At 40.1% G+C, this 230,686-nt stretch carries 201 protein-coding genes, 9 tRNA genes, 3 rRNA genes and 15 pseudogenes (2 of these 228 cut by a window edge); 57 read left to right on the top strand and 171 right to left on the bottom strand.

Annotated features, from left to right (window positions below):
* Window positions 1-915 carry the 5' portion of an electron transfer flavoprotein subunit alpha/FixB family protein gene (locus tag DYI03_RS03060; protein WP_004358203.1) on the bottom strand. Its footprint begins 108 nt before the window's first position, so the window shows 915 of its 1,023 coding nt (coding positions 1-915); its start codon is at window positions 913-915; its stop codon lies off the left edge, out of view.
* A 2-nt stretch (window positions 916-917) separates the two neighbouring features.
* On the bottom strand, window positions 918-1,787 hold the full coding sequence (locus DYI03_RS03055) for an electron transfer flavoprotein subunit beta/FixA family protein (RefSeq protein WP_021669191.1): 870 nt from the start codon (window positions 1,785-1,787) through the stop codon (window positions 918-920).
* A gap of 632 nt (window positions 1,788-2,419) precedes the next feature.
* Here DYI03_RS03055 and DYI03_RS03050 point away from each other — a divergent pair.
* Both DYI03_RS03050 and DYI03_RS03045 read left to right on the top strand, forming a co-directional pair.
* Complete coding sequence (locus DYI03_RS03050; RefSeq protein WP_021669190.1) at window positions 2,420-3,433, top strand: class II fructose-bisphosphate aldolase; 1,014 nt, start codon at window positions 2,420-2,422, stop codon at window positions 3,431-3,433.
* Window positions 3,434-3,516: 83 nt separating this feature from the next.
* The gene (locus tag DYI03_RS03045) at window positions 3,517-4,620 is read left to right on the top strand and encodes a sialate O-acetylesterase (protein ID WP_021669189.1); all 1,104 of its coding nucleotides are present in this window, start codon (window positions 3,517-3,519) and stop codon (window positions 4,618-4,620) included.
* Window positions 4,621-4,781: 161 nt separating this feature from the next.
* Here the strand turns inward: DYI03_RS03045 and DYI03_RS03040 are convergent, their stop codons facing one another.
* A complete protein-coding gene (locus DYI03_RS03040) occupies window positions 4,782-6,299 on the bottom strand; it encodes a bifunctional ADP-dependent NAD(P)H-hydrate dehydratase/NAD(P)H-hydrate epimerase (RefSeq protein WP_021669188.1) in 1,518 nt (505 codons plus the stop codon).
* A 91-nt stretch (window positions 6,300-6,390) separates the two neighbouring features.
* On the opposite strand from DYI03_RS03040, the gene hpt reads away from it, so the two are divergent.
* From hpt to pgeF, 4 genes are all read left to right on the top strand, one after another.
* A complete protein-coding gene (gene hpt / locus DYI03_RS03035) occupies window positions 6,391-6,930 on the top strand; it encodes a hypoxanthine phosphoribosyltransferase (protein WP_021669187.1) in 540 nt (179 codons plus the stop codon).
* On the top strand, window positions 6,930-7,502 hold the full coding sequence (locus DYI03_RS03030) for an adenylate kinase (protein ID WP_004358207.1): 573 nt from the start codon (window positions 6,930-6,932) through the stop codon (window positions 7,500-7,502). The genes hpt and DYI03_RS03030 overlap by 1 nt, the downstream gene beginning before the upstream one ends.
* A 138-nt stretch (window positions 7,503-7,640) precedes the next feature.
* Window positions 7,641-8,813, top strand: coding sequence for a GTPase ObgE (gene obgE / locus DYI03_RS03025; protein WP_004358216.1), 1,173 nt, complete (start codon window positions 7,641-7,643; stop codon window positions 8,811-8,813).
* Window positions 8,806-9,615: a peptidoglycan editing factor PgeF gene (pgeF, locus tag DYI03_RS03020; RefSeq protein WP_004358241.1), complete on the top strand. Its 810-nt coding sequence runs from the start codon at window positions 8,806-8,808 to the stop codon at window positions 9,613-9,615. The genes obgE and pgeF overlap by 8 nt, the downstream gene beginning before the upstream one ends.
* A gap of 295 nt (window positions 9,616-9,910) precedes the next feature.
* On the opposite strand, the gene DYI03_RS03015 is transcribed toward pgeF, so the two are convergent.
* Window positions 9,911-10,234, bottom strand: coding sequence for a hypothetical protein (locus DYI03_RS03015; protein WP_021669186.1), 324 nt, complete (start codon window positions 10,232-10,234; stop codon window positions 9,911-9,913).
* A gap of 259 nt (window positions 10,235-10,493) precedes the next feature.
* Here DYI03_RS03015 and DYI03_RS03010 point away from each other — a divergent pair, with 259 nt between their 5' ends.
* A complete protein-coding gene (locus tag DYI03_RS03010) occupies window positions 10,494-11,354 on the top strand; it encodes an enoyl-ACP reductase FabI (RefSeq protein ID WP_004358235.1) in 861 nt (286 codons plus the stop codon).
* A 128-nt stretch (window positions 11,355-11,482) separates the two neighbouring features.
* Here the strand turns inward: DYI03_RS03010 and DYI03_RS03005 are convergent, their stop codons facing one another.
* Complete coding sequence (locus DYI03_RS03005) at window positions 11,483-12,148, bottom strand: SprT-like domain-containing protein (protein WP_021669185.1); 666 nt, start codon at window positions 12,146-12,148, stop codon at window positions 11,483-11,485.
* Between the two features lie 25 nt (window positions 12,149-12,173).
* Window positions 12,174-13,661, bottom strand: coding sequence for an ATP-dependent DNA helicase (locus DYI03_RS03000; protein WP_021669184.1), 1,488 nt, complete (start codon window positions 13,659-13,661; stop codon window positions 12,174-12,176).
* 532 nt (window positions 13,662-14,193) lie between these two features.
* Between DYI03_RS03000 and DYI03_RS02995 the strand changes: the two genes are divergently transcribed.
* A complete protein-coding gene (locus DYI03_RS02995; protein ID WP_004358229.1) occupies window positions 14,194-15,129 on the top strand; it encodes a DUF4848 domain-containing protein in 936 nt (311 codons plus the stop codon).
* A 12-nt stretch (window positions 15,130-15,141) separates the two neighbouring features.
* The gene (locus DYI03_RS02990) at window positions 15,142-15,768 is read left to right on the top strand and encodes a porin family protein (protein ID WP_004358238.1); all 627 of its coding nucleotides are present in this window, start codon (window positions 15,142-15,144) and stop codon (window positions 15,766-15,768) included.
* A gap of 60 nt (window positions 15,769-15,828) precedes the next feature.
* Here the strand turns inward: DYI03_RS02990 and mobV are convergent.
* Window positions 15,829-17,176 (bottom strand): annotated as a pseudogene (mobV, locus tag DYI03_RS02985) (MobV family relaxase).
* Between the two features lie 335 nt (window positions 17,177-17,511).
* Between mobV and DYI03_RS02975 the strand changes: the two are divergent.
* A complete protein-coding gene (locus DYI03_RS02975; protein ID WP_004358205.1) occupies window positions 17,512-18,324 on the top strand; it encodes a DUF3822 family protein in 813 nt (270 codons plus the stop codon).
* A 20-nt stretch (window positions 18,325-18,344) separates the two neighbouring features.
* Window positions 18,345-18,878: a 16S rRNA (guanine(966)-N(2))-methyltransferase RsmD gene (rsmD, locus tag DYI03_RS02970; protein WP_021669781.1), complete on the top strand. Its 534-nt coding sequence runs from the start codon at window positions 18,345-18,347 to the stop codon at window positions 18,876-18,878.
* A 111-nt stretch (window positions 18,879-18,989) separates the two neighbouring features.
* Here rsmD and DYI03_RS02965 read toward each other — a convergent pair whose 3' ends face one another.
* Complete coding sequence (locus tag DYI03_RS02965) at window positions 18,990-19,808, bottom strand: hypothetical protein (RefSeq protein WP_172462591.1); 819 nt, start codon at window positions 19,806-19,808, stop codon at window positions 18,990-18,992.
* 559 nt (window positions 19,809-20,367) lie between these two features.
* On the opposite strand from DYI03_RS02965, the gene DYI03_RS13390 reads away from it, so the two are divergent.
* Both DYI03_RS13390 and DYI03_RS02960 read left to right on the top strand, forming a co-directional pair.
* Window positions 20,368-20,544: a hypothetical protein gene (locus tag DYI03_RS13390; protein ID WP_154655478.1), complete on the top strand. Its 177-nt coding sequence runs from the start codon at window positions 20,368-20,370 to the stop codon at window positions 20,542-20,544.
* A 32-nt stretch (window positions 20,545-20,576) separates the two neighbouring features.
* Window positions 20,577-21,893 (top strand): leucine-rich repeat domain-containing protein, encoded by a 1,317-nt coding sequence (locus DYI03_RS02960; protein ID WP_115367879.1) that lies wholly within the window; start codon window positions 20,577-20,579, stop codon window positions 21,891-21,893.
* Between the two features lie 76 nt (window positions 21,894-21,969).
* Here DYI03_RS02960 and DYI03_RS02955 read toward each other — a convergent pair whose 3' ends face one another.
* From DYI03_RS02955 to DYI03_RS02920, 8 genes and pseudogenes are all read right to left on the bottom strand, one after another.
* Entirely contained in the window at window positions 21,970-22,446 is a 477-nt protein-coding gene (locus DYI03_RS02955) for a hypothetical protein (RefSeq protein WP_021669776.1), read from the bottom strand.
* 253 nt (window positions 22,447-22,699) lie between these two features.
* A complete protein-coding gene (locus DYI03_RS02950; RefSeq protein WP_021668918.1) occupies window positions 22,700-23,755 on the bottom strand; it encodes a site-specific DNA-methyltransferase in 1,056 nt (351 codons plus the stop codon).
* Window positions 23,755-24,521 (bottom strand): annotated as a pseudogene (locus DYI03_RS02945) (restriction endonuclease). The gene DYI03_RS02950 and the pseudogene DYI03_RS02945 overlap by 1 nt, the downstream one beginning before the upstream one ends.
* 151 nt (window positions 24,522-24,672) lie before the next feature.
* Window positions 24,673-25,612, bottom strand: a pseudogene (locus DYI03_RS02940) (IS30 family transposase).
* A 237-nt stretch (window positions 25,613-25,849) separates the two neighbouring features.
* A complete protein-coding gene (locus DYI03_RS02935; RefSeq protein WP_021668925.1) occupies window positions 25,850-26,335 on the bottom strand; it encodes a hypothetical protein in 486 nt (161 codons plus the stop codon).
* Between the two features lie 2 nt (window positions 26,336-26,337).
* Window positions 26,338-27,966: an RHS repeat domain-containing protein gene (locus DYI03_RS13635; protein ID WP_021668926.1), complete on the bottom strand. Its 1,629-nt coding sequence runs from the start codon at window positions 27,964-27,966 to the stop codon at window positions 26,338-26,340.
* A gap of 32 nt (window positions 27,967-27,998) precedes the next feature.
* Window positions 27,999-28,583, bottom strand: a complete 585-nt coding sequence (locus DYI03_RS02925) for a hypothetical protein (protein WP_021668927.1) — start codon at window positions 28,581-28,583, stop codon at window positions 27,999-28,001.
* 61 nt (window positions 28,584-28,644) lie between these two features.
* Window positions 28,645-29,358: pseudogene (locus DYI03_RS02920) on the bottom strand (IS30 family transposase); the annotation flags it as partial.
* A 122-nt stretch (window positions 29,359-29,480) separates the two neighbouring features.
* Between DYI03_RS02920 and DYI03_RS02915 the strand changes: the two are divergent.
* Together DYI03_RS02915 and DYI03_RS02910 are read left to right on the top strand one after the other, a co-directional pair.
* Complete coding sequence (locus tag DYI03_RS02915) at window positions 29,481-30,848, top strand: DDE transposase (protein WP_115367954.1); 1,368 nt, start codon at window positions 29,481-29,483, stop codon at window positions 30,846-30,848.
* A 50-nt stretch (window positions 30,849-30,898) separates the two neighbouring features.
* Window positions 30,899-31,360: a glycoside hydrolase domain-containing protein gene (locus DYI03_RS02910; RefSeq protein WP_394366015.1), complete on the top strand. Its 462-nt coding sequence runs from the start codon at window positions 30,899-30,901 to the stop codon at window positions 31,358-31,360.
* Between the two features lie 103 nt (window positions 31,361-31,463).
* Here the strand turns inward: DYI03_RS02910 and DYI03_RS02905 are convergent, their stop codons facing one another.
* Together DYI03_RS02905 and DYI03_RS02900 are read right to left on the bottom strand one after the other, a co-directional pair.
* Window positions 31,464-32,624: an efflux RND transporter periplasmic adaptor subunit gene (locus DYI03_RS02905; protein ID WP_021668175.1), complete on the bottom strand. Its 1,161-nt coding sequence runs from the start codon at window positions 32,622-32,624 to the stop codon at window positions 31,464-31,466.
* 3 nt (window positions 32,625-32,627) lie between these two features.
* On the bottom strand, window positions 32,628-36,950 hold the full coding sequence (locus DYI03_RS02900; protein ID WP_115367878.1) for a CusA/CzcA family heavy metal efflux RND transporter: 4,323 nt from the start codon (window positions 36,948-36,950) through the stop codon (window positions 32,628-32,630).
* A gap of 81 nt (window positions 36,951-37,031) precedes the next feature.
* Between DYI03_RS02900 and DYI03_RS13385 the strand changes: the two genes are divergently transcribed.
* Window positions 37,032-37,199, top strand: a complete 168-nt coding sequence (locus DYI03_RS13385; RefSeq protein ID WP_159105343.1) for a hypothetical protein — start codon at window positions 37,032-37,034, stop codon at window positions 37,197-37,199.
* Between the two features lie 910 nt (window positions 37,200-38,109).
* Window positions 38,110-39,057, top strand: a complete 948-nt coding sequence (locus DYI03_RS02885) for an IS30 family transposase (protein WP_021669561.1) — start codon at window positions 38,110-38,112, stop codon at window positions 39,055-39,057.
* Here DYI03_RS02885 and yidD read toward each other — a convergent pair.
* From yidD to rpsL, 33 genes are all read right to left on the bottom strand, one after another.
* On the bottom strand, window positions 39,050-40,144 hold the full coding sequence (yidD, locus tag DYI03_RS02880) for a membrane protein insertion efficiency factor YidD (protein ID WP_021669828.1): 1,095 nt from the start codon (window positions 40,142-40,144) through the stop codon (window positions 39,050-39,052). The genes DYI03_RS02885 and yidD overlap by 8 nt on opposite strands.
* A 297-nt stretch (window positions 40,145-40,441) precedes the next feature.
* On the bottom strand, window positions 40,442-40,924 hold the full coding sequence (gene rplQ, locus DYI03_RS02875) for a 50S ribosomal protein L17 (RefSeq protein ID WP_004357737.1): 483 nt from the start codon (window positions 40,922-40,924) through the stop codon (window positions 40,442-40,444).
* 73 nt (window positions 40,925-40,997) lie between these two features.
* Window positions 40,998-41,996 (bottom strand): DNA-directed RNA polymerase subunit alpha, encoded by a 999-nt coding sequence (locus tag DYI03_RS02870; protein WP_004357743.1) that lies wholly within the window; start codon window positions 41,994-41,996, stop codon window positions 40,998-41,000.
* Window positions 41,997-42,010: 14 nt separating this feature from the next.
* Window positions 42,011-42,619 (bottom strand): 30S ribosomal protein S4, encoded by a 609-nt coding sequence (rpsD, locus tag DYI03_RS02865; RefSeq protein ID WP_004357809.1) that lies wholly within the window; start codon window positions 42,617-42,619, stop codon window positions 42,011-42,013.
* 35 nt (window positions 42,620-42,654) lie between these two features.
* Window positions 42,655-43,044, bottom strand: a complete 390-nt coding sequence (gene rpsK, locus DYI03_RS02860; protein WP_004357760.1) for a 30S ribosomal protein S11 — start codon at window positions 43,042-43,044, stop codon at window positions 42,655-42,657.
* Between the two features lie 79 nt (window positions 43,045-43,123).
* Window positions 43,124-43,504 carry a 30S ribosomal protein S13 gene (gene rpsM / locus DYI03_RS02855; RefSeq protein ID WP_004357700.1) on the bottom strand — a complete coding sequence of 127 codons (381 nt, stop codon included), beginning with the start codon at window positions 43,502-43,504 and terminating at the stop codon, window positions 43,124-43,126.
* Between the two features lie 87 nt (window positions 43,505-43,591).
* Window positions 43,592-43,708: a 50S ribosomal protein L36 gene (gene rpmJ / locus DYI03_RS02850; protein ID WP_004335771.1), complete on the bottom strand. Its 117-nt coding sequence runs from the start codon at window positions 43,706-43,708 to the stop codon at window positions 43,592-43,594.
* 13 nt (window positions 43,709-43,721) lie between these two features.
* Window positions 43,722-43,940 (bottom strand): translation initiation factor IF-1, encoded by a 219-nt coding sequence (gene infA, locus DYI03_RS02845; protein WP_004352768.1) that lies wholly within the window; start codon window positions 43,938-43,940, stop codon window positions 43,722-43,724.
* Between the two features lie 193 nt (window positions 43,941-44,133).
* Window positions 44,134-45,474 (bottom strand): preprotein translocase subunit SecY, encoded by a 1,341-nt coding sequence (gene secY / locus DYI03_RS02840; protein ID WP_021669829.1) that lies wholly within the window; start codon window positions 45,472-45,474, stop codon window positions 44,134-44,136.
* A 4-nt stretch (window positions 45,475-45,478) separates the two neighbouring features.
* Complete coding sequence (gene rplO, locus DYI03_RS02835; protein WP_004357715.1) at window positions 45,479-45,925, bottom strand: 50S ribosomal protein L15; 447 nt, start codon at window positions 45,923-45,925, stop codon at window positions 45,479-45,481.
* A gap of 25 nt (window positions 45,926-45,950) precedes the next feature.
* Window positions 45,951-46,127: a 50S ribosomal protein L30 gene (rpmD, locus tag DYI03_RS02830; RefSeq protein WP_004357740.1), complete on the bottom strand. Its 177-nt coding sequence runs from the start codon at window positions 46,125-46,127 to the stop codon at window positions 45,951-45,953.
* An 18-nt stretch (window positions 46,128-46,145) separates the two neighbouring features.
* Window positions 46,146-46,658, bottom strand: coding sequence for a 30S ribosomal protein S5 (gene rpsE, locus DYI03_RS02825; RefSeq protein WP_004357789.1), 513 nt, complete (start codon window positions 46,656-46,658; stop codon window positions 46,146-46,148).
* A gap of 5 nt (window positions 46,659-46,663) precedes the next feature.
* The gene (rplR, locus tag DYI03_RS02820) at window positions 46,664-47,008 is read right to left on the bottom strand and encodes a 50S ribosomal protein L18 (RefSeq protein WP_004357782.1); all 345 of its coding nucleotides are present in this window, start codon (window positions 47,006-47,008) and stop codon (window positions 46,664-46,666) included.
* Between the two features lie 21 nt (window positions 47,009-47,029).
* Entirely contained in the window at window positions 47,030-47,596 is a 567-nt protein-coding gene (gene rplF, locus DYI03_RS02815; protein WP_004357815.1) for a 50S ribosomal protein L6, read from the bottom strand.
* A 14-nt stretch (window positions 47,597-47,610) separates the two neighbouring features.
* On the bottom strand, window positions 47,611-48,006 hold the full coding sequence (gene rpsH, locus DYI03_RS02810; protein ID WP_025064548.1) for a 30S ribosomal protein S8: 396 nt from the start codon (window positions 48,004-48,006) through the stop codon (window positions 47,611-47,613).
* A gap of 110 nt (window positions 48,007-48,116) precedes the next feature.
* Window positions 48,117-48,419 carry a 30S ribosomal protein S14 gene (gene rpsN / locus DYI03_RS02805; protein WP_004357813.1) on the bottom strand — a complete coding sequence of 101 codons (303 nt, stop codon included), beginning with the start codon at window positions 48,417-48,419 and terminating at the stop codon, window positions 48,117-48,119.
* A 3-nt stretch (window positions 48,420-48,422) separates the two neighbouring features.
* A complete protein-coding gene (gene rplE, locus DYI03_RS02800) occupies window positions 48,423-48,977 on the bottom strand; it encodes a 50S ribosomal protein L5 (protein ID WP_004357761.1) in 555 nt (184 codons plus the stop codon).
* A complete protein-coding gene (rplX, locus tag DYI03_RS02795) occupies window positions 48,977-49,294 on the bottom strand; it encodes a 50S ribosomal protein L24 (protein ID WP_004357773.1) in 318 nt (105 codons plus the stop codon). Before rplX ends, rplE begins: the two co-directional genes overlap by 1 nt.
* Window positions 49,295-49,314: 20 nt before the next feature.
* Window positions 49,315-49,680, bottom strand: a complete 366-nt coding sequence (rplN, locus tag DYI03_RS02790) for a 50S ribosomal protein L14 (protein WP_004357720.1) — start codon at window positions 49,678-49,680, stop codon at window positions 49,315-49,317.
* A 2-nt stretch (window positions 49,681-49,682) separates the two neighbouring features.
* Window positions 49,683-49,949: a 30S ribosomal protein S17 gene (gene rpsQ, locus DYI03_RS02785; RefSeq protein WP_021669832.1), complete on the bottom strand. Its 267-nt coding sequence runs from the start codon at window positions 49,947-49,949 to the stop codon at window positions 49,683-49,685.
* 2 nt (window positions 49,950-49,951) lie between these two features.
* Window positions 49,952-50,146 carry a 50S ribosomal protein L29 gene (gene rpmC / locus DYI03_RS02780; protein WP_021669833.1) on the bottom strand — a complete coding sequence of 65 codons (195 nt, stop codon included), beginning with the start codon at window positions 50,144-50,146 and terminating at the stop codon, window positions 49,952-49,954.
* A gap of 5 nt (window positions 50,147-50,151) precedes the next feature.
* A complete protein-coding gene (rplP, locus tag DYI03_RS02775) occupies window positions 50,152-50,580 on the bottom strand; it encodes a 50S ribosomal protein L16 (protein ID WP_004357794.1) in 429 nt (142 codons plus the stop codon).
* A 14-nt stretch (window positions 50,581-50,594) separates the two neighbouring features.
* Window positions 50,595-51,323, bottom strand: coding sequence for a 30S ribosomal protein S3 (gene rpsC / locus DYI03_RS02770; protein ID WP_004357739.1), 729 nt, complete (start codon window positions 51,321-51,323; stop codon window positions 50,595-50,597).
* Between the two features lie 8 nt (window positions 51,324-51,331).
* Window positions 51,332-51,742 (bottom strand): 50S ribosomal protein L22, encoded by a 411-nt coding sequence (gene rplV / locus DYI03_RS02765; protein ID WP_004357711.1) that lies wholly within the window; start codon window positions 51,740-51,742, stop codon window positions 51,332-51,334.
* A gap of 31 nt (window positions 51,743-51,773) precedes the next feature.
* Window positions 51,774-52,040, bottom strand: coding sequence for a 30S ribosomal protein S19 (gene rpsS / locus DYI03_RS02760; protein WP_004357807.1), 267 nt, complete (start codon window positions 52,038-52,040; stop codon window positions 51,774-51,776).
* A gap of 20 nt (window positions 52,041-52,060) precedes the next feature.
* On the bottom strand, window positions 52,061-52,888 hold the full coding sequence (gene rplB / locus DYI03_RS02755) for a 50S ribosomal protein L2 (RefSeq protein ID WP_004357747.1): 828 nt from the start codon (window positions 52,886-52,888) through the stop codon (window positions 52,061-52,063).
* Window positions 52,889-52,895: 7 nt separating this feature from the next.
* Entirely contained in the window at window positions 52,896-53,339 is a 444-nt protein-coding gene (rplW, locus tag DYI03_RS02750; protein ID WP_021669834.1) for a 50S ribosomal protein L23, read from the bottom strand.
* Between the two features lie 21 nt (window positions 53,340-53,360).
* Window positions 53,361-53,990, bottom strand: coding sequence for a 50S ribosomal protein L4 (rplD, locus tag DYI03_RS02745; RefSeq protein WP_021669835.1), 630 nt, complete (start codon window positions 53,988-53,990; stop codon window positions 53,361-53,363).
* On the bottom strand, window positions 53,990-54,604 hold the full coding sequence (gene rplC, locus DYI03_RS02740) for a 50S ribosomal protein L3 (protein ID WP_004357797.1): 615 nt from the start codon (window positions 54,602-54,604) through the stop codon (window positions 53,990-53,992). Before rplC ends, rplD begins: the two co-directional genes overlap by 1 nt.
* A gap of 50 nt (window positions 54,605-54,654) precedes the next feature.
* Window positions 54,655-54,960 (bottom strand): 30S ribosomal protein S10, encoded by a 306-nt coding sequence (gene rpsJ, locus DYI03_RS02735; protein ID WP_004357736.1) that lies wholly within the window; start codon window positions 54,958-54,960, stop codon window positions 54,655-54,657.
* Between the two features lie 94 nt (window positions 54,961-55,054).
* The gene (gene fusA / locus DYI03_RS02730; protein ID WP_021669836.1) at window positions 55,055-57,172 is read right to left on the bottom strand and encodes an elongation factor G; all 2,118 of its coding nucleotides are present in this window, start codon (window positions 57,170-57,172) and stop codon (window positions 55,055-55,057) included.
* Window positions 57,173-57,200: 28 nt separating this feature from the next.
* The gene (rpsG, locus tag DYI03_RS02725; RefSeq protein WP_004357777.1) at window positions 57,201-57,677 is read right to left on the bottom strand and encodes a 30S ribosomal protein S7; all 477 of its coding nucleotides are present in this window, start codon (window positions 57,675-57,677) and stop codon (window positions 57,201-57,203) included.
* 215 nt (window positions 57,678-57,892) lie between these two features.
* A complete protein-coding gene (gene rpsL, locus DYI03_RS02720; protein WP_004357745.1) occupies window positions 57,893-58,276 on the bottom strand; it encodes a 30S ribosomal protein S12 in 384 nt (127 codons plus the stop codon).
* Window positions 58,277-58,925: 649 nt separating this feature from the next.
* Between rpsL and DYI03_RS02715 the strand changes: the two genes are divergently transcribed.
* The gene (locus tag DYI03_RS02715) at window positions 58,926-59,147 is read left to right on the top strand and encodes a hypothetical protein (RefSeq protein WP_147287659.1); all 222 of its coding nucleotides are present in this window, start codon (window positions 58,926-58,928) and stop codon (window positions 59,145-59,147) included.
* 161 nt (window positions 59,148-59,308) lie between these two features.
* On the opposite strand, the gene DYI03_RS02710 is transcribed toward DYI03_RS02715, so the two are convergent.
* From DYI03_RS02710 to DYI03_RS02565, 29 genes and pseudogenes are all read right to left on the bottom strand, one after another.
* On the bottom strand, window positions 59,309-60,448 hold the full coding sequence (locus tag DYI03_RS02710; protein ID WP_021668102.1) for a DNA adenine methylase: 1,140 nt from the start codon (window positions 60,446-60,448) through the stop codon (window positions 59,309-59,311).
* Window positions 60,449-60,468: 20 nt separating this feature from the next.
* Window positions 60,469-61,344, bottom strand: coding sequence for a DNA-methyltransferase (locus DYI03_RS02705; RefSeq protein ID WP_021668103.1), 876 nt, complete (start codon window positions 61,342-61,344; stop codon window positions 60,469-60,471).
* Between the two features lie 6 nt (window positions 61,345-61,350).
* A complete protein-coding gene (locus DYI03_RS02700) occupies window positions 61,351-62,145 on the bottom strand; it encodes a TdeIII family type II restriction endonuclease (RefSeq protein ID WP_159105332.1) in 795 nt (264 codons plus the stop codon).
* A gap of 128 nt (window positions 62,146-62,273) precedes the next feature.
* Window positions 62,274-62,597, bottom strand: coding sequence for a DUF3467 domain-containing protein (locus tag DYI03_RS02695; RefSeq protein ID WP_004357775.1), 324 nt, complete (start codon window positions 62,595-62,597; stop codon window positions 62,274-62,276).
* A 447-nt stretch (window positions 62,598-63,044) separates the two neighbouring features.
* Window positions 63,045-64,361 carry a hypothetical protein gene (locus tag DYI03_RS02690; protein ID WP_021668106.1) on the bottom strand — a complete coding sequence of 439 codons (1,317 nt, stop codon included), beginning with the start codon at window positions 64,359-64,361 and terminating at the stop codon, window positions 63,045-63,047.
* Window positions 64,362-64,664: 303 nt separating this feature from the next.
* Complete coding sequence (gene rpoC / locus DYI03_RS02685) at window positions 64,665-69,023, bottom strand: DNA-directed RNA polymerase subunit beta' (protein WP_004357765.1); 4,359 nt, start codon at window positions 69,021-69,023, stop codon at window positions 64,665-64,667.
* A gap of 25 nt (window positions 69,024-69,048) precedes the next feature.
* A complete protein-coding gene (rpoB, locus tag DYI03_RS02680; protein WP_021668107.1) occupies window positions 69,049-72,858 on the bottom strand; it encodes a DNA-directed RNA polymerase subunit beta in 3,810 nt (1,269 codons plus the stop codon).
* Between the two features lie 162 nt (window positions 72,859-73,020).
* Complete coding sequence (gene rplL / locus DYI03_RS02675; protein ID WP_004357713.1) at window positions 73,021-73,401, bottom strand: 50S ribosomal protein L7/L12; 381 nt, start codon at window positions 73,399-73,401, stop codon at window positions 73,021-73,023.
* Window positions 73,402-73,461: 60 nt separating this feature from the next.
* Window positions 73,462-73,980: a 50S ribosomal protein L10 gene (rplJ, locus tag DYI03_RS02670; protein WP_004357754.1), complete on the bottom strand. Its 519-nt coding sequence runs from the start codon at window positions 73,978-73,980 to the stop codon at window positions 73,462-73,464.
* 18 nt (window positions 73,981-73,998) lie between these two features.
* Window positions 73,999-74,691 carry a 50S ribosomal protein L1 gene (gene rplA, locus DYI03_RS02665; RefSeq protein WP_004357752.1) on the bottom strand — a complete coding sequence of 231 codons (693 nt, stop codon included), beginning with the start codon at window positions 74,689-74,691 and terminating at the stop codon, window positions 73,999-74,001.
* A gap of 21 nt (window positions 74,692-74,712) precedes the next feature.
* A complete protein-coding gene (gene rplK / locus DYI03_RS02660; RefSeq protein ID WP_021668108.1) occupies window positions 74,713-75,153 on the bottom strand; it encodes a 50S ribosomal protein L11 in 441 nt (146 codons plus the stop codon).
* Between the two features lie 54 nt (window positions 75,154-75,207).
* Window positions 75,208-75,753, bottom strand: a complete 546-nt coding sequence (gene nusG, locus DYI03_RS02655) for a transcription termination/antitermination protein NusG (protein ID WP_021668109.1) — start codon at window positions 75,751-75,753, stop codon at window positions 75,208-75,210.
* Window positions 75,754-75,766: 13 nt separating this feature from the next.
* Window positions 75,767-75,958, bottom strand: coding sequence for a preprotein translocase subunit SecE (secE, locus tag DYI03_RS02650; RefSeq protein WP_004357801.1), 192 nt, complete (start codon window positions 75,956-75,958; stop codon window positions 75,767-75,769).
* Between the two features lie 15 nt (window positions 75,959-75,973).
* Window positions 75,974-76,046 (bottom strand) — tRNA-Trp (locus DYI03_RS02645).
* 50 nt (window positions 76,047-76,096) lie between these two features.
* A complete protein-coding gene (gene tuf, locus DYI03_RS02640) occupies window positions 76,097-77,287 on the bottom strand; it encodes an elongation factor Tu (RefSeq protein WP_004357738.1) in 1,191 nt (396 codons plus the stop codon).
* A 71-nt stretch (window positions 77,288-77,358) separates the two neighbouring features.
* Window positions 77,359-77,430: transfer RNA gene (locus DYI03_RS02635), tRNA-Thr, on the bottom strand.
* A 7-nt stretch (window positions 77,431-77,437) separates the two neighbouring features.
* Window positions 77,438-77,510, bottom strand: a tRNA-Gly gene (locus DYI03_RS02630).
* A gap of 53 nt (window positions 77,511-77,563) precedes the next feature.
* Window positions 77,564-77,648, bottom strand: a tRNA-Tyr gene (locus DYI03_RS02625).
* Window positions 77,649-77,675: 27 nt separating this feature from the next.
* A tRNA-Thr gene (locus DYI03_RS02620) sits at window positions 77,676-77,749 on the bottom strand.
* 101 nt (window positions 77,750-77,850) lie between these two features.
* Complete coding sequence (gene hpf / locus DYI03_RS02615; protein WP_021668110.1) at window positions 77,851-78,147, bottom strand: ribosome hibernation-promoting factor, HPF/YfiA family; 297 nt, start codon at window positions 78,145-78,147, stop codon at window positions 77,851-77,853.
* Between the two features lie 22 nt (window positions 78,148-78,169).
* A complete protein-coding gene (locus DYI03_RS02610; protein WP_021668111.1) occupies window positions 78,170-79,051 on the bottom strand; it encodes a tyrosine recombinase XerC in 882 nt (293 codons plus the stop codon).
* 74 nt (window positions 79,052-79,125) lie between these two features.
* Window positions 79,126-79,317 (bottom strand): 30S ribosomal protein S21, encoded by a 192-nt coding sequence (gene rpsU / locus DYI03_RS02605; protein ID WP_004357787.1) that lies wholly within the window; start codon window positions 79,315-79,317, stop codon window positions 79,126-79,128.
* A 182-nt stretch (window positions 79,318-79,499) separates the two neighbouring features.
* Entirely contained in the window at window positions 79,500-80,660 is a 1,161-nt protein-coding gene (locus DYI03_RS02600; RefSeq protein WP_021668112.1) for a serine hydrolase domain-containing protein, read from the bottom strand.
* A 585-nt stretch (window positions 80,661-81,245) separates the two neighbouring features.
* On the bottom strand, window positions 81,246-82,307 hold the full coding sequence (locus DYI03_RS02590; RefSeq protein WP_025064553.1) for a relaxase/mobilization nuclease domain-containing protein: 1,062 nt from the start codon (window positions 82,305-82,307) through the stop codon (window positions 81,246-81,248).
* A complete protein-coding gene (locus DYI03_RS02585; RefSeq protein WP_025064554.1) occupies window positions 82,297-82,722 on the bottom strand; it encodes a plasmid mobilization protein in 426 nt (141 codons plus the stop codon). The genes DYI03_RS02590 and DYI03_RS02585 overlap by 11 nt, the downstream gene beginning before the upstream one ends.
* Before the next feature lie 362 nt (window positions 82,723-83,084).
* A complete protein-coding gene (locus DYI03_RS02580; protein WP_025064555.1) occupies window positions 83,085-83,543 on the bottom strand; it encodes a DUF3408 domain-containing protein in 459 nt (152 codons plus the stop codon).
* A gap of 4 nt (window positions 83,544-83,547) precedes the next feature.
* A complete protein-coding gene (locus DYI03_RS02575) occupies window positions 83,548-84,552 on the bottom strand; it encodes a toprim domain-containing protein (protein ID WP_025064556.1) in 1,005 nt (334 codons plus the stop codon).
* Window positions 84,553-84,734: 182 nt separating this feature from the next.
* Window positions 84,735-86,038: pseudogene (locus DYI03_RS02570) on the bottom strand (virulence-associated E family protein).
* A gap of 145 nt (window positions 86,039-86,183) precedes the next feature.
* Window positions 86,184-86,594 carry a hypothetical protein gene (locus DYI03_RS02565; protein WP_115367875.1) on the bottom strand — a complete coding sequence of 137 codons (411 nt, stop codon included), beginning with the start codon at window positions 86,592-86,594 and terminating at the stop codon, window positions 86,184-86,186.
* Between the two features lie 35 nt (window positions 86,595-86,629).
* Here DYI03_RS02565 and DYI03_RS02560 point away from each other — a divergent pair.
* Both DYI03_RS02560 and DYI03_RS02555 read left to right on the top strand, forming a co-directional pair.
* Window positions 86,630-86,930, top strand: a pseudogene (locus tag DYI03_RS02560) (helix-turn-helix domain-containing protein).
* Window positions 86,931-86,942: 12 nt separating this feature from the next.
* Window positions 86,943-87,230 carry a helix-turn-helix domain-containing protein gene (locus tag DYI03_RS02555; RefSeq protein ID WP_021670380.1) on the top strand — a complete coding sequence of 96 codons (288 nt, stop codon included), beginning with the start codon at window positions 86,943-86,945 and terminating at the stop codon, window positions 87,228-87,230.
* Between the two features lie 319 nt (window positions 87,231-87,549).
* On the opposite strand, the gene DYI03_RS02550 is transcribed toward DYI03_RS02555, so the two are convergent.
* The 5 genes from DYI03_RS02550 to DYI03_RS02530 form a co-directional block, all read right to left on the bottom strand.
* A complete protein-coding gene (locus DYI03_RS02550) occupies window positions 87,550-88,251 on the bottom strand; it encodes a hypothetical protein (protein ID WP_021670381.1) in 702 nt (233 codons plus the stop codon).
* On the bottom strand, window positions 88,245-88,847 hold the full coding sequence (locus DYI03_RS02545; protein ID WP_144005938.1) for a hypothetical protein: 603 nt from the start codon (window positions 88,845-88,847) through the stop codon (window positions 88,245-88,247). Before DYI03_RS02545 ends, DYI03_RS02550 begins: the two co-directional genes overlap by 7 nt.
* Window positions 88,848-89,346: 499 nt before the next feature.
* Complete coding sequence (locus DYI03_RS02540; RefSeq protein ID WP_025064808.1) at window positions 89,347-89,766, bottom strand: hypothetical protein; 420 nt, start codon at window positions 89,764-89,766, stop codon at window positions 89,347-89,349.
* Complete coding sequence (locus DYI03_RS02535) at window positions 89,763-91,082, bottom strand: site-specific integrase (protein ID WP_025064807.1); 1,320 nt, start codon at window positions 91,080-91,082, stop codon at window positions 89,763-89,765. Before DYI03_RS02535 ends, DYI03_RS02540 begins: the two co-directional genes overlap by 4 nt.
* Before the next feature lie 61 nt (window positions 91,083-91,143).
* Entirely contained in the window at window positions 91,144-92,373 is a 1,230-nt protein-coding gene (locus DYI03_RS02530) for a site-specific integrase (protein WP_025064806.1), read from the bottom strand.
* A 15-nt stretch (window positions 92,374-92,388) separates the two neighbouring features.
* Here DYI03_RS02530 and DYI03_RS13835 point away from each other — a divergent pair, with 15 nt between their 5' ends.
* Window positions 92,389-92,520: a hypothetical protein gene (locus DYI03_RS13835; RefSeq protein WP_262510454.1), complete on the top strand. Its 132-nt coding sequence runs from the start codon at window positions 92,389-92,391 to the stop codon at window positions 92,518-92,520.
* A gap of 634 nt (window positions 92,521-93,154) precedes the next feature.
* Here DYI03_RS13835 and DYI03_RS02525 read toward each other — a convergent pair.
* Window positions 93,155-94,903: an LTA synthase family protein gene (locus DYI03_RS02525; RefSeq protein WP_021668886.1), complete on the bottom strand. Its 1,749-nt coding sequence runs from the start codon at window positions 94,901-94,903 to the stop codon at window positions 93,155-93,157.
* Between the two features lie 358 nt (window positions 94,904-95,261).
* Between DYI03_RS02525 and DYI03_RS02520 the strand changes: the two genes are divergently transcribed.
* Together DYI03_RS02520 and DYI03_RS02515 are read left to right on the top strand one after the other, a co-directional pair.
* Complete coding sequence (locus DYI03_RS02520) at window positions 95,262-97,058, top strand: aminopeptidase P family protein (RefSeq protein ID WP_021668888.1); 1,797 nt, start codon at window positions 95,262-95,264, stop codon at window positions 97,056-97,058.
* A 31-nt stretch (window positions 97,059-97,089) separates the two neighbouring features.
* On the top strand, window positions 97,090-100,353 hold the full coding sequence (locus DYI03_RS02515) for a S41 family peptidase (RefSeq protein WP_021668889.1): 3,264 nt from the start codon (window positions 97,090-97,092) through the stop codon (window positions 100,351-100,353).
* A gap of 165 nt (window positions 100,354-100,518) precedes the next feature.
* On the opposite strand, the gene DYI03_RS02510 is transcribed toward DYI03_RS02515, so the two are convergent.
* Window positions 100,519-101,028: a methylated-DNA--[protein]-cysteine S-methyltransferase gene (locus DYI03_RS02510; RefSeq protein WP_021668890.1), complete on the bottom strand. Its 510-nt coding sequence runs from the start codon at window positions 101,026-101,028 to the stop codon at window positions 100,519-100,521.
* Between the two features lie 120 nt (window positions 101,029-101,148).
* Between DYI03_RS02510 and DYI03_RS02505 the strand changes: the two genes are divergently transcribed.
* Together DYI03_RS02505 and DYI03_RS02500 are read left to right on the top strand one after the other, a co-directional pair.
* Entirely contained in the window at window positions 101,149-101,340 is a 192-nt protein-coding gene (locus DYI03_RS02505; protein WP_021668892.1) for a hypothetical protein, read from the top strand.
* Between the two features lie 2 nt (window positions 101,341-101,342).
* Window positions 101,343-102,032 (top strand): DUF5715 family protein, encoded by a 690-nt coding sequence (locus DYI03_RS02500; RefSeq protein ID WP_021668893.1) that lies wholly within the window; start codon window positions 101,343-101,345, stop codon window positions 102,030-102,032.
* Window positions 102,033-102,107: 75 nt separating this feature from the next.
* On the opposite strand, the gene trpS is transcribed toward DYI03_RS02500, so the two are convergent.
* The 4 genes from trpS to gltX form a co-directional block, all read right to left on the bottom strand.
* Window positions 102,108-103,193, bottom strand: coding sequence for a tryptophan--tRNA ligase (gene trpS, locus DYI03_RS02495; protein ID WP_025064616.1), 1,086 nt, complete (start codon window positions 103,191-103,193; stop codon window positions 102,108-102,110).
* Between the two features lie 88 nt (window positions 103,194-103,281).
* Window positions 103,282-103,770 (bottom strand): DnaJ-like cysteine-rich domain-containing protein, encoded by a 489-nt coding sequence (locus tag DYI03_RS02490; RefSeq protein WP_004356071.1) that lies wholly within the window; start codon window positions 103,768-103,770, stop codon window positions 103,282-103,284.
* Window positions 103,767-105,029, bottom strand: coding sequence for a 3-deoxy-D-manno-octulosonic acid transferase (locus tag DYI03_RS02485; protein ID WP_021668895.1), 1,263 nt, complete (start codon window positions 105,027-105,029; stop codon window positions 103,767-103,769). The genes DYI03_RS02490 and DYI03_RS02485 overlap by 4 nt, the downstream gene beginning before the upstream one ends.
* 35 nt (window positions 105,030-105,064) lie before the next feature.
* Window positions 105,065-106,582 (bottom strand): glutamate--tRNA ligase, encoded by a 1,518-nt coding sequence (gltX, locus tag DYI03_RS02480; protein ID WP_004356083.1) that lies wholly within the window; start codon window positions 106,580-106,582, stop codon window positions 105,065-105,067.
* Window positions 106,583-106,753: 171 nt separating this feature from the next.
* Between gltX and DYI03_RS02475 the strand changes: the two genes are divergently transcribed.
* Window positions 106,754-108,808: an HD family phosphohydrolase gene (locus tag DYI03_RS02475; protein WP_021668896.1), complete on the top strand. Its 2,055-nt coding sequence runs from the start codon at window positions 106,754-106,756 to the stop codon at window positions 108,806-108,808.
* The gene (gene priA / locus DYI03_RS02470) at window positions 108,805-111,117 is read left to right on the top strand and encodes a replication restart helicase PriA (protein ID WP_021668897.1); all 2,313 of its coding nucleotides are present in this window, start codon (window positions 108,805-108,807) and stop codon (window positions 111,115-111,117) included. The genes DYI03_RS02475 and priA overlap by 4 nt, the downstream gene beginning before the upstream one ends.
* A 165-nt stretch (window positions 111,118-111,282) precedes the next feature.
* Here priA and DYI03_RS02465 read toward each other — a convergent pair whose 3' ends face one another.
* Window positions 111,283-112,812, bottom strand: coding sequence for a hypothetical protein (locus tag DYI03_RS02465; protein ID WP_021668898.1), 1,530 nt, complete (start codon window positions 112,810-112,812; stop codon window positions 111,283-111,285).
* Window positions 112,813-113,218: 406 nt separating this feature from the next.
* Between DYI03_RS02465 and DYI03_RS02460 the strand changes: the two genes are divergently transcribed.
* The 3 genes from DYI03_RS02460 (at window position 113,219) to DYI03_RS02450 (ending at window position 117,411) form a co-directional block, all read left to right on the top strand.
* On the top strand, window positions 113,219-113,767 hold the full coding sequence (locus tag DYI03_RS02460; RefSeq protein ID WP_021668899.1) for an RNA polymerase sigma-70 factor: 549 nt from the start codon (window positions 113,219-113,221) through the stop codon (window positions 113,765-113,767).
* Entirely contained in the window at window positions 113,764-114,702 is a 939-nt protein-coding gene (locus DYI03_RS02455) for a FecR family protein (RefSeq protein ID WP_021668900.1), read from the top strand. Before DYI03_RS02460 ends, DYI03_RS02455 begins: the two co-directional genes overlap by 4 nt.
* Before the next feature lie 84 nt (window positions 114,703-114,786).
* Window positions 114,787-117,411 (top strand): TonB-dependent receptor, encoded by a 2,625-nt coding sequence (locus DYI03_RS02450; protein WP_242401825.1) that lies wholly within the window; start codon window positions 114,787-114,789, stop codon window positions 117,409-117,411.
* A gap of 382 nt (window positions 117,412-117,793) precedes the next feature.
* Here the strand turns inward: DYI03_RS02450 and DYI03_RS02440 are convergent, their stop codons facing one another.
* The 40 genes and pseudogenes from DYI03_RS02440 to DYI03_RS13565 form a co-directional block, all read right to left on the bottom strand.
* Window positions 117,794-118,423, bottom strand: a complete 630-nt coding sequence (locus DYI03_RS02440) for a porin family protein (protein ID WP_021668903.1) — start codon at window positions 118,421-118,423, stop codon at window positions 117,794-117,796.
* Between the two features lie 95 nt (window positions 118,424-118,518).
* Window positions 118,519-119,565 (bottom strand): type IX secretion system ring subunit PorN/GldN, encoded by a 1,047-nt coding sequence (gene porN / locus DYI03_RS02435; protein WP_025064614.1) that lies wholly within the window; start codon window positions 119,563-119,565, stop codon window positions 118,519-118,521.
* An 81-nt stretch (window positions 119,566-119,646) separates the two neighbouring features.
* Window positions 119,647-121,236 carry a type IX secretion system motor protein PorM/GldM gene (gene porM / locus DYI03_RS02430; RefSeq protein WP_021668905.1) on the bottom strand — a complete coding sequence of 530 codons (1,590 nt, stop codon included), beginning with the start codon at window positions 121,234-121,236 and terminating at the stop codon, window positions 119,647-119,649.
* Window positions 121,237-121,298: 62 nt separating this feature from the next.
* Window positions 121,299-122,096 carry a type IX secretion system motor protein PorL/GldL gene (gene porL, locus DYI03_RS02425; protein WP_004357893.1) on the bottom strand — a complete coding sequence of 266 codons (798 nt, stop codon included), beginning with the start codon at window positions 122,094-122,096 and terminating at the stop codon, window positions 121,299-121,301.
* Window positions 122,096-123,586 (bottom strand): T9SS ring complex lipoprotein PorK/GldK, encoded by a 1,491-nt coding sequence (gene porK, locus DYI03_RS02420; RefSeq protein ID WP_021668906.1) that lies wholly within the window; start codon window positions 123,584-123,586, stop codon window positions 122,096-122,098. Before porK ends, porL begins: the two co-directional genes overlap by 1 nt.
* A gap of 9 nt (window positions 123,587-123,595) precedes the next feature.
* Window positions 123,596-124,534: a PorP/SprF family type IX secretion system membrane protein gene (locus tag DYI03_RS02415; protein ID WP_025064613.1), complete on the bottom strand. Its 939-nt coding sequence runs from the start codon at window positions 124,532-124,534 to the stop codon at window positions 123,596-123,598.
* 502 nt (window positions 124,535-125,036) lie between these two features.
* Entirely contained in the window at window positions 125,037-126,032 is a 996-nt protein-coding gene (locus tag DYI03_RS02410) for a leucine-rich repeat domain-containing protein (RefSeq protein ID WP_021668909.1), read from the bottom strand.
* Window positions 126,033-126,277: 245 nt separating this feature from the next.
* The gene (locus DYI03_RS02405) at window positions 126,278-126,499 is read right to left on the bottom strand and encodes a DUF2795 domain-containing protein (protein ID WP_004357891.1); all 222 of its coding nucleotides are present in this window, start codon (window positions 126,497-126,499) and stop codon (window positions 126,278-126,280) included.
* A gap of 55 nt (window positions 126,500-126,554) precedes the next feature.
* Entirely contained in the window at window positions 126,555-127,112 is a 558-nt protein-coding gene (locus DYI03_RS02400) for a cob(I)yrinic acid a,c-diamide adenosyltransferase (protein WP_021668910.1), read from the bottom strand.
* A 23-nt stretch (window positions 127,113-127,135) separates the two neighbouring features.
* Window positions 127,136-127,729: a hypothetical protein gene (locus tag DYI03_RS02395; protein ID WP_021668911.1), complete on the bottom strand. Its 594-nt coding sequence runs from the start codon at window positions 127,727-127,729 to the stop codon at window positions 127,136-127,138.
* Between the two features lie 83 nt (window positions 127,730-127,812).
* Window positions 127,813-128,373, bottom strand: a complete 561-nt coding sequence (locus DYI03_RS02390; RefSeq protein WP_021668912.1) for a hypothetical protein — start codon at window positions 128,371-128,373, stop codon at window positions 127,813-127,815.
* Window positions 128,374-128,455: 82 nt separating this feature from the next.
* On the bottom strand, window positions 128,456-129,121 hold the full coding sequence (locus tag DYI03_RS02385) for a GIY-YIG nuclease family protein (protein WP_004357879.1): 666 nt from the start codon (window positions 129,119-129,121) through the stop codon (window positions 128,456-128,458).
* 315 nt (window positions 129,122-129,436) lie between these two features.
* A complete protein-coding gene (locus DYI03_RS02380; protein ID WP_021668914.1) occupies window positions 129,437-129,895 on the bottom strand; it encodes a DUF6078 family protein in 459 nt (152 codons plus the stop codon).
* Between the two features lie 213 nt (window positions 129,896-130,108).
* On the bottom strand, window positions 130,109-130,963 hold the full coding sequence (locus DYI03_RS02375) for a DUF4435 domain-containing protein (protein ID WP_021668915.1): 855 nt from the start codon (window positions 130,961-130,963) through the stop codon (window positions 130,109-130,111).
* Between the two features lie 2 nt (window positions 130,964-130,965).
* Window positions 130,966-132,336, bottom strand: a complete 1,371-nt coding sequence (locus DYI03_RS02370; RefSeq protein WP_021668916.1) for an AAA family ATPase — start codon at window positions 132,334-132,336, stop codon at window positions 130,966-130,968.
* An 18-nt stretch (window positions 132,337-132,354) separates the two neighbouring features.
* A pseudogene (locus DYI03_RS02365) lies at window positions 132,355-133,317 on the bottom strand (DUF3387 domain-containing protein); the annotation flags it as partial.
* A gap of 16 nt (window positions 133,318-133,333) precedes the next feature.
* Window positions 133,334-134,863 (bottom strand): IS5 family transposase, encoded by a 1,530-nt coding sequence (locus tag DYI03_RS02360; protein WP_115367858.1) that lies wholly within the window; start codon window positions 134,861-134,863, stop codon window positions 133,334-133,336.
* A gap of 111 nt (window positions 134,864-134,974) precedes the next feature.
* Window positions 134,975-137,110: pseudogene (locus tag DYI03_RS02355) on the bottom strand (type I restriction endonuclease subunit R); the annotation flags it as partial.
* A 12-nt stretch (window positions 137,111-137,122) separates the two neighbouring features.
* On the bottom strand, window positions 137,123-137,758 hold the full coding sequence (locus tag DYI03_RS02350) for an abortive infection family protein (RefSeq protein WP_021668330.1): 636 nt from the start codon (window positions 137,756-137,758) through the stop codon (window positions 137,123-137,125).
* Window positions 137,759-137,766: 8 nt separating this feature from the next.
* Window positions 137,767-138,327 carry a restriction endonuclease subunit S gene (locus DYI03_RS02345; RefSeq protein WP_021668329.1) on the bottom strand — a complete coding sequence of 187 codons (561 nt, stop codon included), beginning with the start codon at window positions 138,325-138,327 and terminating at the stop codon, window positions 137,767-137,769.
* Window positions 138,311-139,465: a restriction endonuclease subunit S gene (locus DYI03_RS02340; RefSeq protein ID WP_021668328.1), complete on the bottom strand. Its 1,155-nt coding sequence runs from the start codon at window positions 139,463-139,465 to the stop codon at window positions 138,311-138,313. The genes DYI03_RS02345 and DYI03_RS02340 overlap by 17 nt, the downstream gene beginning before the upstream one ends.
* Window positions 139,466-139,473: 8 nt before the next feature.
* Entirely contained in the window at window positions 139,474-140,367 is an 894-nt protein-coding gene (gene fic / locus DYI03_RS02335; RefSeq protein WP_021668327.1) for a protein adenylyltransferase Fic, read from the bottom strand.
* A 10-nt stretch (window positions 140,368-140,377) separates the two neighbouring features.
* Window positions 140,378-141,142: a restriction endonuclease subunit S gene (locus DYI03_RS02330; RefSeq protein ID WP_021668326.1), complete on the bottom strand. Its 765-nt coding sequence runs from the start codon at window positions 141,140-141,142 to the stop codon at window positions 140,378-140,380.
* 6 nt (window positions 141,143-141,148) lie between these two features.
* Complete coding sequence (xerA, locus tag DYI03_RS02325) at window positions 141,149-142,141, bottom strand: site-specific tyrosine recombinase/integron integrase (protein ID WP_021668325.1); 993 nt, start codon at window positions 142,139-142,141, stop codon at window positions 141,149-141,151.
* 47 nt (window positions 142,142-142,188) lie between these two features.
* Window positions 142,189-143,694 (bottom strand): type I restriction-modification system subunit M, encoded by a 1,506-nt coding sequence (locus tag DYI03_RS02320; protein WP_021668324.1) that lies wholly within the window; start codon window positions 143,692-143,694, stop codon window positions 142,189-142,191.
* Window positions 143,695-143,750: 56 nt separating this feature from the next.
* The gene (locus tag DYI03_RS02315) at window positions 143,751-143,957 is read right to left on the bottom strand and encodes a helix-turn-helix domain-containing protein (RefSeq protein WP_004362600.1); all 207 of its coding nucleotides are present in this window, start codon (window positions 143,955-143,957) and stop codon (window positions 143,751-143,753) included.
* Between the two features lie 101 nt (window positions 143,958-144,058).
* Window positions 144,059-144,721, bottom strand: coding sequence for a hypothetical protein (locus DYI03_RS02310; protein ID WP_025064793.1), 663 nt, complete (start codon window positions 144,719-144,721; stop codon window positions 144,059-144,061).
* Between the two features lie 2 nt (window positions 144,722-144,723).
* Complete coding sequence (locus tag DYI03_RS02305; RefSeq protein WP_102697906.1) at window positions 144,724-145,644, bottom strand: relaxase/mobilization nuclease domain-containing protein; 921 nt, start codon at window positions 145,642-145,644, stop codon at window positions 144,724-144,726.
* A 76-nt stretch (window positions 145,645-145,720) separates the two neighbouring features.
* Window positions 145,721-146,896 (bottom strand): annotated as a pseudogene (locus DYI03_RS02300) (IS1634 family transposase); the annotation flags it as partial.
* A gap of 172 nt (window positions 146,897-147,068) precedes the next feature.
* Complete coding sequence (locus DYI03_RS02290; protein WP_115367874.1) at window positions 147,069-148,355, bottom strand: IS1380 family transposase; 1,287 nt, start codon at window positions 148,353-148,355, stop codon at window positions 147,069-147,071.
* 136 nt (window positions 148,356-148,491) lie between these two features.
* Window positions 148,492-149,196, bottom strand: a pseudogene (locus tag DYI03_RS02285) (IS1634 family transposase); the annotation flags it as partial.
* 152 nt (window positions 149,197-149,348) lie between these two features.
* Window positions 149,349-149,696 carry a MobC family plasmid mobilization relaxosome protein gene (locus tag DYI03_RS02280; RefSeq protein WP_036869600.1) on the bottom strand — a complete coding sequence of 116 codons (348 nt, stop codon included), beginning with the start codon at window positions 149,694-149,696 and terminating at the stop codon, window positions 149,349-149,351.
* A gap of 143 nt (window positions 149,697-149,839) precedes the next feature.
* Window positions 149,840-150,730: pseudogene (locus DYI03_RS02275) on the bottom strand (toprim domain-containing protein).
* A 212-nt stretch (window positions 150,731-150,942) separates the two neighbouring features.
* Window positions 150,943-152,157, bottom strand: coding sequence for a virulence-associated E family protein (locus DYI03_RS02270; RefSeq protein ID WP_021668065.1), 1,215 nt, complete (start codon window positions 152,155-152,157; stop codon window positions 150,943-150,945).
* Between the two features lie 11 nt (window positions 152,158-152,168).
* Window positions 152,169-152,525, bottom strand: a complete 357-nt coding sequence (locus tag DYI03_RS02265; RefSeq protein ID WP_021668066.1) for a helix-turn-helix domain-containing protein — start codon at window positions 152,523-152,525, stop codon at window positions 152,169-152,171.
* A gap of 99 nt (window positions 152,526-152,624) precedes the next feature.
* Window positions 152,625-152,990: pseudogene (locus DYI03_RS13885) on the bottom strand (mobilization protein); the annotation flags it as partial.
* 129 nt (window positions 152,991-153,119) lie between these two features.
* Window positions 153,120-153,578, bottom strand: a complete 459-nt coding sequence (locus DYI03_RS02255; protein ID WP_025064813.1) for a DUF6078 family protein — start codon at window positions 153,576-153,578, stop codon at window positions 153,120-153,122.
* Window positions 153,579-153,582: 4 nt separating this feature from the next.
* The gene (locus DYI03_RS02250; protein WP_021668069.1) at window positions 153,583-154,380 is read right to left on the bottom strand and encodes a RipA family octameric membrane protein; all 798 of its coding nucleotides are present in this window, start codon (window positions 154,378-154,380) and stop codon (window positions 153,583-153,585) included.
* Window positions 154,381-154,446: 66 nt separating this feature from the next.
* Window positions 154,447-156,351, bottom strand: a complete 1,905-nt coding sequence (gene dnaK / locus DYI03_RS02245; protein WP_021668070.1) for a molecular chaperone DnaK — start codon at window positions 156,349-156,351, stop codon at window positions 154,447-154,449.
* Window positions 156,352-156,568: 217 nt separating this feature from the next.
* Window positions 156,569-156,784, bottom strand: coding sequence for a hypothetical protein (locus DYI03_RS13565; RefSeq protein ID WP_081784121.1), 216 nt, complete (start codon window positions 156,782-156,784; stop codon window positions 156,569-156,571).
* Window positions 156,785-157,018: 234 nt separating this feature from the next.
* On the opposite strand from DYI03_RS13565, the gene DYI03_RS02235 reads away from it, so the two are divergent.
* A complete protein-coding gene (locus DYI03_RS02235; protein ID WP_115367873.1) occupies window positions 157,019-157,966 on the top strand; it encodes an IS30 family transposase in 948 nt (315 codons plus the stop codon).
* A 364-nt stretch (window positions 157,967-158,330) separates the two neighbouring features.
* Here the strand turns inward: DYI03_RS02235 and DYI03_RS02230 are convergent.
* Window positions 158,331-158,525, bottom strand: a pseudogene (locus tag DYI03_RS02230) (IS1380 family transposase); the annotation flags it as partial.
* Window positions 158,526-158,690: 165 nt separating this feature from the next.
* Between DYI03_RS02230 and DYI03_RS02225 the strand changes: the two are divergent.
* The gene (locus tag DYI03_RS02225) at window positions 158,691-159,422 is read left to right on the top strand and encodes a hypothetical protein (protein ID WP_021668169.1); all 732 of its coding nucleotides are present in this window, start codon (window positions 158,691-158,693) and stop codon (window positions 159,420-159,422) included.
* Between the two features lie 47 nt (window positions 159,423-159,469).
* On the opposite strand, the gene DYI03_RS02220 is transcribed toward DYI03_RS02225, so the two are convergent.
* Window positions 159,470-160,705, bottom strand: coding sequence for a transposase (locus DYI03_RS02220; protein ID WP_458693110.1), 1,236 nt, complete (start codon window positions 160,703-160,705; stop codon window positions 159,470-159,472).
* Between the two features lie 382 nt (window positions 160,706-161,087).
* On the opposite strand from DYI03_RS02220, the gene DYI03_RS02215 reads away from it, so the two are divergent.
* The 7 genes from DYI03_RS02215 to DYI03_RS02185 all read left to right on the top strand — a co-directional run bounded on the left by DYI03_RS02215 (window position 161,088) and on the right by DYI03_RS02185 (window position 167,140).
* A tRNA-Val gene (locus DYI03_RS02215) sits at window positions 161,088-161,162 on the top strand.
* A 48-nt stretch (window positions 161,163-161,210) separates the two neighbouring features.
* Window positions 161,211-161,285: transfer RNA gene (locus DYI03_RS02210), tRNA-Val, on the top strand.
* Window positions 161,286-161,441: 156 nt separating this feature from the next.
* Window positions 161,442-162,788: an adenylosuccinate lyase gene (purB, locus tag DYI03_RS02205; protein WP_021668376.1), complete on the top strand. Its 1,347-nt coding sequence runs from the start codon at window positions 161,442-161,444 to the stop codon at window positions 162,786-162,788.
* A 122-nt stretch (window positions 162,789-162,910) separates the two neighbouring features.
* Entirely contained in the window at window positions 162,911-164,449 is a 1,539-nt protein-coding gene (locus tag DYI03_RS02200) for a pseudouridine synthase (RefSeq protein WP_036869776.1), read from the top strand.
* A 76-nt stretch (window positions 164,450-164,525) separates the two neighbouring features.
* Window positions 164,526-165,917, top strand: a complete 1,392-nt coding sequence (gene asnS, locus DYI03_RS02195; protein WP_004356406.1) for an asparagine--tRNA ligase — start codon at window positions 164,526-164,528, stop codon at window positions 165,915-165,917.
* Between the two features lie 211 nt (window positions 165,918-166,128).
* On the top strand, window positions 166,129-166,578 hold the full coding sequence (locus tag DYI03_RS02190; protein ID WP_021668380.1) for a DUF5053 domain-containing protein: 450 nt from the start codon (window positions 166,129-166,131) through the stop codon (window positions 166,576-166,578).
* 34 nt (window positions 166,579-166,612) lie between these two features.
* Window positions 166,613-167,140, top strand: coding sequence for a YcxB family protein (locus tag DYI03_RS02185; protein ID WP_004356411.1), 528 nt, complete (start codon window positions 166,613-166,615; stop codon window positions 167,138-167,140).
* Window positions 167,141-167,485: 345 nt separating this feature from the next.
* On the opposite strand, the pseudogene DYI03_RS14010 reads toward DYI03_RS02185, so the two are convergent.
* Window positions 167,486-167,685, bottom strand: a pseudogene (locus tag DYI03_RS14010) (hypothetical protein); the annotation flags it as partial.
* A 178-nt stretch (window positions 167,686-167,863) separates the two neighbouring features.
* Between DYI03_RS14010 and DYI03_RS02170 the strand changes: the two are divergent.
* Window positions 167,864-168,244: a hypothetical protein gene (locus DYI03_RS02170; protein WP_021669562.1), complete on the top strand. Its 381-nt coding sequence runs from the start codon at window positions 167,864-167,866 to the stop codon at window positions 168,242-168,244.
* A 150-nt stretch (window positions 168,245-168,394) separates the two neighbouring features.
* The gene (locus tag DYI03_RS02165; RefSeq protein WP_021670405.1) at window positions 168,395-168,862 is read left to right on the top strand and encodes a hypothetical protein; all 468 of its coding nucleotides are present in this window, start codon (window positions 168,395-168,397) and stop codon (window positions 168,860-168,862) included.
* Window positions 168,863-168,972: 110 nt separating this feature from the next.
* Here the strand turns inward: DYI03_RS02165 and DYI03_RS13380 are convergent.
* The 3 genes and pseudogenes from DYI03_RS13380 to DYI03_RS02145 all read right to left on the bottom strand — a co-directional run.
* Window positions 168,973-169,166 (bottom strand): annotated as a pseudogene (locus tag DYI03_RS13380) (hypothetical protein); the annotation flags it as partial.
* Window positions 169,167-169,433: 267 nt separating this feature from the next.
* Window positions 169,434-169,886 (bottom strand): copper resistance protein NlpE N-terminal domain-containing protein, encoded by a 453-nt coding sequence (locus DYI03_RS02150; RefSeq protein WP_021670402.1) that lies wholly within the window; start codon window positions 169,884-169,886, stop codon window positions 169,434-169,436.
* Window positions 169,887-169,992: 106 nt separating this feature from the next.
* Window positions 169,993-170,331 (bottom strand): MerR family transcriptional regulator, encoded by a 339-nt coding sequence (locus DYI03_RS02145; RefSeq protein ID WP_004356393.1) that lies wholly within the window; start codon window positions 170,329-170,331, stop codon window positions 169,993-169,995.
* Window positions 170,332-170,426: 95 nt separating this feature from the next.
* Here DYI03_RS02145 and alaS point away from each other — a divergent pair, with 95 nt between their 5' ends.
* The gene (alaS, locus tag DYI03_RS02140) at window positions 170,427-173,087 is read left to right on the top strand and encodes an alanine--tRNA ligase (RefSeq protein WP_025064694.1); all 2,661 of its coding nucleotides are present in this window, start codon (window positions 170,427-170,429) and stop codon (window positions 173,085-173,087) included.
* A gap of 93 nt (window positions 173,088-173,180) precedes the next feature.
* Here the strand turns inward: alaS and DYI03_RS02135 are convergent, their stop codons facing one another.
* Window positions 173,181-174,350 (bottom strand): MalY/PatB family protein, encoded by a 1,170-nt coding sequence (locus DYI03_RS02135; RefSeq protein ID WP_025064693.1) that lies wholly within the window; start codon window positions 174,348-174,350, stop codon window positions 173,181-173,183.
* Window positions 174,351-174,354: 4 nt separating this feature from the next.
* The gene (locus tag DYI03_RS02130) at window positions 174,355-175,200 is read right to left on the bottom strand and encodes a DUF3737 family protein (RefSeq protein WP_021670399.1); all 846 of its coding nucleotides are present in this window, start codon (window positions 175,198-175,200) and stop codon (window positions 174,355-174,357) included.
* Window positions 175,201-175,583: 383 nt separating this feature from the next.
* Between DYI03_RS02130 and DYI03_RS02125 the strand changes: the two genes are divergently transcribed.
* Window positions 175,584-176,489 (top strand): IS982 family transposase, encoded by a 906-nt coding sequence (locus DYI03_RS02125; RefSeq protein WP_115367951.1) that lies wholly within the window; start codon window positions 175,584-175,586, stop codon window positions 176,487-176,489.
* 101 nt (window positions 176,490-176,590) lie between these two features.
* On the opposite strand, the gene DYI03_RS02120 is transcribed toward DYI03_RS02125, so the two are convergent.
* Window positions 176,591-176,980 carry a hypothetical protein gene (locus DYI03_RS02120; RefSeq protein WP_021668310.1) on the bottom strand — a complete coding sequence of 130 codons (390 nt, stop codon included), beginning with the start codon at window positions 176,978-176,980 and terminating at the stop codon, window positions 176,591-176,593.
* Window positions 176,981-177,056: 76 nt separating this feature from the next.
* Window positions 177,057-177,497 (bottom strand): hypothetical protein, encoded by a 441-nt coding sequence (locus DYI03_RS02115; RefSeq protein ID WP_147287658.1) that lies wholly within the window; start codon window positions 177,495-177,497, stop codon window positions 177,057-177,059.
* A gap of 168 nt (window positions 177,498-177,665) precedes the next feature.
* On the opposite strand from DYI03_RS02115, the gene DYI03_RS02110 reads away from it, so the two are divergent.
* Window positions 177,666-178,613: a hypothetical protein gene (locus DYI03_RS02110; protein WP_021668308.1), complete on the top strand. Its 948-nt coding sequence runs from the start codon at window positions 177,666-177,668 to the stop codon at window positions 178,611-178,613.
* A 139-nt stretch (window positions 178,614-178,752) separates the two neighbouring features.
* Here the strand turns inward: DYI03_RS02110 and DYI03_RS02105 are convergent, their stop codons facing one another.
* On the bottom strand, window positions 178,753-179,745 hold the full coding sequence (locus DYI03_RS02105; RefSeq protein WP_004356035.1) for a malate dehydrogenase: 993 nt from the start codon (window positions 179,743-179,745) through the stop codon (window positions 178,753-178,755).
* 757 nt (window positions 179,746-180,502) lie between these two features.
* Here DYI03_RS02105 and DYI03_RS02100 point away from each other — a divergent pair.
* Window positions 180,503-180,970: a hypothetical protein gene (locus tag DYI03_RS02100; protein ID WP_021669179.1), complete on the top strand. Its 468-nt coding sequence runs from the start codon at window positions 180,503-180,505 to the stop codon at window positions 180,968-180,970.
* A gap of 334 nt (window positions 180,971-181,304) precedes the next feature.
* Here DYI03_RS02100 and DYI03_RS02090 read toward each other — a convergent pair whose 3' ends face one another.
* The 11 genes from DYI03_RS02090 to DYI03_RS02040 all read right to left on the bottom strand — a co-directional run bounded on the left by DYI03_RS02090 (window position 181,305) and on the right by DYI03_RS02040 (window position 192,815).
* Window positions 181,305-182,114, bottom strand: a complete 810-nt coding sequence (locus tag DYI03_RS02090) for a transporter (RefSeq protein WP_021669325.1) — start codon at window positions 182,112-182,114, stop codon at window positions 181,305-181,307.
* A gap of 339 nt (window positions 182,115-182,453) precedes the next feature.
* Window positions 182,454-182,566, bottom strand: a 5S ribosomal RNA gene (gene rrf / locus DYI03_RS02085).
* A gap of 178 nt (window positions 182,567-182,744) precedes the next feature.
* Window positions 182,745-185,651, bottom strand: a 23S ribosomal RNA gene (locus DYI03_RS02080).
* A gap of 185 nt (window positions 185,652-185,836) precedes the next feature.
* A tRNA-Ala gene (locus tag DYI03_RS02075) sits at window positions 185,837-185,910 on the bottom strand.
* A gap of 30 nt (window positions 185,911-185,940) precedes the next feature.
* A tRNA-Ile gene (locus tag DYI03_RS02070) sits at window positions 185,941-186,014 on the bottom strand.
* A 147-nt stretch (window positions 186,015-186,161) separates the two neighbouring features.
* Window positions 186,162-187,692, bottom strand: a 16S ribosomal RNA gene (locus DYI03_RS02065).
* Together the 16S, 23S and 5S rRNA genes with 2 tRNA genes alongside form the textbook arrangement of a ribosomal RNA operon.
* Window positions 187,693-188,275: 583 nt before the next feature.
* Window positions 188,276-188,644 (bottom strand): desulfoferrodoxin family protein, encoded by a 369-nt coding sequence (locus tag DYI03_RS02060; RefSeq protein ID WP_021670328.1) that lies wholly within the window; start codon window positions 188,642-188,644, stop codon window positions 188,276-188,278.
* A 91-nt stretch (window positions 188,645-188,735) separates the two neighbouring features.
* Window positions 188,736-189,644, bottom strand: coding sequence for a hypothetical protein (locus DYI03_RS02055; RefSeq protein WP_021670327.1), 909 nt, complete (start codon window positions 189,642-189,644; stop codon window positions 188,736-188,738).
* A complete protein-coding gene (locus DYI03_RS02050; protein ID WP_021670326.1) occupies window positions 189,641-190,432 on the bottom strand; it encodes a hypothetical protein in 792 nt (263 codons plus the stop codon). The genes DYI03_RS02055 and DYI03_RS02050 overlap by 4 nt, the downstream gene beginning before the upstream one ends.
* Window positions 190,429-190,932: an RNA polymerase sigma factor gene (locus DYI03_RS02045; protein WP_025064508.1), complete on the bottom strand. Its 504-nt coding sequence runs from the start codon at window positions 190,930-190,932 to the stop codon at window positions 190,429-190,431. Before DYI03_RS02045 ends, DYI03_RS02050 begins: the two co-directional genes overlap by 4 nt.
* A 209-nt stretch (window positions 190,933-191,141) precedes the next feature.
* Window positions 191,142-192,815: a phosphoethanolamine transferase gene (locus DYI03_RS02040; protein ID WP_021670324.1), complete on the bottom strand. Its 1,674-nt coding sequence runs from the start codon at window positions 192,813-192,815 to the stop codon at window positions 191,142-191,144.
* A gap of 302 nt (window positions 192,816-193,117) precedes the next feature.
* On the opposite strand from DYI03_RS02040, the gene DYI03_RS02035 reads away from it, so the two are divergent.
* The 5 genes from DYI03_RS02035 to DYI03_RS02015 all read left to right on the top strand — a co-directional run bounded on the left by DYI03_RS02035 (window position 193,118) and on the right by DYI03_RS02015 (window position 199,158).
* The gene (locus DYI03_RS02035; RefSeq protein ID WP_004356037.1) at window positions 193,118-193,438 is read left to right on the top strand and encodes a helix-turn-helix domain-containing protein; all 321 of its coding nucleotides are present in this window, start codon (window positions 193,118-193,120) and stop codon (window positions 193,436-193,438) included.
* A 3-nt stretch (window positions 193,439-193,441) separates the two neighbouring features.
* The gene (locus DYI03_RS02030) at window positions 193,442-194,680 is read left to right on the top strand and encodes a type II toxin-antitoxin system HipA family toxin (protein WP_004356049.1); all 1,239 of its coding nucleotides are present in this window, start codon (window positions 193,442-193,444) and stop codon (window positions 194,678-194,680) included.
* 582 nt (window positions 194,681-195,262) lie between these two features.
* On the top strand, window positions 195,263-196,582 hold the full coding sequence (gene nhaA / locus DYI03_RS02025; protein ID WP_021670322.1) for a Na+/H+ antiporter NhaA: 1,320 nt from the start codon (window positions 195,263-195,265) through the stop codon (window positions 196,580-196,582).
* A 140-nt stretch (window positions 196,583-196,722) separates the two neighbouring features.
* The gene (locus DYI03_RS02020) at window positions 196,723-197,808 is read left to right on the top strand and encodes a BPL-N domain-containing protein (protein ID WP_021670321.1); all 1,086 of its coding nucleotides are present in this window, start codon (window positions 196,723-196,725) and stop codon (window positions 197,806-197,808) included.
* Between the two features lie 180 nt (window positions 197,809-197,988).
* Complete coding sequence (locus DYI03_RS02015) at window positions 197,989-199,158, top strand: ATP-binding protein (protein ID WP_021670320.1); 1,170 nt, start codon at window positions 197,989-197,991, stop codon at window positions 199,156-199,158.
* A 91-nt stretch (window positions 199,159-199,249) separates the two neighbouring features.
* Here the strand turns inward: DYI03_RS02015 and DYI03_RS02010 are convergent, their stop codons facing one another.
* The 4 genes from DYI03_RS02010 to DYI03_RS01995 all read right to left on the bottom strand — a co-directional run bounded on the left by DYI03_RS02010 (window position 199,250) and on the right by DYI03_RS01995 (window position 208,056).
* On the bottom strand, window positions 199,250-201,100 hold the full coding sequence (locus DYI03_RS02010) for a glycoside hydrolase family 13 protein (protein WP_021670319.1): 1,851 nt from the start codon (window positions 201,098-201,100) through the stop codon (window positions 199,250-199,252).
* A gap of 16 nt (window positions 201,101-201,116) precedes the next feature.
* Window positions 201,117-203,030, bottom strand: a complete 1,914-nt coding sequence (pulA, locus tag DYI03_RS02005) for a type I pullulanase (RefSeq protein ID WP_021670318.1) — start codon at window positions 203,028-203,030, stop codon at window positions 201,117-201,119.
* A 70-nt stretch (window positions 203,031-203,100) separates the two neighbouring features.
* Window positions 203,101-205,245, bottom strand: a complete 2,145-nt coding sequence (locus tag DYI03_RS02000; RefSeq protein ID WP_373277456.1) for a glycoside hydrolase family 97 protein — start codon at window positions 205,243-205,245, stop codon at window positions 203,101-203,103.
* Between the two features lie 117 nt (window positions 205,246-205,362).
* Window positions 205,363-208,056, bottom strand: a complete 2,694-nt coding sequence (locus tag DYI03_RS01995; RefSeq protein ID WP_025064510.1) for a 4-alpha-glucanotransferase — start codon at window positions 208,054-208,056, stop codon at window positions 205,363-205,365.
* A gap of 510 nt (window positions 208,057-208,566) precedes the next feature.
* On the opposite strand from DYI03_RS01995, the gene DYI03_RS13280 reads away from it, so the two are divergent.
* The gene (locus tag DYI03_RS13280) at window positions 208,567-208,764 is read left to right on the top strand and encodes a hypothetical protein (RefSeq protein ID WP_021670314.1); all 198 of its coding nucleotides are present in this window, start codon (window positions 208,567-208,569) and stop codon (window positions 208,762-208,764) included.
* An 84-nt stretch (window positions 208,765-208,848) separates the two neighbouring features.
* Here DYI03_RS13280 and DYI03_RS01990 read toward each other — a convergent pair whose 3' ends face one another.
* The 4 genes from DYI03_RS01990 to DYI03_RS01975 form a co-directional block, all read right to left on the bottom strand.
* Complete coding sequence (locus DYI03_RS01990; RefSeq protein ID WP_021670313.1) at window positions 208,849-209,838, bottom strand: peptidoglycan DD-metalloendopeptidase family protein; 990 nt, start codon at window positions 209,836-209,838, stop codon at window positions 208,849-208,851.
* A 262-nt stretch (window positions 209,839-210,100) separates the two neighbouring features.
* Entirely contained in the window at window positions 210,101-212,197 is a 2,097-nt protein-coding gene (gene recG, locus DYI03_RS01985) for an ATP-dependent DNA helicase RecG (protein WP_021670312.1), read from the bottom strand.
* Between the two features lie 12 nt (window positions 212,198-212,209).
* Complete coding sequence (locus DYI03_RS01980) at window positions 212,210-212,884, bottom strand: 2-C-methyl-D-erythritol 4-phosphate cytidylyltransferase (RefSeq protein WP_025064511.1); 675 nt, start codon at window positions 212,882-212,884, stop codon at window positions 212,210-212,212.
* Between the two features lie 12 nt (window positions 212,885-212,896).
* Window positions 212,897-213,466 (bottom strand): DJ-1 family glyoxalase III, encoded by a 570-nt coding sequence (locus DYI03_RS01975; RefSeq protein ID WP_021670310.1) that lies wholly within the window; start codon window positions 213,464-213,466, stop codon window positions 212,897-212,899.
* A gap of 234 nt (window positions 213,467-213,700) precedes the next feature.
* Between DYI03_RS01975 and DYI03_RS01970 the strand changes: the two genes are divergently transcribed.
* From DYI03_RS01970 to DYI03_RS01960, 3 genes are all read left to right on the top strand, one after another.
* A complete protein-coding gene (locus tag DYI03_RS01970) occupies window positions 213,701-214,588 on the top strand; it encodes an NAD kinase (RefSeq protein WP_021670309.1) in 888 nt (295 codons plus the stop codon).
* 35 nt (window positions 214,589-214,623) lie between these two features.
* Complete coding sequence (locus DYI03_RS01965; RefSeq protein ID WP_021670308.1) at window positions 214,624-216,306, top strand: ABC transporter ATP-binding protein; 1,683 nt, start codon at window positions 214,624-214,626, stop codon at window positions 216,304-216,306.
* An 86-nt stretch (window positions 216,307-216,392) separates the two neighbouring features.
* Window positions 216,393-217,319: a redoxin domain-containing protein gene (locus DYI03_RS01960; protein ID WP_021670307.1), complete on the top strand. Its 927-nt coding sequence runs from the start codon at window positions 216,393-216,395 to the stop codon at window positions 217,317-217,319.
* A gap of 60 nt (window positions 217,320-217,379) precedes the next feature.
* On the opposite strand, the gene DYI03_RS01955 is transcribed toward DYI03_RS01960, so the two are convergent.
* The 7 genes from DYI03_RS01955 to DYI03_RS01925 form a co-directional block, all read right to left on the bottom strand.
* Window positions 217,380-217,742 (bottom strand): DUF6122 family protein, encoded by a 363-nt coding sequence (locus DYI03_RS01955; protein ID WP_021670306.1) that lies wholly within the window; start codon window positions 217,740-217,742, stop codon window positions 217,380-217,382.
* Window positions 217,743-217,786: 44 nt separating this feature from the next.
* Window positions 217,787-218,998 (bottom strand): BaiN/RdsA family NAD(P)/FAD-dependent oxidoreductase, encoded by a 1,212-nt coding sequence (locus DYI03_RS01950; RefSeq protein WP_021670305.1) that lies wholly within the window; start codon window positions 218,996-218,998, stop codon window positions 217,787-217,789.
* A gap of 536 nt (window positions 218,999-219,534) precedes the next feature.
* Window positions 219,535-220,623: a chorismate synthase gene (aroC, locus tag DYI03_RS01945; RefSeq protein WP_021670304.1), complete on the bottom strand. Its 1,089-nt coding sequence runs from the start codon at window positions 220,621-220,623 to the stop codon at window positions 219,535-219,537.
* A gap of 56 nt (window positions 220,624-220,679) precedes the next feature.
* Complete coding sequence (locus DYI03_RS01940) at window positions 220,680-221,381, bottom strand: FKBP-type peptidyl-prolyl cis-trans isomerase (RefSeq protein ID WP_115367872.1); 702 nt, start codon at window positions 221,379-221,381, stop codon at window positions 220,680-220,682.
* Window positions 221,382-221,787: 406 nt separating this feature from the next.
* The gene (locus DYI03_RS01935) at window positions 221,788-223,005 is read right to left on the bottom strand and encodes a uracil-xanthine permease family protein (protein ID WP_021670301.1); all 1,218 of its coding nucleotides are present in this window, start codon (window positions 223,003-223,005) and stop codon (window positions 221,788-221,790) included.
* Window positions 223,006-223,113: 108 nt separating this feature from the next.
* Window positions 223,114-224,127 (bottom strand): iron ABC transporter permease, encoded by a 1,014-nt coding sequence (locus tag DYI03_RS01930; RefSeq protein WP_021670300.1) that lies wholly within the window; start codon window positions 224,125-224,127, stop codon window positions 223,114-223,116.
* Window positions 224,128-224,149: 22 nt separating this feature from the next.
* Window positions 224,150-225,265 (bottom strand): ABC transporter substrate-binding protein, encoded by a 1,116-nt coding sequence (locus tag DYI03_RS01925; protein ID WP_021670299.1) that lies wholly within the window; start codon window positions 225,263-225,265, stop codon window positions 224,150-224,152.
* 136 nt (window positions 225,266-225,401) lie between these two features.
* Here DYI03_RS01925 and DYI03_RS01920 point away from each other — a divergent pair, with 136 nt between their 5' ends.
* Window positions 225,402-226,868 carry an SLC13 family permease gene (locus DYI03_RS01920; RefSeq protein WP_021670298.1) on the top strand — a complete coding sequence of 489 codons (1,467 nt, stop codon included), beginning with the start codon at window positions 225,402-225,404 and terminating at the stop codon, window positions 226,866-226,868.
* A gap of 97 nt (window positions 226,869-226,965) precedes the next feature.
* Here DYI03_RS01920 and DYI03_RS01915 read toward each other — a convergent pair whose 3' ends face one another.
* On the bottom strand, window positions 226,966-227,289 hold the full coding sequence (locus tag DYI03_RS01915) for a hypothetical protein (RefSeq protein ID WP_021670297.1): 324 nt from the start codon (window positions 227,287-227,289) through the stop codon (window positions 226,966-226,968).
* Window positions 227,290-227,630: 341 nt separating this feature from the next.
* Here DYI03_RS01915 and DYI03_RS01910 point away from each other — a divergent pair, with 341 nt between their 5' ends.
* Together DYI03_RS01910 and DYI03_RS01905 are read left to right on the top strand one after the other, a co-directional pair.
* Window positions 227,631-228,329, top strand: a complete 699-nt coding sequence (locus DYI03_RS01910; protein WP_004356591.1) for a response regulator transcription factor — start codon at window positions 227,631-227,633, stop codon at window positions 228,327-228,329.
* Between the two features lie 13 nt (window positions 228,330-228,342).
* Window positions 228,343-229,749 carry a sensor histidine kinase gene (locus DYI03_RS01905; RefSeq protein WP_021670295.1) on the top strand — a complete coding sequence of 469 codons (1,407 nt, stop codon included), beginning with the start codon at window positions 228,343-228,345 and terminating at the stop codon, window positions 229,747-229,749.
* A gap of 270 nt (window positions 229,750-230,019) precedes the next feature.
* Here the strand turns inward: DYI03_RS01905 and DYI03_RS01900 are convergent, their stop codons facing one another.
* On the bottom strand, window positions 230,020-230,686 hold the 3' portion of the coding sequence (locus DYI03_RS01900; protein WP_021670294.1) for an inorganic phosphate transporter. 1,580 nt of this gene lie beyond the right edge of the window; 667 of the gene's 2,247 nt are visible here — the last part of the coding sequence; its start codon lies beyond the right edge, outside the window; its stop codon occupies window positions 230,020-230,022.

Below are 230,686 nucleotides of genomic sequence, written 5' to 3'. Positions count from 1 at the left end.
ATTAATAGAAATAATGATGCCCGAATCCTGCATACCTGCGATGTGTTGGATTTGCCCTGATATGCCGCAAGCGATGTAAACCTTTGGGTGAACGGTAACTCCTGTTTGACCAACTTGTCGGTCTGTAGGAATCCAACCTGCATCTACTGCGGCACGAGAGGCACCTACTTCAGCGTGAAGCACATCGGCTAATTGGAAAAGTACTTCAAAATTTTCTTTAGAACCTACACCATATCCGCCAGCAACAACGATTGGCGCACCTTTAAGGTTGTTTTGCGCTGCCTCAACGTGGCGTTCTATCACCTTAACAGCGTAAGATTCTGGGCTAACATATTTGCTAACTTCTGGATAAACCACTTCTTTGCGTGCTTCGCCTTCGTACAAAGCCTTTTGCATAACACCAGAACGCACGGTTGCCATTTGTGGTCTGTGGTCAGGGTTTACGATGGTTGCCACGATGTTTCCACCGAAAGCAGGGCGAATTTGGTACAAGATGTTGTCGTAATGCTTGCCAGCTTTCTTGTCGTCATACTCTCCAATTTCTAATTGAGTGCAATCGGCTGTCAATCCAGAAGTAAGCGATGACGACACACGAGGCCCTAAATCACGACCGATAACGGTTGCCCCCATGAGCGCAATTTGTGGTTTTTCCTCATTAAAAAGGTTTACAAGTATGTCGGTATGTGGTGCTGACGTGTAAGGGAACAAGCCTTCGCCGTCGAAAACAAAGAGTTTATCGACACCGTATGGTAGAATTTGGTCTTCCACCTTACCCTTTATACCTGTTCCAGCTACTATCGCATGAAGTTCTACGCCTAATTGGTTGGCAAGTTTACGTCCTTTGGTGAGCAATTCTTGTGATACTTCCTGTACCGTTGTTTGCTCTATTTCGCAATATACAAATACGTTATTCATGATTATCCTATGATTTTCTCGTCCAACAATTCTTTTATTAAGCTATCAATGTCCTCGTCCGAACTTGTAATTGTCTTTGTTTCCTTAGCTTGAAAAACAATGTTCTGAACGGTTTTCACCTTTGTTGGCGAGCCAGAGAGTCCACATTGAGCTTCGTCGCCGTCTACATCGGCTACCGACCATTGATTTAATGTAAGGTAAGGACGTTGTTCGTAGAGTTCAGCCCATGCTTCTTTACCTGTGCGTTCCATCGGACAAGTAGCATATTTGTACTTCATTACGAGTTTCGCGTTACATGGACGAGCAGGCGCAGCCGTACCATTTACGGTAACTACCACTGGCAACGGTGCTTCAACTGTTTCGACACCACCATCAATAACACGGCGAATCGTTGCTTTCCCGTCCTCAACTTTGAGAATTTCTTCAGCATATGTAACTTGATTTAAGCCTAATTTTTGGGCTACCTGTGGTCCTACTTGTGCAGTATCGCCATCAATGGCTTGCCGACCACCGATAACCATATCTACATTTCCAATCTTTTCGATTGCAGTAGCTAAGGCATATGAGGTAGCAAGCGTATCTGCTCCTGCAAACTTGCGGTCGGTTAGCAACCAACCCGTATCCGCTCCACGATATAAACCTTGCCGAATAATTTCGCCAGCACGTGGAGGACCCATTGTTAAAATACCTACTTTTGTATCAGGATATTGTTCTTTCAGTTGCAATGCTTGTTCAAGCGCATTTAAATCTTCGGGGTTAAAGATTGCTGGAAGTGCGGCACGATTAACTGTTCCGTCTGCTTTCATGGCATCTTTACCCACGTTTCGTGTGTCAGGTACCTGCTTTGCAAGTACTACGATGTTTAAACCCATAATATATAATGTGTAGTTTATAATCTGTTGTTTATTAGATTAGAGTAGCAAAAGTACATTTTTTTTATAAATCATACAAATATTCCGCCATTTTTCGTAATTCTTATCTTTATAATGTAATGTGTACTTTGCAAAAGATAGGACTATTTGAAAGAAAATAAAGCACGATTTCGTTTCTTCGTTTATCGTGATTTATACATCGAAAAAGTAGGTTTTAGGGAGTAATTTACTAGAATATAGAACAACGCCTATTTGGTACGTTTTTAAAAACCCTTGTTTTGGAGGTCAAAACAGGCTCTTTTGAGCTTCAAAACCTATTGTTTTTAAAAGCAAAACAATAGGTTTTAAAATACCACTTGTATTGTATTGATTTTCAGATAGATACAAATTGGTCAAAATTTCCGTTATTTTTCAATGAGAAAGTGAAATATTAAAGGCTGAATAAATATAAAAAAACTTTGATAAAACATTTTCCTATAAATCTTATATTTCTTGTTGAAAATCAAGAAATAAGCCTTTTTAACAAAGATATAACATTTAAAACCTCATTTGGTTTGGCATATACAAAATAAAATGTTAAATTTGCAATTAAATAAAAGTATTCAGTATTCACTTTTAAAACATTATATAATATGGCAGTAAATTATAAGAACTTGGGTCTCGTAAATACTCGCGAGATGTTTAAGAGAGCCATTGACGGCGGTTGGGCTGTCCCAGCATTTAATTTTAATAATTTGGAGCAGCTTCAAGCTATCATTACCGCTTCTTCACAAACAAAGTCGCCTGTAATTCTTCAAGTTTCTAAGGGTGCACGTAAGTATGCTAACCAAACACTTCTTCGCTATTTGGCAGAAGGTGCGGTAGAATATGCAAAGGAATTAGGTTGCAATCACCCAGAAATCGTGCTTCACCTTGACCACGGCGACAGCTTTGAAACATGTAAGAGCTGTGTAGACTTTGGTTTCTCATCAGTAATGATTGACGGTTCTTCACTTCCATACGAAGAGAATGTAGCTTTGACTAAGAAAGTTGTTGAATATGCACACCAATTCGATGTAACTGTAGAAGGTGAACTCGGCGTATTGGCAGGTGTTGAAGACGATGTTGTTGCAGAAGAATCTCACTATACACGCCCTGAAGAAGTAGTTGATTTTGCTAAACGCACAGGTTGCGACTCATTAGCCATCTCTATTGGTACTTCTCATGGTGCTTATAAGTTCACACCAGAGCAATGCACACGCGACCCAAAGACAGGCAAATTAGTACCTCCTCCATTGGCTTTCGATGTGTTAGAGGCTGTAGAAAAGGAACTTCCAGGCTTCCCTATCGTGCTTCATGGTTCTTCTTCTGTACCAGAAAAGTATGTTGAAATCATTAACGCAAATGGTGGTAATATGCCAAATGCTATCGGTATTCCTGAAGAACAACTCCGTAAAGCTACTAAGAGTGCTGTATGTAAGATTAACATCGACTCTGATTCACGCCTTGCATTTACCGCTGGTGTACGCGAAACAATGAAGGCTCACCCTGAATATTTCGACCCACGTCAATATTGTGGTAAAGCTCGTGAGTATATGACCGACCTTTACGCTGAAAAGATTAAGAATGTACTCGGTTCAGACAACAAGTTGGCTAACCTCGACTAATTCTTTCATTGATATAAACAAATAAAAGCGATAGCTTCTTTTGGGGCTGTCGCTTTTTAGTTTCCACGAACTTAATTCATAAAATGAAGAAAAAAATAACACTTCTTTTACTCTTCCTTTCAATAGTAGGAGTGAAAGCACAAAACAATGACTTTTGGATTTACCTTGCAATAGGTCAAGGTAACATGGTTGGTACGGCAAAAGTAGAAGCCAAAGAAGCTACTGTAAACGATAATTTTGTAGTGATGCAAACTGAAAATGCTGCCTCTACTCAATTAGGTACATGGAAAAAAGCCGTTTCGCCTATTGTTTCTCAAAAAGGAGGCTATGGCTTTTTGGAGGCTTTTGGCAAGACGATGTTGGAAAATACCAAAAATAAGAAAATAGGTGTGGTTGCTGTAGCTGATGAAACTTTCCCTATGGCAGCTTACGACATAGAAGTTTCGCATGATTTCGTGGCTAACAAAACTGACGAAAAGACGAAAGCTGCGTTAGAAAGATATGGCAATAACATTTACGGACGACTGATTGATATGGCACGATTGGCTCAAAAAGATGGTGTTATCAAAGGTATTTTGCTCCAACAAGACGGCAATGACACTTACAACAACGCATGGTTGCAACGTGTAAAGAAGGTTTATTATCGTGTTTTAAATGATTTATCGTTAGACTCTACCAAAGTTCCTTTGCTCATAGGTGAAGTTGGGCGTTCAGAAGTAGGCGGAAAATATGCAGAAGCCAATAAAACAATCGGTAAAATGCACGCAGTTTTGCAACATAGTTTTGTCGTTTCTGCTAAAGATTGTGCCTTAGCGGTTGATAAAGTACATTTTACAGAAGACGGATACAAGCAGTTAGGTCGTCGTTTTGCTCTAAAAACATTGCAAGGAATGGGTTTTGAGTTATCTGATACCCATAAATCGAGCCAATCAACACATACAAAAGTGCAGTCGTCAGTCATTGAAGTAAATGTTCAAATTAGCGATAAGGGCATACTTACAGCTACGGCTACTGAGCCGTTGGTCAAGGTTTCTGTTACCGATACCAATGGAGCGAGCATAAAAGAAATAACTTTGCCAGAACCTTCTAAGGAGTTTACAATGGATTTGAACGAACTTCCGCAAGGTCAAATCATTGTAGCGTTCCATGCAATTGATGGAGAACAGTCGTTTACGATTAGTAATTAAGGAGAAATTTATAAAATAAAAAAACATGCTCTTCGAAGTTTAAAAACTTAATGTTTCCGAAACTTCACAGAGTATGTTCTTTTATTTATTTTCGATAGGAAAGAAAAACGTGAGTTGCCTATTTAAATACCTATTTAGACCTCTTTCTTTAGGCTTATTTTCTAATCCTTTAAACGCTTAAAAGCATCGGGCAAATAGTCAATAATATCACTTGCGATGAGACTTTCCTTGCCTAAATCCTTCGCAGCAAGGTCGCCAGCCAATCCGTGGATATACATTCCCAATGCGGCAGCGTCTTCTTGATGGTAGCCACGTGCTAAAAAGGCAGTGATAATACCCGTTAAAACATCGCCACTCCCAGCTGTTGCCATGCCGCTATTGCCTGTCGTATTGAACAAAATATTACCATTTGGCAAGCAAAGCGCACTGTTATGTCCCTTTAATATAATGTAGGCGTTGGCAGTTTGTGCCATGTTTTGCGCCTTTTCCAGTCGCTCGTAGTCGCTATTCGATGGCGTTCCGTTCAATCTATCAAACTCGGCTGCGTGTGGAGTCATAATAATTCCCTTTGGCAATTGTTGCATCCATGCTCTGTGAGAAGCCAACATGTTGAGTGCATCAGCATCGGCAACGATTGGGCATTGCGCTCTTCTTAGTTGCGAAATCATTGCAATCGCTGTATTTTCTTGCTGTCCTAAGCCTGGACCTATGCCCAATGCGTCAATATCCTCCATGTCTACCGCTTCCGAAAAACACGTTTCTTCGTAATCCATCTGCATTACTGCTTCTGGAACCGCTGTTTGCATGATGTCGTAATTTCTTCTTGGTGTATGTACGATAACCTTTCCGACACCAGCTCGCAAGCATGCACGTGTAGCAAGTATAGCTGCCCCCGCCATTCCGTAACTTCCAGCAACGAGTAATGCTATTCCCATTGTACCTTTGTGGGCAAAATCATTGCGAGGAAGTAGTTTTTTTCGTACGTCGGCTTCGTCTAATGTTAAATAATGTGCATTGGTTTTCTCGATAAACTCTTCGCTTAAACGAATGTCAAGCACCTTTACTCTGCCCAAAAACTGTTGCGATTCACCTAAAAGGAACGCCAACTTTTTTTGATGAAGGGTAAGTGTGAGGTCGGCTTGTATGATGTTTGCACGAACATTGCATGAATTATCCTCTGCCAACAAGCCCGATGGCATATCGATACTTACAACTTTCGATGGACTTTGATTGATGTATTTTACTAAAGAAGCAAAACCTCCAGCCAACGATTTTTTTAGTCCTGTGCCAAACAAACCGTCAATCACCAATGTATCGGCAGTAAGCTCAGGAGGGTCGAAAGATACTTTTACTTCGGTAAAGTCATTGAAATGCTTTGTTTGCAACAATCGGTTTTTATTGGTCGTGCAATCTTCTGAAAGATGATTCGAAATATTGAACAGAACCACCTTTACCTTATAACCCTCGGCTATCAGCAATCGTGCCACAGCTAATGCATCTCCACCGTTGTTTCCAGAACCTGCAAATACTACGATTGGTGTAGTATCACTCCATTCTTCTGTAATGGCATGAGTGATAGCTTTGGCAGCTCGTTCCATTAAATCAATCGACTTAATCGGCTCGTGTTCTATTGTATATTGGTCAAGCTCATGAATCTGAGCACCCGTAAATATCTTCATATATGTCGCAAATTTACAAAATAAATGCTAAACGAATTGTTTTGTTTGGTTTAATTTTCGTAATTTTGCCCAAAATAACTGATTTAGCATAATGAGTCGCATAACAATTAAAGATTTAACATTCGAAACATCAATCCCCGAAGCTACCATTTTGGAACGAGTGGAACGCGTTGCTGAAAAGCTAAATAAGGACATGGCAGACAAAACTCCATTGTTCCTTGCGGTTTTAAACGGTTCGTTTATGTATGCTTCTGATTTGATGAAGTTCATCAATATCCCTTGCGAAATATCGTTCGTTAAGGTGGCTTCTTATGCCGGTACGGAGTCTTCGGGAAAGGTTACGGAGGTGATTGGATTAAATGAAGATATAACTGGTCGTGAAATTGTCATCGTTGAAGACATCGTTGATACGGGGCATACGATGGAACGCATGTTGGAAATTTTAAAGAAAAAGAATCCTGCCAATATTCATATCAGCACATTGCTCCTTAAACCGGGCAAATTGCAAGTGCCTTTGGATATAGAATATGCAGCAATGGAAATACCAAACGACTTCATCGTTGGCTATGGCTTGGACTACGACCAGCAAGGTAGAAACTTAAGAGACATTTATACTTTAGTACAAGAATAATGAAAAATATTGTAATTTTCGGTGCTCCGGGTGCAGGAAAAGGCACACAGAGCGACAAAATGATTGAAAAGTACGGCTTCGAACACATCTCAACTGGTGATGTTTTGCGTGCTGAAATTAAGAATGGTACAGAACTTGGTAAAACTGCTAAGGGCTACATTGACAATGGTCAGCTCATTCCTGACGAACTTATGGTAAATATCCTTGCCAGTGTTTACGATAGTTTTGGAACAGAACACAAAGGTGTTATCTTTGACGGATTCCCACGTACAACTCCACAAGCCGAGGCTTTGAAGGATATGTTGAATGCTCGTGGACACAAGATTGCAGCCATGATAGAACTCTTTGTGCCAGAAGAAGAACTTATGAAGCGTCTTATTCTTCGTGGAAAAGAGAGCGGTCGTTCTGATGATAATGAAGAAACTATCAAGAAACGCCTCAACGTTTACAACACTCAAACTGCCCCATTGATTGACTGGTACGAGAAAGAAGGCGTTCATCACCACGTGGAAGGTATTGGTACAATCGATGAAATCTTTGGTCGCATCGTAAAAGTTATCGACGCATTATAATACGAAATAAAGATGATAGGCATCGGACTGGAGCTGTAACAGGCTTAAATAAAGTCCGTAACCTATCATTTTTTTATTGAAAATAGTTCATTTTTATGGATTTCCATATCCACTCACTTTAAAAATCACCATAATAAAATGGCAGAAACAAACTTTGTAGATTACGTTAAGATATATTGTCGTTCAGGAAAAGGCGGCAGAGGCTCTATGCACTTGCGCCATGTAAAGTATAATCCTAATGGCGGTCCTGACGGAGGAGATGGTGGAAAAGGTGGAAGTATTATTCTTCGAGGAAACCATAACTATTGGACTTTGCTCCATTTGCGCTATCAACGACACATTTTCGCAGAGCATGGAGGCAACGGAGGACGTGATAAATGCCACGGAAGCGATGGAAAGAACGTTTATATTGACGTGCCTTGTGGTACGGTTGTGTACAATGCCGAAACAGGAAAGTTTGTTTGCGACATTTCATACGATGGTCAAGAAGTCGTTTTGCTGAAAGGTGGAAAGGGTGGATTGGGTAATTTCCAATTCCGTACCGCCACTAATCAAGCACCACGCTACGCTCAACCTGGGCAGCCCTTACAGGAAATGACCATAATTCTTGAGCTAAAATTATTAGCCGATGTGGGTTTGGTGGGATTTCCAAATGCAGGTAAATCTACATTATTATCTTCTTTATCAAGCGCAAAGCCAAAGATTGCCAATTATCCATTCACAACCATGGAACCATCGTTGGGCATTGTAAGTTACAGAGATAGCCAAAGTTTCGTAATGGCTGATATTCCTGGTATTATTGAAGGTGCAAGCGAAGGCAAAGGATTGGGATTACGCTTTTTAAGACACATTGAACGTAACTCGCTTTTGTTGTTTATGGTGCCTGGCGATACGGACGATATTAAGAAGGAGTACGAGATTTTGCTCAACGAATTGCATCAATTCAACCCTGAAATGACCGACAAACACCGTGTATTGGCAGTTACAAAGAGCGACCTTTTAGACGATGAGTTAATCGAAATGCTGAAAGAAACGCTCCCAACCGATTTGCCTGTGGTGTTCATTTCATCGGTTACGGGAATGGGAATTGATGAGTTAAAAGATATTCTTTGGGCTGAATTGAATGCTGAAAGCAATAAACTTACAGCGATAACTGCGGAGGATACACTCGTGCATCGTGATAAAGATATGAGCCGTTTCGAAGAAGAAATGCACGCAGAGGGGGCAGATGTAGAAGATGCAGAACTGTACGACGAGGACGATTTGGACGAAATTGAAGAACTTGACGACTTCGAATACTTAGATGAATAATCCCGAATTACATTATTATGATATTTCCCCTAATGTAATTGCTTTCTCTTCTACACGCCACGGAGGAGTAAGCGAGGGCAATTATCGTAGCTTTAACATCAATAAGTATTGCGAAGACAATCCAAAACACATTGAAGAAAATCGCAAAGCATTGGCAGAAACATTAGGATTAGATGTTTCTCGGCTTATCGTACCGCATCAAATTCATAGCGTAGAGTCGCGAATGATAGCAGAAGAATATTTCAATTTACCTGAAAACATAAGGCTTCAAATCATAGAAGGGGTAGATGCAGTAATAACAAACGCAAAGAATGTTTGCATTGGAGTATCTACTGCCGATTGCATTCCCATACTCATTTACGACCCGGAACATCATGCAGCAGCTGCTATTCATGCAGGTTGGCGAGGCACTTTGAAGCATATCGTCATGAAAACTGTCAAGGAAATGCAACTAAACTTTCAAACGGACGTTGCAAAACTGAAAGCTGTGATAGGGCCAGGCATATCTTTAAAGAATTTTGAAGTGGGACAAGAAGTTTACGACCAATTTGCTCAAGCCAATTTTGATATGCAACGCCTTGCTAAACTCTATCCCATTAGTCAACCAAAAGAATGTGAACCACCTATGAAATGGCATATCGATTTAAAATTATCCAATCGTTTCGATTTAGAAACCATGGGCGTTCAATCGGAAAACATTATCGACGAGGGCATTTGTACCTACGATTCGCCCGATTTTTTCTCCGCTCGCAAACTCGGCATCAATTCGGGTCGCATTTATAACGGCATCGTTTTAAAGTAAAAAGCATAGCGAAACAAATGTAACGCAGTGTTATACTTATTCTAAAATAACACGCCTTACATTGCCATTCATATAAAAAATACCTAAAAGATACGGAAATTTAGACCAACTTGTATTCTTTTGAAAATCAATCACTTACCAATTCGTTTTTAAAATCTATTGTTTCGTATTTCAAAACAATAGGTTTTGGAACTCAAAACAGGCTATTTTGAACCCCAAAACAATAGGTTTCAAAATGGAAGAAAATAGGCATTGTTCTAAATTCCATAAAATGATAAAAACAATTCCTTTACCATTAGTCCATTTGAAGCATCGCTTTTAGCTTTAAGAAGTAAATATTACGAATAATTTTATTTATTTCCTCGTTGCCAATAAGTGGATATTGTTCTTTTAAAAAATGCTTTTTCGCCTCAATATCCTTACTAATATGTTTTCCAATAGCAAACCAAATAGCACTCCAAAGAATAAGAAAAGCCAATGAAATCATACCATTTGTTTCTTCGTCAATGAAATATTCAAATGGTCTTTTCGTAGCTATCAAGTAAGTTCCAAACAGAATAAGCAGAAATAAATTCCATATTCCCACAAATAAAACTCCCATTTTTGTGTTCTTATTCATACGCTATAAGGTTTTAATAAATTCTTTTCCTGCTACAAAAATAATACTTTTAATTGAAACTAAAAACAAATAACCCTATTTTTTCTATACTAAATACCATTTTTAAGTGTACAAAAATTTATGGATTATACCCATAAAAAACAATTAATTGGAATTATAGAACTTTTATAAACATCTTAATAAAACCCAAATAAACCGATAATCTCAAACCTTTCCAACTATTTTTTGTACCTTTGAAGCCTACTTAGAATTAAAAAATATGGGTAATAACTTATTAAAAGGTAAAAGAGGCATCGTTTTTGGTGCATTAAACGAGCAGTCAATCGCTTGGAAAGTTGCTGAAAGAGCCGTAGAGGAAGGCGCAACTATCACACTTTCAAATACCCCTGTTGCCGTGAGAATGGGAACTGTGAGTGCTTTAGCAGAGAAACTTAATTGTGAAGTAATAGCAGCAGACGCTACTAACGTTGAAGACTTAGAAAACGTGTTCAAACGTTCAATGGAAGTGTTAGGCGGAAAGATAGATTTTGTTTTACACTCTATCGGTATGTCGCCGAATGTTCGCAAACATAAACGTTACGATGATTTAGATTATAAGATGCTTGGCACAACGCTTGATATTTCAGCAATGTCATTCCACAAAATGATTCAAAGTGCTAAGAAACTTGATGCCATTAACGAAAATGGTTCAATTGTAGCCCTTACTTACATTGCCGCACAGCGTACATTCTTTGGTTACAACGATATGGCTGATGCAAAGGCATTGCTTGAAAGTATCGCACGTAGCTTCGGATATATTTATGGTCGTGAGAAGGGAGTACGTATCAATACCATTTCACAATCACCAACCATGACAACAGCAGGTCAAGGCGTAAAAGGTATGGACAAGCTCTATGACTTTGCCAACCGCATGTCGCCTCTTGGTAATGCTTCGGCTGCTGAATGTGCCGACTATTGTATCGTTATGTTCTCTGACTTAACAAAGAAAGTAACTATGCAAAACCTTTATCACGATGGTGGATTCTCTAATATTGGTATGAGCCTTCGTGCAATGACCACTTACGAGAAAGGTATTGACGACGAATTTAAAGACGAAAACGGAAACATTATCTACGGATAATTGTTTCATTTATAACAACTTGTAGGGGCGTGATTTATCACGTTCCTCACGAATAAAGAAACTGATAAATGATATTTTCAGTTGTGAGGAACGTGATGAATTATGCCCCTATTATTTTTTCAAGTAAATTATATCACTTCAACCCACCCATTTTTATCATAAACAGGAATCATATCGGCAATAAGGTCGTTATATTCTTTGTTTGAGACCTCATGCGCACGCAACGTTCTCACCATTGGGAAATGTTGAAAATAGGGATTATCGCTAACATAAAGGGTATATTCTGCAATTTCTTTAATATGTTTTACATCTTCTATTAGCTTTCTTGCTGCCGTCCGACTTACTGATGTAACCATTTTTTTACCATTTTTCATTTTGAGAGCCAACACCAAATAGGTTTTTCGTGTACCCATATTGCGAGCCTCAAAACCTTCCATGCTTTTACGAATGGATATGTTCCGATTGAACTCTTTATTGATATAATTCATTTTTTCACGGAATAATCTCCCATGTGCAGCCGTATCTTTCAAACCTTTGTAAGCTATTTCATAATGAATCATTTCGTGAATAAGGGTATCTTCGATAATGTTTTCAGGCACATTATAATAATTTGAAATAACAATGGTAAAACTTTTTATCTCTTTTCCCTTGACTATTTTCCATTTGTAATGCATGGAACCCAATCGATGCTTGGCATTCGAAATTTTCAAAATAGGCAATGGAAGTTCTTCATGAAATATTTCCTTATTGTATTGAATAAATGCTCGTTTCAAATAATCTGTCGTTAATTGCATAAAACCTTTTTAAATTTTCTGTTTTCTATTCTTCTTTGATTTGTTTTTTATTCCAATTCACCAAATAAAGATGCTCCGTAGCACGTGTGAAAGCCGTATAAAGCCAATGAATATAATCGGGTGTGAGCATTTCGTCTGTCATATATCCTTGGTCTAAATAGATGTGCGCCCACTGCCCGCCTTGCGCTTTATGGCAGGTAACGGCATATCCAAACTTTATTTGCATCGCATTGTAATAATCATCTTCACGCAATTGCTTCATACGGTCGGTCTTTAAAGGTATGTCAGCATAGTCTTGCATCACGTTTTCAAACAATTTTTCGTTCTGTTCACGTGTCAATGCTGGTGCTTCCGTGGTCAAGGTATCCAACACAACGGTTGTATCCAACTCTAAAAAATCATAATCAGGAAATTCCAACGCCACATCGGCAAAACGAAAACCATACAATTCACGAATGTTGCGTACTCTTTTCACCACAGCACGGTCGCCATTGGCTATGAAACCGACTGAAACACCATTACTTTGCAGCGGAGTGGTAGCCTCCCTACCCTTGTCCCGTTTATTCTTTTCTGCCGTTTCTTTGGGTGTTTCAAAGTATTTGTTCTTCACCACCATCAATAAATCTCCCGAAGTTAGTTCTTCTTCACGACCAAGAATGGTATTTCTGATGCCTTGATTGAAAATGTTTGCTCGTTTGTTCGACCGTGTAATGACCATTGTTTCGTCCATTCCCACTTTCGAATAACTTGATGCAAGACTTTCGATGAGTTCATCTCCTGGAACAATTGATATATCGGCAAAGGATTTAAAACTAATTTTTGGTAATTCGGTAGCCCTATCATGGGTTATCATTTCTCGTATTTTCGTTGCATTCCAAAGTATTCCCGAGTCTTGACTTTGGCGTAAAACCTCGTTCAAATCGCATTCGTAAACATGCAATCCATACGTTCTCATCATGTCAGCCCGTAGCGCACCGCTTTCCGTTTCGCCTACTGGTGGCAACTGTGCTTTATCGCCAATGAGCAAAAGCCGACAATTAGCACCACTGGTGTAAACGTATTGCACCAAATCGTCTAACAATCTGCCACTTCCAAAGGTTGTATTGCTCAACGAAAGACTTATCATAGAAGCCTCATCAACCATGAAAAGCACATCACGAAACATATTATGATTGAGCGAAAATTGCCCATCTGCCCCATTAAAAGCTTTCTCTCGATAAATTTTTCGGTGTATCGTGGAGGCTGGCAAACCTGCATTGAGCGAAAAAACCTTAGCTGCTCGCCCCGTAGGAGCAAGCAAAGCCACTTTCATGCGCAAACGATGAATGGTGCGAACCATAGCTGCGGCAAGCGATGTCTTACCCGTACCAGCACTTCCTCGTAATATCATTACAGTGCGCTCGTCCCTATCGGTCATAAACGTTGCAAAAGTTTGCAGCGCATTCATTTGGTCTTCGGTAGGTTCAAAGCCAAATTCTTGGAGTATTTGGTAAACTAATTCATCTTTTATCATTATTCGCTACTTTTAGCTGATGATTTTATTGGACGAGTATGACAAAATTTCCCTTTCAAATCCTTTGCAAATCACAGCTATATCTTTTGCAAAGTTACTCAATTTTCTTTACAATCATTCCACGAATTGCATAAAAACGCAGCGAGTACATTGCTTTCAACGACAAATATAAGTGGTTTGGTGGTATAATCGAAATAATTATCGTAACTTTGGATAGAAAAGCGATAACCCTTTGTAGAAAGGCGTTCCGTCCAATTGGTTGATTTTTGGGTAACGATTTGGCAACCGTTCTGTTTGCTATATCCTGCTTTGTTTTGCTTACAGAAACTCTTTTAATACTGCAAAAATACAATAAATTTTCAATACTTACTCTAAGAATAAGAAAAAATATATACCTATTTGTGGTGAAATGCGCTGTACTTTTTGTATAAATGCTGAAAAAATGATATAAAATTCATTATTTATAGGTATTGTCCGTGCTGAAAAAAGAAAGTACTTTTGCATTACAATTAACTTTTAATTTTTAATCATTATGATGAAAAAACATTTAACTCATTTACTAACACTCTTATGTTTAGTTTGTGGTTTGTCATCATGCAGTAATGACGACACTTTAAGCACAGTAACTAATGGGGATACACAGCCTGATGTAGAAGTATCTACGGTAGGGCAATGGATTGCACATGGAGGCAATACAACCCGAAGTGTTTCAGCAGAAGCGGACGAACCTGTTTTACACTTTAATAATGAAGAAGTCTATAATCGTGTAACGCAAGAGCTGATGAAAAAGTCTGACCTTGAATGTATGGACTATTTTAAACAGATTGGTTTTAAGGGAGCGTTCGCCCAATTTATAGAAGCTGACAATGAATTGGAAAAGATATTTGATAATGATGACCCTGTTTTACTTCAACGATTAATATCCGAATACAAAGATAAGTATAAGGATAAGTTTTCATTTAACTCAACTGATACTTTTGATATTACTCCAAATCTTCCATTTGATGATGAAAAATTAGCTTTGGTTGGTAATATGCATGGAATGGTAGTAGTTGGTAATAAACTTATCCAACCAAGTTCTGCTTCTACCCGCGCATTTCCCAATGGTCCCATAGAACCCGGCTTTCGTGCATCAAGAGGTGCTTCCATTACAATTAAGCGTAAAAAGTATAAAAGCACCATGACACTTGGGCGCATTGTCAATGGTAATTCTATGGCAGTAGAATTTAAGACTACAAAAAAGGTTTTGTTTTGGAGGAAAAGTGTAAGGGCGACTCATACTGCAAATTTGGGCTATAATGGTGGTCCTTTAATTCCTGTATTTTGTCCTGCTGGGGCTAAGGTTACAATATTAAACATAAACACACAACCTTTTTCTCCGACATACAGTGCTGAAATCAAAGATTTCAAGTCGTCAAAATGTTCTGGTCCAGGCAATGCAACCTTTAAAAATATAGTATTAATGTAAAAATAATCGATTATGAAAAAAATTCTATTATTGCTGTTAGCCACATTATATTTGGGAGGGCTAAGGGCGCAAGAAGTTAAACTTGGTGTTTTTACAGGGATGAATATCAGCAGCCCAAGTGAATTGGATTCTAAGTTGGGTTTTAATATCGGTGCCAAAGGAGAATTACAATTCCAAAATAACATGTACCTTGAATTGGGATTGTCTTTAAGTTCAAAAGGATGGAAATCAAAAGGCTACTACGATGCAACAACACAGGAAACCAAGACATGGAAAGGTACACCATATTATTTGGAGATACCTCTCCATTTGGGCTATAAGGTTTCTGTCGGAGAGAATATCAAATTCTTGGGTAGTGTAGGACCTTATGTCGGATTGGGAGTGTTTGGGAAAAGCACCTATAGTGTTGAGTCAAAAAACAAAGTTATGAAGACCACAACATCAGATAACTTATTCAAAGACAAATTGCAGGAACGCTTTGATTGGGGTGTCGGTGTTAATTTGGGAGTAGAAATTCACAATCACTATCAGTTATCTTTGGGATATAACTTAGGTTTAAAAAATATCTACAAAAAGGAGAAAGGACAAGGCGATAGTAAAAATCGCGTTTTTAATGTTTCATTTGCCTATTTATTTTAAACAAATAGGACATAATAAGAAGAATGAGAATGTGTTTAATAGACACATTCTCATTCTCCGTTATAGTCGCATCCCTTTATTATTCTTTATGAAAACTTGCTTCATAGCTTCCCACTTTTCTTTAAACCACGCAGCAATCGGCACTCTGTCCACGAGCAGGTCGAGCACGGTCTTGCCCTCCTTCTCCGTTCTGCTCACCTGCAAGCGAGCCTTCTCAACGGTGAACGAACGCCTGTATTCATCCGACCGCAGTTTTCCCGTAACGACGAGTACTTTGCCTTGCAAGAGTTCGTCTGTGTGTTTCTCCGACAATCCGACCGAACGGCAAAGCCTTTCTATCCTGAGGAACTCTGCGAGCATGGGAAACCACTCCCTCGCCTTGTCAATGATGCGCCTCAGATTGCAGACCTCACGCTGATGAAGCTCCGATGCCCGCAACAGCTCGGCGGTGTGGCTGTCCCTCATCTCCTGCATGTCCGTGCGCATCTGTCCGATGCTCTCTTTAAGTTCCGCCACCTCACCGTACAACTTCCTGTTCTCGCTTTCAAGCCTGTTTACTTTATTACCACCCAGCAGGGAGTTGATGCCATTGAGTGCTGCTGTGGCGGTCTTGGTAGCTGAGTTTTTCAGTTCCACCGTTTTTTTCTCTGCCTTGATGCGTGCGAGTTCCATTTTGGCTTGCTCCGCCTCCTCGATGATGCACCGTGCTTCCGCCTCCCTTGCCAGCAGGGTGGCGATGTTCTCCTGTATGTCCTCGCCCTGCGTGATGAGATTGCGGTAATACTTATGCGTGGAGAGGTGCTTGGCTGTCGAGCCCCTGACACCCCTTTTCAGCCCGTACTTCGCCATGTGTTCGGCGTAGGTGTCCTGATACCTGATGAGGTTGGCACGGCTCATCACCTCGTCTGCGCAGAGGCGTGGGGCTGTCGCTTTCGTCCTGTACCTGCGCTTTGCCTTCTCTTCCTTTTTCTGCTTCCTGCGCTCACCCTGCACTATCGGCACTACGGTGGCATGGATGTGCGGTGTTTCCTCGTCCATGTGCAGGACTGCCGACACGAGGTTGTCCGCCCCGTAGGTCTCTCTCAGCCACGCCACGCTGTCATCGCACCACTCTCCGAGCCTCCTTTCGTTTTCCATTCGTTCCATATCCTCGTGCGTTCCGCTCAGCACGATGCGGATTGCCTGTACTTGGTTCTTCCCTATCTTGCGTTTCAGCCCTGCCCGTGTCAAGGCGGTGGCGTATGGCAGCCGTGCGGTTGCACACACCGTCGGGAAACCTGATTAACTCACGGTTGAGGTGCGTTCTCGTAGTGTCTATGTTCTTCGGCACGATGGTGCGCTCGATGTGAGCTGACATTCCGCTGTCGACTCCCTTTGCCTTTTCCAAATGCAATACGCAATATCCCATATCCTTTTGTCTTTTTTAGATGTTGTCATTATCTTGTTTTCGTTGCCTTGATGTCCTTAGATACGGTCGGTGGACAATCGTTGAAAGGAGGAGAGACTTCCTTTCGGCTTGCTCGTTTCTTCATGCCGACAGGCTTGGCAGGGGTGTCCAGAGGGGTGCAACCCTGTTGGCTTATTGGAGGATTTTTAGCGGACACGGAGTGAAGCGTTAAGAAAATCCCCTAATTCTGCGGTTTGCGCTGTATGTCCTTAATAGTCAAGCCCAATTGCGTTAAACTGCTGATTTTATGCAAATATTACAGCGATTTTTCGTAAGTTTGCACTACCTATAAACGCATGATGCAAACAGAAAATAACATATCAGACAAGCGCATTCGCCTTGCTATACGAGTCGGAAAGAGCAGTATGTCGTTCTCAGTGGGCGACCCACAAATCAATGAAAACATTGTTTTTGAACCTTATGAGCTGAACAATGGCATGGCGATAGCAGCCAATTTGCGCGAAGCCTTTAAGAAATCGGAGCTCCTACAAAGCGGCTACAAACGTAGTTTAGTGATTGTAGATAGCCCCGTTATGCTCGTGCCGTTAGACGAATATCACGAGCAAGAAGTGGAAACGCTTTACAAACATACTTACAAATGGCAGCGCAACGAGGAAATTGTAACCAATGTGGTGGCAGAACTCAACGCTGTAGCCGTCTTTACCATTAACAAAGACTTACAATTGGTGGCGGAAGACCATTTCGTTGATGTGCGTATTCAGCCACTTATGCAGTCGGTTTGGTCGCATCTTTATCATCGTGCCTTTACAGGGAGTCGCCGAAAACTCTTTGTTTATTTCCACGACAAACGCATGGAAATCATGAGATTTCAGCTCAATCGTTTCGATTTTAGTAATGCTTACGAAGCCGTAAACACCAAAGACACATTGTATTACATACTCAATGTTTGGAAACAAATGGGCATGGAGCATGGCGATAACGAACTTTATGTTACGGGCGATATTCCCAATAAGGCAGAATTGCGTGCCGAACTCGAACAGTTTGTAAGTAGAACCTATTTCATCAATCTTGAAACCGATTTTAATAACGCAAAAATAGCAAAGCGAACTGATATTCCTTACGATTTAAAAGCGTTATATTTAGATTAAACAAAACAAAAAACGAAGCTATGCGCATCATAACAGGACTTTATAAAGGTAGACATTTCGACATTCCTCGCACCTTTAAAGCACGACCAACAACCGACTTTGCTAAGGAAAATATATTTAATGTACTTAACGCATACGTCGATTTTGAAGAATCAATCGCCTTGGATTTATTTGCAGGAACAGGCAGCATAAGTCTTGAAATGCTCTCGCGTGGTTGCAAAGAAGTGGTCAGCGTGGAACAAGACCGCGACCACGCACGCTTCATTTCAGAATGTATCAAGAAACTAAACGCTGAAAATCATATCCTCATTCGAGGCGATGTGTTCCGCTTTTTAAAGTCGTGCCATCAAAAATTCGACTTTATTTTTGCCGACCCACCTTACGCATTGCCTGAACTTTCCACCATTCCCAACCTTATTTTCCAACACGAACTGCTCACCGAAGAGGGAGTATTGGTGTTTGAACATGGTAAGAATAACGACTTTTCAGCTCACCCACATTTTAAAGAACACAGAGCTTACGGCAGTGTAAACTTCTCTATCTTCAAATATTAAGCGATAAAACTTTTCAAAGAACTATAAACATCAGAACATGAAAAAAGGCAGAATTGTTATCCTGCCCCCTTCTCTGATGTTAATTAGTCAAATTTTAAAGAACGAGTCCTATTATTTCCTTGTATTCACTTTAAGACTCACTACCTTTGCAATACTTTTGTTATTTAGTAAAACCGTTATGGTAAAGCTGCTAATACCTGCCTTTATCTTTTTATCTGCTACAATTGAAGCCGTGTAGCGCACTATTTCTTTGGGCATCAATCCATCAATTTGTACTGCTGGACTTATTGTAAAATGCCCTGAATTTGCGTCCTCAACGATGGAAGGAATTAAGTTGCTTATGGGTTGAGTGCCGTTATTGTGTATTTCGAACACAACTTTTCCAACCTCGCCTCTTGAGAGAACACCATCATTGTTATTATCCGTGAATACAACGTTGCATATTTCCACATTCGGAATTTCGTATGGCATAGTTGATAATCGTTCTATCACTGAACTTTCAGGAATATTCATCATCGTCTTCTGCTCCATTTCAGTGGAAGGTTGAAAGTCGTATATCCTATCATCGCCCGAAGCCGTTGTATCCAAAACAATCTCTTCACCTTGCTGTTCATTCACATACCCTTCCTGAGAGTACGAATACATATCATCGTATGGGTTAATGCCTTGTGCCTTATTTTGCTGAACACGTTCGTAATGGTCGTGAGCAGCTTCCTGATTTCTTTTTTGCGCATTGGCGTCCATAGCAGCTCCAACAGCCGCTCCGCCTATCATTCCAACAATTGTTCCAATGTCCGAACCTCTCGGTCCACCTATAATATCGCCAACAGCGCCCCCAAGCACACTCCCCAAAGAGCCTCCTGTAAAAGTTCCATCTATATACGAGCTACAACTGCTCATAAAGAATGTCGCTGCTAAGCCTAATATCATGACCTTTTTCATAACCAACCTACTTAATGACGATGCAAAGGTAGAACAAAACCAACAAGAACTAAAATAGTATTCCCTATTTAAAGGGGGAATTTCCCTAAACTAAAAAAGGAAATAATCATGGAGTAAAGAGCCAAGAATAAAAATAAAAGCATAATAGACACAAAATCAAAAAGTTGCGTCATAGCAACAATACATAGATTGAGAAGATAAAAGAGAGTATTGGAGGAATAAAAGTTCGATAAAGAACTAAAATGCCATCGTAAAACTGAGTTATTAAAGTTCCCAATATACTGTGTGGTATTTTTAATGGCGCTATCCACGGTCTTCAATGACGCCATCTAAAACGTTTGATAGCGTTCATATAGAAAAGGTTGAACATTGTTTGCAAAAAAGAAAATACAACATGGACATAATATTTTGTAATTGAATTGCAAAAAATATTCATTATCACCGATAATATGAAAGAAAAACAAACCAAGCAAAAGACAAAAAGAGAACTTTTGTTGGAGAATTAATATTCATTTCGTAACTTTGCTGCATCTAAATTTTACAAATTATGAGAAAAATCTTATTTACCTTTATGTTAGTAGCGCTTTGCATTCCTGCATTAGCGCAAAAAATCACACTGAAAAGTAGTATGCCAAAAGGCGAAGCTATCCGCCTATCAATCGCTACAAGCGTGCAAAAGTTAAAATCAACACGGGTGATGGAACGTTTAAAGAGTACGATGTAAACAACAATCCTGAAAAACCTGCGTTTCTTCCATTGCAAGCAAGCACAGATTCGCCAATCATAGAGATTGAAGGCGATGTGTATGCGTTAGTATGCGCATCAATGCAGCTAACAGAAATCAATTGTGCAGAAGCTACAAAATTGATGGTTTTAGATTGTCAAAACAACAAACTGACCTCCTTAGATGTTTCAAACAACAAGAATTTGGTGTTACTTTATTGCCATGAAAACCAAATAAGTAACCTAAATTTAGGTACATTAGCCAATCTGCAGCTAATTTATTGCTTCGGAAATAAACTTGAAAATCTTAACTTGAGTTCAGCAACAAAGCTCGTAGAATTGGGCTGTTACAACAATAATATCACGTCATTGGATATAAGTCATTGCACAGAACTTAAAAAAATTGACTGCAAAAAACTTAATTTAGGGAAGTTGGATGTAACGAAAAATACCAAGTTAGTAGAATTGCGATGCGAAGGTTGCAACCTTTCTGAACTCAATTTGGATAACAATCCTAATCTTGTACAACTCCATTGCAAAGATAACGAAAACCTAAAAGTGTTGAACCTCAGCAATAAAACAGAATTAAAAGACTTTAATTGCAACAACACAAAGATAGAAAAATTGGATTTAACCAATTGTACAAAACTTAAAGAACTATATTGTTCAGCAACGGCAATCACAGAATTAAACCTTGCTAACCAACCAGAATTAACCAACTTATCAGCTGGTTTCAACCAATTAAAAACGTTAGACCTCACCAAAAATGCGGCACTTATGGAAGTGTACGCAGGCAACAGCGAGCTGACAGAACTAAAAATTGATGGACTTCAGAACTTAGGCGCAATAGCTTGCTCTAACAATAAATTGCAAAACTTTACCGCAAAAGGCTGTACAAACCTAAGAATAATTTTCATTGACCACAACTATCTCACCCCTGATGCGTCAAGCAAGTTAGTAGAAAGCTTACCAATCCCAGTAGAAGGAGGTATCTTGGCAATGTTCAACTCACAAGACAAAGATTTAGGTGCTGAACATAACCAAATAACAGACGACATCATCAAACAAGCAAAAGCAAAAAGTTGGATTATAACAGACGGAGAAGAAACCGAAGTAACATCTACAATCCAAACAGTTGAAACAGAAGCAAACACAGACGAATGCCGCATCAACGGTAGAAACATCTACTTTGCCAACGCAACTCAATGGACAATTGCAACCGTGGCAGGCGAAATTTGTGCCAAAGGAAAAGGAAAAGAAGTAAACCTTTCAAATCTAAAAACAGGATTATACTTGCTCACCTACCAATCAAGCGATAAACAAAAAACAAGAAAAATAGTATTGAACTAATAAAGTCAATAAAGAAATGGGCAAACCTTTTTTAGATTTGCCCATTTTTTTATTGATTTTCAGTAAACTTTTTATTTTAAAGAGTTATTGTAGTAGCTCCCGCAACTATTGGAGTACATTCCATACCAGCAGGAATTTCTGCTGAACCGCCTTTGATTAAAAAACATAAGAAAAGAGAAAGAATGAGATTATTATTTCCTTCATCAGAAAGATTGGCACTTGAAAGCATTACCTTAGTACCATCTACAGCCAAAACACTATTAATAGTCAACTGCAACTCGCCTTCTTTTCCCAAGATTCCATTCTTTTTAGCTCGAACAACTTGACCTGTTGCAATAGCTCCTGACTCTATTACAGTTTTTCCATCAACCATAATAGGAGCAGTTACTCTAAAATTTACAATTTGGCCAACTGCTGCATTCTTACTACTAATAGTACTTTCCAATTTAACAGGAACAGCGGTACCTGCCTTCAAAACTACATCTTCTGCTAAACAGTTTAACGAAATTGTTAATAATAACAGAACAAAAAATACATTTTTAATCTTTAACATTGCGTAAGTTCAATATAGAACTGCAACAAAATATGGCGTAGCTCTTAATAATCTATGCCATAAAACACCGAGGGGGTTGGGGGCGAGTAGCCACCAAGATAGCCGCCGCCAATAGTGAATAACAACTAGCAATACGATAAAAAAGAAAAGGAGACTCTCACGAATCTCCCTGAAATCAATTAATTTTGTATTGCTTATGTATAAACAACTGACTTCGGGGCAAAGATACACAAATACCTATTGAACTTAGAAGCTAAAAGTTGCTTTGGCTAAATTGTGCAAAGTCTTTTTTGCATTTTGTTAAATCTATAAATTCGGTATCATTTTCAAATAATGAAACTTCATCTACTCCCATTCGGTCTTTTGTTGTTTTTATAGCTAAATCCGATTGGTCTATTCCTATCCATTTACGTGATAAACTTGTCGCAGCTTGAAGGGTTGTACCAGAGCCACAAAATGGGTCAAGTACAATGCTATCTTTATTAGATGAAGTTTCAACAATCATTTTAATAAAGTCAATGTTCTTTTCTGTTGGATAAATAGGGTATTGTGGGTCTTTGTATTCCCATATGTCTTGGACTCGTTTTCCTTTTCGTTCGTCAGCATAAACTATTTTGCGTGGTACACCATTTGCCGACCATTCTATCAAACCTTCCTTGTCCCATTGATTTAAAGTTTCAACATCTGTGCGCCAATGTCTTCCCACAGGTGGTAACATTCCCTTAAATTTTTGTGGGCTTAAAGTTTCGCCTGGCGCATGTATTGGAACTGTTGTATAAGGTCGCCCGTTTTTATTTTTCTTGAAAAGTCTGTTTATATCTTCATCGGTATAGGTTGTTCTTGGTTCGTTCCAAATCGGATTTTGTCCTTTTGAATAGAACAAAATCATATCTTTTATATTTCCATATCCTATTTTATTGAAATTTTTAGGATTGCATTTTATTCGTGTTATATCATTTCTAAAGTTTTCTATTCCAAATACCTCATCTAACATTACTTTTACATAATGTCCTATTTTATAGTCAGTATGAATATAGAATGAACCTTTATCAGAGAGTAATTCGTGCATAAGAATTACTCTTTTTTTTATATATTCTACAAATTCCTTGCCTGTAAGTTTATCAGAATATGCTACTTCTCCACGCTGGGAGTTGCTTATCGTAGTTGCTCGCCCATTGGTAATCGTAAAATTTCCATTGGTAGCAAAAGGGGGATCGGTATATATTAAATCTATTTTACCTGCCAACCCTTTTTGCTTAATAAGATATTCTAAACCTATTAAGTTATCTGTTTTTAATAGAATATTCATTATATAGAATATAAAAAATTCTTTAAAAGTAAAGCACTCATAATATTTAAGTCTTTATATTTTTCAGTAATATTCTTATACATCTTATTATTACCTTTAATGTAAAGGACTCCGTCTAATATAGCAATCTTCTCAGCTTTTGCATTACTTTCAACAACAGCTATTGCATCATTGAATTGGGCATTTTGATGTCCACCGAAATCTGAAAGAAATTTAGCTTCTCCAATAATGTATTTACCATTCATTCGAGCTATAAAATCTAACCCTTTTTCGTGCGTATAAGATAACCTTTCTTTTGCAAAGTTTTGCATTTCTTTATCTGAACCGTCTAAAATTCCATCATTGCTGGTGTTGGAAAACTCGTCTAAGTCCATTAAAGGTATACCAAAATCGGTATTTCTTATCCAATTTTTAAACATTGGTCCTATCTGACGATTGGTTTCTTTGGGCTGACTGCATTTATCGAACAGTTGTTGTAAGTCCATTTCAAGAATTTCAGAAGCTAATCTCTTAATGGTCTTAGGGTTGCGAGTTATAGCATTTTTATCTCTTTTTAAGTATGCTACATAACTATCTTTTATGGGAAACAATTTTAGCTTAAGAAGATTTCTAATGAGTTCTTCATAGTTCGAGTATTATACGAGTTTTCAATCTCTCCCCAAACTGTTTTATCTATCTCCCTGATACCATTTGGAATTGTTGGATATACTTTAAATAAATCGTCCAAATAAGATTTTTGTTGAGCATATTCAATGCTCTGTTCCATAAACCAATTCATAGGAATATTATGTTTTATTATAACGTTATGCCATATTTAGCTCAATGCAAAAGTAGCTAATTTATTTGGATATTTCAAATTTAATAACTTAAAATATTTTATTATAGTTAGTTCGCAGAGTCAACCAGCAAGTGCAAAATTATAAAACGTATTTGAAGAATTCACACTTTGGTGTAGAAAAGTTTAATTTTTCTCTGGGTCTTTCGTTCAATTTCTTTTGTATCGACATAATTCTCTTTTCTGTATAATGTTCAAACGAATCCTTTTTCGGTATGTATTGTCTGATTAGTTTGTTTGTATTTTCAATAGCTCCCTTTTGCCAAGAACAATATGGATCAGCGAAGTACACGGGTACGCCTAAGTACTTGGTAATGTCCTTATGTGCTGCAAAATCAGGTCCGTTGTCTGTTGTAATGGTCTTCAGGCATTCCTTGTATGGCAGCAATAGTTTCCTGACCGCCTTTGCCAGAGGCTTTGACTGCTTTCCAAATGGCAGTTTCTGCATAAGCAGCATATTGGTGGATTTCTCCACCAGTGTGAGTATGGCATGCTGGTCAGGGTCAACGATTAAGTCCATCTCAAAATCTCCGAATCTCTTCCCGTCAACTTCCTTGCTTCTTTCATGGATACTCAACCTGTCTTTAATTGGAAGATGGCTGCCCTTGGGACGATGCCTGTATTTCATCTTATGCCTTGTGTGTTTGGCAAGTTCCCCTGTTGTATCATTATGGATGATATTATAAATGGATTGGTGGGACACCTGTATCCCTTAATTCTTGCGCAGATAACCTGATATTTGTCGTGGAGACCACTGGTCATTGGTGATATATTCCTTGATTCTCCAAACCAATTCGTCGGAGAGTCTGGCGTTCTTTACCGTTCTCTTTCTGCGCTGCATGGCCATATTCGTACGCCTTTGTCCAAATATACTTTCCCGATGGCGTGCTATTGCGTTTGATTTCACGTGAGAGTGTTGACTGACTGATGCCGACGATTGCGGCAATCTCTTTTCTCCCTGTTTTCTTTTGGAGTAAGGCGAAAATTTGCGACCTTTGCTCCGAGATTAATTGATGATACATAAACAATACAAAGTTAGTTAATCTTTGGGAGACAGAGGTCTCCCTTTTTTATTTGTATTGCTGGTTGTTTCTTTTTCCTCGCCGAGAGATGCAGACAACCTCTCGCTACGCTTCGAGAACGTCTGCATCTCTCGGCGAGGGCTACTCTTTTATTGCACTTCGTTTTGGAACTTGCAGGCACCATAGACATAAGTCTTGATGTCCGCCACGCTCGCCATAAATGGTTTGGTAACCCTCTTAGTGTGGATAGAAACCGCCATTGTTTGGGTATATTCTTTTTATCTCATATAAACAGCCTTTAATGTCTACATATCTTCCATAATCCCCTCTGTAGTCATAATCTGTGTTTTTTTTTATTTCTATGAATTTTGAACAGTCATTTTTGTCAGGAATCGTATTTGTTCGATAGTAGCTGTTAAAGAAGCTGGGAATATCGGAAATGCATTTTTTTTGTAAAATAAAAATGTATTTTACCCCTTTCTTTAAATGACAATTATATAGAAGCCCTCGATCAATAACATTGTGATGAATGCTGTCATAAGGTAATCTAAGGTTCATTCTTATAGTATCTCCATCTGTTTTTAATATTAGCTCTTTATTTAGGAAGCTTCTATTTTGAGTTCCCTTGTACTGATAACCAATATAAGTTAATGATAGTTCTTCTTGTGCTTTGCAATGAGAAAGAACAAGTGACATTATTACATAAAACATTATAGTTTTCATACTTAAGGTACTTTATTTGCAGACTTCAACTTTCCAGTAGACGACACTGTCGTTTCTTTGATTTCAACAGGTCCAATATATTGACCTGTGCCTTTTGTCGTAGAGATTGCTCCCTGCTGCAACTGGAATTTATTTCTAGAATTGTATTCGTAGATTATTGTCTGGAGACCATCCTGAGGAGGTCCCAGTGGATAATCCCTTCTTTCAGTAATGGTATTATCTCCTACAAGTTCTCCGTAAATTAGACCTTCTTTTTTTAAACTTGCTTGATGTGCAGTATTAAAATCACCGTCCACCTGAACTTCATTGAGAAAATGTCCTATTGCAGCCCCTTGTAAAGCTGTACTTGCTTTTCCTAGGGTTTTCAGGTCTGACACATCTATCTTCTTATCCGAATAACTGTCTATAAATACACCTTTGTCATCTTTTTTGTTTCCTACCAGACTAAGAGTATAAGTTTCTTTGGCATCTATACCAGACTGAATGACATTTATTAATGTCTGAGACCTGTTTCCCTTGAAATCTATATCAGTGCCTTTGTATATAAGTTTATCGTTTTCGATAGCATAATTGTTTCCAGTGGATGCATATAACATCTTGAGATATTCTTCTTGAGCTTTTTTGTTTCCAGGCAGGAAGATCTCTCTCCCATCAGTATCTATCAACTTTACAGGATTCTCTGCGCAATACACATAGCTTCCAATATTTAGATATTTCTCTGCCAACGGATCCACCCCATACCACAGACTCGTGACAGGATTCATATACCTTGCACCATAATAGTACAAGCCTGTTTCCTCATCAAACTGTTTTCCGTTGAACTTGTATGGCAGGTCTTCACTGCTACTGTGCTCGTCAACTAACAGCTCACCGTATGGCAAGTAGGCATCATACTGCGTGATGTTGGCTTTGTCATCTGTAATGTAAGACGTTGAGCCGAGGTGGTCACTGTGATAGAAGAAGGTTTCTTCTTTCGTTGTATCGTTTGGAATGTAGCCATAACCAGCCTGTGGGTCATCAGGATTGCTTGGGTCATTCCAGCTTACAGGTGAATCGGGGTTGGTATTCGGTGTGGTGTTCGGCTTTGGCGTCTGAATCCAGCCCTGTGGCACATCGTGGTTGCCGAGTTCTGTGAGAACGGCATTATAACCAACGCCCGTGTTCTCCGGGTCACCATACGCACCCTTCATTGTAGGTACTCCAGGCGCAATGCCCTGCTGCTTATAGTATGTCTCCTTCTGCTTCTGAATCTGATTCATGCGTTCCGCATAGTCCTGCTGACCGGCAGTTACGTATGAGCCGTTGCGTCCATAGACGTTGTTGAACAGACCCGTTCCTATTCTTGATGCTATGCGCTTATCACCGATAAAGTAATGCTTCGTAAATCTGTTCTTGTTGACAGAGAGGATACTTGCTGGATAAAGCGTGAAGTTATCCGTCTCGTGGAACTTCAGTGCAAACCAAGCACAAAAGAGCTTGCTCATTTTGTCTTGGTGCAGCCTGAAGTCGACATTTGTCAAGGTGATTCCCTGCGGTGCACCGTTGATATACACGCCCTCCATCGTACCGTAAATCTTCATAATGCGCTCATCGGCAGCGTTGTAAGCGTAGCGTAGACTATTCTCATTCACTGGAAAAACAATTGATATATTGCTATGTCATGTTAGTTTATATTTTCTGATAATTTTTTGATAAGGTAAGCCCATAGCTTAGGATTAATGGGGCATGGAGTTGTTATTGAAAATAGGCAGTACTCACCATACCTCTTGCCATTCTCGTCTTTTAAGACAAAATAGGAAGGGACTCCTGCAATATAGGTAGCATTAGGTAAAGATGTTATTATGTTCTTTTCATATTGATGGATATTGAAGGCATCGTTTATAGTCTGTCTATCATTTTCTAATTGATTTATTTTTTTCTTTTTATTTCTTGATGGACATTGCATTTTTATGTTTATTATTTCCTTGTCCTTTTCAAATCTTTTTATCTTCAATATATTACAAACGCTATCTATCGTTATAAAATATTCTGTATATTTGTTATCTTGCTGAAAGATAATATAATAATATTTATTTTGTAAAGAATAAAGTATCTTTTTCCCAGGAATGGTATCAAACTTGGATAATACAATATCCGCTTTAGTACGACTTTCTACAGCTACAGGATCTGAATCCTTTATCCCGTGAATCTGAGCGACGCAAAAGCAGGAGATACTAAGAATAATGGTAATGAAAGTCATCTTTTTCATTTTAATATTGGCAAAATATATGGTTTATTTATGTGCGTAGAGTCAACCAGCAAGTGCAAAATTACAAAACGTATTTGAAGAATTCGCACTTTGGTGTAGAAAAGTTTAATTTTTCTCTCGGTCTTTCGTTCAATTTCTTTTGTATGGACATAATTCTCTTTTCTGTATAATGTTCAAACGAATCCTTTTTCGGTATGTATTGTCTGATTAGTTTGTTTGTATTTTCAATAGCTCCCTTTTGCCAAGAACAATATGGATCAGCGAAGTACACGGGTACGCCTAAGAATTTGGTAATGTCCTTATGTGCTACAAATTCAGGTCCGTTGTCTGTTGTAATGGTCTTCAAACTTTCCTTGTATGGTAGCAGCAGTTTCCTAACTACCTTTGCCAGAGGCTTTGACTGCTTTCCAAATGGCAGTTTCTGCATAAGCAGCATATTGGTGGATTTCTCCACCAGTGTGAGTATGGCATGCTGGTCAGGGTCAACGATTAAGCCCATCTCAAAATCTCCGAATCTCTTCCCATCAACTTCCTTACTTCTTTCATGGATACTCAACCTATCTTTAATTGGAAGATGTCTGCCCTTGGGACGATGCCTGTATTTCATCTTATGTCTTGTGTGTTTGGCAAGCTCCCCTGTTGTATCATTATGGATGATATTATAAATGGATTAGTGGGACACCTTTATCCCCTCACTCTTGTGCAGATAACCTGATATTTGTCGTGGAGACCACTGGTCATTGGTGATATATTCCTTAATCCTCCAGACTAATTCGGGATATTCAGAATTTTCTTAACTAATTGTTTGTCAGTATCATATATTATTTGTACCTTTACATAAAATCCCCCGAACGACCCATCACGGGCAGAATCGGGGGAAAACTTAAAAAATTCGTCGTGAAGATACAAAAAATTTCTGATATAACACCAACTTTGCCCTTTACAGAGTTCGATTTTTTACAGAGTTATCGTGAAAGCTTTGCAAAAAGCGAACTTGGACGCATTCATTCCCAGCTCCCCCTAAAGGAGTTGGCAGCAGAGTATACGAACCTTAGCCATAAGAGCAAGCGAGGCAACAAGCCTCTTTTCTCGGGTGAAGGAGAAATTGCCCTAATGTTCCTTAAGTCATACACAGGTCTGTCTGACGATGGTCTGATAGAGATGTTTAACGGAAGCATCCACATGCAGATGTTCTGTGGTGTTCTGCTAGACCCTTCCTGTCCCATCAAGGATGGAAAGATTGTAAGTGCCATACGCAATCGTCTTGGTCGCATTCTTGACATAAACAGTTTTCAGAGCATATTGTACGCCAAATGGCAAGATTGTCTCAAGGATAAAGATCTATGTTTGACGGATGCAACCTGTTACGAGAGCTACCTGCGTTTTCCTACGGATATCAAGCTGCTCTGGGAGTGTTGCCATTGGCTTCACACTCTGCTGGTCTCCGAGTGTAAACACCTTTCAGAGCGTATTCCGAGAAGCAAGTATAATAATATTGACAAGGCCAGGCTTGCATACGCCAAGCAGCGCAAGCACACAGCCTCGTCCACGCGCAAGCTCAGGAGAAGACTCCTGAGGCTCCTGTCCAAACTCCTTTCCCAATGGAATCGTCTGCGTAAACAGTACAGTCCTTGCATCTGTCTGTCGGCAGAACAAGAAAAGCGGCTGTCCGCTGTGCGTGAGGTATGCCTCCAACAGTCAGAACTATTCTCCGGCAAGGAAGTCAAGCACCGTATCGTCAGCATCGACCGTCCCTATCTACGTCCCATTGTCAGGGGCAAGGAAAACAAGCGTGTAGAGTTTGGTGCAAAGGTCAACAACATACAGATAGACGGCATATCATTCATAGAACACCACAGCTTTGAGGCATTCAACGAGGGTGTCCGCCTTAAGCAATGTATTGAATATCAGGAATCTTTGACGGGAATCAAAGTCAAGCGTGTCGGTGCCGATTCCATATATGCCAACAATGCCAACCGCACTATGTGTACTGAAAAAGGCATAACGACCTGTTTCACTAGAAAAGGTCCAAGACCCAAAGAAGAAGCTGAATGTCTCAAGATAGCGAGAAAGATTATTGGAAACCTCAGAGCTACGGTAATGGAGGGTAGCTTTGGAAATCAAAAGCAACACTATAGCCTTGGACGCATCAAGGCGCGCAATATGTTTAGCGAGAGGCTACTACTCTTCTTCGGAATCCATACAGCAAATGCTGCCATTCTTGCCGCAAGGGAGATGGCTCGGAGTGTGAAGAAGGCTGCCTAATAAAACTTAAGGATAATTTTACAAGTCCATAGATAGTATGGAAAGGGCAGGTGTGCCCATATGACTCAGTATTTGAGATTTTTGAACAAATAATACAGCATATTCTTTTTCTGGGTACTTCTCCAAGGAAAAGAATGCAGTTTTTGGCTGCCTTGGAGAGTTCTAAGAGGGAATTAACTGAAATGCCCTACCATAACGACTTCGATGGTCTGAGCGGAAACGAGGATGTTGGACAGATGTCGGCCTGGTACATCTTGTCGTCCATGGGCATCTATCAAGTGGAACCCTCTGGCGGAAAGTATATGTTTGGCTCGCCTTTGTTTGACAAGGCTGAGGTGAATGTGGGACATGGCAAGACGTTTACCATCCTGGCGCATGGCAACAGTCCGAAGAACATGTATGTCAGCCATATCAAGCTCAACGGCAAACTCTACAACAAGCTGTACATTGATTACAAGGATATCATGGCCGGCGGCACGCTGGAGTTCTTCATGACCGACCGTCGTCCATAAACATCAACTGCGGTTTTGTTCTTTTGATATTGAAAACATGATGGATGTTTGGTAGCCAGGCAATTTCCTGCCTACCAAACATCCATTCCGTTTCGGTCATGTTTTATTCCTCTCCCGTCTCGTCTTTCTTCATCTCAGAAATCAGGTAGTAAGCACCTGACTGCACAATGCGTGAAAGACGATCTGCCGGCTCCTTGGTCTCTATGCCCACGAGGTCACCTTCTTCCTTCACCTTCTTGACCATCGTGGGGACAAACTGCCAGTTGTTCCCTTGCTTTGCCGCCGTGAAGATATAGGATTTTCCATCCACTTCAACGATGGCATCAGACGAAACGACTCTCGTCCTTTCGCTGCTTGTTGCAATCTTCGCCTGTACATACATCCCTACAATCAGTCCCGTGTGCTGTCCATCCAAACGAACACGCACATCAACCGTTTGCGTTTCGGCTCTAAAAGTCTTACCTATGGAGTACACTTTTCCCTTGCAGGCGGTTCCGTCGGCATGAACTATCTTCATTGCTACAGCCTGTCCCACCTTAATTTTCGGCACATCACGTTGGAATACCTGCAATTCTGCATACATGTTGCTGGTGTTGGCAATCTTCATCATGGCCATCTCGGGTGATACATATTGCCCCGTTTGCACGTTGATTTGTTCCACCGTGCCGTTGATGGGACTTGTCAATGCGATGGCCAGTATAGGTTTTCCCTTGCGAAGGGCAGACGTACTGATGCCCAGTTGTTTGAGTTGGGCGGCAAGCATCTGCACCTGACCGCTCACAGTTTGCAGCTCCGACTTCGTACGGTCGTAGTCTTTGCCGGCTCCTACACCTTCGTTCAGCATCATGGTCTGGCGGTCAAACTCCTTTTTCAGGTATCTCTGTCGGTTCAATGCCGAGAAATAATCCGTCTGAAGGTTTACCAAATCAGGATGAGACAGATAGGCCACCACCATTCCTTTGGTCACAGATTGCCCTTCATGAACCAATATTTGTTTGACGTTACCGCCCATTTGCGGGGTTATGGTTGCCTCACTCTGGGGGTCAACGGCCAGCTTTCCATTGACGTCCACACTGCTGATGAGCATCGTGTCGGCGATGTTCCCCACCTTGATGCCTAACTTTTTCACCTGTTCATCGGTGAGTTCCACCTTTGTCATGCTGTCCGATGACTGTTTTTCTTGTTCGCCAGCGTCCTTAGTTTGCTTGCCACAAGCTGCCAAAAGGACGATGAGCGAAAGGATGAGATATGCTTTTGTTTTCATTTTTTATATGGTTGGATATTGTAAATTGATGATTGTGTCGATGAATTGTTCGTATGCTTCCCAATAATCAAGCTCGGTTTGCACGGCGTCACCCATGGTCTGAATGAACCCGATGTAATCGGTTGCACCCAGTTTGTAAGCAGAAGACGCGCCACGTTGCTGCGCCCTGGCCGTGGGAAGAGCTGTGTCCCGGTAATATTGCAGTTTGTGACGCCACTTCTGGTACGCAGTGTGCAAGCGTGCTTGGTTGTCACCCAGCTGTTTTTTCAGCAAGTCAAACTGCGTGTTTTCGATGTCCCTGTCCAGGGCGGCAGCCTTTTGTCGGGCCTTGTACGAACGTCTGAACAGCGGAACACTCACGCCAACGTCGAATGTCCAGTAGCCGTTTTTGTCGCCAATGCGCTGTGTACTACCCTCTATGAAGAATGCGGGAAGCCCTTTGGACTTTTCCAGTCGGATGTTTTCTTCGGCCAATTTGACCCTCTCCGACTGACAAGTCAATACGGGATTTGCACTGCCTGCTACCTCTCCAAGCGTCTCGTCTGGAGCCGTAGTGGGTTCATAGAGTCCCTCTCCCAGCCACCGTGACAAGGCCTTCAACGCCACTTGGTAATCAAACACCGACTGCTTGAAGTTTTCTTTGGTTTCAACAGCCTTCTTCTTAGCGGCCAGATAAGCCAACTTCGACGTTTCTCTTGCCTCGTAACGCACTTTCGCCGCATGCTCGAAGTTCTGGTAGATAGAATCTATCATGGCATGCACGTTCATCCTTTGCCTTAGAATATAAGCCTGCGCATAATCGCGGTAAACGGCTTTGCGCAATTGATGTTCGGTGAGATTCATCTCCGCACGAGCCACATTCACCTTTTGGCGCTGGGTGCGCACGCGCTGTTTGTTCCCCAGTACGTCAATGTTTTGCCTGACAGACAACAGGGTAAAGGTGGCGTCGTTGCCTCTGCCAAGCTCATCTACCCCGGCCGACAGCTCAGTAAGTCCCACCTCGCTTACGCCCTTGACCATGGCCTCTTCACGGCTGACACTCATCCGTGCCAGACGAATGCTTGGATGATATTGCTCGGCCAGCTGCAGGGCTTGCTGCAAACTCACTGGCTGTTGAGCCTGCATGCCGCATGGTGCCAGCAGTGCCAGCATCAGGGCAAAGGCCGCTTTGGGTAACCTATTGGCAGTTTTTCGCTGCGCTTTCTCTTCCAAAGCGTACAATAAAGGAACGACAAGCAAGGTAAGTAGCGTAGCCGTGAACAGTCCGCCGATGACCACAGTGGCCAAAGGTCGCTGCACTTCAGCACCTGCCGACCCCGACACAGCCATGGGCAGGAAACCCAACATGGCAGCCGTGGCCGTGAGAAGGATAGGGCGGATGCGCTCTTGCGTACCCTTGATGATTCTGCGGTTGATGTTGTTCATACCTTCTTTCTTTAACGAGTTGAAACGATTGATGAGTACCAGACCGTTGAGTACGGCCACTCCGAAGAGGACGATGAAGCCCACTCCGGCCGAAATGGAGAAGGGCATGCCGCGCAACAGCAAGGCCAATACGCCGCCGACCGTGGCCAGCGGAACCGCCATGTAAATCATGAGGCTCTGCTTGAGCGATTTCAAGGCGAAATAAAGTAGCACGAAAATCAGGAGCAGGGCGATGGGCAAGACGATCATCAAGCGATTCTTGGCCTCCTGAAGTTTCTGGAATTCACCGCCATACGCCAACCGATAGCCAGCCGGCAGGCGCAGTTGCTGTTCGAGTTTGTCCTGTATCTCATCCACAACCGACTGCACATCCCGTCCTCTGACGTTCACGCCGACATAGATGTTGCGCGAGGTTTGTTCGCGGGAAATCTGCATGGGCCCCGACTCATAATCAATTTGCGCCACCTCGCTCAAGGGTATCTGTGCCCCGCTGGGCAGCGGTATGTAAAGTTGGCGCAGGTCGTTGATACTCTTCCGGTAAGCGTCAGAGAGCCTGATGACAAGGTCAAACCGTTTCTCGCCCTCAAACACCGACCCTGCCGAACTTCCGGCAAATGCGCTGCTGACATAGGCATTGAGGTCATCGATGTGCAAACCGTATTGCGCCACCCGCTGCCTGTCGTACTTCACAGTAATCTGCGGCAGTCCGTCCGTGCGCTCAAGGGCCACATCCTCGGCTCCCTCTATCCTACTGATGATGCTCACCATCCGCTCACCCAGTTCGCCGAGTTTGTCGAGATCATCGCCATAAAGTTTCACGGCCACATCCTCGCGCACACCCGTGAGCAGCTCGTTGAAACGGAGGGCCACTGGTTGTGAGAACGAGAAGTTGAGCCCCGGCAGCATTTGCAACTTGTCTTTAATCTTTTCTATCAATTCTTCTTTGGTCTTGGCCGATGTCCATTTGCTGCGATCCTTTTCCAGAATGATGAAGCTGTCCGTGTAGTCGAACCCCATCGGATCGGTGGGTATGTCGGCCACCCCAATGCGAGCGCATACGGTTTTGATTTCCGGAAAGCTCTGAAGCAGCAGGCGTTCCACCTCTTCCTCTCGCTTGATGGTTTCCGAGAGCGAACTGCCGGGGCGGAGGAAGGTTTGCATGGCGATGTCGCCCTCATCGAGTTCAGGCACAAATTCGCCTCCCATCCGCATGAAAGCGAATGCGGCAGCCAGAAACAAAGCAGCGGCAGAAACAAGTACCATCTTTTTATGACGTAGGGCATACAGCAGCAGCGGGTGATAAACATGTATGATGCGCCCCGACACACGGTTGCCCATGCGCTGCAAGCTACGTTCCATCCGCACCATCCATCCGCCCTGGTGGCTCAGTGGACGAATCAGCAAAGATGAAATCATCGGCACATACGTCAGACACAGAATGATGGCTCCCAGTACGGCGAACGAGAAGGTGTAGACCATGGGGGAGAACATTTTTCCGCTGACGCCAGAGAGAAAGATGATGGGGGTGAACACGATGAGGATAATCAGCTGACCGAAGAAGGCCGAATGCATCATTGAAGAGGCGGCCTCGAAGGCGACGGCGTTCATGCCGCCCCGGCCCAGTTGGCTGTGTTTCTTGATTCTTTTCTCCATTTCGAACACCGTGCCTTCTACGATAATCACCGCCCCATCGACGATAATTCCAAAGTCGATGGCACCCAGGCTCATCAAGTTGGCGCTCACGCCGAAAAGCCGCATCATGATGAGGGCGAACAGTAAGGACAGCGGAATGACCGATGCGGCGATGAGACCTCCACGCAAACTTCCCAATAACAGCACCAGCACGAATATCACGATGAGCGCCCCTTCTGTCAAATTGCGCGCAATGGTGCTCGTTGTACGCTCGATAAGGTTGGATCGATCGAGAAAAGGTTTGATGTCGATGCCGTCGGGCAGCGACTTTCTGACACTCTCCATGCGCTCCTTCACCGCCCTGACCACCTTGTCAGAGTTGGCACCCTTGAGCATCATGATCATACCCCCGACGGCCTCATGACCATCTTGCGTGAAAGCGCCGTACCTCACTTGCGAGCCAAAGCCCACCTTGTCGGCTACGTCGCGCACGAGAACAGGGGTGCCGTTGACATTCTTCACCACGATGTTCTCAATGTCGTCAACCGACTTCACCAGTCCGTCGCCCCGGATGAAGCTGGCCATGTGGTCACGCTCTATATAGGCGCCGCCCGTGTTGACGTTATTTTTTCTCAGGGCTTCGTACACCTCGCCCACGCTCACGCGCATGGCGTTGAGCCGCTGGGGGTTGAGGGCCACCTCGTATTGCTTGATGCTTCCGCCAAACGAGTTGACCTCCACCACGCCCGGAATCATGGACAGCTGGCGCTTCACTATCCAGTCTTGAATGGTGCGCAGCTCCTGCGTACTGTAACGGGCGGTGTCTTTGGGAACAAGGGTGTACTGTAAAATCTCGCCCAGTCCCGTGCTGATGGGACCCATCGCGGGCGTTCCGAATCCCTCCGGAATGTCCTCGCGCACCTCTTCCAGCTTCTCTTGCACCAACTGGCGGGGCAGGTAAGTGCCCATATCCTCTTTGAAAACGATGGTAACAACAGACAGGCCAAAGCGTGAGATGGAACGGATGCCCTCAACGCCAGGCAGGTTGGACATGGCCAGCTCTACGGGATAGGTGACGAACTGCTCGATGTCGGCCGTCGAGAGATTTTCAGAAACCGTGATGACCTGCACCTGGTTGTTTGTGATGTCGGGCGTGGAGTCTACGTTGATGGTTCGCAATGAATACACTCCGCCGCCGATGATGGCCGCCAACAGGAGTACCACCAGAAATTTGTGTTGAATGGAAAAATAGATAATCTTGTTAATCATAACCTTATTAGTATGAACATGTACGACTTACTGCGGAACAGTTGTTGACAACTGCTCTGCCACTAGATAAAAACAATGGGTATGATAAAGCGGGAGGACCCCTTCGTCCACTTGAGGCTATATGTGCCTCAAGCAATCGGACGATGGGGTCGGGCGTTTCGCCAACTGGCGAGACTATCTGCACGTGCGGGTGCATGTCGGCAGCGTGGGCGCACAGCCAATGAGGCTGCTGCTGCGCCACTTGTATGATGGGCTGCGCATGCTCGTCGTCCTTAACAATGTGCCTGATTTGCTCTACGGGACAGTTGTCTGCCTGCGATTCCTGTCCGGAAGAATGATGGTGGGTGTGGCGGTCATTGATTTGACCGTCTGTTTCGCACCTCTCTTCCACGAAACAAACGTTGCTCAGGTGGTGATGATGAGGCACGGCCAAAACCAGCAACACCATGAGCATTGCCAGCCAAAGACTTACTATGAGAGCTTTTCCCCGCATCATGATGCAAAGGTAGCAAAATTTTGTTGCAACTCAGTTGCAAAGTGCTCATCAATCTGTTTTTTCAATTGCATTGACTTTGGTTTTCAATGTAGATGCGCTTGCGCACCTATCTTATACGGCTATTCGTCGAATGTGTTGATTGTCAGCACACTAACCGTTCAGCCAATGGTAATACAGGCGGGGATATCTGGGCAGAGGCCAAACGTAGGTTGGGTGTCGCTGACTCGCTCTCATCCGATCCGGACAGGACCTATTATCAGAATATCGTTGACGCTAACGACAGCAATGGATACGGATGGAACCGCATTGAAGTCAATAATATACGCAGTACCAAAGGCACCATTCGCTACAGCGTTTCCACAAAATCGAGCTTTACTGGCACTACGTTCGCAGGGCAATGGGTGTCAGCAGCAGACTTTAACCTGAAATAGACAGGGCAATTAAGTTTGTTTTTGCGAACAACGGTGTGGATGTTAGTGTGAAGGCGCAAGTTCAACATAGAACTGCAATCCCAAGTACGGGTGTAGCTTAATAATCTATACCTGAAAACACCGAGGGGTTTGGGGGCGAGCAGCCCCCATGAGTGGAAAAATCAGCAAGCAATGCATAAAAATGAAAAAGGGAGACCTCTGTCTCCCAAAGATTAATTAAATTTGCATTGCTATGTACAAACAATTAACCTCGGAGCAAAGGTACACAATTTCTGTGCTACTCCAAAACGGAATGAAACAAAAAGACATTGCCAAAGCGATAAATGTAAGTCCAAGTACAGTGTCACGTGAAATAAGACGTAACAGTGGGATTAGAGGACACTACAACTGGGAGACAGCCCAAGCAAATGCAGTACGCACAAAACGCAAGAAGCCAGGTAATCGTTCAGTTGACAAGGATGTCATGGAAGAGGCGAAACGCCTTCTTGTTACCGAACAGTGGTCTCCGGAACAAATATCCGGTGCATTGGCCAATGATGGCAAGTATATTTGTCATGAAACCATATACCGTATGATACGTAAAGACAAGGCAGAAGGAGGGAAACTATACCAACACTGTCGTCACAGGCTAAAGCATCGTGCCAGACCTGTCGGGGGCAGACGCATATCTATAGTCAACAGAACAAGCATCAGCGAAAGACCTGCAGAAGCTGACGGCAAGCGCTTTGGGGACTTCGAGATGGATACTATCGTAGGAAGAGGAAATCACGGTGCCATCGTTACACTGATAGAACGCAGTACAAACATGCTGTTTATGAGAAAACTTAAAAAGGGAAAGAATGCCATAGAGCTGGCACGTACTGTAATACATCTGCTATCTCCATTCAAAGGGCATGTCAAGTCTATTACAACAGACAACGGTACTGAATTCGCTTGCCATGAAATGATAGGAAAAAGCCTTGGTGTCAACATCTATTTTGCCGATCCATACTCTTCATGGCAGAAGGGCGGCATAGAAAATGCAAACGGACTGATTAGGCAATACGTGCCAAAATCAGAAACGTTTGAACATGTCAGCCATCAACAAATCACAAAGTGTTCAAGGAAAATTAACATGAGACCAAGAAAGAAATTAGGATTTAAAACACCATACGAGTGCTTTTACGAACAAATTAAGTAAATTTGCACTTGCTTGTTGAATTCACGTAAGTAGCAAAACCTAATAAAGAGTTAACAATAAATGATGTAATAGCGCTGGATTTATGTCCTGCATACCAATAGCCTCCACCAGGAAATATAGAAAGAATACCAGCTAAAACTTTACTTTTAGGCTTCCTCGCAATAATACTTGATATGACCTCATTCGTTTTATTAACAATTTGCTCATTGGTATTAAACTGATTTGCTGCTTCAAAATGCTGTACACAATTATCTAAATAACCCATTTTTAAGTTTGAAAGTCCTAAATATAAATGCCTTCTTCGTATAGAATCTTGTTCTGTCAAATTAATTTTAGGAAATAACTTTTCAGCCTCACTATAATTATTAAGGCGATAAAACATCTTTGATACTTGGAATTTTACACGATTATCATTACATATATTTAAATCCTTTTGTGCATAAAAATCAAAAATACCTTCTTCCATACGTTCAAGACCTTCATAACAAATCAATTTCTGCAAATAAGTAGAAGGAGAATTTTCTTTGTCAAAATAAGAAAGGCGTTCTATTTCTAACATTGCCAAATTGTAATCATGATTATTAATTAAATAACGTATAAAGTCATTTAAACTATCTTTTTTATTGACAACTTTTAATCTATCGGTATAAATCGAATTTTGTGATTTTTGAGTCAAACTTAAAAATAAAGCAGAATCACAGTCTGGTAAATCTAATAAACATGGATTTCCATAAGCATACGTTACCGAATAAAATTTACCATCATGCCCACAACGAATCAAACGATCCGCAGTATCAAGAAATGCTTTTGCGAAATTTTCTTTTTTAAATGCCTTTAAACCATAGTTTGAACAAGTTGGATACATTGCACATCTACTTCCACGAAGTTTACTAATATTTTTTTGATAAAAATGAATAAAATCAGCAGAAGCCTTATTTCTTTCATCGGATATATTTACAACATTACTCGAGGACAATATCCCATCATGATATTCTTGACACATAACTTTAATATGCCAAGATGAAAGAAAAAATAATAGAAAAAATCTCAATATAGTCATTTTAAATCCAACAAAAGACTTATTCATAATTGATATATTTTTTGCAAAATTACAAAAGAGTTGGCAAATTAACAAAAAAAAACAGTTTAACTTTTTAATACATATATAAAACAACACTATACCTCCAAAACGAAATACAAAAACAGCCACTCTAAACTATAAAATGGCGTTTTTTGCGCTCCAAAACCTATTGTCCCTCAGTTCGGGATAAGTAGTGTATAGACAAAATCAAAATATCGGCTAATGTGCCAAATTATCATAAAAAAAGTGGATATGCTCATTTGAACATATCCGCTTATATTATAAAGAAATCTTTCTAAAAGATTATTCTGCTTTTGCTTCTTCTGCAACAGTTTCAGTTGCTGGTGTTTCAGCTTCAACAGCCTTTTTAGAACGACGGCTACGACGTGTCTTCTTAACTTCAGCCTTAGGAGTCTTAGCCATGTTTTCATCATAATCAACCAACTCGATAAAAGCGATTGGTGCAGCGTCACCCTTACGCAAGCCAAGCTTGATAATACGAGTGTAACCGCCTGGACGGTCGCCTACCTTTACAGAAATTTCCTTGAACAATTCTGTTACAGCTTCTTTGTTCTGCAAGTAACGGAAAACTACACGACGTGAGTTGGTAGTATCGTCCTTAGCACGAGTGATAAGAGGCTCAACGAATTTCTTCAAAGCCTTTGCCTTTGCGAGGGTCGTAGTGATTCTTTTGTGCGTAATCAAAGAGATAGCCATGTTAGAAAGCATAGCACTACGATGACTTGCAGTACGACCTAAATGGTTGAATTTTTTATTATGTCTCATTTTCTTTTTCTTGTTGTTGACCAAAATAGTTTTAATGTGGTGGACTTACTCTTAGCAGTCCACCTACATTAACTTATTCTCTGTCCAATTTATACTTTGTAATGTCGGTTCCAAACGTAAGATTCAGACTCTCGAGCAAATCATCAAGCTCTGAAAGCGATTTCTTACCAAAGTTACGGAACTTCAAGAGGTCGGTCTTGTTGTACTGAACAAGGTCGCCAAGTGTTTCAACATCAGCTGCCTTCAAGCAGTTGAGCGCACGAACACTGAGGTTGAGACTTGAATCAGTGAGCTTAGTTTTAAGCAACTGACGCATGTGCAATACCTCTTCATCAAACTCTTGGTTGCCTTCCTGATCAGGACTCTCCAACATAATCTTTTCGTCAGAGAACAACATGAAGTGATAGATAAGGATTTTTGCAGCCTCTTTAAGCGCGTCCTTTGGGTGAATAGAACCATCTGTTGCAACTTCAATTACCAATTTGTCATAGTCGGTCTTTTGTTCAACACGATATGGCTCAACGGCATACTTGACGTTGCGGATTGGGGTGTAGATTGAATCGATTGGGAGTACATTCACATCAGTGCAGAATTCACGATTTTCATCAGCTGAAACGTAACCACGTCCCTTGTTGATAGTTAAATCTATCTGCATTGAGGCTTTTGAGTCTAAATGACAAATCACCAAATCAGGATTTAACACTTCAAATCCAGTCAGATACTTGCCAATATCACCAGCTTTGAATTCTGTTGAATTCTCTACGGTAATACTAACTTTCTCATTCTCGAATTCTTCTACTACTTGCTTGAATCGAACTTGCTTGAGATTCAAAATGATATTGGTGACATCTTCCTTAACGCCCGGAACGGTAGAAAACTCATGCTCAACACCTGCGATACGCACTGTATTGATAGCATAGCCCTCCAAAGACGAAAGAAGGATGCGGCGCAATGAGTTACCAATTGTAACACCAAAGCCAGGCTCAAGAGGACGGAATTCGAACTTGCCGAATTGGTCGTTAGCCTCCAACATCACAACTTTATCAGGTTTTTGAAATGCTAATATCGCCATTAATTTAATGATTTTTATTGTTTAGAGTACAACTCAACGATTAATTGCTCCTTAATATTCTCTGGAATGTCTTCACGAGCTGGTTGGTGGAGGAACTTACCACTCTTGCTGTTTTCGTCCCACTCTATCCAAGGATATTTGCTGTGGTTGAAACCAGCCAAGGCAGCTTCAATAACTTCGAGAGACTTAGCCTTTTCGCGTACGCCAACGATATCACCAGCCTTAACAGCATAAGAAGCGATGTTTACAACACCACCATTTACAACGATATGCTTGTGATTTACCAACTGACGAGCAGCGGCACGGGTTGGTGCAAGACCAAGACGATATACCACATTGTCGAGACGGCTTTCGAGGTTCTGAAGAAGAACTTCACCAGTAATACCACTAGCCTTTGCAGCACGGTCGAACATGTTGCGGAACTGACGCTCCAAAACACCGTATGTATATTTTGCCTTTTGCTTTTCTGCCAACTGAGCACCATACTCAGAAACCTTGCGACGACGATTGTTACCGTGTTGTCCTGGAGGGAAATTTCTCTTAGCTAACACTTTATCTGCGCCGAAGATTGGCTCACCAAAGCGGCGTGCGATTCTAGATTTTGGACCTATGTATCTTGCCATAATTATAATATTCTTAAATTGTTAAAAAGATGAGATTATACACGACGACGTTTTGGAGGACGGCAACCGTTGTGTGGCAATGGAGTTACATCGACAATCTCTGTAACCAAAATGCCTGCAGCGTTGACAGCGCGAATAGCACTCTCACGACCATTACCTGGTCCCTTTACAAACGCTTTTACTTTACGTAAACCGAGGTCGAAAGCTACTTTAGCACAATCCTCTGCTGCCATTTGTGCAGCGTAAGGAGTGTTTTTCTTTGAACCACGGAATCCCATCTTACCAGCTGAAGACCAAGAAATAACTTGACCTTCATTGTTTGCCAAAGATACAATAATATTATTAAATGAACTGTGAACGTGGAGCTGACCCATTGCATCAACTCTTACATTTCTTTTCTTAGATGTTGCTGATTTTTTTGCCATAATTTCTTTTAGTTTAAAAGTCTTAAGTTTATAAGTTAATGAGTACGAAGACTCTCAACTCTTAACTCTCAACTAAATTTTACTTAGTAGCCTTCTTCTTATTAGCAACAGTCTTCTTCTTTCCCTTACGGGTACGAGCATTATTCTTAGTACTCTGACCGCGAACTGGAAGACCATTACGATGTCTAACTCCACGATAGCAACCTATATCCATGAGGCGCTTAATGTTCATCTGAATCTCCGAACGGAGTTCACCTTCAACTTTGAATTCAGCACCGATAATTTCACGGATTTTAGCAGCTTGGTCATCAGACCACTCGCTAACCTTGAGGTCGCGGTTGATACCTGCTTTATCCAATATCTTTGCTGAACTACTTCGACCAATACCATAGATATAGGTCAATGCGATTTCGCCACGCTTTTCTTGGGGCAAATCTACTCCAACAATTCTTATTGCCATTGAATGTAATTAATTAAAAATTTGTTATTGCTATAAACTCTGCAAAATTACTCATTTAATATTAAATAATTAACAGATTATAGTTTTTTAACCCTGACGTAACTTGAACTTAGGGTTTTTCTTGTTGATAACGAACAAACGACCTTTACGACGAACGATTTTGCAGTCGGCTGTACGCTTCTTTAATGATGCTCTTGTCTTCATTTTTATATTTTAATTATTTGTATCTGAAAACTATTCTGCCTTTTGTTAAGTCGTATGGACTCATCTCGACCTTGACCTTGTCGCCAGGGAGAATCTTGATGTAGTGCATTCGCATCTTACCAGAAATGTGTGCTGTAATATCAACACCATTTTCTAACTCTACGCGGAACATTGCATTTGAGAGAGCCTCGAGAATTGTTCCGTCCTGCTCGATAGCAGTTTGTTTTGCCATATCTTATTATTTTGTCTTTTAATAATGTTTATTTCTTCAGTCAGAAGAGAAATCGTGTTTGTTTCGAATTTACGAATTATGCCAAAAATGAGGCGGTCAACCTTTAGGCGTTAAACCAAAAATGATTGACCTGCCACATTATCTTATTTCATCTTCTTCATAAAGGAATATTCTTACTTCATCAGAAAAAGATTTAATATGCAGCTACATTGCCGTTGCCACGTGTATGACCAGAATTCAAAAGACCATCGTAGTGACGCATCATCAAGTGTGATTCAATTTGTTGAAGAGTATCAATAACAACACCAACAAGAATCAACAATGATGTTCCACCAAAGAATTGACCAAATGAATCTTGAACATTGAGCAAACCTGCTAAAGCTGGCATAACCGCTATAAGAGCTATAAAGAGAGAGCCAGGGAAAGTCAAGCGGGTCATAACCGTATCGATGTATTCCGCTGTACTCTTACCTGGTTTTACACCAGGAATAAATCCATTGTTTCTCTTCATATCCTCTGCCATTTGAGTAGGGTTGAGTGTGATAGCTGTATAAAAGTAAGTAAATGCGATTATCAAACCAACATAGATTAAATTATACGCTAAACTCTTTGTATTCATCAAAGCCTGAAGTACAGGACTTGCACTATCAGTAGAGAACTGAACAATTGTCAATGGGATAAACATCAATGCTTGGGCAAAGATGATAGGCATTACGTTAGCTGCGAATAATTTCAAAGGAATATATTGACGCGCACCACCATATTGCTTGTTTCCCACAACACGTTTTGCATACTGTACAGGAACTTTGCGTGTACCTTGAGTAAGAAGGATAGCCGCACACACTACCAAGTATAGGATAATTATTTCTACGATAAACATTACAAGACCACCACTTGTAATCGCTGTAAAGCGGCTACTTACTTCTTGGAAGAAAGATTGTGGAAGTCGGGCAATGATACCGACCATAATAATGATTGAAATTCCGTTTCCTACACCCTTATCCGTAATGCGCTCACCGAGCCATAAAATAAACATAGACCCAGCGGCCAAGATTATTGAGGCAGAGAACATGAAGGCAGTCCAGTTTACTCCTGTTGCCAAAGCGCCCGCTGCCTGTGTCTTCAAGTTAATCAAGTATGCAGGCGCTTGGAATAACAGAATAAATACTGTCAAAATGCGTGTATACCAATTAATCTTCTTATGCCCACTTTCTCCTTCGCGCTGCATCTTTTGGAAATAAGGTACAGCAACAGCTAAAAGCTGCATTACGATAGAAGCAGAAATGTAAGGCATAATTCCCAAAGCAAAAATAGAAGCTTTGGAGAAAGCACCACCAGAGAACATGTCCAACAGTGACATCAAACCGCCAGCTGTTTGTGACTGGAGTTTTTCCAACAAACTCGGATTAATTCCGGGAAGTACAATAAACGAGCCAAAACGGTATATGGCTGTGAACAGGATGGTCACGAGGAGTCGCTTGCGCAAATCCTCGATTTTCCAACAGTTCTTCAGTGTCTCAATAAACTTTTTCATTGACTTAGATAATAGTTGTGTTACCACCTACTGCCTTGATAGCTTCTTCGGCAGTCTTTGAGAAGGCATTTGCTTCAACATCAACCTTCAACTTCAATTCTCCATCGCCAAGAATCTTTACAAGTACCTTGCCATTTGTCAAACCAGCTTCAATTAATTCAGCCAATCCGATTTTTGCAAGATTCTTTTTCTCAGCAAGTTCTTGAAGAGTAGACAAGTTAACTGCAAAGTATTCCTTGTGATTGATATTCTTGAATCCACCCTTTGGAACACGGCGCTGAAGTGGCATCTGACCACCTTCAAAACCTATCTTTCTCTTATAACCAGAGCGTGACTTTGCACCCTTGTGACCACGTGTAGAAGTACCGCCAAGTCCAGAACCTGGTCCACGACCAATACGACGACGAGAATGGGTTGAGCCCTCTGCTGGTTTTAAATTATTTAATTTCATAACACAGTTTCTTTAAAAAGATTTATTAATCAATTACTGTCACCAAATGATGAACTTTACGAATCATTCCGCGAATGCTTGGAGTATCTTCTACTTCAACCACTTGTGAAATCTTACGAAGTCCAAGAGCCAATAATGTACTCTTTTGGTCTTTTGGAGCGTTAATACGGCTCTTAATTTGCTTAACTTTAATTGTTGCCATTATTCAAATCTCCTGTAATTAACCGTTAAATACTTTGTCCATACTAATACCACGCTCACCAGCAACAGTATATGCATCACGCATTTGAGCGAGAGCAGCAATAGTTGCCTTTACGAGGTTGTGAGGGTTAGATGAACCCTTTGACTTTGCAATCACGTCAGTAACACCTGCGCTCTCAAGTACAGCACGCATAGCACCACCAGCTTTCAAACCAGTACCGGCAGCAGCTGGCTTAAGAAGTACACAAGCACCGCTAAAACGTGCTTCAACTTCGTGTGGAACAGTGCCTTTAAGCACAGGAACTTTAACAAGGTTTTTCTTAGCAGCATCTGTACCCTTTTGGATAGCAGCTGTTACTTCACCAGCCTTGCCAAGTCCCCAACCAATAACACCTTTACCATCACCTACAACGACGATGGCCGCAAATGTGAATGTACGTCCACCCTTGGTAACCTTGGTCACGCGGTTGATTGCAACCAAACGGTCTTTCAGTTCTACGTCACTATTTACTTTTACTTTATTCATTGCCATATCGTTTAGAATTTAAGTCCTCCCTCACGTGCAGCATCAGCCAAGGCTTGTACACGTCCGTGATAAAGATAACCGTTACGATCGAAAACTACTTGCTGTACACCAGCAGCAGTAGCCTTTTCAGCTACAAGAGTACCAACTTTCTTAGCTTGTTCAATTTTGGCCATTTTTTCAAGACCAGCAGAAGAAGCAGAAGCAAGTGTCGTTCCTGTAAGATCATTAATTACTTGTGCGTAAATTTGCTTATTACTGCGGAAAACGCTCAAACGAGGACGTTCTGCAGTTCCGTTCACACTCTTGCGAATGTGCAACTTTATCTTAAGTCTTCTTTGTTCTTTCTTTGTTGTCATAATCGTAATGAATTATTAAAGTTACTTAGCTGCAGCTGATTTACCAGACTTTCTGCGAATAACCTCACCTTGGAACAAAATACCCTTACCTTTGTATGGTTCAGGCTTACGGAAAGAACGAATCTTTGCACAAATAAGACCAAGCAATTGCTTATCAGCTGTTTCAAGAGTGATAATAGGGTTTTGGTTACGTTCACTCTTAGTTTCAACTGTTACTTCTTTTGGAAATTCGATGAAAATAGGGTGTGTATAGCCAAGCGAGAATTCAACCAAGTTACCTTGATTTGAAACGCGATAACCTACACCAACCAATTCAAGAGTCTTCTTATAACCTTCACTAACTCCAACAACCATGTTGTTTACGAGCGAACGATAAAGACCATGGTAAGCTTGCTTTTGCTTGTAGTTCACAGGATTTTTCTCATCAACTTCGAAGACAATTTGACTTTCTTCGATGTTTACCTTAATAGAAGGATTTACATACTGAGAGAGTTCACCCTTAGGACCTTTCACTGTAACAACGTTATCCTTTTGTGTGATAGTTACACCAGCAGGAATACTAATTGGTAAATTTCCAATTCTTGACATTTTGAATCCTCCAATTAATAAATGTAGCAAAGAACTTCACCACCAATTTTCTCAGCAGCTGCTTCTTTGTTTGTCATTACACCTTTAGACGTTGAAATAATTGCAATTCCAAGTCCGTTAATTACTCTCGGCATGTCTTTGTAGCCAGTATACTGGCGAAGACCTGGTGAAGAAACGCGCTTCAATTTCTTGATAGCGTTCTGTTTTGTAACAGGGTCGTATTTTAAAGCGACCTTGATAGTTCCTTGTGGACCATCTTCAATGAACTTATAGTTCAGAATGTAGCCCTTCTCAAAGAGAATCTTAGTAATAGATTTCTTCAAGTTAGACGCAGGAACTTCAACAACACGGTGATGAGCCATGATTGCGTTTCTGAGTCTTGTCAGATAATCTGCTATTGGATCTGTCATAAATATAAAATGTTTAATTAATCGGGACTTCCCCGACAATATTAAAAAATATCCTTTTAAAATCCTCCGCCACGGAATTATGTTTTCCGTGACGAAAGGAATTATAGATTTTACCAACTTGCTTTCTTAACTCCAGGTATCAAACCTTGAGATGCCATCTCACGGAATTGGATACGAGAAATACCGAAATGACGAATATATCCCTTTGGACGTCCTGTTATCTTGCAACGGTTGTGAAGACGAATAGGATTTGCGTTCTTAGGGATAGCTTGCAACTTACGTGCAGCTTCGTATGCTTCGGCTGGGTCTTCAGCAGTAGCTACAATCTTCTTCAAAGCTGCGCGCTTTTCTGCGTAACGAGCTACTAACTTCGCACGCTTAATTTCGCGAGCTTTCATTGATTCTTTTGCCATATCTTAATCGTTTTTAGCGTTTTTGAATGGGAGACCAAATGCTTTAAGGAGTGCATAACCTTCTTCATCAGTTTTAGCTGATGTTACGAAAGTAATGTTCATACCTTGGATACGATCTACCTGATCAATGTTTATTTCAGGGAAGATGATTTGTTCAGTAACACCCAATGTATAGTTACCACGACCATCAAACTTGCTTTCGATACCCTTGAAGTCACGGATACGTGGTAATGAGATACGAACGAGTTTTTCAAGGAACTCATACATACGCTCACGACGTAATGTTACCATAACGCCAATAGGCATCTTCTTACGAAGTTTGAAGTTAGCGATGTCCTTACGTGAGTAAGTTGCTACTGCCTTTTGACCTGTAATAGCTGTTATTTCATTGATAGCAACCTCAATAATCTTCTTGTCCTGAGTCGCATCACCCAAACCTTGGTTGATAACAATTTTCTTCAAGACAGGAATCTGCATTGCAGAAGTGTAATTGAATTGCTTTTTGAGAGCAGGAGCAATTTGCTCTTTATACTCTTTTTTAAGTTGTGCTGTATTCATTACTTAATTACCTCCCCTGATTTTTTAGCGATACGCTTAACGATTTTGCCTTCACGTTCAATTTTGATACGAGTAGCTTTTCCGCTCTTTGGATCGATAAGACTAACGTTTGAGATATGGATAGGTGCTTCTTGCTTTACAATTCCTCCTTGAGGATTTGCTGCAGAAGGCTTTGTGCTCTTTGAAACCATATTGATTCCTTCAACTAGTACGCGTTCTTTGTCAACGAGAACTTTGAGCACTTTACCACTTCTGCCCTTATCCGAGCCAGCAAGTACGATAACTTGATCGTCTTTCTTAATATGGAATTTTGCCATTTTACTTTTCGTTTTTTAAATTAAAGAACCTCAGGTGCCAAAGAAACCACCTTCATGTTTACGTTACGAAGCTCACGAGCAACTGGACCGAAGATACGGCTACCACGAATTTCGCCAGCATTGTTCAACAAAACACATGCGTTATCATCGAAGCGGATGTAAGAACCATCAGCACGACGAATTTCTTTCTTTGTGCGTACTATCAAAGCTTTTGATACTGCACCTTTTTTAATATCACTTGATGGGATGACGTTCTGCACTGCAACTACGATAACGTCACCGACACTTGCGTAACGACGGCGAGTACCGCCAAGTACACGAATACATTTAGCTATGCGTGCACCGCTGTTATCACATACTGTAAGTTTTGATTCTGACTGTATCATAATTACTTAGCTTTTTCTACTATTTGAACTAATCTCCATCTCTTTGACTTGCTCAAAGGACGTGTTTCCATAATGAGAACAGTGTCACCGATGTTAGCTTCATTTTTCTCATCATGAACATGGTACTTCTTTGTCTTTTGGACAAACTTACCATATATAGGGTGCTTTTCCTTGAACTTCGCAGCAATAACAATGGTTTTATCCATTTTGTTGCTGGTTACAACACCCTGTCTTACTTTTCTTAAATTTCTTGTTTCCATCTGGACCATTGTTATTTATTAAGTTCTCTCTGACGAAGTTCAGTTTTCATACGTGCAATATCACGACGAGCAACCTTAATTTGTGATGGATTCTCAAGTGGAGTAATCTGATGGTTCAGCTTCATCTTTGCGAGAGCTTCCTCAGCATTCTCTATCTTCTCAACCAATTCTTTGGTTTCGAGTTGTTTTACTTCTGTAGTCTTCATCTTTTTTAAGCGTTTTTATCGTAATCACGTCTAACAACAAACTTTGTCTTTACAGGTAGCTTTTGAGCAGCAAGGCGAAGTGCCTCTTTTGCTATATCAAAGCTTACACCTTCTACTTCAAAGAGGATACGTCCTGGTGTCACAGGTGCAACCCAACCTGCTGGGTCACCCTTACCTTTACCCATACGTACATCAGCAGGCTTACGTGTGATAGGTTTATCAGGAAATATTCTAATCCAGACTTGACCTTGACGGTTCATATAGCGGTTTACGGCTATACGAGCAGCCTCAATCTGTCGGCTGTCAATCCACTTTGGTTCAAGAGTTTTGATACCAAAGGAACCAAAAGCTAACTGTGTACCTCTGTGAGCGTTTCCTTTATTACCGCGCCCATCTTGAGGTCTTCTATATTTTACTCTTTTTGGCTGTAACATGATAGCTTTTACTTTTAACGGTTATTGTTTCTTCTACGATTACCTCTTCCAGAACGTGCGCCGTTGTTTGAGCGAGCGTTGCCCTTATCCTGAGTAAAGTTAGGTGTCAAGTCTACCTTGTTGTAAACTTCACCACGGCAAATCCATACCTTTATACCCAGAAGGCCAACCTTAGTAAGAGCCTCTGTCTGACAATAATCGATGTCTGCACGGAATGTATGAAGAGGAGTACGTCCTTCTTTAAACATTTCCTTACGCGCCATCTCGGCACCATTCAGACGACCAGTGATTTGAACTTTGATACCTTCGGCACCAGCACGCATTGTATTAGCAACAGCCATCTTGATTGCACGACGATATGCAACTTTGCCTTCTACTTGGCGTGCGATATTGTAACCAACGATATTTGCATCGAGTTCAGGTTTCTTCACTTCAAAGATGTTGATTTGAATTTCCTTTTTGAAAAGGTTTTTCAATTCTTCTTTGAGTTTATCAACGTCTTGTCCACCTTTACCAATGACGATACCCGGACGGGCTGTGCAAATAGTGATGGTTACGAGTTTCAATGTACGTTCGATAACGATACGAGAAACGCTGGCCTTTTCGAGACGCTTGTTCAAGTATGTGCGGATTTTCTTATCCTCCAAGAGGTTATCTCCGAAATCCTTGCCACCGAACCAATTTGACTCCCAACCGCGGATAATACCTAAGCGGTTGCTTATTGGATTAACTTTTTGTCCCATTCTACTATTTATTTATCATTGTTAGCGTCGCCCTTTGAATCTACGAAAAGGGTAACATGGTTAGAACGTTTACGAATTCTGTATCCTCGACCCTGTGGTGCAGGACGCATACGCTTCATTGTAACACCTTCATCAACGAAGATTTTAGATATATAAAGTTCACCGTCTTCAGCTTTGCGGTCATTCTTTATTTCCCAGTTAGCAATTGCCGAGCGTAGAAGTTTTTCAACATTCATTGCTGCTGCCTTCTTTGAGAACCTAAGCACGCCTAAGGCGCGGTTAACTTCCATTCCACGAACCATATCTACAACGTAGCGCATTTTACGTGGAGAAGAAGGGCAGTCCTTGAGCTTTGCAAAATACTGGCTTTTGAGGGCTTCTTTACGAGCCTCTGCCTTTATATGTTTTCTTGCTCCCATTATTTTATCTTTTTCTAAGGGTTATATCCTGTTACTTTCTATTACCAGAGTGTCCACCGAATCGGCGTGTAGGACTGAACTCTCCGAGCTTATGACCTACCATGTTCTCAGTAATGTAAACAGGGATAAATTTGTTTCCGTTATGAACTGCAACAGTGTGACCCACAAAATCTGGGGAAATCATTGATGCTCTGGCCCATGTCTTAACAACATTCTTCTTACCACTCTCATTCATAGCGAGAATTTTCTTCTCGAGCGATACGTTGATGTATGGACCTTTTTTTAATGAACGACTCATAATTTACTCTTTTACTTTGTTTACTTCTTGTTAGCTCTTTCAATAATATACTTGTTTGAAAGCTTCTTAGGTGCACGAGTCTTAAGACCCTTAGCGTACAAGCCCTTACGTGAACGTGGGTGACCACCAGATTGACGACCTTCACCACCACCCATTGGGTGATCAACAGGGTTCATTACAACACCACGGTTGTGAGGGCGACGACCTAACCAACGTGAGCGACCAGCCTTACCAGACTGTTCGAGTGCGTGATCAGAGTTACCTACACTACCAATAGTAGCTTTACAAGCTGAAAGAATCTGGCGTGTTTCGCCAGAAGGGAGCTTGATAACACAATAACTGCCTTCACGAGAAGTAAGCTGAGCAAAGTTACCAGCCGAACGAACGAGCAAAGCTCCCTGACCTGGACGTAATTCAATGTTGTGAATTACAGTACCAACAGGGATATTTGCAAGTGGAAGAGTGTTACCTACTTCAGGGGCAGCTTCTGCACCTGACATAAGTTGAGCACCTACTTGCAGTCCGTTAGGAGCAATAATGTAACGTTTTTCACCATCAGCATAGTACAACAAGGCAATACGAGCAGATCTATTAGGATCGTACTCGATTGTCTTAACTACAGCTGGAACACCATCTTTCTCTCGTTTGAAGTCGATGAAACGAAGCTTCTTCTTATGACCGCCGCCCATGTAGCGAACTGTCATTTTACCGGTGTTGTTTCGACCACCAGTTGAACGCTTACCGTAAACGAGAGACTTCTCTGGCACGGATGCAGTAATATCCTCGAACGTGCCAATAACTTTGTGTCTTTGTCCCGGAGTTACCGGTTTTAATTTACGTACTGCCATTTTTTATTTAAATATTGCTGTAAAAATCAATTTCTTCGCCCGCCTTAATGGTGACGATAGCCTTTTTGAATGCGTTCTTTTGACCTTTCACAAGACCTGCCTTTGTGTAGCGTGCTTGGCGCTTTCCAGCATAACGAACCGTATTCACATCAATTACTGTAACATTGTACAGTTTTTCAATTTCATTCTTAATTTCAAGCTTATTAGCCTCTGGTTTAACGATGAAACCATATTTTGGCTGAGCAGGCTTAACATAAGAATAAACTGTCTTTTCTTTTTTTAGTCCATCAGCATGACGCTTGTTCTTAACAATGTAGCTACGAGTTTCTGCTGTTGCATTGTGTGCTTTAGCAGCCTTCTCATTTCGTGCTACAATAGTCTTGTCAACAGAAGATTTTTCTGTAACGGCGTTCATCTTCTCAGTGACTACTGGTTTAATGATAAATCCCATAATTCTTACTGTCTCCTACTTTTACTTGGTTAAGATTTCGTCAATTGTCTTCAAAGAATTTTCAGTAACTACGAGTACATCTGCGTTCAATACGCTATATGTATTTACTTGCGCTGCTGTTGTTACTTGAGCCTTCTTCAAATTACGAGCTGACAAATATACACTTTTTTGAGCTTCTGGCAAAACCAAAAGAACTTTCTTGTCCTCTACTTTAATATTTTTAGCAAAGTTTACAAAATCTTTTGTCTTTGGAGCTTCAAAATTAAAATCTTCAACTACAATGATAGCAGCCTCTTGAGCTTTGTAAGACAATGCTGACTTACGTGCAAGTTGCTTTACTTTCTTGTTGAGTTTGAAACTATAATCGCGTGGTGTTGGACCGAAAACACGACCACCACCAACGAGTACAGGTGAGTTAATATCACCACGGCGTGCACCACCGCCACCCTTTTGGCGTCCTAACTTGCGAGTAGAGCCTGCGTGTTCACTTCTTTCCTTTGATTTTGCTGTTCCTTGACGTTGGTCAGCAAGATATTGCTTAACATCAAGATAAAGGACATGATCGTTTGGCTCAATTCCGAAGATATTCTCGTTAAGAGTAACCTTACGGCCGGTCTCCTGACCTTTAATATCTAATACGTTAATATCCATTACTTATTAATTATAAGGGTTGAACCATTGCATCCAGCTACGCTACCCTTCACAAGAAGAATATTGTGTTCTGGAATTACCTTTAACACTTGGAGGTTTTGAGTTGTAACAGTGTCACCACCCATGTGACCGCCCATTCGCATACCTTTAAACACCTTAGCTGGGTATGAACAAGCACCAATAGAACCTGGTTTACGTGCGCGGTCGTCCTGACCGTGAGTAGATTGTCCTACACCACCGAATCCGTGACGTTTCATAACGCCTTGGAAGCCCTTACCTTTAGATGTACCTACGACATCAACGAATTTTGTATCGTTGAACAATTCAACAGTAATGGTATCACCGAGGTTGTACTCCTCATCAAATTTGAACTCGGCCAAGTGCTTCTTTGGTGTTGTGCCGGCTTTCTTGAAGTGTCCCTGCTGTGGCTTAGAAGTTCTACTCTCCTTAGCTTCGCCGAAACCTAACTGAACAGCCTTGTAACCGTCTTTTTCGATTGTTTTAACTTGGGTTACAACACAAGGACCAGCTTCGATAACAGTGCACGGTACATTCTTACCGTCGGCACTGAAAACGGATGTCATTCCGATTTTCTTTCCTAATAATCCTGGCATTTCAATTAAATTTTAAATAATTAAATTCTTTGTTTGTTCGTAATGTGCAATTACACTTTAATTTCTACTTCTACTCCAGATGGCAACTCAAGCTTCATCAAAGCATCAACAGTTTTAGGAGTTGAGCTATAAATATCAATGAGACGCTTAAAGTCAGAGAGTTGAAATTGCTCACGTGACTTTTTGTTAACGAAAGTAGAGCGGTTTACAGTGTAAATACGCTTGTGTGTTGGCAATGGAATAGGACCACTAACGATAGCGCCTGTTGCCTTTACAGCCTTCACAATCTTTTCAGCTGACTTATCAACCAATTGATGGTCGTAAGACTTGAGCTTAATACGAATTTTTTGACTCATAATTGTTATGAATTTATTAATTTATTATTGTTAAACTCAGGAGTGCATCTTCATAAGAGTCATTCGCTATGAAGATGCTGCCTGAGTAAGTTTCTTACTTAAGTAAGTCTGCGTTACCTTTCAATTCCTCAAGGATTTCCTTAGCGAGGTTGTTTGAAACTGGTGAGTGGTGGTCGTACTCCATAGAAGAAGTTGCTCGACCTGATGTAATTGTACGCAAAGCTGTAACGTAACCGAACATTTCAGCCAATGGCACCATAGCTTTTACTACACGTGCACCGCTACGAGCTTCTTCCATACCTTGTACAAGACCACGACGCTTGTTCAAGTCACCGATAACATCACCCATGTTCTCTTCTGGAGTAACAACTTCTACCTTCATGATAGGCTCCATCAAAACAGGACCAGCCTGTGGACAAAGCTTCTTGAAAGCTTGGTGAGCTACAAGTTCGAATGATAATTGGTCAGAGTCTACTGGGTGGAAAGAACCATCAGTCAAAGTAACCTTCAAACCTGTGATAGGGAAACCACCGAGAACACCATTGCCTAAACAATCTTTGAAACCTTTTTCAACAGAAGGGATAAATTCCTTAGGAACGTTACCACCCTTAACAACATTGATAAATTGCAAGTCGCCTTCCTTGTAGTCTTCGTCCTTTGGTTCGATTGTTACATCAATACAAGCGAACTTACCACGACCACCTGATTGCTTCTTGTATGTTTCACGACTTTGAGCAGCCTTTGTGATTGCTTCCTTATAATTAACCTGTGGCTTACCTTGGTTACATTCTACCTTGAATTCACGCTTCAAACGGTCGATGATAATATCCAAGTGGAGCTCACCCATACCTGAGATGATAGTCTGACCACTTTGTTCGTCTGTGCGTACAGTAAATGTTGGGTCTTCTTCAGCCAACTTTTGCAAACCTGTATCAAGTTTAGCAATATCAGCTTGACTCTTTGGTTCAACAGCGATAGAAATCACAGTATCAGGGAATGTCATTGATTCCAATACGATAGGGTGTGCTTCGTCGCAAAGTGTATCACCTGTACGAATATCTTTGAAACCTACACCTGCACCGATATCACCAGCATCGATTGTTTCCATTGCGATTTCCTTGTTAGAGTTCATTTGGAACAAACGGCTGATACGTTCTTTCTTACCAGAACGTGGGTTGTAAACGTAAGAACCAGCTTCTACCTTACCTGAGTAAACGCGGAAGAACACCAAACGTCCCATGAATGGGTCGGTAGCAATCTTAAATGCGAGGGCTGCAGTTGGTTCTGTGATGCTTGCTTTACGTTCTTCTTCCTCTTCTGTGTCAGGGTTTGTACCTATTGTAACAACAGTATCGAGTGGAGAAGGCAAGAAAGCACAAACATAGTCGAGCAATGTTTGTACACCTTTGTTTTTGTATGAAGAGCCACACAACATTGGGCAGCATTCCATTGCGATACAACCCTTACGAATTGCAGCCATGATTTTATCTTCAGGAACATCTTGTCCTTCAAGATAAAGTTCCATAACATCGTCGTCGAAGTTAGCAGCGCCTTCAATCAATTTTTCGCGCCATTCGTTAGCTTCATCAACCAACTCTGCAGGAACATCTTCAATATCATATTTCGCACCCATTGTTTCATCGTGCCAAAGAATAGCTTTCATCTTAATAAGGTCTACTACACCTTTGAAGTTTTCTTCTGCACCGATAGGAATTTGGATAGCGATTGGGTTTGCGCCCAAAATATCTTTCATCTGGCGTACTGTTTCAAAGAAGTCAGCACCAGAACGGTCCATCTTATTAACGTAACCTACACGAGGAACGTTGTATTTGTCAGCTTGACGCCATACAGTTTCAGATTGTGGTTGTACACCATCTGCTGCTGAGTAAGTTGCTACTGCGCCGTCGAGTACACGGAGTGAACGTTCTACTTCGGCAGTAAAGTCAACGTGTCCCGGAGTATCGATAAGGTTAATCTTGTAAGACTTGCCATTATAGTTCCAGTTACAAGTTGTTGCAGCTGATGTAATAGTGATACCACGCTCTTGCTCTTGTGCCATCCAGTCCATTGTTGCAGCACCATCGTGTACTTCACCAATTTTGTGAGTTTTACCTGTATAGAACAAAATACGCTCTGAAGTTGTTGTTTTACCAGCATCGATGTGAGCCATGATACCGATATTACGGGTCAAATTTAAATCGTGACTTGCCATTTTTTCGTTTCCTTTTTAATTAAAATGATTAGAATCTAAAGTGAGCAAATGCACGGTTAGCTTCTGCCATGCGGTGCATATCTTCCTTACGCTTGAACGCACCACCTTGATTATTGAAAGCGTCCATGATTTCAGCAGCAAGTTTGTCTGCCATGCTCTTACCACCACGCTTACGCGCAAATGCAATCATATTCTTCATAGAAACACTTTCCTTACGGTCTGGACGAATTTCTGTTGGTACTTGGAATGTAGCACCACCGATACGACGGCTCTTAACTTCCACTTGTGGTGTAATGTTGTCGAGTGCTTGCTTCCATACTTCGAGTGCAGACTTTTCTTTGTCGCTGTTCTTTTCTGTTACGATATCAAGTGCAGCGTAAAAAATTTCGTATGATGTATTCTTTTTACCATCATACATAAGGTGGTTTACAAACTTTGAAACCTTTTGGTCATTAAACTTTGGATCTGGTAAGATCACACGTTTCTTTGGTTTTGCTTTTCTCATTTTATTTTAAAAATTTATTTTAGCTTGCGGAGGCTGTCGTCTTTTCCGTTCTTCAACGTTCACTCTTGAACATTTACTCAACCTGTTATAAACAAATCTCCAGCAAAACTTTTATTTCTTTTTCAAACTTCCATTACCAGCCATCACCGACTGTTAAACAGAAAGCCTTTTTTCATTGAGCTTCTCCCCTTTTGAGGGAAGAGGCTTAATGTATTTTATTTTTTGCTAGCCTTTGGACGCTTAGCTCCGTATTTAGAGCGGCGTTGTGTACGGCTTGCTACACCTGCGGTATCGAGTGTACCACGAACGATGTGATAACGTACACCAGGAAGGTCTTTTACACGACCGCCACGAACCAACACGATGCTGTGTTCTTGCAAGTTGTGTCCTTCTCCTGGAATGTATGAGTTGACTTCCTTTTGGTTAGTCAAACGAACACGGGCAACCTTACGCATTGCCGAATTAGGCTTTTTAGGTGTTGTGGTGTAAACACGAACACAAACGCCACGACGCTGTGGACAATTGTCCAAAGCTGGCGACTTGCTCTTATCTACAATCACCTTTCTGCCTTTTTTTACCAATTGTGAAATAGTAGGCATAATTGTACTTTTTTATTTTATATATATTTTGTTTATTTTCAATGCTTTGCGCTCCGCAACACCCTTATATATAAGGTGTAACTTTCCCACGGAGGTAATTCGGTGTGCAAAGGTACAAACTTTTTGGGAAACAAACACATATATAATAGAGTAATAAAAGCGAAGATTTTAAAATTAACACAATATAACTTTTAAAAGAGTAATTAACTATGCAGAATAGAGTAAATATGCCGTTTTAATTCATTATATTAAATTTCCACTAAAGATTCTTTTTTAAAAATCGTAGGATTGATTAGTAACAGCACACATAATACGAAAAACTTTCAGAAGAAAGTTTGGGAAAGAATTCATATCAGCCTAATGTACAAAATAGGAAATAATCTTTTCTCAGTTTGAAGTAATAAATAAAAACATAGTGAATAAGGAAGAAAACAGGGCGAAAGTTGGTCTAAATTCCACAAAACAGATTGTTTCACAGAAAAAAAGTGATGAGTTTTATAAAACACTGACTATCAACAACTTATAAATATAGGCATTTTTAGATTGTAAAACCTATTGTTTTGTGTGTCAAAACAAGGGGTTTTGAAGTTCAAAACAGGGGCTTTTGAAATGGAAAAGAATGGATAAGAGGAAAAGGGGGGCAATTTGCATGAAACATTCGGAGGAGTTGGTCTGTTTTTCGGTAAACAAAAGCCCCACAGCCAAAGCCCCCCAAATCCCACCCCTACCCTCCCCGTTGGGAGAGGGAGCGCAAGTTTGCTTGCTCGATGGTGGAAGTTTGGTGGAAGTGGGTGTTTCCGAGTCGGGCGGGTCGGACTTATCAGACGAGTCCAATTTTAGCAAAGAAAAGCCCACCTATCAAAATAACTGATAAGTGGGCAGATTGGGACTCCCTCCCCCAACGGGGAGGGTTGGGGAGGCGCTTTTTTATTTTTTTGTCAAGTTAATGAAGCAAACGCCGCTTGATTTCACATAAATGTAGGCTTGTACGCCTGTGCAGTGTGTTTGCAGATGTGCAGTGAAATGAAGGGGTTAGTAATTTTTTATAATCAAGTGTTGCACATCTTTATCGTTACGATTCATAAAGCTGACTTGATATTTTTTGTCAAACGAAGTAATAGATAAGCCTTTGTTCTCATACAACGACTTTATAAGAGGGGTGGCTTTTATGTCTAAGAGCCATTTTGCCTTGCACTTGTTGATAAGATAATTAGCTAATCGTTCTTGATCAGCTTGTGTGAATATGTTTTTATCATAAGTTGAAAATTCACTATCGTATGGAGGGTCAAGAAAGATAAAATCTCGTTCGGTTGGTGCAAACTTATTGAAAAAGTCTTCAAAATCTAAACACGATATATGTGTGCTTTTGAAATGTTGTGCTAATTCTTTTGAATTGTAATAATGCAGTTCGCGTTCCAAAGTTTTTTTGTTATACGACATACCTCCGTAAGGAACATTAAATTCACCTTTCGCATTATACCTGAACATTCCGCTATAAGCGTAGAAGCGTAAGAAGATAAAGAATGCTGTATGCAGGGGATTTATTTCTTTTGCTAATTTTCTGTCATTAAAGAGAAAGCGAAAATAGGTGTATAACCCACTCATAAGAGCAGTTTCTATATTTTTTTGCACATCTTCGTTTGATAAAATGCCACGCTCTATTTCTATTTTTTTCATTCGGCACATTTTATCTTTTATGGCTTTGAAAAGAATATTGAAAAGTTTTTCTTTATGCCATATAAAGCTATCACCTATATTTTGTATTATCTGTTTTTGGTTTGTTTCGCTTGTTATATATTCTGTCAATAAGAGAATTAATTCTTTTTCGTCAATATTATTTTCACGAAAATCTAAATATCTTTTATATAAAGTTCCTTTCTTCTGGGCATAAGAATAAGTATTCTTCCATGCAATACTTATAGATTCAAGCCAAAAATAAAATTCATCATTATGCTCTGACACACAATTATAAAAGCTAATAAGATCGGTTGATTTATCGTTTATAAAAATATTTTCAGCATTGATAGCTGTATATACAGAGCCGCCACCTACAAAAGGTTCGTAATAGTTTTCAAATTTTGGCAACAAAGGCAGGATATGTTTTAACTCTTTTTCTTTTCCACCAGGCCATTTGAGTAATGGACGCAGCTTTTTCATTGGTCTATCTTTCATTTTGATATGAATGTTTTGACTTATTCTGTACTTTCTCGTTCTATATTCTCAATCCAACTTTGCAAAGTAGTGTTTAAAGTTGCATTTTTCTTCTGAATATATCTATCGTTTGTATTTGGAGTGGATTCTTTTACCATTTGTGTTTCAGATAAAATTTCATAATCACAATGTTCGTTTCGCATTTGCAACTCATTATTTATACGTTTTTTAGCTGCTTGAAAATAATTTTCTTCTATTTCAACACCTATAAATTTTCTTTTTAAGCGCATAGCTGCAACTCCTATAGACCCAACACCCATAAAAGGATCAAATATTATATCATTTTCGTTGCTTGCTATTTTTATCAACTTTTCTAATACTTTTATTGGCTTTTGTGCAGGATGTTTGGGGGCAGAAAGTCTTTCTGGACGCATACAGATTGGAGTTTCTATAAAATTATGCATTTCCTTTTGCGAAATAAAATTCCATGTATGATGTTTATTCCAGCAAGTAAAAATCATTTCACAGCTATTAAGAAAGCCTGCTTTGAAAATTTTAGGAGCGGGGTTAGTTTTATGCCAAATCATGAAGTTTGTCGTATCAAACTTTTTATCAAGACAATTATACCATCTACCTAACTGATTATAAGAGGTAAAAATAAAAATATTACCAGTAGGTTTTATTATTCTGCAAAATTCTTCTGCCCACTCTTCAGGATTGAAATCTATATGATCCCAATTTGCAACATCATTATTTATTTCTGAACGTCCTGGCAAAGGAATATTGCCTGTTGAAAATTTTCCTATATTATATGGAGGGTCAGTAAGGATAAAATCTATCGAGTTATCTGGAATTTTCTTTATTATATCCTTGCTATCAGCACAAATAACACTTTTTTCCCATTTGTTTAAATCCATATTCGCTTATAGATATACATTTTTGATTTTATTCAACGCATCTACTATATAACAAGCATTCTTTTTATATTCATCGATAACTATCTCATATCCATTCTCTGACTTACAAACAAGATTCCAAAAGTCCTTGCTTATACATAATTCATCTTGTGCAAAAAACTGTCGAACTCGTCCTTGATTCCAAACCTTATCTTCGCCATACCGATTATAAGCAGTGGCAAATAATATACAAACTTTATCTTCATTGCCTAACTCATTTGTAAGAATACTATATTGCTCTAATAAGGCTTCTTTTTCTGAACGAGCTTTTTTATTGTCAAGGTCTCCTCCTATTTTCAACTCAATAAGATAATGAGTGTCCGTTTCTTCGTCTATTAGATAGTAATCACTTTCATGCCTCTTCGTATGAACTTCTCCTCGTCTTCCAGAAATTCCTTTATAATCTGTTACCAAAGGTACACGGGTATGATTTTTATACGCTTCGAGAAGTTCCGCAATATAATCTGTTTGTTGTTTATATAATTTACCTTCTACATGCTGCTTAACCGTGTAATGAAGACTTGCTATTTGGATAGCCATTTTCTCGAGCATATTTCCCAATGAACTATCAAGTGAACGTGCTAAAGCAGAATAATATTGTATTTCAGAACCTAATGCTGCAATAAAAACATTATGAATCTTCATATTTATAACACCATTATCATTATCCTTTTCTGAGATATGCCTATCAGAGAATCCTGCTGCATAAGCTTTTACATACGATGCTACAATACCCCTTATTGCTTTTTCTTTATATTCCATATTTTTTATTTCTAACATTATTCCCCATTTACTATTCCCCGTTGCAGTATTCGCATAGAGTATGTTTGTGGCTTTATAATCAACATTGAAAATCCCTCTCCTATGCGGAGAGGGTTAGAGTGAGGCTTTTAAGCATCGTTTTTGATTGGACCGAACGGTGTTGCTGTGCGTGGTTGTTGATTAGGCAATTCTATTTTACCAAATTCTTGTTCGTAGCGCATTACGTTTTCTGACAAAGCTGCCAAAAGACGTTTAGCATGTTCAGGAGCAATGATAACACGACTTGCTACTTGTGCCTTTTGAAGACCAGGCAACATGGTAATGAAGTCAAGCACAAATTCAGTATTAGAATGTGAAATTATTTGGAAGTTCGTGTAAACTCCTTTCGCAACTTCAGGACTTAAGTCGATTTGAAGTTGCTGTCCTTGTTGATTTTGATTATTGTTGTCCATATTGTATATAATTTAAAATCTTTCTGATGTACAGTATTGCCTCTTTGCTATTGCCGAGTGCAGGTGTAGATTATACACAGCAAAATTGTTTAAACCTTGTAGGGGCGTGATTTTTTTCGCAAGCTCAACAACTCGTCATCACGTTCCTATCCACAACAAGTATTCTTTGGCTATTAGGAACTTTGGTTATTAGGAACGGAATAAATTCCGCCCCTACACCGACTTGCTGAACGTCATCACACCTTGCCGAGTGCAGCTATAGGTTATGCAAAGCTATTGCAAACGAGCGCAAAGAAAATTCATTTTCAATTTGCCGAGTGCAGCTATAGGTTATGCAAAGATAAGAATATTCTCCTAAAAAGCGAAAGTTTCGTAAGAAAAGAATAAACAAAAAGTCCTCAATAAGCAAAAACTTACTGAGGACAAAGTTGTTATAAATTTGAATGATTACATTACAAATTTAGTAATTCCGTTGGCGGTACGCAAGATATACATACCCTTTGGCAAACTCACACGAGCAGGAGCTATGCCTTCCCATACCTTTTGACCATTGATATTAAAGATAGACGATTTGCCAGAAGCCTTAATATCGATACCGGTGGCTGTAATTTTGAAACTTATAGGTTCTTCAGACACTGCGGTAATGCCATCAACCTTAGGTTTAGCAAGGGTTAACATGTAGCTTGCCAAATAATTTTTATTGATGCCAATGCCTGGATAACCAATATTTTCCATTTGGAAGTAAACATAAACCGTTTCTACACCTAACGGAGTTGGGTCGATGGTGTATTTACCATTATCTTCCTTAATATTTTCGGCTGGAATTACGGCATATTTATCCTCCTTTTTAGCCTTCCACTTAAATGTAAATTTTGTCTTTTTCACTTCTGGAGTTAATCCTGTAGCTGTTTGGAGGTGGCTAAGGTCTAAAGTATAACCATTAATTTTATCTTTTGCAAGATAGTAAGCCGTTTGATAGCCATATTGGAATTGCTCAAGTGGCACATCACTTTCAAAGTTTGGAATTTGGTCAAAGCCCAATTCATTACGACGAAGATCTAATCGCTTAATGTTATGCAAGTCTTTAGCACCTTTTATTTGGCGTAGTCCCTTGTATTTCACAGGGAAATTAAATATTAATGTTTCCAACAATTTATGCTTGCTCAAATCAATATATTGGATTGATGCACCTGTAATACCAATGGTTGTAAGATTTGGTGCGTCCTCTAAATTGATACTTTTAAGACTTCCCGTAGCAGTCAATCCAGGACTCACAATGACAGAACTTAATTTTTCGCTCTTTGGCAAAACAATATCTGTCAAATTGGTACTAGAAAGACTTGCATTCACCAAGTTTGGACATTTAGAAAGGTCAAGCGTTGAGTGAGTTGTTAAATCAGAATAAGCCAACTCAAGGTTCGCAAGTTTATCGGAAACGACCTCTGTTACACCTACAATTTTACTTGCAGCTGCAGGACCACGAAGTGTAAAAAGATTGGTTGCATCAACTGTTATTGTACGTTCTTCTGCTAAAGGAGCAGCGAAAGTATAAGCTACCTCTGAGAAATCGGTTGAATTGCCTGTAAAGGTCTTGCTTTCATCGCCAAAATCAACTTTAAGTTCTGTTGCGCCATCTAACTTAAAAGAGAATTTTACAGCAGTGGCATTTGGAGCAATTTTCATAACAAGCTTCTGCTCAGTTTGTGCGTGCATTGTGGCACTAAGTCCTAAAAGGACTAAAAGTGAGTAAAGTTTTTGCTTCATAATTTTTTCGTCTAAAATTTTAATTTTTGAATAACTATTTTTATCTTATCATTTTAAAAGTAATAAAACACTTTTAATTTGTATTATACTACAAAGATAAAAAATTAATATTATTTAAACAACAAAAGTTCATGAATTATTCATATTTGGGCAAAAAAAGAATACGAATAACATGAATCTTATACTTTTCATGAAAGTCTATATTAGCTATTAAGGCTAAATAAAAGAAGAAGGAAAAATAGAGGCATAAAAAAAGAGCCTAACCAATGTTAGACTCTTTCTTTATGATAGTTGAATAAGAGATTAATCGTTTTGCTTTTCAGAAAAGTCAAGAATACTATTCTTGTTGGCTTCCATGCGAACATATTCTTCTTTAGAACCAACAATGAGTTTTTGCCATTGACGAAGACCTGTACCAGCAGGGATAAGGTGTCCGCAAATAACATTTTCTTTCATACCTTCAAGATTATCACTCTTACCACGAATTGCAGCTTCATTGAGTACCTTCGTTGTTTCCTGGAATGATGCAGCTGACATGAAGCTCTTTGTACCAAGAGCGGCACGTGTGATACCTTGCAACATTTGAGTAGCAGTAGCTTGTACAGCATCACGTACTTGAACTGTCTTGAGGTCTCGACGTTTCAAACTTGAGTTTTCATCACGCAACTTGCGTACAGAAAGGATTTGTCCCTTATAGCAATTTTCAGAATCACCAGCGTCAATAACCACTTTCTTACCCCAAATACGGTCGTTTTCTTCCAAGAAATCGAGCTTATCGATTAACTCTTGTTCCAAGAAGATTGTATCTCCTGGATCATCAATACGAACTTTACGCATCATCTGACGAACGATAATTTCAAAGTGCTTATCATTGATTTTCACACCTTGCAAACGATAAACGTCTTGTACTTCGTTCACGATATATTCTTGTACTGCCGTTGGACCCTTAATAGAAAGAATATCAGCAGGGGTAATGATACCATCAGACAATGGAGTTCCTGCACGCACAGCATCGTGTTCTTGAACAAGAATTTGCTTAGAAAGACTTACAAGATACTTGCGTTGGTCGCCTGTTTTAGAAGTAATAATGATTTCACGATTACCACGTTTCACCTTGCCCATTGCTACTTCACCATCGATTTCAGAAACTACCGCAGGATTAGATGGGTTACGAGCTTCGAACAACTCGGTTACACGTGGAAGACCACCCGTAATATCACCAGCACCACCAACTGAACGTGGAATCTTAACAAGGGTTGTACCTGTCTTGATTTCAGCACCATCTTGAACAATTTGTTCCAAGTGCCCACCCACAGGTAAGTTGTAAGTACCGAAAATATCTTCTGGAGCATATTGACCATCAGCACCCTTCTTGGCACCAGAGCGCACAACATCTACTGTTGGGACTTTTGATTTATCACGAGATTCTGTGATGATACGTTCTGTAAGACCTGTAGCATCGTCGGTTTCAGCCTTATAGGTTACACCTTCTGCAACATCGTGCAAACGGAGAACACCAGCATATTCACTTACGATAACGGCATTGAATGGGTCCCAACGACAAATCATATCGCCTTTCTTAACCTTATCGCCATTCTTGAAATATAAGATACTACCATATGGTACACCTTCTGTCAAAAGAACAATGCCTGTATTGACATCGATGAAACGTATTTCAGCCAAACGGCTTACCACCTTTTCACAAGTTTTATCTTCATCATCAACGAAAGGAACTGTGCGAAGTTCATCAAATTCAATCTTGCAATCATTCTTTGCTACGATAGTAGCGTTAGCAGCAGCGTTAGACGCAATACCACCAGCGTGGAAAGTACGAAGTGTAAGCTGTGTACCAGGTTCACCAATAGCCTGTGCAGCAATAACGCCGACAGCTTCGCCGAGTTGAACCATGCGAGCAGAAGCGAGGTTACGACCATAACACTTCTGACAAACACCCTTCTTGCTTTCACAAGTAAGTACGGAACGAATTTCAACCATTTCGAGTGGAGATTCGTCAATCATCTTAGCTTTAGGTTCTGTGATTTCTTCGCCTGAAGCAACGATAAGTTCGCCTGTTGTTGGGTGGATAACATCGTGAACAGAAACACGTCCGAGAATACGTTCATAGAGAGAAGCTATCACTTCATCACCATTCTTCAACGCACGACATTCCAAGCCACGAAGTGAACCACAATCGGCTTCGGTGATGATAACATCATGAGAAACGTCTACCAAACGACGAGTAAGATAACCAGCATCGGCAGTCTTCATAGCCGTATCAGCAAGACCCTTACGAGCACCATGTGAAGAAATAAAGTATTCCAATACCGACATACCTTCCTTAAAGTTAGAGATAATCGGATTTTCAATAATTTGAGCGCCTTCAGCACCTGCCTTTTGAGGTTTTGCCATAAGACCACGCATACCAGCAAGCTGTGCAATCTGGTCGGCAGAACCACGGGCACCAGAATCAAGCATCATGTAAACGGCATTGAAACCTTGATCGTCTTCAATCATGTGCTTCATCACACTCGCCTTCAAGTTGTTATTAACGTGAGTCCACGCATCAATAACTTGGTTATAACGCTCCTTATCGGTAATGAAACCCATTTCATAGTTAGCCTTCACTTGGTCTACTTCCGCTTGCCCCTTACCAACGATGTCGGCTTTTTCCTTTGGAACGATAATATCGCCCAAGTTAAATGAAAGACCAGCGGTGTAAGCCATACGATAACCTAAGTTCTTGATACCATCAAGGAAAGCACACGCACGAGCCATACCCACTGACTTAATAACATCAGCAATAAGTCCGCGCAAAGATTTCTTTGAGATAATACCATTAAAGTATCCTACTTCTGTTGGAATAATTTGGTTCACAATGACACGACCAACAGAGGTTTCAAGCATACGCTTTTGCAATTTACCATCAACGAGGTCATCAACAATAACCTTTACTTGTGCGTGGAGGGCGCAACGACCTTCATTGTGAGCGATGATTGCTTCTTCTGAACCATAGAAGCAAAGACCTTCTCCCTTCGCACCTGGACGAATCTTTGTAATGTAATAAAGACCCAATACCATGTCCTGAGAAGGAACGGTGATAGGAGCGCCATTGGCAGGGTTCAAAATATTATGGCTTTGAAGCATCAAAACTTGTGCTTCAAGGATAGCTTCATTGCTTAATGGGAGGTGGACAGCCATCTGGTCTCCATCGAAGTCAGCGTTGAACGCAGTACAAGCCAATGGGTGGAGCTGAATAGCCTTACCTTCTATCAATTTTGGTTGGAATGCTTGAATACCTAAACGGTGAAGTGTAGGGGCACGGTTGAGCAATACAGGGTGTCCCTTCATTACATTCTCCAAAATATCCCAAATAACAGGTTCACGACGGTCTACAATCTTCTTGGCACTCTTCACAGTCTTCACAATACCACGCTCAATGAGCTTACGGATAATAAATGGTTTGTAAAGTTCGGCTGCCATCAATTTAGGAAGACCACATTCGCCCATCTTCAATTCAGGACCTACAACGATAACGGAACGTGCAGAATAGTCAACACGCTTACCGAGAAGGTTCTGACGGAAACGACCTTGCTTACCCTTCAATGAATCAGAGAGAGATTTTAAAGGACGATTGCTTTCGCTCTTTACAGCAGAAGACTTACGACTATTATCAAATAATGAGTCGACAGCTTCTTGCAACATACGTTTTTCATTACGGAGAATTACGTCTGGAGCTTTGATTTCGATAAGTCGTTTCAAACGATTGTTACGAATGATGACACGACGATAAAGGTCGTTCAAGTCAGAAGTAGCAAAACGTCCACCATCTAATGGTACCAATGGGCGCAACTCAGGAGGAGTTACAGGTATTATCTTCATTATCATCCATTCAGGACGATTGACACCTTTTGATTGACGGAATGCTTCCACAACTTGCAAACGCTTCAAAGCTTCAGTCTTACGCTGTTGGCTTGAATCGGTTGTAGCACGGTCACGGAGTTCACCTGCTAAACGGTCAAGGTCGATATTCATTAACAAATCATAGATTGCTTCCGCACCCATCTTTGCAATGAATTTCTTTGGGTCTGAATTTTCTAACTTTTCGTTACCCTCTGGCAATTTATTGTCAAGGATATTCAAATATTCGTCTTCAGAAAGAAGGTCAAACTTGTTAGCACCATTAAGGTCTTCACCTGTTTCAGGGTCTTTCATTCCTTCAACAACACCTGGTTGTACTACGATGTACTTTTCGTAATAAACCACACTATCAAGTTTCTTTGTTGGAAGTCCCAACAAGTAACCTATCTTATTAGGAAGACTACGGAAATACCAAATATGTGCAACAGGCACAACAAGTTCGATATGTCCAGCACGTTCACGACGTACTTTCTTTTCTGTTACTTCTACACCACAACGGTCACAGACAATACCCTTGTAACGGATACGCTTATATTTTCCACAAGCACATTCATAATCCTTTGTAGGACCAAAAATACGTTCGCAGAACAAGCCATCACGTTCGGGTTTATAGGTACGATAGTTGATGGTTTCTGGCTTGGTTACCTCGCCAAAAGAATTTTCGAGAATTTCTTCTGGTGAAGCAAGTCCAATGGTAAGTTTGTTAAAACTACTCTTAACTTTATTATCTTTTTTAAAAGCCATGTTTCTTTAATTTTGGGGGTGCAAATTAATCAAGTTTGATGCTTAATCCAAGACCACGGAGCTCATGGAGCAACACATTCAATGACTCAGGTATACCTGGTGTTGGCATTGGTTCGCCCTTAACGATAGCTTCGTAAGCCTTTGAACGTCCTATAACATCATCAGACTTAATGGTCAAAATTTCTTGGAGTACATGAGAAGCACCGAAGGCTTCAATAGCCCAAACTTCCATTTCTCCAAAACGCTGTCCACCAAACTGTGCCTTACCACCAAGAGGTTGTTGGGTAATGAGAGAGTAAGGACCAATGCTACGAGCGTGCATCTTATCTTCAACCATGTGCCCTAACTTCAAGAAGTAGGTAATACCAACAGTTGCAGGTTGGTCGAAACGTTCACCTGTTTCACCATCATAGATATAACGAGAGCACATAGGTGGCAATCCAGCCTTATCAGTCCATTCTTTTAAGTCTTCAAGTTTTGCACCATCGAAAATTGGAGTAGCAAACTTAATACCGAGGTTACGACCTGCAGCACCAAGGATAGCTTCGAAAATCTGCCCAAGGTTCATACGAGAAGGCACACCCATTGGGTTCAATACCAAGTCTACAGGACGACCATCTTCAAGGAAAGGCATATCTTCAGCACGTACAACTTTTGATACGATACCCTTGTTACCGTGGCGACCAGCAAGTTTATCACCTACTTGTATCTTACGTTTACGAGCGATATAAACCTTTGCCATTTGAAGCACACCTGATGGAAGTTCATCACCGATAGTAATAGCAAACTTCTTACGCTTTAATTGAGCGTCCATTTGCTTATACTTACGAATGAAATTCATAATAAGCTTTTGAATCAAAAGGTTTGTATGTTCATCATCTGTCCAACCATTTGATTGTATTCCTTCATAATCAAGGTTCTTCAAAGCGGCAATAGTAAACTTGCTACCCTTTGTAATAATCTCTGCGTTAGAGTAATCTTTAATGCCTTGTGATAACTTATCTTCAGTGAGTTCAAGAAGTTTATCTACCAACAAATCTTTCAAATCATTGATTTTTGCTTCTTGTTCCTCATCAAGGCGAGCTAAAGTTGCTTTATCATGACGTTTGCTTTCGCGAGTTTTCACTGCACGTGCAAACATTTTTTTATCAATTACAACACCACTCAATGATGGATTTGCTTTCAAAGAAGAATCCTTCACATCGCCAGCTTTGTCGCCAAAGATAGCACGAAGTAATTTTTCTTCTGGTGATGGGTCGCTTTCTCCCTTTGGAGAAATCTTTCCAATCATAATATCGCCTGGTTCAACTCTTGCACCAATGCGGATAACACCATTTTCATCGAGGTCTTTTGTTGCTTCTTCGCTTACATTTGGAATATCTGCTGTAAATTCTTCTACACCACGCTTTGTTTCACGCACTTCAAGTGAATATTCATCAACGTGAACAGATGTAAGTATGTCTTCACGAACCATTCGCTCAGAAATAACAACAGCATCTTCGTAGTTGTAACCCTTCCAAGGCATATAAGCAACAAGGAGGTTACGACCTAACGCTAATTCTCCATTTTCTGTTGCGTAACCTTCAGTAAGAATATCACCCGCCTTAACACGTTGTCCCTTACTACAAATTGGTCGAAGGTCAATAACCATATTTTGGTTAGTACGACGGAATTTTGAAATCTTATATTCCTTTAATGCAGGTTCAAAACTTACAAATTCTTCGTCTTCGGTACGGTCGTAAAGAATACGAATGCAAGTAGCATCAACATATTCAATCACACCATCACCTTCAGCAGTTACCATTGTACGAGAATCCTCACACACTTGCTTTTCCAAACCTGTTCCAACAATAGGCGCATCATTGTGCAACAATGGTACAGCCTGGCGCATCATGTTACAACCCATCAATGCACGGTGACCATCATCATGCTCCAAGAAAGGAATCAAACCTGCTGAAACAGAAGCAATCTGTTGTGGAGCAACATCCATCAATGTTACTTGGCTTGGTTCCACTACGGGGTAATCAGCATCTTGACGACATTTCACATAACTACGAATAAAGGTGCCATCAGGATTCAACGGAGCATTACCTTGTCCTACTGGGAGGTCTTCTTCCTCTTCAGCTGTCATGTAAACAACATGATCGTTATCCAAATCAACCTTAGAATCAACAACCTTTCTATAAGGGGTAACTATGAAACCAAGGTCGTTAATCTTAGCATACAAGCACAATGAAGAAATCAAACCGATGTTAGGACCTTCTGGAGACTCAATAGGACACAAACGACCATAGTGAGTATAGTGTACGTCACGAACTTCGAAACCTGCACGTTCACGAGAAAGACCACCAGGACCTAAAGCTGAAAGACGACGTTTGTGTGTTACTTCAGCCAATGGGTTAGTTTGATCCATGAACTGGCTCAATGGGTTAGTTCCAAAGAATGAATTGATAACGCTTGAAATGGTCTTTGCATTTATCAAATCTGTTGGTTGGAAGACTTCATTATCGCGAACATTCATACGTTCACGGATAGTACGGCTCATACGAGCTAAACCAATAGAGAATTGGTTTGCTAATTGTTCTCCAACTGTACGAACACGACGATTTGACAAGTGGTCAATATCATCAACAGTTGCGTTAGAATTGATGAGGTTTATCAAATATTTGATAATCTCAATAATATCATCTTTTGTCAAGACACGAACGTCCATATCCGTTTCAAGTCCTAACTTCCTATTAATACGGTATCTACCTACTTCGCCAAGGTCATAACGTTTGTCTGAGAAGAACAAATTTTGGAATACTTCTCTTGCACTTGCATCATCAGCGGCATCTGCATTACGCAACTGACGATAAATATAATTTACAGCCTCAATTTCTGAGTGGCTTGGGTCTTTGGCAAGTGTATTGAAGATGATTGAATATTTATTTGCAACATCTTCATCTTTGTGCAAAAGAACTGAAGAAACACCACTTTCAAGGATAATATCAAGATTATCGTCAGTAATTTCTGTTTCGCGTTCAACAACAACTTCGTTACGCTCAATAGAAACTACTTCGCCTGTATCTTCATCTACGAAATCTTCATTCCATGATTTCATCACATTACCAGCCAACTTGCGACCCAAAGCAGCTTTCATGTTCTTCTTATTTACCTTCATCTCTTCACACAAGTCGAAGATTTGAAGAATATCCTTATCGCTTTCGAAACCGATAGCACGAAGCATTGTCGTTACAGGCAATTTCTTTTTACGGTCGATGTAAGCGTACATGACGTTATTGATGTCAGTAGCAAACTCTATCCAAGAACCCTTAAACGGAATAATACGCGCACTATAAAGTACTGTACCATTAGCATGCACACCTTGTCCGAAGAATACACCTGGTGAACGGTGCAACTGAGAAACAACCACACGTTCAGCACCATTGATAACAAATGTACCATTACTTGTCATGTAAGGAATAGTTCCAAGGAACACATCTTGAATGAAAGTACCAAAATCCTCATGATCTGGGTCAGTACAATAAAGTTTCATCTTAGCCTTCAAAGGTACGCTATACGTCAAACCTCTCTCCAAACATTCTGAAATAGAATAACGAGGAGGGTCGATATAGTAATCCAAGAACTCAAGAACGAAATTATTACGAGTGTCGGTGATAGGGAAATTTTCTGTAAAAACCTTATACAAACCGTCATTCTTGCGTTCTTCAGGCGGAGTATCAAGCTGTAAGAAGTCGCGGAACGACTTCAACTGTAAATCCAGGAAGTCCGGATATGGATACGGACTTTGCACACTGGCGAAGTTTACTCTGGGTTTATTCTCTGTTGCCATATATTTTTTTATAAATGTTCGTGACAATAGCCACAAATACGATAGAAAAGTGTCAAAAGACACAAAAAGGTTAGGACTCACCTACTTGGTAAATCCTAACCGTATTGGTTATAAAGTGAGTGATATTTACCAAATTTCAGTAAAAAATCACTTAGAAGAGTCTTACTTCAACTCAACCTTAGCACCTTCAGCTTCGATGAGCTTCTTCAAGTTTTCAGCTTCGTCCTTAGCAACGCCTTCCTTGATAGTAGAAGGAGCACCGTCTACGAGATCTTTAGCGTCTTTCAAACCAAGACCGCAAGCTTCCTTAACAGCCTTAACAACCTTAAGCTTGCTAGCACCTGCGTCAACGAGAACTACGTCAAATTCTGACTTTTCCTCAGCTGCACCAGCAGCTGCACCACCAGCAGCAGGACCAGCTACAGCAACAGCTGCAGCAGCAGGCTCAATTCCATACTCGTCCTTAAGGACTGTTGCCAACTCATTTACTTCTTTAACAGTAAGGTTTACTAACTCTTCTGCAATAGCTTTAATGTCTGCCATTTTATTCTAAATATTTTAATTTTATTCTTATTATTAATGTAATTTTGACTTTATAAAGTTTTATTCAGGACGCTCGCCTAAAGTCTTAAGCACACCGTGAATGGTGTTTGCGCCAGATTGAAGAGCAGAAACAACGTTCTTTGCTGGAGATTGAAGCAATGCAACAACATCTGCAATAAGTTCGCTCTTGCTCTTGAGAGCTGCAAGTTCTTCGAGTTTGTCAGCACCTATAAAGATAGATTCTTCTGCGTATGCAGCCTTGAGAGCTGGAATACCTTCTTTAGAATACTCTTTAAGGAGCTTAGCAGGAACATTTGCTGTTTGTGTAAACATTACAGCAGTGTTACCTTTCAAAGAACCATACAATGGTTCATAATCAACATCTGAAGCCTCAAAAGCTTTGTGGAGAAGATTGTTTTTAACAACAACCATTTTAATCTCGCTCTTGAAGCACTTACGACGGAGATTGCTTGTAGCTTCTGCATTTAAACCAGTAACATCTACGAGGTAGAAATGTGGAAATTCTTTAAGCTTTTCACCGAGTTCAGTGATAATCGTATCTTTAACTTCTTTCTTCATTTTACAAAACTTTTAGAGTTATTCAGCTGATTTAGGATCAATCTTGATACCCTTACTCATTGTGCTTGAAATAAAGATACTCTTGATATATGTACCTTTAGCAGCAGCAGGCTTCAATTTGATAACGGTAGAAATAAATTCTTTTGCGTTTCCAAAAATCTGCTCAGCAGTCATACTAACTTTACCGATTGAGGTGTGGATAATACCAGCCTTATCAACCTTGAAGTCTATCTTACCAGACTTTACGTCTCTTACTGCCTTAGCAACGTCCATAGTTACAGTACCGCTCTTTGGGTTAGGCATCAAACCACGAGGACCGAGTACACGACCCAAAGGACCTACCTTACCCATGCAAGAAGGCATTGTAATGATTACATCAATATCTGTCCATCCACCGTTAATCTTTTGAATATATTCATCAAGACCAACGTAATCAGCTCCAGCTTCCTTAGCAGCAGCTTCCTGATCAGGTGTACAGAGACAGAGCACACGTGTCACTTTACCAGTACCGTTAGGTAATGTTACCACACCACGAACCATTTGGTTTGCCTTGCGTGGGTCAACACCTAAGCGAATATCTACATCTACTGAAGCATCAAACTTTGTTGTAGTAATTTCTTTAACAAGTTTAGATGCTTCATCTAAAGTGTATGCCTTCCCTAATTCAACCTTCTCAGCTACTGATTTCTGATTTTTTGTCAGTTTACTCATTTTTACTTCTGAAGTTTATTATTATTTACCAGGGAAGTCCCCTTTTACAGTGATTCCCATACTACGTGCAGTACCAGCGATAAGTTTCATAGCACTCTCAACTGTGAAGCAGTTGAGGTCTGACATCTTATCTTCTGCAATAGCCTTTACCTGATCCCAAGTTACAGAAGCAACTTTTTTACGGTTTGGCTCGCCTGAACCGCCCTTTATCTTGGCAGCCTCAAGCAACTGAATAGCAGCTGGAGGTGTCTTGATAACAAAGCTGAAAGACTTATCGTTGTAGTATGTGATGACAACTGGAAGTACTTTTCCAGCTTTATCCTGGGTGCGGGCATTGAATTCCTTACAGAAACCCATAATATTAATACCCTTAGAACCCAATGCAGGACCTACAGGAGGAGAAGGATTCGCAGCGCCACCTTTAATCTGTAATTTGATTAATCCAGCAACTTCTTTAGCCATTTCTTTGTTAATATTTAAAATTGATAATTATAAAAGGAGAGTATTCGTAACAGTTTACTCTTCTTTTGCGACTTGCATAAAACTAAGCTCAAGCGGATTTTGTCGTCCAAAAATCATCACCATCACTTTCAACTTATGTTTCTCGGTATTCACTTCCTCAATGATACCATGGAAACCGCTGAAAGGACCATCGGTAACTTTTACAGACTCTCCAACTGTATAAGGAATGTCTTGTACTTCTTCAAGTGCAGTATCCTCAACATTTCCCAGTAGACGGTTTACCTCTGCCTGCCTAACAGGTGTAGGCTCAGCCACCCCACCGAGAAAACCTAAAACATTAGGCATAAATCGGAGTGTTGATGCAATCTCCGAATTCATAATGGCTTCTACAAGCACATAACCAGGAAGACTTAACTTCTCGGTTACTACACGCTTGCCATTACGAAGAGAAGCGTGACTTTCAGTAGGCAAAAGCACTTCAAACACACGTTCTGCTAACTTCGCGTTTTGTCGCAACTCAGCATCAATGTATTCTTTCACTTTTGCTTCCTTGCCACTAACGGCACGAAGAACATACCATTTCTTTTCTGTATTAGCCATTTTTTCTAATGATTTAGCTTGGATAGATGAAATTCATCACATGCTGTGATATAAAATCAAAAACAAACACAACTACTGCAATGATTAGGGAAGCAGATAATACTATCATTGCACTATGTGTAAGTTCGGCACGTGTTGGCCATGTTGTCTTATGCGCAAGTTCGTCGTAACAGTTCTTGCAGTAATCTAAGAATTTCTTAAACATATTATCTTTCTTTAGCACGGGTTGAAGGGCTCGAACCCTCGACACCTGGTTTTGGAGACCAGTGCTCTACCAACTGAGCTAAACCCGTAGAATATAGTGTTCTCACAATTATTGCGAGAACACTATTATTTTAACGAATTAATCTTCGTAAACTTCTGTAATCTGACCTGAACCTACTGTACGACCACCTTCACGGATAGCGAAGCGGAGACCAGCGTTCAAAGCAACAGCGTAGATAAGTTCAACTTGAATTTCTACGTTATCACCAGGCATTACCATTTCAATACCTTCTGGCAATGTAATTTCACCTGTACAGTCCATAGTACGGAGGTAGAATTGTGGACGATACTTGTTACCGAATGGAGTGTGACGACCACCTTCTTCCTTCTTCAAGATATAAACAGATGCCTTGAACTTCTTGTAAGGTTTAATCTGTCCAGGGTGGCAAAGTACCATACCACGCTTGATTTCAGCCTTATCGATACCACGGAGGAGCAAACCTACGTTATCACCAGCTTGACCTTCATCAAGAAGCTTACGGAACATTTCTACACCTGTTACAGTTGATTTTTTATCTTCACCAAGACCGAGCAATTCAACTTCATCACCTACGTGGATAACACCAGTTTCAATACGACCTGTTGCAACAGTACCACGACCTGTGATTGAGAATACATCTTCGATAGGCATCAAGAAAGGCTTATCTGTAGCACGAGGAGGTTCTTGAATCCACTCATCAACAGTATTCATAAGCTCCATAACCTTATCTGTCCACTTTTCAACACCATTCAAAGCACCGAGAGCAGAACCGCGAATAATAGGAGTATCTTCCTCGTATTCGTATTGTGTGAGGATTTCACCGAGCTCCATTTCTACGAGTTCGAGCATTTCCTCATCTTCAACCATATCGCATTTGTTCAAGAATACTACCAAGCGAGGTACGTTTACCTGACGAGCGAGCAATACGTGCTCACGAGTTTGAGGCATAGGACCATCTGTAGCAGCACAAACCAAGATTGCACCGTCCATCTGAGCAGCACCAGTAACCATGTTCTTTACATAGTCGGCGTGACCAGGACAGTCTACGTGTGCATAGTGACGCTTTTCTGTTTCGTACTCGATGTGTGAAGAGTTGATAGTAATACCACGTTCCTTTTCTTCAGGAGCGTTGTCGATTTGATCAAAAGACTTAGCATCCTCACCGCCGAAACCCTTATCGTGAAGAGTCTTAGAAATGGCAGCTGTCAATGTAGTCTTACCGTGGTCTACGTGACCGATTGTACCAATGTTTACGTGCGGCTTGGTACGCTGAAATGTCTCTTTAGCCATAGCTTATTTTTTAATTTATAAATGAATAATCTTTGTTTTTCTTTCTATTCTGTAATTGAACAGAAATGTAGAGCTGTAACTGAGAGTTGAACTCAGGACCTCTTCCTTACCAAGGAAGTGCTCTACCACTGAGCTATTACAGCAAGAGTGAGCGGAAAACGGGGCTCAAACCCGCGACCCCCAGCTTGGAAGGCTAGTGCTCTATCAACTGAGCTATTTCCGCAATAATTCGTTTCAACTCTGTTCGCATGCGAAAGTCGTCTTAACGAAACTCTTTGGTGGGTAGTGATGGATTCGAACCACCGAAGCTAGAAGCAGCAGATTTACAGTCTGCCCCATTTGGCCACTCTGGAAACTACCCAAGCCATTCTGTTTCTCTTTTTAAGAGAGCCTCTTGTCGGATTCGAACCAACGACCCCGAGATTACAAATCACGTGCTCTGGCCAACTGAGCTAAAGAGGCGATTGCAGCCGTTTGGCTACTCGTTTTTACTTTTAGTCGTAAAACGGCTGCAAAGGTAGTGTTTTATTTTTTATTCTCCAAGAAAACATGGAGTTTTTTTATTATTTTCTTTGCTTTTCTTTTACTTTGGCGAGTTGAACCTTGATAGCATCTAAGCACAAATCAACTGCTTCTTCAAAGGTATCGCATGTTTTTTCTGCATACGGTGTACCTCCTGGGATTGTAACAGTTATACTTGCATTTTTATTATTTGCTGTTGCTGGTTTCTCAACCTTTAATTGCACCTCTACTTTCTGAATGTCTTCATGAGACTTTTGTAGTTTTTCTACTTTCTTATTGATGAAAGTTTCTAATTTCTCGGTAGCGTCAAAATGAATTGCTTGAATTTTAATGTCCATAATTCCCTCCTATTTTTAAAGGTTATGCCCTTGGGTGGGCTTCGTTGTATGCTTTTTTGAGCTGTTCGAAAGTTACATGCGTGTAAACTTCTGTGGTAACAATGCTTTCATGCCCTAAGAGTTTTTTCACGCTTTCCAATCCAGCTTTATTGTTAAGCATAGCGGTCGCAAATGTATGCCGTAGCACATGTGGCGACTTTTTCTTTAATGTTGAAACTTTAGCAAGGTTTGCTTTTACCATTGTTCTTACTTGAGCAGTGGTGATTCGCTCGCCTTTTGCGGTTACGAATAAGGCTTCTTGTTCGCCTATTTCATCGTTCCGCAGTTTTTGATAAGTGCCTATTTGTTCTTCGAGTTCTTTGCCAAAAGGAATGATGCGCTGCTTATTGCGCTTTCCTGTAACTTTTATTTCGTGGGTTACGATATTAATATCTTTGTTATTTAATCCCACGAGTTCGGAAACTCGAATTCCTGTTGAGTAGAATGTCAATATAATGGTACGCGCAAGTACATCTTTATAGGTATTTCCCCACATTTCAGATACTAAAAGTGTGTCCATTTCTGCTTCTTTTAAGAATTGAGGCAGCGGCTTTTTTCTTTTTAGTCCTTGTAATTTGTAGGTTGGGTCGTTCTCAACGAGCCCTCTTTTTAACGCATATCGGTAGAATGAACGTAATGCGCTTAATCTTCTATTCACAGAAGTTGCGGTATTACCTTTATCCATCATGTATTCCACCCAATCTCGAACCACATCTGTATCGATGTTTTCCCAAGACAACTCATCGTCCAACTTTTTGTAGAACTGTTCAAACCCGTGCAGGTCTTCGCTGTACTCCCCTATTGTTCTTCGCGAATAATTCCGCTCAAACGTCAGGTACTTCAAAAAGTCTTCAATGTTCAACACGTTGCTAATACTTATCTCTTGGCAACGAAATTACGGAAATTTATCTGAACTACCAAATTTTTACGCAAAAATTTTTATTCTTCTGCGTCGCGAAGTTGCTGTACATAAATGGCGCGTTCCATCTTCAAGCGCTTCTTAACAGAAGGTTTGTCAAACTGTTGGCGTGAGCGTAATTCTTTTACTACACCTGTTTTTTCAAACTTTCTCTTAAACTTTTTAAGTGCTCTTTCGATGTTTTCACCGTCCTTAACTGGTACAATAATCATGCTTGTTTGTTTTTATTATTAAATATGTTATACATTGCCAAGCGGCATGACACCACTTTAGCGGGTGCAAAATTACTGCTTATTTTCCTATCTACCAAATAATTGACGGTTTTTTCTGCGTTTTAGGCATTTCAGAGGTGCTAAAATTCGGTTTCTGCGCCCTTTCCCTACCGTCTAACAACTCACCACTTAACTCCTTTCTTTGCAAATAAATCTACTACATCTCGCACAAGCACATCGTATTGGCACCGTTTGTTTTCGCCTAAGCGCACGGCAACAACATTGTATTTGGGATAAACGAAGATGGTTTGACCGAAAAGTCCTATAGCACAAATGGCTTTACTCTTAGAGAAATTATACCAACCTAACGAGTATTTGTCTTTGCTTTCTTTCATTGCAGGCACGTACATCTGTGCTATCCAAGCAGAATCGACAATCTGCTTTCCGTTCCAACTGCCTTGATTCAGCACCAACCTGCCTATCTTTGCCAAGTCGCGAACATTGGTATTTATGCCTCCATAGCTTTTGGCATTGCGGTGTTTCTTACTGTCGAGCGTTACGGTTGCCTGCGTCTCCATACCGAGCGGTTTCCAAAGCTTTTCGCTCAGATAATCTGCATATTTCACACCCGTCGCTCGTTCCAACACATAGCTCAATATGGCAGTCGTCATACTGTTATACTCGTATTTAGTTCCCGGCTCATCTTTAAACTTCAACTTCTTTATCTGTTTAAGGGCATTATGCCCGAAATACAGCAACGCCATTGAGCAAAACGGATTTGAATAGTTTTCGCTATACTTCAATCCAGCCTGCATATTCAACAAATGGCGTATCGTCAGTCGCTGAAAATGCTCGTCAGCATTGCGCAGCTCTGGAACATAATCGGTAACACAGTCGTCTATGCTCCGTATTTTTCCCTCCTTCACAGCAATGCCACACATCAGTGCAGTTACCGATTTAGACACAGAAAAGATATTCGAATGACCCAATTTCTTCAACCAACCATTGTAATGTTCGTATTTTATCGTGTCGTTCTGAATGATGATAAACGCCGACGCCCCACCGTCCATACAAGTATATTCAGCAAAAGTTTTATCCTTTACAGGCTTCTTGTAATTAGCAAACGTAAGTTTCAAAGTATCCAACACACGCTGATGCAATGGCATTTCCGCAAAATGGAACACATTCTTGGCATCGTTGGCAATGGTATCGTGTGCAAACAACCGACCATCACGAATACTGGGTGCGTGCTTCACCAATGCGCGCATTTCACGAAAGACTATACACGAGGTCAGCATCGCCATCAATACAAAACAAACCGCAAGGGTTAAATATCTCTTCATAAACTTGTTTTTAGTTCATTACGTTACATCAATTCAAAAGCAAAGATAGGAAAATAGGTTTTAACAACAAAATCCAACAACTCCTATCAGTCTCTTTATTTTGTTAATTATATACAAACAAGAGTCGAATTTGTTAAAAATAAAGCGTGAAACATTGGCAAGAAGGCGGATTTTACGAACTACAAAAATATTATTCGCAAATAAACGCAAGATTGGTGTGCAAACGTAACTTTTTAGTAGTGAAACTTTTGCGCCCATCTATGGGATATTTGTGCAACAAAACACGCATAAAATGTTCGCAAAATAAACAATAAAGGTAATATAAAGAATAGAAATAGCGTTGCAAAAGCTATTGTTTTGCACGCTAAGATAATTATAAAAATATATCTATCTGAAAATAAAGAAGTTACCTTATTGACACAACTAAACAGGTAACGATTTGGAAACGAGCGAGCTACTTGGCTTCGCTGCTTTCTGCCTAACAAAGAACGCTTGTTATTCCGTTTGCAAAGATAATACTTTGTTACCGAATAACAAGCATTTTTAATGAGATATTCTTCTTTCTGCATTTTGTTCAGGCGTGAGTTATAATCCCCTTCCACGTTTCTTCTTTCTGTTAGCTTGGTATCTGAGTTTGCGCTGCCATGCAGCTTCGGCATAGTCATTGCCTTGCGTAGTAGGTGTAATCAAATCGCCTAACTCTTCCACAACTTCATCGGCTGCGCTAACGATGGTGTCTGCCACCGCACCAATGGGATTCTGCACTTGTGGTGTGTCATTGTCTCGTGAAATTGAGGAGCGGCTTGGAGGTATGAGTTGATAACCTGTATCGGGATATTTGTTCTTGTCTGTTGGCTCTTGTACTGTTAGATGTGGTTTCCTTGATTCTTCCTTGTTGGTTGTTTCAAAGTTCTTCTGCAAGGAATGGTAGCCGAACTCCCTGCCGATTTCGGAAGCCTTGAACGATTGTCCACCAAATGAGAACTTCAAGCCATAGACCTTGCCCTGCTTGTTCTTCATACGCTCTATGGTGATGCCGTTCTTGTTCAACTCGTAAAGGAACATGGAATGCCTGGTGATACCTATACCTTTGTACTTGTCAAGCAGGGCATAGCAGATTTGTTGTACTTGCTGTTTTGTCTGCTCTCTTATTGGACTGGCTTTTGGCTCCTGATGCTGCTTTTTCGCCTTGACCTCCTTTGCGATGGTCAAGCCTTTCTCCCGACTGATTTCCTCCGCCATCCTTGCTGCCCTGTTGCTCACAAAAGTGGTATCATAGACTTCTCCGTACAGACTGATGCGGTTGGCAATGATGTGAATGTGTGTGTTGTCAGTGTCCTTGTGCGTTACCGCCACCCATTGATGGTTGTCAAGTCCCATTAGCTTGGCAAACAAATGGGCGATCCGCATCAGTTCGGACACGGGCAGTTTTTTCTCGTCCTGCGGTGCGATGCCGATTTCGATACGGAGAAACTTGTTCCTGCAACGGCTGTTGTAATCGCTGACTACTTTCATTTCCTCGTAGATGGTCTTTGGATCTCTGCTGCAAAGATTGTGGAATGCAAGCCGACTACCGAGTTTGCCTTCCCTGAAAATATAGTCCAAAGCTGTGCTTCCGTGCGCTATCGCCTTGCATTTACCTATCATTTCTTGTTAGATTTAAGACCTTATATACCTCATCATCCACACGAAAATGCGGGTCGTAAAACCGCTTAAATGCCTCTTTGGCACATAGCGAAAGGTTCTTGGTGATATGTAGCCAATCCTCGTCCTTGAGCTTGATGAGATTGGAAACCTGCCCGTAGAACCTTCCTGTATGTTGAAGAATGGCAATGGCTTCCCTCTCATTGTCTGTCATCTTGGGAACAGCTGTTACTTCTCCGTTAAGGAGTATCTCACGGCAGTACTCTGAGAACTTCCGCCCTGTACTTTCCGCTTTTGACTTGATACGATGCTTCTCCTCTAAGGTGCATCTTATCTTGATGAACTCTGTCTTGTTCATCCGCTGTTCTTCCTTATCCTTTGACTGCCATCGGGCAGCTTTTCCTTTGTATCTATTCATATAAGTTTCCTTTAAGAGTTAATCATTATAGATGATTTGTTGTTGCTTAATTTCTGAATGCTGACCGATGAGAACGTAGTGATTACGGTCTAATCTCCCCGACAGTCTGACGAGGGGAGCAAGAGCAGTTTGTGGGTACAAACTGACGTCTTGCAATATCAGCTAACGAAACGTTTACGCACAAGGCGTTTTGCTGCAGAAAAGTAAATGCCGCGCATTCTGTGTTTAACTGCGTTCGTGGTGTTCCCATCATTCAGTATGTTTGACCAATTTCTGTTGCTATGTTCTCTAAAAAAGGGTTGAGGGTTTTGAGTGGAATAATAGCCCCTTTTCCCAAAAGTCCTCGACCCTTTTCCTGTGATTTACAATCTCCTCCATTTCTCTATGTCTTCACCATACTCCTCCAGATGGAGGCGCACGATGTTTTCCACGAAACTTGAAAGGTTGCTGCCCCTGTCGCCCAATCTGCGCACGATGAAGTCGGCACGCTCCTGCGTTTCTCGGCTCAGATAGACCGCCTTTCGGTTGCTCAGTCTTGTTGGGACAAGGTAGGTTTGCTTGTAGGCTTCGAGCGTTTCCCTTCTCATCTTGGCACTGATGCGCCTTTGAACGGTTGCGTTCTCTGTATGCTGCGCAGGTTCAGAGTGCGTAGTGTTCTCTGTGTTCTGTTCGTTAGGCTCTTGAATAAGTCTTGCTTTCCTTGCCCGAAGTTCGGCAATGATATGTTCAGACGAATTTTCTATCTGATTTAGTCCAAAATACTGCTTGTCGGAATGGATTGTATTCTTCATTCCCTCGTTACTGACTTTTTGCTTTTCTATGTTTTTATCTCATTTTATGTTTGACTTGTTTTGATTTCATGTTTTGATTTTGTTCTTTAACCGACATCCGTATCCGTTCCTGCACTTTCTGCTGCTCCTGTTTACGCATACGGCTGACATGAAACTCGTTGAGGTCTTTGAAGTCCTTGTAATATCGGGACATATCCTCCACCTTGAAACCAGCTCTGATGAAATCGTTAGTAGCCCTTCGCCCTGCTTCATCATTGTCAAGGAAGGCAAGGATATGGGGCAGGTGTTGATCGTTCAGATAGCGAACTGTCCTTGCCACATTGCTCACGGAGTTCATCACAAGGCAGTGGCTGGCTATCTCCTCTTTCATTGAAAGAAAGGAGAGGAAGTCCATAAAGCCCTCAAACACGCATACAGGCAGTGGCTTGTCTATTGCGTGTTTTGTCTGTTTGTCCGTAAATATCAGAGTAATGTCCTTCGGAGCTATCGTTCCCTTGAACGTCTTGTCGTCACGAAGCTCATAGCCGCCAGAGAGATTAGCATAGCCGATGGCTTGATAGAGTCTGCTCCTTACCTCATAGCTGATACATTTGAGGAAAGGTATAGCCTTTTCCATGTCAATGCAGCGTTCCTTCGTAAGATATTCCTGCAAATGTGGTGGCAGGGTGTCTGATATTTCTATCAGTCTCCTTGCTCCATTTACAGCCATCACAGGCTGGGAATTATTTGGCACGAAGTCTTTACGAGAACTATATGTTATATTATCGGAAGCGTTTTGTTCCAAACGGCAAATGGCTTCCGATAGCGTGCAGCTCTCCAAACGCATACAGAGGTCAATAATACTTCCGCCCCTACCTTCGGCATAGTCTATCCAGAGGTTCTTCTGTGTGTCCACCTTAAAACTCGGATGCGTTTCCTCTCTGAGTGGTGAGCGGTACAGCACATAGGAAGGTGTCCTACGTACAGGCTTGATGCCTTTCCTTTCAAGATACTCCACGATGGGGTATTGCTTGATGCGTGATAAATCTTCTTCTTTCATTGCTTTGATACTTTAATGGGTTGAATGATAATTATTTATATTTGTCTGTTTTTATGGTTTTACTGTTTCCAAAGTTTTCCCCCTCCAAACTTTTTCATCTTTCTTCTTACTACATACTATTTTGTGATAAGTGATTGATAATCAGTGTTACTTTGTAGTATAAGACAATACTACACATTCTACTACATTTGGCTACTACAAGTTTTAAGGAGCGGGCAGGGCAAGATTTTCCTAATTTTGTAGACATAGATGGGGCTACCTCCGTTTCTTCGTTTGCTCACCTTTATGTATCCTGCTTTCTTCAAGGCTTCGCCCATACGCTTGGCAACAAGTGATTGGTGAGTATAAATACCCAAATAGGTAAGTATCTCCGTAGTGGTCATTAACGAATAACTTTCATCCTCCGTTGGCTTTTAAAACAACGCAACAAAAGCTCCATCTCTGCAGTTTGTACTTGAAAGTCTTCACTCTCTCTATATAGTTCGGCAATCTCGTCATCATCAAACCAATAGCGAAAACCTAACTTTAACAGGGCTTTGGCTTCCGCATAAACATTGTCCATCGAGATAGCTTTTGCTCTCTCAATATTTATGGAAAGCACTTCAAAGGGCAGGAAGCGTCTGCTTCCTGTAGGGTCTGTAAGAAAGTCGTTGCCGTTTACCGATGCCACGAAACTTGCCAAGTGGGGGTGTTCCTCCACATATTTATCATAGGGCATACGATACTTGACCATCGGGCAGGTGATGAGGTTTTTCAGTTCGTTCTCGTCACGCTTGTTGAGGGCTTTAAGTTGGTCGTCGATGTTTACGATGAGGTTTTGCCCGATATAGGTAAGTGTGTCCTTCTCCTGCGGATATATCTTGCCCGTGTAGCTGTAACCATGCAAAGCAGGAGGACAAAGCAAGTCAAGGAACGTTGTCTTGAACTTGCCCTGCTCGCCTGTTAGTACAAGACAGGTATGGTTACGGCACTCACGGTTGTCCATGGCATTGGCAACCACTGCTACGAGCCATTTAGTAAGGTACGGCAGCCACTTGTCAGAGTTGCGAACAACTACGCAACTTGCCAAGTCAGGAATGGCTTTCAGTGAAAGGGAGGAAGCATTGCGGCAACTATTGTATTCGTTAGTGTTACTACAACTACTGCCTATATCCAGCAAGGGCAACGCTTTGAAATACTCTTGTATGGGGTTGATGCGTGGCGAGAAGCTGCTCTCGATGATGGAATAGAGGTTGTCGGAAGATGTGATAATCCCCACATCGTTGTCAAGTTCCCTGCGGAGCGTGTTGATTTCATAGCGACCCACTTTTGAGAAGTGAGTATCGTCCTTGTCCCTGTATTCAGTTCTTCCCAACACCGTGTTGTATCTGAACTCATAGCGAGAGGAAAGATAGGTTTCTATCTCACCGTTTTTTGAGGAAGTCTTCCTTTGCTTGGGCATATTGTTTTCGCCCTCCGATTTGCCTTTATCTGCATTCTTTTTCATTATCTGCTTGGTTTGGTTTCCAAGAGTGAAGTTACGAAGAGAATGGGAAAGTTCCAAGCATTCGGGGAGTGCTTGCATAATGTTGCACTCATTGGCTATGAATTTCTCATGGATTTTTATGGAAATAGAGAGAGAAAAGACTGATTTAAACTAAAACTAAGTCAAAGAAGATGATAAAATAACAAGAAAAGGCAGAGGCAGGAGTGTACCTTTTGCGCATGTATGCGGTATTCTGCACCGATATTGCAAACAATAGTATCAGCACAGAAATAAGGTAGCGTTTGTTTACACCAAGAGTGCCACAAGCTGCCACTTGGGCGAAAAACGATTGAATAGGAGATGCATCACCGTATCTTTGTACCCAACGGACGGTGAAAGAAGAAAACAGGGTAAGAAGGTGCAAACGGCTGCCGATAAAATGCGTTAGCTTTTCCTTGAAATTCCCGATATTTCCCTGCTGTTCCCTGCTGCTTTGAAGTATGACAAACTCATCATATTTTTGCAGGCATAAACGTGCGGTGAAACGCAGAACAGGCAAAGGTATTGTCAATACCAATAAGACGGAATTACAAACAAAACAATTATAAAACTATGGGATATTTTATCATTACGGATTCAAATTGGACAAGGCTCAAGAATGAGATTCTCTGTCTTGCCGAGACCTGCCACAAGGTATTCGGGGAACAAAGCAAGCACACCGATTGGCTGCACAACGGTGATGTATGCAAGTTGCTTAACATCAGCAAGCGCACATTGCAGCACCATCGGGATACAGGTGTGTTGCCTTTCTCGCAAATCGGGCATAAGTGCTATTACAGGCGTGAGGATGTGGAGCTATTGCTCCAAACCAAATCGGATAAATCGAAAAGACAAATTTAAAAATAACAAATAAGGAAAGAGAAATATGGAACAGGTAAGAGACTTGAACATGGATGCGGACGATATGCTGGTGGTGCTCTCCGCAGTTGAGGGAGTGAACAGACGGATAAAGGAAGTGGCACAGACACACAAACCGCTGTTTGGCGGTGAGCATTTCCTGACGGGTAAGGAAGTATGCGAGCGGCTGTATATCAGCCCTCGCACCTTGCAAGACTATCGGGACAGGAGAATTATTCCCTACACACAATTTGCAGGGAAGATTCTCTACAAGGCTTCGGATTTGGAGAAGATGTTGGAAGATAATTATAAGTGATGGAAAATAAATCAAGGAGAATCCTCCGCATGTAACATCCGAACGAAGTCGTCTTATTTATAGTGTTTTGAGGCGATAAAAGCTGCAATTAAAATGCAACGACTCTTGACAGTCTTCCTGCAAACATAATATGTGGATAATTAAATGTGGTGTTTGAGCATAAAGGAAAGGAGTACGAGGCTTACACTATGAATGAGGACTTAATTCAGACGATTACTTTAATTTTATAAAACTATTACGAAACAGGTTGTATAAAAAATGATATTCGTAAAAATACAAATATCATTTTTTATACATTAATCCTTACATAAATATCTAATTAATCCCAACTCTCAGAATAGTTTAAAACATACTGCCAAACTAAATTTTGAGGAGTATAAGGGATAAATCTATCATAAGAAGCCCCACTTATGTCACACTTCACATAACGTAAGATGGTTGATGCTGTTACAAAACCATTTATACTATTCGTTGTATTTGTGAAGCCTTTTATTAATTTACCGTTTTTGTCATATTCATCTGGTGCCCATCCCATTGCAACATCATCTGGGTTTGTGTTATAGTTTCTAGGTTTAATACTCTCATTGTTACTTTGGGCTAAGTCTTTATATATCTTATAAAAGCATACTAAATATATACTGCCTTTGTATAAACCATATTTTTCTGCATCTGAAAAAATCATTTTTTTATACCCACCAAATTGTTCTTTGCGATCAAACCCTTTTACCGTTATTTTCTTGGGATACGAATCGTTTGAAGCTCGTGTTTGATTGGAACTCCAAGCGTCGGGCTCAGAATTAGTAGTTGAAATAAAGTCAGAAAGTTTAGCCGTGTATACAGTTGTGTCTTCAAGGTGAATCAACTCACCTTTGTCCGTAATCACTGTATTTGCATCTTCTGCAGTTCGCTTTGATAATGCAGTACCATTTGAAACCAATTCGTCTTGTGAATCGTTAGTACATGATGTTACTGATATGGCAAAAGCCATAATTGATAATAAGAAAAGTTTTTTCATCACCATATTGTTTTGATTTTAAAATATTTCCATTTAATATTTGATGGTTTAATTGGATAGTAAAAACCGACACTGTTTCCATTATCATCATATCCAATCTTTTTCATAATAGTATACGCTTCATATCTACCATTTGTGTTGCTAGAAGAAACAATGAATCCCCTCTTCCCTGTATTTAGATTTACTCCAATAGAATCTTTATTATAATCATTATAGAAACCTTCTGTTAGAGCATATTCACCAGAAGACGGAATAAGTTTAATAACTTTAATGGTTTGCACAAAATATGTCTTTTTTTTGTCCAAATTATATTTTTCTATCCATTTCCCAAATTTTGCTCTTTCCCAAGAAACTGACAATATTTCGTCATATCCATATGTCGAATCTTTCTTAGAGTCTTGATTTATTACGACATCTTCGGGCTTTTTTCTAAAATTGCTCTCTGCATTTAAAAAAGAGTTTGCGCTTTCATAATTACACACATCTTCTTGTGTATACAAAATCATTCCATCTTTCATGGAATAACGCAAAAGATGATTAGCGTCTTCTTCTTGACAACTAACCAAAAGAATTGTTAATATCGAAATAAAAACATATTTCATAAAAATCATTCCTCCTCAAAAATTGTATTTCGCGCCAAAGATAACAATAAAAAACAAAGCAAACAATTATTTTTCCATTTTTTTTGAAAATTTAACTGCAGAGCAGCACGTGTAACTATTCAGCGGTAAGGCATATAAATTATCATTGATTATCAGCAAGTTACAGAATTAGATATAAACAAAATCAAGCGAATAATGTCATTTTGAGGTTTTTAACCACAATGTTGTGCTTATAAGTTGCTGATATTCAACTTTAATAACCGCTGAATAGTTACAGCAACCGTGTTATGGTCTGAAATGCGTCATCAAATACCGTCCCTTAATTATACACAATACCACAATAGAGTTTATTTGAAAATATTTCAACATTAATATGTAGTCAAAAAGTAGTAACATGTAGGATAATTTCTAACTACATTCTAATCCTTTTCTTTCACTATATTACCTCATATTGTAGTTATGTAGTAGGATAATATCGGTGAAAAAAAAGGAAATATATTCATCGGTTCTTGGTATTGCTCAACAGGAAGATTGGCGTTACAATGGCAGTCTCTGCCTGCAATTTTCTACTGATGTACTTTCTGAACAAATGTGCTTCCGTGCTGTCCAACAGAAAGGACAGGGCAATGATGATAGGAAGCGGATAGAGTGGCGCATAGCCTTTCAATTGTCCGCTGATGAAAACAGGCTCTTCACCTGCACCCCTCTCATCGGGATGCAAGGTGGAGGATTTCATAAGTGTTTGCAGTCTATGATTAAGTTTTCTCCACGTTACTCCGAAGAACCTTGTAAGTTCTCCCTCCGTCATGGCTATGTCTCCGATTCCCTTGCGGATGACTTGCATATTGCAACCCCAATCAAAGTAACTGCGATTATTGTCCGTGCTGGTCTTTGTTTTTGATTTATAGCTCGTATTCATGCCGTTTCCTCCTTTCTGCCATTTGAATTGACAGCAAAGGGAATTGTCTTTGTGTCTGTTGTTGCTTCCACATCTGCATTTACGGTATTTTTGTCCTTCGCCTTGTACCTGGCGATAAGCCTGTCCATGTCCTCCGAAATCTTACTATCCGTCACCTGCGCATAAATTTGAGTGCTTGATATGGAGGCGTGTCCCATCATCTTGGCTATACTCTCGATAGGGATTCCTGCGCTCAGACTCATCGTGCCGAATGTGTGACGAGCCATGTGGTAGGACAAACGCTCTCTGATACCGCAAGCCTTTCCCACGATGCTCAGCTTGGTATCCATGACACTACGGCTGCAATCACGGTGAAAGACAAGGCGGTCGCCCTTTTCTTTCACCATCAGATGTTCCTCGCTTCTTTCCTGCTCTTTCCTACAATGGCTGATGATGGCTTCAGCTATGGGATGTAACGGCACGATGAACTCAACCTTGGTCTTCTGACGTTCCTTTCTTATGTACATCTGTCCGTCCGCTGCCGTTTGGATATGCTTGTATTCCAAATTCTCCATATCTGAGATAGCCAAGCCTGTGAAGCAGGAAAAGACAAACATCAGTCTTGCCAGCTCCGCTTCCTTGTCGTTCATCTTCATTGCCATAAGTTTCATCACATCGCTCTTTTGCAGAAAGCGTATCTTCTTTTCCTCTTTCTCATACTTGGTATTCTTAAACGGATTGCAGCGGATAATTCTCTTGCTGACCGCACGGAACATCAGTCGGCTCAGCCAGCAGAGGTTGCTGTTGACGGTGGATGCTTTCAGCCCACGTTTTTTGAGAAAGAAGCGGTATTCCTCGAACAAGTCCTCTGTAATTGTTCCGATGGGTATGTCCTGTTCTCCTTTGTTTTCTACAAATTCACGGAGATTTCTGTCAGAATAGAACAGGTTCAGGTAAGTTCCCTCTGCCCTTGATCTGTCAACACTTTCCTTGACTGCTTGCAGTTCCGCCCTGCTCATGGCAAGGAGCGTGGTCGGATTAGTGGCAATACCCTGTAAGCGGTTCTTTACAAGTTCCACACTTACTACTCCATCCTTTACAAGAATGTTCCGATAGGTCTTTTCCACCAAATCCCTGAACTCATTGATTCTTTGATTGGTCTTCCTGTCAGTCGTCAAACCCTGCTTGGCGTTCCACTCGGAGGCTTTACACTCTTCTCCTGTGGTAATGGCGGTGCTCTTTCCGTCTATGGTGATACGGCAGAGAATGGCGGTGTTGCCGTCTGCCTTTGTCTTCTGTCTGTTGATGTAAAACAGTATCTTGAATGTACTTCTCATTGTCTTGGTGGTTTGAAGTTAATTAAATGAATAGATAAGAAATCAAATGACTTGATAAGGATTAGATAGCCAGTTGCATCTCTTCGGTGAAAGAAAGGAAACGGTCAAACTCCTCAAAGAGTTTTTGGGGTGTAACCTTTGCATAACGCTCGGTCATGCTTACATTGGAATGTCCCAGCATCTTACTCACGGTCTCAATCGGTACTCCTTGCTCAAGCGTGATGAGCGTGGCAAAGGTGTGTCTTGCGGTATGTGTGGTAAAGGGAAAGGAGATTCCTGCACGAAGCCGCAGGGCTTTCAAATAAGATTGGTAAGTGGCATATCCCATGAAAGGGAGCAATGTTTCCCTTTCATCGCTGTGGAGCTTCTCCATCAGCCGTATGGCTTCGGGCAGCAGTTTGACACGGCAAGGCACACCTGTCTTGTGGCGGTTGAACTTCAGCCAAAGGCTACCCTTGTCATCACGCACAAGATGGGACTTGTTAAGTTCCATCAGGTCGCAATATGCTGCACCTGTATAACAGGCAAAGAGGAAGTTATCTCTTGCCGTTTCCATTTCCCCCTCCAACTCCTCAAAGTGGAGAGTCTTTAACTTCTCAAATTCCCCTCTGTCAAGTGCTTTGGGGAGCTTCTTGTTGCCCTTGCTGATTTTGGCTTTGTCAAATAGAAGTACATCAGCCAACCCCTCACGGTAAGCCAGCCTGCATACCGTCTTCAAATGGGTGGCGACATTGTAGAATGAGCTTTCCTGAAATCCACACTCTCCCAAGAAGTACTGCTGGAACTCATGGATAAAGTTCTCTGTCAGTTGTGAGAAAGCCAAGTCTGAAACCTTATACTTCTTTTGGATGAATTCCTGCAAGTGGATTCTCGTGGAGTGATAGCCTGCCATGGACTCTTTCCTAATGTCAACACCGATATGGCTTTCTTTTTCTCGGATAAGCATATCCAATCTTTCAATGAGCCTACACCGTGCCTGCACACTGCCTTGAAACTGTTCCTTCACGTCGGTTACGTCAAATGAGCAACCTCTTGTAAGCAAAGACTGATAAGCTGACTGAATGGACAGCAGCAAGTTCTCCAACCTGCCATTCACTTCCACCGCCTCACGACTTTTTCCGTCCATTCTGCTCTCACGGGGATTCCACAAGTCAGGATTGCAGGAGAGTTTACAACTGAACTGTGCAATACTCCTTCCAAGTGTAATACGTCCCATAATGGGAGCCTTGCCCGACTTGTCCAGACCGCTCTTTTTGAGGTAGAGCAACACCTTCATTTTTTCTGTTTTCATACGCTTTGATGTTTTGTGGCAAAATTACCAAATTCAAAGCGTTCCTCACTTATGCAGAAAACTGCCGACCGTCGCAACAGCCACACGCGCGAAAATAATTCAGTTACCGAATATTACTCCATCGTTACCTATGACGAAATCGGGTAACGGTTTGGTAACTGAACTTCTGCTTAAATCTGCATATACCTGCCTTTTTTGAAAAGGGAATTTCTATGCAAATTATTCCGTTTCCTGCTCATTATCAGTCAGTTTACACCAACTTCAATATTTCTTTATTTTCGTTGATTAGTTGCAATGCGAAAGCGGCTGTTTTGCAATGCAAAAGCATAGGTTTGACCTGACGAAAGTGTAGGTTTTGAAAAACAGAAACGATTTTCTTGGAAAACAACAGCATTTTTATTGTTTCACGATTCTATTTCAACGATTCCACTCAAGTTTTTGCATTAAACATTTATACACAGTTTTTAACCCAAGTTTAACGGGCATAATTATTTTTCATAAATTTTCAGTGTGTTTTGAGGGTTTCAGGTTTGCTAAGTACTTAATAATCAGCCGTAGCGTTTTCTGAATACGGAGTAAATCTGATTTGTAGGACACCAGCATATCAATTTTTTTTGTTACTTTGCACCTATGCACGCAAATGTACAGACACGTTTTAATCCGGCAACTGGTGAAAAGGCTCTTTATTATAGACTAAAAGAGTCATATATTACCAGCCTTAACAATATAAATACCAGCAGGTAAATTGTTTAAATCAACAATATCTCGCGAAAGAGGACATTCATTTTAACAAATCATATTTCAAAATTGTATTTGAAATATCAAATGCTTGTATTGCATGCTGTATTTGAGGTTCAGAAATCGTTTTATCTGACTTTTCAACATTCAGTTTTGAGCCAACAGCAACAGGGCGTTTTGTTGTGTCTAAAATACTCTGTCCCAAACCTTTCCATGGATAATTATCGAGTTTTAAAAGTTGTAATAATGTTGGATATTGGTCGATTTGCCCCATTACTTTTTCGTATCGTAGGCTCATAGGTGCATTGATGACAATGAAAGGGGTATATTCGTGATTTGAAACGATATTTTTAGCTTTCGGAGAACTACAAATTTCTTGTCTGTCAGCAGCCAATCCTTCGTGGTCGCCAACGATAACTATCATTGTTTTATCAAAATCTTTTCTTGTTTTTAAATAGGTTATGAACTTTCCTAACGCATCGTCTGTATAATTTGCAGTAAGCATATAATCGCCCATTTTGTTCGGATAAGTTTCTTTTAGTTTCATCTTCTGCATCGTTTCAGGGAGTTTAAAAGGTGAATGCCCCGAATAAGTAACCATCTGAATGACTGCATTTTCTCCATTTTTCCATATTTCGCCATGCTTCATCTTCTCTATTACTTGTTCGACAAAGGCACCATCAGCCAAATTTTTCTGTGGTCCCATAGTTTCGGTTGGCTTCCAATCTTTTTTAAAATACATCTTATCAAAGCCAAATTGCTGTCCTATTATCTTTTGATTCCATATGATAGGTTTGTCCACGGTGAGCAAATAGGCTTTCGTTGGCCTTTGTTCTTTCATGGCTTTAATAAGGGTTTTAAAATGATTGGTAGGGTATTTAAACGCATAACTTCCGTTCTGAATCGGCAATAATCCCGCATCTAACATTAATTGGGCGTCAATAGAACGTCCTCCCCTTACCTGAGTTAAAACGTAGGGAGCATAAATTGTATTCTTTTCTCTTAGCAATTGGTTCAAATTTGGGGTGATTTCTTTTCCTTCAATACTCTTTTCGATACACCAACTTTCCAAAGATTCACAGTAGATAATGATTAAATTACGTCGTTCGGCAATGGTTTTACCCAATGGTTTGTATTGAGGTTGCGCCTTAAACCAAGCCTCAACCATTTGCTTTTTCTCGTCCGTGTATGCCTCATTTTCATGTATTATGTCGTAAAGTATGCACCCAAAAACGGTATAAACAGGACCAACACAAGTATAAGAGTTAGGAGTTTGAAGTTTTTCTATTGCTTTTTCAAAGCCACCTCGACATAGAATAATGATTGCAGACAATGCAAATGCCAAGCCTGTTGCATAAGCATATTGTCGCAAACTATGGTCAAATTTGTTTTTCTTTTTCCATAATAATATTGAAAAAAAGAGAGTTTCGAGCGGTAAAACAACATCATACCAACGCATTTGGTCGATAACACTCTCTGAAAAGTCCTTCAAATTGCCAATTCTAAAGTAAGAATCAAATGGAATTATCGTATTGTAAGTGCGATTATACATGAGGTTGGCAATTAAAATACAATCCAACAAAAGCATCAAAGCAACATGTATTTTCTTATTTTTCGTCAGAACTATTGGTAAAGAAAAGAGGAAAGCAAACGCAATTGTATTGATATAAAGGTCTGGAATAGAGAATAAGGTAAATGTAGTTTGCAATGCCCAAAGCAAATCAAACAGCAAAAATTTGACAAATAGAGAAATAAAAAATACTTTATTGTCGATTAGAAAATTCTTTTTCATCTTTTATTCAGATTAATTAGTTCGCAAATGTAGATGTTTCCAACAAATAAAAAGAAAAATTCCTTCCTATTTGCTGCGCACACAATATTCTATGCAAAGATAAAACATATTGTTCTAAAATGATAATAAGGCTATTATTTTTTTGCATAAAATATAGCTGCACTCGGCAATATTCAAACAAGTTTGTATTGCACTCGTTGGCAATATTTTTGCATAAAAGGTTAAATATAAGAGTTTTAAAGGATAAAAAAAACGGTTTAATAAAGTATTATTATGATATTTCTCCAAAATTATTTACCTTTGTAGCGCAGAGTTTTTGCCTAAATACCTATCATAAAAATCAAAAACAAGACATAGTATGGAGAACAAAATACAAGAACGATTAAACAAATTACGCGAAATAATGAAAGCGCAAGACCTTTCTGCTTTCATTTTTCCAAGTACCGACCCACATCAAGGCGAATATATACCTGACCATTGGAAAGGTCGTGAGTGGATTTCAGGCTTCGATGGCTCGGCAGGAACGGCGGTGGTAACGCTGAAAAGTGCTGCTCTTTGGACTGATTCACGCTATTTTATTGCTGCCGAAGAGCAATTAAAGGGAACCGACTATGTGCTGATGAAAGAGCGCATAGAGGGTACTCCTTCTATTTCAGAATGGTTAGCAAGCGAATTTAAAGGTTGCGACAATGTAAATATAGGCATTGACGGCTCAGTTTGTTCGAATGCTTTTATCTCAGACCTTGTCTGGGACTTGAGCGATTGCGGAGATTTCTTCATCAGAACAGACTTCGACCCACTCAAAAATATTTGGAATGACCGCCCAGAAATTCCTAAAAATAAAGTTGAAATACAACCTTTAGAGTTTGCAGGCGAAACCGTTGCTTCAAAATTGGAACGCATTCGCAAGGCATTGGCAGCACAGCAAGCCGACGGAATTATTGTTTCGGCACTCGATGAAATCGCTTGGACGTTGAATTTGCGTGGCAGCGATGTACATTGCAACCCTGTTTTTGTAGCTTTTTTACTGATTGAAGCAACTCGTACACGCCTCTTTATTGATGCCGATAAGCTTACTGACGAGGTAAAAACCTATTTAAATAAGGAGCAAATTGAAGTAGCTGATTACAACGATGTACTTGTTGCATTGGAACATTACAGCGGTGAAAGTCTGCTTTTAGACGAAAATCAACTCAACTACAATGTATTTAATGCAGTGGAAGAAGAGCGTTCTGTGGAAGCATCATCACCTATTCCGATGATGAAAGCCGTTAAAAATGAAGCTGAAATAGAAGGTTTCAAACGTGCTATGATACGTGATGGTGTGGCAATAGTGAAGTTTTTGAAATGGTTAAAGCCAGCAGTTGAAGCGGGAGGACAAACCGAAATTTCATTAGAACAAAAGCTTACAGCACTGCGTGCCGAACAAGATTTGTTCAAAGGCATATCGTTTGACACCATCGTAGGTTATGAAGCACACGGCGCAATCGTTCATTACGAAGCTACAACAGAAACCGATATTCCCGTAGAACCTCGTGGCTTGGTACTCATTGATAGCGGTGCGCAATACCAAGACGGCACAACCGACATTACACGCACCATTGCTTTGGGCGAGATTACTGAGGAACAACGCCGCATTTATACCCTTGTGTTGAAAGGACACATACAACTTGACCTTTGCAAATTCCCTAATGGAGCATGCGGTTCACAGGTTGATGCCTTTGCACGACAAGCAATGTGGCGCGAAGGATATAACTTTATGCACGGAACGGGACATGGTGTAGGCAGCTATTTGAACGTTCACGAAGGACCACACCAAATCCGTATGGAGTGGAGACCTGCTCCTTTGCGTGCAGGCATGACCGTAACCAACGAGCCTGGTATCTATCTTGCAGGAAAATTTGGTGTGCGCATTGAGAATACCGAATACATAAAGCCTTACAAGACAACCGAATTTGGAGAATTTTTGCAGTTCGAACCGCTTACGCTTGCGCCCATCGACACTACTCCAATTGACTTTTCTATGCTCACAAAAGAAGAAATCGAATGGTTCAATCAGTATCATACACGCGTTTACGAAACCTTGTCGCCTTACTTAAACAGCGAGGAACAAGCATGGCTTAAAGCCAATACAGCAACAATAAAATCTGAGTAATATTATAAAATAAAAACAATTAAAAATTTACATGAAGAAATCAATCCTAACGGCGGCTATTCTTGGCCTATCAGTTTCAGCCTTTGCCGACAACACACCTTTATGGTTGCGTTACAGTGCTATCTCTCCTGACGGCAAAACGATTGCATTTTCGTACAAAGGCGATATTTTTTCAGTGCCTGTAAATGGTGGTATTGCCCGACAACTTACCACCAATCCTGCTTACGATGCGTATCCTGTATGGAGTCCAGACGGACAAAACATTGCCTTTTCGTCAAGCCGTGAAGGTAGTTTGGATATTTATCTTATGAGCAAAGACGGTGGTACACCAAAGCGATTGACTACCAATAGTGGTAGCGAAACCCCTATGGCGTTCAAAGACAACAACCATATTTTGTTCACAACGGAGGTAATGCCTACTGCAAAATCTATTTATTTTGCTTCGGGTATATTCCCACAAACTTACGAAGTTACTACCGACGGAAGTCGTCCACGCCTTGTTTCGCCAACAACCATGTGCGATGTAAGCATCAATAGCAAAGGCGAAATGCTCTATCATGACTCAAAAGGTTATGAAGACAATTTCCGTAAACACCACCGTTCGCCTGTAACACGCGACATTTGGTTGTACAGCGACGGAAAATATACCAAACTTACCGATTTCAATGGAGAGGACCGCACACCTGTTTGGGCTTCAAATGGAACCTCATATTACTACCTTAGCGAGGAAGATGGTACCTTTAATGTTTACAAACGCAACCTTGACGGTAGCGGAAAGAAGCAACTTACGTTCCACAAAAAGAACCCTGTGCGCTTCCTTACAGCAGCCAATAATGGTACGCTTTGCTATGGTTACGACGGCGAAATATACACTTTGAACGAAGGAAAAGAACCTCAAAAGGTAAATATTAGCATTGTTACCGACCAAATAGACAAGAAGTTAGAACGTCAAGTACGTTCCTCTGGCGCAACCGAAATTAAGCTTTCGCCTAAAGGAAAGGAAATAGCATTCGTGCTACATGGTGATGTTTACGTTACTTCTTTGGACTACAAGACGACCAAACAAGTAACCAATACAGCTGAACAAGAACGCAATATTGACTTTGCACCTGACGGTCGTGGCATTGTTTACAGCTCTGAACGCAATGGTATTTGGCAGATTTACGAAACAAAGATTAAGAATAAGGCGGAAAAGAATTTCACTTATTCAACCGATTTAGTAGAGGAACGCCTCACCAATACTGACCAAACATCGCAAATGCCACAATATAGCCCAGATGGAAAGAAGGTGGCTTTCTTTGAAAATCGTGCTGCGTTGAAAGTCATAGACCTCAAGAGTAAAGCAGTAACTGCGGCAACTGACGGCAATGACGTGTACTCATACAGCGACGGCGATATCTGGTTTTCATGGAGTCCCGATAGTCGTTGGCTCTTAGCACCCTATATGGGCAACGCTGGTTGGAACAATCCTGACATCTCACTCATTGATATTACGGGTAAGAAAAAGCCTGTTAATTTGACCCAAAGTGGCTATAATGATACGGGTGCCAAGTGGGCTTTAGGCGGAAAAGCAATGCTCTTCTTCAGCGATCGTGCAGGTTATCGCAGTCATGGCAGTTGGGGAGCAGAGTCTGATGCTTACTTAATGTTCTTCGACCTTGATGCTTACGACCGTTTCCGCATGTCGAAAGAGGAAAGAGAGTTGGCTGACGAGGCTGAAAAAGAGAAGAAAAAGGACGACAAAGACGCTAAAGATAAGTCGGAAAAGAAAGATAAAAAGGGCGGTAAAGGCAAGAAAAAAGACAACAAAGACAAGAAAGCCGATGAGAAAAAGAAGAAAGATGTAAAACCTTTAGAGTTCGATTTAGACAATTGTCGCGACCGTGTTGTACGCCTTACTGTCAATTCTTCTCAATTAGGCGATGCGGTTTTGAGCCCTGGTGGTGATACATTGTACTATCAAGCAGCTTTCGAAGGTGGTTACGACCTTTGGAAACACGATTTGAAAGAGCATAAAACTGAAATCGTAATGAAAGAAGTTGGCGGTGGTTCCTTAGAAGCTGACAAGGATTTCAAGAATCTTTACCTCTGCGTTAATCGTGGTATTAAGAAAGTAGACTTGAACAAAAACAGTTCAAGCAACATTAGTTTTGAAGCCACTTTCAACTATAAGCCTTACGAAGAGCGTGCTTATATCTTCAACCACATTTGGCAACAAGTGAAAGATAAATTCTATGTTGAGGATATTCATGGCGTAGATTGGGAAGGTTATCGCAAGATTTACGAGCGTTTCTTACCTTATATTAATAATGGATATGACTTCCGTGACATGCTTTGCGAACTCTTAGGCGAATTGAACGCATCGCACACAGGCGCACGCTTTTATGACGATGGTCCAACTATGTATACCGCTGCGTTAGGTTTATTCTTCGATAACACCTACGATGGCGATGGTTTGAAGATTGAAGAAGTTATCAAACGTGGGCCATTTGCCGTTAGTAAGAATGGTGTAACCAAGGGTTGCATCATCGAAAAGATTGATGGTCAGCCTATTCTTAAAGGCAAAGACTACAACTATATGCTGGACGGAAAGGCAGGAAAGCGCATTCGTGTATCGGTTTATAACCCTGAAAAGAAGCAACGTTTCGATGTTACTATCAAAGCAATTAGCAAAGGTTGGCAGAACGAATTGCTTTACAAGCGTTGGGTAGACCGCAATCGTGCTTTCGTAGATAGCATTTCTGGTGGTCGCATTGCTTACGTTCACGTGAAAGAAATGAACAGCGAGAGTTTCCGTACCGTATATAGCGACTTGCTAAGTGCCGAAAATCGTGTAAAAGATGCGGTTATTGTTGATGAGCGTCACAACGGTGGTGGTTGGTTACACGATGACCTTTGCACCCTCCTCAGTGGCAAACAATACCAAAAATTCATACCTCACGGCAAGCATATTGGTAACGACCCATTCAACAAATGGAACAAACCTTCATGCGTAATGATTTGCGAAGACGATTACAGCAATGGTATGGGCTTCCCACAAATCTATAAATATCTTGGCATTGGTAAACTTATCGGTGCGCCAATCGCTGGTACAATGACTGCCGTTTGGTGGGAAAAACTCATCAATGGCATGGTATTTGGTATTCCACAAGTAGGTTGTCAAGATATGAATGGTAAGTTTGCCGAAAATATGCAGCTCAATCCTGACATTGAAGTTTACAATACACCTGAAGATTACGTTAATGGATATGACCGACAATTGGAAAGAGCCGTGCGTGAGATGATGAAAAAGTAAACAAATAAAGATACTTTAAAAAGGTTCTGACCATGGATTGGAACCTTTTTTGTTGGCACACAAAATCAAAACAGCCTATTTTGAAACGCAAAACCGCCTATTTTGCAACTCAAAATAGGCGGTTTTGCAATTCAAAGCTATCGTTCATCATCGGATACGAAACAGCTAAAAAGGTAATTTCAGACTTTTCGCCTCCAAATTCAATAATTTTTCTTTTCGCCACAAGCCACTCGCATAGCCTGTTAGCTTGCCATTTGTACCGACAACACGGTGGCAAGGAACAATGATAGAAATGGGATTATGCCCCACTGCTCCACCGATTGCTTGCGCAGACATCTTTGCTTTTTTCATGCGTGCGGCAGCTTGTTGGGCTAATTGTCCGTAGGTTGTAGTCGTGCCATAGGGCATAAGGAGTAAATCGTTCCACACTTGCTGGCGAAAGTCGCTACCAAAGAATTTTATTTTCGGTGTGAAATCGGGAATTTCTCCCTTAAAATACATATCCAACCAATGGCGTGTAGCATCGAAAATGGGCAATGCTGCCACGTCCGTGGGTTGGTTTAATGACGAAAAGAGGTATTCTTTTCCTTCAAATCCCAATCCTATTAATGCTTCGCCATTGCTTATCATGGTCATCAAACCTAAAGGCGATTCGTACTTTTGACTGTATTGCATAATGCAAAAAAACTAAAATTATTGGTTACAAAGATACAAAATGAAGTGGAATTAAACGAAAAATACTATCTTTGTATAAATTATGAACATCAAAAAAAGCAAGTATAAAAACCTATAAATATGGATATTTCAGAATATAGACAACTCATTTTGGACGACCTTTTGATGCGCAAGAATGCAAAAGGCGAACCAATGATTGAAGAAGACATAGCGAAAAGTTGGTTGAACGAACTCTCTGACGAGGAATTGGAGGAAGGTATGTTGTTCAACGAGCCTAAAGATGTGGCAGATATTATCATTGAAACAAGATAAACATGCCCCAAAAAGAAAAAGGAAAACTAAAAAACAAGCGGTGGCAGACACTTAAAATAAGTGTCGCAATGGTCTGTGTTATGGTCATTGCGGCATGCGTCAGTAGCAAATTCAACTTTGAGGGCGAAACATTTCGCAAGGAGAATGTAGCTATGGACAGGCGTTTCCAATTTAAAGACTTGCATGGTGAGCAACTTTATGCTGCTAAAAAATATGGCATTACCCCTATTGAAACACGCAAAAAATTACGCCGAAATCACCGCAGACTAAAGAAAATTTGGAACACAAAATACTATATCATTGACCCACTAACCCACTCTTCACCCTATTTAACGAAGGGTGCGAAAAGTTTATTGAAAGATATTGCTCAACGTTTTCAACACAAACTCAAAAAAGGAGGTTATCGGGAACATCGCATTATCGTTACTTCATTGCTTAGAACGCGTGAAGATGTAGGAAAATTACGACAAGTAAATGGTGCTGCAAGTAGAAATTCGTCGCACATGTATGGCACCTCATTCGATTTAAGTTACACACGTTTCAACAGAATATCAATGAGTGGAAAGCCCATAAGTAACGATGTTATGTGCAATTTGTTGGGCGAAACCATTTACGAATTGCGAGAAGCAGGCGACTGTTGGGCTATTTTCGAGCGCAACCAACATTGCATTCACGTTACAGCAAGACGATAAGCGATAAGAAAGCATAAAAAAATCCACCTTGTATCACTACAAAATGGATTCACTATTAACCAATTAACCTTATTATCATTTCTTATAACGCTCTGCTTGACTTCGAATTAACTCCGCATCTTCGAAATAGTTGATTTGCATTGCTGCTTTCACCTCCGACAACGTTTGTGCTGCGGTTTCGCGTGCCACATCTGAACCACGCTTCAAGATTTGATAAATTTCAGGAATATCTTGTTCGAACTCATGACGACGAGCGCGCATAGGCTCTAACATACGATTTAAAACGTTGTTCAATAGCTTTTTACATTTCATATCGCCAATTCCGCCTGCCGTATAAGCTCCCTTCAATTCGTCAAGGTTGGCAAATTCAGGCCAAAAATCAGCAAAATCTTGGTCAGTAGAGAATGCATCAAGATAAGTAAACACGGCATTCCCTTCAACATGACCAGGGTCGGAAACATTCAAGTGAGTAGGGTCGGTGTACATTCCTTTCACCTTTGACCAAACCGTATCGGCATCGTCTGACAAATAAATGCAGTTGCCGAGGCTCTTACTCATCTTCTCTTTGCCGTCAGTTCCTGGCAAACGGCGTGCAGTAACATTCTCTGGCAACATGATATTTGGCTCAACCAACACAGGAGCATAGATGGTATTGAAACGGCGAACTATCTCGCGTGCCACTTCCAACATAGGTTCTTGGTCTTCGCCAGCTGGCACTGTGGTAGCTTTAAATGCTGCAATGTCAGCTGCTTGCGATACAGGATAAGCAAAGAAACCCATTGGAATATTGGCTTCAAAATTGCGCATCTTGATTTCAGTCTTAACAGTTGGATTGCGTTGCACACGACTTACACTAACAAGATTCATGAAAAAGGTGGTGAGTTCAGCTATTTCAGAAATCTGACTTTGTATAAAGAGGGTGCATTTCTGTGGGTCTAAACCCGCAGCGAGGTAGTCTAAAGCCACCTCAATAATGTTTTGGCGTATCTTTTCAGGATTTTCAGCGTTATCGGTCAATGCTTGTACGTCTGCCATGAATACAAACATTTTGTCGAAATCGCCCATATTTTGGAGTTCAACACGGCGGCGCAAAGAGCCAACATAGTGACCTAAATGAAGCTTACCCGTTGGGCGGTCGCCTGTTAAGATTACTTTTCCCATAATGATTCTTATTCTTTTTTTTAAGTGTGCGCCATCTTTGCGCCCACTTTTTTTTACTTTATATAATAATGTTTTGCCGACTTTTCGTTTATTCACCTACCGCAGTAGAGTCGACTTCCTGCTTTTCTTCGTGGTGTTTGTGCTTCACTGTGTCTTTAGGAGCTTCCACTTTAATTTCAGGAACTACCGCTGTGTCGATGGGTTCCTCTACTACAGGTTCCTGTTCTACCTGATAAGGAATGGTATCCATCGGGGTTGTCTGTGGTTCAGGAGTATCATTAGCAGGCCGAAGCCATGCGAAATAGGCAGCAGCAGAAAGTACTACCAACAAAAGACCAACAATAACGGCGTACAAAACAGTTTTGTTCGCTTTGGCTTGGGCATTTTCGTTCTCATAATTAGGAGCATACGAAGCATTGGTTTCAGGTGTTTGATTAGGAATAGTTCCCGAAACAATAGGCAAAGTTATTTCCATTATACCCTTACAATGTGGGCATTGGCATTCAACAACTTGACCTTCACCAGCCTCAACAATAAATTGAGTGCCACAATTATCGCATGTTATTTGATATTTCATAATTCTATGGTTGATAAAACTTTATCGGTTGCACCAGAAAGACTTTCCACAAAATTGTAAGCAGCCTCTCCACTCGCCTTTAAATGGGTTGTATCAGAAGTGAGTTGTTGCATTTTTTCAGCAAAAGTAGCAGCGTCTTGAATTTCAAAACCACCCCCTTCAGCCAACAATCCTTGCGCTTCTGCGAAATGTTTGTTGTTAGGTCCAAAGAGAACAGGCATGCCCCAAACGGCTGCTTCTAATACATTATGAATGCCAACCCCAAAGCCGCCACCCACGTATGCCACATCTCCGTAATGATAAATAGACGAAAGCAAACCAAAACAATCGATTATTAGCACATCGGCAGTAGCTACATCGGCTTCATTTGCCTTTGTATAACGCACAATGCGCTTGTTTTTAATGAGTTGCTCGATTTGTTGTAAATGGCTTTCAGCAATTACATGGGGGGCAATGATGAGTTTCCACTCCTTATTTTCATTGAAATATTGGAGAAAAATCTCTTCATCAGGTTGCCAAGAAGAGCCTGCTACAAAGACGGGACGGCGTGTTTGTTGTTCGCTTTCCGTACTATTTTCACGACCATTACCTATAAATTTTTCCACCAAAGGCAAATGCTTGCTGGCTTCTTTTATCTGCAAAACACGGTCGAAACGTGTGTCGCCCACCACAAGAGCATTGCTAATACCAATTGTTTCCAAGAGTTTTTTGCTTTCAACGTTCTGAACATAGAAGCGAGAGAAGCATTTTAGTACGTGAGCATAGTTTCGTCCATACCATTTAAAGAAGATTTGGTCGGGACGGAAGATACTCGAAACGCTATAACAAGGTATGTTGCGATGGCGCAGAATGTGCAAATAATTGTACCAAAACTCGTATTTTATGAAGAAAGCCATTACGGGACGAACGATGCGCAAGAACTTTTGTGCATTGGAAACGGTGTCAATGGGCAGATAAGTGATAATATCTGCGCCTTCGTAATTCTTTCTAACTTCATAGCCTGAGGGTGAAAAGAAAGTCAAGAGTATCTTATATTGGGGATAGTCCTGCTTAATTTTCTCGATTAAAGGGCGACCTTGCTCAAATTCTCCTAAGGAAGCGGCGTGAAACCAGATATATTTTGCCTGCGGGTCTACCTTCTTTTTCAGCACATCGAAGGCTGCTTTTTCGCCTTTACGCATGGTTCTAACTTTCTCGTTGAACAAGCTATAAAGGGCAACACCTGCTTGAACCGCATACATTCCGATATTATACAACATCACTTCCTATTCTTTTGGATTTCTTTTCAGCCTATTTATTTTAATATTTCAATGGCTTTTTGCAAACGGCGCAAGGTTTCTTCTTTGCCTAAAAATTCGGTTATATCGAACATTCCAGGACCTTTGCCAATGCCAACAAGTGCCAAACGGAAGGCATTCATTACATCGCCGAGTTTATATCCCTTGTCTTCCACCCACTTCATGACGATAGATTCTTGTCCTTCAACGGTAAAATCATCAATATCAGCCAACACTTGTGAGAGTTCAGACATCTGCTCTGCCGAATATTCTTTCCAACGTTTTTTCACTGTTTTCTCGTCATATTCGGTTGGAGCCATGAAGAAGAAGGAACATAAGTCCCATAATTCATTTACGAAATTAACACGGTCTTTCATCATATGAACCACTTTCGTAACCTGTTCCATAGTTGCATCTACGCCATTATTAGCGACAATAGGAGCAAAAAGACCAGCTATTTCTTCATCACTCTTCTTCAAAATGTACTCATGATTGAACCAAATACCCTTTTGATAATCGAATTTCGCACCAGCTTTTGAACATCTTGTAATATCGAAAGCCTTAACAAGTTCATCAAGCGTAAACATTTCTTGCTCGGTTCCAGGATTCCAGCCCAACAAAGCCAAGAAGTTTACGACTGCTTCAGGGAAGTATCCGCTCTCACGATAACCCGAACTAACTTCTTTAGTCTTAGGGTCGTGCCACTCTAATGGGAACACTGGGAAACCTAAACGGTCGCCATCACGCTTGCTTAACTTGCCCTTTCCTTCTGGTTTGAGTAACAATGGAAGGTGAGCAAAGCGTGGCATGGTGTCTTCCCAACCGAAAGCACGATAAAGAAGTACATGTAATGGCGCACTTGGCAACCACTCTTCGCCACGAATAACGTGTGAAATCAACATCAAATGGTCGTCTACAATGTTCGCCAAATGATAGGTTGGCAACTCGTCAGCACTCTTATAAAGTACTTTATCATCAAGGATTTCTGTCTTAATGCAAACATCTCCACGTATCATATCATCGACATGAACTTCCTCGCCTGGTTCTATTTTAAAACGAACAACATATTGTTCGCCGTCATTAATGAGCTTTTCTACTTCTTCTTTAGGGAGTGTCAAAGCGTTACGCATCTGCATTCGAGTGTGCGCATCGTATTGAAAATTAGCAATTTCTTTACGTTTAGCTTCCAATTCCTCTGGGGTATCAAAGGCTATATATGCCTTACCAGCCTCCAAAAGTTGGTTTACGTATTTCTTATAAATATCGCGACGCTCGCTCTGACGGTAAGGACCATATTCGCCACCAAAGGAAACACCTTCGTCGAACTTAATTCCCAACCATTGGAATGCCTCTAATATGTATTCTTCTGCGCCTGGAACGAAGCGATTTGAGTCTGTATCTTCAATACGGAACACAATTTCGCCACCATTTTGGCGCGCAAAGAGGTAATTATACAATGCTGTTCGTACGCCACCAATATGCAATGCACCTGTTGGACTTGGTGCAAAGCGTACTCTTACTTTTCTTTCTGCCATTGCTTAAATTAAAATTTTGTTGCAAAATTACTTATTTTTTTCGACTATACCGCTTTTTTTTTGTATTTTCGCATATTGAAAGGATAATGGCTGATATATAATAGGTGTTTGAAAGAAGAGAAATAAGCTTTCAATAGCATACGGCAATTGTCGAAAAAAAATAAAAAGAAGATGATAAAATTCAATAATCAAAACAACAAACTGTTACAAAGTTTTGTTTCACGAATAGTCTTAGTGGTGCTAACAGTAGCCCTTATTGTTGCTCTTTTGCCTCGTTCTCAAGGTAAAATGTTCCATTATGATGAAGGAAAACCATGGATGTATGGACAGTTAATAGCCAAATTCGACTTTCCTATTTTTAAGTCTGAAGAGACTTTAAAGAATGAACGCGACTCTATTATGAAGAATTTTCGCCCTTATTTCAATGTTAATCCAAAGATAGAAGAGCAGAAAATTGGTCAATTTTTAAAGGATTACAAAAATGGAATACCAGGTTTACCACCTGAGTATGTAACCCTTGTGGCACAAAGGCTGCACGAACTTTATCAAATGGGCATTGCCAATACGGCTTATTTCACCGATTTACAAAAAGATAGTAACAACGTTGTTCATATTGTAATGGGAAAACAAGCTATCAGCAAGCCTGTTGGAGAAATTTACACAACGCTTGGTGCATACGAAAACCTTTTTTCCACACCACAATTGAGTGCAAAACGTTCTATCATACAGCAATGCAACTTAAACGAATATATCGAAGCCAATTTGCAATATGACAAGGCTCGCAGCGAAAGCGAGATGAACGACATGCTCAGCCTTATTCCACAGGCATCGGGAATGGTGCTTGAAGGGCAGAGAATCATAGACCGTGGCGACATTGTCGATGCAAAAACTTATCGTGTACTCGACTCTTTCGAACAAGCAACCGAGAAACGTAACGAGTCAAAAGACCAAGTAACGTCAATGTTAATAGGGCAATCGCTTTATGTTTTCATACTCCTTTCACTCTTTACACTTTATCTTACCTTGTTCCGCAACGATTATTTCGAAAAGCCACGTGCCATTTCGTTGTTGTATGCCATGCTGATTATTTTTTCAATCATAACGTCTGTCATGATGAAGCACAATATTTTCAGTGTCTACATCGTGCCTTTTGCCATGGCGCCAATATTTGTTCGTGTATTTATGGACTCCCGAACGGCATTTGTATCCCATGTTACAATGATTTTCCTCTGCGCTGTTGCCGTAAAATATCAATACGAATTTATCATAGTACAATTGGTTGCGGGCTTAATCGCTATCTATTCGTTGCGTGAATTGTCAAAGCGTAGCCAAATTTTCCTCACTGCCCTACTCGTTACAGTAGGTTCTGCAGCAGCTTATTTATCATTGCAACTGATACAAAATGACGACTTTTCAAAGCTCGACCATTCAATGTATTACCATTTAGCTGTAAATGGAATCTTCCTTTTGTTTACTTATCCACTGATGCTGATTATCGAAAAATTGTTTGGTTTCATATCAACAGTAACCATGTTTGAGCTTTCTAACACCAACAACGAGCTGCTAAGAACGCTGAGCGAGGTGGCACCTGGTACGTTCCAACACTCTATGACGGTGGGTAATCTGGGCGTTGAGATAGCAAATAAGATTCATGCAAAAGGACATTTGGTAAGAACGGGCGCACTTTATCACGACATTGGCAAAATGGTTAATCCTGTTTTCTTCACCGAAAACCAAGTTGGCGTTAATCCACACGATAATATTTCTGATTTAGAAAGTGCGAAAATTATTATTGGACACGTTACAGAAGGATTGCGATTGGCAGAAAAATACAATCTGCCGAAGGTGATTCAAGAGTTCATTACTACCCACCACGGAACAGGATTGGTGAAGTATTTTTACATCAATTATAAGAATGCGCACCCTGACAAAGAGGTTGATGAAGCTCCATTCCGCTATCCTGGACCAAATCCATGGACACGCGAGCAAGCCATACTGATGATGTGCGACACCGTGGAGGCTGCCTCACGCTCTCTTTCAGAGTACACCGAAGAAAGTATCAGCAACTTGGTAAACAAATTAATCGACTCACAAGTGTCGTCAGGCTTCTTTACAGACTGCCCAATTACGTTCCGCGACATCAAAATTGCAAAGCAAATACTCATCGAAAGATTGATGTCTATCTACCATACTCGCATTCAATATCCTGAATTAAAGACGAAGTGAAATACGTAGAAGTAATCTTACCGCTCCCTGTGGAGGGTACTTTCACTTATGGTTTAGCCGATGCGTTGTGCGAAAAGGTTAAACTTGGCATGCGCTTATTGGTTCCATTCGGAAAAAGCAAGATGTATGTTGGCATTTGCGACACGCTCCCTTTAGATGCACCGAAGCAACAAATAGAAGGTATTACCTACAAGGAGGTGCTTTCGATATTGGACGAACAACCCGTTTTATTGCCGCAACAACTTAAACTTTGGCATTGGATTTCAACTTATTACATAGCTCCCATTGGCGATATTTATACCGCTGCACTGCCCGCAGGACTAAAGTTGGAAGACGGATACAAGCCGCGCATGGAAACTTTTGTGGGCATTGGGCAGAATTTTCGGGGCGAAAGGGAATTACATTTGGCTTTAGATAGTTTGACAAGAGCGGTCAAACAACAAAAAATCCTCACTACTTACTTGCAACTTAGTGGGATTGCTGAGAACGTAGCATGGGCAAAATTGGAAGCGGAAACCGATGCGCACAATGGTGGACAACTCGTTTCGGTGTCGCAAGAGGAACTCATCAATGAAAGTCATTGCCCAGTAACACCCTTGCGCGAACTCATAAAAAAAGGCATTCTCTGTACTTATCAAAAAGAAACGGCTCGCCTTGCCTATCATGGAGAACCCAAAACCGAAGCAATAAAAGCCTTAAACGAAGCCCAAACTATGGCTTATGACAAACTTTTATTGCAGATGATGGCACACAACGTTACACTCCTGCATGGTGTAACCTCGTCAGGGAAAACCGAAATCTATATTCATCTTATTCAAAAGGCTATCAACGAGGGGAAACAAGTGCTTTACTTGTTGCCCGAAATTGCTTTAACCGTACAAATGACCGACCGTTTACGCCGTGTTTTTGGCAACAAATTGGGCATTTATCACAGCCGTTACAACGATGCAGAACGGGTGGAAATATGGAAAAAACAACTATCTGACACCCCTTACTCTGTTATTCTTGGCGCACGAAGTGCCGTTTTCTTGCCTTTCCAAAAACTCGGTTTGGTCATCATAGACGAGGAACACGAAACAAGTTTTAAGCAACAAGACCCTACTCCACGCTATCATGCACGTTCAACAGCCATTGTTTTGGCACAAATGTATGGGGCTAAAACATTGCTCGGAACTGCTACTCCGTCGGTGGAAACCTATCGCAATGCGCAAATTGGGAAATATGGACTCGTATCGCTTACACAACGCTACAAAGATATTCAACTTCCCGAAATTGAAGTGGTAGATGTGAAAGACTTACGCCGCCGCAAAATGATGACGGGATTGTTCTCTCCACGCCTTCTTAGTGCCGTAAAGCAAGCCTTAGAAAAGGGCGAACAAGCCATACTTTTCCAAAATAGGCGTGGCTTTTCTCAGATGTTGGAATGCCCTTCGTGCGGTTGGGTTCCTAAATGCCCCAACTGCGACGTATCGCTTACCCACCATAAGAACATGAACACCATGACTTGCCACTACTGCGGCTATATGGAGCGAGTTCCAGAGGTATGTCCCGACTGCGGTGAAAAGGAAATTCGTGGACGTGGTTTCGGTACTGAAAAGATTGAAGACGAGGTCATGCGCCTCTTTCCTGAGGCTCGTGTGGCTCGCATGGACTTAGACACAACACGCACAAAGAATGCGTACGAGCGCATCATTAACGATTTTTCAAAGGGTAAAACCAACCTTTTAATTGGCACACAGATGATTTCTAAAGGGTTAGACTTCGACCGTGTGTCGGTGGTAGGCATACTTAATGCCGACACAATGCTCAACTATCCCGACTTTAGAGCCTACGAATATGCGTTCATGATGATGGCACAAGTGAGCGGAAGAGCGGGCAGAAAAGGACGACAAGGTTTAGTAATTTTGCAAACAAAGAATCCCGATTTACCGCTCATTCATCAGGTTGTGAAAAACGATTATCAAGGTTTCTACGATTCTGTTTTACAGGAACGCATCGATTTTCATTATCCGCCATTCCACCACCTTATATATATATACTTGAAACATCGCGACAATCAAGTCGTGGAATCAGCGAGTATCGAATTGGGTTCACGCCTTCGTGAAGTGTTTGCCCACAGAATTTTAGGACCAGACCGTCCTGCTATCTCACGCATCAAAACCCTTCATATTCGTAAAATCATACTCAAACTTGAAAATGGTGCTGACTATAAATTGGCAAAACAATACTTGAAGCAAATTCAAACTGCCATGATGAAGGAAAAACGCTACGGCGCACTCACTATCTACTATGATGTAGACCCTGTGTAAATCGGAAGAAAAATTTCAAAACAGGCTGTTTTGAAGCGCAAAATAGGCTGTTTTGAAGCAGAAAACAGCCTATTTTGAAATTAAAACAACCGTATGGGCAGAAAAAAGAAGAGCCACCAGCTTTTGAAACTGGCGACTCTTTTGTTGTTTTTACAGGCGATTGGATTATAAACTGATATCCAAACCAACACCAAATACCTTGTTGGTACGAGTAAATTGGTCGGTATTGACAACCTTTAGCGTATTAGTACCCGATGTTACAGAAGTTTCGTAGGTCTTATCGAACTTCTCATAATCGGTAATAAAGTAAGCAATGTTCAAGTGAGCATTCTTGGCAACTTTAATTTTCGCACCAAAGCCAAAGCTATAGCTGCTGGTTACAAAGCTAAGGTCAGACAAATAGCTGCCATCGCCTAAGCCATATTGTGTACGTTGCACACCTGCACTAATGGTAACAGATGGTTTAATGTCCCATTCTACACCTGCCAAATATTCACGAGTGTTGCTTTTTAACAAGCGTTGCTTATCATGGTCCATGCGAGCGTCCTTATCGAAGTAATAATTGTAACCTGCCATAAGACGCAAATTATCTAAAACTTCGTATTGCGCACCGATTGCCAACAACCCAGGTAGGTCGTTAGGGGTGTTCACACCATTGGCAAACTTCCCTGTATCATCGTGCTTGGTATCGTTTTGAATGTTGAATTTTGTTGTAAATTCATAGTGCGCAGCAAGATTCCAACGTCCTTTTTTATAGTCAATACCTATAATTGGTGTGATACCCCAACCACGTTGTGTGCAGTCAAGATACTTATCAGCAACATCTTCCTTGGCTTTGTCAAGTTGAGCAGCACCTGCTTTATATTTTTGAGCAGCAGCTTCCAACTTCGCTTTTGTAGCTGGGTCGGTGGTCTGTTCAGCTTGTTGAGTGCTTTGAATAGCCAATTGGCTCATCGCAGTAGCCTTTTCACTGAAGAAATTAGATAGATTTTGGTCTTTCCCTCCAATATTTGCGGTAATGTTACGAATATTTCCTTCATACTTATTAAAGATGTAATTGAAGCGCGCACCACCATAAACAGCCAAATTTTCATTGATTTTATAAGTAGTTCCCAACTGCAATCCAAAGTCGTATTGGCGTCCACTGACATAACTATTCACACTATAACTTGGTTTGGGTGAGCCCATTTTTTGAGCAGAAAGTGCAAGCGGAATTAAAGCAATGGCACGTTCAAAACTTGGCAAACCTGTGTTAAAAGAGGCTTTACCACCGCCTCCAACAATACCAAAGCCCAATTGGAAACCCCATTTATCATAGTTTTTCGCTATTTGAAGGGTTGGCATAATAGGAACAGATGCCTCTCCTATAAATTCTTTAATACCATTTTCATCGCCACCATTAAGTTTAAAAGGCTGATAAAAAGGAGTTCCTTGCATCTGTGGAAGCGTCATTCCCGATTTTATAACACGCGTTTGGTAAACATTTTGAAAACCTAACGATATATGAAATCCATTTGGAAGAAAAGCCACACCTGCTGGATTAGAATAAACTCCATCAATGCCAATAGCACCACCACGGGCAATATTGCGCAAAAAAGCAATGCTCTGATTTGTATTAGTAAGCAAACCGCCTGCGCGTACTACAGAAGTTAGCGCAAAGAAAGCAATAATAATAGAAAATAATTTTCGTCTCATTCTTAACTGATATTATATAAATATTTGTAAAATTGACCGCAAAGTTATATATTTTGTTCTTTTCTACCAAAATAACCTGCACAATATTTCTTTAAATGTGTAATTTTCCGCGAATAAGAACAGAATTTATATTTATTTTTCCACCTCGATAAGAACAGAAGAAGGTATCTTTTACAACCAATTTGGAAAAATTTTAATTATAGCAGAGAGAAAACAACAAAACCAATAGGGGTTTTTGCCAAATTATCGTTTTACTAATAAAATGCGAGAAAAGCCACAATGAGGTAAATAACATCATAACGGCGATTTTTACAAGAAGAATAAAAGAAATTAAAGTTTTTGCATTATCTTTGTATGGTCTTTAAAAAAGAAGGCACAAAATAGGTTTTACCCTAAAAAAGATACAATGAGCGAGAACAGGAAAGAACAATTTAAAGAACGATTCGAAAGATATTACCCCATGCTTTGCAAAATAGCACACGGTTATATTGCCGACATCGACGATTGCGAAGATATTGTTCAAGAACTCTTCGTAAGCGTTTGGGATAAACAAAAAGACAGTTTGCCCGAAGGAGAATTGTTGCCTTACATGAAAGTTGCTGTACGCAACAATTGTTTATCATTCCTGAATAATCAACGAACATACGAAAAAGTATCGACCGATGACCGCACATTAGAGCTTGCTGCCGATAATTCTGAAACCACAGCCTCCAAAGATTACACACAAATGTTAGACACCATACTGCAAGAAATGCCACCAAAATGTAGAGAAGTGTTCACAATGAGCAAATTGCAGAAACTTAAATACAAAGAAATTGCTTTACATTTAAATATTTCTGAGAAGACCGTAGAGAGCCACATGGGCAAAGCGATCAAGATTATCAGAACTTATATGGCACAACACCCTACCATTATGGCGGTGCTAACATTAATTTTAATTGCTGCTAATGTATGAGAAACTTAATTAACATAAACGAAATACTGGGTAAATACTTTGTTGGCGAAGAGCTAACAGAGGCTGAATTAATGGAATTAGAAAATTATAAAAGTGCAAATAACAATGAATTTATTGCACTTAAAAAGACTATGACTCAAACCAAAACAGCAACTGCCGATTTTAATATTGACATAGAAGCTGCATGGAAGAAAGTAGAAGGCAGACTGCAAGACCGCCAAGAAAGGGCAAAAGTTGTTCCACTACGGAAAATATTATCGGTTGCAGCATCGCTTTTGCTACTCGTTGGTATCGCAACCTTTGCGTATCAAAAATTTTTCACTGACAATTCTTTGCATTTTGCAAACAATACGCTGAAAGAAACACTCATTGCGTTACCTGATGGGTCGCATATTAAATTAGCACCCAATGCCTTGTTGGACTTTGAAGAGAAGGACGGACAACGCATAGCAGATTTGAAAGGTGAAGCTTTCTTTGATGTTAAGCACGACAACAAAACATTTATTGTCAATGCGGGCAATCTGAATATTAAGGTTTTAGGTACATCATTTACTGTCAATGCCTCAAAAGAAGATGCTGAAACAGTAAGAGTTGCAACAGGAAGAGTACTTGTAGCATCTGAAAAGCAATCAGTTACGCTCACAAAAGGAGAAGGAGTAACTTACAATAACGGAAAACTTATAGAGGAAAAACTAAATCATGCTATTGATGACAAAAAGGTTTTTGTCTTCGAAAACACACCACTGGAAACAGCTATAAAGGAAATAGAAAAGGAAATGGACGTGCGCATAGAGATAGGCGACGGACTAAAAGATAACTCCATCACAACAAAATTATACATCGACGACCCAAAAGAGGCGGTGGAAGAATTAGCATTACTCTGTAATTGTAAATACGATATGGTTTCACCAATTCATTTCCGCATGCATAAATAATAACGAAAATGAAATAGAATGCCGAAACTGGTATTATCTATACTGCTTCTGTTTGTCACAATGGTGGCAAATGGACAAAAAACAGTGGCAGAAGAAGTTGTCAAAATTGACGCTTCTTCTGCCACTGTGCATACATGGTTTGACAGAATTGAAAGGCAAACAAAGATTATATTAGCCTATAACCCGTCGCAAATAAACTTGCAACAAGTCATCAAATTACCTGTTTCAGGCAAAATGACGGTAGCACAATTGCTTGATATACTGCTACATGAATATAACTTCAAGCTTATTCCGCTATCCAATAGAAAGATTGTTATTCAGGTTACAGGCTACAAAGTTAGCCCAAAACCTGAAATAAAAGAGTCTATAACAGACTACATTTTAAATATTAGCAACCAACCTGCAACAATAGAACAATGGTTTCATCTTATAGAACGCCAAACAAAAGTGTTGTTCATCTATCCTGCGGAAGATATTAACCTCAAAAAGACGGTAAAATTCGAGCGGTATGGCAAAATAACAGTGAAGAATCTCATTGCTATTTTACTAAAAGATTACGAGTACAAACTCACCGAACCAGACGATAAACATTTAAAAATAGAAATAAAAAAGACACTCACTTTCTATTTAACAGGTATCGTACATGAACAAGAAACTGGCGAAAAATTGCTTGGAGCAACCATTTGTGTTACCAATAAAAATGGGAAAACAGATAGAATTGCCACTGATGCAAACGGAATTTTCAAGTTACCTGTAATGTTTGGAACCAACAAAGTAACCGTTTCGCACATGGGTTATTTACCTTATGAAGACACTTTAAATGTGCAAAAAGATAGCTTACTTTCCATTAACCTACAACCTACCCCCTACCAAATCAAGACTATCCAGATACAACGCCGTAGAAGTAAGGAAGAAATGAACGAAGTTGCACCTTCAAATATGATTTCATTCAGCAACTCCGACATATTCTCTCAGATTAGAGTCTTCCCAGGAGTATCGCTCTCTGCTGCTAATACAGGACTCAATGTGGCAGGTGGCGCACCCGATGAGAACCTCACTTTGTTGGAAGGATTTCCGCTCCAAAATCCCAACCATCTCAATACGTTGCTCCCAATCTTTAATGGTGATGCCGTAAAATCGGTTTCTTTTTATAACGGATTCATACCAACGCAATATGAAGGCCGCTTGTCTTCAGTAATGGACGTGAAACTTCGTGATGGAAATAAAAGTAAATATGAACACACAGCTTCGATAGATATTCCTTCAATATCATTGGTTTCAGAAGGTCCAATCGTTAAAAACAAACTTTCTTACCTTGCAGGAGGACGGTGCAGTTGGCTTGATATTTTCGACCATTGGGTAGATAAAGACAACCGCACAGTACATTCTTTTTATGACTTCAATGCCAAATTGGCATGGGATATTAATTCTGGTTCAACATTAAAGCTCTCTATCTTTGATACGAAAGATAATTACAACATGTATGGAAGAGACAAAAATGCTTCTCAACTAAAATGGAATAGCCAACTTTACACGCTCCATTACAACACGATTATCAATGCGAAAATGACAAATTCAACTTCATTGGCTTACATTTCTACTCATAGCCATGTTGAAGATGCGTCGTCTTTGTTTTCAAAACTAAAGGAAATACACCGAGGAACAAAGGGTCTATATGCCAATACCGAGTTCACCTATATTCCCAATCGCTACTTTAACATGCGTTGGGGAGCAAAAACAAATTATGAAATATATGACCTTGCTGCATTTGGAACTGAATTAAGCAACAGAAATGAAAAGGTAAAACAGTTTTCATTCTTCTATGACAATCGCATTTTCTTAACCAATTGGCTTTATGCACAATTGGGATTACACTATGTTCTTTACAAACCTATCCATTATAAGCATTACTCAAGTCTGCAACCGCGAATGAGTTTGAAAGCTGCCATTGGTAATTCCGACTTACTATCGCTTACATTTTTAAGCATGGAACAGTTTCACCACCATGTCATTATTGCAGATATTTCTGCACCATTCGACTTTATTATGCCAAGCATTGAAGGATTTGCACCGAGTAAAGCTACCCATTATGAAATTGGTTGGAAGCATTATTTGAAACAAGGAATCATTGAATTTTCGGCTTATTACAAACGCCGCAACCATCTTTTAGCCTTGCGCCCAGCCATCTATGTTGAGAATAGCAGTTGGGATAAATATATTATGACGGGCGAAGGCGAAAGCTATGGTGCGAGCATTTACTTTTATAACCATTGGCAAAAGTTCACTTTTCAAATGGCATACACGCTATCAAAGAGCAGAGAATGGTTTGACGATTTAAAAGAACGAGGCAAAATACCATCGCTTTACGACCTGCCACATGTGTTCAATGCAGCAGTTTCGTATGATATTAGCAAGCGTTCACAATTCACTATCGGTGGAAATATTCATTCGGGAAAGATTGCTTATGACTCCTTTTATGGCAACACCAATAACACAAAAGAAACGTTCCGAAAGGATAGAGAACCCACTCGCTACCGCTTAGACGTAAGCTATTCGTACAGAAAGGAGTTTAAAAAGTCGAAGATATTTGTCAAAATGGGCATTTATAACCTATTGGGCAACCCTTCAAAGCAAGACCTTTACTATAATTTCTCTTATAAATTAAGTCATGGTATTGTGCCTTTTGCTGCTATAACTTTCAAATTTTAATTCAGTAAGCAACACTATCAAATATCAAAAGTGCCTGTTTTGCCATTCAAAATAGGCACTTTTGTCGTTCAAAATAGGCACTTTTGTTTTCAAAACAATACTAACCACATAGCGAACCCTTTCCAACGAATTGCAATAGAGGGGCAACAACAACTCCCAAAGCACTGTCCCAACGTCAGTACTTATAGTAACGCCTTGCCAACAGAGGATTTTCTGCTTTATACACGCTTGTATAATCCATTGTACACCCTTGTACAATGCGAAAACATCAATATTGGAGGCATCAAAGAACAACCATAACAGAACATTTCCTAAACCTTAGAAAAGCAAACGAGCCACTTGCACGTGGCAAATGGCTCGTTGTAAGATAAAAACTAAAGGCTTAGAAGTAATAAGCTAAACCAATTTGCCATGAGTTATTGCGGCTCTTTTCCTTATCAATAATTTGTTGTCCTGTCGTTTCTACGGCTTTCCAAAAGTTCACATCGGCTGTTTTGCCCAACGCAACATTGTAGTTAGCATTGAGTTGCAAGTGCTTTAAGAGGGTTACACCCAAACCTACATTCATGCTAAAGTTGCTTTTTGCAAGCGAATAGCTACTGCCCTTTGTCCATTTAAAGTCTTTTTCTCCAATATTGATACCCCATTGTGGACCAGCAAAGAAGAAAACATTGGCAGAACTTCCTAACCCTATTGCATAACGGAGGTTTACAGGGATTGCTATCTGTTGTTGCTTAACGGTTTGCGCTTCGCCTGCAAATTCAACCTTTGCTTGGTGGAAGTCGTAAAGTGCCGAAGCATCAATGCCTAAACCTACAATAGGGAGGCTGAATTTAACAGTAGGACCAACGAAAGCACCAATTTGGTTTGACTTATCGAAGACCTTTGTATTAATTTTCATATCAGTAACGTTCAAACCACCCTTAACACCAAACTGAATACTCTGTGCATTGACAGGTGAAGAAACAAGCAAGCCTACAGAAAGGAGTGCCAAAGTAAAGTTTTTTTTCATACACTAATAATTAAAAAAGTGCCTCAACAACTCCTAAAAGAAGCTGAAAGGCACTGCATTATGATTGTTTTTAATTCGATTTATCGTTCATATTCTTAGTGTCGTTGGCGTCTTACTGACACACGAGCAGCACTCTTTGAGTCGCTACTTGTATTGCGTGAGCGGCGTGTCTTGGTAACCTTTGTTTCAGGACTGCGGTTGTTGCGGCGACCACGTTTCTTTACCACCTTAACATCTTTGTTTGCCACTGCTATACTATCTAAATTATCACGCTTAGCATTGTCGCCAAAGATATTCTTTTCAAACGTAATAAGTTCGTTTTCAATTCTTTTTTGCTCACGAGACATCGCCGAATCGGTTGGACAATATTGCGAAAGCGTGCGTCCAAGCATATTGGTAGTCTTGTAAATCTTACCATCATATCGATTCATCGTGAAGTAATCGTCAACGCTCATGGTAGCCGCATTGTTCAAATTGCTCGTCATGATAGTTTGTTTCGATAGGAAAGGCGCAATATCATCATATTTTACCCAAAACAAAGGATACTTCACTTCGCCCTCACCAAAGTCGTCTGCACGATACATAATAGGGCAAAGAGCGATGACTTTACGGTGGAAAGTAGATGTACCTTGGTCGTAATACGCACTTTCTTTAAGATAATAGCCCTTCACTTCGGCTGAAGGAATATCACTATTATCAAGACGAATGCCACGGTCGGTACGTTCGTAATAAACATGATAATTGTCTAAGAATTGTAAAGGCTTGATGCGAGCCGAATCATTGAATACTTCGTTGCCGTCCATACGATATTCGTAAGCTGCAATGCCACCATTTTTAGGTCCCATCATCATGAGTTTGAAAATGTAGCAGAACAAATTCATCTGCGACCCCACAGGTTCCGTAGGATAATACAAGCCTGCATTGGCATCTTCGACAAGGTTCAACTCACGATAGATGTCGCGACGCCACACCACATCTTCGTCCATCGGCGTAGAAGTCGGGAAAGAAATCTGCGCACGCGTGGTAATGGTGTTGGCATTCGACCGATTTGCTTGTTGTTGCTGTGTCCTTCTACGGGCAGGTTGTGCAAAGGAACTCATTGCAATTGCAGCAACACACACTATCAAGAATATTCTTTTCATTTTCTGTATCTTAAATATTTGTTCTCGCAGCGCCTTTTTCAACGCTGCCGAACGACAAATTAATCTTCTATCTTTTCTATCTTATCGCACAATTACTTCCATATTACGACCATTGAGCGTGCGAGTTGTACCGTCAGGACCATGCACAACGACATTCGTTATATAGAAACGCTTGTTGCGACTAAGTCTGCGGAATTGCTCTTTCTGCTGTGCTGAGAACTGCGCTCCATTACTTGCCAACGGAACGGCGTTACCCATATTATCGAAAAACACCGTACGGAAACTTGTAACAGTGAATGGAATATCAAGCAAACCATCATCAATAGCAGCGTGAATGCCACTTGCGCCCATCAAAGCAGACTTTGACAAAGCACCACTCTTGAATCTATCACTGCCCATTGCAATGTATGGTGCTGGGTCTGGCAACTTACGAACACGGAATTTGTATTCACCTATCTTTCTACCCTTAGCTGAAACCGAAATAGTAACAGGGTTTCCAACCGATGATGGACGTGCTACGAACTTACCACCACCACGAGAAACTAACGAACCACCCGACATTGACGCTTGAACATCACCTTGTGCAGTATTCGGAATACTAATGGTTATAGGGTTATCGAACCCTGCGTAAAGCACATTCATTAAGTCGGCTGCGATGGTTGCCATGCCTTCAAAAGGTGGGGTGCGTTGCATTCCGTCAGGAGAAATATAGCGTTGAGGTTGTGGACCACCCGTAACCCAATAATCTTGGGTAAAGTTTCGACGAAGCACATTGCCCGCAAGGTCTTTTATCAAGATATATCCGTTAATGGTATGCTTACCTGGAGTACCAGCTTTTACCGTGATTTTGTTGCCTTTAATGAGTTGTCCATTCACATAAACTTGTGGTTGTTGGGTAGAATCTACCGCTGCCATAAACATCTGTGCCGTAAGTGTTTCGCCAGGATAGAGGCGAGTTTGACTTGGAACGACAAATGCTTGCAACTTATTAACACGGATATCCTTCAATCCAACATTGGCTACGAGCGTGTGAAGCACTTCGCCTTCCGCATAACGAATATCGCTTTGGAGTTTTGAAAGCAACGTTACGGCAGCCGAAGTAGGCATATCTTCAAACATATACTCTTCCCAATTCTTGTTCAAAGTGTGGCTTGGAACTTCCGTAGAAAGGTTGCTTGCTATGATTTTCTTTTGCAATGGGTCGGTTACAAACTTGAGAATGCGCTCACGATAGCTGTTCACCGCATCGAAAAGCTCGTGTCCTCTACCTGTTCCAGGTGCTAACATCACCACACCCGATGCTTCCAAATTGTCTTTGTTCTTGATATTTAGTGGGTCGCCGTATTTTCCGTCAGCCTCTTTCACTATTTCCACCTTCAATTCTTGTGCAAAATTGTAAAGCGAATCACTCATATTGCGAACCGTAGTCGCCATTGCAAACCACTCTTTCACCTTTTGAGGATTCTTTTTCATCATCAATTCCAACTCATCGAAGATAGCTTTATTTTCCATAGAAGAGTTCCCCGTTGTACGATTCAGACTTTCCTCAACAATAGAAAAGCCATTTAACACCTCGGTAGAGACGTTCAAAGCGAGCATAGCCATGAGGACGACGTACATTAAGTTAATCATCTTTTGGCGAGGGGATACTTTTCTCTTTATGATTGCCATGTATTTTTGTCTTATTGTGTTGTCTTGCCGCTAATGAAACAAGCAAGAGAAATATTGCGTTTTTATTCTTCTACTGTTGGTTGTTGTGCTACGCTTGGCGATGCTACACGCATATTGACGGTCATTGCCTCTATCATGCGAGCATAAACCTTATTGAGTTGTTCAATTTGTTGTGCCATTTTGCGTGTCTGCTCATTGATTTGGTCAATTGTACCAATCTGTTGGCTTGCTCCTTTGAGTTGCATTTCGTAGACCTTGGTGATACCTGTGAGCGTGCGATTAAGGTTTTCCATCTCTTCACTATCACGAGTAAGCCTTTGACTTTGGTCGTTTACCTTGCCCAACATCTCTGTTAAATGTTTCAAAGCATCAACATAATTTGTTTGTGCTTCTACCATTTCAGGAGTTTGTTGTTCTGCATTAGCGATAACTTGGCTTTGCTGATTGACAACCGCAGCTGCTATTTGGTCGGCTGAAGGCATGGTTTGGCGTGCTATTTCATCAACAGAAGTAGCACCAGATACGGCTGCTTTACGCTGCATACCATTTACAACAACTGCACTTTGAGGCGCATATTCGTCCTCATCTTCCTCTTCCAAATGTGTAGGAATTTCTTTGCCATCGTCAGTTTTATCAAACGGACGGTCGAAAGCAGAAAGAAAGAACACGACAACCTCGGTTCCCATACCAATATACAACCAAATGTTGGCTCCAGGAAGGTGGGTTAATTTGAAAAGCGCACCTAAAATTACGACTGCTGCACCCCAACTGTAACCATAGTTAAGGAAAGTTTGTCCTGGAACAGTATCAATCCACTTTTGCAGACGATAAACGATGTTGAATTTGCTATACTGTGTCATTATCTTCTATTCTTTTTACTTTTTTTACTACTTTTCTTTGCTTGCTTAGCAGCCTCGCTTGACGAACTTGCTAACGACCTTACGCAACGAAAACCGATATAGCTTCGTGGTTGATTTTGATATTCCCATGTGCGCCATGCACTGCGTATGTAGCTTTCAGGGTCTTTCCAACTACCGCCACGCACACTCTTTTTCTTCAAACGATATGGGTCTTCTTTGGCAGCTTTGTATTCTAATTGTGGGTTAAGGTCGTTCATAGCCTGAACACCTGCTTCGGTATAAACCGTACTTGTCCATTCTGCCACATTTCCAGCCATATCGTAAAGCCCATTTGAGTTGGCTCCATATATAGCCGTTCGGCTGGTTATGAGGTTTCCGTCCTTGGTATAATTACCTTTGTCAGGCTTAAAGTTAGCATAGAAGCAACCATTTCCACTTTTCACATCATCATTATTCCATGGAAATTCGTCTTGATTTTTTCCACGAGCAGCATATTCCCACTCTGCTTCAGTCGGCAAACGATAGCGTTGAACAAAGCGTGCTTCCTTGCCTAATCCTTTCAAAAGGTAGTCGGTACGCCATGCGCAGAAAGCATTTGCTTGCTCCCATGTAACACCAACAACAGGGTAATCGTTGAAAGTATCGTTACTAAAATAATTACGCAAGTAGGTTTCGTTTTCCGAATTACGGAAATCGTTCACCCAACAAGTTGTGTCTGGATAAACATTAACGATGTAAGTATTCAAGAAATCCCATGGTCCTGAGAGTGGACGATTGATAGTTTCTTGATGAATATTTCCCTCGTCATCGATATAAGCCGTATCTTTTGAAATCATCACTACCTCGTTAGGGTCTACACTAATATCGGTATTCAAATTTCTTTCCTCTGGATTCAAGCGATTACGGCGCAAAGCAGCAGTAGTGTAATCGTAGATTTCGTAACGATAGTTCAATTGTTTTGCGTCAATACTCTTCTCACCTGTAACAGGATTTGTCTTGTATAAACTTTCAAAAGCGCGTTGTTCGTCTTCGTTAGGCTTGCGTGGTAAGCGTTTGTTCCAATCCAAATGCGGTGTAACAGGGTCGCCATTTTTATCTTCGGTTATCATATATGTTTCGTCGCCACCATACGATGGGTCAGCTAAACGAGTACGAATAATAGAGTCACGCACCCATTCTACAAATTGCTTATACTTTGAATTGGTTACTTCGGTTTCGTCCATCCAAAAGCCATCTACCGAAATATCTTTCACAGGAGTTGTCTTTCCCCACAGGCTATCTTGGTCTTCAAGACCCATTTTCAGCCAACCGCGTTTGACTAATGTCATGCCGTAAGGCGTTGGTTCTCTAAAAGATTTACCACCTCCGACGCCAGTTACTTCGCCACCTCTACCCGATGATGATGCCGACTTACCAGCAAAACACCCAGAAAGTGTGCCAATGAATAAAACACCAATGCAAAGAGTTAATATATTCTTCTTCATTTTCATATCTTCTTTCTATAGAAATCTTACGCTTTTATGTTTGTTTCTTCCTTTTTTCTGCAAGTTGATGTCTGTCTGATAACTCACTATCAACTCGTGGCTTCCGTTGCCTATGTCGGCAGTACCTGTGTACATCTCGTAGCTATAGCCCACATTGATTCCGTGAAAGCTACCACCAATGTATGCTGTTACCGAGTTGGTTGGGCTATACGACACCCCTCCGTACAATATTTTCTTTTCGTTCGTGTATTGTAAACGAGCAGTTATATCGGCACGATAGCCATTTCCGTCGTATCGTCCCATGACAGATGTCGGTATAGATAGAAACGGATTTCTTAATTTAATATTGTATCCGCCTGTCAAATAATAAGTCCGATCTATCTTTAATTCATTTTTTTCGCCTATTTCTACTTGTGGGGCATTTAAATGCTGTACTGATGCACCAACATACCAATTCTTCCGAATGTAATACACCCCTACTCCCATGTCAAGGCTTTGCCCATTCACTGCGGCACGAGCAAAAGCGGGGTCGCTACTATCCTCAAGGTCGAGTTTAGAACCATCAAACTTTTCTAAAATCAAGCCCAACTGAACGCCCGCAGCGAGCATTCCGCCAAAAAGGCTCTTACGAAAAGCATACTGACCGCCAATGCGTTGGTGAGTGAAAAGACCGATTTGGTCGTTCAAAACAGAGATGCCTACGCCGTGATATTGTTTCATAAAATATAACGGCATATTTGCCCCTACATACATAGCCTTCGGGTTGTTCTTGTAACCAGCAAAGTCCATGGCGTAAACTCCCACCACGTTGAGATGATTTTCCTTACCCACCGAAGCAGGATTGTAGTAAGGTTCAACCTCCCAATAATGGCTGAAGGCTACATCGTATTGGGCAAATGCACCAGCAAAGCCCAACACAGAAAAACTTATTATCGATATTAAGCGTTTAAACACGATAGTATAACGGCGTTTTAGAAATATTATTGCATAAAAAGAAAATATATTACTGCGATAAAAATATTTTGGAAAAATGGATTATACTGCATAGAATAAAAATTCAGAGAAATGCTTTAAAAGGCTATAATATACAGTTTTATTCATCAAATAAAGGAGAAGGATTTTCCTGCAATATTAAGCCCAAAAACAAAACCTATTGTTTTGAAGTGAAAAACAATAGGTTTTGAAGCTCAAAAGAGCCTGTTTTGAAAAGCGAAACAATAGGTCTTATTTTTGATAGGTATTGCAAGACTTTTTTGCTCCTTTTCTTTTGTTGCATTTTTATGTATGTTACAACAGAGCGTATAGCGGTTTGTTCTATTTTTACATTGGTAGTGAAGTATAAAAAATCAACTTGAATCTTCGTTCAATATGCTACGAAAAAGGAGAAACTTTGTAAGTTATTAGCTTGCAAAGTTTCTCCCGTTAAAATAAACTCTTGCGAGTTACGATTCATTGTTTAGCGCATCATGCGTTTTACTATGCGACCATCGCTCATGCGAATAATGTTCATTCCCTTTGTAGGTTGTTGAAGTTGAGTACCATTTACATTATAATATTGAGTAGGTGTAGCGTTATTATCTGTCTGGATTGTTTCAATTCCGTCAGCATCATCACTACCTTCGTAAGGGAAAGAATCGTCAGCCTTGAGGGCTATTACCTGCCATTTTTTAGCAACCAACTTAGCCACTTGTGTTTTTGTGCATACGTTTCCTTCAGTTTTTGAAGATTTTTCAATGATATAAACAACAGCTTCATCAGTCTTTTCGCGTTGAGGCAATGATTGAATCATCTTGTCCATCTGCTCGCCCTTGATTTTATTTTCAGCACAAAGCACTTCAATCATTTTAGGACACTTAGAGAAGTCTAATGCGCTAATTTGATTTTTACTGCAATACAATACTTGCAACAAAGGACAATTAGATACATTTATTTCAGAAAGTAAGTTTGTGCCACAATCGAGCCAATACATTTTTGTATTTTTCGATACGTCAAGCGTTTTCAATTTGTTTTCATAGCAAAAGAAAGTTGCCAACTTTTCGCAACTGCTAATGTCTATATCGGTGAGCGCACATCCATTAAGATACATCTTTTGGAGTTCTGTACAGCCTGTTACATTTACTTTTGCGAGTTGTCGGTTGTCGTTTGCAATGAGTTGTGTCATTTGGTTAGCACCCTGAGCGTTGATTTCTGTTACTCCAGTGTTATTGCACACGAGTTTGGTTATGTTGCCCGTGAGTTTAACCTCTGACGATGTAAGTTGATAATCTACCCATTCAACGTTTTTATACGTTCCTGTTGCTCCTTCGATGGTAAGTTTTCCATCAGAAGTGGTAACAGCTATGCGTGCAACTTTTCTTCCTGATGTAAATTTTAGGGTAATAGTACTTGCCTCTGTGGCTACCACACAGGCGATAAGGGTAATCAATGTGAAAAATAAGCGTAACGATTTCATAATAAATTGTATTAATATTAAACTTAAAATATAGTCCTTTTCTCTACGTCTTTCTTTGGTTTTCGTAATTAAAGATAGTTTTTAACTATCAATTTGTGAGAGTTTATACGCAAATATACAATGAATTTTAAAAATACGGAAATAAAATCCATAAAAATATCATATTTTTTATGATGCTATAAAATAAAAACAACTCACTACGCCATAGGCATAGTGAGTTGCGTTTATGTTTTTAATTCACAGAATTAATATTCGTCCTCGTTCCACAAGAAATCGTCCTTAGATGGATAGTCGGGCCAAATGTCTTCAATGCTATCATAAATATCGCCCTCGTCTTCAATTTCTTGAAGGTTTTCTAATACTTCGAGGGGTGAACCAGAGCGCACAGCATAGTCAATCAACTCTTCTTTTGTTGCAGGCCATGGTGCGTCTTCTAACTTTGATGCTAATTCCAGTGTCCAATACATAGGCTCAAAATATTTGCTTTAAATAATTTTCCGTGCAAAAATACTATTTTATTTCTTATTTGCAAGGATTTTGCCATATTTTTTCGTCCACCTTCTCAATATTATTCAAATATCGTGAAAGAACAAAGAAATAGTCAGATAAACGATTCACGTATGCCATTAAATTGCTATCTACTTCGGCATTTTCAGACAAAGCGATGATTAAACGCTCGGCACGGCGACAAACGGTGCGACACACATGAGCCACTGAGGCTGAACGGCTGCCACCAGGAATAACGAAACTCTTCAATTGGGGTATAGCGTCTTGCATGCGGTCGATTGATTTTTCAACGTGTTCTATCAAAACATCGGCTACAACCGACTCTTTCAACTCCTTTTTGAAGCTCTCGCCCATTGCCAAATTGCACCCCACATTGAAAAGAACGTTTTGCATCTCTGCCAATAAGTCTAATGTTTCTTGCTCCGTAACGTAGCTTGAAAGCAAACCAATGAACGAATTTAACTCGTCAATCGTGCCATATGATTCAATTCTTATATCACACTTTTTTACTCTCGTGCCTCCTATCAAACTCGTAGTTCCTTTATCGCCAGTCTTGGTATAAACTTTGCTCATATCGTTATTGTTTAAGGTGGGGCCTAAAAATTTATGATATAATTTTGTTTAGGTCGCTTATCAAAGAAAGCAATGCCTAAATAGTATAAATCGAATGAAAAACTAACACGCTCGTCGGCTACTATTTGCTGCCAAAAAGCCCGTGTTTCAGCATTTCTGTAAATGTCGTCCACCACTAAAAAACTATTTGTATTCACCACTTTTCGCAGTGCTTCGTAGGTCTTTTCGTAGTCGTTTTCAACACTTATATAATAAATATTCCGTGCTTCTGCTCCGTCTTTTAAGTCAGAAAATGGCGCTTTCAGTTCCTTAATAAGCGTTGTTTCCCACCCTTTTTGAATGTATTCTTCGTAGCAACCAATCGCTTGAGAATAGAACCACACGGCATCAGCCTTATGAAACCTGCTCAATCGGAACATCAATCGTGCCTTCTTCTCGGTTACCGCTCCAACTTGCTTGCCCCCTTTTTGCAGCAAATCATACTCTCCATACTTCCGATGGTCGTTGATAACATCGTTAGCAAACGCAAAAGCCGACGGCGACTGAATGCCAAAACCCTTGACATACTTCATTCGCTTCAACCAAACCACCACCTTATTTATATTATATGGTAACATGAGCGTGCATTTTTGCTGCAAAGATAGTCATAATAATGATTTATGACAACTTTTTTTATGATGGGTTCTAAAAAATTACCACCTTATGATAATTCAAAAATTGTTTCATCGCCACAGATGTTGCGTATTTTTAGTCGAAGAGGCTTTTGTTCGCTTGTTATTGTGCCGTCCCAAAAGGCTTTGGTGTCGATGCCATTCTTGCGAACGTAGCCGAGTTTGTCAATGAGGATTTCGGAATCGCTGTGCCAAGGAGCGGTAGGGTCGGCAGAAACGCAGTCAATGCTTAGGAACTCAATGGTTTCCAATCCGTCTTCGCTTAGTGTTATGGGCTTAAACTCCTTCTTTCTTTTCAGTGCTTGCTGCCGTCCTTTGAGATTAAAGTCGGTTATCTTCTTTTCCACGCGGTCGCTATGGAAACTATTGAAACTCACTTGCCATAGCTTGAACACATTGCCTTCCGAAAAAAGCCTCCATAAAGGTTTGTTTTCGCATGCTATCTTTAGGAACAAATAGGTTTTTATAGCCTCTATTTGTGCATCACGCATTGCGCCTTTGCGCTCAATATATGCAAGCAAAGACTTGATAGGGCAGTCTTCACGGCTTAACCATTCGTTCCTTTTTCGTTGTATGATTTTATAAAACATTGTTTGTTTCTAATTATTTACTTTGTTTTTACCTCCCAATAGCCATTACGAAGACCATTCTTGCACTCTGTGTTAAAACATATTAGTATTTGTTCAATCCTTGTTTATCGCGTTCATCTCGTAATTCTTTCAATGTTTTACCTTGATAAGTAAAATAGATAGGTCCTTGATAAGCATGCGAATGAGTTTGTTTTTCTATGGGCATAAAGTTTCTTGTAAATCCAGAGAGCGTATAGAGCCGCCCATTATATTCTACCATTTTATTGTCATTGACCAACACATCGATGTTGGCTGGAACAAAATGGATTGTTTCTCCGACCTTTATACCCGCATGCGAGAAAGAAAAATTTTGCTTACGTTTTCCTTTATCTTCAATTACTGGAACAGATTGAACTTTCGGATTAACAGCAACAGGCTTTCCGTCAATGTATTCGTACACAATAGCATCATCAAGCAGCGTTGCAATTTCTTTTAAAATGCTCAATGCCACAGACGGTTCTACATTGAAGAACTCTCGATTTTGACGTATGCGCAAATCCGTAAGGCGGTCTATCATTTTATGAACATTCTTTTCCACCTCATGATACTTTGTAGTTTCTATGGTTGCATAAATTTCAAAAGGTAAAGGCACAGCAGTATTGTCTAATTCTTTTGAACGAACATCAACAGGTCGCTTGCTTTTACCAATCTTTACCCAATCCTCTCGAAAAGAAGGATTAGTGAGTATGTATACAAATCCCTTCTCCATGTTATAAATTATTCATTACCATTGGTTAGTGAATTACAAAAATAGTAAATATTATTCAACCACCAAAATAATAAAGGAGCTTTCTCTGCCTTTACCTCAAGGAGAAGAATAGTTGAACGACTAACTGCCGCTACAAGGAAGCAAAGGAACAAACATAAAGAGAAAGCGACATTGTACACGTTTGTAGAATTTATTATACAACGCTTGTACAATCCATTGTACAAACGTGTACAAAACAAAAATCCTTATACTTTCGGATAAGGACTTACAAGAGAGAGGATAAAAAAAGGATTGAAACAATCGGGCGGGACTCGCCTATTTGTAGTTCTTCATGCGCATCAGCATAGGGTAACTTTCCTCGTAGCGGTCGAACTCAATGGCTTTCCCGTCGTAACCCATTTCGGTAAAGGCTTCACGGATAGTTCGTTGTTCTTCTTCGGTTATGGCACGGCGTTGTTCTTTCACATGGTAATAAGAAGCAGAGCCGAAGCACGACATAACTTTGTGTTTAATATCGTAAAAGTCGGCAGCACGCACATTATCGTAGATATGCGATATTCCCCACGCATAGAGTTCACGATGGTCTTTTACAAATAACGCACAAGGCTGTTTGCCCGTGATTACAGCAAGATTGGTTGTGGTATAGGTTGCTCGACTGCTTTTGCCCAATATCTTATAAGCCGTATGGCACAAACATTGGTCTGCCCGCTCGCAATTCGTTCCTGCACAATGCGCAAAACTGCTATCAAGTTGGTTGTATTCTTCTTGCGTCATAGGAATATTCAAGATTAAATATTATTGATAAAAACGGCAGCAATGCCATATTTCTACCACATTGCTGCCATTATTTGTTTCCTTTAATTATTTAATTCTCTTTTATTTCACTTCCTCAAAAGTATCCCACACTGATAATCAACGTTTTATATTTGTATGGTACAAAAATGTTTCTTCAATTTGAGCAGTATCGATTAGAAACCATCTTGGATGTTATCGCCTTGTGGCATCTATTATTACTGTTTTCAATTTTTCCAATCTGTCTAATTTACAGAATTTGGAATATTGATATTTCCAATATTCTTTGCGTAGACCCAGTGATAGAGATAACTTATTTTCTGAAAATTTACAAATGTATGGTATCAGATAATCTTTGCCAGAAACATATTTTAAAAGATTTTCATAACGGTCTGGAAATAATAGGTTCTTTTCATTTATTGCTTTAGACAATTCTTGCTCTGACAATCCCCCGTCTTTTAATTGCACCACAATATCCGCAGTTTCATCATCAATCTTCGATATCTCTATATTACCAATATTTGATAAAAAACATGTTGCACTTTTCAGACGAAATTTGTCCAATACTTCTTTGGATATGGAGAAATATCGAAATAATCTCATAAAGGGAGCTATTGCTGCTTCCATCATTTTACTATAGTTAATAATTTTTTTTATTTCGTCTTCACTATGTACAGGATCTAACTCATTATAAACTTTATAATAAGCTTGTTCATCTATGACATAATTTTCTATACAATAACTATCAAGTACAAACAAATTTTCTTCTGTATCTCTAGGCGTACTCATATTATAAATATCCCCATCTATTATATATAGTTTAGGTGAAGTACTTTTATCTTTCCTACAAGCATTAATAACATTTGTGCAATTGCCCAAAGGATAAATATCGTTTATTATTATATCTGTATCATTTAATAACCGTTTAAACAATGTTACATAAAACTTTTTATCTTTACCGCAATCTTCTGTGTAGATATTTATAGTATTGCGGTATTGGGTAAAAACTGTAGAAGCTTGCCGTACTTCTGTAGAAAAATCTATTCCCATTATTAGATATTTGTTAAATCCTCACACATATTTTTCCTTTCAGGTTTAGCGAGAATTGCAGGTGCATGAGTTGCTATAATAAATTGTGTTTCAGGGCTAGCATGTTGTAGTGCATCTATAAAAATTTCTTGCCAACTTATATGTAAGGATAGTTCAGGCTCATCTATAATTGCCACACTAGCCTCTCTATTTCGCTTGTAAAAACCTATATGTGCAAATAAAAGAATTAGTTGCTTTTCTCCAGAAGATAAATCAAAAATAGAGTTACTTTTTTTTGTATTTTTCAACCTCACTTTTATTTCACCTCTTTCATCTACTTCAATTTCTTTTCCACTTTCTTCAAAAAATAAATTCACACTATTTACAAATCTATTTATAGGTGCTTTCAAATTTTGGATATTCTTAGCATATTCCTCTGCATACTTTATTATTTTATCTATTTTTTCTAACTGGGAACGATTAATCATCCATTCAAGTAAAGCATTATAATATGCAGGATTAGGGGTTTTATCCTCTTGTAAAGCTGATGTTTCCGTTAGAATTTGCAAAACATTCTTCATCCCATTAAAATAGTCAGAGAATTGTGTCATCAAATCTTTCACATCAAGGTTTTGAATAACAGAATTTAAGTTTTTTTGTCGATTATGCAAATTAGCAAGTTCAGAACTATAGTCTATATTTGTAATCGATATATTCTTTACTACTTTAAAAGATTCTTCAAATACCTGTTTTTTAAATAAATCCGACAATTGAAACTGACTTTGTGCAGTTCTTCTTATATTATTATGGAACATTTCTTGTATATCATATAACGCATTATCAACAGTCTCCGATAATATTTCAATTTGCAGCATTCTTCTCCGAGACATAAACTCCCTTTCAATAGGATGAAGACTGCTATTTTCCATAATTCTCCTATTTAACCCTAAAAAGAGGGGAGTTTTTAAATCTCTAATTTTCTTTACAGTTGCTAAATCATCAAAATCACTAATGACTCTATTTAATTTTTCAAAATCTATAAGATCACGACCACTGCGATATTTGTTTATATTGCAAAGTACAAGTGGTATATCATCTATAAATCTCTTTCGTTTTGAGTCAGTGTATTCTATACTTAAATTATTTCCATCGCTGTAACAAGCAACAGACTCTATTAAACTATCTTCTTTGTTTGTAAATTGAACACAAATAGTTGAAAATTCAATTTGAGCAAGATCCAAATAAGATGGAGTTAATAGTCCTTGTAGAAGTCTCAAAACTGTTGTTTTGCCAGATCCATTTATTCCTATTAAAAATGTTAATCCATCACGAAAATTAATACTATGATTCTGATAACCACGTATTTTCTCTCCTTTAAAACTAATTAATTTCATATCTTTATTTTTATAATTTTACGGTTCTGCAGCCATCTGTATTTCATCCTCGTGGATTTCATATATCTTGACTGATTTTGTTGAATAATTCTCTTGTTCATTATCCGTCCACTGCTCACACTGTTTGATGACAGTTTCCAGTGCATTGGCAGCTTCCTCTGGTGGGTAATGATATTTTTTCAGAAGATGTTTAATCATTCTGCGCATACCGGCACGGGCTGACTCTTTCTTTTGCCAGTCGATAGTGCGGTTCTTACGCAGAGAGTCGGTGAGTTCTTTTGTCATAGCTACCAATTCTTCATTACTATAGAAATCGTGAACTGCTTGCGGTTTGGTCAAGGCATCGTAGAAAGACTTTTCTTCAGGAGTGAGTCCAAGTTCATTAGCTGCTGAATCGGCTGAAGCAATATCTTTTGCCAACTGCAAAAGTTCTTGGATAACTTCTTCATTGGTGAGTAATCCTTTCAAATAGTTGGATAAAGAGCGATTGAGCAGGTCAGAGAATTTCTCTGACTGCACAATATTGGTCTTTTGATAGAGTGCCACTTTCTCCGCCAATAGTTTTTTAAGCAGTTCTACAGCTATATTCTTTTCTTTCATCTTAGAAATTTCATCTAAGAAGGCTGTATCAAAGAGGGAAAATTCGGCTTTAACATCAGAGAAAAGATTGATAACACCTTCACTTTTTACACTTTGTTTCAGCAATTCACTGATACGAGCATTAATTTCTTTCTTCGTAACTTTTCCTTTACCTGTCATTCGAGAGAGTAAAGTGCGTACAGTTTCAAAGAATGCAGCTAAGAAGCGTTGCTCTTCATTCAACAGGCTTCGGCAAAGAGTGATGGAATTGTGCAGCAAGGCAGCTTCTTTCATATAGAGCGGTAACTGTTCTTGTTTGTCGGTTGCCAACATAAAGTTTACACCACCTTTGATTAATTTAGCACGGTCAGCATCTGTCCCTGTGTGGAACTTACTATAATTAGGGTCTGCTGAATTATTATCTCTTCACAGACAGAGGGTAGCAGACGTAGCCCCTCATAGTGACGATAATGATGAAAAACCACCAGATTTCGGTCAGGGCAAGACAAAGTTCCCTGAGGAACTTCATCACGTTTTTAACGAAGTAGCACATTCCTGTCCAGCATCGTGCTGTATCTGGAAGCTTGGCTCTTATGTCATTGGCTCGATAGATTCTCTTGCCAGTACCGAATGAGCATTCGATTTCATTGCGCTCCCCGATGGCTTTGGCCATTCTGGATTTCATCTCATCTGAAGGAGGATCCTTCGGTGGTCGCCCTAACGGTTTGCAGTATGAATGGATTTCAAAATCCTCAAGTATATCTCGGTTTGACCTGTTTAGGTAAATCTTATCCGCAAGGATGGTGGCCGGAAGATAGCCGAAGCGTTCTTTGAAAAGTTGAATCTGTAGCAAGAGATCCTGGCTCTCGTTGTAGGCATCCCAGCTGTGGTGGTCGATGAACGTATAGCCCTCGACTATGCTTGCACCTATCTTGGCCCCGAACTCAGTCCTTGCCTTAGCCTTTCCACGGACAATGGCACGGACGTGTGGCTGAAAGATGCTCAGTATGCGGTCTGCACAAGTATGAGTCTTTGACCTGTACATCTCCTCCTGCTGATGGTACATCGTGAGGATTGCAGTCAAGGTGCGTTTCTCATATAGGAATAGGCTCTCGTAGTACGTCTTGTTCTTTGCAAGCAAGTCCATTAAGATGCGGATGTCCTTGCGCAAGTAGTTGAGCATCACCCCGATAGTATCACGCACCATCTTGCCTTTCTTCTTGGCTTTCTTGACAAGCTGAAGGTATGCCTGACGTGCATGCTTGTAGTTCGTGCGTGGCTTGTGCAGCTCAAACATCTCGCACACCTTTATAATATAGTCGGTAACCTTGCGGCAACCATCATGTATTATATCAACGTCAACAGGATAACGCATCTCTGCATCGGCACAGGTAGCATCAATCTTCAGCACTCCCTTGTGCTCGCGACCTTTTGAGTCGGTGAAGGAAGCGGCATTCGGATCCTCTGGTTTCGGAGCCGGCGGGTCCTCATCATTCCTCTTCGCCTCTTCTTCTTCACGCTTGCGTTTCTCTTCAAGAAGACGCCTCTGCTTGTCGAGAAGCTTGACTGTCATCTTGTTGAGTTCTTCCTCTGAGATTCGCTTGCGTATCGTGACGAATAGGCTCGGGTCGAATATAGGCTTGTCGGTGAACTCATGCAATCCACAAAAGTACTGCATGTAGGGACTCTCTCTGATAATCTCGATGGTCTCGGCATCACTCAGGTTTAGTTTGTGCTTGATAATCATTGCGCCGAGAATCATGCGTGCCGGCTTGTTCCCTGCACCTTTCTTCTGATTGTCCAACCTTGAGTTGTATTCCTTCTCAAGTTCTGTCCATGGAAGAAGGTCACCGAGAGCCACCCATCGGTTTGTCTTGTCCAACTCATCAAGGGATGAGCGGAGCAAACCGAGGTCAAGTTGCTTGTATTTTGGAGCGTAAAACTTCATCTTGCTATGGATTTAACTATATAAAGGTACGATTTTCTAGTTAAACAAACAAAGAAATAAAGTTATATAAACTTAAATATCAGAGAGTTATAAATTATTCAGTAAACACTAATTATAACCATGAAATAAGTCTTGGCACACTTCCAACTTCTCTTTGAACTTTGTAAAAGCCATACCTTTGATGTCTGGGTTTCCAAAGTTCTTTCTGTCGCGTCCCGTATAATCACGCATGGCTTCTTTCAAAGCTTTGGCAATACCGATATAGTCAACAACCAATCCACCCACTTTGCCATTGAATACACGGTTCACTCGTGCAATGGCTTGCATTAGGTTATGTCCGCTCATTGGTTTGTAAACATACATAGTTGCCAATGAGGGAACGTCGAAGCCTGTGAGCCACATGTCGACTACAATAGCAATCTTCATCGGATCGTTGTCATCCTTAAATCGTTTAGCAAGTTCTTTCTTATACTGCTTGTTTCCGATGATGTCGTGCCATTCTTCTGGGTCTTGGTTGCTGCCCGTCATGACAACTTTTACTTTATCCGTCCATTTTGGGCGAAGCTCCAGTAGTCGATGATAAATACTCATCGCTACGGGACGCGAATATGCCACTATCATTGCCTTACCTGTCAATTCATATTGACGGTTTTCCTCATAGTGTTTGAGAATGTCTTGGCAAAGAGAATCGATGGTAGCTGGTGCACCGAGTATCTCTTCCAAGTGTGACATCTCCTTCTTGCTTTTCTCTATTTGTTCTGTCGTTGCACCTTCTTCAGCCAACAGCTCGTATTCGTCATCAAGGGCTTGCAAGGTAGCATCGTCAAGATTTAGATTGATAACTCTAGATTCATAATATACAGGACAAGTAGCACCATCGTTGACCGCCTGTGTCATATCATAAATATCAATATAATCACCAAAAACCTCTACGGTATCTCGATCTTTAGTAGAGATAGGTGTACCAGTAAAGCCAATATATGAAGCATTGGGTAGTGAATTGTGAATGATTCTTGCCGTGCCGATAGAGATTTTACCTGTAGTGGCGTCGACTTTCTCCTCAAAGCCATATTGTCCTCTATGCGCCTCATCAGTCATCACGATAATATTTCTTCTCTCTGACAAAGGTTCGTCAGACTCCTCAAACTTCTGCATAGTTGTAAAGATAATGCCATTAGCTTCTCGTCCACTTAATAGCTCTTTTAGATTCTCACGACTATTGGCTTGCACTGGTGTTTGACGCAAGAACTCCTTACATTTAGAGAATTGGGTATAGAGTTGATCGTCTAAATCGTTGCGGTCGGTAATCACAACAATAGTGGGTTGCGATAATTCTTGTTGAAGCAAGTGGGCGTAGAAAACCATTGACAATGATTTTCCGCTACCTTGCGTATGCCAGAACACACCTATTTTACCATTACTTACTGTAGCATGTTTGGTACGTTCGATGGCTTTCTTCACTGCAAAATACTGATGATACCCTGCTAATATCTTGGCACTCCCTCTTTCTTCTTTGGAAAAACAGATAAAGTTCTTGATTATGTCTAAGAGTCGTTCCCTTTGAAATATTCCTTCAAAGAATGTATCATAATCGACAAATTCTGTACTTTCATAATTGCCATCTTTTGTTTTCCATTCCATATAGCGATCTTCTTTGCTGGTAATTGTTCCAGCTTTGGAAAGAGCCATATCGCTCATTACACAGAACATGTTGAAAGAGAACAACGATGGTATATCCTTCATATAATTGCGGAGTTGAAGATATGCTTCTGAAGCATCCGTCTCTTCACGGGAAGGTGATTTTAATTCTACAACCACCAATGGTAAACCATTCACAAATACAATGATATCGGCACGTTTCTCTGCATTTTCAATGAATGTCCATTGATTGATAACTTGGAAAGTGTTTTTGTCCGTATGCTCAAAGTCTATCAAATAAACCATTTCATTGCGCATTTCCTTACCATTGAAATAAGAAACTTCTATGCCATGCTGCAAATAGTCTGTAAAAGTTTCATTACGCTGCACCAAACTACCCATATCAATATTGCGTAGTTTGATAATCGCCTCGTGAATAGCTGCATGTGGCTTCTTTGGATTAACAGTTTGCAGACTTTCTTCTAATTGTGCTTCATAATATGGCACATAGTAGTCTCTTTCAATATTTGGACCGTACAAATATTGATAGCCCATTCCCTCAAAGAGGGATATCAGTGCTTTTTCGTAATTATCTTCTGTGAAGGGCATTGTTTTTTATTTTTATTGTTCATTCATTTCTAAAAGAAATTCTAAATAATCTATATAGTTAGCTTTATAAGCTTGATAATCTAAGTTGTAAAGAGCCTCTGATGCTGATAAGTGTACGCCTCCTATTTCTAATGGATTTTCTTCATCAAACCAATCATTAAAGCACTCACAATCTTGATAAATTAATCTTTGGTTAGCGTGGTGGGCATAACTGAAATAAAAATGTAAAATGAACCCACAGAGTACATCCGTTGTTTTGTATATCAGTAGGGATAGTGATTTGTCTATCTGAGGATGCAATACATCCAAACCATGTGAAGCAAATCCTGCATTATTTCGTATCTCTGCAATCGATTGAGCGATAGCAGAAATTCTACGGCATAGTTCAGATAGACCAACTATCTCTTTTCCAGTCTGTTTTATAAGATGTTCCAAGGTCTGCTTTACTAAACCATTAAATGAAATATCATCTTTGTATGTTGCATTTTGATTAGTGAGAATTGTTTTGCAAAGTGCCTCCGTCAGACTTTTGCTTACTTCAACGCACAAAGAAGGATTAATCTCAACATTGTTTTCTATTGTTGAAATATGCGTTTCAAAAGTCCTAAAACTTGGTTCTTTTGCAATATATTCTCTTGTCCACTGCATAATTAATATTAATTTAAATTATCATTTATCCGCTTATTAAGCTCGATTTTATCATCTAATACAGAAAGAATGTGGGCAATATTCTTTTGCGTAGGTAGCGATGGTATAGGAATTTCATAATTTTCTAATACATCTTGTTGAACTCTTTGTCTACCAGATGAGCCAACCATAGATTTTATCGCAATATCACGAACAATTGGAGATATAGCTAAATAGAAGATAAATTTACTGTCACTAATGTTTTCTCGCTTCCGCAAAACGATATACTCAGTTGAGCCAACGGCAACTTCTTCAGGATGTAGCGATGAAATATAAGCAGTTTTCCCATTTTCTAAGCATGGTGTGATACGTGCCATAATAGTATCATAGTTTCTAAATTTTGCTCCTCCCTTATATGCTTCATATATGTTAGATTCTACAAAACGAGTAAACGGAGTTATTTGATCCATAGAAATCTTTCTACAGAGTTCTCCTTGGGGTACTTTTTCTTTGGGATTAAATTCTATAAAATCCTTTAATTTATATTTTCTCCACTCTTCCATAAATGGGAATTTAGTTGTTTGTTTCATTAATTTTCACCTCACCAGACATCAGCTTTGGGAGAAGCGTGTCGCGGAGACTAATAAGTTTATCAGTTTCTTGAAGCAATTTTGCCATTCGTTTGTAATAAGGAGCAAGAGTCTCGTTCATTATTTTAGCTTCTGAATCGGACGGTTTCCTTATTTCAAATTCAGGCAATGCCTTTTTGTTAAGGTGAAGAACAGTAGTCCCGTTTATATAACCAAGGCAATGACCCTTGAATATTTTATTTTTAAGCATTGCTGCAAGTAAAAACTTATAAGGAAATATTTCTTTAGGTAGAACTTTTACCAAATCCATTGAGAAGATTATGCTATTATATTTACCACAAGTAAGTAATAATTCGGCATTACCAATCACATCAGCATTTTGGGTTAAATCGGTATGTGCCACTAATATGTCAAATAAATTCACACAGTGGCACTCTTTTAGTTTAGCTGATGGGTTGATACCCTTAAAACCTTCAGCCTTAAATCCACGATTTCGCCCAAAGTTTTTTATGGTTGCCATAGCTACATTTGAAAAATCTGTCAATTCTTCGCTCTTATATGAATATCCACCAACGAATGAAGCGACTTCAGACAATGAGGTGTTTGCCCAATTAGAATCAGGATTATCCACAAACCAAGATTTGAACAACGCCTGTGCCTGTTGCTCTAAATTATCATTTATCCGTCGATTGAGTTCGATTTTATCGTCAAGGGATTTGAGGACAGTTGATATTTCTCTTTGATAGCTAATTGAAGGAAGACGAATTACTTGTTTGGAAAGAGTTTGGATAGATAAGCCTGGCTGGGCTGATTGAGCTGATAAGTTTCCCAAATGCATCAGGGAAAGAAGACGTGCAAGAAAATATGAATCTGCAAGTTCGTTGCCTACAGCTACAACTGCATGCTCTGTCATATACGCTTCTCCCATAAAGAAACGAACATTTCCACAATTTGCACCTTGACGGCCGATAACAGCACATTCCCCCTTAAAATTAGATTTGTTAGTATATCCTCGCATTCCATTTCCACCAATTACAGGAAATAAGCCTGTATTAGAAATACAGTCTGATTTAATACCTTTTCCGCTTCGTAAGCGAGAACAAACTTCCTCCAATTTATATTCTTTCCATTCTTCCATAATAAGCGTCAATCATTTTGTTCATAATAATATGAATAGTCTATGCCCTTCATAAACATTTCTCGGTCATGAATCTTGGTGGTGAGTGCTGGTAGCACTAAAGCCTTGATGTGTGTACTATCAGAAACACTCTCCCGCATGGCGGACAAATATTCGTTTTTGTCTATTTGGCTCCAATCCACACACCGTTTGAGAGAACGCTTTAGCATGAGGTCAAGCCAAATGCGAGTGCTACGACCGTTACCTTCCATAAATGGATGCGCAACATTCATTTCTACATACTTATCCATAATCTCATCAAAGGTTGTTTCGGGCATTCGCTCTATTGTGTGCAGGGTTTCAGGGAAGTGCATACAATTAGCGAAAGTAAAACCTCCTTTGGATATATTCTTCGTACGGATTTGTCCTGCAAAGTCGTACAGTCCTCCAAAGAGATAAGCGTGTATCTGTTGCAGACATTTGATACTACCAGGCTCTGCTGTTTTCAAGAGCCCACTCTCAAAGAGTTGGTAGGCTTTCTTCTTGCTCTGTCCATCAATGGTGTTGTCGCTGTAGGTAAACCAATCAAGAAAGTTATTAGCACAATTGTTTGGATAGTTCTTTGCCAACAATACAACATCCTTACTATTAAGAACATCTGCCACACGTAACTTCCCATCAGGAGCTTCAAACTTGAAGCCGTGAGTGGCACTCACGAGTTCAACATCTTTTTGCTTCAACTTCCTTTTAAGCCATCGCCAATAGTTACTGGCTTTAGTATAGTCTGGTTCATTGTTAATAGCACGAACAATATCTGTTGCTGAAAACCACCAACAATTATTTTCGTCATCCCATACGGCACGTACTTCACGGTCGTTGAAGAAGCGAATTGATTTCTTATGTTGTTCTTTCTTCTCTTCCATAAATGGGAATTTAGTTATTTATTTTGTCCAATTTTAATTCTCCTGACATTAAACGGGGTAGAAGCGAGTCCCTTAATTTGGATATTTTCTGGGACTCAAAACAAATATTACTGATAAGAGAATATATTGGTGTTGCAATTTGTTTATACTCTACTAGTATTTTTTTAGGTGGAACAAGAATCTCCAGTTGCTCAACATTGTTTTTATTGATATGTTGTTGTGCCCCACCTGTCATGTGAGAACATAAATCGTCAATTCTATTCTTAATGAGCGGGTATATATACTCATGGAATATATCCTCATTCTCTAAAAGACCAATAACAGATTGGTTAGCGCAGGAATCAATTTCTAACAGGCTAACTTGACCTAAAGTAGCACCAGTGATGGCTAGCACGGTAGTTTTCTTAGGTAAAAGTTTTGTCGCGGATTTTTTTAGCCCTTCTTGTGTTATATATTCTGATGGCTTAGTAATTCTAAACTCGTTTATTTCACCAGAGTTTATCCATGCTATCTTGCCGTTCCAATATTCTTCCTTATTTCTACTTGGCGTTCCTCCTAATAAGCATTTACAAACACTTCCAAGCCTTTCAACTCTCCACCCTTCTGGTATCCTCCCTAACTCTGAATCCACAAACTTCCCCTCCTTAAATGGTTCAAAATCCACAAACCAAGATTTGAACAACGCCTGTGCCTGTTGCTCTAAATTATCATTTATCCGCCTATTTTTATGAAATAGCGGTTGATATGAGCTATATGTGTGATATGCTGTTTGCATTTTGATTTAACTGATGAATTTGCGGTGAGAGAGTTTGACGTTTGTTTGATTGACCATCGCATAGTGCATGGTTGTATCAATTTTAACATGTCCAAGGAGTTTTTGCACTTGCTCCACGGGCATACCTTTATCTATAGCCATAGTCGCAAGTGTCCGACGGAACTTGTGTGGATGGACACGGACAATCTTTGAAAGCTTCCCAATCTTTCTTAATCTTGTCTCAACTCCTGATATTTGTAATCGATTGTGTGGCTTGGCAAGGGACACGAACAATGCTTTGTTTCTGTCTTTCCGCTCTGCGAGATATTGCTGTAAATGTATCTTTGCACGAGCATTGAAATATACGATACGTTCCTTGTTGCCTTTACCGAAAACGATACACTCACGCTCATTGAAGTTTATATCCTCACGATTGAGCTTTACAAGTTCTCCAACACGCATACCAGTAGAAGCCAAGAGGTCTATCATTGCTAAATCTCGTACCCTTGTACAGTTATCGCGCAGTTGTTCTAAATTTTCGTCTGTAAGGACTTCCTTAATCTGTGTTCCTGTCTTAACCTTGTGTATTCTACGTACAGGACTTTTAATGATGTAATCCTCATCCTCTAACCATGAAAAGAAAGATGAAAAGATACGACGGATATTGTCTATTGTAACTTTACTCGATTTGTGTTTCCGTTGAAATACAGCCAAATAAGCACGAATATCCTCTGTCGTGTAGTTCGTAACTTTCTTAGGCATTCTCTTGAAAAGTTGCTTGATGGTCGAACTATAATATTTTATGGTAGGTGTGGTGCAACCTTCAACTTGCTTGGCTGACAGGAATATCTCTAACAGACGTTCATTAGATGCATTATTCTCTTGCATCTGCTCATCGTCTGCCGAAATAGTGTAGTTACTGATTACTTGCAGTAATACTCCATTGAGTTGTGCCATTTGTTCTACACTTAGTATACCTGCCATTGCATTGCTAATTTCTAAAATTAATTTTTCTTTCATGTTCTTCTATATTAATGGATTGATAATATGGAAGAACATGCTGCCTTTTACTTGATTGTGAAGCCTATGCTTGCCAACTGTTTTCGTATCTCATCCTCCAAATCATGAGATTGTGCAAACAAGTCGGACAATTCGGTTGTGAGTTTATCCATCTTCTCTTGAAAAGGAATACCATCGTCTTCCTGTTCTGCTATGCCGACATAACGTCCTGGCGTAAGAATATAGTCTTGTTTTGCCACATCGCCAAGGGCTATAACTGCACAGAAGCCTTTTTCATTCTCAAGTGTACCATCATTATATTTATCAAAAGTGTCTGCAATTTTTTTAATGTCTGCCTCTTGGAGCTCACGAAGTTTGCGGGTAACCATTGTTCCCATGTTTCTTGCATCTACAAACAGAATTTTATCTTTCTGCTTCTTCTCACGATTGAGGAACCATAGAGAAACAGGAATACCTGTTGTATAAAATAACTGTGAGGGTAGTGCAACAATACCTTCTATCAAATCGGCCTTGATGATATTCTCACGAATAGTTCCTTCACCTCCTGTCTGTGAAGATAAAGAACCATTTGCCAATACCATACCTATTTTCCCTTGGGGGGATAAATGATGTATCATGTGTTGCAACCATGCAAAGTTGGCATTGCCAGATGGTGGAATGCCAAATTTCCAACGCACGTCGTCTTGCAACTTGTCTGCTCCCCAATCGCTAAGGTTGAATGGTGGATTAGCCAAAATAAAATCGGCTTTCAACGTTGGATGCTGGTCGTCAAAGAATGTATCTGCATTAAACTTACCCAGATCAGCTTCAATGCCTCGAATAGCAAGATTCATCTGAGCCATCTTCCATGTCGTAGGATTGCTGTCTTGACCATAGACAGAAATATCTTTGATATTGCCTTGATGCCTCTCTATGAATTTGGCAGACTGTACGAACATTCCACCAGATCCGCAAGCAGGGTCATATACTCGTCCGTGATAAGGTTTCAGAACTTCGACAAGTGTTTGAACAATGCAAGCAGGTGTATAAAATTCTCCTGCTAATTTCCCTTCTGCTTCTGCAAATTTAGAAAGGCAATATTCATATGTGCGTCCCAATATATCTTTGGAATCTCCATGTTCTTTCATTTGAATATTGGTAAATAAATCTACCACATCGCCCAAACGCCTTTTGTCTAATTCTGGTCGGGCGAAATTTTTGGGCAGAATACCTTTCAAACGGAGATTCTCCTTTTCAATCAGACGCATGGCATTGTCGATTATCGTACCTATTTCTGGTGTATGGGCTGCTTTTGCTACTACACTCCACCGTGCTTCTTGTGGGACAAAGAAAATATTATCCGCCATATATTCATCGCGGTCTTCCTCGAATCCTTCTTTATTATTGACTAATTCTTGATATTTGGTTTCAAACTTATCGGAGATGTATTTTAGAAAAATCAATCCCAATACTACCGATTTATATTCGGAAGCATCCAGATTGCCACGAAGCAAATCTGCTGCTTTCCATATTTCCTTTTCAAATCCAATATCAGCTGTATTTTGTTTTGCCATGATTCTTTTTTATTATGTCAGAACTTTATTCTTGATGTAAACCGAAAAACTTCTTATTACTCATCTGGGGTGTTAATCAATTCCTTTGGATTAACCTGCAAAATCTCTGCTATCTGAAATAGCAATTCTAGGCTTGGCTGTCGACGATTGCAAACATATGAGTTCACTATCGTAAAACTCTTGCCGAGTTTCTCGGCAAGCCATGTTTGCTTAATCCCTTTCTCGATAAGCACCTCTTTAATTCTATTAGTTGGACTTTCCATAAATATTATATTATTATTTGCAAATATAGTAAATTTTCTTGCATAAGAAATAAAAAAGAGGAGATATTTTCTCCTCCTTCAAAAGTCTTATATCTACAATTCTATTTGCCTTTCTTATTTTGTAGATTATTCTGCATTAGACTATCTGCTTTTGCTTTCAGTCCCACATTATAATCATCTGTATGCTTTTTGATCTTTTTAATTATTGCATCATTGCGATGAATGTCAAACACATCATTGAGCCATAGGATCTCCTTTGAGCTACATCCTCTCCATACTCTGATGATACGGAATTTCAAGGCATCATCCTTGTATTGCTGTTTGCTTTGCCACAAGAAGTAATTACCGACCAAAGAAATAAAACAAAGGACAGATACTGCTACCATATAAGTAAAAATTTTCGAGGACTTGAGGTCAAAACTGTGCCTGTGAATATGTTCCTGCAGTATTGGATGCTCTTTCTGCTCCTGCCATTCGTGCAACATGGTCAATACGCTTGCCGCCAATTTGTCTATGGATTTAGCCTCCTCGTCTTTGATGCGCACTTGCACACCAATATACTTGTTAATCACTTCTTTTGTTCGCTGTTCATACTGATTGAGCAATTCCTGTTCCTTCTGCTCATCAATTTGTGCTGGTGTAGATTGAACAGGGAGGGAAACAGAACCATTCTCCTTTTCTTTCAGTTCCTTTAGTTCCCTGTAAATTGCCTCCAGTTTGTTTTTGATTTCCTCAAAGAGGACAAATGTATTATTATCAGCCATAGTTATAAATGTATTTTACGTTTTTTCTTTTTCTTCTTTTTATCGAGTGTGTTGTAAACCTCCGCAGGGACAGTACCATGAGTTTGAAACAAATCCAATCCTCCTTCTATAAGGTCGTTGGTAATTTCGCTCGTAACACTTGCAACATTAGATATAAGATTTATCGTTCCTTGCATCTGCTGTTCGTGTTCCCTGTTATTTTGTTGCAGGGCAAAGTCTATCTTGGAATAACTGAAACCCCTATCCACCTTTGAACCGTTGAAACGATAACCGTTCTTTTCAAAGATGATACCCTGCACCTCCTGTGAGTTGCTTTTGAACTTAAAGCGGACATCAATATCTTGCTTTTTCAAGTGAGCAAGAAGGTCTTTCCAATTCCTGCACTGAGCAATCTCTGCTTTCAACGTCTGATAGATTTCATACTTGGTCTTGTCAGGTTCTTTTAAGCGATGTTCCTTGACATTCTCCTTACCACCAGCGAAGTACAAGCTATATTTAGCGGTCAGTTCCTTGCAAATCTTCTCACTTCTGAATCTGTCGTTACGATCAGAAATGGTCTTGCCGTTGTTATCTATTCGGTTAAAAGCTATATGCACATGAGGGTGCTCTTTGTCAAAGTGGCGACCGATAATGTACTGTGTATCTTTTATCCCCATCTTCTCCATATACTCACGAGCCATTTGTGCCATGAACTTGTTACTTAATTTGGAAGAATCCTGTACAGAGAAACTTAGGGAAATATGCCCTACAACCTTACCCACTCGCGGATTAAGTTCTGTTTGGTCGATGAAACTTTGGACAATATGACTAATACTGTCTGTCCGCACTCCGGAACTGTCTATAAGCTCCGTTCCTTTCTTCGGGTCAAGGATGTAATTGATTACACCCTTGAAGCCCGAACCTTTCATTATTTTTGCTATCATCTTCGTATCAGATTTAGCCCAAGTTTAACACCTATCATCGTAGAATCTTGCTATTATTATACTTTTTCAGTTTTGGCTATGGACTCTGTGTCCTACAAATTTTTATTTTTCTGAATGGTGCATATTTCAGTTTTAATTTATCGTATATAACAGTTGCCTGCTTTGAGGGATTGCTGCATTGTCGCATCTGTACGATGTCTCCTAACGGGTTCCTACCTTCCGTGGTTACAAGTTTCTGGGTGCTCATCCTCCGCACGATTTCGGTCCAATAGCAGGATTCGCCTTCTCGCTTCAACTGGCAGCGGATGGTATTTACCACCCAGTAGGCAAGCAGACCGAAGAAAAGATGCGCATCGCTCCGGTCATCGGTCTGATGGTATATAGGACGGAGGTTCAGGTCGGTCTTCAACTGCCTGTTGGTACATTCGATTTCCCGTATGAGGTTGTAATAGTCCCATGTGGTACGCTCATCGAGTGTTTCTACATTGGTCCGTAGGAAGTATACGCCGTGTCCGGACTCGATGGCTGAGAGGTCTTTGAGCTTCCAGTCTACACGTAGCATTTCCTTTGGTTTTTCTTCGTTTCTAATGTAGTCTATCGCATAGTATCTTGCGATAGAAGGATATTTCTGTATGGCTCGTCCCGTACGCTCTACAACCTTCTCGTAGAGTTTCGTTCCACCTTTCTTTGCAATACCATCATTTATCTTCTTCAGCTCTGTCTCAAACCTTTCACGCCAAAGTTTGTTCATTGACGATTCGGTCATAGCCTTAGATGGAGAGGTTATCTCAAGATAGTAGTCCTCACCTTCGGTGTGTACCTTGTTGAGCGTTATTGTTTGCTTTCGGGCGTCTTTTACCATCACGCTCTTATGGTCCTCACTGAGCGTGTAATCTTTCAGCTTGGTGCGAGATACGCAGAGATAGTTGTAACCCTTTGCCTTAATAAGATTTAGATTCTCTCCGGTTGCAATACCTGCATCCATCACAATAAGCGATTTTTCTTTTTGTACAGGATTCTTGTCTGCCAGCGTATCTATCATATCAGGCAGTGATTTAGGGTCAGCCGTATTACCTTCCAGGATAGAAGAATAGCGTATGAAGCCCTCCTTATTGATACACAGGGCCAGGACGAGAAGTTTACAATCTGATCGCTTCTCTTTTGACCTACCAAACTGTGCCTTCTTGCTTTCACGCTTACTACCCTCAAAGTAGAAATTTGTCAAGTCAAAGAGCATCAGCTTGTTATCTATACCTCAAATCCGCAACTTAACTTTTCAACGTCCTTCTTGCGTGTACACATCCTCTCATTACTGAATTTGCAGATAATTAGAACTGAAATCCCCCACTTCAGCCTACAACATCCCCTTACCCCACAATGCGACTTGAGGCAATACGCAGTATCATACCCATAAATTGTAGGCGTTATCCAAAATCTGTCTGGAACACATCCGCGTAAGCATTGTTACAAGTATAGATATTCAGCACATACTGCCTTGATGTCCTGATCCACTTTGCTGGTACAGAGACAAACCTGAAGACAAGCGCTTTTATGCGGCTTGTTGTATTGAGTCCGAACCTCTTTACATCAAGTCTTTGGATAATGGCCTTGTAGAAGTTACGGATAAGTGCTGTAAGAAGAAGGAACACGGTGTTCTCTGCCATGAAGGATTTGGGCAATCGGTCCCATCCGAAACCATTGTTCATATCATCGAAGATACGTTCCTTTCCCCCTCGAAGGTTATAGAACTCGACAATCTCTCTTACGGAAGATACATAGTCGTTAGTCAGGATACAACGGTATGTGTATTCTCCTTCCCAGAGATCCAATACACCATCCAACCGTTTCTGTCTTTGAATCACAAGTCGGTATGCTTTACCCTTCCACTTTTCAATAAGGATAGAGTTCAATTCGAACTCAATGCCATTGATTTCCTCAGTTTTCCAACCTCTGAGAGCAAAGATTTCATTGTAGAGCGAACTGCAGCGGTTTGCGCGGATATAGAAGGATTTGCAGTGTTCCTCTACTTCTTCTACGATTTCCTCGGAACATGATCCACAGTCAGCTCTGAAACGATTGATAGTAAGGCCGTTCTGTTCAAATCTCTCAAAGAACCTCTTCAGCGTGTCCTTCTGATGAAAACGAACATTTGTGTTGCCATCGCTATTCTCAATGCCAACGATTAAGTCGCCAATAACCGCCACGCCAGGGCGATAACCAGGGAACTTCTTGTATGTAGGCTTTGCATCATACTTCTCTGTCTCTATGAACTGATGGTCGAAATCAACATCATACATCTCGTCCTCTTTCAGTTGGCCAGATGCAAACATACAATTGAGCAGTAAAGTATTGAGAGTGTCAGCCGTGTTGAAATCGTAGTTCTTACCCGTATCTGACGTGTATGAGATGTTTTCTTGCGTCAGCTCCTTTATCGCTCTGAGGATAGTATCAGAGCTACAAGTTCGAAGTGTCGGATGAAGCGAGAGATGGCTCATCAAATGAGTAGTGACATCCTCAACACATGAGCCACCACAGAAGTAGATACTCATGAGTGAACGGATGATTTCGCTGTACTGATAACCGAATGATCTACACCTTAGACCGAGGGTCGAGGCGATTACAGATGACAATGTGGAGTCAAATTGCTCCATGATTGAAAATATTCCTCCAAAAGGAGTGAGTTTATCGGATTTAATATGTATTTTTGCCATGCCATATCAGAGTTTTGCTTGCTTGTTTTGCAACACTAAGATAAGTGAATTCTTTGACATGGCAAAATCCTGGGCAACTTTTTGTTGCTCAGGTACTTAAAAAGTTTAAGTTATAATAGTGTTGCGGAATTAAGGCTATATTAAAAAGGTTATCTGTTACATTGCACAAGTGACATTCTATCTTCTCTTTGAGTTCATAGAGTTTGTCCGTTACCTTGTACAGGGCATTGATACCCGGAGTCCAGTCTTGCGAACCAGTGTAAAGTTCGGCGGCAGCCGAATTATCCCTGAGATAATAATACGAGGAACGTTCAGACACGGCATACACAGTCCGGATGATGAGCGCAGAGAGTGCGGTGTGGATAGAATGGTTGCTCCATCCTTGGTCACGCAGGAACTCTTCCAGTCCCAGCTTATCAATGGTCTGCTTACAGAGCCATTCTGCACCAACATTCCTTGCGTCAGTATGTTCTGCCGTAGCAAGATCGATATAACGTTCAGACTCCTTTCTTGCTTTCTGTTCCTTCTTATCGAATCTATCAATTCCACCTTCCTCTTTCATCCGCTGCCACCACTCATCCGCCTTAGCCTGTTCCAGTTCAGTAAGTCCCTCCAAATGCTTGCCAAATAAAGAATTAGTTCCTCTGTTCTTAAAACGCTCTGTAAGTGCAAAAGCAATCCTTCTCACCTGCAAAGCTGTGAGAGAAGGGTCAAAACCAATATTGAGCAAGATGAGCGAATGTACGTGTCCAGCCACGTCACGATATGACTCTTTTAGTCTATAATAAAGAGTCTTTTCACCAGTTGCCGGATTAAAACGTGTCTGTACATTTGCGTGCATAGGTGCAAAGTAACAAAAAAAAATTGATATGCTGGTGTCCTACAAATCAGATTTACTCCGTATTCAGAAAACGCTACGGCTGATTATTAAGTACTTAGCAAACCTGAAACCCTCAAAACACACTGAAAATTTATGAAAAATAATTATGCCCGTTAAACTTGGGTTAGGATTTCATCAATCTTGCCAATGATGGTTTTATGGAAAGGAGCAACGGCATGAAACCCGTCCGCATTGGCACGATGCGCCAACTGATTAAGGTTGTTTGCTATTCCACACAGCTTACGGATGAAGTCTGCTTGCTCTACGGTCAGTCGCTCAATGACATTTCCTTTATCAAGAACTTTTCTTACAAACTCACTCATGGTTACTCCTGCGCTTTTGGCTTTGCCTTTAAGCGTATAGTAATCCTGCGTATTCAGTTTCACCGTGATACGGTATTTCTTCTTTTCGGCTACGCCCTTGGTTGGACGACCACCTTTTTTATATTCTGTTTTTATCATACTTGTTTCTTTTATTTGATTTGATGGAGACCTGCGGGATAATCCTCTGCAACGGCTGTTAGGAGGTAGAGCAAGTAGTTTTGGTATGCCCAAAACATAAACTTGCTCCCCGACAAACAGATTATACAAAGCAAATTCTACAATCATAGCTTAATCCCTTTGATTCTCTTATTTTCTGCTTTCTCTGAATGTTTGAATTCAGCACATAAATACTCATTTAGGTCTTTATAATTCTGGAAGACGGAAGAGTAGTCTTGAACATCAAAACCTTCTCTTTTAAGTTGTTCTAAAGTTCGCTTTCCTCCTTCATCATTATCTAAATATGAACAGATGAGCTTGTGCTTTGAAAGAAAAAATCTTGACTTTTTGATATTATTAATCGAGTTAAGTATCAGTGCGGCTTTATTCTCTTCATCTGGACTCATCGTAAGCAAACTAAGATAATCCATAAAACCTTCAAACAGATTGATTTATTCTGAGGGATTGGGAACATACGACACATCGGAAGGAGACAAACACCCTTTGAAGTATGGATTGCTCAACGCATACCCATAAGAATTATTTGGAAATCCTATTGCGTAAAAACTCCTATCACCAATCCTATAATGGATTTCTCTACAATATTTTTTCGCAATGTTCAGATTGATTCCTCTATGTGTGAAATATTCTATGAGATTTGGATGACATAAGTTGGTAGAGCCAATAACCTTTATACGTGATTGGTTTGGAGAAATTGTTTTGCTATTAGCTATAGAGAATTTTGGTAGGTTATTTTGTTTGCCATTAAACAACTCTATAGCTTGTATTAAACTGCAATTATGTAATTTCATAACTAAATCTATAAGACTCCCACCTTCATCAAGTGCAAAGTCATACCATAGATTTTGGTTATAATCAACTTTGAAACTTGGAGTATGTTCATTTCGGAATGGACTTTTATACATTCCGTAATAGCCATAATTCTTTATAGGGTATATAGACATACTACCTAAGTAATCTTTAATTGATATTGCTTTAATTTCATCTATTGTCATACTTGTAACTTTTAAGTTTAGTACTTACTACAATGTGATATTCTTGTAAGTCGTTGACTGTGAAAGGAAAATATGTAGTACTTACCTTTCTTGTAGTAATCATTGCATATGATAGGCTGGTAGTAATGAGGTAGTAACACCCTATCTAATAGTTTACTACGGTCTAATCTTTTTTCTTTCAATGCCTTATCCCTCTTTGTAGTAAAGTAGTATTAATAATTTGTATTGTAACTTTGAATAAAGGGATTTGGAACAATCTTGCGTATATGGTAAACATACATTGGATTGCCACCTATCCTTTTGGATTTCCGCAAGAAACCAGCCTTTTTCAAGGCTTCTCCCATTCTCCTTTCACTTAGGTTAAGCGTTGTATATCCACGCAAATAGTTTAGGATTTCAGAAGTGGTCATATAACTCTCTTCGGTTGCTGCTGGCTTTTCCATACCTTTAAGAAGCATTTCATACTCAACAGTCTGCACTTGAAACCCTTCGCTCTCTTGATGCAATTCGGCTATTTCCTCTTCATTGAACCAATAATGATAGTCAACTCTCCACAATTCAACTGCCTCGGAGTACACCTTATTGATATCAATCTCTTTAGCTGCGTCAATATCAATGTGTTCAACTTCAAAAGGTAGAAAGCGACGACTGCCTGTCGGATCTGTTAGAAAATCATTACCATTAACAGATGCCATAAAGCTTGCTAAGTGAGGATACTCCTCAATGTAAGTGTCGTATGGTCTACGATATTTTACTCTTGGTGTCGTTATCAGATTCTTCAATTCATTTTCAACTCTCTTATTGAGTGCCTTTAGCTGGTCGTCAATATTGATAAAAAGGTATTCCGCAATCAGTGTTTGTACATCTTTTCCTTGTGGGTCAATCTTTCCTGTGAAAAGATAACTCTTCAGATCTTCTGGACAGAGTAAATCAAGGAAAGTTGTTTTGAATTTTCCTTGTTCACCTGTAAGAACTAAACATGTATGATTACGACACTGTAAATCATCCATAGCATTGGCTACGACAGCAACCAACCATTTTACAAAGTAGTGTTTCCATTTATCAGGATTTCTCACCACAACACAATTTGCCAACCTTATAATTTCAGACTCATCTTCACCTTTAGGCTTTGGAAGATTCAACAAATACTCACGAATCGGGTTAACTTTATTGCAAAAGTCGCTCTCCAATATTGCTCGAATATTATCTGCTGGAGTATATATTCCCAAAGTCCCATCTACCAGCCGACGCATAGAGTTAATATCATATTTAGTAAGAGGACGGAATGAAGTATTAGAATCTTGTTCTCGAAACTCTGTTCTATTTTTAACTGTATTAAAACGAAAAGCATAATGCTCTTTCAAGAATTGCTCTATGCGTTCATTCTTAGATTGCTTGGCTCGCCCTTCAGTTCTTTCCTTTTCCATAATGCATATATTTATAAAAGGGAAGAATCAGAATGTTTCTCAGAAATAAAAGCTTTTGCCTCCTTGTTGATTTCGGCAACAGTCTTTTTCTTACCTCCTTCAATCCATGCCAACAACTCATCTTCAAAAAAATAGAGATGCTTACCATTCTTATAACAAGGTAGTAAGCGTTTACGTACTAAGGTGTAAACCGTGGGTTTGGCTTTCCCTATAAGTTTACACGCATCATCTATTCCAATAGGAATACGTTTGGGAGGGACAATAGGGGCTTGTCCTTTACATACTAAATTCTTGATTTCAGCAACTTCGCTGACTAAGTGAGCAACTGCCTTTGGCAAGTTCTCAAAAGTGATTTCATTTTGTACCATAATACTTGTTATTGATTTTTACGGTGCAAATGAAAAAAGTGTTTCCTCTGTGTCCTAAGACACTGAAGAAACACTATAAAAACACAATAGGTTTGTGTGTTATTCTGTTATTTGGTGGTCTGAAAGGCTTTGTACAATGGGTATAGTGCCTTTCTTCTCATCATCACAGAGGTGACTTTTTATGCTTCCAACTTCTACATCTTTGAATGTGGTGGCAAAAACCTGCTTGAGGAACTGTGAAATTTCATCTTGTTTGCCTACTCTAAAATGGTTCCATATATTCCAACCAAAATGAAACAGGTCTAAAGCAACTAACCCTTTGATATTAATTGGTTCAATGTGTGATAAGGGAAGCTTAGCAGAGTACAACTTTATATATTCACAAAGCTTGAGCAAATATTTATCTGAAACATAAGGTGCGAACTATAGTTGAGTATATTTAATAGCTATAGCTTTGTTTTGCTCTTTATAAACTAATTATTTTCATAGGAATGAAACCAGAGTTTCAATATGATGAAACTGGAGTTTCGTACTGATGAAATTAGAGTTTCAAGCTGTTGAAACTATCGCTTAGTACCGAGATGATGTTTTGTTTTATACACGTTTGTAGGTACGCATAAGTGTAGGGTATTGTTCTTCATAGCTGTCGAACTCAATTGCAGAACCGTCGTAACCCATGTCTGTGAAGATATCTCTTATCTCCTTTTGCTCACTTTCAGTCAGTACACGTTCCTTTCGTTTAATTCGATAATAGGCTGTGCGCCCAAAGGTGTAGATGAGATTTTGTCGGATATCACTTAAATCAGCCACCCGCACATTGTCATATATTCGTGATATTCCCCATGCAAAACGTTCCTTGCAGTTTGGATCGAAGAGCGGACAAGGCTGCTTGTCTGCAATCACATTCGTGTTCACCATCATATACTGCTCCCGTCCACCTGTTTCGAGCATCGTGTAGGCGGTGTGGCGTAAGCACTGGCTGGCTTTCTCGCAATGAGTACTAGCACAGTGCGCATAGTCGTAGGGTAATTGATTGTATTGTTCAAGGGTCATAGAACTATCGCTTAAATATTCCGCATATTTTTCTTAAGGATGAAGTGATATTTTGGAGTTCATTGCATACGTCTAACTTATCTTCTTGTCTAATCTTGACTCTATCATAATTATAAAAATAGTACACCTTCTCTTTGTTGGTTTTACTAGTATCACTAGACTCTACTATATTTACGTTAGCAACAAAACTTCTACAAAATATAAGTATAAAGCAAAACAGTGCAAAGTCTAAAATACCTACCAATAGTTTTGCTATATCCCAAACGCCAGAACTATTATTTTCAAAATTAAGAAAGACTCCTAAATCTTTTAATAAGATTAGTAACCAACTAAATGTAATAATTAAACTAACCATTTGATTCACTCTCGAAACAGAAAAAGGATACGATTTATTAAATTGTTTCGGATTGTAAACAGTATGCTCGTTAATTTTTATAATGCCAAAAATAGGTTTTCCTAATTCTATACTCAAGTCTTCAATATGAGTTTCCCAATTTTCCTGCCAAAACTTACTTCCTCGGTTTGCCATATACCATAAGAGGGATAACAAGAAACCTAAAGAAGAAAGAAGTAGAAGTAGCCATTCCTTTTCACTATCAGATGGTTCACTTATTGGTAACACTCTATAGTATCCGACAAAAACAGCACCAATAAAAAGCACGAAGTAGCCTGTGCGCTTCCAATATAACTCAATCTCAAATTTTCTTGTATCAAGTGCTATTTGGAATGCCTCTTCTAATTTCTTTTCATCAAAGTTATTGATATAATCTTCCTTTGATATTCCGCCTTTATTCTCTTTCATAGTGTTTGATTAATCTAAAAAGCCCCAATGATATTTCTACCATTGGGGCAAGGTTATAATATTATTTTACTTCACTTCCTCAAAGTCTGCATCTTGGATGGTGTCATCCTGCTTTGGCTGCTCCTGCTGACCAGCATCTGCGCCTGGCTGAGGACCTGCCTGTGGACCAGCTTGGCTGTACATCTGTTGCGAGGCAGCTTGCATTACGGTGTTAAGGTTGTTGATGGCGGTGTCGATAGCGGCTACATCGGCAGCCTTGTGAGCGTCTTTGAGTTGCTGGAGAGCTGACTCAATGCCTGGCTTTTGGTCGGTTGGAATCTTGTCGCCATTATCCTTCAAGAAGTTTTCGGTGGTGAAAATCATTGAGTCGGCTTGGTTGAGCTTATCAATCTTTTCACGTTCTGCCTTGTCGGCTGCTGCATTTTGTTCAGCTTCTGCCTTCATACGGTTAATTTCTTCATCGCTCAAACCGCTTGATGCTTCGATTCGAATGCTTTGTTCCTTGCCCGTAGCCTTATCTTTTGCAGATACGCTGAGGATACCGTTTGCATCAATATCGAATGTTACTTCGATTTGTGGTACACCACGGCGAGCTGGTGCAATGCCTGTAAGATTGAACTGACCGATGCTCTTGTTTTGTGCTGCCATTGGGCGTTCACCTTGAAGAACGTGGATTGTTACCTCTGTTTGGTTGTCGGCAGCGGTTGAGAATACCTCGCTCTTCTTGCAAGGAATGGTTGAGTTGGCATCAATAAGTTTTGTCATCACGCCACCCATTGTTTCGATACCGAGGGTTAATGGAGTAACGTCGAGCAAGACGATGTCGCCCACACCGCTTTCCTTATTAAGGATAGCACCTTGGATAGCAGCACCTATGGCTACCACTTCGTCAGGGTTTACGCCCTTTGAAGGTTCTTTACCAAAATAGTTCTTTACCAATGTTTGTACGGCTGGAATACGGCTTGATCCACCTACGAGGATTACTTCGTCAATGTCAGATGTTTGCAATTTGGCATCACGAATAGCGTTTTGGCAAGGTACAAGACAAGCTTGAATCAAGCCATGTGCCAATTGTTCGAACTGCGCACGAGTCAAACTCTTTACCAAGTGCTTTGGCATACCGCCTTCAGCTGTGATGTAAGGCAAGTTGATTTCAGTTGTTGTTGTACTTGAAAGTTCAATCTTTGCCTTTTCAGCAGCTTCCTTCAAACGTTGCATTGCCATTGGGTCTTTGGTCAAATCGATACCTTCGGCAGCCTTGAAATCGTTAGCCAACCAGTCTATGATAACTTGGTCGAAATCATCACCACCTAAGTGAGTATCACCGTTTGTAGACAACACTTCGAACACACCACCACCGAACTCAAGAATTGAAATATCGAATGTACCACCACCGAGGTCAAACACTGCAATCTTCATATCCTTGTTAGCCTTGTCCACACCATAAGCGAGGGCTGCTGCGGTTGGTTCGTTTACGATACGTTGAACGTTCAAACCAGCGATTTGTCCAGCTTCCTTTGTTGCTTGACGTTGTGAGTCAGAGAAATAAGCAGGCACGGTGATAACAGCGTCTGTAACTTCTTGACCTAAGTAATCTTCTGCGGTCTTCTTCATCTTCTGAAGCACCATTGCAGAGATTTCCTGTGGAGTGTATTTGCGGTCGTCAATCTGAACACGTGGGTAACCACCTTCGTTTACAACATTGAATGGCACACGGTCGTTTTCTTTTGCACACTGAGCGTAAGTTTCGCCCATAAAACGCTTGATAGAGTAAACCGTCTTTTGTGGATTGGTGATAGCTTGACGCTTTGCAGGGTCGCCCACTTTGCGTTCGCCACCTTCAACAAAACCAATCACAGAAGGAGTTGTACGTTTACCTTCACTATTTGCAATTACAACAGGCTCGTTGCCTTCAAACACTGCAACACAAGAGTTTGTTGTTCCTAAGTCGATACCAATAATCTTTCCCATAATTTATATTTTTTATTTTTATTTATTTCGTTTTCTATTGTTGCAGCTTCCTTTCATTGCTGCCTTCGCCTTATTTATTACAAACGATATGCCAAGTGTGCCAAAGTGGAAAGAATGCGACATCTTGTCAGTCGCACTAGGACAACATTTTACAAAACAGGCTATTTTGCATCGCAAAACAGTAGCTTTTGTCCGTCAAAACCTATTGTTTGGCATTTCAAAACAATTTGGAGTCGAAAAAGACTTCGGTAACGAGCATAAAGAAGGTGTCCTGCTCAAGAAAGGAGAAAGGCAGGTGTGCCCAGCCAGGAAAGTAACCGTAATCACCTTTATAAGAATATGTTGCATCGTATTTGTGCGCAGGAATAAACTGGTGGTCAAAGTCTAAATTAACGTTGCTTCCTTCGTGTGTCAAACCAAGATGCTTAACCATCGTCAGAAGAAGTTAGTTTAATTTCTCAGCCTTATTAAACCGTAAGTTCAATATAGAACTGCAACAAAATATGGCGTAACTCTTAATAATCTATGCCATAAAACACCGAGGGGTTTGGGGGCGAGTAGCCACCAAGATAGCCGCCGCCAATAGTGAATAACAACTAGCAATACGATAAAAAAGAAAAGGAGACTCTAACGAATCTCCCTGAAATCAATTAATTTTGTATTGCTTATGTATAAACAACTGACTTCGGGGCAAAGATACACAATTTCTATCTTACTCCAAAAGAAAACACCAAAAAGTGAAATAGCAGAGTTAATCGGGGTAGACCGTAGTACGGTTTATCGTGAAATAAAACGCAATAGTGGTAAACAAGGTAAATATAATGCGGAGACAGCCCAAGCTAATGCTGTCTATCGAAAGCATCGTAATCCTGGCAACCATACTATAAAGAAAGAAGTATGGAAGGAAGTAATCCGTTTATTGGTAGAAGAACAATGGTCTCCCGAACAAATCTCTAACGTATTGAGAAAAAGAGAGATGAAGATTTCTTATGAAACTATTTACAAGCTAATCCGCAAGGATAAAAGAAATGGAGGCTGCCTTTATAAGTACTGTCGATACAGGCTAAAACACAGAAACAGACCTGTTGGGGGTAAGCGTACAACAATCCTAAACAGGACGTCTATTGCTGAACGACCAAAAGAAGCTGACGGGACAAGATTTGGCGACTGGGAATTGGATACTATTGTTGGAAAAGGAAACAAAGGAGTTATCGTTACGCTCGTAGAGAGGCAGACGAACTATATCCTCATAAGAAAGTCGAACAAAGGAAAGGATGCGGACGAGGTTGCAGATATAGTTGTAAAACTATTGATGCCATTTAAGGATACCCTCAAAAGTATAACTACAGACAATGGTACAGAGTTTGCAAATCACCAGTATATTACAAAGAAATTAGGCGTTACGGTCTATTTTGCCGACCCACATTCGCCGTGGCAGAAACCGCTCATTGAAAATCAAAATGCATTAATAAGGCAATTCATACCAAAGGGAACAGATTTTGACAACATAACACATCAACAAAATGCAAAAATACAATATAAAATTAACACAAGACCAAGAAAAAAATTGGATTATAAGACACCACAAGAATGCTTTTACGGCAATATAGTGTAAATTTGCACTTGCTAGTTGAATTCACCAACTTATAGGTGTGCTTGGATTTATAACAAGTGTAAACCACATTTGCTTCCTTAAGTTCTTTTAAACCAATAGAAAAATTCCTCTGAAATAATGGTTAATATGCTTTTATTTTCAAAACCTATTGTTTTGAGCTCCCAAATAGCCTATTTTGAATGCCAAAACAATAGGTTTTAAAATTCACTTGTATTTGATATGAGCAAGAACATAAAAATAGGTTCATCAGGAATTATGTCGATACAAAAGAAATTGAACGAAAGACCGAGAGAAAAATTAAACTTTTCTACTCCAAAGTGTGAATTCTTCAAATACGTTTTATAATTTTGCACTTGCTGGTTGACTCTGCGCCGCACAAACAGCTATAAAACAGCGATGAAATAATATCACTATATTGGAATGCCGTACCTGTACTGCCACGCTGACCAAGCGAGGAATCAATAATTTGATTGAGTCCAAGTTTGGAAAAAACATTCATTACGTGAAAAATTCCACCAAAAGAGGTTATTTTGTCAGATTTTATTGCTACTTTTGTCATGTCAGTTGATTTATTGTTTTACATGTTTGATAGCACTAAGATAAGTGAATTTTCTGACATACGCAAGTGTTTGAATACTTTTATGTATCAGGCACTTGCATTTCTTGCAAGCAAAAACGCTGCGGAAATAAGGGAAGGAGGAAATAAGATTCATTTTTGACAATAATGAAACATATACATATAATAAAATTATTGCTAATATCCTCATTATTAGTATCATGCCGAAATAATAATGTTAAAGAGATTCTAACCGGGGATAGATATAGATATTGGTATAATGAAAGTGATACAATACTTAATCTTCCTTTATACTTAATTTTTAACAAAGATGGACAATTGCAAGTAAAAAGTCAAGACGAAAGGGGGAGATTACAGGACTTTGTTTTCTCCCATGATGTAGAATGGGCTCATCGTTGGAGTATAAAAAATGACACATTACTATATATGGGATTGTATGATAATTATTTCGTTATATCAAGGTATAATGATTCTATGGTCATCCTTACACAGAATAACCAAAATATAGTATTACATGCGATTAGAGATCCTCGTATGTTTATACAAAACATTCACGCTAAGAGAAAAAATATTATTGATAGTATTCAATGTATAAATTATGATATACGAATTGATAGAATATGCCCTAATGGCAACAATTATATTCTAAAAGATATTTCTTCCTCAGTTGAGATAAGCAAAGCAGATATGAATATCATAACTCCCCAAAGAGGAGACCGTTTAGTCAAAGAAAAGAATTATGTATTGTTGAATAGAATAACTAATGATTCAATTTATCTATATCGATATACTGTTTTAGGAGAGCATCCTGTTTTATCGATTCTCCAAAGTGGAGAAAAAAAGAATTTCATACAAAGAAATGGGATTTATCAGAGATAAGTGCATTGCTTCTAAAATCAATAGTTCGTTAAAATTTGAGTATATGGCTACGCAGCCTTAGGCTGCCAGCCAATGAGTTCTTTGACAATCTTACTAATTAAAGTTCGGTTCGGTCGGCATCGGGACATGTCGAAAATTAATTTCGTATAGTTCGCATTGAACATCAATGACTTAACTTTTGCCATGGAATTGTCCATGCCATTGTCTTTCATGAAGACCTTGGCGGCATTCAGTGAGGCGAACGATGCGTTAAACGCAAAGTCCAACTGTCTCTTGTGTCTTGCCTGACAATCCATAAGTCCCGTAAACTGCTTGCTGTCGCGATAGCAGAACTCTATCTGGAAACGAGTGCGGTATGTCTTCAATACTTCCTCACCCGTCATTGAGAGTTTTGTCGAGAAGAACAACTTGCACTTTCCACCTGGCATTCGCCAGATGACAAGTCGCACCCTCTTCTTCAGAGCCTTGGCATAAGCCTCGAGGGTGTACGCCTTTCCGTCCAGTCCATCAATGTGCAGTTCTTCCATGCATGAGAGGTTGAGGTTTGCCAAGTCAATCTTGTCTCCCTTGACTCTTGGTCGTCCACGCCTCTTTTCCCTCTTGGGAATGTAATGCAGGCAAGCGTTGTCACGGAAGCGGCTGACCAGATAGAAGCCAAGCTCCGATATGCCCTTCTCGAACGTGGATGTGGAGAAGAATGCATCAGCCACTACTATATCAGTGATACTCAGAAGTTTCTTTGAATACCGCTTCATAACACTGATGTAATATTCAACGAGTGTCTTGTTCCTCATCTTCAGCGCGGAGTTCCCTATTGTCTGATGGGCACGCAGCATCATGCACTTGTTGTTGGCAACATCCAGCAAGCCGATGCCCATGATTTCAAATCCGTGTTTCACCGCCCTTGCACATCCCGACCAGAACCGTCCGATATGAGGAATCTTCTTCCCGGCCTTGCTGATATAGCACGGGTCTATAGCAATGGCAAGTAAGCCATCCATGTCCAACACACGCCTTGCAAGAGACAGGTTCAACAGAAGCCAATCGATGCAGTCTTTCTTCTTGCGGTTGAAATTCTGACGATAGGTCTGCTCGCCATGCTTGCCGTAGCGAGCCATCTGTGTGAAGTTTATCTTTCTGGGTAGAATCATATATAAAGTCAGTATCTCGATGAGCAGAGTCTGGAAAGTTTTTGCTAACTTTGCACCAGATTCTTTCATTGATGCACGGATTGCATTCTTGAGGATCTCCTCATATTGGCTAAGTGGTTCTGAAATCATCATACTTTTAAAATCTTAAATCAACTATAAAGGTACTGAAAATCAGACACTTAGCCAAATTTATTTAGTTATATTTTGTTAATCAACTCGTTCATTTTTAAACAATTATGCGATTATTAACAGAGTGTTGGTCAATAAGACTCATTTAATTTCTACTTCGGTAGATAAGACGAAATCATCAAAGTGCAAAACGGGTAGATAAGACTCATTTAATTTTTACTTACCCCAATTCGGGATAAGAAATTGGGGTAATATTTTGTAATTTTGCACTTGCTGGTTTACTTTGCTTTACTAAATATTTTCATGGCACGTATAAAAAAGTAGAGTAAAAATTTGGAATTTAAAGATTATATACCTATCTTTGCACCCGCTTACTGAAAAGTAAGGGCGTTTAGCTCAGTTGGTTTAGAGCATCTGCCTTACAAGCAGAGGGTCGGCGGTTCGAATCCGTCAACGCCCACAGGGGTGTTCCCTGTGGTCTTTCGGGGTTGCAGGGATATTTTTTAGAGGGCGTTTAGCTCAGTTGGTTTAGAGCATCTGCCTTACAAGCAGAGGGTCGGCGGTTCGAATCCGTCAACGCCCACGTTAAGTAATAGAGGTTACCTTGCAACGAAACGTTGTGAGGTATTTTGTTTTTATAAACAATCAGAGCCTCAATTTTACAAAATATTATTAGAATTTATTGCTACCAATTCATTTTAAATAGCTAATTTTGCATATTGAATAATAAAACATACTTATGGTGCTTGATGTATTAACCGCCGTGTCGCCCGTAGATGGGCGTTATAGAGGCAAAACCGAAAAACTCGCAAACTATTTTTCAGAATTTGCACTCATACAATATAGAGTAAGAGTGGAAATTGAATATTTCATCAGCTTGTGCGAACTGCCATTGCCGCAGTTGGCTGATTTCGATAAAACTTTATTCAAAAAGCTACGCGACATCTATCATAACTTCACCGAAGAGGATGCGGCAAGGGTGAAAGATATTGAAAAAGTAACCAATCACGACGTAAAAGCAGTAGAATACTTTATAAAAGAGGAGTTCGACAAGATTGGAGGTCTCGACTCATATAAAGAATTTATCCACTTTGGATTGACATCGCAAGATATCAACAATACCAGTGTGCCACTTTCTATTAAGGAAGCCCTCACAGAAGTATACTACCCACAAGTAGAAGAGTTGATAGCACAATTGGAAGCCTATGCTGAAGAATGGAAAGACGTGCCAATGCTTGCTAAAACACACGGACAACCAGCTTCGCCAACACGATTGGGCAAAGAAATAGAAGTGTTTGTTTATCGCCTGAAAGAGCAATTAGAAACATTGAAAAGTTGCAAGCTAACTGCAAAATTTGGCGGTGCAACAGGTAATTTTAATGCACATCATGTGGCTTATCCTAAGTATGATTGGAAAACATTCGGCAATACATTTGTAAGCAAGCACCTTGGATTGGAACGCGAGCAATGGACAACGCAAATAAGCAACTATGACCACTTGGGAAGTATCTTCGATGCCATGCGCAGAATTAACACAATCGTCATCGACCTTAACCGAGATTTCTGGATTTACATTTCTATGGAATACTTTAAACAAAAGATTAAGGCAGGTGAAGTTGGCTCAAGTGCAATGCCTCACAAGGTAAATCCTATCGATTTCGAAAACAGTGAAGGCAACATGGGTATAGCAAACGCAGTTTTACAGTTCTTGGCACAAAAGTTACCAGTAAGCCGTTTGCAACGCGACCTCACCGATTCTACCGTTTTACGCAATATTGGTGTACCTTTCGGACATGGTATCATCGCTATTCAAAGCACATTGAAAGGATTGCGAAAACTCATATTGAACCAAGAAAAGCTAACAGCCGACTTGGAACAAACATGGGCTGTAGTGGCAGAAGCCATACAAACTATATTGCGTAGAGAGGCTTACCCACACCCATACGAAGCATTAAAAGCATTGACACGTACTAATCAACAAATGACCGCAGAAAGTATTCACGAGTTCATTCAAGCCCTAAACGTGAGTGAAGATGTGAAAAAAGAATTGATGGATATTACACCATTAAATTATACAGGCATTTAAAAATTAGGCGAAAACACAATGACTAAACATTGTTTTCTGAAAACATTATTAAGAAATAAATAATATAAGAAAAAGAATAAACGGCCGGGAGGCTAAATATAAATTTAAAAAAACAAAAAACTATGACAGAAGAACTTGAAAACAAAGAAGGCTTATCTGAACAGAGTGAGAATAACCGTGATGGCTACTCATCTGCAGGACATAGCTATTATGAAAGAAGTTACAACAGTACAGGACGTCCACAACGTCCACGCATTCAGTCGCAGCGCGCATACGGAATAGACCGTGAAAACAACACCGAAGAAGGAGGATTCCGTCCAGAAGGATTCGGTTCAAATCTTCAAGGGAATACTGGTGCAGAACGTCAAGGAGGCTATCGCCCACGCACAAACAGCTATGGCAATAACTATCAAAATCGCCAAGGTGGTTATCAAAATCGCCAACAAGGTGGCTATCGCCCACGTTACAATAACAGCGAAGGTCAAGAAGGTGGCTATCAAAGTCGTGGAGGCTATAACAACCGTCAGGGTGGTTATCAAAATCGCCCACAACAAGGTGGTTATCGTCCACGCTACAACAATGGGGAAGAACAAGAAGGCGGTTATCCAAATCGCCAACAAGGTGGTTATCGCCCACGCTACAACAACGGCGAAGGTCAAGAAGGTGGCTATCAAAGTCGTGGAGGCTATAATAACAATCGTCAAGGAGGTTACAACAATCGTCAAGGAGGTTACAACAATCGTGGCGGCTACAACAATCGTCAAGGCGGTGGCTATCAAAATCGTGGTGGCTATAACAACAATCGTCAAGGAGGTTACAACAACAATCGTGGCGGTTATGGACAACAAGGTGGCTATCGCCAACATAGTGCCGATTACGACCCAAATGCAAAATATTCGCTCAAAAAGCGCATAGAATATAAAGAAGAAAACTTCGACCCTAATGAACCATTGCGCTTGAATAAGTATCTTGCCAATGCAGGAGTTTGCTCACGTCGTGAAGCAGACGAATTTATCCAAGCAGGTGTCGTTACAGTAAATGGAGAAGTAGTAAATGAACTAGGAACAAAGATTTTGCGTTCTGATGTTATCACTTTCAAAGGTCAACCTGTAACCTTAGAAAAGAAAGTTTATGTTCTTTTGAACAAGCCAAAGGATTATGTTACAACCAGCGATGACCCACAACAACGCAAAACAGTTATGGATCTCGTAAAGGGAATTTGCCCAGAACGTATCTACCCAGTAGGTCGTTTGGACAGAAATACTACTGGTGTATTGCTCCTTACTAACGATGGCGACCTTGCAAGTAAACTCACCCACCCTAAGTTCTTGAAGAAAAAGGTTTACCACGTTTACTTGGATAAGCCTGCAACTCCACAAACTTTACAACAAATATCTGATGGTATTGAGTTGGAAGATGGTGAAATTAAGGCTGATGCCATAGAATACGCAGACTCACTCGACCAAAGTCAAGTAGGAATCGAAATTCATAGCGGTAAGAATCGCATTGTTCGCCGTATTTTCGAAAGCCTTGGCTATCGTGTAATAAAACTCGACCGTGTACAATTTGCAGGTCTTACAAAGAAGAATCTCCGCCGTGGCGACTGGCGTTTCCTCACCGAACAAGAGGTAGACATGTTGCGTATGGGAGCTTTCGAATAAATAAACTATCTTTCTCATGTAGTATTTGGCAAGCCAAAATAAACTGCATGGGAAGATTTTAATAAACTAAACATAAATGAAAAGAACAAAAGTCGTCGATGCTTTAAGTTGCACCGACTTTGGAAAAGATATAAATGTTAGAGGGTGGGTGCGTTCTCACCGTAGCAGTAAAGCTGTCGATTTCATTGCATTAAACGACGGTTCTACCATAAAGAATATCCAAGTGGTTGTCGACCCTAATTCAATGGACGCAGAAACATTGAAAAGCATTACAACAGGTGCTTGTATCAGTGTCAATGGCGTACTTGTAGAAAGCCAAGGTAAAGGACAAACCTCTGAAATTCAATGCAAAGAAATTGAAATTTATGGTCTTTGCCCAAGCGATTACCCTATGCAAAAAAAGGGTCAAAGCTTCGAATATATGCGTAAATACGGGCACATGCGCTTGCGTACCAATACTTTTGGAGCTGTATTCCGCATTCGCCACCATATGGCAATGGCTATTCACCAATATTTCCACGAACATGGTTTCTACTATTTCCACACTCCGCTCATCACAGGTAGCGATGCCGAAGGAGCAGGAAATATGTTCCAAGTTACTACACTCGACTTAGACCGTGTGGCAAAAGCAGGTGAAGTAGACTATAATGCAGACTTCTTTGGTAAGAAAACCCACCTCACAGTGTCAGGACAATTGGAAGGTGAACTCGGAGCAACATCGCTCGGAGCTATCTATACTTTCGGTCCTACATTCCGTGCAGAAAATTCTAACACACCACGACACTTGGCTGAGTTTTGGATGGTAGAACCTGAAGTAGCTTTTATCGACCAACAAGAGTTAATGGACTTGGAAGAAGACTTCATTAAATACTGTGTTCGTTGGGCATTGAATAATTGCAAGGACGACTTAGAGTTCCTCAACCAAATGATTGATAAGGAACTTATTGCTCGTCTTGAAGGTGTTCTCAAAGATACTTTTGTACGCTTGACCTACACTGAAGGATTTGAAATTTTAAAGAAAGCACAAGAAAGTGGCGTTAAATTCGAATTCCCTGTGTCTGAATGGGGCATGGATTTAAGTAGCGAACACGAACGTTATTTGGTGGAAAAGCACTTTAAGCGTCCAGTAATCATGACCGATTACCCAAGCCAAATTAAGTCGTTCTACATGAAAAAGAACGCTGATGGAAAAACAATGCAAGGTACTGATGTACTTTTCCCACGCATTGGCGAAATCATTGGCGGCTCTGTGCGTGAAGAGAGTTATGAAAAACTGCTTAACGAAATCCAAAGTCGTGGCATGAAAGAAGAAGTTTACGATTGGTATCTCGATACCCGCAAGTACGGAACTTGTCCTCATGGCGGTTTCGGTCTTGGTTTCGAACGTCTTATTCTCTTCGTAACAGGTATGCAAAACATTCGTGATGTTATTCCTTTTGCACGTACTCCAAAGAACGCAGAATTCTAATTTATAACAAATTTCATCAATATAAAGGCTGCAAAGATTCGCTCTTTGCAGCCTTTTTTGTATCTTTGCAATTAAGATATGGCAGTATGCACTTAGAAATTAACGATATTTTCTTTTGCTTTCGGTTGCCATATCTTTGCAATGCTTATTGATACAAATGTAAATACCCCTTTGTAAAATTTCAAGCAACTTTAAACGCAAGATTATAAATATGGAAATGATTTTTATTTTAACTACCAAATTAGAAAATGGATACAAATCAACCTGTCCATTATTCCCAGAGTGGTCATTAACTTATAGTGGAACAGATTGGAATGAATTTGAAAAATACGCAAACGAAGAATTCATTAGACTTGTGCAAAAACAAAAGCAAAGTGGTAAAAAGATAGACGAATTACCAACAGAAGCATTTAAAATAAAGCACATAGTAACCTATTATGATGCGTTTTGCAAAAAGATTGATGATATTCTCTTAGCTGTTTCATGGCGAGAAGTAGCAGGAAACTATCTTCATAAAACTCCCAAATGGCTTTATGAGCATTTAAATGGCATTGATGATGAAAAGAATATAGTTGAATTTACCGAAGAAGAGAAACAAGAATTGAAACACGCTCTTACTGATTTAGCTAAAAGAATAAATGCAGCTGCAGATAAAATTTAAATACACTTGATGAGGATTTATTAAAAATACAAATATGGAACCATTATACCAACTCAAATTTCAGATGACTGCTGAAGAACATTTATTGTTCAACAGAGTAATTTTACGCCAACAATTTCACCTTCGCCGCAATGCAATCATCATTAATCTTTTCTTTCTTTTAGGCTTTCTTGGTTTCTGTATTGCTGCTTTTTTAACTTCTTCAACAGCATATATCGCAGCCACTCTCTTTTATTTGTGCTTTGGAATTTATTACAATTGGAAAATAACAAAGGGAGTAGACCGAAAAGCACAGAAAGCATACGAGCAAAACAAGGCACTACAAGACTTAAAAATTGCAACAAATTTCTTTACCGACCACCTCGAAATTATTTCAGAATATGATAACACGAACCTACCTTACGATAAAATTATCGAAAGTATAGAAACTCAAACACATATTTATCTTCTTATTTCAAAGGTACAAGGCTACTTAATTCCCAAGCAATCTATGCCCTCAGATTTTTCAAAATTTATTGAAACCACAGCAACAAAATACAATTGGAAGCAATCAAAATCATAATTTTAGCGACAGCAACAAGCCTATAATTGCTCCGCTTTCCCATAGATTATATGTCGTAATGGTTGAAGCGGATTTAGAATGAAGCGATTAAAGTAAAAATGTCTGCAACAAGTGGTTCTTGCAGACGTGTGATTGATGAAAAATAAAAGGCATATAGGTTTCTAAATTAAAAGCAAGATAGAAAAAAACAACCTATTTTAAAGTAAGAAACAACCTATTTTTTAATATACCTTAATTCCGCAGTATTTTTTCTTGTGAGAAAATTTTATATGTTGAGATGTCTTTTTGGGGCTCTATATGTTGATATGAGGTGCTTCGGTGTTTCTTGGGTCTTTTCTAAGCATAAAAGACTCCACCCAAACCAATGGAGAAGTATGAAAAACCACAAAAAATACTTCCATAACAGAATGCTTTGCCGCTACTTCCACGTTTACCAAATACAGATTCGGTAAGTTTTTCAAAGCTCAACTTTGAAAAACGTCCATGATGTGATAAATTCCACCGAAAGAAGTGATATTCTCGTTTTTAATTGCTACCTTTGCCATGTCAGATTTTTGCTTACTTGTTATGTTTGCAGCACCAAGATAGGTGAAATTTCTGACATATCCAAGTGTTTTGGGAACTTTGTTTCTCAGAAACTTAGAGTTCTCACAAGAATTTATGCTGCAGAATTAAGACATTATAAGATGCGAACACGAACTTACTTTTTAAGCCAGTACAATAATGAAATATTTTTTTATATTCGTGTTAGTATTATTCTCTTGTTCAGATCCAAGGGAAAAATTACCCTATAATTTGAGCGCACAAGTAGTTTATGAATATCCTGCGCATTTTGAGATAATAGATTCGCAAGGATTTCCTGTACTTGGGCCAGGCTTTAGATATACAAGGTCTTCCAGTTTTATAATTGCAACAACTATTGCCTATGGTTACAATAAAAGCGGTATAATAGTGCAGGTTACAGATAAACAAAAAAGAGTCCATTATTTAAAGACAGAGGTGAAAAAAATAAATAATGATTATAATATACTTTTCATAGAAATAAGTAACAAAGCTTTTAATAAAGAAAAAAAGAAATATAAATGGAAGATGGTTAGTATATAGTTATTATGGCTTATTTCTGACATATCCAAGTGTTTCGAGAACTTTGTTTCTCAGACACTTGGAGTTCTCACAAGAATTTATGCTGCGGAATTAAGGTGATAAATAAAAAAGATGAAAAGGGATGGGTTCAATAACTTCACAATCATTTAGATGGACAGAAACGTTGCAAATGAGACGATAATGAAATTGAAGAATTTAATATACAGTTGTATTGTATTTTTATTTGGCTGTAATTCTCCCCAAATAGAGAATACTTACTTTATTGGGAATTGGAAAGCTGATGACGGCGCTGAAATAATGATTAATAAAGATGGCACTTGTGTCTTGAAATCTCTAAATTATAACATTATAAACACTGCAACCGATGAATTAAGGAAATTAAATACAAATGGTACATGGAAGATTGAAAAGGACGTAAACAGTGGTATCCTTTTTGGAATTAATGAAGGTATAAAAATAACTTATGTTTTAGAAGATATGAGAGGGAAAGGTGGAATAATATTTTTTATTTCAGGTCAAGGCTTCAACGAGGATAATCCACCATGGGATTTATTTATATGGAAAGGTGATCCTGATGAAATGGTAAAATATAAATTTATAAAACAATACGATAAGTAATATGCTAACCTCAATTCCGCAGCATTATTCCTTGTGAGGTACTTTTATATATTGAAGTGACATTTTTGAGATTTATCCATTGATATGGGGATTTTATGTTTAGAAAAGACTCCACCCAAACCAATGGGGAAGTATGAAAAACCACAAAAAATACTTCCATAACAGAATGCTTTGCCGCTACTTCCACGTTTGCCCAATACAGATTCGGTAAGTTTTTCAAAGCCCAACTTTGAGAAACGTCCATAATATGATAAATTCCACCGAAAGAAGTGATATTCTCGTTTTTAATTGCTACCTTTGTCATGTCAGATTTTTGCTTACCTGTTATATTTGCAGCACCAAGATAGGTGAAATTTCTGACATATCCAAGTGTTTTGAGAACTTTGTTTCTCAGACACTTGGAGTTCTCACAAGAATTTATGCTGCGGAATTAAGGATATAAAGAAAATGGTCTATTTGTATTTCAAGATAAAGTGGCACAAAAAAGAGGTGGTCTGATTTTATCAAGACCACCTATCTTTACTTTTATAGATATGCTATTTCAAATCAATAGCAACTCCTTTCTACTCAATTACTTTACTAATTTCAAATCGTAGTTAAGACCTTTGATACCTGTTTCTTGCAAGTTTTCGTCCACCATACGGAGGGTTGAATCGTTAGCTTGGAGGAAGTATACTGTTTCGTCCTTACCCATTGCAAACTTAAAGCCTACTTTCTTAGTACCCTTTACATCTTTTTCGATTTTTTCAGCCTTACCAGTATAATTATAAACTAAATCTTTTCCCTTTTCAGCTTCAAGATATGTTTGTTTTACACTGAAACCATTGGTGCTATCGGCTGCCAATGCGATTTCGTAACGAATACCAGGGCCATCGGCTGCTGGAAGTTCACCTGCATAACGCATAGAATCTGTAGCTTCTACTTTTGCGCTATCGTTTGCTTCTGCACTCTTTTCTGTTTTACCTTTTTGTTGGCATGCTACCATTGTGGCGCAAGCTGCCATTAATACTAATACTTTCTTCATTATTCCTATAGATTAATACGCTGCAAAGATAAGTGATAGAAATGTATCCGAACAATTTCTCGTCTTAATTTTCTGTAACAAACCTTTACAAACATCATTAAATTTATCAAGTCAAGCTATCTATTTGCAATTTCAATGCTTTCAATTGGTCGCGTACTGACATGAGGCTTTCTAACACTTGCTGACTCTTATCAGCTCCACTACGGTTTTCTTGCAACATCTTTCTGGCAGCTGCAATTTTAAATCCACGTACTTTTACGAGGTTATAAATCACCTTTATTTGCTCAATATCCTTTTCAGTGTATTGGCGAACACGGTTTCCTGTGGTCTTAGGACGAAGGTGTGGAAACTCTGTTTCCCAATAACGAAGCAAACTTTCCGTTACATTCATCTCTTGAGCCACCTCTTTTATAGAGTAATAGAGTTTGTGCGATTTTTCTACCATTGTTCAATCATTTTCCAATTCATTTGCAAAAATAGTGAAAAGTCAGTATCTTTGCAACACTTTTGAATGAATTTTATAAAATTAAGAATATGAAGATGATGACAGCAAATGAAATCCGCGACTCGTTCAAAAAGTTTTTCGAGTCGAAAGGACACGTCATCGTACCGTCTGCACCTATGGTGATAAAAGATGACCCTACGCTGATGTTCACCAACGCTGGTATGAACCAGTGGAAAGATATTATCCTTGGTACGAAAGAACCAGAGCCACGTCGCCGTGCAGACTCGCAAAAATGCTTGCGTGTTAGCGGTAAGCACAACGACTTGGAAGAGGTTGGACACGATACTTACCACCATACCATGTTCGAAATGCTGGGCAACTGGAGTTTTGGCGACTACTTTAAAGAGAACGCTATCGACTACGCGTGGGAATATTTGGTTGAAGTTTTAAAACTCGACCCAAAGGATTTGTATGTTACTATCTTTGAAGGTAGCCCAGAAGAGGGCATCGCTCGTGATGACGAAGCAGCAAGCTATTGGGCAAAACATTTGCCAGAAGACCATATTATCAATGGTAACAAGCACGATAATTTTTGGGAAATGGGTGAAACGGGGCCTTGTGGTCCTTGCTCAGAAATCCATGTAGACTCTCGTAGTGCAGAGGAAAAGGCAAAAGTTCCTGGTCGTGAGCTTGTGAACAAGGACGACCCACAGGTGATTGAAATATGGAATATCGTCTTTATGCAATTCCAACGCAAATCGGACGGCACACTCGAACCATTGGCAATGAACGTTATCGATACGGGAATGGGGTTCGAACGTCTTGTAAGAATGTTGCAAGGAAAGAACTCAAACTATGATACTGACATCTTCCAGCCTACAATCAAAGAGATTGAACGCTTGAGTGGCAAGAAATATGGCTTTACTACACCATCGGGAAAAGAGGGAGAAGGCAAGACCGAACAAGAAAAAATAGACATCGCTATGCGTGTCGTAGCCGACCACATGCGTGCTGTTGCCTTCTCAATAGCTGACAGTCAGTTGCCAGGAAATGCTAAGGCTGGCTATGTAATACGTCGTATTTTGCGCCGTGCCGTACGCTATGCTTATACTTTCCTTGAACAAAAAGAAGCCTTTATCTATAAATTGCTCAATACTTTCATTCACGAAATGGGCAATGCTTATCCTGAATTGCCTGCTCAACGTGAATTGATAGCTCGTGTGATTAAGGAAGAAGAAGATTCATTCTTGCGTACTTTGGAGAAAGGTATCAACCTTTTAACCAATGCAATGGACGAAATGAAGGCGCAAGGCAAGACCGAACTCGATGGAAAAGAGGCATTCCGCTTGTTCGATACTTATGGTTTTCCACTCGATTTAACTGAACTCATCTGCCGTGAAAATGGTTTTACAGTTGATGAAAAGCAGTTTGAAGCAGAAATGGCACAACAAAAAGCACGCGCTCGCAATGCCGCAGTGGTTGAAAATGGCGACTGGGTAGTGTTGAAAGAGGGTGAACAAGAATTTGTTGGCTACGATTATACCGAATACGAATGCCACATTTTGCGTTACAGAAAGGTTACTCAAAAGAAAAATACCTTCTTTGAAATTGTCTTAGACCACACTCCTTTCTATGGCGAAATGGGTGGACAGGTTGGCGACCAAGGTGTTTTGGTTAGCGAAGACGAAACCATTGATATCATTGATACAAAGCGTGAAAACAATCAAAGTATCCATATTGTCAAGCAAATGCCTAAGAATGTAGAGGCTGATTTTATGGCTTGCGTTGATACAGACAAGCGTGATGCGTCAGCAGCTAACCATACTGCTACCCACTTGTTAGACTATGCGCTGAAGCAAGTGTTGGGCGACCATTGCGAACAAAAGGGTTCTTATGTTAGTGCTGATACTTTGCGTTTCGACTTTTCACATTTCCAAAAGGTAACTGATGAGGAATTACGCCAAGTAGAACGCATGGTGAACGACATGATTCGTCAAGATTTGAAGTGTGACGAGCATCGTAATACTCCATTAGAGGAAGCAAAAAAGATGGGCGCTGTAGCTTTGTTTGGCGAAAAGTATGGCGATAAAGTACGTGTTATAAGTTTTGGTCCTTCATGTGAGTTCTGTGGTGGTATTCATGCCACTTCGACAGGTCGTATTGGCTTCTTCAAAATCGTTAATGAAAGCAGTGTTGCAGCAGGTATTCGCCGTATTGAAGCACTCACGGGCGAACAATGCGAAGAAGCTGTTTATGAGCTTGAAGACACCATGCGTGATTTGAAGGCGATGTTCAACAATGCTAAGGACTTGAAGAGTGTTGTTGCAAAATACATTCAAGAACATGATGCTATGAAAAAGGAAATGGAAAGTTTCCGCCAACAAGCTGTTAGTCGTATGGCAAATGGTTTGGTAGAAAGTGCAGAAACCGTGAATGGCGTCAAGGTTGTCAAGGCTGTATTGCCTGTTGAGCCTGCTTCGGCAAAAGATATTGTCTTTAAAGTGCGTGAAGCAATCCCTGAAAAGTTGGTTTGCGTATTGGGTTCAACCCACGAAAACAAGCCTTTACTCTCAATTATGTTGAGCGATGATATGGTGAAAGACCATGAATTGAACGCTGGAAAGATTATCCGTGAAGCGGCAAAACTTATCAAAGGTGGCGGCGGAGGTCAACCTCACTATGCGCAAGCAGGTGGTAAGGATGTAGAAGGTGTATCGGCTGCGGTAGAAAAGGTAATCGAATTGGCTAATTTATAAACCTTTATCCGATTTTTATAACACAGAAAAGCGAATGAATCTCAATGGGTTCATTCGCTTTTTTATTGGGCTTAAATCTTGAAAGCTACTGATTTAAATTGCTTTCAATGTTTTCACAATACGTTTTATTCCTTCTTCGAGTGTGGCTTTTGGGCAGGCTATATTGATGCGAATGTAACCTTCGCCGTCCGTTTCGCCATACATCACGCCACTATTTACTTGCACTTTGCCCTCATGGAGCAACTTTTCGGTAAGCGCATCGGCTGAAAGTCCGCTTTTGCGAATGTCTACCCAAACCAAATAGGTGCCTTCTAATTTCATCACATCATAGTCGGGAAGTTCCTTTTCAAAGGTTTCGCATAGGAAGGCGTAGTTTTCAGCCAAATAAGGCATAAGTTCGTCAATCCAATCTTCACTGTCATTATAGGCAGCTTCTAAGGCTATCGGGCCAAAAGGATTGACATCGCAAACTTCGAAAATATTGATTGCACGATTGATGCGTCTATACCATTCTCTATTGGCGCAAATAATGTTGGCTATTTGCAGGCCTGCAATGTTGAAATTCTTGGTTGGCGAATTGAAAATGACACTATTACGCTTGCAATCTTCGTTCACGGTTGCAAACGGCGTAAAGGTATAGTCGGGCATTATGAGTTCACAATGAATTTCATCGCTAATTACTTTTACATCGTGGCGCATACAAATTTCGTTCATACGAGCCAATTCTTCCTTTGTCCATACACGTCCTGCGGGGTTATGAGGGTTGCAAAGGAGGAATAAAGTAGTTTTTTCGTCAGCACATTTGGCTTCAAAATCTTCCCAATCAACCACAAATGTGTTGCCTTCTCGCTTCAATGGATTTTCTAAAACCTGTGTTCCTTGATTGCGTATGCACGAAAAGAAACAATTGTACACAGGGGTTTGAATCAAAACTTTCTCGCCAGGCATCGCCAAAGCGTGGATTGTCGCACTGATGGCTGGAATTACTCCTGTGGTATAGATAATGGAATTGCGCTGAATAGTCCAATGATGGCGGCGTTGAAACCAATTGATGATAGCGTCATAATAGCTCTCCCCCACCATTGCATAGCCGAAAATGCCATGCTGAACACGCTTTTCTACGGCTTGGCGAATAGCAGGTGCAGCAGGAAAGTCCATGTCGGCAACCCAAAGCGGTATGATTCCGTCTTCCTTTTCTTCGTCCCATTTTACACAATTCGTTCCACGACGATTTACGATTTCGTCAAAATTATATTTTCCCATAGGTCTATTTTCGTTCTTCAATGACACACTCTTTGCCTTTGGCGTATTCATCGTAAGTGATAGCACCCACCTTGTCGGCAACAATTTTACCTGAAATAGGGTTCTTTACCTCCTTGATTTCGCCCTTAATTTGAGCGTCTATGTTGCGACTATCCTCAAAAATACGGTCGCAAGCTGCATCGAAAGTACAATTTTCCAACACAATTCCGTCAAGATAGCACAATGGTTGTTCACCCGAAATATGGCAGCGAACCAATTTAATGTTCTTACTATGCCATGCCAAATATTCGCCATTAAGTTCAGAATCGTAAACAGTTACGTTCTCACATTCCCAAAACGAATCTTTGGTAACAATCTTTGCGTTGTGAACTTCCACGTTCTTGCAATATTGGAACACATATTTTGCATCAGAAACAAGACCGTCAATGTAAATATTATCAGAGAACATAAAAGGATAAGTGCCTTCATGAAGTTCTACATTCTTCAATTTCAAGCCGTCAACTTTCCAAAATGTTTCGTCCGCATCGGTTATCTTTACGTTCTCAAGTTCAAGATTTTTCATTTCACGGAAAAACTTTGGACCATCAATCACACAGTCTTTCATGACCATATCGTTAGAATACCAAATGGCAGAACGTGAACCAGGTGCAAAATAACAATTGGTGATTACACTTTTATCGACATGCCACCAAGGGTATTTACCATAAAAGCGTGAATTATCGCACTCTAAATTCTCACAACACTTAATTCCTGACTCTCCATCAACAATCTCAATATTCTCCATGCGCAAGTTCTTTGCACCGAAAAGAGGACGTTCTCCTCCAAACTTCTTATCTTTTACTAATTCCATACCGATATGACTTTTTCCTTGAAAGCGTTAGTTTTTTATATATACTGCAAATGTACGAAGAAAAAATTATTATCCATTGGAAAATATTGAAATTATTTCAAAGAAATCTAAATAGCCTATTTTCAACATCAAAACAATAGGTTTAATCCTTCAAAACAGCCTGTTTTGAAAAAAATGGAATATGCTTTAAATTGTGTGGGCTTGATGTTAAACCTTATTTCTCGCACTTTCGGTAACTTCGTAGGGGTGTGATTGTTGAGCTTGCGAAAAAAATCAAACCTACCTAAATAACGTGAGTTCGATGAATTATAAGTGTCTATAAATTTGGTGATTAGCGAAATTTGTTGTAACTTTAAGGTGTTGATTTACAAACAAAAATCGCTATGATTACCGAGGACAAAGTTACTGAAATATTTTGTATGGCAGATGATTTCTGCAAGTTTTTTGATGCAATGGTGGCAAAATATACGCTAAAGCCTACTGGAAAAAGAAAGTATCATCGAGATTCCACGATGTCAAAGGCAGAAGTCATGCTAATAATGATTCTTTTTCACGACTCTGGTTATCGCTGCTTTAAACATTTCTATCTTGAAAAAGTATGTAAGCATCTGCGTCATTTGTTTCCTAAAATTGTCTCATACAACCGTATAGTAGAATCGGAAAGGGAGGTTGTCATTCCACTCGCTTTGTTTATCAAGAAAGTATTGTTGGGCAAATGCACGGGCATAAGTTTTGTTGACAGCACACCACTGCGTGTCTGCAAGAACCAAAGAATACATATTCACAAGGTTTTCAAAGGTATAGCCCAAAGAGGAAAATGCTCTATGGGTTGGTTCTTCGGTTTCAAATTGCATTTGATTTGCAATGAGAAAGGAGAGCTTCTCAATTTTATGATAACACCGGGAGATGTTGATGACCGTAAGCCTTTGGAATACAAAGCTTTTGTAGATTTCATATATGGCAAGCTGGTCGGCGACAAGGGGTACATCAGCAAAAATCTCTTCCAAAGGTTGTTTGTGGATGGAATACAACTTATTACCAAGCTGAAAAGCAACATGAAAGGAGCTTTGATGAGTGTTTCTGACAGACTCTTACTCAGAAAAAGAGCCATTATAGAAACTGTGAATGATGAGCTTAAGAATATTGCGCAGGCGGAGCACTCCAGACATAGATGCTTTGACAATTTCATTGTCAATTTATTGGGTGCTATTGCTGCCTATTGTCTGTTCCCAAAGAAGCCGTGTATCAATGTACAAAGGACTATTGACACACAGCTTGCTCTGTTCTAAATTCGTCGAACTCACGTTAAATAAAAGCGGATTTGCATCTTCGTAAAGATGAACAAATCCGCTTCCGCTAAATACTGAAATATATTCTTTTAAAAGTTGCCTTAGAACTTTTCAACTACCTTTTGTGCAGCTTCACCTTCGAAAACAAGGACTTCGGTGGTTGGCTTATAACGCAATTGGTCGTAATGATACAAGCATGCTGCCATGAAATTATGGTCGTCAGATATGCCCATTTCTACAAGATAATTGCCCAAACCTGTTTCTTGGAACTTGCTTACCGCTCCTGCTCGCTTTGCTATTTCGTCAGCAGAACCACGGAAAAATTGTTGAATACGTGCGCCTTCGTCGGCGGTGTATTCTTTCTTTTCGAACTTAATGGTACTCTGCGTGTTATTGTAAATTGCTTTTTTGCTGAACAAAGACTTTTTGATAGATATGCGTGAATCGTTAGAGAGAGCTGCGCTCATCTCCATACTATTTAAATTTGCCATGATTTTAAAATGTGTTTGTTGTTAATATTTGTGGGCATCATCTGCCCAAGTTGCTTTTTATCTGAAGGAAACGCTGTCAGATAAGAAGCCGCCGCAAACAAACGATATAGTAATCTGCTGGCGACAATAGCATGATAGCACTCGTAGGCGATGCCTGCAAGCCGCAATAATGCTTTTCGAACACATTTTTAAAGGTGAATAACAAGTGGTTACGCGTGGAGTTTTCGCCTACAACAACGGTTTGAGCAGGCACAACACGTTCAGAACGTGAACCACAAATACGTACAAATTCAGAAGCATCAGAAAGCGTTGCTTGGTCTTTCTGCTGACTTCTTGTGAACGTTAGCCATTGCAATGCTAAATCCTTGTCGTCATCTTGTGCAGATGCGGCATGGGTTTGCTGTGTGCCACCAAGGATAAGCAGCAAGAATAGCAATACGATATGTAGCCAACGTTGTTTCATAAAAGTGGTTGCAAAGATAAATGTTTTACTCCATTCAATGCGAAAATATTTCAAATATTTCTTCTTTTCATCTGAAATTAGTTACCTTTGGGGCTATATCATCTCATTTTTTGATAATGGTCGAACTCATTTTAGATAATGACCAAACTCGTTTCCAATAATAAACAAAACAAATTCCGATAACTAACGAACTCATTTTAGATAACGAACGAATAAAATTATATGAACATGACAAAAATAAAACTATTCCTTTTTATCTTTTTAGGCAGCTCCTTGCCTGTATTTGGACAAAGCACTTTCACCCTTTTGCCTAAGTTTCATGTAGGTGATACGCTTGTTTACAAGGCAAAAACGTTGAACAATCAGAATTTATTAAATGCTGTTCCAAATGCTAATGTTATAAGTAGAACATTTCAATTGATAGTGAAAAGCGAAGATAGTAATGGCAACCTGAAAGTAGATTATGTAATGAAAGACGTTGAAATGGGCGAACTTAACGAAGTTTTGAAACAGATTTCCATAGCTGAAAGAATAGAAAAATTCTTCAAAGAAGATATTTTAAGAATTCCGATTCAACTTACTATCAATCCTGCTGGACGTTTATTGAGCATTGATAACAAAGACGAAATAGCCAATATCTATATGGAAAGAATGTTTCCAATAGTCATTGAAATTGCAAAGAAAGCAAAGAAATACAAGCCTACCGATAAGGAAATACAGGAAGCAAAGGAGGCTATGAAAGAAAAATTTGATATTGAAAAAATGCTTGAAGAGATTCCTGGACTCTTTAAATATTATGGTCAGCCACTCATGGAAGGAAAATCAGAAACCGTTGATTCGGTTACAACCAAATACATTGTGGCACGAATGGACGATGGAACAACATGGTTGAAAACTGATATTGACCTTATGCACGGCAAAGAAGAGATAGAAGAAGCCAACCCTGGTGAGGAATTTCTATCGGAAGAGGGTGGTGAAGACAGCGAAGAAGATGAAGAGCCTTTCGAGTTAAACATGACCGCTACAATGAAAGAAGATTATAAATTTGATAAAGAAGGCATCGTTACCTACCTAAAAATCTTTGCTACGATAGAAATGGATAGCTTAGACGAAAATAATACAGATATAGAAGGTGGCACAGAAGCTACACTTCTCGAAATAAGGAGGTAAGAACTTTGGGATAAACTGGAACGCATTTTGGAAAAGGCAAACAAGTCCATCAAAACCATTGTTGATAAAAAAAGGCAGCCAACACATTTGTTAGCTGCCTTTTCTGATGAATCCACCTTAGTGGAATCTTATCCTTTCATTAGAGGTTGGCGTTGTCTTTCTTCCATTCTGCAACAGCAGGAATAATACCAAGACCTACAATTTCTTCACGCATCTTGCAAAGATGTTCGTAAGAAGCCTTCAAAGCTGCCATTTCTTCGTCAGTACCTGTTGGCAATTCATAGTGAACACCTGTAACATCGATAGTTGTTGGCATAGCCATCATAACGTTGTTAAAGCCAAGACGGTCGTCATTAACATAGCAACCAGCAGGGAGTGTGAATTTTTCGCCACCCATTGCAGCTTCAATCATCTTCACTGCATTATGTGCAGGGCTTTGGAATGAGCTACGACCACGCAACTTAATGATACGTGAACCACCTTGAATAGTGTCATGCTTGATAGCTTCCCAACGTTCAGCAGTAAGATTCATTTCTGACAAAGGCTTGCCGTCAATCTTAACTTTAGAAGCAAATACAGCCATTTGTTCGCCGTGTCCACCGTATGTATGTGCGCCAGTAACCTTATCTTGTTGTACACCGAACTCCAAAGCCAATGCTTGTTGCAAACGAGTAGAGTCGAGTGCAGCCAAAGAGGTGAGTTGGTTAGGTTTCAAACCTGAATGGATAAGCGCAGTGAGGGCTGTAACGTCAGCAGGGTTGAAAATTACAACAACGTGCTTAACATCTGGACAGTACTTTTTGATATAATCACCAAACTCAGCAGCAATCTTACAGTTGCCTTTCAATAAATCTTCACGGGTCATACCTTCCTTACGAGGCGCACCACCTGATGAGATGATATATTTAGCTCCAGTAAATGCTTCTTCAGGGTTAGTTGTCCAAGTTACGTTTGCACCAGGGAAACCACAATGAGCGATTTCATCTGCCACGCCATGAAGACCTGGTTCGAATATATCGTAAAGACATACATTAGGTGTAAGACCAAGGGTCAAAACACTTTGCGCCATGTTAGAACCTATCATACCGCCGGCGCCAACGATAACGAGTTTTTCGTTTGTTAAAAATGACATAATATTTTGCTTGTATTAATAATTAATTTTTGATATTATCCTAATCTTAATGATACCGCAAATTTACAGAAAAAGAAGCAAAACAGCGAATATTTTAAAAAGGATATATGTTATATATTGTCAAAAACAAGTTTTTGCTATCTATGAATTGCAAAATAATGGTCATAATTTCCGCTCTTTCTTTTAGATTACACCTTATATAATATAGGTATTAGGGAATTTATCCTTATTTCCGCAAACAATTTCCTTGTTTGTTTCAAAACTTGTTTGCGTTTCATTTAACCCTACGAGAAAGGTCGATTTGTCATTTTTTTGCTCAACTTACCACAAATAGGTTGGTTATTGGACACAAGTTCCCTTACCCATAGGGAATGGGGAAGATAAAATTCAGCAAAGAGTTTGAAGCTATTCTTTAAAAATATTGATATAATACTTTTTGGGTGTGTATAGGTTTAAGACGTATCTCCTTCCTTGTTCCATTTGGCAGGTACTCAGCAATACTAAAAAACAAGCATCATTGGTTTTCAATAAGTTACAGTCTTCTACCTCTGTGAATTTAGGCGAATTCTGGCATTCAGAAGAGTTTTTCGCTAATATCCCAAATTGTAAGTTACTGATGTTCAATGCTGACGATTGCCGAATAATCACTAATTAGTGCTTACAAAGTAAAAAAAAGACAAAAACCTTTGTCATAATACATAAAATTACTACCTTTGTATTGCTAAAAAGAGCATTTAATAACTAAATACACATAACAATGAAAAAGATATTATTTACATTACTTTTGACTTTTACTTGCTTGAATATTTCAGCACAAACAAAAAAAATACAAGATAGAGAATACTATATATATACTACATTTTTGTTTCCTTCAATAGAAATTAGTAAAGGTACATGGAAAGTTCCAATTATTAATCTTATTAGTTTTGAAGAACATCCATTCGTTTCAGAAAATAATAGACCATTATTATTCGATAGTGGCAAAGCTGCTCAAAATTACCTTTGCTTACAAGGTTGGGAAGAATTTTCTAAAGGAGATATATTTCATACATACAAAAAGAGAGTTACAAAAGAAGTCTTAGAAAGGGAAGTTGAAAAAAGTAAATCTTCTGCATCTTATGAAGAAGTTCTTAATGCGTATAATAGAGATATAAACAAATACCCATCTAAGGCAGGCTATAAAATGGTAGAAGTAGAAGGTCAAGTTGATATATCTGAAAAATAGCATTAATATATTACAAAGAGAGAAGGAGAGTGAGCAATCATTCTCCTTTTTGTATCTTTCAATGTATTATTCTGTATAACTATGGGGACAGTCGTAAAACCCAGTTGCTTCCCCTCTCCCCTCATGCACATAATTTCATAAGTATTTGTTAGCTTTGCATCATGAAGACCGAGCAATTGTTGCGTTGTATCTTTCCAGAGATACTCGCAGATTATTTTGATGTGATAGATTTTTAAGAAAACATTTAAGGCAGGTGCTGAAAAGCCTACAAAGGTTATTTCAGCACTTGCCTTAAATAAAGATAATATCTAAAATATACAACTATCGGTTTCTTTTAGTTCAGCAACCACGCCATACCTAAACCTACATTGGCGTATTTCGACGGCTCGTTAAGGTTGATGTCGCCATACAAATTTACTTGCAATCGTGGTGAAACCATATATGCAGCTCCAATTTCACTCATACAATTGAAGTGACTGGAACGCCCTGGCTTTGCCCAATCGTCCTGCTTCTGCGAGTTATACAGGTTGTAACTCTCTATGAAGAAACTCAGTTTATCGGTAGCTTGGTAGTTCAGACTGACACCGAAGAAGATGTTGGGATTATCTGTATCACCACTCCACTCGGCACCAACGTCGTAGCCTAAACTGAAAGAATTGCTGAGTTCGTTCTCAAAAAGCAAGTGTGTCTGTATGCCAACGTGTTGCGGAAGATAGTGGGAACGACTGCCACCAGGAAGAAGAAGCGTTCCAAGGAACGACATCTTGGGTAGCGCACCATTGCCGTCAGTTATCTTAATCTTGGTTCCAATGGCAGCTGCCGAAATTCCAGTGTAGTTGTTCTCAGGCGTATGTGTTGTACTCTCATCTATCTGAAGACGAAGTTCGGCATTAGGGGTTACACCCATTCGGAAAGTGGAAGTATTGATAACCCACGTGCGTTCGTGCGCTCCATTCCTGCGGTTCCATTCGTGTGAGAAGCCTGTTTCCCAGTCAATCTTCCACAGAGGCATAATGTCTGGTCCCGTGGTAGCCCCAGGACAATCGGGCGAGAAAGTGTTATCGTTCTGTGCGTTCGTTCCGACAGCAGGGAGGAACAGCAACAACAGGCAAATAATAATCTTGTAGTTTGTTTTCCTTTTCATCTTATACTATTATTGTGTTGGGTGCAAAGTTGTGCCAATGCACCTATGAAGCATACCAATTGCTCAATAGAATTTATTGCTTTATTGTCCTTCTTTACTCTATTTATTTTACAAATATAAACGTTTCTTCCTATATAGCCTAACTTTTTATAAGAAACTTCATTTTATAAAATATACTTCAAGGAAAAAGGTGGGATTACTTTGGGGTCAGTAGAAAAAAGGTGGGGACATTTTCCTACTGAGCCGTTCCATCTCTACAACGTGTGCGGTATCAACTACTACACCCCAATAAAACAAAAAAAAGCCCCGACTACTTATTGTAATCGAGGCTTTAATGAAAAAAGGCAGCTACCTACTCTCCCACATTGCATTGCAGTACCATCGGCGCAATTGGGCTTAACTTCTCTGTTCGAAATGGGAAGAGGTGGAACCCCAACGCAATAACCACCTGATTAAATCGGCAAGAATAAATCTAATAAATCATAATTATCAAATCTATCTCGTATAGGTGACAATTTCCACAAGCAATAACTTTATCAGTAAATCTAAATATTTAGCTTTTATGATTTACAAATTCTTTACTATATGAATCAGATTCCTAATTCGATACAACTAAAAGTATAATCCAACGAATGAAAGTTTTGGGCAATTAGTAGTGCTCGGCTTTGACATCGCTGTCTTTACACCTACACCCTATCAACGTCATAGTCTATGACGACCCTTATAAGGAGTTCTAATCTTGCGGAAGGCTTCGCACTTAGATGCTTTCAGCGCTTATCCATACCAGACTCAGATACCCGGCGGTGCACCTGGCGGCACAACCGGTAAACCGGAGGTCTGTCCACCACGGTCCTCTCGTACTAGTGGCGGCACCACGCAAAACTCCAACGCCCACGATAGATAGAGACCGAACTGTCTCACGACGTTCTGAACCCAGCTCGCGTGCCACTTTAATGGGCGAACAGCCCAACCCTTGGGACCTTCTCCAGCCCCAGGATGTGACGAGCCGACATCGAGGTGCCAAACCACCCCGTCGATATGAGCTCTTGGGGGGGATCAGCCTGTTATCCCCGGAGTACCTTTTATCCTTTGAGCGATGCAGTTTCCATACACTTGCACCGGATCACTATGCCCCAGTTTCCTGCCTGCTCGGCATGTCTGCCTCCCAGTCAAGCACCCTTATGCCATTGCACTCTATAAGGTCGGTTACCAATCGACCTGAGGGTACCTTTGGAAGCCTCCGTTACGCTTTTGGAGGCGACCACCCCAGTCAAACTACCCACCAAACAATGTCCTCACTTAAAGCGAGTTAGACCTCAGACAGCCAAAGGGCCGTATTTCAAGGATGGCTCCACAGATACTGGCGTACCCGCTTCAAAGCCTCCGGCCTATCCTACACATCGGATGACCAAGGTCAATGCTAAGCTGTAGTAAAGGTTCACGGGGTCTTTTCGTCCCATCGCGGGTAATCGGCATCTTCACCGATACTACAATTTCACTGAGCTCATGGTTGAGACAGCGTCCAGATCATTACACCATTCGTGCAGGTCGGAACTTACCCGACAAGGAATTTCGCTACCTTAGGACCGTTATAGTTACGGCCGCCGTTTACTGGGGCTTCAATTCAAACCTTCGGGATAACCCTAAGCTCTCCTCTTAACCTTCCAGCACCGGGCAGGTGTCAGGCTGTATACATCATCTCTCGAGTTAGCACAGCCCTGTGTTTTTGTTAAACAGTTGCCTGGACCGATTCTCTGCGCCTCCTTAAACTAATAAGGAGGACCCCTTATCCCGAAGTTACGGGGTCAATTTGCCTAGTTCCTTAACCATGAATCTCTCAACGCCTTAGTATGTTCTACCCGACTACGTGTGTCCGTTTGCGGTACGGGTTGCATAAACATAATCGTAGCGGATTTTCTAGGAAGTATGATTACCTGTACTATCAACAGTTTCCGAAGAAACTATTGTACTATAAATCTTCAGCTCAAGGTGTGGATTTGCCTGCACCTATCAATGCCTAAAATCGTTAACGCCCATTTCCGTCAGGGCGCGACAGTGTCACTACTCCGTCTCCACGTAGATGAATATGCAAGTCACGGAATATTAACCGTGTCTGCCATCGCTATCGCCATTCGGCTGAAACTTAGGACCCGACTAACCCCGGGCTGATTGGCATAGCCCGGGAAACCTTAGTCTTACGGCGAGGGGGAATCTTACCCCCTTTATCGTTACTTATACCTACATTTGCGTTTCTATACGCTCCAGGATCAATCACCATCACCATTCAACGCATATAGAATGCTCCCCTACCGATACTTTTTTTAATACTATCCCGCGCCTTCGGTATCTGACTTCATACCCGATTATTATCCATGCCCGGACCCTCGACTAGTGAGCTGTTACGCACTCTTTGAATGAATGGCTGCTTCCAAGCCAACATCCTAGCTGTCACGGGGACCAGACTTCGTTAGACTAACTTAGACAGAATTTGGGGACCTTAGACGACGGTCAGGATTCTTCTCCTCTCGGGGACGGACCTTAGCACCCGCCCCCTTACTGCACAACTACTAACCAATAGCATTCGGAGTTCGTCAGGTCTCGATAGGCGGTGAAGCCCTCTTGACCTATCGGTCGCTCTACCTCTAATGGTAAACATTGCACGCGGCACCTAAATGCCTTTCGGGGAGTACGAGCTATCTCCAAGTTTGATTGGCCTTTCACTCCTACACTCAACTCATCGGGAAGCTTTTCAACGCTTATCCGTGCGGTCCTCCATTCCGTGTTACCGGAACTTCAACCTGGTCAAGTGTAGATCACTTGGTTTCGCGTCTACCCCATCCAACTAAACGCCCTATTCAGGCTCGCTTTCACTACGGATACAAGGCTTAACCTCTTAACCTTGCTGGACATGGTAACTCGTAGGTTCATTATGCAAAAGGCACGCCGTCACATAAATAATATGCTCCGACCGCTTGTAGGCGTATGGTTTCAGGAACTATTTCACTCTCCTAATAGGAGTGCTTTTCACCTTTCCCTCACGGTACTGGTTCACTATCGGTCTCACGGGAGTATTTAGCCTTACCGGATGGTCCCGGCTGATTCACGCAGAATTACTCGTGCTCCGCGCTACTCAGGATACCACTACGCCTTAATTGGTTTCGAATACGGGACTATCACCCTCTATGGAAATCCTTTCCAGAATTTTCTTCTCACCGCATAAGTACGATAGCGTGGTCCTACAACCCCTATGGCGCATTGCTACGTCATAGGTTTGGGCTGTTCCCCGTTCGCTCGCCACTACTAGGGGAATCATTAAATTATTTTCTCTTCCTACAGGTACTAAGATGTTTCAGTTCCCTGCGTTCGCCTCCTAACCTAAATGCTAGGATAACACTCCTTCAAAGTGCTGGGTTGTCCCATTCGGAAATCCTTGGATAAAAGGTTATTTGCACCTACCCAAGGCTTATCGCAGCTTATCACGTCCTTCATCGCCTCCGTGAGCCTAGGCATCCGCCATACGCCCTTAATTACTTTCTATTCGCTGCTTCAATAAAAATATAAATATTCTCATCAAAGCATAGCTCATACTTTTAGCTGTATATTGAAATCGTAAAAGTTAAATTACAAAAAATCGTAATTACTGTTTTAGTTTACTTTACAGTCTTGCTTGTGTCAATATGTCAAAGAACTCTATGCAAACATTATAAAATGTTTTGCAAAAGTGGAGAATAACGGATTCGAACCGTTGACCCCCTGCTTGCAAAGCAGGTGCTCTAGCCAACTGAGCTAATCCCCCGAAAAGATGAAGTGAACACTCTATCAAGTGTAGTCCCAGGCAGACTTGAACTGCCGACCTCCACATTATCAGTGTGGCGCTCTAACCAACTGAGCTATAGGACTGAGTTGGGTATGAGCCGAGTGGCTTCTACCGTGGCTTCCTTCATTTCTCTATTTTAGTAAACAAAGATGCCAGTACAAGAGAGAAACAAAACTTATCAAAAGTATGATGTCTTATCTCACAACTTCCAAGGTATCTATCCTCTCCAGAAAGGAGGTGTTCCAGCCGCACCTTCCGGTACGGCTACCTTGTTACGACTTAGCCCCAATTACCAGTTTTGCCCTAGGTCGCTCCTTGCGGTTACGAACTTCAGGCACCCCCGGCTTTCATGGCTTGACGGGCGGTGTGTACAAGGCCCGGGAACGTATTCACCGCGCCATGGCTGATGCGCGATTACTAGCGAATCCAGCTTCGTGAGGTCGGGTTGCAGACCTCAGTCCGAACTGGGACCGGCTTTAAAGATTAGATTACATTTACATGAAACCAACATTCTGTACCGGCCATTGTAACACGTGTGTAGCCCCGGACGTAAGGGCCGTGCTGATTTGACGTCATCCCCACCTTCCTCACACCTTACGGTGGCAGTATCCTCAGAGTGCCCAGCATTACCTGATGGCAACTAAGGAAAGGGGTTGCGCTCGTTATGGCACTTAAGCCGACACCTCACGGCACGAGCTGACGACAACCATGCAGCACCTTCATAGGAGTCCCGAAGGACCTCAACATCTCTGTATCGTGCTCCTACAATTCAAGCCCGGGTAAGGTTCCTCGCGTATCATCGAATTAAACCACATGTTCCTCCGCTTGTGCGGGCCCCCGTCAATTCCTTTGAGTTTCACCGTTGCCGGCGTACTCCCCAGGTGGGATGCTTAATGCTTTCGCTTAGCCGCTAACACCAGGTGCTAACAGCGGGCATCCATCGTTTACTGTGCGGACTACCAGGGTATCTAATCCTGTTCGATACCCGCACCTTCGAGCTTAAGCGTCAGTAACACTCCCGTAAGCTGCCTTCGCAATCGGAGTTCTTCATGATATCTAAGCATTTCACCGCTACACCATGAATTCCGCCTACGTTGTGTGTACTCAAGTCAGCCAGTTCGCGCTGCAAGTCAGATGTTGAGCATCTACATTTCACAACACGCTTAACCAACCGCCTACACTCCCTTTAAACCCAATAAATCCGGATAACGCCTGGACCTTCCGTATTACCGCGGCTGCTGGCACGGAATTAGCCGGTCCTTATTCGAATGGTACATGCAAAACATTACACGTAATGTCGATTATTCCCAAACAAAAGCAGTTTACAACCCATAGGGCCGTCATCCTGCACGCTACTTGGCTGGTTCAGACTCTCGTCCATTGACCAATATTCCTCACTGCTGCCTCCCGTAGGAGTTTGGACCGTGTCTCAGTTCCAATGTGGGGGACCTTCCTCTCAGAACCCCTACTGATCGTTGCCTTGGTGAGCCGTTACCTCACCAACAAGCTAATCAGACGCATCCCCATCCTATACCGATAAATCTTTAATTCAAATCAGATGTCATCAATGAATATCATTGGGTATTAGTCCGTCTTTCAACGGGTTATCCCCAAGTAAAGGGCAGGTTGGATACGCGTTACTCACCCGTGCGCCGGTCGACGTCCAAAGGGTGCAAGCACTCTTTGCCGTTTCCCCTCGACTTGCATGTGTTAAGCCTATAGCTAGCGTTCATCCTGAGCCAGGATCAAACTCTCCATTGTAAAATCTCTTTATAGAAAGTATTTCAAAACAATTAAAATAATCGCTAAGAAATAAATTTGTATCTCTGCTCGGGACAAATATCCTTATATTGAAAGTATCAAGTTTAAAACACCACTTTAAGATTTATAAAAATCCTAAGAATTGATAGGTTCGTTTCTATTACCCATCTCCTATTAAAAAACAGAAGATGACTCTTGTACTACTTCTCTGTCTATGTAAATCTTTTCAAAGAACGCTTTCTTTTTGCCTTTATTCTTGCACCGTGTGGCGTATTTCGTAAAAGCGAGTGCAAAGGTATAGATTTTTCCAATACGCTCCAAATAAATTTAAAAGAAAATTGAAAATTTCTTGGATTTGTCGGCGAGAATTGATTTAAATCAACGAAAGAAAAGAGCCATACCTTGTTATATTATAAGGGACGAGGCAGACGAGGCGGACTTGTCGGACGGGGCTGACGCGGATAATAAGTTGGGAAAAAGAGAGAAGAAAAATAAAAAGAAATGAGAAAAAGAAAAGGAAAGAAAAAGAAAAAAGCCACCCAATATTTGAGCAGCTTTCTACTTATGGTTGGTTATTTATTTTTTATTTTGACCTCCACAATCCGTGAAGATTGCAATATTCGCGAGCATAAACTTCTTTTGCATCGGTCTTAAATTCAGCAACAGGTTTGTCTGTTGGTTCAAGATATTTGCGGAGAACTTCGTTATTATCTGTAATGAGCTCAATCCATTGAATAGAATGTGCCTCTGTCATAGGGTGTTCAACCTCACCTACTGTTACACGATATCCGCCTTCAATTTTTTCTACAACAGGAACATGCTTTTCTGTTGCTGCGTCAGTTGTATTTTCAACTACCTTTTCCAAACTGCAAAAGTCTTTACCTGATGGAACTATCACTTCTACGATATTGTTACACCCTGAACACTTATAAATTTCGTTTCTTTTCGTCATAATGATTTTCTATTAATGTTTTTGTACCGCAAAGATAACGAATAATTTCTAAACGTCCAAAATTATTTTGTAATATTTCCAAAAAATATCCTTATAAGTTCTTCATTGCATTCAAGAGCATATTCTTTAAGAATTTATCTTTTACCTTTGCTCGCAACTTTTCAACTTCATTTTTCACCAGTTTTTTTGTATCTGCATCTAACTGATCTACATTTTGGCAAAGGTCGTAAATGGTTGAAACATAATAAGAAGTTTGAATACCATTGGGAATCCTATAAACCAAATCTCTCATACCATTAAAATTCGAAAGCCATTCCGTACTACTCAATTCTGAAGCCAACTTATGCACTCCATTTATTTCGTAATAAGTATTACTTCTTTCCGTTTTCGAGAAATAATTTCCAATTTTATCAGCATTGTATCTCTTCCGAACGTCCTTATTAACATCTATATATTTTGCTCCCATTCGCTCAAAATCATTGAATGAAAGTCTATAATTTGTTTTTCTATAATTCGGTTTTAAAGAATAACAACTAATAATCTGTCCTATGGTTGTACCCTCTTCTTTGTCAGTCCACTCCATGACACAACTATATCGGCGAGTAGAATCGTTCGGGTCGGTAAAATTCTGCATCATCGTGTTGTCGTACTTTTCCCCAACAAACGCCTTTGTGTCTTCAGGACCACGTAAAGCATAAGAAGCAAGTGTTGTTCCTTTCTTCAAAGTTGTAACCTGATAAGCCATATCTGCATCTTTATTAAATGCTTTTTTTATAGCCTCCAAATCCTTTTTATCGGCAGCTTTGAGCGTAAACGTATAGATTTTCAGAAAATCTTTCTTCGTTTTATTTTTGTCTTGCTCCGCTCTATACTCATTTTTCAACACATCGTGTTTATTCAAAAAGTTATCAAAAGCCTCTTGAATATGTTTTTGTGCCATTGCACCTACTGGCATAAACAATAAAGTTGTTGCTGCCAAAATTGATTTTAATTGTTTCATAATTCAATAATATTTTTAGATTTAGAACTGCAGTTTCTTTGATAAATTGTACCATCTTCATCGTAAATCACTCGTATACCCTGTGCCTGTTGGCTTGCAACATACACATTAGTTTGGGCTTGAGCTATTTCCTTATTTATATTTTCTATATTGCGTACAATCTTTATGCGCTCTTCATCAGAAATTTCCATATTCATTTCCTCTGCAACACGCTCTGGAGTAGATTTCAATTCTACCCGAACAGGGTTGTTTTTAGCCACTTCCGTTGATTTTTTACCAACCGTTTGCACCAAAATTTCCTTCTCTACCCCACTCGCTTTCTGAACGATTGGCATTTTTTCAGAACCCTTATCAGAAGTTTTCACTCCCATTTCTTCGGTTTTATCAACTGGAACGTGATAAATCACGCCCCTACAGGGTGAAGTTTTCGCTCCTTTTTTTTCTATTTTAGAAACCATTGCCATTGTCGTCTGCCCCATGTTTTCAATATTTTTCTGACTAAAATACCAAATGATAGCACCGCCAACAAACAGTAAGACACTCGCTGCAACGGCTATTTGTCGCCATATTCTAAAACCAACTTTTGCTTTTTCAGAAAGAACTTGTTGTTGCGTTTCCTCCATTCCGTTATCGAAATAGGCAAACATAGTTTTATAATCTTCCCACTCAGCAGGTACATTTTCTTCAGAACGAAAATACTCAGCAAGCTGGTTTTCTTCCTCAACGCTCGTTTTTCCCTCCATAAATAGGTCGAGCAAAACGGCTATTTTTTCTTTATTATCTATCATTTTCCGTTCCTCCTTTTTATTTTTTCCAACAAATGGCGGCGCGCTCTGGCAAGCAAAGTAGAGACCGATGCAACAGAAATATCCAATAAACGAGCAATTTCTTCATTCGTTCGTTTCTCCACCTGTCGCATATATAATATGGTATGCTCCGTTTCGGGCAACTCTTTGATGCGTTGTTCCAACCATACCACCATTTCTTGCGATTCCAAACTATCGGTTGGCAGCAACCCCTCATCAGCAATTTGTTCGGTTTCCTTACTTTTTACCCATTGTCTATGCTTTTTGCGCAATTCATTCAATGTCAAATTATGCGCCATTTTCACTGCCACCGCCTCAACAGAACGAAACTTATTCAATTCGTCGTGCATTTGCCAAAGGCGAAGCATAACGTCCTGCGCTATGTCTTCCGCCTCTGTTTCCGTTGCCCCTTTCTGCCTACTCGCTTTCAAAGCACGTTGGCGCAAGCGAGGAGCAATCTTTGTAAATGCGTTTTCGTTCATATTCATTTTATGGTCTACGCTTATAAGACACACTTCATACCGTTTTTCAAACGTTGATTAACATAAATTCAGAACAAAGATAGGGGCTTTAACTTTAAAATACAATATATCCAGCTAAAAGTAAGAAAACATTTCTTTCTTTTAAAGTCCGCCTTGCCATATAAAACAAAAATTGGATACCTTTTTTATTAGCAGGTATCCAATTTTTATCACTTTCTTTTATACAATTTCTTTCCACAATACCGTTTCCTATTCGCATTAAATTTGTCGTTAAAAATACTTAGTTGCGGATTATATTCACAGGTTTTTATTTCCATAACATCTAAAATAGAATGTATCATATCGTCGGTCATAAATGGTCGATTTACGGCTTGTTGTATGCGTTTGGTCAATTCTGGACGTTTTTCTCTAAAACTTTTTGACACATATACCATCATTGGTATTTCAACAATACGATTGTTAATGCAAATATCGCCATGTCCTGCCACTTTTTTGTTTATCTCCATAACATCTTCGCCATGGTCTGACGTGTAAATAATAATCGCATCTTTGTTTTCAAAACGTTTTATGATAGCATTCATTATACTATCGTTATAGCGCACCGAAGTATCATAGTTCGCCCTTTCCATTTTCATTTTTTCGTTTTCGCCTTGCTCCTCATTGATAGAATAGGCTTTAAAGGTTTCGGGATAGCGGTCGCTATACTTTTGGTGCGTTCCTAATAAATGCAAGACTATAAAGTTTTTTGCTTTTGGGTGTACCAAAGTCTTGTCCAACAATGGCAGCAAGGCAGCATCGCAAGGGTCTTTTATAGAGAAACTTTCCGAACTTCTTAGCTTTGTAAAGCTACGTGCGTTGCAACGCTCCGCATATATTCTGCCGTTGTTTCCCCAAATTCCTGAATATTCTTGATTTGAAAGCCACGTCGTATAATAGCCTGCTGCTTTTAAAATGCTGAACAAATCGGTGTATTCATACCATTTTCCCTTTCCATTCTGTCGATAGAAAGTGAAAAGTTTTTCTAACACCAACATGGTTTGCCCGTTAGGACTTATAACGTCAGTAAATTTAAACAATTCTCCGTCTTTTTCTCGCTTACTCATGTATGGTGTGTTATCAAGACGATAACCATAAATTCCCATGTGGTGGCGAGATGTAGATTCGCCCACGATGTAAACAACATAGGGGATAGAGCTATTATTGCTTAACAAACGTGGTTTTGCATTCCCACTTTTAAGCATCAACTCAAAATTTTGCAGATTGTTTATACCATTATAGATGTGCGAACAAGTACGAACCAACGGACAACATTTGCTTGTCAAACTAACAATGGTTTTATCTTTTTTCTTGCAAACATCTTTCACAATATTTACAACCGTAAAAATAGCTGCAAACACGAGCCAAAAAGCAAAGAATGATGTAAATTTTGAGTTTCTTTTTAGCTTTATAAGTTGTTGAGAAGCAATATACAATACCAAAAAAATAAAAACAACCGCAGCATAAAGCCACCCACTGGTCAAGTTGGCTTTTGCATATCCCCACGCTTCGTCTTTATTTGTGGCAAGCAACACTTCTATAATAGCTTGGTCGGGCAGTCCTTGATAGTAAAAAGCAAAGAAGAGGTCGGTTATAAGAACAATTGCCCCTAATATTATCAACATTCGGCGTATGGCATAGCGCAACTTTTTAGGGCGTAAAAAGTCGGTAAAAAATGCCAAACAAGTAGCCACAAAGGTGGTGTAAAGAAAGAGATGTATTGCCTTACCAAAGGAGTCAAAAATGGTAAAAACTGTAAGACTCATCAGTAATATTGTGGTAATAAAGGCAAAATTACGTCCAGCAAAATTTACTATTATTTCTTTTATATTGCGAAAAAAACTCATCGTGTTAATTTGTTAGAACTTATCTCTGATTAATAGCGTTTAAATACGAGAAACTTGGTTCAGTTTGCAAAATTACATAATTTCAAACAATTATACAATACAACCTGAAAATTAATTGAATATAGAGTGTTATTTTTATTATACTTCGATTTGGAAGTGGTCTGTATTCATTCCCCACAAAGTTAAATATTTCATGTAACACCTACAAAAAAAACAAATACAGGAGAAAATAAAAGAGCAATAACCTATCATATAATTAATATAATTCGTATCTTTGCATATCATAATTATAGTTACGCAATATGACAAAAGGCACTATGGGCAAGAAATTGCCAAGGAAATTAGAAGAAAATATGAGTATTGTGGGCGAACAAATAAAGCTCGCAAGGCTGCGTCGTAACCTCACGCAAAAACAAATTGCCGACCGTGCAATGATTTCTGTACTTACGCTAACTCGTGTAGAAAAAGGACAAGCTAACGTTGCAATCGGTATTTACCTGCGTGTACTCTATGCTTTACAACTTTCTGACGATATTCTTTGGTTGGCAAAGGAAGACCCAATAGGAAGAGAGCTGCAAGACCTTAACCTAAAACACCGCGAACGTGCTTCTAAAAAAGTATAAACTATGGACAAAATAATGATTTATGCCGATTTCGATTGGTTGGCTGCTCCAGAACTTATAGGCACTTTACAACACGACCGCTTGCGTGGTGCAGATAAGTATGGCTTTGAATATGCAAACAGTTGGCTTCAACTCCACAGCGATATTATATTGAGTGCTGATATTATGAATTATCCTAATCTGCAATGGGCAGGACAAGGAAAGGAAATTTTTGGGTGTTTCTCTGATGCTATACCCGACCGCTGGGGACGAACATTAGTTATGCGCCGTGAACAATTGCAAGCAAAACAAGAGCAACGACCTGTAAAACGTCTTTCTTCTTACGATTATTTGATAGGCATAAACGACCTTACTCGAATGGGGGCATTGCGCTTTAAGCGAGAAGGAGAGGAAGAATATTTAAATACTGAAAACTCGTTAAGTGTACCGCCAGTAGCTGATATTCGTGAATTATTATTTGCAAGTCAAGAGATTGAGAAAAGTGAAGAGAAAAACGAACTGCCTGAAACAAAATGGCTCAATCAACTTTTACAACCAGGTTCTTCGCTTGGTGGTGCTCGTCCAAAAGCCAACGTAATAGACAACGGAGAACTTTATATTGCAAAATTCCCTTCTCGAAAAGACAATTACAATGTAGAATTATGGGAACATCTTTGTCATTTATTAGCAAAACAAGCTGGCATTGATGTAGCAGAAACTAAGATTCTGAAAACAGGTAATAAATATCATACGCTACTTTCTAAGCGTTTTGACCGCAAAAAAGGAAAACGCATACATTTTGCGTCAGCCATGACAATGTTGGGATTAACCGATGGGGCAGATGCTAATACAGGGCATGGTTATTTGGATATTGCAGATTTCATTATTCAGAATTGTATCAACGCAGAAACCAATTTAAAACAACTCTATCGTCGAATAGCATTTAATATTTGTATTGGCAATAGCGATGACCATTTCCGCAACCATGGTTTCATATTAACAAGGGAGGGGTGGACACTTTCTCCTGCCTACGATATTAACCCAACGCTAAACTATTATCAAGGTTTATTGATTGATAGAAATAGCAACGATGCAAACCTCGACTTACTTTTACATGCCTGTGAGGATTATATGATAAGAAAAGTTGATGCAATAGAAATAATTAATGAGGTAAAAGAAGCAGTTGGAAAATGGAAAAACATAGCTATAAGATTGCAAGTGCCAAAAAGCGAAATGGATATGTTTGAAAAACGATTTCGTTAGTCCTCACAACTATGTTAATGTGATGGAATATATTACATTTATTGCTTACTTGAAACTTTCCGCATTGCATATATCATCGCATAAATATAGTCTATCTTTTAAATATTAGAGGAAAAACCAACCAATCCATACACTTTTGATTTTCAATAAGTTACAAAGTTGTTTTAAAAGCTATTATTTTTTGTTTCAAAACCCCTTGTTTTGAAGCAAAAAAGAGCCTATTTTGAGGTTCAAAACAAGGGGGTTTGAAATTCAATAGAATATGCGTTGTCCTATATTCCATAAAAAGAATGTATATTCATAGAAAAAGAGGGAAAGAAAAGCGTATTGATAAAAATCAAAAAAATGATTAGAAATATGAAGAACAAGGCTATTTCTGCACAAAAAATTGTATCTTTGTATTTCATAAAGTAAGATTTAGAGCCAAACTATAAACATAAAGACAAGCCACACTCCCCTTTTTAGGTTAAACCAACACATATTGCACTACAAAATGTAATTTATTGATATTAGAATGGAGATTGAGGGAGTACAAGAATGTGAGCAAAAAGATTGGAAAAATAAATTTAGAAACGAAAATATATGATTAAAAATTATCAAAGAAGAATTGAAAATAAACTTATAATGCCTGCTTTGCAGTTTATGAATCGTGAAAAATCGAGTGGCATAATCCTTGCAATAGCTGTGATAATAGCATTGATTTTGGCTAATTCTCCCATTCATGAAGAATACGCATCGCTCTTAGAATACCATTTTGGATTTATCGTAAATGGTAAACCTTTCCTTAATTTTAGTGTTGAACACTGGATAAACGACGGACTCATGTCGCTTTTTTTCTTCATGGTGGGCTTAGAACTCAAGCACGAGTTTATAGGTGGCGAACTGAAAGATATTAAAAAAGTAACGATGCCCATTGTTGCTGCCGTTTTCGGAATGCTCGTTCCTGCACTGATTTACACTGCCTTCAATTTTGGTACAGATGTTTACCATGGTTGGGGCATACCTATGGCAACCGATATTGCCTTTGCCTTAGCGGTATTATACCTATTAGGCGACCGCATTCCACTCTCTGCCAAAGTGTTTTTAACTACCTTAGCCATTGTAGACGACTTAGGTTCGGTGCTTGTTATTGCACTTTTCTATACATCGGAAATATCGTTTTTAAGTCTTGGGGTTGGACTTTTGTTCCTCCTTGTCATGTTCATAGGCAATAAAATGGGCATTAAAAACGTGTGGTTTTATGGCATTGTAGGCTTAGGTGGTGTTTGGGTGGCTTTCCTTATGTCGGGCATTCATGCTACCATTTCAGCGGTTTTGGCAGCCATGATGATTCCTGCCGATTCGCAAATAGCCGAACCAGCATTGGCAGCACGCTTGCGCAAACAATTAAAACGCTTTGAACAGACCGATGGCAACAATGTTGTAACCTTAGAACCAGAACAGGTAAAAATACTTTCACGCATGAGAACCGACTCAGAAAATGCCATTCCGCCTTCACAACGATTAGAACACGGATTGCAACCCTTTGTCGCCTTTGTCATTATTCCAGTCTTTGCACTTGCCAACGCTGGTGTTTCCTTCCTCAATATGGACGGCAGCATACTTTTTTCCAATCATGTTGCATTGGGCGTAATGTTTGGTTTGTTAGTCGGAAAGCCTCTTGGCATAGTGCTTGCCGTATGGCTGACCGAAAAATTAGGTTTGGGCAAACGCTCACGAAACATGACGTGGCAACGCATTATAGGCATCGGCTTTTTAGCGTCCATAGGGTTTACCATGTCTATGTTTATCACCATGTTGGCTTTTAACGACCCTACCCAACATATTCAGGCTAAGGTTGGTATTTTTGCCGCATCAATTTTAGGTGGCGTTATGGGTTATGCTATCTTGAAAAAGAACTAATTTGCCCACTATTATTTGGTTGTTTCACGAAAAATAAAGATATTTGCAAGTCAATCATTAATAGGAATCGAAATAAAATGAAAAACTTTAATTTGCACAATCTATTGAAGAAATGTATCTTAACCTTGCTTTGTCTGAGTATGGGCGTAGCACTTTATGCAACCGACAAGAACGGTAAGACACGAGTTGGCGTGTTCGATGGGCATGGTGGGTCGCAAACTTGCATTTGGGAAGCAGTGGCAGCCATTCAAATAGACCCCGATATGACGGTTAGAACGTTTACCACTGCCGACATAGCCAACGGAGTTTTAAAACAATTGGACGCTATCATTATCCCTGGTGGAGGCGGTTCAACAGAGTATTTAAACATTGGTACTGAAAATTTGAAGCGCATTCGTGCCTTCATTGAATCGGGTAAAGGGGTAGTAGGCATTTGTGCTGGCTCGTATATGTTCTCCGATACGCCCGATTATGCTTGTATGCGCATTAACGGAGCAAAGGCTATCGATATAGAACACGACAATCGTGGGCATGGCATTGCAAAGTTTTCTCTGACCGAAGAGGGCAAAAAGCTATTTCCAGAATTAGCCGCTCGCCCACTCTCTTACGTTCTTTACTACGAAGGTCCTGTATTTGTGAAGAGCGACAACATCAAAATACCTTACCAAACATTGGCTATTATGGAAAGTGATGTACACGAAGAGGGCGATGCGCCAACAAATATGACCAACAATAAACCATTTTTCATAGCCAACGAGTTGGGCAAAGGGCGTGTGTTTAGTAGCATAGCCCACCCCGAAGCCACTCCTGGCATGCTGTGGTTGATACCTCGTATGGTGCGTTGGACACTCAAAATGCCTATCAAGGCGTATAAAAATCGTGTGGTAAGACCCGATATATATAATAAGGAGATACTCATGACAAAGGCTGATTTGAAGAAAGAACACGATTTTTTCAATACTTTCCTTTACGGAACGCCTGCGGAGAAGATAGCAGCCTTAGACTGGTTGCAGTCTGTTCGCTCATGGGACGCAAAGCGATGGGTGCAAGGTTTACTCTTCGATGATAGTCCGTTGGTGCGCATTCGTGCTGCCAAATTCATTGCTGAAACCGATTACCTCACTTATTTGAAGGACGTTGAAGCAGCTTATAATTCGGAAAAAGACCCTAAGACAAAGGCTGAAATCAAAAAAAGTTTAGACAATTTGAAAGCATTGCTGCCTTAAACAAAAAAGCAGTAATTAGCCTCCAAAAGGCGAAACATACTCCCAAAACAGTGATATTGCACTGTGGAGAGTGCAATAATTAATAAAAATTGCACTTTTCACAGTGCAATTTTGTATATTTGCAATTGTAAAAGTTTATAAGAGAGCTTTTAACAATGCACGATTTAAAATATTTTGGTTATGAATTTACAACTTACACAATATATGCGCACCAGAGTTGAAAGTGTTTCTACCAACTTTCATCGCTATCTTTACACTAAAATCAATTGGAAACGACAGATGTTTGGTTTGGTGGGTCCTCGTGGTGTGGGCAAGACAACAATGTTTCTGCAATATATCCGTGAAAATGAACAAGAAAAAAAGATGTTTTATGCTACTGCCGACCATGTTTATTTTTCTTCGCACACGCTTATAGAATTGGCAGATGAGTTTGTAAAAGAAGGTGGGCAGCAACTTTTCATTGACGAAATACACAAATATAGAAATTGGTCGGTAGAACTTAAAAACATTTACGATGCCCACCCCGACCTTATGGTAGCCTTTACAGGGTCGTCTATTCTTGATTTAGAAAAAGGAGAAGCCGACCTTAGTCGCCGTGCGCCCCTGTACCATTTGCAAGGATTGTCGTTTCGTGAGTATTTAGAATTGTTCAAGGGCATTAAAGTACCTACCTATTCGATTGACGAGATTGTTAATCAAAAAGCTGCGCTCCCCATTGCGCACCCTTTACCACTCTTTACAGAATATTTGCATAGAGGTTACTATCCTTTTGGCAACGACCCTGAGTTTTTAATGCTTATGAATCAAATTGTAAACCAAACCCTCGAAGTTGATATTCCGCAGTTTGGAGAAATGAGTGTGGCTACTGCACGAAAATTAAAGAAACTTATGTCGCTTATTTCGCAAAGTGCGCCTTTCAAACCCGTAATGGATAAACTTTCAAACGCCTTAACCGTAAGTAGAAACACCTTGCCCGACTATTTTGTTTACATGGAAAAGGCAGGACTTATCACTCAATTAAGGGACGCATCAGGCGGAATGAGAGGTTTAGGGAAAATAGAAAAAGTTTATATCGACAATCCTAATTTGGCTTATAGCTTAGGTGGAGTGTCCACAGAGATAGGAAACATAAGAGAAACTTTCTTTTTCAACCAAATGAGAGTGGAAAATGATGTTACTTCTTCACGACTTTCCGACTTTGAAATCAATGGTATGACTTTTGAAGTGGGTGGTAAAAACAAGACTCAAAAGCAAATTCGTGATGCAAAGTTGGGCTTTATCGTCAAAGATGATATTGAGTTTGGAGCAAACAACATTATCCCTTTATGGGCATTTGGACTGAATTATTAAAGGTTCATTTATAAAACTTACAAAAAAATGGTCATTAGCTTTTCATTTTGCTAATGACCACTTTTTTATTTTGCCCTAATCAAGGAACTTTTTAGAACTCAAGCACCATTGTTTGACATGCTGTAAGGGAAATATTTTGAGTTAAATCAATGGTTTTACCCGTTGTTATGTCGCGTGCAGTGGTGTGGTTTCCAATAATTTCGGCATAGCGTTTCACGTCCATTTGGGCTGTTTGGTGCTTGCCATTTAACACGGTCATCACGGTTTTGCCATTGTATTGGCGTGCCAAAACGTAAATGCCGTGGAATGGAATAAACTGCGTTTGCTTGCCATGAATAATAACCTCGTTGCCTTTGCGCCAATGCAATAAGCGTGAAGTGTAGTCGAATATGGCATTTTCCATTTCGGTACGTCCTTCACGAGTAAACTTATTGGCTTTGTCGCCTGCAAATCCACCTGGGAAATCCTTACGTACATAGCCGTCAGAAACTTCTTTTGTACCGTTCATCATGACTTCCGTACCGTAATAAAGTTGTGGAATACGATTCATAGTAAGCAAAAGCGCGTATGCTTGTTTGAGTGCCAAGGTATCATTACCATTGCCGAGGAATCGGTCGGTATCGTGGTTTTCAATGAATGCCATAACGCTTGATGGGTCTTTGTAGAGGTAATCGTAGCAAAGAGAATTGTAAATGCGGTTCAAACCCTTCCACCAATCGTCTGTTTCCTCGTTCTTTGCCATTGAAAGGCGGTCGAAAAAGGCAAAGTCCATGACAGTTTTAAGGTAGCTATTCTCATCAGAAAGTTTGCTATCCTTCTGCCATGCAGCCGTATAAGCAGGTTCTGTTACCCATGTTTCACCTACGGTGTTAAAGTTTGGATACTCCATATCGAGGCGTTTCATCCATTGTGCCATTGCCTTTCGGTCAGCGTATGGGTAAGTATCCATACGTATTCCGTCGATTCCAACAGTCTCTATCCACCAAATTGAGTTTTGAATAAGATACTGCATGACGTGTTTGTTGCGTTGATTGAGGTCGGGCATTGAACTAACAAACCAACCATCAACGGTTTCAGCCATATCTACTTTGCTTGCGTAGGGGTCGAGAACAGGCGTAAGTTTATAGGAAGTTTGCAAGCCATAGTTAGGATTGTTGAACCAATCTTTTGAAGGAATGTCCTTGTTCCATATATGATAGTCGCCACAATGGTTGAAAATCATATCCATTACAACTTTCATTCCACGCTCGTGGCACGCATCAATGAGGGCTTTGTACTCTTCATTTGTTCCGAAACGAGGGTCTACTCGATAATAATCTGTCGTTGCGTAGCCGTGATAAGTGCTAAATTTACCTCCGTCAGCTGGACGGTCGTTCTCCAAAACAGGCGTAAACCAAAGAGCAGTAACACCCAAATCAGTGAAATAATCTAAGTGTTGCATAATGCCAGCAATATCTCCGCCATGTCGAAGGCTCGGTTCGTTGCGATTGCAGAGCTGGTCTTGCATGCCCTTTACCACGTCATTCTTTTGATTTCCATTGGCAAAACGGTCGGGCATAAGCATATAAAGCACGTCCGAATTATCAAATCCCTTGCGCTGTTCGCCTGCCATAGAGCGTTCAAGAAGGTTATATTTTACCGTTGTTTTCTGCTTTCCAACTTTAAAATCAATGTTCATAGTACCCGCTTTTGCATCTTTCAAATTCAAATAAATAAGCAAATAGTTGGGCGAATCAAGACGAACAAGCGAGTCTATACGCACACCAGCATAATTAATCGTAACATCTGCATTCTTAATGTTATCGCCGTATGCCATTAATTGCAAAGAAGCGTCCTTCATTCCTACAAACCATGTTGTAGGTTCAAGTTTTTTTATTTCTATTTTCGCATTGATACTAAGTGCTAAGAAGCAAAGCGAGAAGAATAATGTAAGTCGTTTCATATTGATTTTTTATAAATTAATCGTGTAAAATGAGGGCTGTTTGTGCATCAATCATTACTTCGCCACCTTCCATTTCGCCAATTCCAGCTTCATCAACCACACCATTGTTGGCAACGATAGTGTACTTTCCGTTCGGAATATTTATGGTTTGAAGATTTGTACTTCCATTTAAGACCACATAAATATTGTTCCACTTATCGCCACCTGCATGATTTTTCAAACGGAAAGCTACCAAACAATCTTGTGTAGGGAAAAATTCCAAATGCTTACGCACAAGTTCAGCACTGCCAAGGCGGAATGCTGGGTGAGCTTTGCGCAAATGAATGAGTCCTTTATAGTAAGCGAATACTTGTGGATAAGTCTTTAAATTATTCCAATCCAAATGGTTTATTTCGTCAGGCGAGTTGTAAGAATTATGCACCCCCTTCTTATCACGCAGCATTTCTTCGCCCGATAACATGAACGGAACACCTTGTGAGGTGAAAACGGCAGTTTGTGCCAATTGGTTTAAGCGTATTAATTCGTCCATATCATACGCTGCTTCAGGAATAGAGGCTTTGATTCTGTCTACCAAACACATATCATCGTGGCAGCTAACGTAAGAAATCATTTGCGTAGGCTCATTAGCCCATGGTTCTTTCGAGTAGTTTACTTTTGAATAATCTACTTGTGGGTGGGCTATCATACCTGCTATACCAGCCTTAATGCTTTCCTCAAAGCCTGCAATTCCTCCAAGGAATGCGGCTTGTTTGTCATCGTTAAATGGACCACGGAGAGCGTCACGCAACTCGTCAGAGAAGGCTGCAATGCCTGGCATCTGCTTCATATTGGCTTTAACAGCGAGCTTTTCGGTTGGATAAGCGCATTTTCCTGCACTCCAACCTTCGCCATAAATGAAAACATTGGGGTTAAATGCGGTAAGTTCATTTCGGATAATATTCATCGTTTCAATATCATGAACGCCCATAAGGTCTACTCTAAAGCCATCAATATGGTATTCTTTCATCCAATATTTCATACTTTCGAGCATAAATTCACGCATCAAAGGTTTTTCAGAAGCGGTTTCGTTTCCACACCCAGAGCCGTTACTTGGCTTTCCGTCTGCCGTGTATCGATAGTAAGCCTTGGGGAAAGTGCGTTCAAAATTGCTACCTTCGATGTCAAATGTGTGATTGTAAACCACGTCAAGAATGACACGAATGCCTGCTTTATGCAAAGCTTGTACCATTTGTTTAAATTCAAGAATACGGCGAGAAGGCAACTCTGCATCGTTCGAATAACTGCCTTCTGGTACATTATAATTCAATGGGTCGTAGCCCCAATTGTATTGTGGGTCGGTTGTATTGCCCTCATTGACAGAAGCAAAGTCGTAAGATGGAAGAATATGAACAGCATTGATACCCAATTCTTTTAAATGTTTAATAGCTTTTTGCTCGGTCAAAGCAAGGAATTTTCCTTTATTCATCAACCCCGAAGATTTATCAATAGAGAAATCACGATGGTGCATTTCGTAGATAATCAAGTCAGTTGGATTCTGCAAAACGAGTATATCGTCGTTTTCCCAACCTATAGGATTGGTTGTTTTCATATCAATGATAGCACCACGCTGCCCGTTACAGCCCACTGCTTTAGCAAAAACTCCTGGAGTTTCGCCTTTACCAATGTCAAAAGTATAAAATTTACCTTTTAAATCGCCATTGATAGTAGCTTGCCAAACATTCTCTGATATTTGTTTCATCTTTACTTTCTTTTCAGCTTTTCCTCCTCTGCCTACTGCATATAAACGAATGGTAGGTTTCTTGGGTGCATTCAACTTAAAAGTTGTCTGCTTTGGAGTGTAGTTTACTTCGTTGAAAACATTCTGTGCTTGTGCTGTCAGCGTAAACAGAAAAGTTGCCATTAGCGTGATTATGCTGTATTTTGATTTCATACCAGTTATACTTTTACTTTGTTAAGTTTCCTATTTTATTTAATAAAGCAATCCGTTTATTACATCTTTGTTAGTGTTCACATCGTTCTTCGCCATTCCAACGTGCCTCTAAAGATACGGCAAAGCCACCACCAGGTGCCATTGTCAGCTTCAAGACATCGCCTTTCTTCACTTTCTTATGTGTGATTTTGTAGGCTTTAGGGTTCTTTTCGTAATGCGCATTCTTTGCATCTTGATAAATCGTACAATCGTATGAATAATTTTCGTCAAGGAAATCGAGTTTCAAAACACTCTTGTGTCCGTTCTCATCGCACTTTCCTCCGATGTACCAATCATTTGTTTTTTTATCTCGACGAGCCACTGTGATGTAATCGGCAGGCTCTGCTTCCAAATAAATTGTTCTGTCCCAATCGCAAGGAACGTCCTTAATGAATTGGAAAGCATCGTTGTATTTCTTGTAATTCTCTGGTAAATCGGCTACCATTTGCAGCGGACTGTACATGGTAACATAGAGTGCCAATTGCCCAACGAGGGTAGTGTGAACAAAATTCGGATTGTCGCTCCATGTATTCAATTGGGTTTCAAGTATTCCTGGAGTGTAATCCATCGGTCCACCTTGCAGTCTTGTGAACGGAAGGATTACCGTATGGTCAGGTTTACTTCCGCCAAATGCTTCATATTCTGTACCTCTTGCACTTTCGTTTCCAACCATATTAGGATAAGTTCTGCACAATCCTGTTGGGCGAACTGCCTCGTGTGCATTCACCATAATATGATGTTTAGCGGCTTCTTTCACAACGTGCATATAGTGATTGTTCATCGGTTGTGAAAAATGGTATTCGCCTCGTGGGATAATATCGCCTACATAACCTGTTTTAACGGCATCGTAACCATATTTATTCATCAAGTTAAACGCTTTTTCAAGGTGGCGTTCATAGTTCAAAGTGCTTGAAGATGTTTCGTGGTGCATCATCAATTTCACACCTTTTTCGTGCGCATACTTGTTCAAATAGGCGATATCGAAGTCGGGATAAGGGGTAACGAAGTCGAAAACATAGTCTTTTGAATGTCCAATCCAATCTTCCCAACCTATGTTCCAGCCCTCAACCAACACTTGGTCGATGCCATTTTCTGCTGCAAAGTCGATGTATTTCTTTACGTTTGCCGTGGTTGCACCATGTCGTCCGTTAGGTTTTGCCTTACTATAATCGGTTTCTCCGAGTTTCACAGAAGGGTATTCATCGGTGTAACTCCAACTGCTTTTGCCCACAATCATTTCCCACCACACACCAACATATTTGGTTGGGTGAATCCAACTGGTATCTTCTATTTTGCAAGGTTCGTTCAAATTAAGGATAAGATTGCTTGAAAGCATATCTCGAGCATCATCGCTGACAAGAATTGTGCGCCATGGAGTTTGACAAGGGGTTTGCATATAGCCCTTCATGCCTGTTGCATCAGGGGTTAGCCAACTCTCGAACACCATGTTTTTGTCGTCCAAATTAAGGTGCATGGTTGGGTAATTGATGCACGCAGCCTCATGAATGTTGATGTAAAGACCATCGTCCGACTTCATTTGCAAGGCAGTTTGCACACCTGTTTCAGAGAATGTAGCCACCGAAGAGTTACCCCAATTCACAGCATCGTGAAACTTTCCACGAATTTCCGACAATCTACTCTCTTGTGTTTCCTGTTCTTGCGTATCGTAATCGCCCGGTAACCACCATGCTTTATGGTCGCCAGTCATTTTAAACTGCGTATGTTCTTCCTTTATAACAAAGTAATTCAAATCCTTTTGTTGTGGAAATTCGTAGCGGAAACCTACTCCGTCATCGTAAACACGGAAACGAATTATCATTTCACGATTGGTCTTTTCTTGTTTCAAAGTAACTGCCAATTCGTTGTAATGGTTGCGTATTTCCTCTGTTTCGCCCCAAACAGGCTTCCATGTTTCGTCGAAAGTAGAAGTTTTACTATCTATAAGTTTAAAACCGTCCATTAAGTCGGTTTCTTCTTTTCCTTTGCTTGCGTATTTACTTTTTGCCAATTCCAATCCGAGGAAAGAATCGTGTATCACACGAGTGTGCTTGTAAGCCACACGGTAGTAAGGTTTACCGTTCGCAATATTGAACATCAAGAATACATTTTCATTAGGCGAGCGCAATATTCTACTCTCTTCGCCCATATCAACTCCGATAGTTTGCGCCATAGCCATGAGCGAGCAAATCGCAAAAACAATCAATATCTTCAATCTTTTCATACCCTCTTTTTCTTTATCCTTATTATACGAGCAGTGGGACGTAGCAAAATACGTCCCATTTCTCTCTTCTTTTTATCGTCCAGAACTTACAATTAAGTCTGAAATAGTATTGTTAAAATCTTTATTCTTCATCAGTTGCTCAATGCTAACGTGCATTCGGTATCGCCAATAGTGTTTTGGATTGGCAGGAATGTTTACACGTTCGGCATCGGCATCAGCCAATCTTAATCTTTCATCTATGCTCATCCAGTCTTGAATACCGAGAATACAGAGCATACTTGGCGATGTTAAATGTCGGTCTACAATGTCTTTTGCCAACCAACCTGGCATTGGGTGTGGCGCAGGACCGCCTTGGTGCAACATACTATTATAATAGTCTTGCGCACGTTCCCAATCTTCGTCCCACCATTGGCGCAGGGTTGCCATATCGTGGGTTGATATTGTGCTGACACTTCCGTATGGGTTTGCCCCCAAATAACCAAAGCGAACTTTCGGGTCTTTTGGCATTGCTTGTATTTCAAGGCTCAATATGCGCAATTCTTTCATTACCCAATCTACGCAATCAGGAACCATTCCTAAGTCTTCAGCACACACCAACATACGTGTAGCATTGACCAGTCGTGGCAATTTCTTCATTGCTTCCTGATACCAATACTGGTTGTTGCGACGATAGAAGTAATCGTTATAAAGCGTATTGAACACTTGTTTGTCGCAATCGTAAAGACTTTCGTAAATGAAATCCATCTGAACGCTGATGCGTGGGTGGAATTTATTTGGGTCTTTATGGTCGCGAACGAAAAGTACATCGCTTATCAAAGCATACAAACCATCACGAATCCAAATATCTTTTTCGGTTTCCATGCCATGGAAAGCAGCCTCCACCTTGCGTTGGGTGTCGTATTCAGCTTTCATCTTATAGCGGTCGCCCCATGTACGTTCCAAATAGCGTTCACGAACCTCGTCGGCGTGTTCACGGAAGATGCGTGCCAACACCCAATCGGTAATGAATGGTTCGGTGAAAAGTTCTTCTTGCCAGTGCAATCCGTAACCTTCTATCTCTTCACGGGTCATTCCCAATGAAGGAGCAAACTGTCCTAACAAACCATGTACGGCATGTACTGGAATTTCCCAAATACGGAAGAAACCTAAAACGTGGTCAATGCGGTAAGCATCAAAGTAGTTAGCCATATTTTGGAAACGTCTTATCCACCAACGACAATCGTCTGCTATCATGGCGTCCCAATTGTAGGTTGGGAATCCCCAATTTTGACCATTAACAGAGAAATCATCGGGTGGCGCACCAGCTTGCCCATTCAGATTAAAATAGCGTGGTTCTGTCCATACATCGCAGCCATTACGGTTTACACCGATTGGAATGTCGCCTTTGAAAATAACACTTTTTGAAGTAGCATACTCGTGAACTGCCTTTAATTGACTGCTCAATATAAATTGAATATAGTAATAAAGTTCAACTTCTTTGTATGCTTCTTTCTTCGGTGTTGACAAATCTTTACGGTCTTCTTCGTTCCATTGCTTATGGTCAGCCCATTGATTAAAGTTAGCTGTACCATACTTTTCTCTCAGTGAGCAGTATTGAGCATAAGGAACAAGCCAGCTTTCGTTTTCTGCAAAGAATTTTTTAAACTCTTTGCTATCCAATGCTTTCTCGCCCTCTTGTTTGAAAATCAGTTTCAAATACTCGTTTTTAGCGTTGTTCACACGCTCATAATCCATTTGAGGAAGTGCATTTAGCTCTCTACGCTCTTTCTCGAAACGTGCTTTTTGCTCTTTATCCTTCAATGCTGGCAAACTATTTAGGTCAACATATTGTGGGTGAAGTGCAAAAATTGAAATACAGCTATACGGATAAGAATCTGTCCATGTGTGAGTTGTGGTTGTATCGTTGATAGGAAGTATTTGCAAAACCTTTTGATGGGTCATGCTTACCCAATCTACCATCTTCTTTAAGTCGCCAAAGTCGCCAACTCCAAAACTATCGTTTGAACGCAAAGAGAACAGAGGAACAAGCGTACCAGCTACACGAACAGGAGCTAACGTGAAACGAGCCTCATCTAACTCATAGATAATGGCATCGCCATCTTCCATTTTAGGCAACTCAATGGTGCGATTCATGCAGTTTTCCCACATTGGAGAATACTCCTTATCGGGATTTACAATAATGAATTTAAACTCTAATTTATTGTCAGCCAATCGACTAACATCTAAAGAAACCGCCCACTCATTGGTAGCCACTTCTGTCATTTTCAGCGCATTTTTCTCCTTCCATGCGCCCATAATAGGGTCAGAACCGATGAGATAGAGCTGGTCACCAGCAACCAATTGTGGCGCACGAACCTTTAAGCAAACATATCTGCCATATTTTTCCAATTTCAAAGACTCTATCTTTGCGTTCACCACACAATTGGTGATTGCCGAAGTGTAAAGATAAGCATTATCAGGAATTTCACGCCAATGGTCGAAAATCTTATAATTTCGCGCATTTGTCGAATTGAAAGCAACACGATGAGGCGCCATGCTCCATCCTCTTCTTTCCTCGTTATCGCCCACATAGACGCTATAATAGTAATCGAGTTCTGTTCCAGGCTTCACTTCTTTATTTATTTCAACCGTCCAAAGAAAGCCATCTTGAGTGTGCATGCGGTATTGGCAAACTGATTTATCGCCCAATTCCTTACAGTTGAGAATATTTAGGACTAATTCTTGTCCGTAATATGTTTTATATTCAATGCTAAATTGTAAATTCATACAGCGGTTATTATTTTTGCCAAAGGTAAGCATAATAAAATAAAATAGCAAAATCTTCTTGCAACAAATTTATTCCACTTTATGCAAACGATTGCAATAGCTATAATTATTGTACCAGCATTCAGTTACAAAGGCATATCAAGTTGAGTATAAATATTTCATTGAGAACACAAAACTATCTAATTATTTTCTTTTTGCACAAAGAAAATAATAAAACCTATTGTTTTAAACTACAAAACAGCCTATTTTGCCACTCAAAAGAGCCTATTTTGCCACTCAAAAGAGCCTATTTTAAAAACAAGAGCAAAAAACATTGATTTAATTTGAGAACAATTTGCACGATAATTCAATTATTTTTCAAAAAAATATTCAAAAATTTATTCACCGAGATTCCACTTTTATTGCGTCCATCATTCTGTTGTGTGGCTTTTTTTATGGGAGAATTTTGTTTGAGGAAAGCGAAGAATGTTGCAGGAGAAAAGAAAAGAATAGAATTAGGCAAAGTAAAGAATGGAAAAGAGAAAGCGAAAGAATGGAAATGAGAAAGCGAAAGAGTCACGTTTTCTGTGGCTTGCGCCCTTGTTCGTGGGAGTTTCGGACTGGTCGGACTGGTCGGACAAATCAGACTTGTCCGACTTGTCCGACTTTGCTTTTAAAACAACCCCACATCAGACCCGTCCGACAAGTCCGACTCGTCCAAAAAACTAAAATCCCCCAACTCCCTTCAAAATAAAAAAGGAGCAACTTCTTACGAAATTGCTCCTTTTCTTTATAATTTTCTTACTTAAACGATTAGCTATATCTTAATATTTGCCCATCAACAAGTCGGGTATAAATGCCCAAATGGTTGAGTTTACAAAGTTGTTCCTTTGTTATGCCGTGCTGTTTTGCAATTGATTCCAATGTTTCGCCTTCTGCCACCTTGTGGTAAAGAATCTGACTATTGCTTGTTTGCGCTTGACTTGGGCGGCGTGAAGAATAATCGGTTGATACGTTCTGGCTCTTATATGACGAACGACCAGTACCTTGAATGTTCTCACGAGAATAGCCTGGGCTTGCAGCTTTACCACGAAGTGCTGTTGCACGTGCTGACTCGCTTTCCAAAGTGCTACGACGGAACGTATAAAAGTCGCCTGTTACGTCTTGATGAGGAAAATCGAAAAGCAAAGCAGGGTTGATAGCTACACCTGCGAGGCGTGTTTCGAAGTGAAGGTGAGAACCTGTTGAACGTCCTGTATTACCACCGAGAGCAATAGGTTCGCCTGCTCTAACAATTTGATTGGCATGTACAATTTGTTTTGAAAGGTGTCCATAATAAGTTTCAAGCCCATTATTATGGCGAATAATAACATATCTTCCATAGCCTCGTGGTTCATTTCCTACGACACGCACTTTGCCTGAGAATGCAGAACGTATGGTATCGCCAATATAAACCTTAATATCAAGTCCCTTATGAGCGCGTCCCCAACGGCGTCCGTAGTTACTTGTTACGACACGGCTTGGTGTTGGCATGTGGAAACCACGCAAGTCTATTTTATAAACATCAGGAAGATAGCCAGAAGCGTGTGTGCGGCTATTGCTCCAATCACTATAAATAGAAGCTGATGGGTTGGCTATTTCTTCAGATTCTTGCAAGCGATTGATTACAATTGTATCCAAACTCTTTGTACGACGATCTACCGGCGATTGGCGTGCAATCAAGTCTTGGGCGCAAGCAGGAACTGCTATAAATCCCAAAAGAGCCGATAATCCTATTGTTTTTACAAATTTCTTCAAAGTCATTGTTTACTTATCTATTCGGTTAAGAATGAAAATCGAAACATAATATAGTTACGATTGGGTTTAAATGAACACGTTAACCAATACAAAAAGTTAACGATTTATTTCACAAACGTTGCAAAGATAAGTAATTTCTTTTATAAATACTTTCCCCTTAACAGTTTTTATTGCAATTATATTTCATGGTGTTGCTTTGCTAAGAAAAAATGTTTTTAGACGAAAATCCCTTTATATTAGGCTTTTTCAATTATATTTGTAATAATTACTAAGATATTGCAGCCCAATTTATATTAGTATTTCTTAACTCTTTCAATCGATTCCAAAGTAAAGAATATTCACTTTTTGAGCAGGTTGGGTCGTCTTCTATAATGCGCTTAGCCTCATCTCGTGCCATTTGCACCAACTGTCCGTCGCGTGCAATGTCGGCAATTTTTAAATCGAAAGCAATACCACTTTGTTGCGTTCCTTCAAGGTCGCCAGGTCCACGGAGTTTCAAATCGGCTTCAGCTATCTCGAATCCGTCGTTGGTATCACACATAATTTCAATGCGTTTGCGTGTCTCTGTGGTTAATTTCTGATTGGTAACGAGTATGCAATAGCTTTGTTCTGCGCCACGTCCAACACGTCCTCGCAACTGGTGGAGTTGGGAAAGTCCGAAACGTTGCGCATCAAGAATGACCATTACACTGGCATTAGGAACGTTCACGCCTACTTCTATGACCGTTGTAGCCACCAATATTTGAGTTTTTCCCTCGACAAAAAGTTTCATTTCTGCCTCCTTTTCCTTGTCTTTCATCTTCCCATGAATCTTGCTCATGCTGCATTCTGGGAACACTTCCTTTAAGGCTTCATAGCCACTTTCAAGGTTTTTAAGGTCTATTTTCTCACTTTCTTTTATCAAAGGGAACACAATATAAACTTGGCGACCCAACTGAATTTGCTTGCGAATGCCATCGTAAAGACTTACTGTTTGGGTGTCAAACTTATGAATTGTTTGTATCGGTTTGCGTCCAGGAGGCAGTTCGTCAATCACACTCACGTCTAAATCGCCATAAATAGTCATGGCTAAAGTGCGTGGAATAGGCGTTGCTGTCATCACAAGTACATGGGGTGGATTTTCATTCTTGCTCCATAGTTTGGCTCTTTGTGCGACTCCGAAACGGTGTTGTTCGTCTATGACTGCCAAACCTAAATTATTGAATTGCACTTTATCTTCTATAATAGCGTGCGTTCCCACAATAATATGAATCGAACCATCAAGGAGTCCGTCTAAAACTTCCTTGCGTTTTTTGCCTTTTACAATGCCTGTTAAAAGTTCAATGCGCAGATTCATGCCTTTCAAAAAATCTTTTAGCGTTTGCACATGTTGCTCTGCTAAGATTTCAGTAGGTGCCATTAAGCACGCTTGAAAGCCATTATCAACTGCTATTAACATTGACATAAGAGCCACAAGTGTTTTGCCTGAACCTACATCACCTTGCAAAAGTCGGTTCATTTGCTGTCCACTGCCCATATCAGCACGTATTTCTTTCATCACACGCTTTTGAGCATTGGTGAGTTCAAAGGGCAGATTGTGCGCATAAAACCAATTGAATTGTGCGCCAACTTTCTTGAAATAAAGTCCACGATACTTGCGTCTGTGGTCGCTGGCATACCTTAATATATTGAGTTGAACGTAAAAAAGTTCTTCAAATTTTAGGCGAACTTTCGCACGTTGCGTGTCTTCTATCGACTTAGGATAATGGATTCTACGCACAGCTTCGTTCCTTGAAATCAAGTGTAAGCGTTCCGTTATAAAATCAGGGAGTGTTTCTGGCAAGGTGGTAGTCAGTTTTGTAATGAGTGTTTTGGTCAATTTCTCTATGGCACGCGATGTTATTCCTGCCTTTTTCATCTTTTCTGTGGTGATGTAAAAAGGCTGCATTCCCATGTCGTTGAGTTGCAATTCTGACGCCTCGTCAATATCTGGGTGTGAAAAATTGAACCTTCCGTTGTAGACAGTGGGCTTTCCGAAGACAATGTATTCCTTCCCTATGATATAGTTTTTGTAGATATATTGCGAACCATTGAACCAAACGAGGTCGCAAACGCCGTGCCCATCGCTGAAATGAGCCACAACTCGTTTCTTTCTTTTGCCCATTTCAAACTCTTCAAAGCTAAGGATACGGCCTTTAATTTGAACAAAAGGCATATCAGGAACTAACTCTGAAATGAGGTAAACCTTCGTCCTATCAACGTATTTGTAAGGATAATATTCCAACAAATCACGATAAGTACTGATGCCAAGCTCCTTGCTTAGAATCTCTTTTTTGCGTGGTCCCACGCCTGAAAGGTACATTAAATCTTGTTGGAGTATATCCATTGTTTTTTATTTTTATTGGTTGGCTGCGATAATTTCAGCCACTTTCAAGTCGAATGGTGTTGTTATTTTGATGTTTTCGCTATTGCCTTCCACCAAAGAAACCTTACAACCAAACTGTTCCATAACGGTTGCGTCGTCTGTAAAAGTAGTTTGATAAGGTTGAGCGAATGCCATTTTTACCATTGCAATATTGAAAACTTGTGGCGTTTGCACACTTCTGAAGGCTGAACGGTCTACACTTTTCGAATTTCCGTTTTGGTCTACTTGGCGCAAACTGTCGATAACAGGCAGCACAGGAATGGCAGCACACGTTTTTTGAGCCTCATCGAAGCAACGTTTGATGGTTTCTTCGGAAACAAAAGGGCGCACACCATCGTGAAAACCCACCAATCCGTCATCGCTATCAGGTATCATAGCCAAACCATTTTTCGATGATTCAAAGCGAGTTTCACCTCCATTTGCAACTTGATGTTCTATGTTGAAAGCATGTTTTTCGCATAATTCATGCCACATTGCTTGCTGGTTTTGAGGCAGAACCACAATAATTTTCATTTCCGCATCATAGTGATGAAAACGCTCAATGGTGTGCATCAACACAGGTTTCCCATTGATTGGAAGAAATTGTTTGGGCATTTCGCTACCCATTCTCAACCCTTTTCCGCCTGCAACGATTACGATATAATTCATCATTTCAAAACTTTAATGCAGTTTCATCATCTCTGTGATGAGCATAGCGTCCTTGATTTCCTTCGCATTAGCCTCTGAAGTGAGTTGCGCTAATATTGCAAAGCCATACATAAAGGCAGCAGCAGGACCTTTTCCTGTGGTAATATTCTTATCTATTGTACATAATTCGCCTGTATGTTCTGCACCTGTTAATCGTTTTTCAAAGCCTGGATAACACGTTGCACGCTTACCTTTCAAGGCACCAACTGAACCTAAAACCATAGGACCCGCACAGATTGCACCTAACTTTTTGCCTGCTTCATTGTAAGCAACGAGCAGAGAACGCAGTCCATCGTGTAGGTTTAAATTAGCCGCACCAGGCATTCCGCCAGGTAAAAGGAGCATATCTGCGTCCATAAAATCGGCAGTTTCGGTAAACAAAAGGTCGGCTTTCATGGTTACACCATTAGCCGATTCCACCATTAAACTGTCAGAAATACTTACAGTTTTCACTTCTACTCCACCTCGGCGGAGAATATCTACGGGTGCCAAAGCCTCAATATCTTCAAAGCCATTGGCAAGAAATTCATATACCTTTGCCATATATTTTTTGCTTTATTCTTTAAAAATCCAACTTAATTCGCTATTTTTGCAAGGAAAAGGGTCTACTTTATTGACAACACAATAGATAAAAAGTGTTTCTTGCCCCATATTCTTTGCATTCTAACGCACATGCAAATATACAAAATTATTCATGATTGAGCGAAAGAGTGATACAGAAAAGATGTACAAAATAGTGCAGAAAAAAGGTTAGCAGACCATAAAACAAGAAATGATATGTCGAAAAAGAAACTTAGTTTTGCTATTTTTGGCAACGATAGACAAGCCTTAGAAACAGTACATATATGGGAGGTGCTTGACTATTTAGCCAAGCGTGAAGCCGAAATTTACATGGAAGAAGGTTTCTACAACGACCTTTGCAAAGACTTAAACGAAGATATTCATGTTTCAGGCGTGTTCGATGGTGCCAATTTTAATACCGATTATGCGATTTCATTAGGCGGTGATGGAACTTTTTTGCGTGCTGCCAGCAAAGTGGGAGCAAAACAAATTCCTATTATCGGAGTCAATATGGGGCGTTTAGGGTTCCTCGCTAACATTTCCCCAAGCGAGATTAAAGAAACGTTAGACGATATTTATAACGGCAGTTTCGACATTGATGAACGTGCTATTATTAAGTTAGAATCGGAAAGCGAAATCATCGAAGCCTATCCTTATGCCCTTAACGACATTGCAATCCTTAAGCGTGACAATGCGTCTATGATTACAATTTACGTCAATATCAATGGCGAATATCTTGTAACCTACCTTGCCGATGGGCTTATCGTCAGCACTCCAACGGGTTCAACGGCTTATTCGCTGTCGAATGGAGGGCCAATTTTAGTGCCACACAGTGCGATTTTGAGTTTAACCCCTGTTGCCCCTCACAGTTTAAACATTCGTCCGATTGTTTTAAACGACAATGTTGAAATAAAAATAGAGGTCGAAAGCCGCAGCCATAACTTCCTTGTTGCCATTGACGGAAGGTCAATCAACTTGCACGAAGGAACTGTTCTAACCATTCATAAGGCTCCTTTTGTAACACGAATCGTTAAACGTCGTGGGCATAATTATTATTCTACATTGCGTAAAAAACTCATGTTGGGTGCTGACTCACGCAAATAATAGATAAAAAACGGATTGTCTGACACAAATTAAGAATGAAATTAAGTAACATATTTAAGATTCCTAAAACAAAATATACTGCCAAAGAAATTCTAAAATGGTTGTGGGTGGCATGGAAAGGCAACCGATTACAAGCCTCTCTCAATGCTTTGATAGGATTGCTTGGTGTGATTGTTTCGCTTTCTTCGGTATGGGCTGTGCAGCATGCCATAGATGTTGCATCGCACGAAGTAAAGGGTGAAATCATCACAGCCGTATTACTCATGGGCGTTTTGATACTTTGCGACTTTGCATTGAACATCACTTCGGTTTGGATACGCAACCTTTTAGGGATAAAAGCACAGAACAGAATGCAACAAAAACTATTAGACCGCATTCTCCGTTCCGAATGGAAAGGCAAAGAAAGTCATCATTCAGGCGATGTGCTGAACCGCTTAGAGATTGACGTTGCTAATGTTGTGAACTTTTTAACAGAAATCATTCCCAACTCATTGTCTACTTTGGCACTCTTCTTGGGGGCGTTTTTCTATCTTTTTGCAATGGATTGGCGGTTGGCAATCGTTATTGTTATTATGATTCCTATCTTCGTTGTGTTCAGCAAAATCTACATGAGACAGATGCGACACCTAACAAGTGAGGTAAGAAATTCCGACTCAAAGGTGCAAAGTATCTTGCAAGAAACCATACAACACCGTATGCTCATCAAGACATTAGAGGGTGATAGCGAAGCTGTAAACCGCTTGGAGGGAACACAAAGTGTATTGCGTAACAACATAGTACGCCGTACAAAATTCTCGGTTTTCTCTTATCTTGTTCTCAATCTTGGTTTTTCCATTGGCTATTTAATAGCATTTGGTTGGGCAGCCATACGACTTTCGGCGGGTACACTGACCTTTGGTGGCATGACAGCTTTCCTACAATTGGTCAATAGAATACAAAGTCCAGCTCGCCAATTGACTCGCTTAGTTCCGTCATTTGTATCAGTTTTCACCGCTGCTGAACGTTTAATGGAGTTAGAAGAAGACCCTTTAGAGGAGCAAGGCGACTCTATTGTTATGGATTCGCCATGTGGTGTACGTTTCAAGAATGTTACTTTTGCTTACGAAGATTCGGAAGATAATGTTATAGAACACCTTAATTATGACTTCTACCCTGGTTCTTGTACTGCCATTTTAGGCGAAACTGGTTCGGGTAAAACTACCTTAGTACGCATCATTCTTGCCCTTTTAAAGCCTATGAATGGCATGGTGGAAATATATAACAAGTTGGAAAATAAACAATTAAGTCCACTTTTGCGCACCAATTTTGTTTATGTACCACAAGGAAACACCTTGATGAGTGGAACTATACGCGATAATTTGCGATTGGGAAAAATCACAGCTACTGACGAAGAAATGAAGAAAGCGTTAAAACAGAGTTGTGCTGAATTTGTATTCGACTTGCCTAATGGACTCGAAACCGAATGTACCGAACAGGGAGGCGGACTCAGTGAAGGACAAGCACAGCGTATTTCTATTGCAAGAGCCTTACTCCGTAATCGCTCTATCATGCTTTTCGATGAAGCAACCTCAGCACTTGACCCTGAAACGGAACGTCAATTGCTCAAAAACTTGTTGGAAAAGCACGATAAAACCATCATTTTCATCACCCACCGACCAGCCGTTGTGGAATATTGCGACCAAACATTGACAATCGAAAAGCAACAACCGCACGTCTGAATCGGTCGCAAAGTCAGACTTGTCAGACTCTGTCAGACTCGTCCAATTTATTTTCAAAAAGAAACAACAATAAAAACAAAGATAAAATGAAAAGAATTATTCTATCAGCTATGCTCTTCGTAGCAACTTTCGCTACTGCCTTTGCACAAGATTTGGATAGTAAATATGCTACAAATCTATTGAAACCAGGTACAACTGCACCTAATTTTTCGCTCCGTACTGCCGATGGAAAAGACATAAAACTTGAATCTTTTCGTGGCAACTACGTTCTTTTAGACTTTTGGGCGTCATGGTGTCCTGATTGTAGAAAGGAAATTCCAGCGATGAAGCAACTATGGAACGATTTTATGAACTATAATTTTCGCATCATTGGCATTTCGTTCAATACCAATAAGGAAACTTGGGTGAAAACTTATTGGGACAAATATCAAATGAATTGGACACAAGTGAGCGAATTAAAAAAGTGGAAAAAGGAAACAACCATTGACCGTTTGTACAATGTGGAGTGGCTTCCAACCTTGTATCTCATCGACCCAAATGGAAAAATCATTCTCGGTACAGTCGAATTTGATAAACTTCGCAGCACCTTAGAGTCGTTAAAACCTCAAATGAAAACTTCGTCTGCCGACATTATGCCGCAATATGTGGGCGGAAAAGAAGCAATGGAAACTTATTTTAAGGAGTACCAACTTTACACCATTCCTACTCGTAAAATGCGCATTGAAGCCGATGTTGAAGTGGCATTCAGCATAGAATTTGATGGACAAGTTACTGGTGCGCGTGCTGTAAAAGTGAAGAATTTACAAGCAAAGAGCGATAAATTCAAGAAACTCAACGCTCAAAAGCAAGCTCAACTACTTGCTGAAGCTGAAAAACATTTCCGTGCCGAAGCCATTCGCTTGGTTGCTCGTATGCCTAAATGGACTCCTGCGACAAAAAATAACCGTCCTGTGAAAGAAAATTTATTAATTACCATTCACTTTGACCCTTTCTATAAAGGGATTAAAAAGTAGAATAAAGCAAACTCTCCCCAGCTTTTTTATATTGAAAGAAAGTTGGGGAGAGATTAAAATCTAATACATTAACCATTGTTGCCACAGGTAAAAGTCTTGCAAATCGGTAAGAATATGAAACAAAAGACCGATACCAAGTGGACGAATCCACCAAGGGAGATGCAATTTTTGTAAAGGAAGTACGCACATCAGCACATAAATAGCTACCATAAAATAAGAGTGCAAAGGGTGAAAACCCACGCTACAACGATACGGATTAAACATTGGCGTAGCTAAAAGGTGGTCTAAATCGATGAGGATTGTAGCCATTAAAATCCAAAAAGCCTTTATCTTTCGTTCACCTTTATAGAGTTGTGCAAACAAAAAAGGTGCGCCAAAATGTAGCCCATAATGCACTATTGCTCTTAAAATCGTCAATACCATTCGTCAGTTTTTTATTTTTATTGCGTGATATTTTATCTTTGTCCTTATTTTTGCCCTGCTACAAACCCTGTTGTCCATGCTGCTTGAAGATTAAAACCGCCCGTTATGGCATCAATATCAAGCACTTCGCCAGCAAAATAAAGTCCAGAACAAACTTTGCTTTCTAAGGTATTGGGATTGATACTCTTCAAACTTACACCGCCACAGGTAACAAATTCGTCTCGAAACGTACCTTTTCCTGCGATTTGATGCACGTCATTGGTCAAAGTTTCCACTAATTTATTCATCATTTTGCGCCCTACTTCTCCCCAACGTTTCTCCTTTTCTATATTGGAACGCTCCAAAAGATAACTCCAAACACGCGAAGGTAAATCGTAAGGACGCACATTTGCCACTTGCTTTTTTTGATTTAACAAAGCCAATTCCATCACATTTTGTTCTACAAGTTGGGCGTTTGTCTCGTTCACCCAATTGATAGCAACAGGCGATTGATAGTTTTGTTCTGCCAAATAGCGTGCTGCATACGATGAAAGTTTCAAGGTTGCAGGACCACTCATACCCCAATGGGTGATGAGCAATGCGCCTTGACTACGAAACTTCGTGGAAGGAATAGATAATTGAACAGGTGTTACAACTGCTCCCATAAGATTACAAAATGCTTTTTCTCTTATATTAAAGGTGAAAAGCGATGGTACAGGCTGTTCTATCTTGTGTCCTAAATCGGCTAAATATTGCAATCCGCCTATGCGTGGCGACCCTCCCGTAGTAATAATAACCTTATCAAACTGGCGTGGAGCTTTGTCTTTAAAATGCAATTCCAATCGATTGTTGTCCATTTTTTGTATCTTCGTCAGTACATGGTGTAAGTTTGTAACCACCCCCAATTTGCTTGCCGTATGCGTTAAACAATCAATAACCGATTGAGAACTTTGCGAACGAGGGAAAACACATTCATCTTCTTGCGTAACTAAAGCCACTCCGTGTTGTTCAAACCATTGAAAAGCATCTTTATTATCAAAGGTTTTGAACAATCGTTTCAGCAGTTTCTCGCCCCGTGGATAGGCTTGTTTTAAGTCGGATATATCGTTAAACGAGTTAGTAAGGTTGCATCGACCGCCCCCCGACACACCAACTTTAACCAAAACCCTTCCTGATTTTTCAAAAATGGTTACAACAGACTCAGGTTCAGCCTTCTTTGCCGCTATGGCAGCGAAGTGTCCTGCCGCTCCACCGCCTATGATTGCAATGTTACGCATATTGTTTTTATCGTGCAAATGTTATTTTTAATTCGTTTTGGCAAAGTTACAATATTTGCATTATGCACCGAAAAATAAGGAGTTAAAGGGAGTTAAGGTCACATCATAACACAATTGCAGCATGAAAGCCTTACGCCATTATGAAAGAAATCTACTTTCGTGGCTTGATATTTGTATGATGAATGGAAAATCAATATGGAAAGAAAAGTAAAATATGCCGTTCAAGGTCAAAGAACTCAATACGGTGCAGGTATAAAATACTCGTTCCGAAATCTTACAAACGGTGGAAGAACTCAAAACGGGTACATTTTTGAAACAAAAGGTAGCATATTAAGCCGAAGAATGTATCGTTTTCTTCATGAAAAAATTTGAGAGCGTTCAACTGAACGCTCTCAACCAACACAAAAACTAAACTAGACTTAACTAAACATATTCGTACAATTTTCTCAAATGGTACAAAATAGTACTGCAAAGGTAGTTCAAAAGATAAAAAAAACATTACTTTTATGCAATTATTTTGCAAAAGACTACCTTGTTTATATTTTTTTGGAGTTATAGACCAATAGCGCATCGAGTATTGTCATGGCTGCCATAGCCTCAACAATGGGTACTGCACGCGGCAAAACACATGGGTCGTGTCTGCCTTTTGCATTGATTATCGATTCGTTACCGTCTATATCAACTGTTTGTTGTTCCATTAAAAGTGTCGCAACAGGCTTGAAAGCTACTCTGAAATAAATATCTTCGCCATTGCTAATGCCACCTTGAATGCCTCCGCTGTGGTTGGTTTCTGTTTTTATACCATCGCCTTCAAGACTTTCTGTTTGGGCAAATCTATCGTTTTGCTCACTGCCTCGCCATGAACTTCCACTAAATCCTTCGCCATATTCAAAGCCTTTCGCAGCATTAATACTCAACATTGCTGCGCCCAATTGAGCGTGTAGTTTACCAAATTCAGGTTCTCCCAAGCCAATAGGGCAACCTTTTACCACGCAAGTGATGACTCCGCCAATGGTATCGCCCGCTTCTTTTACTTCTGTTATCAATGTTTCCATTGCTTGCGAAGTCTTGTTATCAGGACATCTTACGAGGCTTTTCTCCGTTTTTGAAAGGTCGTATTTGCTGTAATCCTTATCCAATGCTATGTTGCCAACTTGCGATGTAAACGCTGTTACACTGATGTTTTGCTTGCGCAACACGAGTTTTGCCAATGCCCCAGCTACGACTCTTGCCAACGTGATACGTGCCGATGCTCGTCCACCACCACGATAATCTCTTATGCCATACTTCTTAAAGTAGGTGTAATCGGCGTGCGAAGGTCGGAAAAGATGACGAATATCATCGTAATCAGCCGACTTTTGATTTCTATTTCTTACAATAAAACCTATTGGAGTGCCTGTCGATTTGCCTTCAAACACACCACTCAGCAACTCCACCTCATCGGTTTCGTTCCTATCGGTTGTGATATTGCTCTGACCAGGGCGGCGGCGGCTCAGTTCGTTTTGTATGAAATCAATATCAATTTCTATGCCTGGCGGCATTCCGTCTACGATTCCTCCAATTGCTGAACCGTGGCTTTCGCCAAACGTTGTCAGCGTATAAAGTGTACCAATTGCATTGGGCATATTTTCTTTCTATATTAAACTATTGGAGCGCATGATTTTACGCCCCAATGCCGTGTTTATTTGCAACAACAGCCGCCTTCTTTGCGACCTTCGTCATTACTTCCGCAGCCACAACCGCAACTTTCGTCGCCACTATAACAACCGCAACCGCTTTCGTTATCATTGCTTCCGCAGCCACAACCGCAACTTTCGTCGCCACTATAACAACCGCAACCGCCTTCGTTACCATTGCTTCCGCAGCCACAACCGCAACCGCAATGAGGAGTATTTAAGCGGTCAAAAAATGCTTTTACTTCTTCTTCAGACGCATCTCTATTTTCTTTTACATGACCTTTAAACTTCAATTCTTTGCCAGCAAGGGGGTGATTGAAATCGGCTTTCACTTTATTATCAGTGATTTCAATGATTTTAGCCATAAAACGCTGACCTTCTTCATTTTGCAAAGGAATGACTGCGCCCTCGTAAACGTTCTCACTATCAAACTCGCCATTCATAGAAAATAGCGCTTTATCGAGTTCTAATACGTTCTCTTCGCTATATTCGCCGTAAGCTTTTCCCTTTTCTAAAACAAATTCAAAGTGTTCGCCAACAGGCGTTTTCAATGCTGCTTCTTCAAAATCAGGCAATGCCATGTCGCAATTAGAATAAAATTCTAACGGCATATTCTCTTGCGTTTTTTCAACTAAAACGTCGTTTCCGTTCTCAATGCTGTAGAGTTCGTAATCTACAGCCATAAATTTATGTAATTGATTTTCCATTCTTTATTTATCCTATATGTAAAAATTATTCTAAACAATATTCCTCCTACTCCAAAAACAAGATTATCCTTGAAGTTTAAGATTTATATTTTATGCAAAAATATTGCCAACGAGAGCAATACAAACTTGTTTGAATATTGCCGAGTGCAGCTATATTTTATGCAAAGTTACGATTAAAAACTGATATATCACCCTTTATGCAAACAATAAAAACAAAACGACAACCAAAATTAAGATTGCTTCGATTGTAAAATAGGCACTTTTGAGGTGCAAAATAGGCTCTTTTGGCGTTCAAAATAGGCTGTTTCGCTTTTCAAAACAGTTTCTATGCGTTCTAAGATACAAAAAATCCCCACAAGATAAGAGCTACCTTGTGAGGATTTTTTTATTTTATAGTATAATCGTTTTATGCCTCTTCCACCTCTTCGTCCTTTTCTTGTGGCAAGATAAGGTTGAGAAGTACACCAACAATAGCCGATAAGCCGATACCACTCATGGCAAAATTGCCCCAAGTAAGGATTGCTCCGCCAATGCCAATGGTAAGGGTTACCGAAATAATGATGGTGTTTCGAGTTTTATTCAAGTTTACTTTATGTTGAACAAGGTTCTGTATGCCCACTGAAGCAATCGTTCCAAAGAGCAACAACATGATACCGCCAAGCACCGCAGCAGGGATACTTTGCAACAAAGCACTCAACTTTCCGATGACAGAAAAGACGATTGCCGTAGCTGCCGAAATACGAATAACTTGTGGTTGGGTAATCTTTGTAATGCTCATCGCACCTGTTACTTCACTATAAGTGGTTACAGGAGGGCCACCAAAGAAGCTCGCTGCCAAACAAGCCAAACCATCGCCAAGCATAGTAAGGTGCAGTCCAGGCTCTTTAACAAAGTCTTTTTTAGCCACAGCAGCTACCACATAAACATCGCCAATATGTTCTATCACAGGCGCAATCGCTACGGGTATCATGAAAAGGAAAGGTTCCCAAGCAAATTGTGGCAAATGGAATTGAGAAATTGCGGGTGGAAGGGCAAACCAAGGCGCATTCATGACAGGGGTAAAATCAACTTCACCCATGCAAATTGCTACGATATAGCCCACTACAATGCCACAAACCACAGGTACAAGTTTTATCAATCCTTTGCCCAAAGTGAGGACAAGAATGGCTACTGTGAGCGATACACAAGCCAAAAGCCAATTGTTTTTCGCCATATCAACAGCCGAACCTGACAATGAAAGTCCGATTAAAATGATAACAGGACCAATGACAACAGGTGGGAAAAGTTTGTCTAAGAGTTTTCTTCCTTGCCACCTAATGAGTGCCGACATAATGAAATAGACCAACGATACCCCCACGATACCTGCTAAGGTTCCAGGCATTCCCCATTGTTTTGATGCGGAAATAATGGGCGCAATGAAAGCAAACGATGAACCAAGGAAGATTGGAACTTTACCTTTGGTAACTAAATGGAAGATAAACGTACCGATACCTGCGGTAAAGAGTGCTGTTGCTGGGTCAAGACCTACAAGCAACGGAACGAGAACAGTTGCGCCAAAAGCCACAAAAAGGAATTGTATGCCAACAACTGTTCGTCTGAATGGTGATAAATTAGTTGTGTTCATTTTATAAATTAGACAAACCTTTAATCAAAGGTGATAGATTTTGTTTGCAAAACTACAAAAAAATATCCAACTGCTAAAAGCAATTGGACAATTTTTCGATGACCTTTTCTATCCTTTTGATTTCATAAGAACGTAGATAACAACGGGTGCGCCAATCAAAGGGGTTACCGCATTGAGCGGAATGATGCCGCCTTCGCCAGGCAAATAGCATATTAAATTACAGAAAAGTGCTATCAATGCGCCACTAAGAATGGTCGAAGGAAGCAGTAATCTGTGGTTGTCTGTGTGCAATAATAAACGTGCAATGTGAGGAACAGCTAACCCAATGAAGCCAATAGGACCACAAAAAGCAGTGGTAATGGCTGACAAAAGCCCTGTTACAATGAGCAAATAGTTGCGCACAAGCCGCGTATTTATGCCCAAACTTTCAGCATATTGAGGTCCTAAAAGCAACGCATTGAGCGGTTTCATCAATAGTAACGAACAAAAAATACCGATACTTACTATCGCTACAAAAACAGGTATTTGTTCCATTGATACACCTCCGAAGTTGCCCATTCCCCATATCATATAGCTTTTTACGCCCTCTTCGGTAGCAAAAAAGTTGAGTAATGACACGACAGACGATGAAATATAGCCCACCATAATGCCAATAATGAGCAGTAAAACGCTATTTCTAATGAGCAAAGAAAAGAAGAATATCAATGCGGTTACTGCCATTGCACCAAGGAAAGCCGATACCAAAACAGCCATAAAACCTGACACTGAAAAGAGAATTGTGGAAACATTGCCACCCAAAAGCAGCATAACCAAAGCAACACCGAGACCTGCTCCTGCATTAATACCGAACACATCAGGACCTGCTAAGGGGTTACGAAAAGCTGTTTGCAGCATCAATCCGCTCACAGCCAATGCGCCTCCACAGAACATAGCGGTAATAGCTTGTGGCAAACGGTTCTCCAAAATGATGAAACGCCAACTCTCTTTGCCATCAAAGCGACCTAAAAATATATTAATAACATCGTTCAAAGGGATTCGAACTGAGCCAATATAAAGGTTCAGAAGAAACATAATAACGATGCCGAGAGGGAGCATTACAAATGCCCAAGTATCTTTTTTCATTGACAAATAGTTTGTCTAAGGCTTAAAGTTTATGGTAATAGCGCATTGTTCCAGTCTTCAAGTCAGGGTGGAACAATTGGATTAAATCGCCCAAAAGCCAGTCTGGACGCCAACTAACTTCCTCAAAATAAGGAGTTTTATCTACCTGACAACCATAAATTTCGCCTGTTTTGAATGGCTTTAAAGCCGAATAACCTTGATATTCTGCCAATAATAGTTGTTTATTAAATGCGCCATAATAACTCAAAATCCAAAAGTCTGCTTGACCAAGTTTATCCAAAATAGTTTCAAAAGACAGAGAAAGACTCCCACTTTTCTTATCATTTGCAAACGCATACTTACCATTTGCATCTTTATAGAGCAATCCCACACTGCTTTCTCCGCCTGGAACGTACCACACACTACCCGTTTTGCGGTCGGGCAACACAGACAATGTTTGTTTCGCACGCTTTGCTTTTTCCTTCAATGCAAGGTAGCTTTTCTCCACAACACTGAACAATGAGTCAGCTTTTTGTTGGCAACCGAACAATATTCCATAGAATTTCATCCATTCAGCACGCCCCAAAGCCGATGTTTCCATGTACTCTGCGCACTCTATAATAGGGATTTTTATTTCGTCCAACTTACCATATCCACCACTATTTTCAAATGGAGAAAGCAATAATCCGTCAGGTTTCAAATCGATAATCTTTTCTATATTCGGTTTCATACCGTCCCCACAATCCATAATTTTATTTGCTTTCAAGCGTGTTTGCACATCAGGAATGAGCATATACTTGGCATCTGCCACACCAGCAATGGCTTTTTGTGCACCTAACATCTCCATTAAATTGGCATGAGCCGTAGTGAAAAACACACCATGTTGCATTGGAATTTGAATATTTGTAGCCCCTTCGTGCTTTTCAGCCTTATCAATATTTTCCACCAAATAGTAGGTATGCAACGTCTTACCCTGCTTCCACGGATTAGCCATTGTTACTTTTATGCCTTCATTGGTACGCTCCATTTTTATATTTTTGGCATATTTGAAGACCAAACTACTATCGTTTTGTAACGAATTATCGCTTTCAACTTTTTTATTATTACAACTACAAAGTAAGCTTAATAATAAGATGTGTAATACTAATAACTTGCGCATTGTGTAAAAATATTTTCGACAAAAGTACAAAAAAAAGACTAATTTGTCATATAATCCAAATAATTTTTAATAAATTAGTAGCAGTTTTAAAAGACAAGAGAGCATTTTTTATATTATTAATTAAACATTATGTACCATGTCAGAAAATAATTTGAATGTGCTATCATCAACCATTGAAATGAAAAAGGTATGGCAGCTTTTGGCAATTGCTTTGATAACAATTGGAGTTTGGAACCTTCCTATCACGTTTTTTGGTATTGACGGCTTAACAATAGTACAACAACGCATTATTGCAATCTTTGTTTTTGCAACTTTAGCATGGCTCACTGAGTGCATTCCAGCATGGGCTACATCGCTTGCTATCATGATGATAATGTGTGTTACCGTTTCAGAAAATTCATTTACGATATTCAAAGGTGATGGAATAGGCGAACTTTTAAAGTCGAAAGCTATCATGGCTTCGTTTGCCGACCCTATTATTATGTTGTTCTTGGCAGGTTTTATCCTTGCTATTGCAGCTTCTAAATCGGGATTAGACACGCTTTTGGCACGCAACATGATACGTCCTTTTGGCAAGAAGAGTGAGAATGTCTTGTTGGGATTCTTATTCATCACAGGTATTTTCTCAATGTTTATTTCCAACACAGCTACGGCTGCGCTCATGCTAACGTTCTTAGCACCAGTTTTTGCAGCTCTCCCAGCAAATGGAAAAGGACGTATCGCCTTGACCATGTCTATTCCTTTGGCTGCCAATTTGGGTGGTATGGGTACTCCTATCGGTACGCCTCCTAATATGATTGCGCTTAAATTCTTGAACGACCCAGAAGGTTTGAACCTTGGTATTAGCTTCGGTCAATGGATGATGATAATGACACCATTGGTTATTATCCTCCTTTTGATTTGCTGGCGTATATTGCTTTACTTCTTCCCATTCAGCAAAAAGACTATCGAACTCAACATTGACGGTGAAGTACACAAGGGTTGGCGCATGTATATCGTGATTGCTACTTTCATTATAACCATTCTTCTTTGGATTATTCCAGAAAAAATTACAGGCATCAATACCAATACTGTTGCCATGATTCCAATGGGTGTATTTGCCATTACAGGCGTGATTTCGGCAAAAGACTTGCAACAAATTGATTGGAGTGTCATTTGGATGGTTGCAGGAGGTTTTGCTTTAGGTTTGGGTATGAATAGTTCTGGATTAGCCGATGTAGCCATCGAGAGTATTCCATTCGGAAATTGGAGTCCTATTATGATTCTTATTGTGTCTGGATTGATTTGCTATTTCCTTTCCAACTTCATTTCCAACACCGCTACCGCAGCCCTTTTAATGCCAATTCTCGCAGTAGTTTGCCGTGCTATGGGCGATAAATTAGGTGTAATAGGTGGCACAAGTACCATTCTTCTTGGCGTTGCCATTGCAGCTTCTTCTGCGATGTGCTTACCTATTTCTACTCCTCCAAATGCTATTGCTTATTCAACAGGTTTGATACAACAAAAGGATATGCTCAAAACGGGACTTCTTTGTGGTCTTATCTCACTTGCATTAGGCTATGGTTTATTATTTATCGTCGGCGAATTCCACTTCTTTGGCTAACAACTCAAATCAAAAAGTAAGTGCAAAGATAGTAAAAACCTTATGCACTTCTATAAAAAGCAGACTCCTATCTTGTTCGGATAGGAGTCTTTTTATGTCAATGCAATGTTGATTTATACCTTTCTTTGATGCGTTGTTCCACGTCTTCAAGCGTGTTTTTGCTCCCCAATCGGGCTTTAATGAGTCGAAATCCCAACCAAATGATGAACATTCCAAGGATTTCTAACGCAAATTTCACAAAGGTGGACAATGCAAAACTATTGACAAAGGTTTCGCAAATGACGAATCCCCCTATTAAAACCAAATAGTCTAACCACCCCCACGCCATATAGCTTTTGCTAATGCGCTTATATTCTTCGTCATTAGCAAGCAACTTTGCGCGGTTTTCTTGCCATAGTTTTTCAAATTCTTGTTCTGTCATTGCTTAAAAATTAGAATGTGGAATCAGCTATATTGTCAATCAATAGCCGTTGCAAATATCGTAACAAAAATACGATAATAATCTGATATGGACGAATATTTTGAAAGAATAACGGCAAAAGAAGGTGCAAAAAAACTTTCCACAATTACAAAAGTGCCTGTTTTGAACGTCAAAAGAGCCTGTTTTGAACTCCAAAAGAGCCTATTTCGCATTGCGAAACAATCGGTATGGAAAAATAGCGGTATCCCTTAATGCTATATTCACAGCATTTTAACATTGTAACATTTGTGTATTAGAAAGAAATCGCTAATTTTGCAAAAACGTAATATTCTTTCAAAATTATGCAAGAAACCAAACATCACATTCTAATAGTTGACGACGAAGTAGACATTTGCGAAATTTTAAAGTTCAATCTTGAAACAGAAGGTTACATCGTTGATACGGCTAACTCGGCTGAAGAAGCATTGGAACTTCAACTAACCGATTATAATCTTATCTTGTTAGACGTTATGATGGGGCAAATTTCAGGCTTCTCCATGGCGAAAAGAATGAAGGAAAATGTTGAAACAAAGCATATTCCTATCATTTTTCTTACCGCAAAAGACACTGAAAACGACACGATTACAGGGTTCAACTTAGGTGCTGACGACTATATTTCAAAGCCTTTCTCGTTGCGTGAGGTAATGTTGCGCATTCGGGCGGTACTCAATCGTACTAAAAATGTTGCTCAACCAACCGTAACGGAAGAAGAAACATTAGAGTTTGAAGGATTGGAAATCAACTTGGACAAAAAGATTGTACGCATCGATGGCGAGGAAATTGGACTCACCAAAACAGAGTTTGAACTCTTGCAACTCCTTATGGAACATAAAGGAAGAGTTTATTCACGACAAGAACTCTTAGACCGCATTTGGCCAAAAGATGTGTTAGTATTGAACAGAACGGTAGATGTGTATGTTACAAGATTAAGAAAAAAGTTAGGAAGATTTTCTACTTACATCGCAACACGCTTAGGTTACGGCTATTATTTCAAGAATTAAAAACTTCAGTTCCATGCGTAAATTAAGTATCGGACATAAGCTCTACTTCAGCATTATGGCAGTCTTTCTAACTTACTCTGTGGCATTTATCATTTTCCAACAGAACCGTGAAAAGCAGTACAAAATAGATACGTTAGAGCTAAAGTTGCAGATGTTTAACCAACAAATGGCTGAAAATCTTGAAGACCACCCTTTTAATGAAGCGGAAATAAGCAAATATATAGCACAACATTACAAAAATGATTTGCGTATCACACTGATACAAGCCAATGGGAAAGTCTTTTACGATAACAAAAAGAAAGACTACAACCAGATGAGCAACCATAATAACCGAGAGGAAATAATGTTGGCTCGAAAAAACGGCAAAGGTTCGGTGGTAGATAGAAAGAGTAAAACGCTCCATACTCTCTACTTTTATTCAGCAACCTACTTCCCTAAACAACAAATATTTGTGCGTTCGTCAGTGCCTTACACTGAAAGTTTGGCTAATTCGCTACGTTATGACCAACATTATATTTGGGTATCGCTCTTAGGATTGGCACTGCTCACCATTATTATCTACCGCTTCATGAGCCGATTAGATAATAATATTCACAAATTAAAAACCTTTGCATGGCGTGCCGACCATAATAAAAGTTTAGAAATAGAGGATTTGGCAACGTTTCCTGACGATGAATTAGGCGAAATAGCCGAACGTATTATCAAGATTTATAAACGTTTGGAAACGACAAGAAAGCAGCAAGATATTTTAAAACGACAACTAACGCAGAATATTGCACACGAATTGAAGACACCTGTTGCATCGATTCAAGGCTACTTAGAAACCATATTAAACAATCCAAATGTAAAAGAAGAGGACAAATTGATGTTCTTACAAAGGTCGTATTCGCAGACAGAACGACTCACTTCCCTACTCCGCGACATCTCAACCCTTAACCGTATGGACGACGGAGCGCAGATGTTGGAAAAAGAAGAAGTGGATATCAATGCTTTGGTGCGTAACATTGAAGCCGAAACGGCACACGAAATAGAGCAACACGGCATGGCTTTCATCAACCATTTGCCTGAAGGAATAAAGATAAAAGGCGTTAGGTCGCTCCTTTATAGTATCTTCCGCAACCTTACAGATAATGCCATTGCCTACGCAGGCGACAACACTACGATAACGCTTTCTGCACAAAAGGAAAACAATTGTTATCGGTTTGAATTTGCCGATAACGGAATTGGTGTAAGCATTGAGCATAGACCACGCCTATTTGAACGCTTCTACCGAATTGACAAAGGCAGAAGTAGAAAAATGGGAGGCACAGGTTTGGGTTTAGCCATCGTGAAAAATTCGGTCATACACCATAATGGTACGATAGAAGTTACTGCCAACGCCCCACAAGGATTGAAATTTATCTTCACATTGGCAGAATAATCTTACCATAAAACACACCCTTTGACAAACTAAAACATCAGGCATGCTGCCCAAATAGCAATGCCAAAATAACAAAACCCATAGCAATAACCGTTCGAAAGCAACAGTTTTGCTATGGGTCTTATATTGTTGAGCGGTTCCCACCATAAGTATTGCTACGCTGCAACACCTCTTGTGGCAGTGTTTCCGTAGGGACACTGGAGTTTCCCTACAAGGAAACAATATGAAAGAAGTAATCCTCGCTTGGTATTTACCCCATTGTAAGAAAGATTACTGCACCGTAAACTTCTTGGCAGCACGCAATTGATGACGCATATTGCTCAAGAATTGTTGTGTTTCTTGCAATAAATTAAGGTAAACTACCGACACTTGAAAATCAGCATTACCATGCGCACGCTGCATACGGTCGATATGACGCTTACGCATCACCGAAAGCGTTCCTTTTAATTGGGCAGCATCGGACAGCACATCACGATAAGTATCGTAGCGACCAGTAGAAATCAATGCTTCAGAACGTTTCATCAACTCATTAACTTGACCTTGAACAGGGCGGAACTCTTCTAATAATTCATGAGGAAGTGGGTTGAAACCATTGCTAATATGCTCTAATATGGGTTCCAACATACGTCCCAAACAATAAATAAATTGCTTGTTGCTATTCGCTCCAACGTGTAACCAAGTGTTTCTTTCAATCGCTGTATCAACGGGACAATGCTTCAACGCTATCACTTCTTGCTTACTAAATTTCTTCAATATACGTGCCTCCATTTGTAATTCCTTTGCACTCTTCTTCAAAGATCGCAAATTCTCATCGGCAAAGCTATCAACAATCACGTTGAACTGCTCTAAAGAAAAGTGGCAAACAAACGATTGTGTGCGTGATACTTGTCGTTGCAACATATCCCAAACCAACTCTGGGTCTCGAGTACGCATCATT

It is taken from the genome of Prevotella disiens (assembly GCF_900454955.1).
GTDB classification, from domain to species: domain Bacteria; phylum Bacteroidota; class Bacteroidia; order Bacteroidales; family Bacteroidaceae; genus Prevotella; species Prevotella disiens.
The sequence above is the reverse complement of the archived record's forward strand: the minus strand, read 5'-3'. Positions and strand labels throughout refer to the sequence as shown.

Coding starts and splice junctions, on each gene's coding strand:
- DYI03_RS03055 (WP_021669191.1), bottom strand. CDS start 1,787: ATGGGTTTAAACATCGTAGTACTTGCAAAGCAGGTACCTGACACACGA.
- DYI03_RS03050 (WP_021669190.1), top strand. CDS start 2,420: ATGGCAGTAAATTATAAGAACTTGGGTCTCGTAAATACTCGCGAGATG.
- DYI03_RS03045 (WP_021669189.1), top strand. CDS start 3,517: ATGAAGAAAAAAATAACACTTCTTTTACTCTTCCTTTCAATAGTAGGA.
- DYI03_RS03040 (WP_021669188.1), bottom strand. CDS start 6,299: ATGAAGATATTTACGGGTGCTCAGATTCATGAGCTTGACCAATATACA.
- hpt (WP_021669187.1), top strand. CDS start 6,391: ATGAGTCGCATAACAATTAAAGATTTAACATTCGAAACATCAATCCCC.
- DYI03_RS03030 (WP_004358207.1), top strand. CDS start 6,930: ATGAAAAATATTGTAATTTTCGGTGCTCCGGGTGCAGGAAAAGGCACA.
- obgE (WP_004358216.1), top strand. CDS start 7,641: ATGGCAGAAACAAACTTTGTAGATTACGTTAAGATATATTGTCGTTCA.
- pgeF (WP_004358241.1), top strand. CDS start 8,806: ATGAATAATCCCGAATTACATTATTATGATATTTCCCCTAATGTAATT.
- DYI03_RS03015 (WP_021669186.1), bottom strand. CDS start 10,234: ATGAATAAGAACACAAAAATGGGAGTTTTATTTGTGGGAATATGGAAT.
- DYI03_RS03010 (WP_004358235.1), top strand. CDS start 10,494: ATGGGTAATAACTTATTAAAAGGTAAAAGAGGCATCGTTTTTGGTGCA.
- DYI03_RS03005 (WP_021669185.1), bottom strand. CDS start 12,148: ATGCAATTAACGACAGATTATTTGAAACGAGCATTTATTCAATACAAT.
- DYI03_RS03000 (WP_021669184.1), bottom strand. CDS start 13,661: ATGATAAAAGATGAATTAGTTTACCAAATACTCCAAGAATTTGGCTTT.
- DYI03_RS02995 (WP_004358229.1), top strand. CDS start 14,194: ATGATGAAAAAACATTTAACTCATTTACTAACACTCTTATGTTTAGTT.
- DYI03_RS02990 (WP_004358238.1), top strand. CDS start 15,142: ATGAAAAAAATTCTATTATTGCTGTTAGCCACATTATATTTGGGAGGG.
- DYI03_RS02975 (WP_004358205.1), top strand. CDS start 17,512: ATGATGCAAACAGAAAATAACATATCAGACAAGCGCATTCGCCTTGCT.
- rsmD (WP_021669781.1), top strand. CDS start 18,345: ATGCGCATCATAACAGGACTTTATAAAGGTAGACATTTCGACATTCCT.
- DYI03_RS02965 (WP_172462591.1), bottom strand. CDS start 19,808: ATGATATTAGGCTTAGCAGCGACATTCTTTATGAGCAGTTGTAGCTCG.
- DYI03_RS13390 (WP_154655478.1), top strand. CDS start 20,368: ATGAGAAAAATCTTATTTACCTTTATGTTAGTAGCGCTTTGCATTCCT.
- DYI03_RS02955 (WP_021669776.1), bottom strand. CDS start 22,446: ATGTTAAAGATTAAAAATGTATTTTTTGTTCTGTTATTATTAACAATT.
- DYI03_RS02950 (WP_021668918.1), bottom strand. CDS start 23,755: ATGAATATTCTATTAAAAACAGATAACTTAATAGGTTTAGAATATCTT.
- DYI03_RS02935 (WP_021668925.1), bottom strand. CDS start 26,335: ATGAAAACTATAATGTTTTATGTAATAATGTCACTTGTTCTTTCTCAT.
- DYI03_RS02925 (WP_021668927.1), bottom strand. CDS start 28,583: ATGAAAAAGATGACTTTCATTACCATTATTCTTAGTATCTCCTGCTTT.
- DYI03_RS02905 (WP_021668175.1), bottom strand. CDS start 32,624: ATGAAAACAAAAGCATATCTCATCCTTTCGCTCATCGTCCTTTTGGCA.
- DYI03_RS02900 (WP_115367878.1), bottom strand. CDS start 36,950: ATGATTAACAAGATTATCTATTTTTCCATTCAACACAAATTTCTGGTG.
- DYI03_RS13385 (WP_159105343.1), top strand. CDS start 37,032: ATGATAAAGCGGGAGGACCCCTTCGTCCACTTGAGGCTATATGTGCCT.
- DYI03_RS02885 (WP_021669561.1), top strand. CDS start 38,110: ATGTACAAACAATTAACCTCGGAGCAAAGGTACACAATTTCTGTGCTA.
- yidD (WP_021669828.1), bottom strand. CDS start 40,144: ATGAATAAGTCTTTTGTTGGATTTAAAATGACTATATTGAGATTTTTT.
- rplQ (WP_004357737.1), bottom strand. CDS start 40,924: ATGAGACATAATAAAAAATTCAACCATTTAGGTCGTACTGCAAGTCAT.
- DYI03_RS02870 (WP_004357743.1), bottom strand. CDS start 41,996: ATGGCGATATTAGCATTTCAAAAACCTGATAAAGTTGTGATGTTGGAG.
- rpsD (WP_004357809.1), bottom strand. CDS start 42,619: ATGGCAAGATACATAGGTCCAAAATCTAGAATCGCACGCCGCTTTGGT.
- rpsK (WP_004357760.1), bottom strand. CDS start 43,044: ATGGCAAAAAAATCAGCAACATCTAAGAAAAGAAATGTAAGAGTTGAT.
- rpsM (WP_004357700.1), bottom strand. CDS start 43,504: ATGGCAATAAGAATTGTTGGAGTAGATTTGCCCCAAGAAAAGCGTGGC.
- rpmJ (WP_004335771.1), bottom strand. CDS start 43,708: ATGAAGACAAGAGCATCATTAAAGAAGCGTACAGCCGACTGCAAAATC.
- infA (WP_004352768.1), bottom strand. CDS start 43,940: ATGGCAAAACAAACTGCTATCGAGCAGGACGGAACAATTCTCGAGGCT.
- secY (WP_021669829.1), bottom strand. CDS start 45,474: ATGAAAAAGTTTATTGAGACACTGAAGAACTGTTGGAAAATCGAGGAT.
- rplO (WP_004357715.1), bottom strand. CDS start 45,925: ATGAAATTAAATAATTTAAAACCAGCAGAGGGCTCAACCCATTCTCGT.
- rpmD (WP_004357740.1), bottom strand. CDS start 46,127: ATGGCAACAATTAAAGTTAAGCAAATTAAGAGCCGTATTAACGCTCCA.
- rpsE (WP_004357789.1), bottom strand. CDS start 46,658: ATGGCAATGAATAAAGTAAAAGTAAATAGTGACGTAGAACTGAAAGAC.
- rplR (WP_004357782.1), bottom strand. CDS start 47,008: ATGACAACAAAGAAAGAACAAAGAAGACTTAAGATAAAGTTGCACATT.
- rplF (WP_004357815.1), bottom strand. CDS start 47,596: ATGTCAAGAATTGGAAATTTACCAATTAGTATTCCTGCTGGTGTAACT.
- rpsH (WP_025064548.1), bottom strand. CDS start 48,006: ATGACAGATCCAATAGCAGATTATCTGACAAGACTCAGAAACGCAATC.
- rpsN (WP_004357813.1), bottom strand. CDS start 48,419: ATGGCAAAAGAATCAATGAAAGCTCGCGAAATTAAGCGTGCGAAGTTA.
- rplE (WP_004357761.1), bottom strand. CDS start 48,977: ATGAATACAGCACAACTTAAAAAAGAGTATAAAGAGCAAATTGCTCCT.
- rplX (WP_004357773.1), bottom strand. CDS start 49,294: ATGGCAAAATTCCATATTAAGAAAGACGATCAAGTTATCGTACTTGCT.
- rplN (WP_004357720.1), bottom strand. CDS start 49,680: ATGATACAGTCAGAATCAAAACTTACAGTATGTGATAACAGCGGTGCA.
- rpsQ (WP_021669832.1), bottom strand. CDS start 49,949: ATGGTCCAGATGGAAACAAGAAATTTAAGAAAAGTAAGACAGGGTGTT.
- rpmC (WP_021669833.1), bottom strand. CDS start 50,146: ATGAAGACTACAGAAGTAAAACAACTCGAAACCAAAGAATTGGTTGAG.
- rplP (WP_004357794.1), bottom strand. CDS start 50,580: ATGTTACAGCCAAAAAGAGTAAAATATAGAAGACCTCAAGATGGGCGC.
- rpsC (WP_004357739.1), bottom strand. CDS start 51,323: ATGGGACAAAAAGTTAATCCAATAAGCAACCGCTTAGGTATTATCCGC.
- rplV (WP_004357711.1), bottom strand. CDS start 51,742: ATGGGAGCAAGAAAACATATAAAGGCAGAGGCTCGTAAAGAAGCCCTC.
- rpsS (WP_004357807.1), bottom strand. CDS start 52,040: ATGAGTCGTTCATTAAAAAAAGGTCCATACATCAACGTATCGCTCGAG.
- rplB (WP_004357747.1), bottom strand. CDS start 52,888: ATGGCAGTACGTAAATTAAAACCGGTAACTCCGGGACAAAGACACAAA.
- rplW (WP_021669834.1), bottom strand. CDS start 53,339: ATGGGATTTATCATTAAACCAGTAGTCACTGAGAAGATGAACGCCGTT.
- rplD (WP_021669835.1), bottom strand. CDS start 53,990: ATGGATATTAACGTATTAGATATTAAAGGTCAGGAGACCGGCCGTAAG.
- rplC (WP_004357797.1), bottom strand. CDS start 54,604: ATGCCAGGATTATTAGGAAAGAAAATCGGAATGACATCCGTTTTCAGT.
- rpsJ (WP_004357736.1), bottom strand. CDS start 54,960: ATGAGTCAAAAAATTCGTATTAAGCTCAAGTCTTACGACCATCAATTG.
- fusA (WP_021669836.1), bottom strand. CDS start 57,172: ATGGCAAGTCACGATTTAAATTTGACCCGTAATATCGGTATCATGGCT.
- rpsG (WP_004357777.1), bottom strand. CDS start 57,677: ATGAGAAAAGCAAAACCAAAGAAACGTGTGATCTTACCAGATCCAAAG.
- rpsL (WP_004357745.1), bottom strand. CDS start 58,276: ATGCCTACTATTTCACAATTGGTAAAAAAAGGCAGAAAGGTGATTGTA.
- DYI03_RS02715 (WP_147287659.1), top strand. CDS start 58,926: ATGAAACATTCGGAGGAGTTGGTCTGTTTTTCGGTAAACAAAAGCCCC.
- DYI03_RS02710 (WP_021668102.1), bottom strand. CDS start 60,448: ATGAAAGATAGACCAATGAAAAAGCTGCGTCCATTACTCAAATGGCCT.
- DYI03_RS02705 (WP_021668103.1), bottom strand. CDS start 61,344: ATGGATTTAAACAAATGGGAAAAAAGTGTTATTTGTGCTGATAGCAAG.
- DYI03_RS02700 (WP_159105332.1), bottom strand. CDS start 62,145: ATGGAATATAAAGAAAAAGCAATAAGGGGTATTGTAGCATCGTATGTA.
- DYI03_RS02695 (WP_004357775.1), bottom strand. CDS start 62,597: ATGGACAACAATAATCAAAATCAACAAGGACAGCAACTTCAAATCGAC.
- DYI03_RS02690 (WP_021668106.1), bottom strand. CDS start 64,361: ATGAAGCAAAAACTTTACTCACTTTTAGTCCTTTTAGGACTTAGTGCC.
- rpoC (WP_004357765.1), bottom strand. CDS start 69,023: ATGGCTTTTAAAAAAGATAATAAAGTTAAGAGTAGTTTTAACAAACTT.
- rpoB (WP_021668107.1), bottom strand. CDS start 72,858: ATGGCAACAGAGAATAAACCCAGAGTAAACTTCGCCAGTGTGCAAAGT.
- rplL (WP_004357713.1), bottom strand. CDS start 73,401: ATGGCAGACATTAAAGCTATTGCAGAAGAGTTAGTAAACCTTACTGTT.
- rplJ (WP_004357754.1), bottom strand. CDS start 73,980: ATGAAGAAAGAAGTTAAAGATACGATTATCACTGAACTCGGTGAAAAG.
- rplA (WP_004357752.1), bottom strand. CDS start 74,691: ATGAGTAAACTGACAAAAAATCAGAAATCAGTAGCTGAGAAGGTTGAA.
- rplK (WP_021668108.1), bottom strand. CDS start 75,153: ATGGCTAAAGAAGTTGCTGGATTAATCAAATTACAGATTAAAGGTGGC.
- nusG (WP_021668109.1), bottom strand. CDS start 75,753: ATGGCTAATACAGAAAAGAAATGGTATGTTCTTCGTGCCGTTAGTGGC.
- secE (WP_004357801.1), bottom strand. CDS start 75,958: ATGTTTAAGAAATTCTTAGATTACTGCAAGAACTGTTACGACGAACTT.
- tuf (WP_004357738.1), bottom strand. CDS start 77,287: ATGGCTAAAGAGACATTTCAGCGTACCAAGCCGCACGTAAACATTGGT.
- hpf (WP_021668110.1), bottom strand. CDS start 78,147: ATGGACATTAAAATTCAAGCAATTCATTTTGACGCTACCGAGAAATTA.
- rpsU (WP_004357787.1), bottom strand. CDS start 79,317: ATGATTATTGTACCAGTTAAGGACGGTGAAAACATCGAAAGAGCACTT.
- DYI03_RS02600 (WP_021668112.1), bottom strand. CDS start 80,660: ATGAAGAGATATTTAACCCTTGCGGTTTGTTTTGTATTGATGGCGATG.
- DYI03_RS02590 (WP_025064553.1), bottom strand. CDS start 82,307: ATGATAGGTAAATGCAAGGCGATAGCGCACGGAAGCACAGCTTTGGAC.
- DYI03_RS02585 (WP_025064554.1), bottom strand. CDS start 82,722: ATGAATAGATACAAAGGAAAAGCTGCCCGATGGCAGTCAAAGGATAAG.
- DYI03_RS02575 (WP_025064556.1), bottom strand. CDS start 84,552: ATGAAAGAAGAAGATTTATCACGCATCAAGCAATACCCCATCGTGGAG.
- DYI03_RS02555 (WP_021670380.1), top strand. CDS start 86,943: ATGGAACAGGTAAGAGACTTGAACATGGATGCGGACGATATGCTGGTG.
- DYI03_RS02550 (WP_021670381.1), bottom strand. CDS start 88,251: ATGGTGATGAAAAAACTTTTCTTATTATCAATTATGGCTTTTGCCATA.
- DYI03_RS02545 (WP_144005938.1), bottom strand. CDS start 88,847: ATGAAATATGTTTTTATTTCGATATTAACAATTCTTTTGGTTAGTTGT.
- DYI03_RS02540 (WP_025064808.1), bottom strand. CDS start 89,766: ATGAATACGAGCTATAAATCAAAAACAAAGACCAGCACGGACAATAAT.
- DYI03_RS02535 (WP_025064807.1), bottom strand. CDS start 91,082: ATGAGAAGTACATTCAAGATACTGTTTTACATCAACAGACAGAAGACA.
- DYI03_RS02530 (WP_025064806.1), bottom strand. CDS start 92,373: ATGAAAACAGAAAAAATGAAGGTGTTGCTCTACCTCAAAAAGAGCGGT.
- DYI03_RS02525 (WP_021668886.1), bottom strand. CDS start 94,903: ATGAAAAAGAATTTTCTAATCGACAATAAAGTATTTTTTATTTCTCTA.
- DYI03_RS02520 (WP_021668888.1), top strand. CDS start 95,262: ATGGAGAACAAAATACAAGAACGATTAAACAAATTACGCGAAATAATG.
- DYI03_RS02515 (WP_021668889.1), top strand. CDS start 97,090: ATGAAGAAATCAATCCTAACGGCGGCTATTCTTGGCCTATCAGTTTCA.
- DYI03_RS02510 (WP_021668890.1), bottom strand. CDS start 101,028: ATGCAATACAGTCAAAAGTACGAATCGCCTTTAGGTTTGATGACCATG.
- DYI03_RS02505 (WP_021668892.1), top strand. CDS start 101,149: ATGGATATTTCAGAATATAGACAACTCATTTTGGACGACCTTTTGATG.
- DYI03_RS02500 (WP_021668893.1), top strand. CDS start 101,343: ATGCCCCAAAAAGAAAAAGGAAAACTAAAAAACAAGCGGTGGCAGACA.
- trpS (WP_025064616.1), bottom strand. CDS start 103,193: ATGGGAAAAGTAATCTTAACAGGCGACCGCCCAACGGGTAAGCTTCAT.
- DYI03_RS02490 (WP_004356071.1), bottom strand. CDS start 103,770: ATGAAATATCAAATAACATGCGATAATTGTGGCACTCAATTTATTGTT.
- DYI03_RS02485 (WP_021668895.1), bottom strand. CDS start 105,029: ATGTTGTATAATATCGGAATGTATGCGGTTCAAGCAGGTGTTGCCCTT.
- gltX (WP_004356083.1), bottom strand. CDS start 106,582: ATGGCAGAAAGAAAAGTAAGAGTACGCTTTGCACCAAGTCCAACAGGT.
- DYI03_RS02475 (WP_021668896.1), top strand. CDS start 106,754: ATGATAAAATTCAATAATCAAAACAACAAACTGTTACAAAGTTTTGTT.
- DYI03_RS02465 (WP_021668898.1), bottom strand. CDS start 112,812: ATGAGACGAAAATTATTTTCTATTATTATTGCTTTCTTTGCGCTAACT.
- DYI03_RS02460 (WP_021668899.1), top strand. CDS start 113,219: ATGAGCGAGAACAGGAAAGAACAATTTAAAGAACGATTCGAAAGATAT.
- DYI03_RS02455 (WP_021668900.1), top strand. CDS start 113,764: ATGAGAAACTTAATTAACATAAACGAAATACTGGGTAAATACTTTGTT.
- DYI03_RS02440 (WP_021668903.1), bottom strand. CDS start 118,423: ATGAAAAAAAACTTTACTTTGGCACTCCTTTCTGTAGGCTTGCTTGTT.
- porN (WP_025064614.1), bottom strand. CDS start 119,565: ATGAAAAGAATATTCTTGATAGTGTGTGTTGCTGCAATTGCAATGAGT.
- porM (WP_021668905.1), bottom strand. CDS start 121,236: ATGGCAATCATAAAGAGAAAAGTATCCCCTCGCCAAAAGATGATTAAC.
- porL (WP_004357893.1), bottom strand. CDS start 122,096: ATGACACAGTATAGCAAATTCAACATCGTTTATCGTCTGCAAAAGTGG.
- porK (WP_021668906.1), bottom strand. CDS start 123,586: ATGAAAATGAAGAAGAATATATTAACTCTTTGCATTGGTGTTTTATTC.
- DYI03_RS02410 (WP_021668909.1), bottom strand. CDS start 126,032: ATGAAATCGTTACGCTTATTTTTCACATTGATTACCCTTATCGCCTGT.
- DYI03_RS02405 (WP_004357891.1), bottom strand. CDS start 126,499: ATGTATTGGACACTGGAATTAGCATCAAAGTTAGAAGACGCACCATGG.
- DYI03_RS02400 (WP_021668910.1), bottom strand. CDS start 127,112: ATGAGCAAAGTTTATACCAAGACTGGCGATAAAGGAACTACGAGTTTG.
- DYI03_RS02395 (WP_021668911.1), bottom strand. CDS start 127,729: ATGTTACCATATAATATAAATAAGGTGGTGGTTTGGTTGAAGCGAATG.
- DYI03_RS02390 (WP_021668912.1), bottom strand. CDS start 128,373: ATGTTTTATAAAATCATACAACGAAAAAGGAACGAATGGTTAAGCCGT.
- DYI03_RS02385 (WP_004357879.1), bottom strand. CDS start 129,121: ATGGAGAAGGGATTTGTATACATACTCACTAATCCTTCTTTTCGAGAG.
- DYI03_RS02380 (WP_021668914.1), bottom strand. CDS start 129,895: ATGACGCAAGAAGAATACAACCAACTTGATAGCAGTTTTGCGCATTGT.
- DYI03_RS02375 (WP_021668915.1), bottom strand. CDS start 130,963: ATGGGAATAGATTTTTCTACAGAAGTACGGCAAGCTTCTACAGTTTTT.
- DYI03_RS02370 (WP_021668916.1), bottom strand. CDS start 132,336: ATGAAATTAATTAGTTTTAAAGGAGAGAAAATACGTGGTTATCAGAAT.
- DYI03_RS02360 (WP_115367858.1), bottom strand. CDS start 134,863: ATGAAGTTTTACGCTCCAAAATACAAGCAACTTGACCTCGGTTTGCTC.
- DYI03_RS02350 (WP_021668330.1), bottom strand. CDS start 137,758: ATGCAGTGGACAAGAGAATATATTGCAAAAGAACCAAGTTTTAGGACT.
- DYI03_RS02345 (WP_021668329.1), bottom strand. CDS start 138,327: ATGAAACAAACAACTAAATTCCCATTTATGGAAGAGTGGAGAAAATAT.
- DYI03_RS02340 (WP_021668328.1), bottom strand. CDS start 139,465: ATGGAAGAATGGAAAGAATATAAATTGGAGGAAGTTTGTTCTCGCTTA.
- fic (WP_021668327.1), bottom strand. CDS start 140,367: ATGGAAGAGAAGAAAGAACAACATAAGAAATCAATTCGCTTCTTCAAC.
- DYI03_RS02330 (WP_021668326.1), bottom strand. CDS start 141,142: ATGCAAACAGCATATCACACATATAGCTCATATCAACCGCTATTTCAT.
- xerA (WP_021668325.1), bottom strand. CDS start 142,141: ATGAAAGAAAAATTAATTTTAGAAATTAGCAATGCAATGGCAGGTATA.
- DYI03_RS02320 (WP_021668324.1), bottom strand. CDS start 143,694: ATGGCAAAACAAAATACAGCTGATATTGGATTTGAAAAGGAAATATGG.
- DYI03_RS02315 (WP_004362600.1), bottom strand. CDS start 143,957: ATGGAAAGTCCAACTAATAGAATTAAAGAGGTGCTTATCGAGAAAGGG.
- DYI03_RS02310 (WP_025064793.1), bottom strand. CDS start 144,721: ATGGCTGATAATAATACATTTGTCCTCTTTGAGGAAATCAAAAACAAA.
- DYI03_RS02305 (WP_102697906.1), bottom strand. CDS start 145,644: ATGATAGCAAAAATAATGAAAGGTTCGGGCTTCAAGGGTGTAATCAAT.
- DYI03_RS02290 (WP_115367874.1), bottom strand. CDS start 148,355: ATGGCAAAAATACATATTAAATCCGATAAACTCACTCCTTTTGGAGGA.
- DYI03_RS02280 (WP_036869600.1), bottom strand. CDS start 149,696: ATGATAAAAACAGAATATAAAAAAGGTGGTCGTCCAACCAAGGGCGTA.
- DYI03_RS02270 (WP_021668065.1), bottom strand. CDS start 152,157: ATGGAAAAGGAAAGAACTGAAGGGCGAGCCAAGCAATCTAAGAATGAA.
- DYI03_RS02265 (WP_021668066.1), bottom strand. CDS start 152,525: ATGGTACAAAATGAAATCACTTTTGAGAACTTGCCAAAGGCAGTTGCT.
- DYI03_RS02255 (WP_025064813.1), bottom strand. CDS start 153,578: ATGACCCTTGAACAATACAATCAATTACCCTACGACTATGCGCACTGT.
- DYI03_RS02250 (WP_021668069.1), bottom strand. CDS start 154,380: ATGAAAGAGAATAAAGGCGGAATATCAAAGGAAGATTATATCAATAAC.
- dnaK (WP_021668070.1), bottom strand. CDS start 156,351: ATGGGAAAGATTATTGGTATCGACTTAGGAACAACAAACTCTTGTGTT.
- DYI03_RS13565 (WP_081784121.1), bottom strand. CDS start 156,784: ATGGTTAAGCATCTTGGTTTGACACACGAAGGAAGCAACGTTAATTTA.
- DYI03_RS02235 (WP_115367873.1), top strand. CDS start 157,019: ATGTATAAACAACTGACTTCGGGGCAAAGATACACAATTTCTATCTTA.
- DYI03_RS02225 (WP_021668169.1), top strand. CDS start 158,691: ATGAAACATATACATATAATAAAATTATTGCTAATATCCTCATTATTA.
- DYI03_RS02220 (WP_458693110.1), bottom strand. CDS start 160,705: ATGATGATTTCAGAACCACTTAGCCAATATGAGGAGATCCTCAAGAAT.
- purB (WP_021668376.1), top strand. CDS start 161,442: ATGGTGCTTGATGTATTAACCGCCGTGTCGCCCGTAGATGGGCGTTAT.
- DYI03_RS02200 (WP_036869776.1), top strand. CDS start 162,911: ATGACAGAAGAACTTGAAAACAAAGAAGGCTTATCTGAACAGAGTGAG.
- asnS (WP_004356406.1), top strand. CDS start 164,526: ATGAAAAGAACAAAAGTCGTCGATGCTTTAAGTTGCACCGACTTTGGA.
- DYI03_RS02190 (WP_021668380.1), top strand. CDS start 166,129: ATGGAAATGATTTTTATTTTAACTACCAAATTAGAAAATGGATACAAA.
- DYI03_RS02185 (WP_004356411.1), top strand. CDS start 166,613: ATGGAACCATTATACCAACTCAAATTTCAGATGACTGCTGAAGAACAT.
- DYI03_RS02170 (WP_021669562.1), top strand. CDS start 167,864: ATGAAATATTTTTTTATATTCGTGTTAGTATTATTCTCTTGTTCAGAT.
- DYI03_RS02165 (WP_021670405.1), top strand. CDS start 168,395: ATGGACAGAAACGTTGCAAATGAGACGATAATGAAATTGAAGAATTTA.
- DYI03_RS02150 (WP_021670402.1), bottom strand. CDS start 169,886: ATGAAGAAAGTATTAGTATTAATGGCAGCTTGCGCCACAATGGTAGCA.
- DYI03_RS02145 (WP_004356393.1), bottom strand. CDS start 170,331: ATGGTAGAAAAATCGCACAAACTCTATTACTCTATAAAAGAGGTGGCT.
- alaS (WP_025064694.1), top strand. CDS start 170,427: ATGATGACAGCAAATGAAATCCGCGACTCGTTCAAAAAGTTTTTCGAG.
- DYI03_RS02135 (WP_025064693.1), bottom strand. CDS start 174,350: ATGGGAAAATATAATTTTGACGAAATCGTAAATCGTCGTGGAACGAAT.
- DYI03_RS02130 (WP_021670399.1), bottom strand. CDS start 175,200: ATGGAATTAGTAAAAGATAAGAAGTTTGGAGGAGAACGTCCTCTTTTC.
- DYI03_RS02125 (WP_115367951.1), top strand. CDS start 175,584: ATGATTACCGAGGACAAAGTTACTGAAATATTTTGTATGGCAGATGAT.
- DYI03_RS02120 (WP_021668310.1), bottom strand. CDS start 176,980: ATGGCAAATTTAAATAGTATGGAGATGAGCGCAGCTCTCTCTAACGAT.
- DYI03_RS02110 (WP_021668308.1), top strand. CDS start 177,666: ATGAACATGACAAAAATAAAACTATTCCTTTTTATCTTTTTAGGCAGC.
- DYI03_RS02105 (WP_004356035.1), bottom strand. CDS start 179,745: ATGTCATTTTTAACAAACGAAAAACTCGTTATCGTTGGCGCCGGCGGT.
- DYI03_RS02100 (WP_021669179.1), top strand. CDS start 180,503: ATGAAAAAGATATTATTTACATTACTTTTGACTTTTACTTGCTTGAAT.
- DYI03_RS02090 (WP_021669325.1), bottom strand. CDS start 182,114: ATGAAAAGGAAAACAAACTACAAGATTATTATTTGCCTGTTGTTGCTG.
- DYI03_RS02060 (WP_021670328.1), bottom strand. CDS start 188,644: ATGACGAAAAGAAACGAAATTTATAAGTGTTCAGGGTGTAACAATATC.
- DYI03_RS02055 (WP_021670327.1), bottom strand. CDS start 189,644: ATGAAACAATTAAAATCAATTTTGGCAGCAACAACTTTATTGTTTATG.
- DYI03_RS02050 (WP_021670326.1), bottom strand. CDS start 190,432: ATGATAGATAATAAAGAAAAAATAGCCGTTTTGCTCGACCTATTTATG.
- DYI03_RS02045 (WP_025064508.1), bottom strand. CDS start 190,932: ATGAACGAAAACGCATTTACAAAGATTGCTCCTCGCTTGCGCCAACGT.
- DYI03_RS02040 (WP_021670324.1), bottom strand. CDS start 192,815: ATGAGTTTTTTTCGCAATATAAAAGAAATAATAGTAAATTTTGCTGGA.
- DYI03_RS02035 (WP_004356037.1), top strand. CDS start 193,118: ATGACAAAAGGCACTATGGGCAAGAAATTGCCAAGGAAATTAGAAGAA.
- DYI03_RS02030 (WP_004356049.1), top strand. CDS start 193,442: ATGGACAAAATAATGATTTATGCCGATTTCGATTGGTTGGCTGCTCCA.
- nhaA (WP_021670322.1), top strand. CDS start 195,263: ATGATTAAAAATTATCAAAGAAGAATTGAAAATAAACTTATAATGCCT.
- DYI03_RS02020 (WP_021670321.1), top strand. CDS start 196,723: ATGGGCGTAGCACTTTATGCAACCGACAAGAACGGTAAGACACGAGTT.
- DYI03_RS02015 (WP_021670320.1), top strand. CDS start 197,989: ATGAATTTACAACTTACACAATATATGCGCACCAGAGTTGAAAGTGTT.
- DYI03_RS02010 (WP_021670319.1), bottom strand. CDS start 201,100: ATGAAACGACTTACATTATTCTTCTCGCTTTGCTTCTTAGCACTTAGT.
- pulA (WP_021670318.1), bottom strand. CDS start 203,030: ATGAAATCAAAATACAGCATAATCACGCTAATGGCAACTTTTCTGTTT.
- DYI03_RS02000 (WP_373277456.1), bottom strand. CDS start 205,245: ATGGCTATGGCGCAAACTATCGGAGTTGATATGGGCGAAGAGAGTAGA.
- DYI03_RS01995 (WP_025064510.1), bottom strand. CDS start 208,056: ATGAATTTACAATTTAGCATTGAATATAAAACATATTACGGACAAGAA.
- DYI03_RS13280 (WP_021670314.1), top strand. CDS start 208,567: ATGGAAAAGAGAAAGCGAAAGAATGGAAATGAGAAAGCGAAAGAGTCA.
- DYI03_RS01990 (WP_021670313.1), bottom strand. CDS start 209,838: ATGACTTTGAAGAAATTTGTAAAAACAATAGGATTATCGGCTCTTTTG.
- recG (WP_021670312.1), bottom strand. CDS start 212,197: ATGGATATACTCCAACAAGATTTAATGTACCTTTCAGGCGTGGGACCA.
- DYI03_RS01980 (WP_025064511.1), bottom strand. CDS start 212,884: ATGAATTATATCGTAATCGTTGCAGGCGGAAAAGGGTTGAGAATGGGT.
- DYI03_RS01975 (WP_021670310.1), bottom strand. CDS start 213,466: ATGGCAAAGGTATATGAATTTCTTGCCAATGGCTTTGAAGATATTGAG.
- DYI03_RS01970 (WP_021670309.1), top strand. CDS start 213,701: ATGTCGAAAAAGAAACTTAGTTTTGCTATTTTTGGCAACGATAGACAA.
- DYI03_RS01965 (WP_021670308.1), top strand. CDS start 214,624: ATGAAATTAAGTAACATATTTAAGATTCCTAAAACAAAATATACTGCC.
- DYI03_RS01960 (WP_021670307.1), top strand. CDS start 216,393: ATGAAAAGAATTATTCTATCAGCTATGCTCTTCGTAGCAACTTTCGCT.
- DYI03_RS01955 (WP_021670306.1), bottom strand. CDS start 217,742: ATGGTATTGACGATTTTAAGAGCAATAGTGCATTATGGGCTACATTTT.
- DYI03_RS01950 (WP_021670305.1), bottom strand. CDS start 218,998: ATGCGTAACATTGCAATCATAGGCGGTGGAGCGGCAGGACACTTCGCT.
- aroC (WP_021670304.1), bottom strand. CDS start 220,623: ATGCCCAATGCAATTGGTACACTTTATACGCTGACAACGTTTGGCGAA.
- DYI03_RS01940 (WP_115367872.1), bottom strand. CDS start 221,381: ATGGAAAATCAATTACATAAATTTATGGCTGTAGATTACGAACTCTAC.
- DYI03_RS01935 (WP_021670301.1), bottom strand. CDS start 223,005: ATGAACACAACTAATTTATCACCATTCAGACGAACAGTTGTTGGCATA.
- DYI03_RS01930 (WP_021670300.1), bottom strand. CDS start 224,127: ATGAAAAAAGATACTTGGGCATTTGTAATGCTCCCTCTCGGCATCGTT.
- DYI03_RS01925 (WP_021670299.1), bottom strand. CDS start 225,265: ATGCGCAAGTTATTAGTATTACACATCTTATTATTAAGCTTACTTTGT.
- DYI03_RS01920 (WP_021670298.1), top strand. CDS start 225,402: ATGTCAGAAAATAATTTGAATGTGCTATCATCAACCATTGAAATGAAA.
- DYI03_RS01915 (WP_021670297.1), bottom strand. CDS start 227,289: ATGACAGAACAAGAATTTGAAAAACTATGGCAAGAAAACCGCGCAAAG.
- DYI03_RS01910 (WP_004356591.1), top strand. CDS start 227,631: ATGCAAGAAACCAAACATCACATTCTAATAGTTGACGACGAAGTAGAC.
- DYI03_RS01905 (WP_021670295.1), top strand. CDS start 228,343: ATGCGTAAATTAAGTATCGGACATAAGCTCTACTTCAGCATTATGGCA.